Annotated in this window: 180 protein-coding genes, 2 tRNA genes and 35 pseudogenes (2 of these 217 cut by a window edge); 91 read left to right on the top strand and 126 right to left on the bottom strand. The window is 67.9% G+C overall.

Annotation, left to right across the window (positions count from 1 at the left end; genetic code table 11):
* The 3 genes in view from ACHMW8_RS11015 to petA are tightly spaced (at most 5 nt apart) and all read right to left on the bottom strand, a layout consistent with a single transcriptional unit that may run on beyond the window.
* Positions 1–514: the 5' portion of a cytochrome c1 gene (locus ACHMW8_RS11015; protein ID WP_125156702.1), read on the bottom strand. It extends 341 nt beyond the left edge of the window; only the first 514 of its 855 coding nucleotides appear in the window; the start codon lies at positions 512–514; its stop codon lies beyond the left edge, outside the window.
* Between the two features lie 5 nt (positions 515–519).
* A complete protein-coding gene (locus tag ACHMW8_RS11010; RefSeq protein WP_125156703.1) occupies positions 520–1,806 on the bottom strand; it encodes a cytochrome b/b6 in 1,287 nt (428 codons plus the stop codon).
* A 5-nt stretch (positions 1,807–1,811) separates the two neighbouring features.
* A complete protein-coding gene (petA, locus tag ACHMW8_RS11005) occupies positions 1,812–2,363 on the bottom strand; it encodes a ubiquinol-cytochrome c reductase iron-sulfur subunit (protein ID WP_125156704.1) in 552 nt (183 codons plus the stop codon).
* Between the two features lie 205 nt (positions 2,364–2,568).
* On the opposite strand from petA, the pseudogene ACHMW8_RS11000 reads away from it, so the two are divergent.
* Positions 2,569–3,034 (top strand): annotated as a pseudogene (locus tag ACHMW8_RS11000) (tRNA (cytidine(34)-2'-O)-methyltransferase).
* On the opposite strand, the gene ACHMW8_RS10995 reads toward ACHMW8_RS11000, so the two are convergent.
* Positions 3,028–3,450, bottom strand: coding sequence for a hypothetical protein (locus ACHMW8_RS10995; protein ID WP_395445568.1), 423 nt, complete (start codon positions 3,448–3,450; stop codon positions 3,028–3,030). The pseudogene ACHMW8_RS11000 and the gene ACHMW8_RS10995 sit on opposite strands and share 7 nt — an antisense overlap.
* A 91-nt stretch (positions 3,451–3,541) precedes the next feature.
* Positions 3,542–4,267: a glycosyltransferase family 2 protein gene (locus ACHMW8_RS10990; protein ID WP_395445567.1), complete on the bottom strand. Its 726-nt coding sequence runs from the start codon at positions 4,265–4,267 to the stop codon at positions 3,542–3,544.
* 169 nt (positions 4,268–4,436) lie between these two features.
* Between ACHMW8_RS10990 and ACHMW8_RS10985 the strand changes: the two are divergent.
* From ACHMW8_RS10985 to ACHMW8_RS10970, 4 genes and pseudogenes are all read left to right on the top strand, one after another.
* A pseudogene (locus tag ACHMW8_RS10985) lies at positions 4,437–6,126 on the top strand (ArnT family glycosyltransferase).
* A complete protein-coding gene (locus ACHMW8_RS10980) occupies positions 6,123–7,022 on the top strand; it encodes a hydroxymethylglutaryl-CoA lyase (protein ID WP_125156708.1) in 900 nt (299 codons plus the stop codon). The pseudogene ACHMW8_RS10985 and the gene ACHMW8_RS10980 overlap by 4 nt, the downstream one beginning before the upstream one ends.
* Positions 7,019–7,384 carry a hypothetical protein gene (locus ACHMW8_RS10975; protein ID WP_395445566.1) on the top strand — a complete coding sequence of 122 codons (366 nt, stop codon included), beginning with the start codon at positions 7,019–7,021 and terminating at the stop codon, positions 7,382–7,384. The genes ACHMW8_RS10980 and ACHMW8_RS10975 overlap by 4 nt, the downstream gene beginning before the upstream one ends.
* A gap of 75 nt (positions 7,385–7,459) precedes the next feature.
* Entirely contained in the window at positions 7,460–8,017 is a 558-nt protein-coding gene (locus ACHMW8_RS10970; protein WP_395445565.1) for a hypothetical protein, read from the top strand.
* Positions 8,018–8,062: 45 nt separating this feature from the next.
* Here the strand turns inward: ACHMW8_RS10970 and ACHMW8_RS10965 are convergent, their stop codons facing one another.
* The 6 genes and pseudogenes from ACHMW8_RS10965 to cysS form a co-directional block, all read right to left on the bottom strand.
* A complete protein-coding gene (locus ACHMW8_RS10965) occupies positions 8,063–8,989 on the bottom strand; it encodes a glycosyltransferase family 2 protein (RefSeq protein WP_395445564.1) in 927 nt (308 codons plus the stop codon).
* A complete protein-coding gene (gene thrS / locus ACHMW8_RS10960; protein ID WP_125156712.1) occupies positions 8,989–10,983 on the bottom strand; it encodes a threonine--tRNA ligase in 1,995 nt (664 codons plus the stop codon). The genes ACHMW8_RS10965 and thrS overlap by 1 nt, the downstream gene beginning before the upstream one ends.
* A pseudogene (gene yidD / locus ACHMW8_RS10955) lies at positions 10,980–11,233 on the bottom strand (membrane protein insertion efficiency factor YidD). The gene thrS and the pseudogene yidD overlap by 4 nt, the downstream one beginning before the upstream one ends.
* Positions 11,234–11,285: 52 nt before the next feature.
* The gene (locus tag ACHMW8_RS10950) at positions 11,286–11,747 is read right to left on the bottom strand and encodes an iron-sulfur cluster assembly scaffold protein (RefSeq protein WP_125156714.1); all 462 of its coding nucleotides are present in this window, start codon (positions 11,745–11,747) and stop codon (positions 11,286–11,288) included.
* Positions 11,748–11,754: 7 nt separating this feature from the next.
* On the bottom strand, positions 11,755–12,216 hold the full coding sequence (locus ACHMW8_RS10945; protein ID WP_125156715.1) for an SRPBCC domain-containing protein: 462 nt from the start codon (positions 12,214–12,216) through the stop codon (positions 11,755–11,757).
* A gap of 14 nt (positions 12,217–12,230) precedes the next feature.
* Positions 12,231–13,622: a cysteine--tRNA ligase gene (cysS, locus tag ACHMW8_RS10940; RefSeq protein ID WP_395445563.1), complete on the bottom strand. Its 1,392-nt coding sequence runs from the start codon at positions 13,620–13,622 to the stop codon at positions 12,231–12,233.
* A 198-nt stretch (positions 13,623–13,820) separates the two neighbouring features.
* Between cysS and folE the strand changes: the two genes are divergently transcribed.
* Complete coding sequence (gene folE, locus ACHMW8_RS10935) at positions 13,821–14,456, top strand: GTP cyclohydrolase I FolE (protein WP_395445562.1); 636 nt, start codon at positions 13,821–13,823, stop codon at positions 14,454–14,456.
* 3 nt (positions 14,457–14,459) lie between these two features.
* Here the strand turns inward: folE and ACHMW8_RS10930 are convergent, their stop codons facing one another.
* A complete protein-coding gene (locus tag ACHMW8_RS10930; protein ID WP_125156718.1) occupies positions 14,460–15,344 on the bottom strand; it encodes a DUF817 domain-containing protein in 885 nt (294 codons plus the stop codon).
* A gap of 113 nt (positions 15,345–15,457) precedes the next feature.
* Between ACHMW8_RS10930 and hisI the strand changes: the two genes are divergently transcribed.
* Together hisI and ACHMW8_RS10920 are read left to right on the top strand one after the other, a co-directional pair.
* Entirely contained in the window at positions 15,458–15,877 is a 420-nt protein-coding gene (hisI, locus tag ACHMW8_RS10925) for a phosphoribosyl-AMP cyclohydrolase (RefSeq protein WP_395445561.1), read from the top strand.
* Entirely contained in the window at positions 15,864–16,490 is a 627-nt protein-coding gene (locus ACHMW8_RS10920) for a LysE family translocator (protein WP_125156720.1), read from the top strand. The genes hisI and ACHMW8_RS10920 overlap by 14 nt, the downstream gene beginning before the upstream one ends.
* A gap of 119 nt (positions 16,491–16,609) precedes the next feature.
* On the opposite strand, the gene ACHMW8_RS10915 is transcribed toward ACHMW8_RS10920, so the two are convergent.
* Together ACHMW8_RS10915 and ACHMW8_RS10910 are read right to left on the bottom strand one after the other, a co-directional pair.
* Positions 16,610–18,316: an alkaline phosphatase D family protein gene (locus ACHMW8_RS10915; protein ID WP_395445560.1), complete on the bottom strand. Its 1,707-nt coding sequence runs from the start codon at positions 18,314–18,316 to the stop codon at positions 16,610–16,612.
* Between the two features lie 111 nt (positions 18,317–18,427).
* A pseudogene (locus ACHMW8_RS10910) lies at positions 18,428–20,916 on the bottom strand (TonB-dependent receptor).
* 92 nt (positions 20,917–21,008) lie between these two features.
* On the opposite strand from ACHMW8_RS10910, the pseudogene ACHMW8_RS10905 reads away from it, so the two are divergent.
* The 7 genes and pseudogenes from ACHMW8_RS10905 (at position 21,009) to ACHMW8_RS10875 (ending at position 27,289) form a co-directional block, all read left to right on the top strand.
* Positions 21,009–22,032 (top strand): annotated as a pseudogene (locus tag ACHMW8_RS10905) (RluA family pseudouridine synthase).
* A 126-nt stretch (positions 22,033–22,158) separates the two neighbouring features.
* A complete protein-coding gene (locus ACHMW8_RS10900) occupies positions 22,159–22,824 on the top strand; it encodes a hypothetical protein (protein WP_395445559.1) in 666 nt (221 codons plus the stop codon).
* 142 nt (positions 22,825–22,966) lie between these two features.
* Positions 22,967–23,812, top strand: coding sequence for an MBL fold metallo-hydrolase (locus ACHMW8_RS10895; RefSeq protein WP_395445558.1), 846 nt, complete (start codon positions 22,967–22,969; stop codon positions 23,810–23,812).
* A 229-nt stretch (positions 23,813–24,041) separates the two neighbouring features.
* The gene (locus ACHMW8_RS10890; RefSeq protein WP_395445948.1) at positions 24,042–24,314 is read left to right on the top strand and encodes a PaaI family thioesterase; all 273 of its coding nucleotides are present in this window, start codon (positions 24,042–24,044) and stop codon (positions 24,312–24,314) included.
* Between the two features lie 103 nt (positions 24,315–24,417).
* Positions 24,418–24,507: transfer RNA gene (locus ACHMW8_RS10885), tRNA-Ser, on the top strand.
* 419 nt (positions 24,508–24,926) lie between these two features.
* Complete coding sequence (locus ACHMW8_RS10880) at positions 24,927–25,673, top strand: GntR family transcriptional regulator (RefSeq protein WP_395445557.1); 747 nt, start codon at positions 24,927–24,929, stop codon at positions 25,671–25,673.
* Between the two features lie 317 nt (positions 25,674–25,990).
* The gene (locus ACHMW8_RS10875; RefSeq protein ID WP_395445556.1) at positions 25,991–27,289 is read left to right on the top strand and encodes a glycoside hydrolase family 1 protein; all 1,299 of its coding nucleotides are present in this window, start codon (positions 25,991–25,993) and stop codon (positions 27,287–27,289) included.
* On the opposite strand, the gene ACHMW8_RS10870 is transcribed toward ACHMW8_RS10875, so the two are convergent.
* From ACHMW8_RS10870 to ACHMW8_RS10845, 6 genes are all read right to left on the bottom strand, one after another.
* Entirely contained in the window at positions 27,286–27,582 is a 297-nt protein-coding gene (locus ACHMW8_RS10870) for an acyl-CoA dehydrogenase C-terminal domain-containing protein (protein ID WP_395445947.1), read from the bottom strand. The two genes, ACHMW8_RS10875 and ACHMW8_RS10870, sit on opposite strands and share 4 nt — an antisense overlap.
* Positions 27,579–29,006 carry an acyl-CoA dehydrogenase family protein gene (locus ACHMW8_RS10865; RefSeq protein WP_395445555.1) on the bottom strand — a complete coding sequence of 476 codons (1,428 nt, stop codon included), beginning with the start codon at positions 29,004–29,006 and terminating at the stop codon, positions 27,579–27,581. The genes ACHMW8_RS10870 and ACHMW8_RS10865 overlap by 4 nt, the downstream gene beginning before the upstream one ends.
* Positions 29,006–29,794, bottom strand: a complete 789-nt coding sequence (locus tag ACHMW8_RS10860; protein ID WP_125156759.1) for an SDR family oxidoreductase — start codon at positions 29,792–29,794, stop codon at positions 29,006–29,008. The genes ACHMW8_RS10865 and ACHMW8_RS10860 overlap by 1 nt, the downstream gene beginning before the upstream one ends.
* Entirely contained in the window at positions 29,794–30,516 is a 723-nt protein-coding gene (locus ACHMW8_RS10855; RefSeq protein ID WP_395445554.1) for a TetR/AcrR family transcriptional regulator, read from the bottom strand. Before ACHMW8_RS10855 ends, ACHMW8_RS10860 begins: the two co-directional genes overlap by 1 nt.
* A 106-nt stretch (positions 30,517–30,622) precedes the next feature.
* Positions 30,623–32,893 (bottom strand): TonB-dependent receptor, encoded by a 2,271-nt coding sequence (locus ACHMW8_RS10850; protein WP_395445553.1) that lies wholly within the window; start codon positions 32,891–32,893, stop codon positions 30,623–30,625.
* A gap of 226 nt (positions 32,894–33,119) precedes the next feature.
* The gene (locus tag ACHMW8_RS10845; RefSeq protein ID WP_395445552.1) at positions 33,120–33,521 is read right to left on the bottom strand and encodes a BA14K family protein; all 402 of its coding nucleotides are present in this window, start codon (positions 33,519–33,521) and stop codon (positions 33,120–33,122) included.
* A gap of 65 nt (positions 33,522–33,586) precedes the next feature.
* Between ACHMW8_RS10845 and ACHMW8_RS10840 the strand changes: the two genes are divergently transcribed.
* From ACHMW8_RS10840 to ACHMW8_RS10815, 6 genes are all read left to right on the top strand, one after another.
* Positions 33,587–33,775 (top strand): hypothetical protein, encoded by a 189-nt coding sequence (locus ACHMW8_RS10840; protein ID WP_395445551.1) that lies wholly within the window; start codon positions 33,587–33,589, stop codon positions 33,773–33,775.
* A gap of 211 nt (positions 33,776–33,986) precedes the next feature.
* Positions 33,987–35,417: an efflux transporter outer membrane subunit gene (locus ACHMW8_RS10835; RefSeq protein ID WP_395445550.1), complete on the top strand. Its 1,431-nt coding sequence runs from the start codon at positions 33,987–33,989 to the stop codon at positions 35,415–35,417.
* Positions 35,418–35,426: 9 nt separating this feature from the next.
* Positions 35,427–36,740, top strand: a complete 1,314-nt coding sequence (locus tag ACHMW8_RS10830) for an efflux RND transporter periplasmic adaptor subunit (RefSeq protein WP_395445549.1) — start codon at positions 35,427–35,429, stop codon at positions 36,738–36,740.
* Entirely contained in the window at positions 36,737–37,453 is a 717-nt protein-coding gene (locus tag ACHMW8_RS10825) for an ABC transporter ATP-binding protein (RefSeq protein WP_395445548.1), read from the top strand. Before ACHMW8_RS10830 ends, ACHMW8_RS10825 begins: the two co-directional genes overlap by 4 nt.
* Positions 37,450–38,670, top strand: coding sequence for an ABC transporter permease (locus tag ACHMW8_RS10820; protein ID WP_395445547.1), 1,221 nt, complete (start codon positions 37,450–37,452; stop codon positions 38,668–38,670). Before ACHMW8_RS10825 ends, ACHMW8_RS10820 begins: the two co-directional genes overlap by 4 nt.
* Before the next feature lie 222 nt (positions 38,671–38,892).
* Positions 38,893–40,365, top strand: a complete 1,473-nt coding sequence (locus ACHMW8_RS10815; RefSeq protein ID WP_395445546.1) for a hypothetical protein — start codon at positions 38,893–38,895, stop codon at positions 40,363–40,365.
* 14 nt (positions 40,366–40,379) lie between these two features.
* Here ACHMW8_RS10815 and ACHMW8_RS10810 read toward each other — a convergent pair whose 3' ends face one another.
* Positions 40,380–42,965, bottom strand: a complete 2,586-nt coding sequence (locus tag ACHMW8_RS10810) for a glycosyl hydrolase 115 family protein (protein ID WP_395445545.1) — start codon at positions 42,963–42,965, stop codon at positions 40,380–40,382.
* Positions 42,966–43,266: 301 nt separating this feature from the next.
* Between ACHMW8_RS10810 and ACHMW8_RS10805 the strand changes: the two are divergent.
* The 3 genes and pseudogenes from ACHMW8_RS10805 to ACHMW8_RS10795 form a co-directional block, all read left to right on the top strand.
* Positions 43,267–43,872: pseudogene (locus ACHMW8_RS10805) on the top strand (NAD(P)/FAD-dependent oxidoreductase); the annotation flags it as partial.
* Positions 43,769–44,725: an NAD(P)/FAD-dependent oxidoreductase gene (locus tag ACHMW8_RS10800; protein ID WP_395445544.1), complete on the top strand. Its 957-nt coding sequence runs from the start codon at positions 43,769–43,771 to the stop codon at positions 44,723–44,725. The pseudogene ACHMW8_RS10805 and the gene ACHMW8_RS10800, both read left to right, overlap by 104 nt.
* A gap of 19 nt (positions 44,726–44,744) precedes the next feature.
* Positions 44,745–45,353, top strand: a complete 609-nt coding sequence (locus tag ACHMW8_RS10795; protein WP_125156770.1) for a hemerythrin domain-containing protein — start codon at positions 44,745–44,747, stop codon at positions 45,351–45,353.
* A gap of 95 nt (positions 45,354–45,448) precedes the next feature.
* Here ACHMW8_RS10795 and ACHMW8_RS10790 read toward each other — a convergent pair whose 3' ends face one another.
* From ACHMW8_RS10790 to ACHMW8_RS10740, 11 genes and pseudogenes are all read right to left on the bottom strand, one after another.
* Positions 45,449–46,363 (bottom strand): amidohydrolase family protein, encoded by a 915-nt coding sequence (locus ACHMW8_RS10790; RefSeq protein WP_395445543.1) that lies wholly within the window; start codon positions 46,361–46,363, stop codon positions 45,449–45,451.
* On the bottom strand, positions 46,363–48,090 hold the full coding sequence (locus ACHMW8_RS10785) for an HpcH/HpaI aldolase/citrate lyase family protein (RefSeq protein ID WP_395445542.1): 1,728 nt from the start codon (positions 48,088–48,090) through the stop codon (positions 46,363–46,365). The genes ACHMW8_RS10790 and ACHMW8_RS10785 overlap by 1 nt, the downstream gene beginning before the upstream one ends.
* A 26-nt stretch (positions 48,091–48,116) precedes the next feature.
* Complete coding sequence (locus ACHMW8_RS10780) at positions 48,117–48,563, bottom strand: nuclear transport factor 2 family protein (RefSeq protein WP_125156774.1); 447 nt, start codon at positions 48,561–48,563, stop codon at positions 48,117–48,119.
* A gap of 23 nt (positions 48,564–48,586) precedes the next feature.
* Positions 48,587–49,915: an MFS transporter gene (locus tag ACHMW8_RS10775; protein WP_395445541.1), complete on the bottom strand. Its 1,329-nt coding sequence runs from the start codon at positions 49,913–49,915 to the stop codon at positions 48,587–48,589.
* 124 nt (positions 49,916–50,039) lie between these two features.
* Positions 50,040–50,888, bottom strand: coding sequence for an amidohydrolase family protein (locus ACHMW8_RS10770; protein WP_395445540.1), 849 nt, complete (start codon positions 50,886–50,888; stop codon positions 50,040–50,042).
* A gap of 2 nt (positions 50,889–50,890) precedes the next feature.
* Positions 50,891–51,628, bottom strand: a complete 738-nt coding sequence (locus ACHMW8_RS10765; protein ID WP_395445539.1) for an SDR family oxidoreductase — start codon at positions 51,626–51,628, stop codon at positions 50,891–50,893.
* 21 nt (positions 51,629–51,649) lie between these two features.
* Positions 51,650–52,585, bottom strand: a complete 936-nt coding sequence (locus ACHMW8_RS10760) for a 3-keto-5-aminohexanoate cleavage protein (RefSeq protein ID WP_395445538.1) — start codon at positions 52,583–52,585, stop codon at positions 51,650–51,652.
* Positions 52,586–52,603: 18 nt separating this feature from the next.
* Positions 52,604–53,056 (bottom strand): aldehyde dehydrogenase family protein, encoded by a 453-nt coding sequence (locus ACHMW8_RS10755; RefSeq protein WP_395445946.1) that lies wholly within the window; start codon positions 53,054–53,056, stop codon positions 52,604–52,606.
* Positions 53,057–53,147: 91 nt separating this feature from the next.
* Positions 53,148–54,065 (bottom strand): annotated as a pseudogene (locus tag ACHMW8_RS10750) (aldehyde dehydrogenase family protein); the annotation flags it as partial.
* A gap of 35 nt (positions 54,066–54,100) precedes the next feature.
* Positions 54,101–55,093: a helix-turn-helix domain-containing protein gene (locus tag ACHMW8_RS10745; protein ID WP_125156779.1), complete on the bottom strand. Its 993-nt coding sequence runs from the start codon at positions 55,091–55,093 to the stop codon at positions 54,101–54,103.
* Between the two features lie 197 nt (positions 55,094–55,290).
* Entirely contained in the window at positions 55,291–55,779 is a 489-nt protein-coding gene (locus tag ACHMW8_RS10740) for a GntR family transcriptional regulator (protein ID WP_395445537.1), read from the bottom strand.
* A gap of 525 nt (positions 55,780–56,304) precedes the next feature.
* Here ACHMW8_RS10740 and ACHMW8_RS10735 point away from each other — a divergent pair.
* Positions 56,305–57,435 carry an iron-containing alcohol dehydrogenase gene (locus tag ACHMW8_RS10735; RefSeq protein ID WP_395445945.1) on the top strand — a complete coding sequence of 377 codons (1,131 nt, stop codon included), beginning with the start codon at positions 56,305–56,307 and terminating at the stop codon, positions 57,433–57,435.
* Positions 57,436–57,609: 174 nt separating this feature from the next.
* Here ACHMW8_RS10735 and ACHMW8_RS10730 read toward each other — a convergent pair whose 3' ends face one another.
* The 3 genes and pseudogenes from ACHMW8_RS10730 to ACHMW8_RS10720 form a co-directional block, all read right to left on the bottom strand.
* Positions 57,610–58,287 (bottom strand): hypothetical protein, encoded by a 678-nt coding sequence (locus ACHMW8_RS10730; RefSeq protein WP_395445536.1) that lies wholly within the window; start codon positions 58,285–58,287, stop codon positions 57,610–57,612.
* A 29-nt stretch (positions 58,288–58,316) separates the two neighbouring features.
* Positions 58,317–59,207: a TonB-dependent receptor domain-containing protein gene (locus tag ACHMW8_RS10725; RefSeq protein WP_395445535.1), complete on the bottom strand. Its 891-nt coding sequence runs from the start codon at positions 59,205–59,207 to the stop codon at positions 58,317–58,319.
* 871 nt (positions 59,208–60,078) lie between these two features.
* Positions 60,079–60,525: pseudogene (locus ACHMW8_RS10720) on the bottom strand (TonB-dependent receptor plug domain-containing protein); the annotation flags it as partial.
* A 410-nt stretch (positions 60,526–60,935) separates the two neighbouring features.
* Between ACHMW8_RS10720 and ACHMW8_RS10715 the strand changes: the two are divergent.
* The 5 genes and pseudogenes from ACHMW8_RS10715 to ACHMW8_RS10695 all read left to right on the top strand — a co-directional run bounded on the left by ACHMW8_RS10715 (position 60,936) and on the right by ACHMW8_RS10695 (position 65,329).
* Positions 60,936–61,418 carry a TonB-dependent receptor plug domain-containing protein gene (locus ACHMW8_RS10715; RefSeq protein ID WP_395445534.1) on the top strand — a complete coding sequence of 161 codons (483 nt, stop codon included), beginning with the start codon at positions 60,936–60,938 and terminating at the stop codon, positions 61,416–61,418.
* Positions 61,419–61,604: 186 nt separating this feature from the next.
* Positions 61,605–63,266: a TonB-dependent receptor gene (locus ACHMW8_RS10710; protein ID WP_395445533.1), complete on the top strand. Its 1,662-nt coding sequence runs from the start codon at positions 61,605–61,607 to the stop codon at positions 63,264–63,266.
* Complete coding sequence (locus ACHMW8_RS10705; RefSeq protein WP_395445532.1) at positions 63,263–63,826, top strand: hypothetical protein; 564 nt, start codon at positions 63,263–63,265, stop codon at positions 63,824–63,826. Before ACHMW8_RS10710 ends, ACHMW8_RS10705 begins: the two co-directional genes overlap by 4 nt.
* Positions 63,826–64,587 (top strand): annotated as a pseudogene (locus ACHMW8_RS10700) (PepSY-associated TM helix domain-containing protein); the annotation flags it as partial. The gene ACHMW8_RS10705 and the pseudogene ACHMW8_RS10700, both read left to right, overlap by 1 nt.
* A gap of 262 nt (positions 64,588–64,849) precedes the next feature.
* Positions 64,850–65,329, top strand: a complete 480-nt coding sequence (locus ACHMW8_RS10695; protein ID WP_395445944.1) for a PepSY domain-containing protein — start codon at positions 64,850–64,852, stop codon at positions 65,327–65,329.
* A 91-nt stretch (positions 65,330–65,420) separates the two neighbouring features.
* On the opposite strand, the gene ACHMW8_RS10690 is transcribed toward ACHMW8_RS10695, so the two are convergent.
* Together ACHMW8_RS10690 and poxB are read right to left on the bottom strand one after the other, a co-directional pair.
* Entirely contained in the window at positions 65,421–65,567 is a 147-nt protein-coding gene (locus tag ACHMW8_RS10690; RefSeq protein WP_395445531.1) for a hypothetical protein, read from the bottom strand.
* Positions 65,568–65,601: 34 nt separating this feature from the next.
* Positions 65,602–67,143, bottom strand: a complete 1,542-nt coding sequence (poxB, locus tag ACHMW8_RS10685; protein ID WP_395445530.1) for a ubiquinone-dependent pyruvate dehydrogenase — start codon at positions 67,141–67,143, stop codon at positions 65,602–65,604.
* 393 nt (positions 67,144–67,536) lie between these two features.
* On the opposite strand from poxB, the gene ACHMW8_RS10680 reads away from it, so the two are divergent.
* The gene (locus tag ACHMW8_RS10680; RefSeq protein ID WP_395445529.1) at positions 67,537–68,322 is read left to right on the top strand and encodes an alpha/beta fold hydrolase; all 786 of its coding nucleotides are present in this window, start codon (positions 67,537–67,539) and stop codon (positions 68,320–68,322) included.
* Between the two features lie 247 nt (positions 68,323–68,569).
* Complete coding sequence (locus tag ACHMW8_RS10675) at positions 68,570–69,313, top strand: helix-turn-helix domain-containing protein (protein WP_395445528.1); 744 nt, start codon at positions 68,570–68,572, stop codon at positions 69,311–69,313.
* Between the two features lie 185 nt (positions 69,314–69,498).
* Here the strand turns inward: ACHMW8_RS10675 and ACHMW8_RS10670 are convergent, their stop codons facing one another.
* From ACHMW8_RS10670 to ACHMW8_RS10630, 9 genes are all read right to left on the bottom strand, one after another.
* Complete coding sequence (locus ACHMW8_RS10670; protein WP_395445527.1) at positions 69,499–70,290, bottom strand: glutathione S-transferase family protein; 792 nt, start codon at positions 70,288–70,290, stop codon at positions 69,499–69,501.
* A 120-nt stretch (positions 70,291–70,410) separates the two neighbouring features.
* Positions 70,411–72,792: a TonB-dependent receptor gene (locus ACHMW8_RS10665; protein ID WP_395445526.1), complete on the bottom strand. Its 2,382-nt coding sequence runs from the start codon at positions 72,790–72,792 to the stop codon at positions 70,411–70,413.
* A gap of 202 nt (positions 72,793–72,994) precedes the next feature.
* Positions 72,995–73,606: a glutathione S-transferase family protein gene (locus ACHMW8_RS10660; protein ID WP_125156790.1), complete on the bottom strand. Its 612-nt coding sequence runs from the start codon at positions 73,604–73,606 to the stop codon at positions 72,995–72,997.
* 110 nt (positions 73,607–73,716) lie between these two features.
* Entirely contained in the window at positions 73,717–74,313 is a 597-nt protein-coding gene (locus ACHMW8_RS10655) for a TetR/AcrR family transcriptional regulator (protein WP_125156791.1), read from the bottom strand.
* Positions 74,314–74,521: 208 nt separating this feature from the next.
* Positions 74,522–76,096 (bottom strand): carboxylesterase/lipase family protein, encoded by a 1,575-nt coding sequence (locus tag ACHMW8_RS10650; RefSeq protein WP_395445525.1) that lies wholly within the window; start codon positions 76,094–76,096, stop codon positions 74,522–74,524.
* A gap of 14 nt (positions 76,097–76,110) precedes the next feature.
* Positions 76,111–78,309, bottom strand: coding sequence for a beta-glucosidase (locus ACHMW8_RS10645; RefSeq protein WP_395445524.1), 2,199 nt, complete (start codon positions 78,307–78,309; stop codon positions 76,111–76,113).
* 10 nt (positions 78,310–78,319) lie between these two features.
* Entirely contained in the window at positions 78,320–80,290 is a 1,971-nt protein-coding gene (locus tag ACHMW8_RS10640; protein WP_395445523.1) for a glycoside hydrolase family 3 protein, read from the bottom strand.
* Positions 80,266–82,548, bottom strand: coding sequence for a TonB-dependent receptor (locus tag ACHMW8_RS10635; protein ID WP_395445522.1), 2,283 nt, complete (start codon positions 82,546–82,548; stop codon positions 80,266–80,268). Before ACHMW8_RS10635 ends, ACHMW8_RS10640 begins: the two co-directional genes overlap by 25 nt.
* 350 nt (positions 82,549–82,898) lie before the next feature.
* A complete protein-coding gene (locus ACHMW8_RS10630) occupies positions 82,899–83,945 on the bottom strand; it encodes a LacI family DNA-binding transcriptional regulator (protein WP_395445521.1) in 1,047 nt (348 codons plus the stop codon).
* 357 nt (positions 83,946–84,302) lie between these two features.
* Between ACHMW8_RS10630 and ACHMW8_RS10625 the strand changes: the two are divergent.
* The 10 genes and pseudogenes from ACHMW8_RS10625 to ACHMW8_RS10580 form a co-directional block, all read left to right on the top strand.
* Positions 84,303–85,895, top strand: a pseudogene (locus ACHMW8_RS10625) (TonB-dependent siderophore receptor); the annotation flags it as partial.
* Positions 85,783–86,448, top strand: a complete 666-nt coding sequence (locus ACHMW8_RS10620) for a TonB-dependent receptor domain-containing protein (RefSeq protein WP_395445943.1) — start codon at positions 85,783–85,785, stop codon at positions 86,446–86,448. The pseudogene ACHMW8_RS10625 and the gene ACHMW8_RS10620, both read left to right, overlap by 113 nt.
* On the top strand, positions 86,442–87,683 hold the full coding sequence (locus ACHMW8_RS10615) for a PepSY-associated TM helix domain-containing protein (RefSeq protein ID WP_395445942.1): 1,242 nt from the start codon (positions 86,442–86,444) through the stop codon (positions 87,681–87,683). Before ACHMW8_RS10620 ends, ACHMW8_RS10615 begins: the two co-directional genes overlap by 7 nt.
* A 167-nt stretch (positions 87,684–87,850) precedes the next feature.
* Positions 87,851–90,688 carry a TonB-dependent receptor gene (locus ACHMW8_RS10610; RefSeq protein WP_395445520.1) on the top strand — a complete coding sequence of 946 codons (2,838 nt, stop codon included), beginning with the start codon at positions 87,851–87,853 and terminating at the stop codon, positions 90,686–90,688.
* Positions 90,676–91,266: an RNA polymerase sigma factor gene (locus tag ACHMW8_RS10605; RefSeq protein WP_395445519.1), complete on the top strand. Its 591-nt coding sequence runs from the start codon at positions 90,676–90,678 to the stop codon at positions 91,264–91,266. The genes ACHMW8_RS10610 and ACHMW8_RS10605 overlap by 13 nt, the downstream gene beginning before the upstream one ends.
* Positions 91,256–92,227: a FecR family protein gene (locus tag ACHMW8_RS10600; RefSeq protein ID WP_395445518.1), complete on the top strand. Its 972-nt coding sequence runs from the start codon at positions 91,256–91,258 to the stop codon at positions 92,225–92,227. The genes ACHMW8_RS10605 and ACHMW8_RS10600 overlap by 11 nt, the downstream gene beginning before the upstream one ends.
* A 129-nt stretch (positions 92,228–92,356) precedes the next feature.
* Positions 92,357–92,821: pseudogene (locus ACHMW8_RS10595) on the top strand (TonB-dependent receptor plug domain-containing protein); the annotation flags it as partial.
* Between the two features lie 290 nt (positions 92,822–93,111).
* Positions 93,112–95,001 (top strand): TonB-dependent receptor, encoded by a 1,890-nt coding sequence (locus ACHMW8_RS10590; RefSeq protein WP_395445941.1) that lies wholly within the window; start codon positions 93,112–93,114, stop codon positions 94,999–95,001.
* Between the two features lie 97 nt (positions 95,002–95,098).
* Positions 95,099–95,728 (top strand): annotated as a pseudogene (locus ACHMW8_RS10585) (phosphatidylinositol-specific phospholipase C domain-containing protein); the annotation flags it as partial.
* A complete protein-coding gene (locus tag ACHMW8_RS10580) occupies positions 95,613–96,146 on the top strand; it encodes a Ca2+-dependent phosphoinositide-specific phospholipase C (RefSeq protein WP_395445940.1) in 534 nt (177 codons plus the stop codon). The pseudogene ACHMW8_RS10585 and the gene ACHMW8_RS10580, both read left to right, overlap by 116 nt.
* 32 nt (positions 96,147–96,178) lie before the next feature.
* Here ACHMW8_RS10580 and ACHMW8_RS10575 read toward each other — a convergent pair whose 3' ends face one another.
* The 6 genes from ACHMW8_RS10575 to ACHMW8_RS10550 form a co-directional block, all read right to left on the bottom strand.
* A complete protein-coding gene (locus ACHMW8_RS10575; protein ID WP_395445517.1) occupies positions 96,179–97,762 on the bottom strand; it encodes an alkaline phosphatase D family protein in 1,584 nt (527 codons plus the stop codon).
* Between the two features lie 64 nt (positions 97,763–97,826).
* Positions 97,827–99,461, bottom strand: a complete 1,635-nt coding sequence (locus ACHMW8_RS10570; protein ID WP_395445939.1) for a TonB-dependent receptor — start codon at positions 99,459–99,461, stop codon at positions 97,827–97,829.
* The gene (locus tag ACHMW8_RS10565) at positions 99,343–100,326 is read right to left on the bottom strand and encodes a TonB-dependent receptor plug domain-containing protein (RefSeq protein ID WP_395445516.1); all 984 of its coding nucleotides are present in this window, start codon (positions 100,324–100,326) and stop codon (positions 99,343–99,345) included. The genes ACHMW8_RS10570 and ACHMW8_RS10565 overlap by 119 nt, the downstream gene beginning before the upstream one ends.
* Positions 100,327–100,442: 116 nt before the next feature.
* Complete coding sequence (locus ACHMW8_RS10560) at positions 100,443–100,982, bottom strand: FecR family protein (protein WP_395445515.1); 540 nt, start codon at positions 100,980–100,982, stop codon at positions 100,443–100,445.
* Positions 100,873–101,391 (bottom strand): FecR domain-containing protein, encoded by a 519-nt coding sequence (locus ACHMW8_RS10555; RefSeq protein WP_395445514.1) that lies wholly within the window; start codon positions 101,389–101,391, stop codon positions 100,873–100,875. Before ACHMW8_RS10555 ends, ACHMW8_RS10560 begins: the two co-directional genes overlap by 110 nt.
* Complete coding sequence (locus ACHMW8_RS10550) at positions 101,391–101,945, bottom strand: RNA polymerase sigma factor (protein WP_395445513.1); 555 nt, start codon at positions 101,943–101,945, stop codon at positions 101,391–101,393. Before ACHMW8_RS10550 ends, ACHMW8_RS10555 begins: the two co-directional genes overlap by 1 nt.
* A 246-nt stretch (positions 101,946–102,191) precedes the next feature.
* Here ACHMW8_RS10550 and ACHMW8_RS10545 point away from each other — a divergent pair.
* The 3 genes and pseudogenes from ACHMW8_RS10545 to ACHMW8_RS10535 all read left to right on the top strand — a co-directional run.
* A pseudogene (locus ACHMW8_RS10545) lies at positions 102,192–102,305 on the top strand (TetR/AcrR family transcriptional regulator); the annotation flags it as partial.
* A 218-nt stretch (positions 102,306–102,523) separates the two neighbouring features.
* The gene (locus ACHMW8_RS10540; protein ID WP_395445512.1) at positions 102,524–102,766 is read left to right on the top strand and encodes a hypothetical protein; all 243 of its coding nucleotides are present in this window, start codon (positions 102,524–102,526) and stop codon (positions 102,764–102,766) included.
* Positions 102,767–102,792: 26 nt separating this feature from the next.
* A complete protein-coding gene (locus ACHMW8_RS10535) occupies positions 102,793–103,827 on the top strand; it encodes an NAD-dependent epimerase/dehydratase family protein (protein ID WP_395445511.1) in 1,035 nt (344 codons plus the stop codon).
* A gap of 300 nt (positions 103,828–104,127) precedes the next feature.
* Here the strand turns inward: ACHMW8_RS10535 and ACHMW8_RS10530 are convergent, their stop codons facing one another.
* From ACHMW8_RS10530 to ACHMW8_RS10520, 3 genes are all read right to left on the bottom strand, one after another.
* Positions 104,128–104,493: a PRC-barrel domain-containing protein gene (locus ACHMW8_RS10530; protein ID WP_199743435.1), complete on the bottom strand. Its 366-nt coding sequence runs from the start codon at positions 104,491–104,493 to the stop codon at positions 104,128–104,130.
* Between the two features lie 182 nt (positions 104,494–104,675).
* Entirely contained in the window at positions 104,676–105,287 is a 612-nt protein-coding gene (locus ACHMW8_RS10525; protein WP_395445510.1) for a TetR/AcrR family transcriptional regulator, read from the bottom strand.
* 104 nt (positions 105,288–105,391) lie between these two features.
* Complete coding sequence (locus ACHMW8_RS10520; RefSeq protein WP_395445509.1) at positions 105,392–105,544, bottom strand: hypothetical protein; 153 nt, start codon at positions 105,542–105,544, stop codon at positions 105,392–105,394.
* Here ACHMW8_RS10520 and ACHMW8_RS10515 point away from each other — a divergent pair.
* Positions 105,543–106,439, top strand: a complete 897-nt coding sequence (locus tag ACHMW8_RS10515) for an MBL fold metallo-hydrolase (protein ID WP_395445508.1) — start codon at positions 105,543–105,545, stop codon at positions 106,437–106,439. The genes ACHMW8_RS10520 and ACHMW8_RS10515 overlap by 2 nt on opposite strands.
* A 52-nt stretch (positions 106,440–106,491) precedes the next feature.
* Here the strand turns inward: ACHMW8_RS10515 and ACHMW8_RS10510 are convergent, their stop codons facing one another.
* Both ACHMW8_RS10510 and ACHMW8_RS10505 read right to left on the bottom strand, forming a co-directional pair.
* Positions 106,492–106,794: a putative quinol monooxygenase gene (locus ACHMW8_RS10510; RefSeq protein WP_395445507.1), complete on the bottom strand. Its 303-nt coding sequence runs from the start codon at positions 106,792–106,794 to the stop codon at positions 106,492–106,494.
* Between the two features lie 65 nt (positions 106,795–106,859).
* On the bottom strand, positions 106,860–107,768 hold the full coding sequence (locus tag ACHMW8_RS10505) for an NADP-dependent oxidoreductase (protein ID WP_395445506.1): 909 nt from the start codon (positions 107,766–107,768) through the stop codon (positions 106,860–106,862).
* Positions 107,769–107,875: 107 nt separating this feature from the next.
* Here ACHMW8_RS10505 and ACHMW8_RS10500 point away from each other — a divergent pair, with 107 nt between their 5' ends.
* Positions 107,876–108,904 (top strand): LysR substrate-binding domain-containing protein, encoded by a 1,029-nt coding sequence (locus ACHMW8_RS10500; RefSeq protein WP_395445505.1) that lies wholly within the window; start codon positions 107,876–107,878, stop codon positions 108,902–108,904.
* Between the two features lie 50 nt (positions 108,905–108,954).
* Here ACHMW8_RS10500 and ACHMW8_RS10495 read toward each other — a convergent pair whose 3' ends face one another.
* Positions 108,955–109,335, bottom strand: coding sequence for a helix-turn-helix domain-containing protein (locus tag ACHMW8_RS10495; protein WP_199743437.1), 381 nt, complete (start codon positions 109,333–109,335; stop codon positions 108,955–108,957).
* Positions 109,336–109,387: 52 nt separating this feature from the next.
* On the opposite strand from ACHMW8_RS10495, the pseudogene ACHMW8_RS10490 reads away from it, so the two are divergent.
* Together ACHMW8_RS10490 and ACHMW8_RS10485 are read left to right on the top strand one after the other, a co-directional pair.
* A pseudogene (locus tag ACHMW8_RS10490) lies at positions 109,388–109,753 on the top strand (SDR family NAD(P)-dependent oxidoreductase); the annotation flags it as partial.
* A 79-nt stretch (positions 109,754–109,832) separates the two neighbouring features.
* Positions 109,833–110,135: an SDR family oxidoreductase gene (locus ACHMW8_RS10485; protein ID WP_395445504.1), complete on the top strand. Its 303-nt coding sequence runs from the start codon at positions 109,833–109,835 to the stop codon at positions 110,133–110,135.
* Positions 110,136–110,534: 399 nt separating this feature from the next.
* Here the strand turns inward: ACHMW8_RS10485 and ACHMW8_RS10480 are convergent, their stop codons facing one another.
* Complete coding sequence (locus tag ACHMW8_RS10480) at positions 110,535–112,271, bottom strand: amidohydrolase (protein ID WP_395445503.1); 1,737 nt, start codon at positions 112,269–112,271, stop codon at positions 110,535–110,537.
* Positions 112,272–112,393: 122 nt separating this feature from the next.
* A complete protein-coding gene (locus ACHMW8_RS10475; protein WP_395445502.1) occupies positions 112,394–113,893 on the bottom strand; it encodes a CoA-acylating methylmalonate-semialdehyde dehydrogenase in 1,500 nt (499 codons plus the stop codon).
* Between the two features lie 84 nt (positions 113,894–113,977).
* Between ACHMW8_RS10475 and ACHMW8_RS10470 the strand changes: the two genes are divergently transcribed.
* The 6 genes and pseudogenes from ACHMW8_RS10470 (at position 113,978) to ACHMW8_RS10445 (ending at position 120,159) form a co-directional block, all read left to right on the top strand.
* A complete protein-coding gene (locus tag ACHMW8_RS10470; protein ID WP_395445501.1) occupies positions 113,978–114,868 on the top strand; it encodes a LysR family transcriptional regulator in 891 nt (296 codons plus the stop codon).
* A gap of 209 nt (positions 114,869–115,077) precedes the next feature.
* Positions 115,078–117,201, top strand: a complete 2,124-nt coding sequence (locus ACHMW8_RS10465) for a TonB-dependent receptor (RefSeq protein WP_395445500.1) — start codon at positions 115,078–115,080, stop codon at positions 117,199–117,201.
* Positions 117,202–117,540: 339 nt separating this feature from the next.
* The gene (locus ACHMW8_RS10460) at positions 117,541–118,308 is read left to right on the top strand and encodes a substrate-binding periplasmic protein (protein ID WP_395445499.1); all 768 of its coding nucleotides are present in this window, start codon (positions 117,541–117,543) and stop codon (positions 118,306–118,308) included.
* Positions 118,308–118,739: pseudogene (locus tag ACHMW8_RS10455) on the top strand (ABC transporter permease subunit); the annotation flags it as partial. The gene ACHMW8_RS10460 and the pseudogene ACHMW8_RS10455, both read left to right, overlap by 1 nt.
* A 219-nt stretch (positions 118,740–118,958) precedes the next feature.
* Positions 118,959–119,683, top strand: a pseudogene (locus tag ACHMW8_RS10450) (amino acid ABC transporter ATP-binding protein).
* A 17-nt stretch (positions 119,684–119,700) separates the two neighbouring features.
* The gene (locus ACHMW8_RS10445; protein ID WP_395445498.1) at positions 119,701–120,159 is read left to right on the top strand and encodes a DUF3299 domain-containing protein; all 459 of its coding nucleotides are present in this window, start codon (positions 119,701–119,703) and stop codon (positions 120,157–120,159) included.
* On the opposite strand, the gene ACHMW8_RS10440 is transcribed toward ACHMW8_RS10445, so the two are convergent.
* The 7 genes and pseudogenes from ACHMW8_RS10440 to ACHMW8_RS10410 form a co-directional block, all read right to left on the bottom strand.
* Positions 120,156–121,091, bottom strand: a complete 936-nt coding sequence (locus ACHMW8_RS10440) for a 2-hydroxyacid dehydrogenase (protein ID WP_395445497.1) — start codon at positions 121,089–121,091, stop codon at positions 120,156–120,158. The genes ACHMW8_RS10445 and ACHMW8_RS10440 overlap by 4 nt on opposite strands.
* Before the next feature lie 31 nt (positions 121,092–121,122).
* Positions 121,123–122,535, bottom strand: a complete 1,413-nt coding sequence (locus tag ACHMW8_RS10435) for an NAD(P)/FAD-dependent oxidoreductase (protein WP_395445496.1) — start codon at positions 122,533–122,535, stop codon at positions 121,123–121,125.
* A gap of 2 nt (positions 122,536–122,537) precedes the next feature.
* On the bottom strand, positions 122,538–122,894 hold the full coding sequence (locus ACHMW8_RS10430) for a cupin domain-containing protein (RefSeq protein WP_395445495.1): 357 nt from the start codon (positions 122,892–122,894) through the stop codon (positions 122,538–122,540).
* 3 nt (positions 122,895–122,897) lie between these two features.
* Positions 122,898–124,268, bottom strand: a pseudogene (locus ACHMW8_RS10425) (NAD-dependent succinate-semialdehyde dehydrogenase); the annotation flags it as partial.
* Between the two features lie 107 nt (positions 124,269–124,375).
* A complete protein-coding gene (locus ACHMW8_RS10420; protein ID WP_395445938.1) occupies positions 124,376–124,591 on the bottom strand; it encodes a hypothetical protein in 216 nt (71 codons plus the stop codon).
* A 100-nt stretch (positions 124,592–124,691) separates the two neighbouring features.
* Positions 124,692–125,603: pseudogene (locus tag ACHMW8_RS10415) on the bottom strand (aminotransferase class III-fold pyridoxal phosphate-dependent enzyme); the annotation flags it as partial.
* Between the two features lie 184 nt (positions 125,604–125,787).
* On the bottom strand, positions 125,788–126,726 hold the full coding sequence (locus ACHMW8_RS10410; RefSeq protein WP_158624659.1) for a LysR substrate-binding domain-containing protein: 939 nt from the start codon (positions 126,724–126,726) through the stop codon (positions 125,788–125,790).
* A 436-nt stretch (positions 126,727–127,162) separates the two neighbouring features.
* On the opposite strand from ACHMW8_RS10410, the pseudogene ACHMW8_RS10405 reads away from it, so the two are divergent.
* Both ACHMW8_RS10405 and ACHMW8_RS10400 read left to right on the top strand, forming a co-directional pair.
* Positions 127,163–127,783, top strand: a pseudogene (locus ACHMW8_RS10405) (hypothetical protein); the annotation flags it as partial.
* Between the two features lie 70 nt (positions 127,784–127,853).
* Positions 127,854–128,549: pseudogene (locus ACHMW8_RS10400) on the top strand (S41 family peptidase).
* Positions 128,550–128,707: 158 nt separating this feature from the next.
* On the opposite strand, the gene ACHMW8_RS10395 reads toward ACHMW8_RS10400, so the two are convergent.
* Positions 128,708–129,415: a M13-type metalloendopeptidase gene (locus tag ACHMW8_RS10395; RefSeq protein ID WP_395445494.1), complete on the bottom strand. Its 708-nt coding sequence runs from the start codon at positions 129,413–129,415 to the stop codon at positions 128,708–128,710.
* A 70-nt stretch (positions 129,416–129,485) separates the two neighbouring features.
* Positions 129,486–130,550, bottom strand: a complete 1,065-nt coding sequence (locus tag ACHMW8_RS10390) for a hypothetical protein (protein WP_395445493.1) — start codon at positions 130,548–130,550, stop codon at positions 129,486–129,488.
* A 310-nt stretch (positions 130,551–130,860) separates the two neighbouring features.
* Here ACHMW8_RS10390 and ACHMW8_RS10385 point away from each other — a divergent pair, with 310 nt between their 5' ends.
* The 5 genes and pseudogenes from ACHMW8_RS10385 to ACHMW8_RS10365 all read left to right on the top strand — a co-directional run bounded on the left by ACHMW8_RS10385 (position 130,861) and on the right by ACHMW8_RS10365 (position 134,787).
* On the top strand, positions 130,861–131,247 hold the full coding sequence (locus tag ACHMW8_RS10385) for a hypothetical protein (protein WP_125156845.1): 387 nt from the start codon (positions 130,861–130,863) through the stop codon (positions 131,245–131,247).
* A 6-nt stretch (positions 131,248–131,253) separates the two neighbouring features.
* Positions 131,254–131,769 carry an RNA polymerase sigma factor gene (locus ACHMW8_RS10380; protein WP_158624665.1) on the top strand — a complete coding sequence of 172 codons (516 nt, stop codon included), beginning with the start codon at positions 131,254–131,256 and terminating at the stop codon, positions 131,767–131,769.
* A 5-nt stretch (positions 131,770–131,774) separates the two neighbouring features.
* Positions 131,775–132,104, top strand: a complete 330-nt coding sequence (locus ACHMW8_RS10375; protein WP_395445492.1) for a hypothetical protein — start codon at positions 131,775–131,777, stop codon at positions 132,102–132,104.
* A gap of 201 nt (positions 132,105–132,305) precedes the next feature.
* A pseudogene (locus tag ACHMW8_RS10370) lies at positions 132,306–133,332 on the top strand (IS110 family transposase).
* A 283-nt stretch (positions 133,333–133,615) separates the two neighbouring features.
* Positions 133,616–134,787 (top strand): IS3 family transposase gene (locus ACHMW8_RS10365; protein ID WP_395443854.1). Its coding sequence is split into 2 segments (ribosomal slippage): positions 133,616–133,889 and positions 133,889–134,787, totalling 1,173 coding nucleotides; the frame shifts between segments, so codons are not numbered across the junction.
* Positions 134,788–134,905: 118 nt separating this feature from the next.
* Here ACHMW8_RS10365 and ACHMW8_RS10360 read toward each other — a convergent pair.
* Entirely contained in the window at positions 134,906–135,481 is a 576-nt protein-coding gene (locus tag ACHMW8_RS10360; RefSeq protein ID WP_395445491.1) for a hypothetical protein, read from the bottom strand.
* A gap of 98 nt (positions 135,482–135,579) precedes the next feature.
* Here ACHMW8_RS10360 and ACHMW8_RS10355 point away from each other — a divergent pair, with 98 nt between their 5' ends.
* Positions 135,580–136,332, top strand: coding sequence for a hypothetical protein (locus ACHMW8_RS10355; protein ID WP_395445490.1), 753 nt, complete (start codon positions 135,580–135,582; stop codon positions 136,330–136,332).
* Here ACHMW8_RS10355 and ACHMW8_RS10350 read toward each other — a convergent pair.
* Together ACHMW8_RS10350 and ACHMW8_RS10345 are read right to left on the bottom strand one after the other, a co-directional pair.
* The gene (locus ACHMW8_RS10350) at positions 136,329–138,974 is read right to left on the bottom strand and encodes an Eco57I restriction-modification methylase domain-containing protein (RefSeq protein ID WP_395445489.1); all 2,646 of its coding nucleotides are present in this window, start codon (positions 138,972–138,974) and stop codon (positions 136,329–136,331) included. The two genes, ACHMW8_RS10355 and ACHMW8_RS10350, sit on opposite strands and share 4 nt — an antisense overlap.
* A 113-nt stretch (positions 138,975–139,087) precedes the next feature.
* Positions 139,088–139,164: transfer RNA gene (locus tag ACHMW8_RS10345), tRNA-Arg, on the bottom strand.
* A gap of 102 nt (positions 139,165–139,266) precedes the next feature.
* Here ACHMW8_RS10345 and ACHMW8_RS10340 point away from each other — a divergent pair.
* The 4 genes from ACHMW8_RS10340 (at position 139,267) to ACHMW8_RS10325 (ending at position 142,337) form a co-directional block, all read left to right on the top strand.
* The gene (locus ACHMW8_RS10340; protein WP_395445937.1) at positions 139,267–140,538 is read left to right on the top strand and encodes a dicarboxylate/amino acid:cation symporter; all 1,272 of its coding nucleotides are present in this window, start codon (positions 139,267–139,269) and stop codon (positions 140,536–140,538) included.
* 115 nt (positions 140,539–140,653) lie between these two features.
* Entirely contained in the window at positions 140,654–141,187 is a 534-nt protein-coding gene (locus tag ACHMW8_RS10335; RefSeq protein ID WP_125156858.1) for a phage tail protein, read from the top strand.
* Between the two features lie 24 nt (positions 141,188–141,211).
* Positions 141,212–141,763 carry a phage tail protein gene (locus ACHMW8_RS10330; protein ID WP_395445488.1) on the top strand — a complete coding sequence of 184 codons (552 nt, stop codon included), beginning with the start codon at positions 141,212–141,214 and terminating at the stop codon, positions 141,761–141,763.
* A gap of 28 nt (positions 141,764–141,791) precedes the next feature.
* Entirely contained in the window at positions 141,792–142,337 is a 546-nt protein-coding gene (locus tag ACHMW8_RS10325) for a phage tail protein (RefSeq protein ID WP_125156860.1), read from the top strand.
* Positions 142,338–142,403: 66 nt separating this feature from the next.
* On the opposite strand, the gene ACHMW8_RS10320 is transcribed toward ACHMW8_RS10325, so the two are convergent.
* Complete coding sequence (locus ACHMW8_RS10320; RefSeq protein ID WP_125156861.1) at positions 142,404–142,697, bottom strand: DUF6916 family protein; 294 nt, start codon at positions 142,695–142,697, stop codon at positions 142,404–142,406.
* A 44-nt stretch (positions 142,698–142,741) separates the two neighbouring features.
* On the opposite strand from ACHMW8_RS10320, the gene ACHMW8_RS10315 reads away from it, so the two are divergent.
* From ACHMW8_RS10315 to ACHMW8_RS10305, 3 genes are all read left to right on the top strand, one after another.
* On the top strand, positions 142,742–143,245 hold the full coding sequence (locus ACHMW8_RS10315) for a GNAT family N-acetyltransferase (RefSeq protein WP_395445487.1): 504 nt from the start codon (positions 142,742–142,744) through the stop codon (positions 143,243–143,245).
* A 401-nt stretch (positions 143,246–143,646) separates the two neighbouring features.
* Entirely contained in the window at positions 143,647–144,741 is a 1,095-nt protein-coding gene (locus ACHMW8_RS10310) for a sensor histidine kinase (protein ID WP_233586542.1), read from the top strand.
* Positions 144,738–145,097 carry a response regulator gene (locus ACHMW8_RS10305; RefSeq protein ID WP_395445486.1) on the top strand — a complete coding sequence of 120 codons (360 nt, stop codon included), beginning with the start codon at positions 144,738–144,740 and terminating at the stop codon, positions 145,095–145,097. The genes ACHMW8_RS10310 and ACHMW8_RS10305 overlap by 4 nt, the downstream gene beginning before the upstream one ends.
* On the opposite strand, the gene ACHMW8_RS10300 is transcribed toward ACHMW8_RS10305, so the two are convergent.
* The gene (locus tag ACHMW8_RS10300; RefSeq protein ID WP_125156865.1) at positions 145,094–145,987 is read right to left on the bottom strand and encodes a LysR family transcriptional regulator; all 894 of its coding nucleotides are present in this window, start codon (positions 145,985–145,987) and stop codon (positions 145,094–145,096) included. The genes ACHMW8_RS10305 and ACHMW8_RS10300 overlap by 4 nt on opposite strands.
* A 119-nt stretch (positions 145,988–146,106) precedes the next feature.
* Between ACHMW8_RS10300 and ACHMW8_RS10295 the strand changes: the two genes are divergently transcribed.
* Together ACHMW8_RS10295 and ACHMW8_RS10290 are read left to right on the top strand one after the other, a co-directional pair.
* Positions 146,107–146,442, top strand: a complete 336-nt coding sequence (locus ACHMW8_RS10295) for an SDR family NAD(P)-dependent oxidoreductase (RefSeq protein WP_395445485.1) — start codon at positions 146,107–146,109, stop codon at positions 146,440–146,442.
* Positions 146,439–146,951, top strand: a complete 513-nt coding sequence (locus ACHMW8_RS10290; RefSeq protein ID WP_395445484.1) for an SDR family NAD(P)-dependent oxidoreductase — start codon at positions 146,439–146,441, stop codon at positions 146,949–146,951. The genes ACHMW8_RS10295 and ACHMW8_RS10290 overlap by 4 nt, the downstream gene beginning before the upstream one ends.
* A 30-nt stretch (positions 146,952–146,981) precedes the next feature.
* On the opposite strand, the gene ACHMW8_RS10285 is transcribed toward ACHMW8_RS10290, so the two are convergent.
* The 7 genes and pseudogenes from ACHMW8_RS10285 to ACHMW8_RS10255 all read right to left on the bottom strand — a co-directional run bounded on the left by ACHMW8_RS10285 (position 146,982) and on the right by ACHMW8_RS10255 (position 156,259).
* Positions 146,982–148,064: an esterase-like activity of phytase family protein gene (locus ACHMW8_RS10285; RefSeq protein ID WP_395445483.1), complete on the bottom strand. Its 1,083-nt coding sequence runs from the start codon at positions 148,062–148,064 to the stop codon at positions 146,982–146,984.
* Positions 148,061–149,243 (bottom strand): annotated as a pseudogene (locus ACHMW8_RS10280) (glycosyltransferase family 61 protein). The gene ACHMW8_RS10285 and the pseudogene ACHMW8_RS10280 overlap by 4 nt, the downstream one beginning before the upstream one ends.
* 1,107 nt (positions 149,244–150,350) lie before the next feature.
* Positions 150,351–152,805: pseudogene (locus ACHMW8_RS10275) on the bottom strand (glycoside hydrolase family 99-like domain-containing protein).
* On the bottom strand, positions 152,802–153,719 hold the full coding sequence (locus tag ACHMW8_RS10270; RefSeq protein ID WP_395445482.1) for a class I SAM-dependent methyltransferase: 918 nt from the start codon (positions 153,717–153,719) through the stop codon (positions 152,802–152,804). The pseudogene ACHMW8_RS10275 and the gene ACHMW8_RS10270 overlap by 4 nt, the downstream one beginning before the upstream one ends.
* A complete protein-coding gene (locus tag ACHMW8_RS10265) occupies positions 153,716–154,468 on the bottom strand; it encodes an ABC transporter ATP-binding protein (protein ID WP_125156871.1) in 753 nt (250 codons plus the stop codon). Before ACHMW8_RS10265 ends, ACHMW8_RS10270 begins: the two co-directional genes overlap by 4 nt.
* 9 nt (positions 154,469–154,477) lie before the next feature.
* On the bottom strand, positions 154,478–155,269 hold the full coding sequence (locus ACHMW8_RS10260) for an ABC transporter permease (protein WP_125156872.1): 792 nt from the start codon (positions 155,267–155,269) through the stop codon (positions 154,478–154,480).
* Between the two features lie 195 nt (positions 155,270–155,464).
* Positions 155,465–156,259, bottom strand: a complete 795-nt coding sequence (locus ACHMW8_RS10255; protein WP_395445481.1) for a LytTR family DNA-binding domain-containing protein — start codon at positions 156,257–156,259, stop codon at positions 155,465–155,467.
* An 85-nt stretch (positions 156,260–156,344) separates the two neighbouring features.
* Between ACHMW8_RS10255 and ACHMW8_RS10250 the strand changes: the two genes are divergently transcribed.
* The 6 genes from ACHMW8_RS10250 (at position 156,345) to ACHMW8_RS10225 (ending at position 161,453) form a co-directional block, all read left to right on the top strand.
* Positions 156,345–156,977, top strand: coding sequence for a DUF2306 domain-containing protein (locus ACHMW8_RS10250; protein WP_395445480.1), 633 nt, complete (start codon positions 156,345–156,347; stop codon positions 156,975–156,977).
* Positions 156,978–157,125: 148 nt separating this feature from the next.
* Positions 157,126–157,401, top strand: a complete 276-nt coding sequence (locus tag ACHMW8_RS10245) for a cytochrome c (RefSeq protein WP_125156874.1) — start codon at positions 157,126–157,128, stop codon at positions 157,399–157,401.
* 124 nt (positions 157,402–157,525) lie between these two features.
* Entirely contained in the window at positions 157,526–158,002 is a 477-nt protein-coding gene (msrB, locus tag ACHMW8_RS10240) for a peptide-methionine (R)-S-oxide reductase MsrB (protein ID WP_395445479.1), read from the top strand.
* 14 nt (positions 158,003–158,016) lie between these two features.
* Positions 158,017–159,855 (top strand): cytochrome c biogenesis protein DipZ, encoded by a 1,839-nt coding sequence (locus tag ACHMW8_RS10235; protein WP_395445478.1) that lies wholly within the window; start codon positions 158,017–158,019, stop codon positions 159,853–159,855.
* Positions 159,856–159,913: 58 nt separating this feature from the next.
* Positions 159,914–160,546 (top strand): 2-dehydro-3-deoxy-6-phosphogalactonate aldolase, encoded by a 633-nt coding sequence (locus ACHMW8_RS10230; protein WP_395445477.1) that lies wholly within the window; start codon positions 159,914–159,916, stop codon positions 160,544–160,546.
* Positions 160,539–161,453, top strand: a complete 915-nt coding sequence (locus tag ACHMW8_RS10225) for a 2-dehydro-3-deoxygalactonokinase (RefSeq protein WP_395445476.1) — start codon at positions 160,539–160,541, stop codon at positions 161,451–161,453. The genes ACHMW8_RS10230 and ACHMW8_RS10225 overlap by 8 nt, the downstream gene beginning before the upstream one ends.
* Here the strand turns inward: ACHMW8_RS10225 and ACHMW8_RS10220 are convergent.
* Positions 161,416–162,840: an amidase gene (locus tag ACHMW8_RS10220; RefSeq protein ID WP_395445475.1), complete on the bottom strand. Its 1,425-nt coding sequence runs from the start codon at positions 162,838–162,840 to the stop codon at positions 161,416–161,418. The genes ACHMW8_RS10225 and ACHMW8_RS10220 overlap by 38 nt on opposite strands.
* Positions 162,841–162,908: 68 nt before the next feature.
* Between ACHMW8_RS10220 and ACHMW8_RS10215 the strand changes: the two genes are divergently transcribed.
* On the top strand, positions 162,909–163,898 hold the full coding sequence (locus ACHMW8_RS10215) for a P1 family peptidase (RefSeq protein WP_395445474.1): 990 nt from the start codon (positions 162,909–162,911) through the stop codon (positions 163,896–163,898).
* On the opposite strand, the gene ACHMW8_RS10210 is transcribed toward ACHMW8_RS10215, so the two are convergent.
* From ACHMW8_RS10210 to ACHMW8_RS10160, 11 genes are all read right to left on the bottom strand, one after another.
* Positions 163,895–165,484 (bottom strand): dipeptide ABC transporter ATP-binding protein, encoded by a 1,590-nt coding sequence (locus tag ACHMW8_RS10210; RefSeq protein WP_395445473.1) that lies wholly within the window; start codon positions 165,482–165,484, stop codon positions 163,895–163,897. The two genes, ACHMW8_RS10215 and ACHMW8_RS10210, sit on opposite strands and share 4 nt — an antisense overlap.
* On the bottom strand, positions 165,485–166,309 hold the full coding sequence (locus tag ACHMW8_RS10205; protein ID WP_395445472.1) for an ABC transporter permease: 825 nt from the start codon (positions 166,307–166,309) through the stop codon (positions 165,485–165,487).
* On the bottom strand, positions 166,306–168,852 hold the full coding sequence (locus ACHMW8_RS10200; protein WP_395445471.1) for an ABC transporter substrate-binding protein: 2,547 nt from the start codon (positions 168,850–168,852) through the stop codon (positions 166,306–166,308). Before ACHMW8_RS10200 ends, ACHMW8_RS10205 begins: the two co-directional genes overlap by 4 nt.
* Positions 168,849–170,201, bottom strand: coding sequence for a tetratricopeptide repeat protein (locus ACHMW8_RS10195; protein ID WP_395445470.1), 1,353 nt, complete (start codon positions 170,199–170,201; stop codon positions 168,849–168,851). Before ACHMW8_RS10195 ends, ACHMW8_RS10200 begins: the two co-directional genes overlap by 4 nt.
* A 9-nt stretch (positions 170,202–170,210) precedes the next feature.
* Positions 170,211–171,176 carry an alpha/beta fold hydrolase gene (locus tag ACHMW8_RS10190; RefSeq protein WP_395445469.1) on the bottom strand — a complete coding sequence of 322 codons (966 nt, stop codon included), beginning with the start codon at positions 171,174–171,176 and terminating at the stop codon, positions 170,211–170,213.
* 32 nt (positions 171,177–171,208) lie between these two features.
* Positions 171,209–173,440 (bottom strand): TonB-dependent receptor, encoded by a 2,232-nt coding sequence (locus tag ACHMW8_RS10185; RefSeq protein WP_395445468.1) that lies wholly within the window; start codon positions 173,438–173,440, stop codon positions 171,209–171,211.
* A gap of 243 nt (positions 173,441–173,683) precedes the next feature.
* Complete coding sequence (locus ACHMW8_RS10180; protein WP_395445467.1) at positions 173,684–174,844, bottom strand: patatin-like phospholipase family protein; 1,161 nt, start codon at positions 174,842–174,844, stop codon at positions 173,684–173,686.
* Between the two features lie 119 nt (positions 174,845–174,963).
* Positions 174,964–175,932, bottom strand: coding sequence for an AraC family transcriptional regulator (locus tag ACHMW8_RS10175; RefSeq protein ID WP_125156888.1), 969 nt, complete (start codon positions 175,930–175,932; stop codon positions 174,964–174,966).
* A gap of 4 nt (positions 175,933–175,936) precedes the next feature.
* Positions 175,937–177,013, bottom strand: a complete 1,077-nt coding sequence (locus tag ACHMW8_RS10170) for an acetamidase/formamidase family protein (RefSeq protein ID WP_395445466.1) — start codon at positions 177,011–177,013, stop codon at positions 175,937–175,939.
* Positions 177,014–177,026: 13 nt separating this feature from the next.
* Positions 177,027–177,830: a 4,5-DOPA dioxygenase extradiol gene (gene ygiD / locus ACHMW8_RS10165; RefSeq protein WP_395445465.1), complete on the bottom strand. Its 804-nt coding sequence runs from the start codon at positions 177,828–177,830 to the stop codon at positions 177,027–177,029.
* On the bottom strand, positions 177,827–179,050 hold the full coding sequence (locus tag ACHMW8_RS10160) for an aromatic ring-hydroxylating dioxygenase subunit alpha (RefSeq protein ID WP_395445464.1): 1,224 nt from the start codon (positions 179,048–179,050) through the stop codon (positions 177,827–177,829). The genes ygiD and ACHMW8_RS10160 overlap by 4 nt, the downstream gene beginning before the upstream one ends.
* Positions 179,051–179,322: 272 nt before the next feature.
* Between ACHMW8_RS10160 and ACHMW8_RS10155 the strand changes: the two genes are divergently transcribed.
* Genes ACHMW8_RS10155 through ACHMW8_RS10145 form a run of 3 tightly spaced genes read left to right on the top strand, consistent with a single transcriptional unit; the run spans position 179,323 to position 181,544 of the window.
* Positions 179,323–180,180 carry a TauD/TfdA family dioxygenase gene (locus ACHMW8_RS10155; protein ID WP_125156891.1) on the top strand — a complete coding sequence of 286 codons (858 nt, stop codon included), beginning with the start codon at positions 179,323–179,325 and terminating at the stop codon, positions 180,178–180,180.
* Between the two features lie 22 nt (positions 180,181–180,202).
* On the top strand, positions 180,203–181,036 hold the full coding sequence (locus tag ACHMW8_RS10150) for an oxidoreductase (protein ID WP_395445463.1): 834 nt from the start codon (positions 180,203–180,205) through the stop codon (positions 181,034–181,036).
* A gap of 22 nt (positions 181,037–181,058) precedes the next feature.
* Positions 181,059–181,544, top strand: coding sequence for a VOC family protein (locus tag ACHMW8_RS10145; protein WP_125156893.1), 486 nt, complete (start codon positions 181,059–181,061; stop codon positions 181,542–181,544).
* Here the strand turns inward: ACHMW8_RS10145 and ACHMW8_RS10140 are convergent, their stop codons facing one another.
* The 17 genes and pseudogenes from ACHMW8_RS10140 to ACHMW8_RS10060 form a co-directional block, all read right to left on the bottom strand.
* The gene (locus ACHMW8_RS10140; RefSeq protein ID WP_395445462.1) at positions 181,545–182,354 is read right to left on the bottom strand and encodes an NAD-dependent epimerase/dehydratase family protein; all 810 of its coding nucleotides are present in this window, start codon (positions 182,352–182,354) and stop codon (positions 181,545–181,547) included. It abuts the gene before it with no gap.
* Positions 182,351–183,163, bottom strand: coding sequence for a TauD/TfdA dioxygenase family protein (locus tag ACHMW8_RS10135; RefSeq protein ID WP_395445461.1), 813 nt, complete (start codon positions 183,161–183,163; stop codon positions 182,351–182,353). The genes ACHMW8_RS10140 and ACHMW8_RS10135 overlap by 4 nt, the downstream gene beginning before the upstream one ends.
* A 15-nt stretch (positions 183,164–183,178) precedes the next feature.
* The gene (locus tag ACHMW8_RS10130; protein ID WP_395445460.1) at positions 183,179–183,619 is read right to left on the bottom strand and encodes a flavin reductase family protein; all 441 of its coding nucleotides are present in this window, start codon (positions 183,617–183,619) and stop codon (positions 183,179–183,181) included.
* A gap of 54 nt (positions 183,620–183,673) precedes the next feature.
* Positions 183,674–185,059 carry a peptidase M20 gene (locus ACHMW8_RS10125; RefSeq protein ID WP_395445459.1) on the bottom strand — a complete coding sequence of 462 codons (1,386 nt, stop codon included), beginning with the start codon at positions 185,057–185,059 and terminating at the stop codon, positions 183,674–183,676.
* A gap of 3 nt (positions 185,060–185,062) precedes the next feature.
* Positions 185,063–185,707 carry a cysteine hydrolase gene (locus ACHMW8_RS10120; protein WP_395445458.1) on the bottom strand — a complete coding sequence of 215 codons (645 nt, stop codon included), beginning with the start codon at positions 185,705–185,707 and terminating at the stop codon, positions 185,063–185,065.
* A gap of 20 nt (positions 185,708–185,727) precedes the next feature.
* Positions 185,728–186,792, bottom strand: coding sequence for an LLM class flavin-dependent oxidoreductase (locus tag ACHMW8_RS10115; RefSeq protein ID WP_395445457.1), 1,065 nt, complete (start codon positions 186,790–186,792; stop codon positions 185,728–185,730).
* 24 nt (positions 186,793–186,816) lie between these two features.
* Complete coding sequence (locus tag ACHMW8_RS10110) at positions 186,817–188,121, bottom strand: CynX/NimT family MFS transporter (protein WP_125156900.1); 1,305 nt, start codon at positions 188,119–188,121, stop codon at positions 186,817–186,819.
* 61 nt (positions 188,122–188,182) lie between these two features.
* A complete protein-coding gene (locus tag ACHMW8_RS10105; RefSeq protein WP_395445456.1) occupies positions 188,183–190,597 on the bottom strand; it encodes a TonB-dependent siderophore receptor in 2,415 nt (804 codons plus the stop codon).
* A gap of 273 nt (positions 190,598–190,870) precedes the next feature.
* A complete protein-coding gene (locus tag ACHMW8_RS10100; RefSeq protein WP_395446088.1) occupies positions 190,871–191,335 on the bottom strand; it encodes a hypothetical protein in 465 nt (154 codons plus the stop codon).
* 22 nt (positions 191,336–191,357) lie between these two features.
* Positions 191,358–191,687, bottom strand: a pseudogene (locus ACHMW8_RS10095) (DUF4118 domain-containing protein); the annotation flags it as partial.
* A gap of 164 nt (positions 191,688–191,851) precedes the next feature.
* Positions 191,852–192,534: pseudogene (locus tag ACHMW8_RS10090) on the bottom strand (response regulator).
* 4 nt (positions 192,535–192,538) lie between these two features.
* Positions 192,539–195,242: pseudogene (locus ACHMW8_RS10085) on the bottom strand (DUF4118 domain-containing protein).
* On the bottom strand, positions 195,243–195,821 hold the full coding sequence (gene kdpC / locus ACHMW8_RS10080; protein WP_395445455.1) for a potassium-transporting ATPase subunit KdpC: 579 nt from the start codon (positions 195,819–195,821) through the stop codon (positions 195,243–195,245).
* Between the two features lie 12 nt (positions 195,822–195,833).
* Positions 195,834–196,538 carry a TorF family putative porin gene (locus ACHMW8_RS10075; RefSeq protein WP_395445454.1) on the bottom strand — a complete coding sequence of 235 codons (705 nt, stop codon included), beginning with the start codon at positions 196,536–196,538 and terminating at the stop codon, positions 195,834–195,836.
* A gap of 137 nt (positions 196,539–196,675) precedes the next feature.
* Positions 196,676–198,668: pseudogene (gene kdpB, locus ACHMW8_RS10070) on the bottom strand (potassium-transporting ATPase subunit KdpB).
* Between the two features lie 107 nt (positions 198,669–198,775).
* Positions 198,776–200,485, bottom strand: coding sequence for a potassium-transporting ATPase subunit KdpA (gene kdpA / locus ACHMW8_RS10065; protein WP_395445453.1), 1,710 nt, complete (start codon positions 200,483–200,485; stop codon positions 198,776–198,778).
* Between the two features lie 13 nt (positions 200,486–200,498).
* Positions 200,499–200,591: a potassium-transporting ATPase subunit F gene (locus ACHMW8_RS10060; RefSeq protein ID WP_125156908.1), complete on the bottom strand. Its 93-nt coding sequence runs from the start codon at positions 200,589–200,591 to the stop codon at positions 200,499–200,501.
* A 393-nt stretch (positions 200,592–200,984) separates the two neighbouring features.
* On the opposite strand from ACHMW8_RS10060, the pseudogene ACHMW8_RS10055 reads away from it, so the two are divergent.
* A pseudogene (locus ACHMW8_RS10055) lies at positions 200,985–201,809 on the top strand (LysR substrate-binding domain-containing protein); the annotation flags it as partial.
* 126 nt (positions 201,810–201,935) lie between these two features.
* Here the strand turns inward: ACHMW8_RS10055 and ACHMW8_RS10050 are convergent.
* On the bottom strand, positions 201,936–203,135 hold the full coding sequence (locus ACHMW8_RS10050) for an MFS transporter (RefSeq protein WP_199743442.1): 1,200 nt from the start codon (positions 203,133–203,135) through the stop codon (positions 201,936–201,938).
* Between ACHMW8_RS10050 and ACHMW8_RS10045 the strand changes: the two genes are divergently transcribed.
* Complete coding sequence (locus ACHMW8_RS10045) at positions 203,134–203,265, top strand: hypothetical protein (protein WP_395445452.1); 132 nt, start codon at positions 203,134–203,136, stop codon at positions 203,263–203,265. The two genes, ACHMW8_RS10050 and ACHMW8_RS10045, sit on opposite strands and share 2 nt — an antisense overlap.
* A 144-nt stretch (positions 203,266–203,409) precedes the next feature.
* On the opposite strand, the gene ACHMW8_RS10040 is transcribed toward ACHMW8_RS10045, so the two are convergent.
* The 6 genes and pseudogenes from ACHMW8_RS10040 to ACHMW8_RS10015 form a co-directional block, all read right to left on the bottom strand.
* On the bottom strand, positions 203,410–204,837 hold the full coding sequence (locus tag ACHMW8_RS10040) for an alpha/beta hydrolase (RefSeq protein WP_395445451.1): 1,428 nt from the start codon (positions 204,835–204,837) through the stop codon (positions 203,410–203,412).
* A 75-nt stretch (positions 204,838–204,912) separates the two neighbouring features.
* Positions 204,913–205,675, bottom strand: a pseudogene (locus ACHMW8_RS10035) (MipA/OmpV family protein).
* Positions 205,676–205,742: 67 nt separating this feature from the next.
* Positions 205,743–206,980 (bottom strand): annotated as a pseudogene (locus ACHMW8_RS10030) (pentapeptide repeat-containing protein).
* Between the two features lie 122 nt (positions 206,981–207,102).
* Positions 207,103–208,062 carry a magnesium transporter CorA family protein gene (locus ACHMW8_RS10025; RefSeq protein ID WP_395445450.1) on the bottom strand — a complete coding sequence of 320 codons (960 nt, stop codon included), beginning with the start codon at positions 208,060–208,062 and terminating at the stop codon, positions 207,103–207,105.
* 141 nt (positions 208,063–208,203) lie between these two features.
* Positions 208,204–208,905, bottom strand: coding sequence for a CHAP domain-containing protein (locus ACHMW8_RS10020; RefSeq protein WP_125156914.1), 702 nt, complete (start codon positions 208,903–208,905; stop codon positions 208,204–208,206).
* A 67-nt stretch (positions 208,906–208,972) separates the two neighbouring features.
* Entirely contained in the window at positions 208,973–210,070 is a 1,098-nt protein-coding gene (locus ACHMW8_RS10015) for an acyltransferase family protein (protein WP_395445449.1), read from the bottom strand.
* 130 nt (positions 210,071–210,200) lie between these two features.
* Between ACHMW8_RS10015 and ACHMW8_RS10010 the strand changes: the two genes are divergently transcribed.
* The gene (locus ACHMW8_RS10010; protein ID WP_395445448.1) at positions 210,201–210,989 is read left to right on the top strand and encodes a TerC family protein; all 789 of its coding nucleotides are present in this window, start codon (positions 210,201–210,203) and stop codon (positions 210,987–210,989) included.
* A 74-nt stretch (positions 210,990–211,063) separates the two neighbouring features.
* On the top strand, positions 211,064–212,644 hold the full coding sequence (locus ACHMW8_RS10005) for an MDR family MFS transporter (RefSeq protein WP_395445447.1): 1,581 nt from the start codon (positions 211,064–211,066) through the stop codon (positions 212,642–212,644).
* A gap of 32 nt (positions 212,645–212,676) precedes the next feature.
* Here the strand turns inward: ACHMW8_RS10005 and ACHMW8_RS10000 are convergent, their stop codons facing one another.
* Positions 212,677–214,836, bottom strand: coding sequence for a primosomal protein N' (locus ACHMW8_RS10000; protein ID WP_395445446.1), 2,160 nt, complete (start codon positions 214,834–214,836; stop codon positions 212,677–212,679).
* Between the two features lie 125 nt (positions 214,837–214,961).
* Between ACHMW8_RS10000 and ACHMW8_RS09995 the strand changes: the two genes are divergently transcribed.
* From ACHMW8_RS09995 to ACHMW8_RS09985, 3 genes and pseudogenes are all read left to right on the top strand, one after another.
* A complete protein-coding gene (locus tag ACHMW8_RS09995) occupies positions 214,962–215,639 on the top strand; it encodes a DUF484 family protein (RefSeq protein ID WP_125156919.1) in 678 nt (225 codons plus the stop codon).
* On the top strand, positions 215,636–216,580 hold the full coding sequence (locus tag ACHMW8_RS09990) for a tyrosine recombinase XerC (RefSeq protein WP_125156920.1): 945 nt from the start codon (positions 215,636–215,638) through the stop codon (positions 216,578–216,580). The genes ACHMW8_RS09995 and ACHMW8_RS09990 overlap by 4 nt, the downstream gene beginning before the upstream one ends.
* A gap of 145 nt (positions 216,581–216,725) precedes the next feature.
* A pseudogene (locus ACHMW8_RS09985) lies at positions 216,726–218,712 on the top strand (methyl-accepting chemotaxis protein).
* Positions 218,713–218,834: 122 nt separating this feature from the next.
* Here ACHMW8_RS09985 and ACHMW8_RS09980 read toward each other — a convergent pair.
* Both ACHMW8_RS09980 and lpdA read right to left on the bottom strand, forming a co-directional pair.
* Positions 218,835–219,212 (bottom strand): hypothetical protein, encoded by a 378-nt coding sequence (locus ACHMW8_RS09980; RefSeq protein ID WP_125156922.1) that lies wholly within the window; start codon positions 219,210–219,212, stop codon positions 218,835–218,837.
* 74 nt (positions 219,213–219,286) lie between these two features.
* Positions 219,287–220,687, bottom strand: coding sequence for a dihydrolipoyl dehydrogenase (lpdA, locus tag ACHMW8_RS09975; RefSeq protein ID WP_125156923.1), 1,401 nt, complete (start codon positions 220,685–220,687; stop codon positions 219,287–219,289).
* Between the two features lie 102 nt (positions 220,688–220,789).
* Between lpdA and ACHMW8_RS09970 the strand changes: the two are divergent.
* Positions 220,790–221,152, top strand: a pseudogene (locus ACHMW8_RS09970) (AcvB/VirJ family lysyl-phosphatidylglycerol hydrolase); the annotation flags it as partial.
* 34 nt (positions 221,153–221,186) lie between these two features.
* Positions 221,187–221,639: an AcvB/VirJ family lysyl-phosphatidylglycerol hydrolase gene (locus ACHMW8_RS09965; RefSeq protein ID WP_395445936.1), complete on the top strand. Its 453-nt coding sequence runs from the start codon at positions 221,187–221,189 to the stop codon at positions 221,637–221,639.
* Here the strand turns inward: ACHMW8_RS09965 and ACHMW8_RS09960 are convergent.
* The 6 genes and pseudogenes from ACHMW8_RS09960 to ACHMW8_RS09935 all read right to left on the bottom strand — a co-directional run.
* A complete protein-coding gene (locus ACHMW8_RS09960; protein WP_395445445.1) occupies positions 221,636–221,980 on the bottom strand; it encodes a DUF3088 family protein in 345 nt (114 codons plus the stop codon). The genes ACHMW8_RS09965 and ACHMW8_RS09960 overlap by 4 nt on opposite strands.
* 148 nt (positions 221,981–222,128) lie before the next feature.
* Positions 222,129–223,361, bottom strand: a complete 1,233-nt coding sequence (odhB, locus tag ACHMW8_RS09955) for a 2-oxoglutarate dehydrogenase complex dihydrolipoyllysine-residue succinyltransferase (RefSeq protein ID WP_395445444.1) — start codon at positions 223,359–223,361, stop codon at positions 222,129–222,131.
* 57 nt (positions 223,362–223,418) lie between these two features.
* Positions 223,419–226,384: pseudogene (locus tag ACHMW8_RS09950) on the bottom strand (2-oxoglutarate dehydrogenase E1 component).
* 172 nt (positions 226,385–226,556) lie between these two features.
* A pseudogene (sucD, locus tag ACHMW8_RS09945) lies at positions 226,557–227,442 on the bottom strand (succinate--CoA ligase subunit alpha).
* Positions 227,443–228,641 (bottom strand): annotated as a pseudogene (sucC, locus tag ACHMW8_RS09940) (ADP-forming succinate--CoA ligase subunit beta).
* A gap of 278 nt (positions 228,642–228,919) precedes the next feature.
* Positions 228,920–229,411: the 3' portion of a hypothetical protein gene (locus ACHMW8_RS09935; protein WP_395445443.1), read on the bottom strand. Its footprint extends 195 nt past the window's final position; the window shows 492 of its 687 coding nt (coding positions 196–687); its start codon lies beyond the right edge, outside the window; it ends in the stop codon at positions 228,920–228,922.

Below are 229,411 nucleotides of genomic sequence, written 5' to 3'. Positions count from 1 at the left end.
CCACGTAGCCCGTCACCACCGAGTAGATGTGGTTCGGACCTTCCTCGCGGGCCTTGGCCAGCAGCGACATGTCCGGCGGCAGGGCGCCGCCGTTCGAGGCGCGGGCCGCGGCTTCGTTGGCGAAGGGCGCGGGGAAGTGGTCGGCGCTGGTGGCCGGACGCTTGATGGCGTCGCCGGTCTCACCGTCGATGTCGGCGACCTCGTAGTCCTTGGCGATCGCCTTGACCCACGGGTTGTCGTTCGAGTTCGGATACTTCTCGCTGTAGAAGGGGCCGCCCTTGTCGCCGAGGTTGCGGAAGGCCACCAGCTTCATCGCGTGGCAGGCCGAGCAGACCTCGCGATAGACCTTGTAGCCGCGCTGCAGCTGGGCCTGATCGAACTTGCCGAACGGGCCTTCGAAGGACCAGTGGACTTCCTTGGCCTTCAGCGCGCCGCCGCTGGCGAGCGCCGGACCAGCGGCGCCGACGACCAGGAGACCCGCCGCCGCCGCGATAGCCGAGAGTTTGCGGAGCATCGGGATCAACCCTTATGAGCGTCGGCCGAGAGGGCCGGCGAAGCGATCGAGTCCGGAACCGGCAGGGTCTTTTCGACCAGACCCAGGACCGGGAGCACGACCAGGAAGAAAGCGAAGTAGTAGAGCGAGGCGACGCGGCTGAGCCACACGAAGCTGTTCAGATCCGAACCGCCCAGTTGGAACGTGGTCAGGTGCGGGATCACCGGATCGTCCGGAAGCTTGGCGCCGCAGAAGCCCAGGACGATGCAGGCCACCAGGAAGAACAGGAAGTAGATCTTCGCGGTCGGACGGTAGCGCATCGAGCGCACCTTCGACGTGTCGAGCCAGGGCAGGGCGAACATGCAGGCGATGGCGCCGAACATGGCCAGCACGCCCATCAGCTTGTCCGGAACGGCGCGCAGGATCGCGTAGAACGGCAGGAAGTACCATTCCGGAACGATGTGCGACGGCGTCACCAGCGGGTTGGCCTCGATGTAGTTGTCGGCATGGCCCAGGGCGTTGGGCATGTAGAAGACGAAGAAGGCGAAGAGGATCAGGAAGACGCTCATCGCGAAGCCGTCCTTCACCGTGGCGTACGGCGTGAAGGCGACGGTGTCGGCCTTCGACTTCGGATCGACGCCGGTCGGGTTGTTCTGGCCGACCACGTGCAGGGCCCAGATGTGCAGGATCACGACGCCCGCGATCATGAAGGGCAGCAGGTAGTGCAGCGAGAAGAAGCGGTTCAGGGTGGGGTTGTCGACCGCGAAGCCGCCCCACAGCCAGGTGGTGATGCTCTCGCCGACCAGCGGCAGGGCGCCGAACAGGTTGGTGATGACGACGGCGCCGTGGAACGACATCTGGCCCCAGGGCAGGACGTAGCCCATGAAGGCGGTGGCCATCATCAGCAGATAGATCACGCAGCCCAGCAGCCACAGCACTTCACGCGGCGCCTTGTAGGAGCCGTAGTAGAGGCCGCGCAGCATGTGGATATAGACGGCGATGAAGAACATCGACGCGCCGTTGGCGTGCATGTAGCGGATCAGCCAGCCGTAGTTCACGTCGCGCATGATGTGCTCGACGGAAGCAAAGGCGCCTTGAGCGCTCGGATTGTAGTGCATCACCAGGATGATGCCGGTGATCAGCTGGGAGGCCAGGCACAGCGACAGGATGCCGCCGAAGGTCCACCAGTAGTTCAGGTTCCGCGGCGTGGGATAGTCGACGAACGAGTCATAGCCCAGGCGGATGATCGGCAGACGGGCGTCAAGCCAGCGCTCGATGCCGGTCTTCGGTTGATAGGTCGAATGTCCGCTCATCTCGCTTAACCGATCTTGACCTTGGTGTCGGTGAGGAAGGCGTATTCCGGAACCACCAGGTTCAGGGGCGCGGGGCCCTTACGGATACGACCCGAGGTGTCATAGACCGAGCCGTGGCACGGGCAGAACCAGCCGCCGTATTCGCCACCGCCGAAGGTCGGCACGCAGCCCAGGTGGGTGCAGTTGCCGCCAACGATCAGCCAATTGGCCTTGCCCGGCTTGACGCGCGAGGCGTCCGTGGCCGGGTCCTTCATCGCCGCGTGGTCGTCAGCGACGGCCTTGGCGATCTCGGCCTTGGTGCGATTGCGCACGAAGAGCGGCTTGCCGCGCCACTTGATCGTGACCTGCTGGCCCTCGGCGACCTTGGTCAGGTCGAACTCGGTCGAGGCCAGGGCCCGCGTGTCGGCGGACGGGTTCATCTGGTCGATGAACGGCCACACCAGGGTCGCGGCGCCGCCGGCGGCGGCCGCGATCGCGGCGATGTGAATGAAGTCGCGCCGGGAGGGATCGCTCCCGTGTTCCGGCTCGGTCGTTGCGCCCACGGCGGTGTCGGCCACCTACGTCACCCTCTAGTTCCGCCGGTCCGCGAAAAGCGGTCCGACTTGGAGAAGCGCCTTTCAGCGCCATATCTTGCTCGACCCGCAAGCGGATCTCCGCCACAAGGCAGCGGTCGGATCGTCGTATCGGACGCGCGGACCGAGTCCGCAAGCCCTTTCGATTCCCGGCAAAGCCCCTGCTGCCCTTGTGGTTGGTTCGCTTATTATGCGTATCGCACTTTTTCAACCAGGCATTCCCCAAAACGTCGGCGCGGCCATCCGGCTGTCGGCCTGCTTCGGGGTCGGGCTCGACGTCATCGAGCCCTGTAGTTTTCCCTTGGATGACAAGAGCTTGAAGCGCGCGGCCCTGGATTATGGGCCCCTGACGCACCTCACGCGCCACGACAGCTGGGAGGCTTTCCTTAAGGCGCCGGAGCGCGTTGACGGGCGCCTGCTGCTGTTCACGACCAAAGGCGCCACGCCCTTCCACAGGTTTTCGTTCGAACCCGGAGACACGCTGCTGTTCGGCAATGAGAGTTCGCGGCGCGCCGGAGGAAGTCCACGCGGCGACGCAAGGCCGCATCGTCATTCCGATCCGCGCCGAGACGCGCTCGATGAACCTGGCGACGACGGCGGCGATGGCCCTGGGCGAGGCCCTAAGGCAGACGGGCGGATTTCCGGGCGATCAGTGATCGCCGAAATCGACGTCCCGCCGCGCGGCGACGATCGTCACGATGAACCCCGCCAGCACGTCCAGCAGCACCATCAGGGTGATCAGGAAGAAGGTCGAGGTCGCGAAGGCCGGGGCGAGCAGGAACTCGACCAGACAGGCGATGAACAGCACCATCGACAGCGAGTGGTTGATGATCGCGATCTTGCGGCTGGTGGTCGATTTCAGCAGCTCGACGAACAGCACCACCAGCGAGGCGGCCAGCAGCAGGTCGCCCAGACTGACGCCCCACTCGGCGCGCGAGGTCATGTGAATGGTGAACAGCCGGTCGGTCATGCGGACACTGGCGTCCATGGCCTTGAAGCCGCCCGCCAGGGTCAGGGCGATCAGATTGTAGATGATGACCGGCAAGGCCAGCAGCGGAACCGCAGCGAACATCGAACTTCCCCCTACGGCGGATGCAAGCCGCCGTCTTGGTTAAGGCGTAGCCGGATTTTCGCCGGGGGTGAAGCGGCCTCGCCCGTGACGCTTAAGCTTCTTCCACGCCTTGGGGATCGCGAGCGCGCGACTGCAGCCACATCACGCCCAGCAGGTCGGAGATCGAGGCCTTGAGGCGGCCGAAATTGGTGTATTTCGACACCCCGCTCTCGCGGTGACGATGGTTCACCGGCTGGAAGCTCACCTCGTAGCCCTCGCGCAGCATCAGGGCCGGGATGTAGCGGTGGATGTGATCGAAGTACGGCAGACGCAGGAACGCCTCGCGGCGGAAGGCCTTCAGCCCGCAGCCGGTGTCGTTGGCGGTGTCCTTCAGGAGACGCTTGCGCACGCCGTTGCCGAACTTGGAGGCGAAGCGCTTGGCGCTCGAGTCCTGGCGCTTGACCCGCTCGCCGCCGACAAGGGCCAGGGTCCTGGGGCCGACCAGCAGAGCCTTGGCCAGGCGCGGGGCGTCGGCGGGATCGTTCTGGCCGTCGCCGTCCAGGGTGACGATGATCGGAGCGCGCGCGGCCAGGACGCCCGTGCGCACGGCGCGGCTCTGGCCGGAATTCTTCTGGTGGCTCAGCACGCGCAGCCGCGGAATCTCGGCCTTCAGGGCGATCAGGCGGGCCTTGGTGTCGTCGCGGCTGGCGTCGTCGACGAAGATCATCTCGTAGTTGTCGCCGGCGAAAGCGGTCGCGATTTCACGCGCCAGCTTCGGAGCGGCCTCGCCCTCGTCGAAGACGGGCACGACGATGGAAAAATCGGGGGTGGCGGTCATGGGCTTCTAATAGCCGAAAAATTCGTCGAGGCCTGTCCTTTTCAAAAACCTGCTTTTGAAAAGGACAAACAGGCGTTTATTCAAAAGGTTAGATCGCGATTGACGCCGAAGCCGGCCTCCACTTTCGGCTATCGCGCTCTTGCGGAAGGATCGTGCTAAAGCTGCGGCCATGACGCTTGAATCTCGCTTGGATGTCTGGAGCCGCGGGTGGCGAGGCCCCGTCTTCGCCGCGCTCGTCGCCCTGATCGCCGGCCTGCCCGGCCTGTTCGCCATGCCGCCGCTGGACCGCGACGAAATCCCGCTTCGCCCAGGCAACGTCCCAGATGCTGGAGACGGGCGACTATGTGGTCATCAAGTTCCAGGACCAGCCGCGCTTCAAGAAGCCGGTCGGCATCCACTGGCTGCAAGCGATCAGCGTCAAGGCGTTCTCCGACGCGGAAGATCGGCGCATCTGGGCCTATCGCATCCCGTCCTTGCTGGGCGCGATGCTGGCGGCGGCGGCCTGCGCCTGGGGCGCGGCGGCGCTGTTCGACCCGCGCACCGGTCTGCTGGCCGGCGCGATCCTGGGGGCGACCTTCCTGCTGTCGACCGAGGCCTTCATCGCCAAGACCGACGCGGCCCTGTGCGGAACCACCACCCTGGCCATGGCCGCCCTGGCCCGCGTCTACGCCGCCCAGCTGAGGGGCGAGAAGGCCGGAAAATGGACCAAGCTGGCCTTCTGGCTGGGGCTGTCGATCGCGGCGCTGATCAAGGGCCCGGTCGGCCTGCTGGTGGCGATCCTGGCCCTGGTCGGCCTGGCCCTCTGGGACCGCAAGGCGGCCTGGATGAAGGACCTGGGCTGGACCTGGGGGCTGATCCTGTTCGCGGCCATCTGCCTGCCCTGGGCGATGATGATCACGGTGGCGACCGACGGCGCCTTCTGGGGCGCGGCCGTGGGCGGCGACCTCGCGCCCAAGCTGGCCGGCGGCCAGGAAGGTCACGCCGGGCCCTTCGGCTACCACGCCCTCCTGGCCCCGCTATTGTCTTTCCCGGCCACCCTGCTGTTGCCCGCCGGCCTCGTCGTCGGCTGGAAAAAGCGGAGCGAGCCTGGCGTGCGCTTCGCCGTCTGCTGGCTGGTCCCGACCTGGCTGATGTTCGAAATCCTGCCGACCAAGCTGGTCCACTACGAGCTGCCGGCCTACGGCGCCCTGGCCATGTTGATGGCCGCGGCCGTGCGCGAGCCGCTGGGCAGGCTCGCCCGCTTCATCGGCGGCGGGCTGTCGGTGCTGATGGGCGCGCTGCTGGCCGCCGTGGCCGTCTATGGACAGGTCCAGTTCGGAACCGGCGGAGACATCGCCTGGACCGTCCTGGCCGCCCTGCTGGCCCTGGCCGCCGGGATCGTCGGAGCGGTGCTGCTGCTGCGCCGCCACTCGGCCCGCGCCCTGGTCACCGCCGGAGTGCTGGGCGTCGGCGCCCACATCGCCCTGACCGCCGGCCTGATCCCCCGCCTGGAGCCCCTGTTCCTGTCCAAGGATGTCGCCGACGCCCTGGATCGCACCCGGCTCTCGCCCCGCTCCGGCGCGGCCGGCCCGGTGGCCCTGACCGGCTATTCCGAGCCCAGCCTGATCTTCCAGTTGGGGACCGCCACCGAACTGACCGACGGCGAGGGCGCGGCCCAGGCGGTCGTCGAAGGCCGCCCCGCCGTGGTCGAGGGGCGCGAGGAAAAGACCTTCCGCGACGCCCTGGCCGGCCTTGGCCTGACTCCCCATCCCGTCGCGACGGTCGAGGGGCTGAACTACTCCGACGGCGACCAGGAACGCCTGACCATCTACCGCGGCGAGCCACGGGCCGCCGCTCCCGAAGACGAGGTCCAGCCGTGAGCCGCTTCATCCAGATCGTCGAGGTCGGGCCGCGCGACGGCCTGCAGAACGAAAAGCTGTCCCTGTCGGTCGACGAGAAGCTCGACCTCATCCGCAAACTGGAGGCCGCCGGCGCCAGGCGCACCGAGGTCGTGTCGTTCGTGAACCCCAACCGCGTGCCGCAGATGGCGGGCGCGGAAGAGATCATGACCGCCCTGTCCGCGGACCTGGAGCACGCGCGGATCGGCCTCGTCCTGAACATGCGCGGCTGGGAGCGCTGCGTCGCGGCCCAGTGCGACGAGGCCAATGTCGTGGTCTGCGCCTCCGACGGCTTCGGCCTGGCCAACCAGGGCGCGACCGTCCGCCAGCAGATCGATGCGCTGGCCGCCATCGCCGAGCGCCAGGCGGTCGAGGGCGGCCCGCCGATCACCGCGACCATCTCGGTCGCCTTCGGCTGTCCATTCGACGGCGAGGTCTCCGAGGATCAGGTGGTGGCCATCGTCCGCGAGGCCGCCGCCCTGGGCGTGGCCGAGATCGCCATCGCCGACACCATAGGCGTCGCCGATCCCTGGACGGTCCGCAAGCGCATCGAGGCGGCGCGGGCCGCCGCGCCGGACACGCGCCTGCGGATGCACTTCCACGACACCCGCAACACGGGCCTGGCCAACGCCTACGCCAGCGTCGAGGCCGGCGTCGACGTGCTGGACGCCTCGGTCGGCGGCCTGGGCGGCTGCCCGTTCGCGCCGAACGCCACCGGCAATATCGGCACCGAGGATCTGGTCTACATGCTGGAACGGGCAGGCTTCGAGACGGGTTACGATCTGGCGGCCCTGATCGAGATCGGCCGCGAGATCAGCGCCAAGCTGGGCAAGGCCCCCGCCTCGTCCCTGGCCCGCGCCGGAGGTTTCCCCGCATGATCCGCCTCGCCGCCCTGCTGACCCTGGGCCTGGCCGCCTGCGCCGCCGCCCCCGTCGACGGGGGCTCGGTCGCCCGCTGCGACGTGACGATCAAGTTCGGCAGCTACGGCATGGGGATCGACCAGCCGCTGGCCGCGACGGTGGCGGACATGGTCAAGGCCGACCCCGACATCGCCCGCTCGGAACGCAAGCCCTGGGGCCGCGAGGGCGAGTTCGACCAGTGCCTGACGGTGAAGACGGGCCGCGACGCGACGGCGTTGTATCAGCGCTACAGAGCGCTTCTGCCGGCGAAGAGCGTGAAGGCTCCGACCTCGATCGAAGGACCGGGCGGGCTGCGGTTCGAGACGATCGGACCGATGTAGGCGGCCATCACCATTGGTGGAGCGCCAGCGCTCGTGCAATCTGGCGCGATGCTCCTTCGATCGTCCCTCGCCGCCATGATCCTCGCCCTTCTATGCGCGGCTCCGGCTTGCGCTCAGGAGGCCGACCTCGTCCATTCCGACAGGCCGCTGTGGTCACCGGGAACCGACGCCGTCTGGCCCCAGCATTTCACCGACGGCGACACGTTCGGCTGCGCGCATCGTTTGCGTCTCGGCGACTGGCTCTACAAGCCGACCGAGGGGGACGACCAATGGTACCGCTTCGGGAACTATGGTGTCTTCCACTGCTGGATGACCATCTCCCACGGCGACGCGCCCCGGGCTTTCGGGGACAGCCGCCCAGCATTCCTGATTTCATTGGGACGCGAACACGACAAGGAACTCTGGGTCCTGCAATTGGGCGCACGGCCAGGCAGCGACTACATTCTGCTGGCGGGCGCGCCAGGCAAGGGCTCGATAACGCGTTTCGAGGTCCTGCAAAGGCTCTGTCCGAAGGCGTCGGTGAGGGGCGGGCCGCCGCTGGACATTCTTCAGACCCGCTATTGCAGCGTAAACACCAAAAGCGAGATGCTGGCGCTGGCCCGGCGGATGGCGAAATTGCCTGCCTTGGTGTGATGGCGTTCGAAGGTGAACCGCCAGGCGACCCCTGAGCCCCCGCCCCTAGATCGGCCGTCCGGTCAGCTTCCACAGCAGCGGCCGGCACACGCTCATCAGCATGATGGCCGGGGCCAGCAGCACCGCCGCCGCGAACAGCTGCAGGCTGTCGGCGCGCTTGATGAAGTAGCGGGTCAGGCCGACGCCCTTATGGAACTCGACCTTCAGCGGGTGTTCCTGGCTGGTGTGACCCAGGTGGATGACCTGAGCGTCGGGCTGGAACAGCACCTGGCCGCCCGAGCGGCGCGCGCGCCAGCACAGGTCGATGTCCTCGACATGCAGGAAATAGCCCTCGTCGAAACCGCCCAGCGCCTCGAAGTCGCCACGGCGCATGGCGAAGCAGGCGCCCGAAATGGTCGGCATCGGTACGGGCGCGCACGGCAGCGGCTCGTTCTCGCGGTGGATCTCGAAGCTGGCCAGCTGGGGGTGACGGCGCGTGAACTGGCCGAAGCTGAGCACGGTGGTCATCGGCGTCACCTCGCCGCGACGGCCGCCGCGCTGCTCGGAGCCATCGACGTTCAGCACTCGCGCGCCGACCACGGTCGGGGTCGGCTGGCCCTTGAAGGCGGTCACGAGGGCGGCCACGCAGCCCGGCTGCAGATTGGCGTCGGGATTGAGGAAGACGATGTACTCGCCGCCCGCCGTCGAGGCGCCCATGTTGGCGCCGCGGGCGAAACCGATATTGCCGTGGCCCTGCTTGAGCACGACGCGCGGCTCGGTCAGGGCCAGCGAGCGCAGCATGTCCTCGTCGCGCCCGTCGGACCCGTTGTCGACGATGACGAACTCATCGACCAGCGGCTCGGCCAGGACATGCCTGATGCTCTGGGTCAGCGCCTCTCCCGTCCGATAGACGACCATGACGACGGATACGTTCGGACGGGCCGGACGCGCACCAACGGCAAGGGTCGAGACGGACGGGAGGATGCTGTTCATCAGGCGGTCGCGGCCTCCGGAGCCGGTTTGGCGAGCCCCAATCTGGCGGCTTCCTGGGCGCGGGCGATGTCGGGCGGGGTGGCGTCGGCCTTCAGGACGCGAAGGGCTTCCTCGAGCGAAAGGATATTCTGCCCCTCGCCGCCGAGGCGACGCAAAGCCAGCTGACCCGTTTCGGCTTCCTTGCGACCCACCACCGCGATCACGGGCACCTTGGCGAGGCTATGCTCGCGAATCTTGTAATTGATCTTCTCATTACGCAGATCCACTTCCGCGCGCATCCCCAAGCTGGTCAATTTCTCGACGACCGCGCGGGCGTAGTCATCAGCGTCGGACGTGATCGTGGCCACGACAACCTGCGTCGGCGCCAGCCAAACAGGCAGGGCGCCCGCGAAGTTTTCCAACAAGATGCCGATGAAACGCTCGAAGGACCCCAAGATAGCCCGGTGAAGCATCACCGGACGCTTCTTCGAACCATCCTCCGAAACGTACTCGGCGTCCAATCGTTCCGGCAAAACGAAATCAAGTTGCAGCGTGCCGCACTGCCAGACACGGCCAATGGCGTCCTTCAGCGAGAACTCCAGTTTCGGGCCGTAGAACGCGCCTTCACCTGGCTGCAGCACCAAGGTCTCGCCCGCTGCTTGCGCCGCAGCGGACAGGGCGGCTTCAGCCTTGTCCCAGACTTCGTCCGAGCCGGCGCGCAGTTCCGGACGCGTCGAGAACTTGGTGTCGGCCAGCGTCATGCCGAGGTCGTTATAGACCGAGCGCAACAGTTCGATGAACCGGGCGCTTTCCTCCGTGACCTGCTCTTCGCGGCAGAAGATGTGGGCGTCATCCTGCGTGAAGGCGCGCACCCGCATGATGCCGTGCATCGCGCCCGACGGCTCGTAGCGGTGGCAAGCGCCGAACTCGGCCATGCGCAGCGGCAGTTCGCGATAGCTCTTCTGGCCGACGTTGAAGATCTGGATGTGGCCAGGGCAGTTCATCGGCTTGACCGCCAGGATCTCGCCCTCGGCGCTCTCGCACATGAACATGGCGTGGCCGAACTTCTCGGCGTGGCCCGACTTTTCCCACAGGCTCTTGTCGAGGATCTGCGGCGTCTTCACTTCCTTGTAGCCGGCCGCGTCGAGGCGACGGCGCATGTAGTCCTCGAGCACGCGGTACAGGGCCCAGCCCTTGGCGTGCCAGAACACCATGCCCTTGCCCTCTTCCTGGATATGGAAGAGGTCCATCGTCTTGCCCAGCTTGCGGTGATCGCGACGCTCGGCTTCCTCGATGCGCTTCAGATAGGCTTCCAGGTCGGCTTCCGAGGCCCAGCTCGTGCCGTAGATGCGCTGCAGCTGCGCGTTGTTCTGATCGCCGCGCCAGTAGGCGCCGGCCAGCTTCGTCAGCTTGAAAGCCTTGCCGACATGCTTCGTCGACGGCAGGTGAGGACCACGGCACAGGTCTTTCCAGTTGCCCTGGCGATAGACCGTGATCGTGTCCGTGCCCGGCAGATCGCGGATGATCTGTGCCTTGTACTGCTCGCCGATCTCGTCGAAGTGCCGAATGGCCTCCTCGCGGTCCCAGACCTCGCGCGTGATCTTCTCGTCGCGGTCGACGATCTCCTTCATGCGCTTTTCGATCTTCTCCAGATCGTCCAGGCTGAAGGGCTCGTCGCGCGCGAAGTCGTAATAGAAGCCGTCCTCGACGTTCGGGCCGATCGTCACCTGGGTGCCGGGGAACAGCTCCTGGACGGCCTCGGCCAACACGTGGGCCGTGTCGTGGCGGATCGTCTCGAGCGCCTCGGGCGCTTCGCGCGTCAGGATCTCGAACTTGCGCTCGCCCGTCAGCAGGTCGGGCGTCAGGGCGCGGTCGAGGTCGAGAACCTGGCCGTCCAGCTTGATCAGCAGGGCCTTCTTCTCGAGGGATTTGGAGATGGCGGCGGCGACGTCGCGCCCCGTCGAGCCGTCAGGATACTGACGGGCCGAGCCGTCGGGGAAAACCAGATCGATCATTCTTCACATATCCACTTGCGTGGCTGGCGCCCGGCGGCGGGGGGTCGTACCCCGAGCCACCTAACGGATTGCAGCGGCAAATCCGTCGCAACGCCAACCAGGAACCCTTGAGCGGGCCATGATCCTTGAGGGCGGCCGCCGCGTATTCCGAACAGCTCGGCGCGAATCGGCACTGCCGCCCGATGAGGGGCGAAAGCGTCAACTTGTAGGCGCGAAGGCCAAGGTCGACGGTGCGGTCGTAGAAGGTCATGCCGGCGCGCGACTTTGTTGCAGTGCGGTTACACACTCCCCGGAGAGAGGGATCAAGCCGCGCCGGCGGTGCTAGTTCGCGTTTCGGAGACAGCTGTGGCCTTCCGGACAGCCTCGACCGTCGCTTCGAACGCCAGCAGCGTCGAGGCGTGACGGGCGGGATAGTCCTTGACCGGCTCCAGCACGGCGAGCTCCGCAAACCGGCCCGCGGGAGGCGAACCGTTCGTCTTCAGCATAGCGGCAAGAGAGTCGCGCGCCAACTCGATGTCGGAAAGTTCCGCGCCGATGACATTCGCGCCCAGGATCGCGGCGGCCGCCTGGCCCAGGGCGCAGGCCGAAACGTCCTGGGCGTAGTCGATGACCTTGCCGTCCTCGACGACCACGTCGACGACAATCCGGCTGCCGCACAGCTTGGCGTGTTTCTCGGCGCTGGCGTCGGGCGCGGGCAGGCGTCCGGCCCGCGGCATGTTGGCCACGAGCGTCAGGATCCGGGCGCTGTAGAGGTCGTCGATCATGGGAAGCTTAAGATGGGGTCTTCTGGCGCTCGGACCAGATGGCCTCGGCGCGGTCGCGGACGGCTTCGCCCATCTCCGTGAAGGCGGCCCGCAGCTTGCGGCGCTCGTCGCGGCCGACGAACCGCAGCAGCGGCCCCATGAACAACTCGCCGTTCGAGAAGGTCGAGTTGCTCGGACCCATGCTCTCGATCTCGAGATAGCGGATCGCCGTCACGAACCCGCCGATCCGGCTGGAGCGCCAGTGCAACTGCTCGTACGGCACCCAGTCGTGGACCACCGGCGTGATCACCGCGGCCGGCTGACCCGGCAGGTGCTGCTCCAGCGTGAGGTTGGCCCCGATCTTCAGCTGCCCCTCGGCCTTGCGATAGAGCGGGTTCCATGTCTCCCAGGACTCGAATTCCGAGACGATCTCCCAGACGATCTCGGCGGGGGCCTGGACCCCGATACGGTGCTCAACGGCGCGTTTCATCGGCTCGCTAACCCTTAGTCCTTCATTCGCCAGGTGGCGCCGGAAGGGCCGTCCATGACCACCACGCCCAGGGCGTCGATCTCGGCGCGGATGGCGTCGGCGGCGGTCCAGTCCTTGGCGGCGCGGGCCGCGAGGCGCTTGGCCAGCAGATCCTCGACCTGGGCCTTCAGTTCGTCCGACGCGTCGCCCTCGAACCAGCTGTCCGGGTCCGCCTGCAGGAAGCCCAGCAGGGCGCCGGCCTCGATCAGGCGGGCCTTGTTGGCGGCGATGGCGACGGTGTCGCCGGCCGTCACCGCCTTCTCGATCAGGCTGGAGACCTCAAAGAAGGCGGACGTGGCCAGCGGCGTGTTGAGATCGTCCATCAGGGCGGCGACCACCTCTTCCGGGGCCTCCATGGCCTGATCCAGCGGCACGTCCTTGGCGCGGCGCAGGGCGCCGTACAGTCGGTCCAGCGACTTCTTGGACTGCTCCAGCAGCTCCGGCGTCCAGTCCAGCGGCTGGCGATAGTGGGCCGACAGCAGCGCCCAGCGGATCACCTCGCCCGGAACGTTCTTCAGAAGCTCGTGCGGGATGACGACATTGCCCAGGCTCTTGGACATCTTCTCGCCGGCCATGTCGAGGAAGCCGTTGTGCATCCAGTAGTTGGCCAGCACCGGCGTCTTGTGGGCGCAACGGCTCTGGGCGACCTCGTTCTCGTGGTGCGGGAAGGCCAGGTCGATGCCGCCGGCGTGGATGTCGATGGTGTCGCCGAGCGTCTTCTCGATCATCGCCGAGCACTCGATGTGCCAGCCGGGACGGCCTGCGCCCCAGGGGCTCTGCCACTCGGGCTCGTTCTCCTTGGACGGCTTCCACAGCACAAAGTCGGCCGGGTGGCGCTTGTACGGCGCGACCTCGACGCGGGCGCCGGCGATCATCTCGTCCAGCGGCCGGCCGGAAAGCTGGCCGTAGTCGGGAAAGCTCTGGGTGTCGAACAGCACATGCCCCTCGGCGGCATAAGCCGAGCCGTTGTCGACCAGCTTGCCGATCATCTCGACGATCGCGCCGATATGGTCGGTGGCGCGGGGCTCCAGGTTCGGCCGCAGCGCGCCCAGGGCGTCGGCGTCGGCGTGATAGGCGGCCAGGTAGCGCTCGGTGATCACCGAGATGTCGACGCCTTCCTCGGCGGCCTTCTTGTTGATCTTGTCGTCCACGTCCGTGACGTTGCGGGCATAGACCACCGCGTCCTCGCCATAGAGGCTGCGCAGCACGCGATAGAGCACGTCGAACACGACCACGGGGCGGAAATTGCCGATGTGAGCGTGGTTCCAGACCGTCGGACCGCACACGTACATCGTCACCCGCTTGGGATCGGCGGGAACGAAGTCGCGCTTCTCGCGCGCCAGGGTGTCGTGGATCTTCAGGGTCATTGGGTCGCGGCAACCTAACGTAACGGAGGTGTTGCCCCCGAAAGGGGCCGGCCCCATATATCTTCCAGATACGGCGAGGGCCATGTCGCGATGCGTCTAAATCGCTCCTCGCGCCGTATATGAAACGGGTGGCACGCGTAATTCCGGAGCGACAGGCGCTTCGGCGCAACTCAGCCCGTGGAAAGACCTCTGAAAAACATGGACGCCTTGTCCCGCGAGCGAACCCTGATCGGCTCTGACACCGGTCTTGATCTTGAACCCGCCGAGCGCCCCACCCGAGACGAGGCCATGGCCGCCGTCCGGACCCTGCTGGCCTGGGCCGGCGACAACCCCAACCGTGAAGGCCTGCTCGACACGCCCCAGCGCGTGGTCGACGCCTATGGCGAGTGGTTCGCCGGCTATCACGGCGATCCGGCCAAGGAACTTTCGCGCACCTTCGAGGACGTGCAGGGCTATGACGACATGGTGATGCTGCGCGGCATCGACGTGCAGAGCCACTGCGAACACCACATGGCGCCGTTCCTGGGCAAGGCCTGGGTGGCCTACATGCCGACCGGCAAGGTCGTGGGCCTGTCCAAGCTGGCTCGCCTGGTCGAGATTTTCGCCAAGCGTCTCCAGACTCAGGAGACCATGACGATGCAGGTCGCCGACGCGATCGAGGATCACCTTAGCGCCGCCGGCGTGGCCGTGCTGATCGACGCCGAGCACCAGTGCATGAGCACCCGCGGCGTTCACCACCACGACGTCTCGACCATCACCACCCAGTTCCGCGGCGTGTTCAAGACCGACAAGGTCCTGCAGCAGCGGTTCATGGATCTGGTGACGCGGAAGTAGGGCCTACGCCGCCGCGCGGATCCCTTCGCGGATCCGCGCGACGCAGGCGTCCACCGGGCGGTGGACCAGCGTCACCAGGACGAAGCTGATCAGCATCAAGAGATACCAGGCGCCCATCTTCTCGATCGGCACCAGATGCCAGCCCTTGGCCTGGCTGGGATAGATCCACGCCCCGGCGAAGGTGCCGAGGTTCTCGGCGAACCAGATGAACAGCGAGACCAGCACCGCGCCCATCAGCATCGGCATGCGGCGAGCGGTCTGATCCGGCGTGAACACGAACCAGGTCCGGCCGAACAGCAGCGCCGACAGGGCGAACAGCCCCATCCGGAAGTCGACGATGTAGTGGTGGCTGAAGAAGTTGGCGTAGATCAGCACCGCCAGGATGTGGGTGCTCCAGAACGGCGGATAACGCACGAAGGTGATGTCGAAGAGCCGCCAGATCCGCGCGATGTAGCTGCCGACGCAGGCGTACATGAAGCCGGTGAACAGCGGCACGCCGCCGATCCGCAAGAGGCTGGGCTCGGGATAGATCCACGAGCCATGAGCGGTCTTGAACAGCTCCATGATCGTGCCGACGACGTGGAACATGAAGATGACCAGCGCCTCGTCCCAGCGCTCCAGCTTCAGGGCCAGCAGCAGGACTTGAATGGCGACGGCGGCGATGACCAGGAAATCGTAGCGCGCCAGCGGCGCGCCGGCCGGCCAGAACAGGTGCGTGCCGACCAGCAGGGCCAGCATCAGGCCGCCGAACAGACAGGCCCAGGCCTGCTTCAGGCCGAACAGCAGGAATTCGTAGGCATAGCCGTTCCAGCGCGACCGTCGCGCCCAAGGCCTCGCCCTCTCGTCCAGCGCCGCCACGCCGGCCTTGATGCGGTCTTTCAGGTTCATCGCGTCCCCGGAGCGCAACGCCGCGCTCCAGCCTTCCAAACAAAGCGTGTTCAGGCAGGCTTTGCGGGGCGGGAAACTAGCGCACGGCCTCGCCCTGCGCCATATGTGGCGCCATGAGCACCGACCTGTTCCCCCAAGCCCACAGCAAGCACGATCTGGAGCGCGGAACCGCTCTGGCGCCGCGCTTCAACGCCGACGGCCTGGTCGTGGCGGTGGCCCAGCACGCCGACAGCGGCGAGATCCTGATGCTGGCCTGGATGAACGCCGAGGCGCTGAAGCTGACGGTCGAGACCCGCATCGCCCACTATTTCAGCCGCTCGCGGGGCGAGCTCTGGAAGAAGGGCGAAACCAGCGGCCAGTTGCAGGACGTCGTCGAGCTGCGGGTCGACTGCGACCAGGACGCGGTGCTGCTGAAGGTGCGTCCGCGTGGCGACGGCGGCGCCTGCCACGTCGGCTTCCGCTCGTGCTTCTACCGCGTGCTGGACGACGGGAAGCTGGTTGAGCGGGAAACACCGATCCATGACCACCCCTGAGGCCCTGATCGCCTTCACCCTGGCCGCCGGGCTGCTGACGCTGACGCCGGGCCTCGACACCGCGCTGGTGATCCGCACCGCCGCCGCCGAGGGGCCGCGCCGCGCGACCGGAGCGGCGATCGGGATCGGCCTGGGCTGTTTCATCTGGGGCGCGGCGGCGGCCTTCGGGGTGGGGGCGCTGCTGACCGCCTCGGAAATGGCCTATGCGGTCCTCAAGTGGGTCGGCGCCGCCTATCTGGCCTGGACCGGGATCCGCATGATCCTCAAGCCTCGCGACCAGTTCGAGCCCGGCGAGATGAAGGCCATCGACGCCGGCCCGATCGCGGCCCTGCGGCGCGGCCTCCTGACCAACCTGCTCAACCCCAAGGTCGGCATCTTCTACGTGTCGTTCCTGCCGCAGTTCATTCCGGCCGGCGTCGCGCCGGCCCGGTTCGGGCTGCTGCTGGCCGGCATCCACGTGGTCCTGGGACTGCTATGGTTCGCCGCCCTGATCGCCGCCACGGTGCCGATCGCGGGGCTGCTGCGCGAAGCCGTGGTGGTCCGGTGGCTGGACCGGGTGACGGGCTGCGTGTTCGTGGCGTTCGGCCTGCGGCTGGCGCTGGAACGGCGCTGACTCGCCCCCCTCCGGGCCTTCGGCCCTCCTCCCCCGGAGGGGGAAGAAGGTCTGCGGTTCCCCTTCCGCCCCCTCCGGGGGCGGACGACCGCGAAGCGGTCAGGTAGGGGCCAGTAAGCCTACCCCTCCTTCAGCGCCTCGACGCCGCCGCCGGCGGCGGGCGTCACGACGAAGCGCTTGAGCACGCTGGTCTCGTATTTCGGCTCCAGGATGGTCGAGACCGCCACCAGGTCGCCCGTCGCCTTGCCGTGCTCCAGGGTCAGCAGCACGAAGCCCTTGGCGCTGGGGTGGCTGTAGCGGACTTCCTTGTTGCGCTGGACAAAGGCCTCGCCGATCGGCGCGCCGGGCATCAGGTCGCCATAGCCGGGCGAGGTGATCGAGGTCGCGCCGAACTCGACGGCCACGCGTTTGTCGCCGCCGTCGTTCCACAGCTCGTTGGCCCAGAACATGTGGCTGTCGCCGGCCAGAACGATCGGCCGGGCCTGGGCGGCGGTGAAGATGTCGTAGACCCGCTGGCGATCGGCCGGATAGCCGTCCCAGGCGTCCAGGTTCGACGGAATCTCATAGGCCGACATCGCCACCGACTGGGCGACGCGCTTCCTGGCGTAGTCGGGCAGCTTGGCGACCAGAGCGCCGAACTTCTCCTCGCCCATCGTCTTCTGCAGGTTGGGCGTGGCGACGCGGGCCATGACCACCTGGTTGCCCAGCACCTGCCAGGCCGTGCCGGCCTTGACCGAGGCGCCGACCTGACCGGCCAGCCACCGCTCCTGATCCTGGCCCATCATCCGGCGCGAGGGATCCTTCCACTTGGCGACGAAGGCGGCGACATCGGGTTTGCCGTCAACGATCGGCAGGTCGGTCTCGTAGTCGAGCTGCTGGCTGCGCGCGGTCAGACGCGTCTCGGTCATCAGCAGGGTGACGACGTCGCCGAACTGGAAACCGCGCCAGGCCGCTTCGGGCAAGGCGCCCGCCGACGGCTCGCGGATCGGCATCCACTCGTAATAGGCCTTGAGGGCCGCGGCCTTGCGGGTCGCCCAGTCCCCCTCGGTCTTGGGCGTGTGGTTCTCGGCCCCGCCGATCCAGCTGTCGTTGGCGGTCTCGTGGTCGTCCCAGACGACGATCCACGGCGCGCGAGCGTGGGCCGCCTGCAGCATGGGGTCGGTCTTGTAGATGCGGTGACGGCGCCGATAGTCGTCCAGGGTGACGATCTCGTGCGGCGGGTCGGGCATGCGCGTCTTGGCGGTAGGCGAGTTCATGCCGTAGTCGCCGGGCGCGGCGCCGTACTCGTAGATGTAGTCGCCCAGGTGCAGCACCGCATCGACGCGCGGCAGCTTGGCGATCGCGTCATAGGCGTTGAAATAGCCGTTCGGATAGAGGCTGCACGAGGCCACCGCCAGGACCACGTCCTTGGTCGCGCCGGTCGGCAGCGTGCGGGTGCGGCCGACCACCGCCTCGCCGACCGGCTGGCCCGCGCGGCTGGCGCGGAAGCGGTAGTGATACTCGGTCCCCGGCTTCAGCCCCGTCACGTCGACCTTGACCGTATGGTCGCGTCCGGCGTCGGTGGTGGCGTGACCCTGACGGACGATGGTCTTGAAGTCCGGATCGTTGGCCACGTCCCAACGCACGCCCACGGGCAGCTTGGCGCCCGGCGCGGTCACCCGCGTCCACAGGATCACGCGGTCCTGCAGCGGATCGCCCGAGGCCACGCCGTGGTCGAAGCTGACCGGGCCATCGTGCAGGCCCTTGACGGTGGCGGCCGCGGCCTCGCCGGCGGCGGCGCCCGACAGGCCCAGCAGGCCCAGAACCTTGCGGCGGTCGATGGTCATGATGTGCTCTCCCCAGACACGGCGGCACGAGACAACGAAAGGAGGAGGCTGTCGAGCAACCTCAAATCCGACCTCCCCGGCATTCGCCCGGGGAAGGTCGGACGGCGGCGTTTAGTGGCGGAACGTGACGCCCACGCCCATGAAGCGCGGCTTGCCGGCGATGAAGGTCGGGATGCCGAAGCTGTCGCCCGTGTTGCCCGCGTCCTTCAGGTACTTCTGGTCGGTGAGGTTCTCGACGAAGGCCTCGACCTTCCAGCGGTCATCCGCGGCGCCGAAGCCGACGCGCACGTTCAGCAGGCCGTAGGCGTTCTGATACTCGTCGACCTGGGTGTCGGGGAACAGGCCCCCCGACTGCAGGTCCGAACGGTCGTTGTCGTCATCGAAGAACATCTTCGAGCGCCAGGTGTAGGTCGGGTGAAGGTCAGCTTGCCGCCCAACGCCTCGTGGCTGAAGGCCGCGCCCACCGAGAAGGTGCTGTCCGGCGACAGGCGGAAATGGTTGCCCTCGCGCAGACCGGTCTTCAGGCGGGCGTGGTTGTAGCCGTAGGTCGCGAACAGGGTCCAGTAGTCGTCGGCCTGGACGCGGGCCTCGCCCTCGAAGCCGTAGGCCTTGGCCTTGCCGGCGTTCAGGGTCACGACCTGCGCGCCCTGGCGGAAGCTGGTGGCGAAGTTGTCGTAGTCGTAGTGGAACACCGCGCCCGACAGGAACACGCGACCACCGGCCAGCTTGGCCTTGGCGCCGCCCTCGAACGCTGTTGACCTCTTCGGCGGCGACCACGTTGAAGCGCGCCGAACCCAGAGGCGTGGCCGGAGCGCTGGTCGAGATCACATCCGGGCGACGGCCGCGGGCGTAGGAGGCGTAGAAGCTCAGGTCTTCCGAAGCGGCGTAACGACCGACCAGGCGCCAGGTCAGGCCGCTGTCGTCGATCTTCTTGCTGAAGCGGTCGCCGTTGTTCGCCGTCGGCTGGGTGATCAGGCCGACCATCGGCAGGGCCGGATTGTTCACCGCGTTCGGTTGGGCGGCCAGGAACAGGTTGGTCGGGGTCGGGGCGGCCAGCAGGATGCCCAGGATCGAACGGCCGTTGTCGACGCTCGAGGCGTAGGCGGCCTCGCGGTCTTCGCTGGTGTAGCGGATGCCGGCCGTGATCTCGAACTTGTCGGTCAGCTTGAACGTGCCGTCGGCATAGACGTCGTAGGCGGTGTTCTCGCTGTAGTTGGCGAAGGTCTCGCGGTGGATCGGCTTCAGGTTCGAGACGATCCCCGGCGCGATGGCGCTCGGAATGCCGAAGCCCAGTTGCAGCACCTGCGCCAGGTAGGCCGGGTTGGTCAGCACGGCCAGAGGCTGCGGGTTCGGACGGCTGATGCCCAGGGGCGTGTTCCCGGCCAGCAGCGCGAGCACCAGGCGCTCGTCATACTGTCCCGGAATCCGCCACGAACCGGTCTCGTGGAAGTAGTTGCCGCCGACGAAGCCCGAGAAACGGCCGCCGTCGTCATAGCGCAGGCGCAGTTCCTGGCTCTGCTGACGGCCCTTGGCGTCCTCGGCGAAGGTCAGGATCGGCAGGCTCGTACCGTCCGGATCGAACACTTCTTTCGAGTGGAAGGCGCGCGTGGCGGTGATCGACGACAGGGTCAGGCTGTCGCTGAGCTTGTACTCGGCCAGAGCGGTCAGGCCGTAGACCTTGCGGTCCAGGCCCAGCGGCTTGCCGCCTTCGAAGCCCGCGCCCGGCGACAGGGTGGCGGCGGAGGCCACGCCGGTGTCGCCCAGCACCGCGCCGGTGACCGGGTTGGTCGGATTGAAGGTGTGGCTCTTGAACGAGGTGCCGCTGGTGTCGTCGACCTGGTAGTTGCCGATCAGGTCCAGCTTCAGGTTACCCGGCTCCAGGTGGTAGGCGACGCGCACGGCCTGGCTGTCGGTCGAGTTGTAGGGGTCGCCGCCAGCCGCGTCGTCGACATAGCCGTCGACCTGGCGGGTGCGGGCGGCGATGCGCAGCGCGCTGCCGTCGCCGAACGCGAAATTGACCATGGCGTCGCCGGTGAAATAGCCCCCGGTGCCGCCCTCGGCCTTCAGCGCCCAGTCGGTCTTGGCCGGGTTGGCCTTGTTCTGCACCAGGTTCACCGCCCCGATCAGGGCGCCGCGCCGAACAGGGTCGATTGCGGGCCCTTGGCCACCTCGACCCGCTCCATGTCGAACAGCTCGACATACGAGCCGCGCGAGCGCGAGATCGACACGCCGTCCTGGTAGATCGACACCCGCGCCTCGTCGGCGGACGAGCCGGAGTCCGAGGTAATGCCGCGCATCACGAAGCCGGAGTTGTTGTTCGACTGGTTTTGCACCAGGAAGCCCGGAGTGAAGGCCGACAGCTCCTCGAACGACTTGACGCCGATGGCCTCCAGGAACTTGCCCGAATAGGCGGTGACGGCGATCGGGACCTCCACCGGGTCCTGGGCCCGCTTCTGGGCGGTGATGACCAGTTCGCCCAGCTGGGTGGCCTGCTCGTCGCTGGCCGGCGCCGGCGTCTCATCGGCGGCCATGGCCGGAGCGGCGATGGCCAGGGCCAGGATGCTGGCGGTCAACAGCGTGGTGGTGCGGAAAGCGTGCATCGAATATCCCCTCGGCGCCATACTAGACCTGGGCCGTAGGCATGGGCCGTGTCGGCGACGCGACGAGCGTGTGACGGAGTGATGAAACCCCAGTGGATACAGTCGAAGATCAGCTGGATGACGACGCGCTAGACGGCGATGCGCCCGAAGTCGGCGCCGGCGAGGCGCTGACCGCCGAGTTGCCCGACAGCCTGGCCGGCCAGCGGCTGGACAAGGTGCTGGCCCCGCTGTTCCCCGACCTGTCGCGCGCCCGTCTGCAGGCCCTGATCGGCGAGGGCCGTCTCTCCCTGGACGGCCAGCCGATCACCGACGCCGCGCGCAAGGCCAGGGCCGGGACCTACGTGCTGTCGGTGCCGCCCCCATCCCCGGCCGAGCCGGAGCCCGAGGCCATCCCGCTATCGATCCTCTATGAGGACGAGCACCTGATCGTGGTCGACAAGGCCGCCGGCATGGCCGTGCATCCGGCGCCCGGCACGCCGAACGGCACGCTGGTCAACGCCCTGCTGCACCACTGCGGCGCCAGCCTGTCGGGCATCGGCGGCGTGGCGCGGCCCGGCATCGTCCACCGCCTGGACAAGGACACGTCCGGCGTCATGGTCGCGGCCAAGAGCGACGTGGCGCATCAGGGCCTGTCGAAGCTGTTCGCCACCCACGACATCGACCAACTCTATGTCGCCCTGACGCGCGGCGCCCATCGCCCGCGTCGGGCACGATCGACACCCAGCTTGGCCGCTCCCCCAGCGACCGCAAGAAGATGGCCGTGCTGAAGTCCGGCGGCCGCCGGGCCATCACCCACTACCGGGTCGAGGCCGCGTTCGGGCCACAGGACAAACCGCTCGCCGCCCGGGTGGCGTGCCGCCTGGAAACCGGCCGCACCCACCAGATCCGCGTCCATATGGCCAGCAAGGGCTCGCCCTGCCTGGGCGATCCCATCTACGGCGCCAGCCAGGCGGCGGGACCGGTCCGCGAGCAGGTCGCGGCGGCGGGCCTGAAGCGCCAGGCGCTGCACGCGGCGCTGCTGGGTTTCGTCCATCCGGTGACCGGCCAGGCCCTGCGCTTCGAGACCCCCCTGCCCCGGACATGGCGGCGCTGGAGGCGGGACTGGAAACGCTCTGAACCCTGCCCATATTCACAAGGCGGGTTAAACTTGCGCCCCGGCAACAAAAGCGCCCTAATTGCGCTGGCTTACCGGTCTAGTTCTTGGGCGGTCCAGTTTATCGGCCGGGTCATGTTGGAGCGTCCATGCGGCATCATCTCGCGACTATCGCCCTGACCGCCGCGAGCATGAGCGCCGCCGTTCTCGCTGGCCCCGCTTTCGCGAGCGAGGACGACGAGGTCATCGCCACCGCCCAGGCCAAGCCCTCGGCCCAGGCTCTGACCGCCACGGCGCCGGCCGCTCCGGCGGCGCCGGCGCCGGTCAGGCAGCTGACCACCCAGGAACAGATCGCCGCCTTCATCGCCGCCAATCCCGGCCCCGAGGTCGACGACGGCCCGCGCGGCCTGCTGCCCGCTGATCGTGACGCGGACGGCAAACGCAAGGTCCACGGCTCGATGGGCGTGTCGGTCGGCACCGGCGGCTATCGCAGCGTCTACGCCACGGGCCTGTTCCCGGTCGGCGAGAACACCACGGTCGGGGTCGCCGTCTCCAAGACCGACTTCGGCAAGCACGGCGGCGGCTGGTATGATCCCTATTATGGCGGCGGCTATGGCCCCGGGTACGGGTACGGCGGCGGCTATGGCTACGGCCCGGGCTATGGCCGCGCGCGCGGGCGGCGAGAGCCAGTCGGTCGCCCTGTCGATCGTCACCGGCAACCGGCGCGGCGGTTCCGACACGCCCGATGGCTGCGCGCCCGGCTTCCGCGACGGCGGTCGCTATGTCGAGCCGATGTGGGTCGCGGGCATGCGTGACGGGAGCCACCCCTGCGCCGCGGCCGACGGACGTTAGGCGAGCCCGCGCCAGACACCTCGAAATCGCCAAAAGTCGTATCGCCGTTCGCGGATGTTTAACGGCTTGGCCGCCATGGTGCCGGCCTCGGGCGTCTGAGGCAGATTGATGCAGCCGGAAATCATCGCATACCACCATCCCGCGACGGGGACGGTGACCTATCTGATCGTCGATCCCGCCACCTATCTCTGCGCCATTGTCGATCCGGTCCTGGACTTCGATCCCGTCACCGAGGCGGTGGACGCCAGCTTCATCAACCGGATCATCGCCGAAATCCGCGCCCGCGACCTGGGCCCGACCTGGATCCTGGAGACCGGCCTTCACGCCGGTCACGTGTCGGCCGCCGGTCATCTGAAATACGAGACCGGCGCGTCGATCTGCATCGGCGCCAAGGTGGTCGACAGCCTCAAGCGCCTGGCTCCCAAGTTCGGCGAGACCATGGTCGACCTCGACGGCTGGGACTTCGACAAGCTGGCCCAGGACGGCGACAGCTTTCCGATGGGCGGCGTGGAGTTCACGCCGATCGCCCTGACCGGCCGTCTGCCCGGCGCGGTCGCCTATCTGATGGGCGACGTGCTGTTCACCGGCGACCTGATGCTGGCCCCCGCCGAGGGCGCCGGCCGCTGCGACATTCCTGGCGCCGACGCCGGCAGGACCTGGGACGACGCCCGCAAGTTCCTCAAGCTGCCGCCGCAAACCCGCATCCTGCCGGGCGTCTGCGCCTCGGCGGTCTGCGAATCGACCGTGGCCGAGGAGAAGGCCGACAACATCCAGCTGAACGACAAGATCGACCGGCTGGACTTCATCGCCCTGCGCACCGCCGCCGACGCCATCCTGCCCGACCCGGTGCTGGCCTCGGCCGCCCTGCGCGTGGCCATTCGCTCCGGCAAGCTGCCGCCGCAGCCCGAGAGCGGCCCGCGCTTCCCGCCGGTCGACATCACCAAGCTCTAGGGTTTCTTTTCCGAACGGACTTGCGCCAGGATCGCGCGCCGCGCATATGGTTCGCACGCGAAGCATATGGAGCAAGCCGCCATGGCCGAGGATTTCAGCGCCGCCCTGACCGCCGGCCAGGCCGGCTTCCTCCCCGACCTCCTGGGCCTGGAGTGGCGGGTGGCCGTGCCGGGCCACGTCGAGGGCCGCTTCGACGTCGACAAGCGCCACATGGCCCCCCAACGGCTTCCTGCACGCGGCCAGCGTCATCGCCCTGGCCGACTCGGCGTCGGGCTACGGCTGCATGATCTCCCTGCCCGAGGGCGGAACCAGCTTCACCACGATCGAACTGAAGTCGAACTTCCTGGGCACCGCCCGCGAAGGCGGCGTGGCGGTGGAGGCCAAGCTGGTCCACGGCGGCAAGACCACCCAGGTCTGGGACGCCGTGGTGACCGCCGAGGCCACCGGAAAAACCATCGCTCTTTTCCGCTGCACCCAGATGATTCTGCGACCAAAAGGCTGACCGCGAAAAACCTGGGAAGAAGGGCTTGCGTCCCGGCGGCGACGCCGCTAGGTATCGCGCCCTCGACCTCGGGCGGTTCCAAAACCGCTCGGAACGGCGGCCTGGAGAGGTGGCAGAGTGGTCGAATGTACCGCACTCGAAATGCGGCGTGCCTGGAAGGGCACCGTGGGTTCGAATCCCACCCTCTCCGCCAGCCACCTTTGAAGAAAAAGAAATCTTTCCAACACCTTCGGGCATGGCTGACGAACAGTCGGCGCGGGTTCGGCGCCGGCATGTTCTGAAGCTGGATCTTCGTTTGCTTCGGCCGCGCGATGGCCTCGGGCGCGCGACTGGTCTGCGCGTCGGGGCGTCTCGCATCCTCATGGCGCGCGCCCGGCCAAGCCGGGGCTCGGGCGATAGATGACCCCGGCGGTCCAGGTGTCAAAGTTCTCCGGCTTCAGGTCCGGACACAGCCAAAAGCACGGGCACGTCAACTATATTGTTCGACAATTTAACCCATAATGAACAACACTTTACCGTAGCGCGGGCGGAACAATCTCTTTTCACTCATCGATTCCGATCCCACAGTCGCGTGGGGATTTCCCGTGAACCGCCGAAAGCCGATTGTCCTCCATGCCAGCCAAGACACCCCCGAGCAGGTCCGCCACCGCACCTTCGCCGACGGCGGAAGACGTGGCGGATGCTCTCAGGCGCCGGATTCAGGACGGCCTTCTGCCTCCGGGTGAATGGCTGCGAGAGGTCCGGATCTGCACCGAGTTCGGCGTGGGACGCTCGATCGCGCGAACGGCGCTGCGCGAACTGGGCGACGACGGTCTGGTGAACCTCGAGGAAAATCGCGGCGCCTATGTCGCCGCGACCACGGTCCAGGAGGTCTTCGACCTCTACGAGGTCCGGGCCGCGCTCTACGGATTGGCGGCCCGGTTCGCTTGCATCCGCGCGACGCCGCAGCACCTGGCCGAGACCTTGAAACTGGTGGACGCCCTGTTCGAGGCGACCGAGCGCGGCGCGCCGGCCGACGAATTGATCCACCGCAGCGAGGTCATTTTTGACCAGTTGGCAAGCGTCTCCAGCGCCGACGCGCAGAAGATGATCGCGTCGATCCGCCGAAAGACCCGCTGGCACTATTCCTATGCGAGCCTGGCGCTTAGCGACGACGGCGGTCCTTTCGAACATTGGCGTGTGGTCCGGGAGGGTCTGGCCGAACGGGACGGGGCCAAGGCCGCCGAAGGCGCCCGCAACATCCTCTACTACATGCAGAACGAGGTGATGCGGCTGATGATTTCCCGCGGCTTCGGCCTCCAGGCCGTAGGGACTCAAGGCGCGCCGCGCCAAGCGCGCAAACGCCGCGCATCCGAGTGAGGCGCGTCTAGCCTAGGCCTGTCCGGCGCTGGCTTTGGAGAGCCCATTGGGCGGGCGTGATCTTGGGCGTCGGTTCAGGATCGGGCGCTTTGCGTCCACTTGGATCGCCCTCGTAGAACAACGATCGTTGACGCCGTCACAGCGATAGGACAAAATTCACTGCCGAGAGAGTTAGTTATTTAGCGGCAAATACGATTTGGCGAGCGGCAGGTCGGACGTTCGAAATCGACGGCGGGACAGTCTTCTGGATCTCACCTCGCGCCTGGCGGGCGGCCTCGCGTCGCCCGCCATTCTTTTCCGGAGAGACGAGAATGACGATGGATCGACGCGATCTGCTGCTTGGCGCCGGCGCCGCCCTGACGCCTCTGATCGCCGCCGCCGAGATCAACCCCAAGCGGCCGGCTCCCGCGGGGTTCCTGTGGGGCACGGCGATCTCGGCCTATCAGAGCGAGGGCGGCAACACCAACAGCGACGCCTGGCTCATGGAGAACATCCGGCCCAGCATGTTCAAGGAACGCTCGGGCGACGCCTGCGACAGCTACCACCGCTATGCCGAGGATTTCGCGATCGCCGGCGGCCTGGGCCTCAACTGCTACCGGATGGGCGTGGAGTGGGCCCGGATCGAACCCAGCGAGGGCGAGTTCTCCGAGGCCGAACTCGACCACTACGCCCGTATGCTCGAGGCCTGCCGCGCGCGGGGCCTCAAGCCCATGGTGACCCTGAACCACTTCACCACGCCGCTATGGTTCGCCATGCGCGGGGGCTTCGAGGTCGCCGACGCCCCGGCCCTCTTCGCCCGATACTGCCGCAAGGTCGCCGAGCGCCTGGGCGGGCTGATGCACATGACCACGACCTTCAACGAGGCCAATATCCGCCTGCTGGTCGACCTCATGCCCGGGATCCAGAACGCCATTCCCGCCGTGAAGGCCGCCATCGCCGCGGCGGCCAGGGCCACGGACTCCCCGCGCTTCTCGCGTCTGGCCTATGCCGACCCGCAAGTCGTCTCGCCGATCATGCAGGAGGCCCACCGCCGCGCCTACGACGCCATCAAGGCCGTCCGGCCGAACCTACCGGTCGGCGTCACCATGACCACCCAGGACATCCAGTCGGCCGGCGATCCCAGCCTGGTCGCGATCTATCAGCGCAAGCTCTACGGCGATTGGGTCGAAGTCGCCCGCAGCCACGCCGATTTCTTCGGGGTTCAGACCTACACCCGGTTCGTCGTCGACGAACAGGGAGTGCGCCCGCCGCCCAAGGGCGCCGAGCTGACCCTGGCCGGCTACGAGTTCTACCCTCAGGCGCTCGCCAACACGATCCGCTGGGCGCACAAGGCCATCGGCAAGCCGATCTACGTCACCGAAAGCGGGGTCGCCACCAACGACGACGCGCGCCGCATCGCCTTCATCGACCAGGCTCTGGACGGCGTCCGCCAGTGCCTGGCCGAGGGCATACCCGTCCACAGCTACCTCTACTGGTCGCTGCTGGACAATTTCGAGTGGACGTCCGGCTACGGCGTGCCGTTCGGCCTGGTGGCCGTCGATCGCAAGACCTTCAAGCGCACGCCGCGCCACAGCGCCGCGCACCTGGGCGCCATCGCCCGCGCCAACCTGATCTAGAAGATCGAGACCGGCGCGTCCGAGGCCACGTCGCTGCCCGAGGCGACGAACGCCAGCAGGGCGTCGACCTTGGGCAGTTCGCACTCGAAGAAATAGCGACAGGCCCGGCGCTTGCCTTCGGCGAAGTCGTCCGGGCCCGGCGGGACGGCCGTGGCCTGGTCCAGCCAGAGCCAGGCGACCACAACGTGACCGAAGGCCCAAAGGAACGGCGTGGCGTTGGCCAGCGCGGCCTGCCCTCCACGACCTCGCAGCCCTTCGATCGTGTCGACCACCGCGCTCCAGGCGTGCGTCAGGGCGCCGGCGTGGTCCTGCAGCCCCGCGACCGCCAGGGCCGCCCGCGCGGTCCGCTCGATCGATCGTTCCAGGACCGCCAGACCCGATCCATCCTGCAGGATTTACGGCCCAGCAGGTCCAGGCCCTGGATGCCGGTCGTGCCTTCGTGGATGGGGTTCAGGCGGTTGTCGCGCCACAGCTGCTCGACATCGAAGTCGCGCGTGTAGCCATAGCCGCCGTGGATCTGGATCGCGATGTCGTTGGCCAGCAAGCCGTGCTCCGATGGCCAGGTCTTGGCGATCGGCGTCAGCAGGCCCAGCAGCGCCGCGTCGTCGGCATTGTCGGGCGCCGTGTCGACAAGCCTCGCGCAGTAGAGGCACAGCGCCAGCGCGCCTTCGACATAGGCCTTCTGCTGCCACAACATCCGCCGCACGTCGGGGTGCTCGATGATCGGCGTCGGCGCGCCGGATCGCCGCCCATGGGGGCGTCCCTGCAACCGCTCGCGGGCGTAGGCGACGGCGAGACGATAGCCGCGATAGCCCAGCGCCGCGGCGCCCAGGCCAACGCCGATCCGGGCCTCGTTCATCATCAGGAACATCTGCTTCAGGCCCTGGCCGGGTTCGCCGACGATCCATCCGACCGCCCCGCCCCGCTCGCCGAAGTTCAGCAGGCAGTTGGCCGTGCCGCGGTAGCCCATCTTGTGGTTCAAGCCCGCCACGGCGACGTCGTTTCGCGAGCCGTCCGGCAGGATCTTGGGCACGATGAACAGCGAGATGCCCGCCGTCCCCTCGGGCAGCGCGCCGGACGCGTCCGGGACCTTGGCCAGCACCAGGTGGACGATGTTCTCGCTGACGTCCTGGTCGCCGCCCGAGATCCACATCTTGTTGCCGGCGAGGCGATAGCGCGCGCCCAGCTCGTCGTCGCCATCAGGCGTCGCCCGGGTGCTGATATCGGCCAGGCTGGACCCGGCCTGGGGCTCGGACAGACACATCGTGCCGAACCAGCGCCCCTCGATCTCGGGTCGTGCGAAGGCCTCGAACTGGGCCTCCGACCCGAACGTGGCGATCAGGCGCGCATTGGCCACCGTCAGCATCGGATAGGCGGCCGTCGCGACATTGGCGGCGGCGAAGAAGGCGAACGAGGCCGAGCACAGCAGATAAGGCAAGCCCAGCCCGCCCTGCTCCTCGGGAAAGCCGGCCGAGAACAGGCCCAGGTCCGCGTATTGAGCCAGCGCCTCGCCGATCGCGCCGCAGACGCGAACCTGGCCGTCGTCGAGCCACGGCTCCTCGACGTCGTTGCGCTTGAAGTGCGTCAGGAACCGCTCGGCCGCCAGCTTCTCGGAAAGATCCAGGATCGCATCGGCCGTCTCGCGATCGATCAGATCGCCGGCCTTCAGCCAGGTGTGCAGCAGGAAGTCGACATCGCGACGATCAAGAACGCTCATCAGATGACCGTCATGCCACCGTCGACGACCAGGATCTGGCCGGTGATGTGGCCGCCCGCGTCCGAGGCCAGAAGCAGGGCCGGCCCCATCAGGTCGGTGTCGCCGCCCAGCTTGCCCAGCGGCGTCCGGCGCAGCATGTCCTCGCCGTGCTCGCCCAGCGTCGCTTCCGTCATCTTTGAGGGGAAATAGCCGGGCGCCAGGGCGTTGACCCGGATGTTCTTCGGACCCCATTCGGCGGCAAGAGCCCGGGTCAGATTGACCACCGCGCCCTTGGCGGTGTTGTAGGCGATCGTGCCCAGCTGGTCGGGATGGTGACCCTGCAGGCCCTCGATCGAGGCGACATTCACCACCGAGCCCTTGCCCTGCTTGAGGAACGCCGCGCGCGCCACCGCCTGGGTCAGCAAGAACAGGCCCGTGACGTTCAGGTCGATGACCTTGTTCCAGCCCTCCAGCGGATAGTCTTCGGCCGGCGCGCCCCAGGCGGCGCCGGCATTGTTGACCAGCACGTCGATGCGCCCGAACCGCTCGAGCACCCGTTCGGTCAGCGCCGAGGCCGTCTGCGGCGAGCCCAGGTCCGCCGCGAAGCCGACGGCCGTGATCCCCTTCGCCGAAAGCTGCTCGACCGCCGCGTCCAGTTCGGCCTGCTTACGCGCCACCAGCGCTAGCGAAGCGCCGTATTCGCCCAGCGCGCTGGCGATCTGCAAACCCAGGCCCCGCGACCCGCCCGTCACCAGCGCCACCTTGCCGGAGAGGTCGAAGAGCCCCGCCAGCGTTCCATCCTTGCTCATCACTTGTCCTTAGATGCCATGACGTCCTGGCGTATCGCCTCGAAGCCCGCGGCCATGAACCGCGCCATGTGCCGCCGGATCGACACGAAATCGTCGGAAGAGCACAACCCGTGTGACAGCTCGTCAAGACGGCCGGTGCGGGCCATGTTGTGGGTCATGGCGCCCGACACGAAGTGGTACCCCCAGAAGATCGTCGCCTCGTCGCAATCGGGCATCGCCTTCTTGAGCAGGTCGATCAGGGCCAGGACCACCGGGTTGAAGTACTTGCTCATCTTCTCGGCGCCCCAGCCGGCGGCGCTGTTGGCCTGGGCGCTGATCTTGCCGAAGGCCAGCCACTGCTCGGTGTCGTCGATCTGGACGTTCAGGTCGGTGTCGATCCAGGCGTGCAGCGCCCCTTCGACCGTGACCTTGTCGCCCACCGCCTCGGCGTAGCGGCGCATGGCCTCGAGACGGTTGCGGGCCGAGATCGGGGCCCGCCGCGCCCACACCGCCTCGTACAGGCTCTCCTTGCCGTTGAAGTGGTAGTGGATGAGCGTCGAACTCACGCCGATCCGCGCCGCCACGTCCTTGAGGGTGACGCCATGATAGCCGAACTCGGCGAACAGCTGCTCGGCGGCGTCTAGGATGCGCTCGATCGAGGCCTCGCGGACGCGAGCCTTGTGGTTGGGCGCGCGAGGGCGCGCGGGCGGCTGTCCTGGCGTGGCTTGGTCGGTGCTGCTCATTTCGACTCGGGTAGCGGTTTCGCCTCCACCCCGTCAACGCGGGGCCGCGGAAAGGTCGAGAGGGTGAAGGCGCCCATGAGGATCGCCTTCACCCCCACGGCCACGCTCAGAAGTCGTAGCCGACGCGAACGCCGAACGTCCGAGGCCGCAGGATCGCGTAGCGGCTGTAGACGAAGGCCTCGGGGTGGATGTAGGTCGTCGCCCGGCTGTTGCCGAGGTTCTCGCCGTAGAGCATCACGTTGATGTTGTCCTTGCGGATCCCGGTCTGCAGGTTGACGTAGGTGTAGGCGTCGGTGCTGTCGTACAGCGGGCTCTTCACGCCCGCCTTGCCCGGCGTGTTCGGAAACCCGTTCGGGAACGAGCCCACGTGCTGGACCTGGACGCTCGTGAAGCCCCGCGCCCCATTCTTGAGCGTATAGGCGTATGTGCCAAACAGCGTCCCCTGAACGTGGGGCGAGGCCAGGCGCGCGCCGTCCACGGCGCCGGAGATCACCGCCTCCTGCGCCGTCAGCTCGGTCACCTTGGCGTTGTTCAGGGCGCCGTTGACGCCGATCGTCCAGCCGGGAGCCGGAACGAAGCTGACCTCGGCCTCGAAGCCCTTGCTGATCGCTCGGCCGACATTGGTCGCGAACTGCACCGAGTCCGACTGGCGGTTGGCCTGGACCTGGATGTTCTTCCAGTCGATCAGGTAGGCGGCCATGTTCGCCGTCAGGCGGCCGTCCAGCCACCGGCCCTTCGCGCCGACCTCGTAGTTGACGAGGTTGTCAGACCCCGCGCCCGCCGGGATGACGAGATCCGTGGGGGTGACGGTGCTGACGCTTCCGGCCCGGCTGTTGTAGACGGGCGTCCGATAGCCGGTGGAGATCGTGGCGTAGGTCGTCAGCGCACGCGAGGGCTTGTAGCTCAGGCTGGCCTTCCACGACGCCTTCGACGCCGACGGGTATTTGGTGTGCGCCGCCGCGCTCGGCGTCAGGGCCAGCGGCCCCGAAATCCCGACCAGGGCGTAGGTGAAGTAGGCGGTGTTGAAGCCCGGCTTGGTGTCGACCGCGCCGCCGTACTTGCCGTAGCGGACGCCCCCGGTGGCCGACAGCTTGTCGGTCAGGTGGTAGGTCAGCTCGCCAAAGCCGGCCAGTTCATAGGTCTTGGTGTCGCTGCCGAACGCGGCGAAGGTCGTACCTGGCAGTCCGGTGATCTTGCGCGCGCTCAGATACGCGGCGCTGGAGCGGTCCTCGCCGTTCAGGTCGGTGTCGCGATGCAGGTAGAAGCCGCCCGCCACCCAATCGACCTTGCCGCTGGTGGTCGAGGCCAGGCGTGTTTCCTGGACGAAGGTCTTCGAGGTGAAGCTGTCGAACAGATAGAACGGCACCGCCAGGTTGAAGGTGCCGGCCAGGTCGACGTTGAACAGGCTGTCGGCGACCGAGTAGGTCGATGAACTGGTCAGGCGCGCGCCGTCGAATTGGTACTCCAGCGTGCCGTTGTAGATCTGGGTCTTCGACGTGTACTGATCATTGATGGTGCTGTAGCGCTTGCGGTCGCCCAGCGACGGCGTGGTCAGCGAGGCGTCATTGGGGTCGCTGTCCTCGTAGGAGGCCAGCAGCCGCACGCTCAGCCGGTCATTGGGCTTGTAGAGCAGGATCGCCCGACCGCCCCAGTCCTTCAGGGAATTCGAGTTCTTCTCGCCCGTGCCGGTGTTGTCGACGAAGCCATCCTCGTCCCGGTAGAAGCCGACGACGCGCAGACCCAGCTTGTCCTTGACCAGGGGGACATTGACCATGGCGTTGTAGCGTTGGCGCCAGCTTTTGGCGTCCCCGGTATAGCCGATGTCGGCCTGGACCGTAGCGTCATAGCCCGTCGTATCGGGGCTCTTGGTCAGGACGCGCAGCGCGCCCGACAGCGAGCCCGAGCCGAACAGCGTGCCTTGCGGGCCGCGCAGGAACTCGACGCGCTCCACGTCGTACAGGCTGGGATCGAGCGTGACGGTGTTGCCGATCGTGCTGAGCGGCAGCTCGTCCAGATATATGGTGGTGGTGGTCTGCAGGCCCGCGCCCCAACCGTTCGTCGAGATCCCGCGGACGGTGAAGCGGGCGTTGTTGTCGCTGGCCCGGTTCAACACCACGCCCGGCGTCTCCCGCGCGACGCCTTCGAAACTGACGACGCCCTTTTGCGTCAGCTCGCTCTGGGAAAAGGCGGTGATGCTGAGCGGCACGTCCTGGAGACGTTCGCTGCGGCGGGTCGCGGTGACGACGACCTCCTCCACGCTGCTTACCGTGTTGCTGACGGCTTTGGCGTCGGTGGACGCGGCGCTGGTTTGCGCGACGGCGGACGTCGCCGCGGCCATGAGCGCGAGCAGCGACGCCGAATAGACTAGACGGCTCATTCTTCCCTCCCTGTCGCCGCCGCGCCTTGATGACGCCGTTCGACGAACGCCGCGACCATCGCATCGGCGTGCTTGGAGAGTCAATATTGACTGACACGTTAGTCAGTATTTGAGCGACGTCGCATGCCACGCCCCCGAAAGCTGGACCGGTTTGAGCGGAAATCTCCGCGTTGCGAGGCCTGGGCCGCGGCGCGAGGAATGGATCGCTTCGAGGGGCGCGGATCCGTTACTCGCAGTAGCGACGCAGACCATCATACCCCAGGTAGGTGCCGCTGCGTGGGTCGAAGGATCTGTATTTGCGAGCGCAGTAGGCGATCCAGTCCGGGTCGCTCAGGCGCGGCTTGACCCGCTCCTTTTCCTGTTGGGAGCCGGCGATCGCCGCGCCGAGGGCGAAGCCCAGCAGGCCGGCGATGATGGCTTCGTCATGATCATCACGACGATCGCCATGGCGACGCAGGTAGTCTTGGCGGTAGTCCCACTGGCGTTGGCTCCAGCCGGAAGGAGGCGGACGCCGCTCGAAGCGATGCGGATCATGCGAGGGGCGATGGGGCGCCTGCGCGAGCGCGGCGACCGGACCTTGCATCGCAAGAGCGAGGGCCAAGGCGCCCGTGAGAAGAACTTTCCGCATTTCGAGTCTCCCATAGGTCGAACAGAATTGGCGACGGGTTCGACGGCCATGGGCGCCCGCCAAGGGTGATCGCCCGTGACGGCCGGCTACAAATCTCGGAACTGGAGCACGACCCGAAGCTGTCCCCTCGGCGGCGCGGCGAGCGGCTGCGCGCTGGCGAGAGCGGCTGCGACCAGAACGCGTATCAGCATGAAGACGACCTTTCGAGCCAGACGCCGCTGAAACCTGTCATGGACGCGGCGCCAGCGAATTGACGCGCCTCAACATGCCGATCGAGCCGAACCCTCGTGGCCTTGGCGGGATCGTCATGGGGTCTGTCCGGGAGGCGAGGGCCACGGACCAAGACGGGCCGCCGAAAAGTCAATGCGATACTGACCGATTTACGCTTGAGCTGCGTCAAGGTGAGGGGCGCGAAAACCGCCCCGATAAGGCTCCCTTGCGGTCGCACGAGGCTAGGAAGACCGATTGACCCGCTTGCTGTCCATGCGGTTGGCGATCATCGGCGCCGCCGCCGCCTTGTTGGCCGGCTGCGCCACGGGCCCCGACTACCACGCGCCGACGCTTGCCGCGCTGAAGGTGCCCGAGCAATTCACGACCGGGACGCGAGAGACCTCCGCCGACGCCGACCTGGCCCGCTGGTGGCGGGCCTTCGACGACTCGATCCTGACGACCCTGGTTGAGCGGGGGCTGGCCACCAACCTCGATATCGACGAGGCGGGGTCGCGGGTTCGGGCGGCGCGCGCCGATCTTCGCGCGGCGCGGGGCGCTCTGCTGCCCAGCCTGGACGCCTTCGGCTCGGGAACCCGCCAAGTCGGCGAACGCACATCGGGTCAGACCTCCGGCCGCGCCAGCTACCAGATCGGCTTCGACGCCGCCTACGAGACCGACATCTTCGGCGGCGGACGCCGTTCGGTCGAGGCCGCCCGCGCCACGGCCGAGGGGACGCGCGCCAACCTGCGGGCGGTCCAGCTCACCGTCGCCGCCGAGATCGCGCTGAACTATCTCGACGCCCGCGAGGCCCAAGCCCGGCTGCGCATCGCCCGCGATACGCTTTCCAGCCTGGACGAGACCGTGGAAATCACCGGCTGGCGGCTGAAGGCGGGCCTGGTGGGGTCGCTCGACCTGGAGCAGGCGCGCCAGCTCCGCGCCCAGACCGCGGCGAGCGTCCCGGCGATCGAGACGACCTACGCCGGCGCGGCCAACCGGCTAGCGGTGCTGCTGGGCGAAGCGCCAGGCGCGGTGAACGGCTTGCTCGAACCTGCCGCCGAGCCGCCGACCGCGCCCGTCGTCCAACCCGCCGCGATTCCCGCCGACGTGGTCCGGCGGCGTCCGGACGTGGCGCTGGCCGAACGCACCCTGGCGGCGGAGACCGCCCGCATCGGCGTCCAGACGGCCCAGCTCTATCCGGCGCTTGTACTGAGCGGGACCTTCTCCGGCTCGGGCGGTTCGCTGTCGACCGCCGCCGGCGACATGGCCGGCAGCTTGGTCGGCGGGATCACCGCCCCGATCTTCCACGGCGGCCAGATCCGCGCCGCCGTGGAGGCTCAGCGGGCCAGTGCGGCCAGCGCTTTGGCCGCCTATCGCGCCAGCGTCCTCACCGCGCTGGAGGAGGCCGAGAACGCCCTCGTCTCGGTGTCCTCCGCGGATCGTCGTGAACAGGCCTTGGTCGCCGCCGAGGCGGCCGCCCGCAACGCCGTCGACATCGCCCGCGTCCAGTATCGTTCGGGCCGGACCGACTTTCAGGCGCTGCTGGAATCCGAGCGCACCCTGCTGTCCAGCCAGGACAGCCTGGCCTCGGCGCGCGTCGCCCGGGCCGCCGCGGCGGTGCAGCTCTACAAGGCCCTGGGCGGCGGCTGGCAGGCCGCGCCCGCCCCCTCCAGCGTCGCCGCTCCCTAGAGAATCCAGATGGACCAGACATCAGCCTCCACGTCCGACACCCGCGCCAAGATCGACGCGTTTCTGGGCGTGAAACCTGGCGCGCATCGACGTTGGCCGCTGGTGATCGCCGTCCTGGTCGTCGGCGTGGCGCTGGCGCTGCTGATCTGGTTCCTGCTGCGCGGCGCGGGCGACGAGCCCCGCTACGCCACCTCTCCGGTCGAGCGCGGCGATCTTCGGGTGACCGTCTCGGCCACCGGCAACCTCGCGCCCACCAACAAGGTGGAGGTCGGCTCCGAGCTCTCCGGCATCGTCAGCGCGGTCTATGTCGACAACAACGACCGCGTAACCAAGGGCCAGATCCTGGCCCGACTGGACACTTCGCGCCTGGAGGACACGGTCCGCGAAAGCGAAGCCGCCCTGGCTTCGGCGGAGGCCAGCGTCGCCCAGGCCCAGGCCACCCTGACCGAGGCGCGGGCAAGTCTGACCCGCATGGAAGAGGTCTATCGTCTATCCAGCGGCAAGGCGCCCTCCGCCACCGAACTGGACGTCGCGCGCGCCGAGCAGGCCCGAGCCGCGGCCAACCTTCGCGCCGCCCAGGCCGCGGTGGGCCAGGCTCGGGCGAACCTGTCGTCAAACCGCACCCAGCTTTCCAAGGCCACGATCCGCTCGCCGGTGAACGGCGTGGTGCTGTCACGAGACGTGGAGCCGGGTTCGACCGTAGCCGCGACGCTGAACGCGCCCGTGCTGTTCACCCTGGCCGAGGATCTTTCGAAGATGCAGCTGGAGGTGAAGGTTGACGAGGCCGACGTGGGTCAGGTGAAGGACGGCCAGAAGGCCACCTTCCAGGTCGACGCCTATCCCGGCCGGACGTTCAACGCCGTGGTCAAGCGCCTGGACCTCGGCTCCACGACAACCACGAGCTCCAGCGGTTCAGGTCAGGTGGTCGCCTATACGGCGGTGTTGACGGCCGACAATCCCGATCTTGCGCTCCGTCCCGGCATGACCGGCACAGCCGCCATCGTGGCGACGGAGAAGTCCAATGTGCTGCTGGTCCCGAACGCGGCGCTCAGGTTCGCGCCCGACGCGGCCGCCGCCCGGAGTACGAGCGGGGCGACCGGCATGCTGATCCAGAGGATGCCGCGCTCGCAGGGACAGACCGCCGACGTCGCGATCGGGCGGGGCAGCCGCCAGACCGTCTATGTCTTGCGGGACGACGGCGAACTACGACCGATTCCGGTCCAGGCCGGCGACAGCAACGGTAGCCAGACCGAGGTCGCCGGCGACGCGCTGAAGGTCGGGATGAAGGTCGTCACCGGCCAGCTCGCCGGGGCGGCGCGATGACCGCCGAGCCGCTGATCTCGCTGCGCGGGATCACCAAGACCTTCGGCGACGGCGCGGCGGCGTTCCAGGCGCTGAAGGGCATCGATCTCGACGTCCAGGTCGGCGACTTCGTGGCGGTGATGGGACCGTCGGGCTCCGGGAAGTCCACGATGATGAACATCCTGGGCTGCCTCGATACGCCCACCGGCGGCGAATACGTCTTCAAGGGCGTCCATGTGGAACAGCTCGATCGGGACGAGCGGGCCCTGCTGCGGCGGCGCTATCTGGGCTTCATCTTCCAGGGCTACAACCTGCTCGCGCGAACCAGCGCGCTGGAGAATGTCGAGTTGCCGCTGCTTTATCGCGGCGAACCGAAACGGACCCGGCGGGAGATCGCCATGGAGGCCCTTCGGAAGGTCGGGCTGGCGGATTGGTCGCACCACATGCCCGCCGAACTCTCCGGCGGCCAGCAGCAGCGCGTCGCCATCGCCAGGGCCATCGTCACCCAGCCCGAAGTGCTGCTCGCCGACGAGCCCACCGGAAACCTCGACACCGAGCGCTCGCTCGAGATCATGCGGCTGCTCGAACAGTTCAACGATGAGGCCGGGATCACCATCCTGATGGTGACGCACGAACCGGACATGGCGACCTTCGCCCGCACCACCGTGAAGTTCCGCGACGGTCTGGTCGAGGCTATCGAGGTCGGCCAACGCCAGGACGGAGCCGCGCCATGAACGCCGTCCTGATCACCACCTTCGCCCTGGCGCTCCGGGAGATCCGCCGGCACCTGATGCGGTCGTTTCTCACCGTGCTCGGCATCGTCATTGGCGTGGGCTCCGTGGTCACGATGGTGACGCTCGGCAACGGCACCACCGCCGCCGTCCAGCAGCAGATCTCAAGCCTGGGCGCCAACATCCTGCAGATCCGGCCCGGCCAGGGGTTTGGGCGCGGCGGCGGCGGCGGTTCGCAGCCGCAGCCCTTCGAGGCCGACGATATCGAGGCGCTCAGGCAACAGGTGGCCGGCCTGGCGTCGGTCGCTCCCCTGGTCCAGTCGTCGGGCCTGGCGGTCCGCAACGCCGCCAACTGGTCGACCACCATCTATGGCACCAGCAACGACTACCTGAAGGCGCAGTCCTGGAGCGTGGACGCGGGGCGAACCTTCACTGCGGCCGAGGAACAGGCGGGCAAGACGGTGTGCCTGATCGGCTCCACGGTCCGGCGCAACCTGTTCCGCGACGAGAACCCGGTCGGCGCCTCCATCCGCATCCGCGACCTTTCGTGCCAGGTGGTTGGCGCGCTGGCGGCGCGCGGCTCCAGCATGGGCCCCATGGACCAGGACGACGTGGTGATCATGCCGGTGAAGGCCGCGCAACGCCGGATCACGGGCAACCAGCACGTCAGCATGATCATGGTCTCGGTGGACCCGGCCTACGACTCCAAGACCGTTCAGGCCTCGATCAAGTCGCTGCTGCGCGAGCGCCGCCACCTGCAGCCGGCCGACGCCGATGACTTCAACATCTTCGACACCCAGCAGATCTCGGAGACCCTGCGGAGCACGACCCAGATGCTGACCGGCCTTTTGGGCGCCGTTGCCGCGGTCAGCCTGCTGGTGGGCGGGATCGGGATCATGAACATCATGCTGGTGTCGGTGACCGAGCGCACGCGCGAGATCGGCGTCCGGCTGGCCATCGGCGCGCTCGGGCGCGAGGTGCTTCTGCAGTTCCTGGTGGAGGCCGTGGTGCTGTCCAGCCTGGGCGGCCTGCTGGGCCTGACGCTGGCCCTATGCGCCAGCCTGATCCTCGCGCCCGTGTTGAATGTGCCGTACATCTTCGACCCGACCATCAACACGGTGGCCTTCGTCTTCTCGGCCCTGATCGGCGTGCTGTTCGGCTACTTCCCCGCCCGCCGGGCCGCGCGGCTCAATCCAATGGACGCGCTTCGTCACGAATAGCCGGACGGATGGACCGGACTGAAACTGGACCGCCCCCGGGTTTGCCGCAGGCCTGGTGTCGAAGGTCTAAGATGGATGGCTCGCCAAGCTTGAAAGAAGACGCCCTTCGCGAGTTGGCGGCGAGCGGGAACCGCGCGGGTCCTGCTGGTCCAAGCCGCCGAGGACCCCATCGCGCCCTCCGACAACGCCGCCAAGCTGCGTCAGGACATCGGCCAGCGCCTGATGCTGGTGAACCTCCGCCACGCAAGCCATGCCATCCTGCCCGGACAGCCCAGGGCGGCGCCCGTCCCATTGGCCTTGTCTCGCCACATTGTCGTCGCTTCGAGCTTTACCATGGCTCCCGCCGCGCATCTTCGGAGGAGCGCTGAAAAGGGGGAGACCATGGCGTCGCGTTTCATCGGCGGATATGCCGGCTTGTTGGCGGCGTCCTTGTTGCTGCTGTCGGCCAACGGCGCGGCGGCGCGGTCGCGGTTGGACACCGGGCTGGCCATGGCGGCCTTCGAGCATGCCCAGTCCCTCTGCGAGGCTGATCAAGGGCGGGCGTGGGGCGTCAGCCTCTGCGGTCCGATCATCATCGCCGATCCCGCGACGCGAGAGTTTATCGCCAACATGGATGGCGCGGATGCGCCGCTCGAGCGGGATGGCGAGGTCTTCAAGGGCCGTCTTCCCGACACCGTGCCGATCGCCAATACCGCGGCGCGCTGGAACGGCCGCGTCTGGACCATGCTTATCGCGCCCGTGCCGAAGGATGAGCCCGCGCTTTCCATCCTGCTGATGCATGAGGCCTGGCATCGCATCCAGGACCAGATCGGGTTGGCCGCGGTCAACGCCGACCAGCCCCAACTGGCGACCGAGGCGGGGAGGCTATCGCTGCGCCTAGAACTCCGCGCCCTGTCGGCGGCGCTCGCCGCGACCGATCCGACCGAGCGGCGCGTGGCCATCGGGGACGCTCTGACCTTCCGCGCCTGGCGGAACGCCCGGTTCCCAGAGTCGGCGACGGCCGAAGACGCCATGGAGCGGCACGAGGGCCTCGCCGAATACTCCGGACGCATTCTGTCGCGCGACGATGCGATGATCCGACATCTGACGGACCACCTGGGCCGCGGCGACAGGGTTCGCGAATACGCGCGATCCTTCGCCTACTACACCGGACCAGCCTACGGTGTTTTGCTGGACGCGGCGTCGCCGGACTGGAAGGCGACATGGGACCGGCGTGAGGGCTTGTCCCAAATGCTATCCAAGACCCTGGGCCTGACGGTCACATCCGACGACGAGGCGTTCGCGGCGAGCGGTCGGCGCTACGGGGCGGCGACGGTCCGGGCCGAGGAAGCCGCCAGGGCGCTTGAACAGTCGGCCCGCATCGCTGCCCTGAGGGCCGGTCTGGTGGAAGGTTCCGTGCTGGTCGCGCCTGTTTCCGGCGCGAATTTCAGCTTCGATCCCAACACGGTGACGCCCTTGCCGCCGGAGGGAGCCGTTTATGGCGTCATTCGCGCCGCGGCGGACTGGGGTGTGCTCGACGTCGAGAAGGCAGCTCTTCTTTCGCGCGATTGGTCGCGTCTGTCGGTGGCGCACAACGGCGCCGTTCCCACGAAAGACGGTCTTAAAGGCGACGGCTGGACGCTGACGCTCAAACCAGACTGGGCTCTGACGCCAGGACCGCGCGATGGCGACTGGACGATCCGGCGGCGGCCCTGAGGCCGATTTCCCGATCAGTTCATATCGACGACAACCTCCTCCAGCACCGCGTTGTCGTCCAGGCGCCAGACCTTCACCACGTGCGCGCCCGCAGCGACGTCCGGGAACGACGCCTCGACCGTGTGGACGTGGTCCTTGACCGCTGCCACCCAGGCGACCTGCTGGGGCGTCGCGGCCGCGCCGGGGGTCGGGACCAGATCGGACGTCACCACCTGCACGGGGCCATCGTCGAGCGAGACGCCGATGCGGATCCCCTTGCCGCCCGTCGCGTCCAAGGTCGGGGCCAAGCGCAGCCGGACCTTGGCCGGACCCGCGCGCGGAACGGTCACCGCGTAGTCCAGGCGAACCCTGTCGCGGATCTCCGTCGCGGGCCGGCCTTGCGGCAGGGCGAGCACGGCGTCGCCATGGCCAAGGTTCGACAGCACCGTCCAGGTCAGGCCTTGGCCCCCCACGGCGCGGTCGAACTTGGCGGCCTCGATCGTGACGCGGTTCGGATCGCTGGCGGCCGAGCGTGCGAAGACGACCTTGGCCGCCAGCTTTTCCGGCGGGGTGTCCGCCGACACGCGGGCGACGCTGGGCATGGTCTGCTGGGTCGGATCGTTCCAGATCACATAGCTCATGTGGACCTGGTTCATCATGCCGTCCCACTTGCCTCCATTCAGCGCGTGGTACTGGGCGGTCAGGTCGGCGTCGCGCTTGAAGGCGGCCTCGACCTTGTCGGCGAAGACGTTGGCGCGGGCGTCGTTGCGCGCCGACAGCCGCCGGTTCCAGGCCGTGGCGTAGTACATCTCGTAGAGGTTGGCGAAGGCCGTCACCGGATATTCGACCAGTTGGAAATAGGCGTCCTGCTGGTCGGGCCGCAGCCGCGCCTTGATGGCCGCCACCTTGGCCGACAGCGCCCGCCAGCGGTCGACGATGTCGCCGAATTCCCCACCGTCCAGCGGCCCCGCGCCATTGTCCGGTCCCAGCGGGAACGTGTCCTGGTCGATCAGCTCGGGCTTCCTGCGCGCGGCGAGGGTCGAATAGGTCTCCAGAACCTCGCCGATCTCGCCGCCGAGCGCCGGACCAAAGGCCTCGCCGGCCCACTCACGCGGGAAGGCCGCCAGGGCCTTGGGCGTCATCGCCTCGGGATTCCAGGCCATGCGCAGGAAGAAGCTGAGCGGATACTCCATGGGCTTGATGTCGCCGACATTGACGATCCAAAGGTTCCGCGCCTGGCGCTTGTAGGCCAGATCCATCTGCTGCCAGACCTTGGCGACCTGGTTGGTGTTGATCCACTTGTAGTTCCGCGGCCCGCCGACGTAGTCGAAGTGGTAGTAGACGCCGTAGCCGCCGGCGCGCGGCAGCTTGTCCTTGCCGGCCACCGGCAGGCGCCGGATCTGGCCCCAGTTGTCGTCGGAAAACAGCAGGGTCACGTCGTCGGGGACGCGCATGCCGTGGTCGTAATAGTCCTGGACCTCCTTGTAGAGCGCCCAGACCTGCGGCGTCTGGTCGGCCGGCTTGCCGGTCACGTCGGCGATGATCTGGCGCTGGTCGGCGACGACCTTCTCCAGGAGCTGGGTCGCCGCGCCCTCGGCCATCGGCTCGTCGCCGTCGCCGCGCATGCCCACCGTCACCAGGCTCTCATAAGGCTTGCCGTCGCCCTTCGACATCATCCGCTCGATGCCGCCGCGCCAGAAGGTCCGCAGGTTGTCGCCGTTGGTCGCGTAGTCCCATCGGCCGCCGGTCACGCCCTTGTCGGTGTTGCGATGCCATTCGCTCTGGGCCCGGGTCATCGGCTCGTGGTGCGAGCTGCCCATGACCACGCCCATCTCGTCCGCCAGCGCCTTGTTGCGCGGATCGTCGTCATTGAACGCCTTGGGCGCCCACATGGCCGGCCACAGGTAGTTGCCCTTCAGGCGCAGGGTCAGCTCGAAGACGTGAGCATAGAGATCGGCGTTGATCCCGCCGAACGTCTTCTTGGCCCAGCCGCTGAAGGCCGGGTCCTCGTCGTTGATGAAGAAGCCGCGATACCGGACGCGCGGATGGTCGGCCCGCGCGCCGGCGGTCAGGAAGAGGTCGGTCTTGCGCGCGACCGGCACGTCGGCCCACCAGGCCCAGGGCGACACGCCGATGCGATCGGACAGGTCATAGGTCCCGAACACCGCTCCACGCCGGTCGGCCCCGATGATGACCAGAGCGCGCGGCACGTTGGCGACGGGCCGCTCGACCACCACCTGCCGAAAGCCTTCCCACTGGCCGGCCAGGTCCTCGACCTTCAGCTTGCCGCTCTTGACCAAGCCGTCGATGACGGGACTGGCGCCCAGCACGCCGATGATCACGATCGGGCCGCGCGCCTGGGAGAGGTCCGATACCTTGGCCGCCTCGCCGCCGCTGACGCGCGCCAGGTCGCCGCGCAGACCCTCGGCGGCGTGGCGCACCGCCGGATCGGCCGCCGCGTCGACATAGACCGCCGCCGGCGCGCCCCTGCGGATCAAAGCCAGGCTGGACAACTTGCCCGTGGCGCAGACACTGACAGGCGTGTCGCACGCGAACGCGGCCGGAGCCGACAGAAGAACGAGCGCGCACGCCACCGGCGTCAGAAACTTGTCGTGGGTCACGCTTCCTCCAGGCTCGGCGCTTGGATTGGCCGATCATCTGACCAATTGGCCACAAGGTCAGACCATAGCCAAGCCATCGCCGCGCACAAGGGCTTGGCCGCGGCCGCGCTCGGGCGCACGGCTCCCCTTAGCGGGGGCTAACCTTCGACATGAGCGGCCGCCAGCGTCGCCTCGAACTCCCGGACGCGCGCACCCATCGCTAACAGTGTTGGTGTCGAGGCGATGCTAGAGCGGATTGACCTCCCCCTTGGGAACCGCAATCGGCCTCAAGAGCTAAGCCTCCGCTCCAAGAGAGGCCCTGATGACCGGAACCACGATCAAACGCGACCTCCGGACCGGCCGATCGCTTTGGGCGGACAGTCCTGGGTTGGGTGTGCCAGTGCGTCCGCTGACCGCCGCGATCAGCGTCGACGTCGCCATCGTCGGGGCCGGCGTCAGCGGGGCCTTCATGGCCCATGAACTGTCGAAGGATCATGCGGTCGCGGTGCTCGACCGTCGGCCGCCGCTGATGGGTTCCACCTTGGCGTCGACGGCGTTGCTGCAATGGGAGATCGATCTTCCGCTGACGGCGCTCGCCAAGAAGATTGGCGCGGCGAACGCCAGGCGAGCCTATCTCAGGTCGCGCCAGGCCGTGGACGCCCTGAAGCGCATCGTGGCCGAGGAACGGATCGTCTGTGGACTGAAGGACAAGACGTCGCTCTATCTGGCGGGCGACGAATACGGCCATCGCGCGCTTGAAGCCGAGGCCGAGGCCCGCGCCGAGATCGGGCTGGATAGTCGGTACTTGGACGCCGCGGCGTTGCGTGAGCGGTTCGGCGTGGAGCGGACTGGCGCCATCCTCTCCAGCGGTTCGGCCAGCGGCGATCCGGCTCGGCTGGCGGCGGCGCTGCTACGACGCGCCCAGGCGCGCGGCGCGCGGGGTCTGGTCGCCCGTCGAGGTGCTGAAGGCCGTCAGCGATCCGGATGGAGTGACCCTGCTGACCGACACCGATCATGTGGTCCGGGCCAGATCGCTGGTGTTCTGCTGCGGATACGAGTTTCCAAAGGGCGTCCCGACGCCGGGGGCGGAGATCATCTCGACCTGGGCGATGGCGTCCAAGCCGCGCCAGCGCTGTCCCGCCTGGCTGAGGAGCACGCTGGTCTGGGAGGCGTCCGATCCGTACCTCTATCTGCGCATGGGCGGCGACGGTCGCCTGATCGTCGGCGGCGAGGACGAGGCGTCGGCGGTCGCGCACGAGGATAAGGCCAAGCTGAAGCGCAAGCGCGAGGTCATCACCGCCAAGCTGCGGCGGCTGTTGCCCGATGTCGCGTTCGAGACCGACTACGGTTGGGCCGGGGCCTTTGGCGAGAGCGCCACCGGCCTTCCCAACATCGGGCCCGTCATGGGCATGGATCACACCTGGGCCGTCATGGGGTTCGGCGGCAACGGCATCACCTATTCGGTCATCGCTTCGCAGATCGTCGCGGCGGAGGTGCGAGGCAAAACCGACCCCGGACGCCGATCTCTACAGACCGGCCAAAAGCGACGCTGGCGCCGCATGACCCCGCGAGCGGCTGGGCCGACCCAGCGCTTGATCTCCCGCCTGAGCACACGGTCCGCGTCAGATCCCGATGCCGGGCCGTGGTGCGTAGCGAGTCACTCAGGAGGGATCGCCGCGACTGAATTCCGAAGTCAGCCGCAGCGCAGCTTTCGCGGAAGTCATGCGTTTCCTGGGGCGAGCCCGTTGAGCCGCCGCGCCTGCGGCATGCCCCGTTCATAGCGCGACTTCAGGAGCATCCATGACCAGACCCGCGAGCCAAGCAAAGCAGACAGCGGCAAAGGCCGCGGCGGTCGCGCAGGCGCGCTCTGTCGCTCCGAAGGTGCCGGTTCGGATTGGCTCGACGCCGGCCACGAAGTTTCGCGGTAATCCCGCGATTTTCGGCCGACTTGTCGAGGACCACGATAAGCATCGCGCTCTGTTGGCGATGATCGACGCCACCAGCCCGAACGATCCCGCGCGAAAGACCCTGTTTGAAGAATTTGTTCGAGACGTTCACGGCCACGCCGCGGCCGAGGAGCAAGCGCTGTGGTCCACCGTCATGCGCAACCCCGAGACGACCGAGTTCGCGCGGCACGCGGTGGGCGACCATCACAAGTTGGACAAGCTGATGGCGGACGCCGCTGCCCGAGACATCTCGTCGCCCGGCTGGCTCACCCATTTCGCGGCTCTCAAGGAAGAATATCTCGAACACATCCTCGAAGAAGAGACCGAGCAGTTCGTTGAAGCCGAGAAGACGCTATCCGAGCAGGATCAGCGCTACATGCAGAAGGTGTTCAACCGCAGGAAGAAAGCCGAAAAGGCGGCTGCCGTGATCGAGAAGAAAATCGCGCTAAAGCCTATCGCTTAACGTCGTCGCGGCGTCAGAAGGCGCCGTTGCTTCTCTTCCGGCAGCCACACATCCGCGTCCGCTAGCCGCCAGTCCAGTTTCGGAGCGTCGACGGTCTAAAGGCTGTAAAGACGGGCCGCGTTGTCGTGCAGGACGTTGCGACGCTCGTCCGGGCTCAGAAAATCGGCCGCCTCCCGGGCCATCCGCGTCTTCTCGGCATAGGTCCAGCGCATGCTCTGGCCGATATCCGAGCCCCATACCAGGCGGTCGGGGCCGAAGCTGTCGACCATGCGCCGCACGATCCGGGCGGCGCGCACGTCCGCGGCGACGCAGCGCTCGAAATTGATCTCGGTGATCTTGAAGTGGACGTTCGGCACGTCCTCGAAGATCTTGATCGTACGATCGATGCCGAAGTCCGGCGCTGGCGGCATGACCACCGTCTCGCCCGCCTCCTCCGCCAGCTTGACCTCGTACTGGGTCATGCCGAACGGCATGGCGCCGTGGTCGAGCAGGATCGGCAGATCCGGAAACTGCCTGGCGATGATCCTCACCAGCGGCAGCAGATAGGGCAGCTGGTTCATGAACATGATCATGGTCATCGGCGTGCCGAGATCGGCGCAGGTCTTCCAGACCTCCATGGCCGCCGGCGAGCTCATCCAGGCGGTGTCCAGCAGCCAGGGCCGCGCGTTGGCCATCCGGAAGCCTCGGCAGTGATGGTCGCGGACCATCTCGCGATACAGCGCCGGGGTCTGAGGGTCCTGGGTGTCCAGGATGACGACGGGATGTAGCCGCCCGGGATGCTCGTGCGCGGCGTCCAGGATGTAGCTGTTGTCGTAGCCGTAGACGTGGCCACGCTGGACCAGACAAGCGCGTTCCACGTGGTGCGCGTCCATCATGCCGATCAGGGCGTCGACCGTGACGCTGTAGTTCGGACGGTCTGGGACCGGCAGGTCAGGCGTGAACGGCCGGGCCTGGTAGCGGGTCCAGTCGTCGGCGATCAGATGGGCGTGGGTGTCGAAAAGCTTGTCCATCAGGCCTGACCGTCGAAAGCCTTGCGGGCGGCCAAGGCGCCCTGCCGCAACAGGCCCTGGTCCGAGGACACCAGGAAGCCGGTCACGCCCGCTTCGCCCAGGCGCGCGATGTCGGGATCGGCGCCCGAGCCGACATGGGCGATCAGCGGGATGTTGTGGAGCCGCGCCGCCTCGGTGATCCGCGCCACCGCGGCGGCGATCGTAGGGTCGCTGACGTTCGGCGCGCCCAGTCGGGCCGACAGGTCGCCGCGTCCGATGAAAGCCGCCGTCAGTCCCTCGACCGTGAAGATCTCGTCCAGCTGATCGATGGCCTCTGGATCCTCGATCATGGCGATGATCGACGTCGAGGCGTCGGCATTGGCCATGTGGTCGGCGAAGCCTCGCGCCCCATATTTCCCCGCACGCGGCGAGTTGGAAAAGCCTCGCGCGCCGCCATGATAGCGGCAGGCCGAGATGATCTCGCGAAGCTTGGCGGCGCTGGTCACGTGTGGCGTCAGCACGCCGGCCGCGCCGCAGTCCAGGGCTTGCAGCAGGTGATGCTCGTCGCTGGACGCGACGCGGACCACGCTGGGGATCCCGGCCGCGCGGGCGGCCAGCATCATCAGGTCGATGTCGCCGGCGGAGAATGGCGCGTGCTCGGCGTCCACCACCACGAAGTCGAAGCCGGCCCCGCCGAGGATCTCGGTCGCATGGCCGGTGGCGGTCTTCAGGAACGTGCCCAGCAGCCGCTCACGCCCCTCCAGCCGCCGGCGGAAACGTCGCTGGATTTCACTGTGCGGATGCATCAGGCCTCCGCCCCAGAAGCAGAAGCGGCCGGCGCGGGATAGTCGTCGGCGTTCAGCACCCACCCGGCCATGTCCGAGAAGTCCTTGCGCGGCGGGCTGAAGATGTCGACCAGCAGGTTGCCCATGCCCGGCGCGACCGAGGCGGAGGTGTGGATCGCCCGGGCCGGGATCACCGCGATCGACGGCGCCGGACAGGTCACGTGCTCGTCGTCGCGCCAGTCCGACAGCTTCGCGGTCCAGGGCCAGCGGAGGTGGTGGACGAAGCTGCCGCCCATTGCCAGCGACCCTTGCTCGAAGTCGTCGTGGAAGTGCGGCGACAGCTTGTTGGGATCGCGCGGCGCGGCCGGCTCGAACACGTTGATCATGAAGGTCGTGCAGCGCCAGATCCGACCGAAACGCCCCCTCCTGGGCGGGCACGTTCAGCGAATACTTGCGAACCTTGAAGCCGCCCGGCGGGTCGGGCCAGCGAACCAGCGGCGGGATGTGCGGCGCGCCCGCGGCGTAGGTTTCCGCGTTCGAGCAGAGGGCCGCCAGGTCCTCGGAAGCCGTGGTGAACAGCCGCACGATTTCGCCGCCCTCGGGCAGTTCAATGCGGCTGTCGCCCGGCGGGATGAAGGCGATGTGTTCACCCGTCACCTCGACCGTCTCACCGCCGGCCTTGATCAGCGCCCAGGGCTCCGGCGACTCGATCAGCAGGACGTACTCGTCGGCCTGGCCCCTACGCTCCAGCATCGCGCCCGGCTTGGCCAGGGTGTAGGCGACGATGAAGTTGGCCCCGCGCGTCAGCCAGGTGCGGCCGGTCTCGTCGTCGATCTGCGGCGGGCTCTCGCCGAACAGGGCGTAGGACGAGGCGCCGAAGCCGTCGGTGGTGGTCGGGGTGGCGGCGGCCGTCGCGGTCGCCAGCTTCGAGCGGGGGTCCGCGTCGGCGTACATGGTTGACATCTGTCGGCCTCTCTTCTGGACGCTAATCAGAGCTTCGGGTTGGTGATGGGCGTGTCGCCCTCGAACCAGTGCTCGAACCGGCGGTAGGTGCAGAGCCAGCGGTCGCCGACGCGCTGGTATTTGTCGGTGGCCATCGAGATCGAGATCGGCGGCGCGCTGGGCAGGATCTTCTCGCCGTTGGCGGCGTACAGGAAGAGATAGCAGCTGCTCTCGGCCGTATCCTCGCCGGTGAACCAGGCGCGAAAATTGGTGAAGCTGTGCACGGCCAGACGCGGCCCCTGGGCGATGCGCCAGTCGTAAAAGGCCTGGATCTTCTCCTTGCCCTCGTAGGAGGCCTTCTGGCCGTGGAAGACGGCGTCGTCGGTGTAGTAGCTGTGGGCCTCGCGGCCGCCGTTGGTGTCGATTTCGTGCCAGTAGTCGGCCAGTTGTTGCTGCAGCTCGAAGGTCAGTTCGGCAAGCTTGGGATCGTACATCTATCGGGTCCTTAAGAAAGGTCTCAGCCGACCGTATTGGTCGCGCCGGCGGCGTCTTGCTCGACAGGGCTCTGTTGCTTGCCCGCCGCCTCGGCGGCGGGGTCGTCGCCCAGGCTGTGCAGTTCGCGGCCGACCGTCTCGGGCAGCAGCAGGGTGGTCAGGAACGAGCCGGTCATGGCCAGGATCGCCAGCGCCGCCATGGCCACGCTCAGCGGCAGGGTCTTGGCCAGAAGCGCCACGCCGGTGATCAGCAGCGCGCTGCCGCCGCGGCCCAGGTTGTAGGCGAAGGCCTGGCCGGTCGCGCGCACCTCGGTCGGGAAAAGTTCGGTGAAGTACGGCCCGAACGAAGCGTAGATGCCGAACTGGAAGAAGCCGTAGACGAAGCCGGCCGGGATCAGGAACGCGGCGGAGTCGCCGACCGGGGCGAACAGATAGATCGCCGCCGACAGGATGAAGCCGGCGCCGAACAGGCGGAAGGCGCCGCGACGTCCGATCCTGTCGGAGATGTAGGCGTTGACCAGGAAGCCGAAGAAACCTCCGGCGCTGTTGATCATCACGCAGGTCCCGGCCAGGGAGACGCTCATGTGGCGCTCCAGAGTGAGGAAGCTGGTCAGGTAGGCGCTGATGGCGAAGGCCGCGCCCTGCGTGCCCAGCGACAGCAGCGAGGCCAGGAAGGTGGTGCGCAGGACGCGCTTGCCGAAGATGTCGGCGATCATCGGCCTGCGGCCGGTTTCGGCGGCGCGCTGCTGGGCGGCGCGGTAGATCTCGGGATCGTCGGAGCCCCGACGGACGAAGAACACCAGCAGCGCCGGCAGCAGGCCGATCCAGAACACCGCCCGCCAGCCGATGTCGGCCGGGAACATCGCCGCGAACGGGCCAGCCAGCAGGGCTGCGATCCCCGAGCCGATCGCCGCGCCGCTGTGCACGACGCCCAGCGCCTTGCCCCGGTGCTTGGCGGAGATCATCTCGCCCAGCAGCACGGCCCCGACCGCCCACTCGGCCCCGAAGCCGATCCCCTGCAGGATCCGCGCGGCGAACAGCTGCTCGTAGTTCTGCGCGAAGCCCGAGACGAACGAGAAGAACGAGAACCACAGGATGGTCAGCTGCAGGATGCGGGCCCGGCCGAACCGGTCGCTGAGCCAGCCGCCCAGCCAGCCGCCGATGGCGGCGGCGACATAGTTGGCGCTGGCGATGTAGCTGGCTTCGGTCAGGGTCATCCCGAAGGCGACCACCAGGACCGGGATCATGTACTGGAAGACCAGACCGTCGGCGCTGTCCATCGCCCAGCCGGCGCCGCACGTCCAGAAGACGCGCCGGGTCTTGCGGTCCGCCTCGCGGTACCAGGCCATCATGGGCGTTCCATCCTATGCTCCGCGCGGGAGGTCCCGCGTCTCTTGTTGGTCCGGACCGTATCCGATCCAGGGTATCGTGCGAGCGCCCGGGGACTTGTCCCGGCGGGCGCCGAAATTTGCCGTCTCAGGCGAAGTAGAAGCGCAGCGCCGCATCCGACAGCGCGCGCCGCGTGGCCGGGTCCGGCGCCCAGGCCCGAAGCTGCGCCAGGGCGCGGTCGTAGGTCATGCAGCCCTCGTAGCCGACGAACGGCGCGTCGCTGCCCCAGAGCAGGCGCTCGGGCCCGACCCGGGTCATCAGCTCGGCGGCGGCGGCCTGAGCGATGGCTTCGGCGCGCGGCAGGTCGGGGTCGCGCCAGGCGTCGGGTCCGCCAAGCCGAAAGCCGGCGGCCAGCTTGATCCAGACCTTGCCGCGCTGCACGGCGTCGATGGCCGACTGGAAGCCCGGACAGGCAATGCCCTTTTCGGGCTCGGGATGGGCGAAGTGGTCCAGCACCAGCTTCACGCCCGAGGCCTCCAGCGCCGCCAGGGTCGGCTGCATCCGCTCGCCCTCGATGGCCACGTGGACGTGCCAGTCGAGATCGCGCACGCGGCGCAGCAGCAGGCGGTGAGCCTCGTCGGCGAAGTCCGGCAGCACGGCCTTGCGGACCAGCTGGAAGCGGATCCCGACCACGCCATCGTCGCGCATCCGGCGCAGCACATGGGGGTCGGTGTCCGGCGCGACGATCGCGGTCGCGCGAAGCCGCGGGCTCAGCTTGGCGGCCGCGATTGTGTACTCGTTGTAGGTCCCGGAGATGCTCAGGCCCGACAAGACGCCGAAATGGACGCCCTGACGGTCCAGCTCGGCCAGATAGTCCTGAGGCGTGTAGTCGTAGGTCGGAGCGTTCCAGGCGTCCGCGATCAGCGGCAGATCCCGCGTGAAGACGTGCGCGTGGCAGTCGACGATGGGCGCGCCAAGGTCAGAGGGGACCACCACGGTCAGCGCGCGCCCGCGACTTCGATAGTGGCGGCGGCCACGTACGACGCCGCGTCCGACACCAGGAACATCACGGCGGCGGCCACTTCCTCGGGCGTGCCCTCGCGCTTCATCGGCAGGGAGTCGCGGATCGCCTCCAGGCGGCCGGGCGCGTGGATCTCGGTGGCGATCGGGCCCGGCGAGACGCAGTTGACGCGGATTCCCTCGCCCGCCACCTCGCGAGCCAGGCCGAGATTGAGGCTGTCGACCCCGCCCTTCGAGGCGGCGTACCAAAGGTGCTGGTTCGGCGAGCCCAGCGTCGCGGCGCGCGAGGACAGAAGGACGATCGAGCCGCCCTGCCCGCCCAGTCGCGTCGACATCCGCTTGACCGCCTCCCGGCAGCTGATCAGCGCGCCGGTCAGGTTGACGGCGATGACCTGGGCCAGGGTGTCGTCGGTCTGATCGGCCAGCAGGCCGACGCCGCCGGTGATGCCGCCGTTGTAGACCAGGGCCGAGAGCCGGCCATGTTGATCCGCCGCCTCGAACATCCGCGCCACATCGGCCGGGACACCCGTGTCGGCCTGCACGGCCGCGGCCCGGCCGCCCGCCGCCTGGATCGCCTCGACCACGCCCCGCGCCCTATCGGCCTGGCCGACATAGGTCAGCAGCACGAAATAGCCTTCCGCCGCCGCCGAACGGGCGATCGCCTCGCCGATCCCGCGGCTGCCGCCCGTCACCAGAAAGACGCCCTTGTCCGTCATGATCTCGTTCCTTCCGGTGTTCTAGAAGCCGACCGCGTCGCCGCCCTTGAGGTCCAGCATCTGGCGGGCCTCGTCGGGCTTGGCGACATCCAGGCCCAAGGCCTCGATGATGGTGCGGATCTTGGTGACCTGCTCGGCGTTGGATTTGGCCAGCTCGCCGCGGCCGATATAGAGGCTGTCCTCCAGCCCGACCCGAACGTTGCCGCCCAGGAGCGCGCTCTGGGTGCAGAACGGCATCTGGTGACGGCCGGCGGCGAAGGCGGAGAACACGTAGTCGTCGCCGAACAGGCTGTCGGCCACCGTGACCATGTGGCCCAGGTTGCGCACGTCCGGCCCGATGCCGCCCAGGATGCCGAACACGCCCTGGATCAGGAACGGCGGCTTGATCAGCCCGCGCTCGGCGAAATGCGCGAGCGTGTAGAGATGGCCGATGTCGTAGCACTCGAACTCGAACCGCGTGCCGAGACCCTGGCCGATCTCGCGCATGATGCGCTCGATATAGACATTGTCGTTGTACATGATCCGGCCGCGCGAGGTTTCGACGTACTCGCGCTCCCAAGGATGCCGCCAGGTCTCGACGCGCGCGCCGGCGCCGCTGAAGTCGAAGATCAGCGGGCCCATGTTCAGCGAGCAGACCTCGGGCTTGAAGGCGAAGGCCGCCTCCAGCCGCGCGTCCAGGGTCATGGTCGAGCTGCCGCCGGTCGAGATGTTGATCACCGCGTCGGTGGCCTGCTTGATCCGCGGCAGGAAGGCGCCGAAGTGCTCCGCCGACGGGCTGGGACGGCCGTCGATCGGATCCCGCGCGTGCAGGTGCAGGATCGAGGCGCCGGCCGCCGCGGCCTCGATGGCCGCGTCGGCGATCTGAGTCGGCGTGATCGGTAGGTGCGGCGACATCGACGGCGTGTGAATCGAGCCGGTCGGCGCGCAGGTGATGATGATCTTCTTGTTCTGACGCATCGTCGACGCTCCCCCGACCTACAGGCCAGCCTGGCACAGATACTTGTAGTTCAGATACTCGCTGAGGCCGTGGTGCGAGCCCTCGCGGCCGATCCCGGACGACTTGACGCCGCCGAACGGCGCGGCGGCCGTCGAGATCAGGCCGGTGTTGATCCCGACCATGCCGGTCTCCAGGTCGCGCCCGGCGCGGGCGATGGTCTCCGGCCGGGTCGAGCAGACATAGGCCGCCAGACCGAAGGGCGTGTCGTTGGCCCGGGCGATCGCCTGGTCGTAGGTCCGGAACGGGATCACCCCCGCCAGCGGACCGAAGGTCTCTTCACGGGTCAGCAGGGCGTCGCTGGCGACGTCGGCCACCAGGGTCGGAGGCGAGAGCAAGCCGCCGTCGGCCTTGCCGCCCGTGACCAGGCGCGCGCCGCCGGCCATCGCCTCGTCGAGGTGGCGTTCGACCTTCTCGACCGCCCGGGCGCTGATCAGCGGCCCGATATCGGTGGCCGGGTTCGAGGCCGTCGCCGACCTTCATCGCCTCGATCCGGGCCTGGAAGGCCGCCAGGAAGGCGTCGTAGATCCCGCGCTGGACGTAGATCCTGTTGGCCGCGATGCAGCTCTGGCCGCCGTTGCGGAACTTGGCGACCATGGCCGTCTCGACGGCCGCGTCGAGGTCGGCGTCGTCGAAGACCAGCAGCGGCGCGTTGCCGCCCAGCTCCAGCGACAGGCGCTTGATAGTCGGGGCCGAGGCCGCCATCAGCTTGGCCCCCACGGGCGTGGAGCCGGTGAAAGTGATCTTCCGCACCACGCTCGAGGCGGTGACGATGTCGCCGAACAGGGCCGGGGCGCTGACCAGCACGCTGAGCACGCCCGGCGGAATCCCCGCTTCCTCGGCCAGGGCGGCCAGGGCCAGAGCCGTCAGCGGCGTCTCGCTGGCCGGCTTGCAGACCATCGTGCAGCCCGCCGCGAGGGCCGGCGCGATCTTGCGCGTCAGCATGGCCATCGGGAAGTTCCACGGCGTGATCGCCGCGCACACCCCGACCGGCTCGCGCTCGGCCATCAGCCGACGGCCTGGGGCGTTGGGCGGGAGGATCTCGCCGAGGATGCCGGCGGCCATGTCGGCATAGACCTCGATGAAGCTGGAGCCATAGGCGACCTCGGCCCGAGCCTCCTTCAGGGGCTTGCCGTTCTCCAGGGTGATCAGGCGGGCCAGGTCCTCCTTGTCGCGCTCGATCAGCTCCAGCCAGCGGCGCAGCAGCAGGCCGCGGTCGCGGTTCAGGGTCCGCGACCAGGTCGCGAACGCCGTCTGCGCCGCCGCGATGGCGGTCCGGATCTCTGGCTCGCCCACCGAGGTCACCTCGGCCAGGGTCTCGCCGGAGAATGGATCGGTCACCGCGACCGTCTCGCCGCCCTCCCCGCTCCGCCATGCGCCCGCGTAATAGGCTTGCGAGCGGAGCAGCTCCGGTCGCGCAAGAGACGCCCGGCGGGCTTCCATCGTGGTCAAGCTCAACCCCATGTCTGTACGTTGCATCAGGCGGCGCGACGCGTCCGCGCGCCGAAGGCCCCGCCTTCTTCCTCCAGCTTCAGCCGCCGGTATTCGCGCGGCGGCAGGCCGAAGCGATCCCGGAAGGTGCGGGTGAAGTGCGGGGCGCTGTTGAAGCCCCAGCCGAAGGCGATCTCGGTCATCGAATGGCCGCGCCAGGCCGGATCGGCGATCTGACGGGCGCATTGCTCCAGCCGCCGGCGCAGGATGTAGGCCGACACCGTCTCGTTCTCGCTGGCGAAGATCATCCGCAGGTAACGCGTCGAGAGCTTTGTGCCGGCCGCCACGGCGCAGGGCGTCAGCTCGGGATCGCGCAGGTGGTGCTCGATATAGAGCTTCACCGCGGCGCAACGGCCGCTAACCACCGACGAGCGGGCGTTGGAGGTGTCGAAAGCCAGGGCGTAGGCCGTGGCGACGATGTCGAGCAACTGGCGCGCGACGCGGTCCTGGTAGTGCAGCGACAGGCCCGCCTCCAGGCGGCCGAACAGGTTCAGCGCCATGGCGGCGGCCGCAGCGGTCAGCCCCTCGTCGGCGCGCAGGGCGCGTCCGCAGAACCCTTCGGGCGACGGCAGATGCTCCTTGAGGGTCGAGGCCGCGACCTTGAGGATCAAGGTCTCGACATCGCCGGAAAAGCGGATCTTCAGCGGCGCGGCGCTGTCGCAGAGGACAAAGTCCCCCTCGCCCAGGGTCGCGGTGTTGCCGTAGTGGCTGACCTCGGCCTCGCCGCGCACCTGCAGCATCAGCAGATAGGTCGAGGCGGTCTTGTGGGCGATCTGGGCGGCGCCGCGCTCGATTGTGGTGCGGCCGCAGGTCAGCCGCGCGATGTGCAACGGTCCCAGGTCGCTGCCGGCCAGCTCGGCCATGAAGGCGTCGGGCTTGGCCGGCTTGAAATCCATGGCCTCGATCTGGCTGGCGAACAGGCCCGTCCAGCCGCCAGGCGCGGCGCGCCCCGTCAGATCATTGGTGTTGAAGACGTTCATTCGGCGCCTCCCCTAGCCGGGAGCGTGCCCTCCCTCACCTCTTTCCTATATCATATAGGAAATATGAGAAGCGCTATTTCGCTGTTGTCGCCTTCACGCGTTTTTTGTGCCGCTACAGGCATGTGCGACGGCGCCGGACACCTTCTCGGCCGCCGGTCAACGCGCTGATCTATCGGGATTTTAGATGTGTTCGGGCGCTACTCGTCCGCGAACGGCACCACGCGGGCATACGAGCGCTGGATGTGTTCGCGCATCGCCTTCTCGGCCGCGTCGGCATCGCGAGCCGTCAGGGCCGCGATCAGATCCGCGTGCTCGTTCACCGCCTCGGTCGTCACCTCGCTGTGGAAGCGCAGACGGAAGATGTGCAGGTGCGAGTGCAGCCGCGACAGGGTCTCGCGGATGATCGGATTGCCGCTGCCGGTCGCTATCAGGTCGTGCAGCTCCGAATCCTGGTCGGCGAACTTGTCATAGGACTGGCGCGACTCGCCCGGTGTCATGGCGTCGGCCAGGGCGACCAGTTCGGCCATCGCCTGGTCGTCCATCTGCTCGGCGGCGCGACGGGCGGCGAAGGGCTCGATCAGCAGGCGCGCCTCGTAGAGCTGGTCCAGCTGACGGCGGTTCAGCTGAGGCGCGCTGCAGTAGCCGACGAAGTGGCGCTTGGTGACCAGGCCGATGGCTTCCAGCATGCTGAGCGCCTCGCGGATCGGCGTCTGGGAGACGCCCAGGCGCCGGCGCCAGGCTGTCGATCGAGATCCGCGTGTCCGGCGGGATGGCCAGCGACATGATGTCGGCGCGGATGACCTCGAAGACCTCCTCGACATAGCCCGGGGCGCGCTTGATGCGGCCCCGCCCCGCCTCGGTCCGGTCCAGCACGTCGCCTTCGGGCGCCCCCGCGTCACCTTGCCGGACAGAAGATCGGCGAGCCACTCGGGCCTCCTCAAGAGATCGCGCAACGCTGCGTATCATGCCTAGGACGTCCTCGCGAGAGAACAGCCGCTCCTCTTAGACCGCCCCGCGCGTTCGACCTTGCCCTCAACGGCGCCAATCTTTTCGTGCGCCGACACCGTCGGTCTTTCAAGGCGTTGGCCCGACCCGGTGCAAGTCGGGCTGCCTCTACGAGCAAGTCCCCGCCTCTGGCCGGCCCTACTCCTTTCAAAACGGACAACTGGAAAGCGTGTGTGATGGGGTCGGGGGAACAGAGGCTCGTGAGCATGGTCAATGTGGGCGCGCTCACATTCGGCCCCGGAGCCTTGGCGAAATGCGCGGCCGACCTGGTGGGCCGCGGCGCGCGATCGGTGTTCATCGTCACCACCGAGCCCACCCTGTTCCTGTGCCGGCCGCTGGTCGAGGCTCTGGGCGCGGAGGGCGTGTCCGCCACGCTCTGGCATGACCTGGTCGGCGAACCGACCCTGAAGGAGTTCGACGCGGCCCTGGCCTGCGCCCGCGCCTGCGCGGCCGACGCGGTCGTCGGCCTGGGCGGCGGCAGCGCCATGGACGTGGCCAAGCTGGTCGCGGCCCTGTTCGATGGCCGCCAGGGCGTCATGGACGTGCTCGGGACCGACCTGGTCGCCGGCCGCTCGCTGTGGCTGGCCTGCGTGCCGACCACCGCCGGGACCGGAAGCGAGGTCACGCCAATCGCCATCCTCGGCGACGAGGACGAGGACCTGAAGAAGGGCGTCGTCAGCCCCTACCTGGTGCCCGACGCGGCCTATCTGGATCCGGCCCTGACCGTGACCATGCCGCCCTCGGTGACCGCGGCCACGGGCCTGGACGCCCTGACCCACTGCATCGAGGCCTACGCCAACCGCTTCGCGCACCCGATGATCGACGTCTACGCCCTGGGCGGCATCCGGCTGATCGCCGCGAACCTGGAGCGCGCCTGCGCGCACGGCGAGGATCTCGCCGCCCGTTCGGCGATGATGATCGCCAGCTATTACGGCGGTCTTTGCCTGGGCCCGGTGAATACGGCGGCGGTGCACGCCCTGGCCTATCCGCTGGGCGGCGAATTCCACATCGCCCACGGCGTGGCCAACGCTCTCCTGCTGCCGCATGTTCTGCGCCTGAACATCGAGGCCTCGCCCGAGCGCTACGCCCGGATCGCCGAAGCTCTGGGCGCTGGGCCCTCCGGCGATCCGATGGCCGACGCCCTCGCCGGCGTCGAGCGGGTCATCGCCCTGGCCGACGCCTGTGGGATCAAGCGCCGGCTGTCGGACTTCGGGATCGCGCGCGACGCCATTCCGCGCATGGCCACGGCGGCCATGAAGGTCACCCGCCTGCTGGATCGCAACCCCCGGGTTCTCACCGAAGCGGACATCCGGACGATCTACGAAGCGGCCTGGTAGTCGCCCCGAACCATCTCCCCACCCCAGCGCCCGCCCTTCCGGCGGGCGTTTTCTTGTGCGCGCCCGCCACGGGACGAAAAAATCCCGACGCGGGAGGGCCCGCATCGGGATCTGAAGAGAAGAGCGGCGCCGACCGAGGAGGAAGGAAAGCGACGCCGTCTTCGCGCGGGGCGTCTACCAGACGGCCCGGACACCCACGCGGTAGGCGCGGCCCACCGTGTCGTACTGCAGCGGGTTGCCGAACAGGCGCAGCTCGGGCGGCTGGTCCTTGTCGAACACGTTGGTCAACCCGCCATAGAGTTCGGTCTTGGCGCTGCCGAACAGCGAAGGCAGCTGGGCCGAGGCCGAGAGGTCGAGATAGAACCGCGAGCTGACCCGGTTGGTTGAGATGCTGGTCGGCAGGTTGACGCTGTAGCCCTTGTCCTCCGGACCGATCTTGGTCGGGTCCAGGATGCTCTTGGGGATATAGCGCATGTGCGCGGCGACCATCCAACTGGGCCGCACGTACGAGACCAGTCCGTCGATCTTGTATTTCGGGACGCCCGCGATGCCGGCCAGGGAGCCCGCATTGCCCGTCACGCCGTTCATCCGGGTGACCAGGCCGGTGCCGCCGATCGACTTCAGATCCTTCACGTAGTTGGCGTTGACCTGGAAGGTGACGGCGCCGTCCCAGACGTCCGGGATCGTGTAGTCGGACTGGATCTCGTAGCCCTCGGCGTGCAGCTCGGCGACGTTCTGGAAGTTCGACAGCACGGTCACGACCGAACTGGCCTTGGCCGCCCCGCTGAAGGTGATCAGGTTGCACAGCAGGTTCTTGCTCGCGCAGGCCGCCAGGATGTTGGGGGCCGACACGGAGTTCGATCGCGTTGCGGACCGAGATGTCATACCAGTCCACCGAGGCGTGGAAGCCCGGGATGAAATCCGGCTTCAGCACGACGCCCGCCGTCGTGGTCTTGGCCCGCTCCAGTTCCAGGTTCGGGTTGCCGCCCGCCAGGGCGCCGACCAGGTGGTTGGTCCCCGTGAACGGATCGTTCAGCGGGATGAAGGTCTGGACCGTGTTGGGGTTCGAACTCCGCCGCCGTCGGCGCGCGGATGTCGGCCGAGCGGGTGACGCGAACCAGGATCTGGTCGCTGGGCTGATATTCCAGGCCCACCTTCCACGGCCGCGCGTTGCCAAAGCCGCTGTAGTGGGTCAGGCGGCCGGTCACATCGACCGACAGCGTCTTGACCAGCGGCAGGTCGGCCAGCAGCGGGATATTGGCTTCCGCATAACCTTCCGTGACCTTCTGGACGATCTGCGGCAGGGCCGTGACCTGGGGCGCGGCGAACTGCCCCGCCGCGGTCAGAGGATCGACGGCGCCCGAGACCTCGTCGCGACGGAACTCGCCGCCGACGGCGGCCTGGACCGGACCGGCGGGCAGGTTGAACAGCGTGCCGCGGACGTTGACCATCAGATCATGCTGCGTGACCTTGCGCGTCTGCCACTCGTCCTTGAAGTACTTGCTCAGCACCGCCGGCGTGATGTTGGCGCCCAGCAGGTCGACCGGCAGACAGCCGTCGTTCGGATTGGCCACCGACGAGGCGCAGATCACCGGCGCGCCCCACGGGGTCCGGTAGATCGTCCCCGAATAGCCGGCCGGCGGCGTGATCGCGTTGGTCGCCTGGGTGTCGAACGAGGCCAGGCGCGTGTTCTTGACCACGGTCCGGCTTTTGGTTCGGCCGAACTCGTACGAGGCGTCCCAGCGCCAGTCCTTGAACAGCTCGCCCTTCACGCCAGTGACGAAGCGATAGATGTCGTTGGTGCTGGAGGCGACCACGGTGTCGCCGCCCTGCGCCACCGCGACGTTGACGTTGATCGCGGTGACGTTGGGGTTGGCCGCCAGGATCTGGGCGCGGACCGCGGGGCTGATGAACGGGTTGTTGATGTCCAGGCCGGCCGAGCCGCCGGCGGGCGCCTGCCAGCAGCACCGAGGTGCGAACCGGACCGCCCTTGACCTGGCTGTAGATGAACTCGCCGAAGGCCTGGGTCTTGGGCGTCAGGTCATAGTCGACATGCACCATGCCCGAACCGTGCGAGGTCGGCGTGACCAGCGGCGGGTTGCCCCACCCCCAGTTGGGCGCGGCGGCCTGATCGCCGCCCTGCATGAACAGGCCGCTGAGATTGGTTCCGAACTGGAAGGGGACCAGGGCGTCGCCCGCGGCGTTGAACTGCAGGCCGCGCAGACCGGCCGGGAGCGCTGTGGCGCCGGTGTTGTTGATCTGCTGGCCAAGCGTCGTCTTCACGCCGTTGACCGTCTGGACGGCGCTGGCCAGCACGCCAGTCGGCGCATAGACGAAGCGGACGTCGTCCAGCACCAGGGTGGCCGGCAGGCCGTTGGTGCTGGCTCCGTTGATATAGCCGGGATTGGGCACGAAATTGGTGAGCTTGGCGCACCAGTCGCGACGGAAGCAATTGCCGACGCCCTGGTCGTCCCGGTATTCGATACCGGCGATCACATGGCCGCGGCCGCTGGCGAAGCCGCGCCCGCCGGCCGCCGATACGAAGTAGTTCTGGCCATCGCCATGATCGCTGGCGCCGACACTGGCGTCCATCTTGAAGCCGTTGAACTTGGTGTCGAGGATCAGGTTGACCACGCCGGCCACGGCGTCCGCGCCATAGGCGGCCGAGGCCCCGCCGGTGACGATCTCGGTGCGCTTGACCAGGGCGTTGGGCACGCCGTTCAGATCGACGGCTCCGGAATCGGTGCTCGGCACGAACCGACGGCCGTCGACAAGCACCAGCGTGCGGCTGGGTCCGAGGCCCCGCAGGTCGGGGGTGTTGCCGCCGATGGCCCCCGAGACCCGAAACAGGATCGTCGATGACGAGACGGTGGCGCGGAACGACGGGATCTGGTTCAGCGCCGTGGCCACGTCGGGGATGGCCAGCTGCTGCATGCGCTCGGCGCCGACCACGTTGACGGGAGTCGGCGAGTTATAGGTCGTGCGAACCCGCGACCCGGTGACGACCACCTCTTCGACCGAGACGAACTCCGGGGTCTTGGCCGCGTCATTGGACGCCGTGGTCTGGGCCGAGACGGCCCCGGCCGCCATCAAGGCGAACAGAGATGTGGAAACGAGAACTCGTAATCCTAGGCAACTTCCCCTCCCTTTTTATGTGTAGCGGTAGGGTTACGCGGGGATGCTCGCCAGCACTTGCTCGCAGCGGCACGACCTTTTCCGCCGTGCGGCCTCTGCAAAGCCGCTCAAGCCGTGTGGTTTCCGCGTGTCGGGACGCAAGCCACGATCAGGATCACCGTCCCGTCGATGAAGCCCCCGGCGAGACCAGCAAGAGGGGCAAATCCTTGATCGCGTCGATGTCGGCGCACTGTCGCAGCGCAGCAGGGCGAGCTTGCTAGGGGGCGTTGGCCGCCGGGCTAACAGCGCGTCGCCCGTTGATAATGAGATTGACTCGCATTTTTAACTGAAGTAGCGCGTCCCCGTTGTTGTCTTGGGGGATTTTGATGCGCCGTTCGCTGCTGACCGCTTGCTCGCTTGCGATTCTAGCCTTGGCCCAGGCCGCTTCGGCCGAGGAGACGCCGCCTGGGGTCGTGTCCGCCGCCGACCAGGCGACCGCCGTCGAAGCCATCGTGGTGACCGGCGAGAAGACCTCCCGCTCGATCCAGGACACCGTCAGCAGCGTCGCCGTGGCGACCGCCGCCCGCATCGAACGCGAGAACCTGCGAACCTTCTACGACGTGGTCGCCCGCACGGCGAACATGAGCGAGACCTATGGCAAGACCGGCTTCACCATCCGCGGCGTCAGCAACATGAACGTCTCGGGCGGCGGCACGGGCGGTCTCGCCACCGTCTATGTCGACGGCGCGGCCCTGCCGCTGGAGGCCACGTTCGGCGGCCCGCTGGAGCTGTGGGACATCGGCCAGGTCGAGGTGCTGCGCGGGCCGCAGTCGACCCTGCAGGGCGCAACTCCCTGGCCGGCGCGGTGATCATCACCTCGGCCAACCCGACCTATACGCCCAGCTTCCGCGCCAGCGTCGGCCTGGCCAGCGGCGACGAGCGCACGGCGGGCGTCGCCGCCGGCGGCCCGATCATCGCCGACCAACTGGCCTTCCGCGTCGCCGTGCAGCAGAAGGAGACAGACGGCTTCGTCTACAATCCGACGCTGAAGCAGGATGTTCGAGGCGGTCGACAATCTCTATGTCCGCGGCAAGCTGCTCTTCACCCCGACCGCCCTGCCCGACTTGAAGGTGCTGGCCACCTACGCCCACAACAAGCGCGAGTCCGGCTACCAGTTCACCTATTCGCGCACCGACCGTCCCGACTACTACGATCACCGCGTCGACCTGTCGGACACCCCCTCGCGCACCAACTCCAAGGTCGACATCTTCACGGTGGACGGCAGCTACAAGCTGTCCGACGCCCTGACGCTGAACGCCATCGTCTCGTGGAACAAGGTCAAGACCGACGCCACGATCGATTTCGACTTCACCCCGGTCGCCAGCTCGTACGGCACGCGCGACCAGACCACCGAGACCACCTCGGGCGAGCTGCGCCTGAACTACGAGGGCGAGCGGCTGAAGGGCCTGATCGGCCTCTACCACGCCCAGCGCGACGCCAAGGACCTGTCGATCAGCCGCACCAACGTGCCGTTCCCGCGCGCCACCCTGGTCAACGTCCTGACCTCCACCCTGCTGGCCGGCGTCCCCTCGCCCACGCCCGCCCAGCAGGCGGCCGCCGCGGCCCAAGCCAACGGCTTCGCCAATCTCTACATCGCCGCCCTGCCGGTGATCCCTGTCGACTATTCCGGCGACCAGCCCTCGACCATCGAGACCAGCGCCGTCTTCGCCGACGCCAGCTACGCCCTAACCGACAGGCTCTCGCTGTTGGGCGGCTTCCGATACGACCACGAGGAGAACACCTCGAGCACCAGGCAGAGCGCGGTGTTCGCCGGAACCTATCCAACGCCGGCGTCCTTCGGCGCCTACGCGCCGTATGTGACCCAGGTGAACGCCTTCGTCGCCGGCATGATCGCCCAGGCGAACGCGTCGGCGCCGGAAAACACCCGCAAGTTCAACGCCTTCCTGCCGAAAATCGGCGCGAAGTACGAATGGACGCCGGACATCAACACCAGCCTGACGGTCCAACGCGGCTACCGCTCGGGTGGCTCGACGGTGAACCAGGCGCGATCCAGCGTCGCGGCCTATGATCCGGAATACACCTGGAACTACGAAGCCTCGCTGCGCACGGCCTGGCTGGATGGAACCCTGACGGTCAACGCCAACGCCTTCTACACCGACTGGAAGGACCAGCAGGTCATCGTCAATCTGGGCCTCAACGCCTACGACTACGAGGTCAGGAACGCCGGCAAGTCGCACTTCTACGGCTTCGAGCTGGAGGTCGCCCAACAGCTGACCAGCCAGCTGTCGTGGTACGCCTCGCTGGGCCACACCAAGACCAAGTTCGACGACTTCACGATCACGGCGGGCGAAGACAACCGCAACCTGTCGGGCTCGGAATTCCCCTACGCCCCGCAATGGACCGTGGCGCTGGGCGGCGACTATCGCTGGGACAACGGCTGGATCGTTCACCTGGACGGCAGCTACAAGTCCAAGTCCTTCTCGTCCGCCGGCATCGACCAGGCCCAGGATTCGGTGGTCAAGAGCCGCCTGCTGTTCAACGGCCGCTTCGGCTTCGAGCGTGAGCACTGGGGCGCGTACGTCTACGGCAAGAACCTGCTGAACGCGACCTACAGCCAGTACACCCGCACCGACATTCCGATCGCCATGCTGGGCGAGCCGCGCGTGGTCGGCCTGACGCTGGAGACCCGCTGGTGAGCCCGCTCTGGAGCCTGGCCCTGGCCCCGCTGCCCCTGGCGGGAACCGTGCTGTTGAAGCGGGCCTGGGACGAGCCGCGCCCCGAGCGCCCGTGGCTAATCCTGGGCGGCTGGGGCCTGCTGGTCGTCGCTATCGCCGCCTCGGTCCCGTTGCTGGGTCCTGTGCGAGGTCCCTCGGCCATGCTGGCCGTCGCCTCCGTGGTCGCCCTGGCCTTCGTGGGGGCCGGCGTCGAGCGGCGCAACGCCAAGAAGAGGGCCGCGCGCGAGCTGGCGCCCGAACCCTCCGACCGACGCCGCGTCGTCTGGCGGGGCTGGCTGCGGGGCTTTCTGGCCGGTCCGCTGGCCGGGATCGCGGCGCTGGGCTGCGGCCTGGCCGTCGCCATCTGCGCGCCAGGCCAGGTTCAGAGCCGCATGGTCATTGGCGGCCTGATCGTGCCGTTCCTGTGGGCTGGCGGCATGGCCTGGACTCTGTCCGACGACAAGATCCTCCGCGCCTTCGCCGTCCTGGCCGGCGTCTCGATCGCGACCCTGGGCGCGGCCTTTCTGAAGGGGGCGCTGTGATGGACGGCTCGACCGCCCCCGGCAAGCTGGCCCGCAAGGCCGGCAAGCCGATCTGGCCGAAGATCCCCGCCGAGTTTGTCCGCGCCATGCTGGCCGGCCACTCGGCCCTGGGCCTGGCCTTCGCGGCCCTGATCTACCTGGTCTGCTTCTCGGGCTCGATCGCCGTCTTCACCTACGAGTTCAACCGTTGGGAACAGCCGGCCGGCCCGGTGCTGCATGACGCCACGCCCCGGGCCGTCGACGCGGCCTTCCGCGCGGCCCTGGCCAAGAACCCCAAGGCCCACGACCTCTTCATCCGCCTGCCCGAACCGGCGTCGCCGCGCCTGTCGGCGCACGGCGACGACGCCCAGGGCGGCGAGCACACCTGGATCGCCGACGCCACGGGCAAGCTGGTCGCCGAGCAGAAGTTACCCTGGAGCGAGTTCCAGGCCGAGCTGCACACCGTCCTGCACCTGCCCCGCGCCTGGGGCGGGTTCGTGGTCGGCCTGACGGGCGTGGCGCTGCTCTCCTCGCTGGTTTCGGGCGTGCTCTCGCACCCGCGCGTGTTCAAGGACGCCTTCGCCTTCCGCTGGGGCGGCTCCAAACGCCTGCAGGAGGCCGATCTGCACAACCGCATCTCGGTCTGGGGCCTGCCATTCCACCTGGTGGTCTCGCTGACCGGCGCCTTCCTGGGCCTGACCGTGATCATCGTCGGCGTCCTGGCCGTGGCCACCTTCAAGGGCGACACCAGCAAGGCCTACGCCCTGTTCCGGGGCCCCGCCGTGGCCGACGATCCACGGCCGGCCGCCAAGCTGATCGACATCGCCGGCGCGCTGGAGACTCTGAAGGCCCATTATCCGAACGCCCGCGCCAGCTACATCTATGTCGAGCACCCCGGCGAGACCGGCCAGCACGCCGGCGTCAACCTGGTCACCGAAGGACGCCTGTCGCGTGGCGAGACGGTGATCGTCGACGGCGCAGGCAAGCGCCTCGGCGAAGTCGGCTACGAGAGCGGCTCGGTCGGCATCCGCGTGCTGGGGGGCGATGACTCCGCTGCACTTCGGCTGGTTCGGCGGCTGGCCCGTCAAGGTCGCATACTTCCTGCTGGGCCTGGGCCTGACCGCCGTCACCTCCAGCGGTGTCGCCATCTGGCTGGCCCGCCGGCGCGACAAGGGCCGTCCGGCTCCGCGCCGGGAGCGGGTGTGGATCGCCTTCGTCTGGAGCCAGCCCGTGGCCTACGCCGCCTCGGCCCTGCTCGCCTTGCTCGCGCCCATGCCGCCCGTCGCCGTGTGGGGCCTGGCCACGCTCGCCAGCATGGGCGCGGCCATCGCCTGGACGCCACCGGTCATTTCGGCGCGGCTGCGGCTGCTGTCGGCGGCGCTGCTTGCGGGGGTGTCGCTGGCGCACATCGGCCTGCACGCCGGACGGTTCGCCGATCCGGTCGCCTGGGCCGTGAACCTGGGCTTCCTGGCCGCCGCCGTTCTGCTGGCGCTGAGCGTGCGATTGTCGCGTACTGCGGACTAGGCGGACCGGGCAGCGCCAGGAGCAGCCGTTAGCTTGCGTCCATAGACGCGAAGACAGCTCGCGGCCCCAGGTCTTATCGCAGCGCCATGGTTCAGCGCTTGAGATTGACCTTGGCCAGGTCGATCAACTCGGCGGCGCGGCCGTCCAGAACAGCCTTCAGGGCGAAGACGCCGAACTTGTGGGCCTCGTCCAGCGTGATCTTCGGCGGCATGACCAGTTCCTGGCGGGCGGTGACCACGTCGACCAGGGCCGGCCCGTCATGGGCGAAGGCCTCAGCGATCCCCGCCTGGAGATCTTGCGCGCGCGTCTATCCGTACGCCCTTGACGCCCATGGCTTGCGCCATGGCCGCGAAGTTGGGGTTTTGCAGATCGACGGCGGTGTCTAGGAAGCCGCCGGCCTTCATCTCCATCTCGACGAAGCCGAGCGTGCCATTGTTGAGCACGACGACCTTCACCGGCAAGCCGAGCTGCGAGAGGCTTATGAAGTCGCCCATCATCATCGAGAACCCGCCGTCGCCCGACAGCGACACGACCTGGCGTCCCGGGAAAGCCGACTGCGCGCCGATCGCCTGCAGCAAGGCGTTGGCCATTGAACCGTGGTTGAATGAGCCCAGGAGCCGGCGCTGACCGTCCAGCCGCAGATAGCGCGCCGCCCAGACCGTAGGCGTGCCGACATCACAGGTGAAGACCGCGTCCTTGGCCGCCAGTTCGCTGACGATGCGAGTCACCTGCTGTGGGTGAACCTGGCTGGGCTTGTGCGGAATCTGCGCTAGGGCGTCCAGGCCCTCTCGGGCCTTGGCGTAGTGCGCCAGAGCCGCGTCGAGGAAGCTTCGGTCAGCCTTCGGCTCCAGGCGCGGCAGCAGCGCGCGCAGGGTCTCACCCACGTCGCCCAGCAGGCCCAGGTCGAGGCGGCTGCGATTGCCCAGGGCCTCGGGGCTGATGTCGATTTGCACGACCTTCGCCTTGTTTGGATAGAACTGGCGATAAGGAAAGCCCGACCCCAAGATCACCAGGGTGTCGCAGTCCTTCATCGCGGCGTAGCCGGACGAGAAGCCGATGAAGCCGGTCATACCGACGTCGAAGGGATTGTCGTGTTCGATCGACTCCTTGCCCCGCATGGCGTGGACAATCGGCGCCTTCAGCGCGTCGGCCAGGGCCAGCACCTCGGGCCGCGCGCCGGCGCAGCCGATACCGCACAGCAGGGTCACGCGCTGGGCGCCGTTCAGCAGGTCGGCGAAGGCTTCGACCTGGTCCGCCGGCGGGATCACGCGAGGCGGGGCCGGGGCGATCCAGGTCGGCGGCTTGGCGTCCAGCTTCTCCAGGGCCACGTCGCCGGAGATCACCACGACCGCCACGCCGCGCCGGGCGATGGCCACGCGCATGGCCCGCTCTAGCACTTGGGGCAGCATGCTCGGATGCGAGACCAGCTCCACATAGTGGCTGCAGTCCTTGAACAGGCTTTCGGGGTGCGTAGCCTGGAAGTAGTCGATGCCGATCTCGCTGCTGGGGATGTGGGCGGCGATCGCCAGCACCGGCGCGCCGCTGCGCTGGGCGTCGAACAGGCCATTGATCAGGTGCAGGTTCCCCGGCCCGCAACTGCCGGCGCACACCGCCAGATCGCCAGTCAGCTGAGCCTCGGCCCCAGCGGCGAACGCAGCGGCCTCCTCGTGGCGCATGTGGACCCATTGGATCTTGTCCCGCGCCCGCAGGGCCTCGGTGAAGCCGTTGAGCGAGTCGCCCGCAACCCCATAGACGCGATCGACGCCGGCGGCTTCCAGGGTTTCAGCGATGAAGTGGGCGGCGGTCGAGGTCATCGAATAAGCGCTCCTTTTGCGACGTCGCCCGCGGCCTCGTCGCTGTGAACCGCCACATTATTTGCACAGAAGGTGTCTTCGTCTTGTTCGCTGTTGTCGTGGCAAGTCCGAAGATCTGTGTCACCGGCCGGGCCGCGCCAAGTGTGGACGTCGGCAACCTTCCAGAAACGCGACGTTCAATGGAGGCGCCTCGTGCTCGGACCGCGCTAAGGCCGGTGAGCCGTTGCCCCATGTCGATTTGCTGGGACACCCCAGCGCGTCGTCGACCTAGACCCCAAAGCAGACCCGCCTTCGGCAATGGGGCGGTGCAAGATCGTTCAATAGCTTGGTTCCGCGGCCTCCTACCCGTCACACCACGTCGCATCCGCGACTTGAATGAACGGGAGAATGTCTATGGTTGGGGCACTCAGGACGGTTGTTGGTGTCGCCGCGCTCGCGCTTGCATCCGCCGCCGGAGCCGCGCCGAAGGCGCCGCATATCGATAAGACCGTGGTGCTTGTTCACGGCGGCTTCGTTGATGGTTCGGGATGGGAGGGCGTTCACCGCATTCTTGTGCAGGACGGCTACAATGTCGTGGTCGTTCAAAACCCGACGACGTCACTGGCTGACGACGTCGCCGTCACCACGCGAGCGATCGCCTCGGCGTCGGGCGACGTTGTGCTGGTTGGGCACTCCTACGGCGGTGTCGTCATTTCAGAAGCCGGCCTAGATCCCAAGGTCAAGGCGCTCGTCTACATCGCCGCCTTCGCGCCCGATAAAGGGGAGTCTGTGTCGTCGCTGATCGCCAATCCGCCGCCGGGCGCCGCTGTTCCGCCGATCCTCCCTCCGGTGGACGGCTACCTGTTCCTGGACAAAGCGAAGTTCGCCAACGCGTTCGCCGCGGACGTCGCGCCGCAAACAGCGCGCTTCATGGCGGATTCACAGGTCCCCTGGGGCGTCGCCGCGCTTGAAGGCGCGGTTACCGCTCCGGCCTGGCGCCAGAAGCCAAGCTGGTACCTGGTGGCCACGGACGACCGTATGATCCCGCCCGCCGCGCAGCGAGCCATGGCCGAACGCGCGGGGGCGACCAAGGAGGAGATCCCAGGCAGCCACGCCGTCTATGTGGCCAACCCCAGCTCTGTCGCCGCTCTGATCGAGAAGGCCGCCCAGAGCGCGCCAGCCTCGACGCCAGCGCGATAACGCTTGGCGGCATCCGCTTGCAGGACGCAGCGCTAGCAAGCGGATATCCTCTCGTCGAGAGGACCATGCCTGCCACCCTTGCCCGCTCCGCGCCCGGCACTGTGCCGATCGACTTCGCCGGCGGCGGAGCGCTGACTATGCGCACCCGGTCCCTGCGTAGATCAAAGCTGCAGGTCATCGAGGTTGACTATGCCGACCACGGCGGGGCGCCAACGCCACCTTTCCGCGGCTCGACGACACCTATCTCGTGGGCGTGCGCTATCGCGCCGAAGAAAGCCGGACGTCGGTGCGCGAGGAGATGTTCGACTATGGATCGCCAGCGGGGCACACCCACTTTCTCTATGTTTCTGGTGTCGACTACGTCGAACTCAATACCCCCAGCCACACCCTGGAACTGATACTCCCCCGCGCCTTCATGCAGGAGGTCGCCGAGGATCTCGAGGTCTGCGGGCGGATCGAGCTTGGTAATGCAGCCTGCTTTATCCGCCCTGATCCCGTGGTCCCCAGAATGGCGAATCTTGTCCGACCCTACCTCGACGATCCGGCCGCTCTAGATCCCCTCTCCGCGGACAGCTTCATGTGGTCGCTCGGAGTCTATGTCCTGCGTCGGTATGGCGACTTACGAGATCGGCGTACGGTTACAGGCGGCCTGACGACATCGCAGGAACGCTTGGCCAAGGAGTGGATCGAAGCGACCCTACCTGTGGGAACGACCTTGGCTGAACTGGCAGAGGCCTGCGGGCTTGGCGTCAGCCGCTTCGCGCGCGCCTTTCGTGCGTCTACGGGCGTGACGCCGTACGCTTGGGTCATTGCGAGACGGGTCGCCCGCGCACAGCAATTGCTCGAAGCTTCACTTCCCTTGGCGCACGTTGCTCTGGCGTGCGGCTTTGCAGACCAGAGTCACATGACCAGACTCTTCAAACGCTCCACGGGAATGGCGCCGCGGACTTGGCAGTTGGCCAACCAGGTCCGGGTTTCCGATCTTGGGTGAGTGCGGTCGTGCGCCATTTTCTGACATCGACATCCCTCCGAGAACACGACGCTCGCCAATCCTGCGCGTCATGCGAGGAGGCCGCCAACAAGGCCAGAGTAAAGCCCGACTGGCCCTCTGAAAGCGGACGCTCGGCAGGCTTCATTTCCAAAGCCCGCATGCGGCGAGACGCGCAGCAGCGTGCGCTATCCCGGCGCCTTCGGCGTCTCCCGCGGGCCGGCGGGCGCGTGCTGGGGCAAGCGCGGCAGGCCCCCGATCATGCCGTCCGGACGCGCCTTGGCCAGCATGCGCTGATAGGCGGGACGCGCCTCGATCCTGGCCTTCCAGGCCGCCACGTTCGAAAACTGCGACTCCTCGACCAGGTTCAAGCCGGTCGCGGCGTTGAGCGGGAACATCATCATGATGTCGGCGCTGGAGAAGGCCGCGCCGCCGAACCAGGGATGCTGCCCCAGAAAGTTCTCGGCGAACTGCACCACGGCCTCGGAGTCAACCAGGCGCGAGCGCTGCTTGGGCGGTTGGGCGGTCCAGGCGCGATAGTCGGAGAACAGGCGCGCGGCCAGGCTCCCCTCGGCATAGTGCATCCACATCAGGTGGTCGGGATAGTCGCGGCTGTCCAGCGCCGGTTGCAGGCGCCCCGGAGCGTGTCGGTTGAGGATCAGCTCGATGATCGCGCCGGACTCGACCAGGACCTGGTCGCCGTACTTCACCGTCGGCGCCATTGGCACGACCGGGCTGAATTCGCGGATCAGGGCCATGGAGCCCGCCAGGTCGCCGCGCTTGAACTTGAGCTCATAGGGAAAGCCCAGCTCTTCCATCAGCCAGACAATCCGCTCGGAACGGCGCCCCTCCAGATGGTAGATCGTAATCGGCGGCAGAGGCTTGGCGGGCTTGGCTTTGGCCTTCGAGGCGGTCAGCGGCGCGGCGGCGAGGCCGGCCAGAGCGCCCAGCCAGGCGCGGCGTCCCATGGACTGTTTCATAGGGCTCTCCCAGAGAGATAACGTGATTGAGGAAGGCGGGGCGAGACGTCTGCAGCCGCGGCGTCCGCGCCGGTCGTCTCGCCCCCTCGCGGCGCCGGCAAGAGCGCCGCGAAAAGGGTCCTAGAAGGCCACGTCCAGGCTGATCCCGGCCCGGCGCACGGAGTCCGGGCTGAAATACTGGACATAGCCGCCAGGGTTCAGGGCGGTCACCGGCGACGGGGTGATCTGGGCGGCGTAGCGCTTGTCCAGCAGGTTGCTCGCGTACAGCGCCACGCTCCAGGCCTTGTCCGGCGCCGAGACGCCGATGCGGCCGCCGAGCAGGCCATAGGCCTTCTGGATCGTCCCCGGGTCGCCGCTGATCGAGTAGTTGATGTCGCTCTGCCAGTTCCAGTTGGCCTGGAAGAAGCCGCGCAGGCCCGGGCTCAAGGACCGCTCATAGACCGCGCTGACGCCGTAGACCCAGTCGGGCACGCCCGCCAAGCTCAGACCCTTGGCGTTGAAGAAGCCATCCAGCGAGGCAGGGGTGGCTGGCGGCGCGCTGCACGGCCCGCCCTGGGCGATCTTGGGCTGGCCGAAATAGCACTGCACGCCGTTGAAGTCGGCATAGCGGGCGTGGGTGTAGGCCAGACCGGCCGTGAGGCTGAGGCCGTTGGCCGGCCGAGCCATCAGGTTGGCCTCGAAGCCCCGCGTCTTGATCTCGCCGGCATTGGTGATCCGCGAGGAATAGGTGGCGCTGGTCAGGTCGGAGACCTGGGCCTGGAAGTTCTTGACCGTGGTGCTGTAGACGTTGGCGTTGACGATCAGGCGGCGGTCGAGGAACGCGGCCTTCATGCCCACCTCGTAGCTGGTGGGAATCTCCGGCTGCACGCGCTGGTCGGCCAGGCTGTTGGCCGCGCTCAGGCCGCTGAAGCCAGGTCCCTTGTAGCCGCGCGACACCGTCGCATAGGCCATGATGTCATCGCTGAAATTATAGCGCGGCCCGATCCGCCACGAGATGTTGGTGTTTTCCACCTCCTGGTGCAGGTCGAGCGTGACCGAGCCTGGGATGTAGACCGCGCCGGGCGTCGGGGCGCGGTGATAGTCCAGGGTGATCTCGTCGCGCGTGATCCGAGCCCCTGCGATCAGATCGAGCTTGGGCGTGATGTGCAGGCCGACCTGGCCAAAGCCTGCGAAGCTGGTCGAGTTGATGTCGTTGACCGTCGAGGTCTCGAAGATCGTGCCCAGCGGCGCGCCGGGGATGATCGGCACGACAACGCCATTGGTCGCGGGCGTGATCCAGCTGAGCTGGCCCCGCTGGCGGATCAGCGACGAGGCCTTGGAGTGGTAGAGATAGAGGCCGGCGACATAGTCGAACCGCTCGCCGATCGGCGAGGTCAGGCGCAGTTCCTGGCTGAGCCAGTCGGTCTTCCCTGCCCCGCCATTGGTGTCGACATAGCTGACCGGCGTCAGGTCGCCGTCATAGAACGCCTCGCGCTTGACCGAGCGGTAGGCGCTGATCGAGGTGAGGGTCAGGTCGCCCAGCCCGTAGTCGATCTGCAGCGTGCCGCCCTGGGCGGTTGACTTGCCTTGCGATGGGCCATTGGCGGCGACCTGCAGATTCTTCGGCCCCGCGACGATGCCGTAGCGGGCGTTCGTCACCGCCGGCGCGTAGCCCGGCGTGACCTTGCGCCAGGTCGATGAGCAACAGAAGGCGTCGTTGTCGGTGCGGTCGGCCGAGAAATAGACGGTCAGGTCGTCGCTGGGACGCCACAGAGCCTTCAGGGTCAGGGTGCTGACGTCCTGGGGATCGGTGAAGACATTGTCCTTGGCGACATTGCGGATCAGGCCGTCACGCTGATTGTGCGTGGCCACCAGGCGCAGGGCCAGGGTGTCGCTGACCGCCAGATTGCCGATCGCCTGCAGGACCTGTTCGCCGCGCTCGCCATATTGCAGGTGCAGCTGGCCGCTGTTTTCGTTCAGCTTGGGCCGATTGGTGATGAAGTGGACCAGGCCCGCCGAGGCGTTTTTGCCGAACAGCATGCCCTGAGGCCCACGCAGGATCTCGACCCGCTCGACATCGGCCAGGGTGGCCAGGCTGGCGGGATCGGCCAGCACCACGCCGTCGACGACCGTGGAGATGCTCTGCTCGATCCCCGCCGAGAAGCTGCTGGTGCCGACCCCTCGAATCGTCAGGCCCGAGGCGCTGCTGCTGAGGCTCTGCTTGAAGCGGACGCTGGGATCGATCAGCGACAGCTGCTGGGGCTGGGTGATGTTCATCGAGGCCAGCGTCTCACCGCGCACGGCGGTGATGGCCAGCGGCACGTCCTGGACGTTTTCGGCCCGCTTCTGGGCGGTGACCATGATCTCGTCGACGACGACGGGACCGGCGGTGCGCGAGGCGTCGTCCTCGGCCAGGGCGCCGCCGGCGGCGAGCATCATGGCGACGCCGACCGACGCCCCCGTCAGCAGATCCGTCCTCAGACCTCGCGCCTGGACTCGCGATCGGCGGGTTTGGAAGGGCATGGCGCATTCCTCCTTGAGCCGCTGCGCGGCTTCTTTTGTGATCTGTCGGGCGCACGCCCTCGCCGCCCGCCAAGACGCGGTCGTGAAGGGCGGGGCGAGCCGTGCGGTTCGCCGGGATGTGGATCAGCGTCCGGGCCCGAAACGCTTAAGTAACGCTATCGTCACTTAATAGGACTGGCAACTGCTTTCGAACGATTGTTCGTCAGGCCGTGGCGCTGGGCCGTTGGGCGACGCGTTCGAGCCAGGCGCGGACGTGGCCGCAGTCCTCGGGGATGGCGACGCCGATCATCCGCCCGAAGTCCACCGTGGTCAGGGCGACGATGTCGGCCATGCTGTAGGCGGGACCGGCGATGAAGGCCTTGTCGGCCAGCTCGCCATCCAGCCAGCGGTAGATCCGGTCGGCGTGGGCGCGATTGGACTCGCCGAAATCCTTGTACTGGGTCAGCAGGCCGGCGGTCAGCGGATGGGTGTGCCGCCAGATGTGGGCGATGGGCGCCATCAGCTGGAACTCGATGCGCCGAATCCACATGTCGATGGTCGCCTGCTCCAGGGCGGTTTCGCCGAACAGCGGCGGCCGCGGATGCAGACCCTCCAGGTAGCGGCAGATGCTGACGCTCTCGCTCAGGAACGCGCCGTCGTCGAGCTCCAGAACAGGCACTTGGCCCAGCGGGTTCTTCTCCAGGAAGGCGGCGGCCTTGTGAGCGCGCTCGGCCAGCGGCACGCGTTCCTCCTCCAGGGTCAGGCCCTTCTCGGCCAGGAAGATGCGGACCCGGCGCGGATTGGGCGCGGGATTGTCTTCGCCATAGAGCTTCATGTGGTCGCCTCCCCTACGGCTTTGCGCCGTGCGCGGGGTCTCAACGCCCGCCACTAAGTAACGGTATCGTCACTTAATGGCGGAGGCAACCGTCGTCTGCGCGGAAAGGATCAGGCGGTCTTGGCGGGGCGAGGCTCGCCGTACTTCTTGGCCAGGGCCTTGGCGCCGGCGACGACCGCCAGGGTGATCGCGTCGATCATGGCTTCGTCGTCGCCATCGCGGGCGTCCAGCGCGCCCGCGGTGCCGGCGACCATGAACCAGGCGTATTGCTTGGCCTGACGCGCGGGCAAGCCGAAGGCCTTCTGCAGACCCAGCGCCCAAGCGTCGGCGTCGGCCTTGCGGTTGGCGCGCGCCCGCTCCGCCAGGGGGCCGCAGTCCCTGACCAGACGCAGGAACAGCTCGCCGCGCTCGTCGGCGCGCCGGCACCAGTATTTCAGGGCGCCGCGGACCCACTCCTCGAAGGTGGAGGCCGGGCCGACCTCACTTGCCAGACGCTCGACATAGATCTTGGTTTCGCGGTCGAACAGCGCAGTCAGCAGGTCGTCGCGATCGCTGAAATAGCGGTAGCCTAGGGCTTTGGTGACACCCGTGAGCGCTGCGACGCCATCCATGGTGACGGCCGCGACCCCGTGTTCGATGACGATCTGCGCCGCCGCATCCAAGAAGCGTTCGCGTCGTTCCGCCCCCTTCAAACGTGTCTGGGTCATGCCCGCATCGAAACTCCGACCATCCCCCTTTTTGACGTGAGCGGGCGCGAAGTAGCAAGGGCGGGTCTCGACCCGAGATCACCGTCTCGCTGTCGCTACGTTTCGTAGGGCGCGGTTCGACGATCTTCCGGGCGTCCGATGGGCTCGCGCCAGGAGCCGACGTCGGATCGGGTCCAGGAACACTGGTGAGCGTCGACAACGACTATCATCACTGCGTGGTCGCCTCCACCAGATCGAGGCGCGCCCGGAGCGGATCGGCTTCCGCCTTCGGCCCTTGCGCGGCGAAGTCCAGGATCTGGTCGGTGGCGGCCTCGTAGCGCGGCCAGGCTGGCTGCCCCGCGGCGCTGGGGACGCCGCTCTTGGCGAACCCGATCCAGTAGGCGTGGGCCGCTTTGGCCGCGGCCGCGTCGGCCTGGGTCAGCGCCCCGCCATAGCGGGCGTCGACCGTGTCGAACACAAAGGGGATCTCGGTGGCGTGCGGCGCGCCCCACCACTGGCTCCTCATGCTCTCGGCCACGTATGAGAAGCGGAACTGATAGACGGGCGCGCCCTGCTCCGCCATCACGCGCGACACCGCGCGAGCGGGCTCGATGAACATGCGGTCGCCGGCGGCGGCCCAGCCATAGACCTTGATATCGCCGTCACCCTTGGGGTCGTAGAGCGCCTCGGCCTCGGCGCGGCGGGCGCCGAACGGTGCGAAGACCTGGTCGCGGCTTCCGCCGAAGAAGAAGCCGTCGGCGCTGGTCGCCCCAACCATCACCGGCATCTTCGTCCAGGCGCCGGCCTTGTAGGCCTGCAATGGCTCCCGGGTCATGATCTTGCCGTCCAGCATCGGCCCGCCGCCCCACGTCGGGGTGTTGGACGTCGCCATGTTCAGGCCGTCGACCACGGTCTCGGCCGGCAAGGCGCGCAGGGCCTCCAGCGCCGCAACGTCGGTCCCGGAGACCCCCGCCTTGGCCGCGAAGGCCAGGCCTGCGGCCTCGGCCGAGCGCTGTCCGGCCGGGGCGGTCAGCGGCAGGGTCGGCAGCAGGCGCGGGCGTCCGCCGCCAGACTGGATAATGGCCTTGTGGAACAGGCCCTTGGCCTGGGGCGCGGTCAGCAGGGCGTGGACCGACATGCCGCCGGCCGACTCGCCGAAGACCGTGACGTTGTCGGGATCGCCCCCGAAGGCGGCGATGTTGTCGCGCACCCATTTCAGCGCCGCGATCTGGTCCATCAGCCCGTAGTTGCCCAGCATCCCGCCATCGGCGCCGACCGCCGTCAGAGCCGGATGGGCGAAGAAGCCGAACCGGCCGACGCGATAGTTGAAGCTGACCAGCACCACGCCGTCGCGAGCGAACCGGTCCCCGGCGTACACCGCCGGCGAGCTCCCGCCGTTGACGAAGCCGCCGCCGTATATCCAAACCATGACGGGCCGCTGGGTCTTGCTCTTCAGCGCCGCCTCCGGCGCCCAGACGTTCATGTACAGACAGTCCTCCGCCGGCTGGACGCCCAGGGGGGCGGCGTCGCCGGGGAACGGGTTCTGCATGCAGTCGGGACCGTAGGCCTTGGTGTCCCGCGGCGCGCTCCAGGCAGCCGGCGGCTGCGGCGCGCGCCAGCGCAGGGCGCCCAGCGGCGGGGCGGCGAACGGCACGCCCTTGAAGGCGGCGACGCCATGGGCGCTTTCGCCCACGACCGGGCCCGAGGTGGTGGCCACGGTCGGGTCGGCGGCCAGGGCCTGGCTCGCGCCCAGACCGGCGCCAAAAACCAAGATGGCCGCCAGACTGGCGATACGGATGTTCATGGCTTTCCTCCCGCTCACGGCTTCAGCGTCCGCGCCTTGACCTTGGCCGCGCCCTTCAGGGTCAGGTCGGCCGAGGAGGCGCCTACGGCGACCTGATAGTCGCCGCCGGTCAAGGCCCAGCGATTGGCCTTGGCGTCGAAGCTGGCCAGTACGCGCGGGTCGGCGGTCAGCGTGACGCGGCGTGTCTCGCCAGCCTTGAGGTCGATCTTGTCGAAGCCGATCAGCCGCTGGGTCGCCTTGCCCGCCGCCCCCGTCAAATAGACCTGCGGCGCGTCCTTGCCTGGACGCTGGCCGGTGTTGGTGACGTCGAAGCTGACGCTCAGGGTCTCGCCGCCCGTGACCTTCAGATTGGCGTAGGCGAAGGTCGTGTAGGACAGGCCGTAGCCGAACGGGAACAGCGGCTTGGCGCCGGTCTTGGCGAAGCGGCGGTAGCCGACGTCCGCGCCCTCGGAATAGACGACGTCGAACCGGGTCTTCTCCGGAACGGTCAGGCCCGGCAGTTGCGCGCGCGGATACTGGTCGATCGCGGCGGGGAAGGTCATCGGCAGGCGGCCCGACGGATTGACCGCCCCCAGCAGCACGTTGGCGATCGCCTCGCCGCCCTTCGCGCCCGAGTACCAGGCCTCGACCACCGCGCCGGCCTGGTCCAGCCACGGCATCGACACCGGACCGCCGGTCTGCAGCACCACGATCGCGTTCGGATTGGCGGCGGTGACAGCGGCGATCAGGGCGTCCTGGCCGTCCGGCAGCGACAGGTCCGGCGCGTCCTCGCCCTCGCCCATCCACTGGTTGCCGAACACCACGACCACGTCGGCGGCCTTGGCGGCGGCCACGGCGGAAGCGACATAGCGGCCGTCGTCGAAGGTCACCTTGGCCTCGGGCAGCGCCTTGCGCAGCGCCGCCAACGGCGAGGAGCCATTGAAGTACTGGCTGCGGAACGGGCCCATCATGCCCTCCCCGCCCAGCGGCACGACGCGCTGGGCGCCGCCGGGCGGCACGACCTGGGAGGAACCGCCGCCCGACAACACGCCGGCGTCGGCGTGTCCGCCGATCACGGCGATCGTCTTGACGGTCTTGGCCAACGGCAACAGACCGTCGCGGTTCTTGAGCAAGACGATCCCTTCGGCGGCGGCGGCCTGAGCGACGGCGGCGCCGGCGTCGTAGTCGATCGCGCCGCCCGGCTCGACCGGCTTGTCAAACAGTCCTGCGGCGAACATCGAGCGCAGGATGCGGCGCGCGGCGTCGGAGATACGAGCGGCGGGGACCTCGCCCTTCTGGACGGCCGCCTTCAGCGGTTCGCCAAACCAGGTGGTTCCGTCCAGTTGCTCGCCGGACTGCTGGTCCAGGCCCTTGAGAATGTAGTCGGTGGCGTGGACCGCGCCCCAGTCGGACATCACCCAGCCCTTGTAGCCCCAGTCGCGCTTGAGCACGTCGTTCAGCAGGTGCGGGTTACCGCAGCTGTAGTCGCCGTTGACCAGGTTGTAGGCGCACATCACCGACCCGGGCTGGCCCTTCTCGATGGCGATCTGGAAGGCCAGAAGATCGCTTTCGCGATGGGCGGCCTCGTCGATCACCGAATTGGCGAAGTGGCGCTTGGTCTCCTGGCCGTTCAGCGAGAAGTGCTTGACCGTGGAGACGACCCCCTGGTCCTCGATGCCCTTGATCGCCGCGCCGGCCAGGTTGCCGGCCAGCCAGGGATCCTCGCCGAGGTACTCGAAGTTCCGGCCGTTTCGCGGGTCGCGGGCCAGGTTGACGCCGCCGGCCAGCTGGACGTTGAAGCCCTTGGCCCGCGCCTCGCGGCCAACCACAGCCCCGCCGTCATAGGCCAGCTTGGTGCTGAAGGTCGCCGCCAGCGACAGCCCTGACGGCAGCGCCGTGGCCCCGTCGCCCGGGCGCACGTTCAGAGGATTGGTCACGCCCAGGCTGGCGTCGCTCTCGTTGACGGCCGGCACGCCCAGGCGCGGAACGCCGGGAATGTAGCCGGCCGAGCCGATCGCGCCCTCGGGCTTCTTGATGCCGAAGATCGGCATCGACATCGGGCCGTGAAGCAGACCGATGCGCTCGTCGAGCGTCATCTCCTTTTCCAGCAGCGCCGCGCGTTCGTCCGGAGAGAGCTTGCCGTTCATCCAAGGCCGCGAGGGGGCCTGCGCTTCGGCGGCGGAGGCCACGGCGAGCACCGCAAGGCTGGCGGCGGCGATCAGGGGGCGGTTCATGCGGTCGTCCTCAGTAGGTCAGGCCGAAATGGATCGGGTACAGCGGAGCCCTGGAGTCGTGGGGCGCGTCCTCGGCCTGAGCCTCGACGGCCGCCATCGACGAGGGCAGCTCGAATGGCAGCCGGCCGCGCGGCGCGGCCTTGCCCGTCAGGGCGTCCAGGAAGGCTTCGTCGCTGGACCCGAAGTCGCCGATCAGGGCGGCCGCCTTGTCGCGCAGGTTGGTCAGGATCGCCGGCCGATCGAGGTTGACGGCGACGATGGTCGGGACCTTGGCCGAGGCCGTCTTGATGGCCTCGTAGTCGGCCGCTCCATCCTTGAACGACAAGTCGCCCTCGTGCTGCATGGCGCCAAACACGAAATTTGGATGCAGGGTCTCGAAGGGGGCCGCCGTCCGGATGATCGCCAATTCGGCCTGGGCCAGATCCTCGACCGGGACCAGGCCATGGGCGCGGGCGACCTCGGCCGAGACGCCCCTCAGCCAGACCTTCTTGCCGCTGGCCTTCAGCGGCAACAGGCCGTTCTTGTTCTCCAGCAGCGTCAGCGCCGCGCTCTGCGCGGCCAGCCCCTCGGCGACGAAAGCCTTTGAGCCGACCACCGTGGCGGCGGACTTGGGATCGACATAGGGGTTCTCGAACAGTCCCTGCTCGAACTTGATCGCCAGGATGCGGCGCGCCGCGTCATCAATGCGGCCCTGCGGAATCTTGCCGGCCTTGACCGCCGCGACCAGCTCGGCCGTGTCCTCGACGCCGCCGAACTGGTCGAGCCCCGCGTTCACGCCCTTGGCGTAACGGTCGACCTTGCTCAGGCCCTCGACGCCCCAGGCGGTGGAGAGGCCCGCGAAACTGGGCTTCACTCCGGCCGGGAAGCCGTTCAGGCAGGTCTCGCCGCAGTCGTTGGTGATCGCCCAATCCGAGACGACGATGCCCTTGAAACCGTGCTTGGTCCGCAGTTGGTCGGTCAGCAGTTGCCTGGAGAAGCCGGACCCGACCTGCTCGGCCGGCTGGCCGTCCAGCGCCAGGTCCTTGAGGATCGCATAGGTGGGCATCACGCCGACCACGCCGGCCGCGAAGGCCTCGTCGAACGGCTTGACGTGCAGGTCGAACTGACCGGCCGGGAAGACGGCGTAGCGGCCGTAGCTGTTGTGGCCGTCGAAACCCTTGGCCGAGGCGCCGTAGCCGACCCAGTGCTTGACCACCGCCGAGACGCCGTTCGGCGCCAGGTTGGTATCGCCGCCCTGGAAGCCTTGGACATAGGCCTTGACCATGCGGCCGACGAGGTCGGCGTCCTCGCCGAACGTGCCGTTGATCCGCGACCAGCGCGGCTCGGTGGCGAGGTCGGCCATCGGCGACAGGGCCTGATGAATGCCGACAGCGCGATATTCCTGGCGAGCGATGTCGCCGAAGCGGCGCACGAGCTTGTCGTCGCCGATCGCTGCGAGGCCGGTGGCTTCGGGCCATTGCGAGAAGCCGCCGGCGGCGACGCTGGCGCCCGCCACGAACTGGAAGTGGTGGCGCGGATCGGTGCTGATCGTGACGGGCACGCCTAGACGACCCTGCTCGGCGATCGCCTGGACGGCGTTGTTCTGTTCGGCCAGCCAGGCCGGGTCGCCGGAAAGGCGGGTGATGAAGGTGGTGACGTAACGGTCCAGGATCAGGGGTTTCAGCTTGGCGAGGTCATAACCCTGCCCTCGCCCCGGAACCATGCCGCCCAAGGCAGGCAAGGTGCCGTGCATCATCTCGCCAGCCTTTTCCTCCAGCGTCATCCGGGCGACGAGGTCAGCCGCGCGCTGGGCGCTCGACAGTCGCCAATCCTCGAACGGCGAAAGCTTGCCGTCACGATCGAGGTCCCGAAAGCGCAAGCCCTCGACACTGATGATCTTGCCGTCGCGAACGCCGAGGTCAGGCTGGGTTGCGGCGGCGGCCGCCGAGCTGAAGGCGGCCAGGACGGCGGTCGAGATCAGGAGACTTCGAAGGGCGAGCACGTTGAACTCCATACAAAGAAGGCCCCCCGGCGCGCAGGATACGCCGGGGGCGCAAGGTCATGGGAAGCTAGAAAACTGACTCCTAGACGCAGGCCGTAGGTCCGCGGCGGCGCGTAGAACTCGCCATTGCCGTTGGTCGCCAGGCCGGTGGTCGAGTTCGGCGACGAGGCGGTGCGCACGTCGTCATTCTCGAGGTTGCGGACATAGCCCTGCAGGGTCCAGCGATCGTCGGCGCTGGTGTAGGTCAGGCTGACGTCGGTCTTGGTGAAGCTGTCCTGCCGGTTCTGGGCGAAGCCATGGTATTCGAGGTTCTTGCCGCTCTCGTAGTGGCTCTGGACCCGTCCAACGACCTTGGCGCCCGAGGCGATCTCCCAGGTGTGCTGGTAGCCGACGTTGACACTCCAGGTCGGGGTGCGGGCCATGCGGCAACCGGAGAAGTCGGTCGACCGAGGCGCGGCGGCCGCGAAGTTGGTCTTGAAGCAACCCGTGCCGCCGGCGTTGGCGTTGTTGTTAGCGAAGGCGTCGCCCAGCGGCAGTACGAAGTCGGTGTAGCGGGCATGCAGCCAGCCCAGGGTGGCGTCGATGCGATCGTGCTCGGTGACGACGAGATTGCTCTCGAACTCAAAGCCGTACACCCGGGCCTTGTCGGCGTTTAGCGTGACCGACGCGTTCTGCCCGGCGATGGTCCCGACCGCCGTGACCTGGAAGTCGCGATAGTCGTAGAGGAAGCCGGTGGCGTTCAACTGCAGGCGGTTGTCGAAGAAGCGGTTCTTCACGCCGGCTTCGTACGAGGTGATTTTCTCGGGCTCGTAGACGTTGTTCTCGACCCCGTCGTAGTAGCCGCCGGCCTTATAGCCCGTGGCCACGTTGGCGTAGAGCATCGAGCTGCTGGTGAGGTCGAAGTCGGCGCCGAGCTTCCAGTTGGTGGCGTCCCACTTGGCGTCGGCCAGGTTCTTGATAACGGTCGAGGTGATCGCCCCGGCCGAATTGGTCAGGAAGGTCCCGCCGTCACGCGCCTTGCGGTCCTCGGTGTAGCGCAGGCCGCCGGTGATCCGGAACCGGTCCGTCACCTCGTAGGTGCCCTGGCCGAACGCGGCTATCGACTTGGCTGTGACTTCCGGCTGGATGAACGACAGGTACGAGTTGGTCGCCAGGAAGACGCGGAAATCGACATTGTTGTCTTCCGTGAAGCGGTACAGCCCCACGACCCACTTGAGCTTGCCGGTGTCGCCGCCCAGGCGCAGCTCATGCGACCAGGTGGTGTCCTTGCCCTTGAAGTAGTTGGGCGCGCCGGTGCTGGCGTTCTCGCCGCTGCGGTCCAGGCGCGAGAAGTTGTAGCCGGTCAGGTAGGTCAGCGTGGCGAAACCCAGGTCCAGGTCGGCCTGGCTGTGGGCGCCGAAGAACTTGTTGTTGCGATAGAGGTTGGTGGCGCAGTTGCAGGTCCACGGATCGCTGTTGGACAGGGCCGCGCCGTAGCTCTTGTCGCCGCCGCCCGCGCCGCCCTGGTGCAGGTAGTCGGCCCCAACCCGCAGCGAGAACGTGTCGCTGGGCTTCCACAGCAATTGGACGCGGGCCGATTTGTCGTCCTGGTCGTAGCGATCGTTGCCGCCAGTGCCAGGGCCCTTGTTCAGCGCTTTCACATAGCCGTCGTGGCGCGCGGTCTGGAACGCTGCGCGCACGGCGAGGGTGTCGCTGACGGGCAGGTTGACCATGCCCGAGGTGGTGATGGCGCCGTAGTTGCCAATATCGACCGAGCCATTGCCCTCGTAGTCGAACTTGGGCTGCTTGGTGATCACGTTGATCGCGCCGGCCGTGGCGTTACGGCCATATAGCGTGCCCTGAGGACCACGCAGAACCTCGACGCGATCGACGTCGTAGAACAGCGCGCCCACCGATGTGGAGCGGGCGATGTAGATGCCGTCCATGTGATAGGCGACCGCCGGATCGCCGACCTCGGTGACATTGGTGCTGCCGATGCCGCGCAGGAAGACCACGGCCGCGCCCGAGCCACTGGAGCTGATCTGCAGCGCCGGCACCTGCGCCGACAGGTCGACCACCGTCTTGATGCCTTGCGACTCCAGCTTGTCACCCGTCACCGCCGACACGGTGAGCGGGGTCTTCTGGAGGTTTTCACTGCGGCGTTGAGCGGTCACGACCACTTCGTCGAGCTTCACGGCGCCGGCTTCCTGAGCCGCCGCGCCAGGCGCGTGAAAGCTCACGGCCGCCATGGCGGCCGATGCGAACAGGAGACTACGCATCTCTTTCCCTTTGTCCTGCCTGGACTCGGAGCGCGCCGACGCGAACGCCGGACGCCACCAACCCAGCGGCGCCATCGGCGCCTGTTTGCGTTTCCTTGGGCCCCTTGTTCCGAGGCCTTTTTCCCGACGCGGTCGTCGTCGCCAAGACAGCTACGACAACGTTGTCTTAATCTAGACAGCATGATTACGACAACGTTGTCTATGGGTGTCGTTGTTGACACCGCTGTCGGGAATTTCAGCCAGCGGACGGAATTCGCCTCCGACAAAGCCCCATGGCGCAGCTTTGTTCGCCGGCCTGACGCCAACGCCGAAAATCGATCGCGTCGGGCGCGCTTCTGGGCCGATCCGGCCTAGGCCAGAGGCGGGGCGGCCGAGTCCCTCTGGACGAGGCTATAGTCCAATTGACGCGCCGCGACTCGGGCGCGAAACCGCTCGTCCCCGAATCCGTCGATCAGCATCTCGACGGCGGCCTCGGCCATTTCGGCGGTCGGCTGATGGACCGTGGTCAGGCGCGGCCAAGCCGCTTCGGCCGTCGGCGTGTCGTCGAAACCGACCACGGAGAGATCGCGCGGCACCGACAGTCCGTGCTTGGCGGCGGCGGCCAACGCGCCCACCGCCATCTCGTCATTGGCCGCGAAGATCGCCGTCGGGCGCTCGGGCAAGGCTAGCAGGCGCTCCGTCGCGTCGAAGCCGGACAGGCTGAGAAACTCGCCCTTGGCGATCCACTCAGGCCGTGGCTCGACGCCTCGGTCCCGCAGAGCCTCGATATAGCCTTGCCGGCGACGCGTCGCCGAGCCGTGATCGGCGGGACCATCGATAAAAGCGATCCGTCGATGGCCCATGTTCCATAACCGCAGGGTCTGCTCCCGCGCCGCCTTGCGATCGTCCATGAAGACGTACGGCGAGCGCTCGAACTCGCGGTGCGGCGCGATGCGCACGTAGGGCAGACCCGCTGTCTCGACCGCCGCCAGAACCTCGGGATCATCGCAGGTCGGCGGGGTCAGCACCACGCCGTCGAACCGGGCGTCGCGCAAACCTTCGGCGAACCCCTGGACGCCACCTACAGCCTCGGGCGGCAGCACCTGCTCGACCACCAGATGGTAGCCCGCCCGCCGACAGGCGCGCATGGCGCCCACCTGCACCTCGCCCACATAGTGATAGGCTCCGACGCGCATGAAGATCACGCCGATGAGATAGCTGCGGCGGCTGGACAGCGAGCGGGCCGAGACGTTCGGGCGATAGCCCATCGTCGCGACGATTTCCAGGACCCGCGCCCGGGTCTCGTCCCCCACGCCCTCTTCCTGGTTGATCACCCGCGAGACCGTCTTGATGGACACGCCAGCGGCTCGGGCGATATCGATGATCGTGATTTTCCCGGTTGGCGGATCGCGCTGCATACGGACACCTATCGAAATCGATAACGCGAAGCGAGGATTTCAAGCGCAAGATTGTCGCGACTTGTTGATCCACGACGGAGTGCCGCCAAGTCCACGACACCAGGCTATAAGTCTGAGGAGATTGGGCCATTCGCCCAAAGCGCCCCCGCGGCCCAGACAGTCTGCATCAGATTGCTCGAAAGCCGGCCCGCCAGCGCTAAGGTTTGGGCGGGCGCGGCCGGGCCCCCAGAGCGACCTCATGTTCGAGGAACGGTCATCGCCATCAACCCGAGAATCATTCTCAATTAAATTGATATTGGTTCTCATTCTCTGTAGAGCGGCCGCCCAGATGGATCGCTACGGAGTTGGGTTGTGGGTATGGGTAGGGCGCCAGCGGTTTGCATGGCTACGCTGATCAGCATCGCGGGCCTCGGCGGCTCTGGTCTTGCCTGGGCGGACGAGGCGCCGACGGCGTCAGCCGAAGACGAGCCCGACCTGACGATCATCATCACCGCCCGCGCCCGTCAGCTCTATCGCACCCAGGAGACCACCAGCGGCAAGCTTGAGACCCCGCCGCTGGAGTCCAGCCTCAACATCCAGGTCCTGAACGAGGAGCTCATCCGCGACCAGGGCGCCCGCGACGCACAGGACCTCTATCGCAACATCGCCGGCGTCAGCCTGTTCTCCTACGCCGGAGTCACCGCTCGGGGCTTCCGTCAGGAGGAGATCTTCTTCGACGGCCTGCGCGGCGACCCCTATGTCGCCTTTTCGGTGCCGCAGCTGTTCAATGTCCAGCGACTGGAGTTCCTGAAGGGGCCGGCCGGCATGCTTTATGGCCCCGGCGCGCCGGGCGGACTGTTCAACTACATCACCAAGACGCCCAAGGACGAGTTCTCGGCGCGGGCCACGGCGGTGGTCGGCGCGGAGGCGCGCAGGGGTGGTTCGGTCGAGGTCGAAGGCTTCCTGCCAGGCGACAAGGCGCCGGCCACGCGCGTCGGCGTGTTCTACGAGGACCGCAACACCCCGCGCCGCAACTCCGGCAGCGAGGTGCTGATCCTGGACGGCGGGATCAAGACCGATCTCGGCCCGGCGGCCCTGACGCTACAGGCCACCCGCTACCAGCAGAACCTGCAGGGCAACCGCCTGCGCGGCGTGCCGACCGACAATCTGGGCCATTTTCTCGCCGACCGGCGCTGGAACCACAACGAGAAGAGCGACTTCCTCGACCTGACAGCCGATGTGCTGCAGGCGCGCGTGGCATGGCCGGTCAGTGAAAACCTGACCGTCGATGCGGGCCTGCGCTACTCGAAAAGCGTGGAGCGCCAGCAATATCACGAGCCGCGCGGCCTGACCGACAGCGACCGAGACGGCGTGCCGGACCTGTCACGCCGCGAGTTCCGCGATCAGGAGCGCGATCTGGAGCAAGTGAGCTTCGGGGCCAACGCCGTCTGGTCGCGCGACTTCGGCGCGGTGCGCAATCGCGTGCTGGTCGGCGTCGACGCCTATCGCAGCGAACTGATCAACAACAACCGGCCTTCTCTGCTGGGCGGCTTCACCGCGGTGGCGGGACTGCCCGCGCCGCTGAGCCTGACCAATCCGGTCTACGGCGTCACGGACCCCAAGACCTATAACCTCAAACCCCGTGTCCGCACCTCGGCCATTCAAGAGCGGTCCGGCGCGTACCTGCTGGAAGAAGCCACGATCGGTCAATTCATCGCCACCGCCGGCGTGCGGTTCGACCGCTATGAGGACCAGTCCGACGCCAGCACCTTCGAGGATGAGAAGGCGACCTGGCGCGCGGGTCTGGTCTGGCGCGCGCGTCCCGACGTTTCGGTCTACGGCCAATGGGCCCAGAGCTATGAGCCGCAGAGCGTGTCTAGTCAGGACCCGCGGGCGGGCGGGCCCTTCGCCCCGACCGACGGCGAGATCCTGGAAGGCGGCGTCAAGACCGAGTTGCTGGGCGGGCGCCTGCAGTCCACCATGGCCATCTACAGGATTGTCCGCGGCAACATGCCTGCAGAGCGATCCGCGCGGCGACGTCGACGGGGACGGCATCGACGATCTGGTCGCGTTCGGCGAGGTGACCAGCAAGGGCGTCGAGTTCGATCTGGCCGCCGACCTGACCAACAACTGGGTGCTGACCGGCTCCTACGCCTACAACGACACCCGCATCACCAAGACCAACGGCGCGACGGTGATCACCAACAGCGTCGGCGACCGCTTCGCCAATGCGCCCAAGCACAAGGCCGGCTTCTGGACCCGCTACCAGTTCCCCAAGCTTGGCCTGGCCCTGGCCTTGGGCGGCGACTATGTCGACGTCCGCACCTCGATCAGCGGTCAGAAAGTTCGTCCCTATACGGTGTTCGACGCCTCGGTGATCTACAAGATCGGGCCCTGGTCGACGCTCCTGCGGGTCGACAACCTGTTCGACGAAACCTACGCCGCCTCCGGCTTCATCGACCGCACCGGCCACTTCCCCGGCGAGCCGCGGTCGGTGTTCCTGGAAGTGTCGCGGGAATGGTGAGCGTCGAACGCGCCCAGACGGCGGCGGCGCCTCGGCGCGCGGCCAAGCCCAAGGCCTCGCGCCTGTGGTGGAGCGTCCACCAGTGGGTGGGGCTGAAGCTGTCGATCCTGCTGGCCTTCGTCTTTTTGACGGGGACGATCGCGGTGTTCAGTCACGAGATCGACTGGGCGCTGCGGCCCGCCCTGCGCGTCGATCCGGCGACGGTTCACGGTCCCCTCGCCTGGTCGGCGGCGGCTCGCAATGTCGCAGCCCTGCGCCCCAAGGCCAGGATTCTGTTGCTGGACGCGCCCATTGACCGGGGCTTCGCCCTGACCGCGACGATTCAGAATCCGGACGGCGTCCGCGCCTTCGTCTATCTGCACCCCTCGACGGGGGCGGTGCAGGGCGAGGGGTCGTGGGTCGGCGCTCAGCGCATCCTGCGCAACATGCACCGCCACCTGAACCTGCCCACCCCGATCGGCGTACCGATCGTCTCGGCCTTGTCGATCCTGCTGCTGATCAGTGTCGGCACGTCCTTCGTGGTCTACAAGAAGTGGTGGCGGGGCTTCTTCAAGCCGGTCCGCTGGCGCGACGCCCGCACGGCCATGGGCGATCTGCACCGCTTGGTGGGATTATGGAGCCTGTGGTTCGTGGCTCTGATCGGCGCGACGGGCCTTTGGTACCTGGCCGAGAGCACCGTGGCCAAGGCCCCGCCCTCGCCGCGCGCCAAGGTCGCCGCCGTCAAGCTGGACACCCGGAAGCTGGCCGACCGGCTGGAGACCAATCTCAGTGCGGCTCAGGCCGCCTATCCCGGCCTGCGCATCCAGCGCATCGCCTTTCCGGCCGGCAAGGTGGGCGCCTTCCAATTCGCGGGCCAGTACAAGGCCGTTTTGGTGCGTGAGCGGGCCAATGTGGCCTGGACCAACCCGGCCACCGGCGCCGTCGTGCTGCTGACCGATGGGCGCGATCTGAACGCCCATCAGCGCATTTCGGAAATGGCCGACCCGCTGCATTTCGGCACGTTCGGCGGGGTGTGGACCAAGTTGATCTGGTTCGCCTTCGGCCTGGCTCTCACCGCGCTGGCGGTGTCGGGTGTGGCGATCTACGCCTTGCGGCTGTCGCGCGAACAGCGGGCGTCGGCCGTTTGGGCGTCGGCATGGCGCGGCATGGGCGCCTGGCGCTGGCCCGCCCTGGCCGGGATCGGCGTCGCTCTGGCCCTGCTGCCGGCGTTGTTCCTCGCCGCGGGTGGCGACTGACCTGCTCCCGAAAAACTGGACCGGTTTGCGCTAGAATTTTCTCGTTTTGAGGCCCGTGCGTTCGCGCAATGCGTAGTCTAGCCTGGTCAACCGATTGAAGTTGTCGTCCAACTGTCATGGGTGGTCGATAAGCAGGCCCGAGCTTTCCTTGGGCCATCACGCCGGGCATGTCCGCCTGTTTCCGCATCTGTGCGATCGGGGTCGCCGTGCTCCTGCCGGCCCATGCGGCGATCGCCGGCGCGCCCATCAGCCTCGGCGACAACCTCGTGAAACTGGCGGCGGAACGAGACATCGTGATCCTCTACGCGCCGGAACTGGTTGCGGGCCGGAGCGGCCGGGTCTTGCCGCCAGGCCTGTCAGCGCGGGCGGCGATCGAGGCGCTGCTGATCGAGACAGGCGCCAGCGTTCGCGAGGTGCGACGGGGCGTCTTCGTGCTCGAGAAACGCGGCGACGCCGCGTCTCCGCGACCGATGGCGGCGCGCGAAGATGCGCGGCCCAGCGAGGTCGAGGCGGTGACCGTCACGGCCGCCTACGCCGCCAGCCTCGGCCGGTCCCTGGCCCTCAAGCGCAGCTCGGCCTATGCGCTGGACGCCGTCAGCGCCGAGGACATCGCCCGCCTGCCAGCCGCCAACGCCGCCGAGGCGCTGCAATTGACGCCAGGCGTCAGCCTGGAGCGACACCGGGGCGTAGGCCTCTATGTCAGCGTCCGAGGCCTGGGCCCACAGTTCCAGAATGTCCTGCTGAACGGCCGCCCGCTGGCCATGAATGATCTCGTCGAGAACGGCGGCTTCCGGGGGCGGCAGTTCCGCTTCGAGGTCTTGCCCGCCGACGTCATCGACCAGATCGAGGTCGCCAAGTCGACCACCGCCGACATGGACGAGGGCGCGTTGGGCGGCAATATCAACGTGCGGACGTTCAAGCCGCTGGATCGCGGGCGAAGCTCCGTCGTCTCGGTGCGCATGTCAGAGGGCCGGGTAGACCGGCCCGATCCGTCCGTGTCCGGCGTGTGGAGCTGGGTCGATGACAGCGGGCGCTTCGGCCTGCTGGCGGGCGGTGTGATCGAGCGACGGCGGATCCGCAACGACCGCCTCTACCAGACCGGCTGGAATTTGAACCGCTTCGCGGCCGTGCTCGGTCCCGGCCTCTACACCCCGACCCGCACGCGGCCGACGATCGAGCTCGAGGACCGCCGCATGGCGTCTGGCGACTTCACCCTGCAGTGGCGGCCGTCGCCGAACTGGCGGCTGGACATCGATCTCCTGGCGACGCGACTGGACGCCCATTACGACGAGTACGGCCTGGACATTTATCCCGATGACGCCTCGATCTCGAACCCGCGTTTTGTGCCGGGCAGTCAGGTCGTCATGGGCGATACGGCGCAGGCCGGGATCATCGAGGACGCTCGCTGGATGGCCTCGCGGGAGACCAGCCTGAACCGTCACGACCTGTTCGCCCTTGGCGTCCACGAGCAGTGGAAGAGCGACGCCTGGACGGTCGACGCCGACTACGCCTTTTCCCGCGCCCGCAGCTACCACCCGGACGGCCGGGGCACGGTCCGCGCCCGCGTCGCCTTCTACGCGCCCCTGGAATACAATTTCGGACACGGGCTGGCTGGCGGCCCCACCCTGCGCACGACACGCGACTATGCCGATCCCGCCAGTTTCGCCGGCCAGACCTTCGATTACACCTGGAAGGACTCGCGCGACACCGACCAGCTCTACCGGTTGGACGCGCGCCGCGACCTCGGGGACAACAAGTTGTCGTTCGGCTGGGAATCGCACATCCGCAAGCGCGACTACCGGCGACGCGACTGGAACCTGGACACCCTGGTCGGCGCGCCGCTGACCAGCCTGGGACCCCAGTACTACGGCCGGACGCCGTTCGACGATTTCCTGTCCGGGTCGCCGGCCGACCTGCCGCGCCGCTGGGTCGCGCCGAACGCCCACGCCTTCTACGACCTGCTCTACACGCCCGCGATCGCCGCCCAGCCGCCGTCCCTGACGGACCTGCGCAACTCGTTCGTGGTGCGCGAGGCGATCACCTCCGCCTATGCCCGCTACGATTTCGCCGCCGTGCTGGGCCGGCCGGTCAGCGGCGATGTCGGCCTGCGCTACGCCCGCACCCGCCAGACCTCGGTCGGGGTGGTCTCCAGCGGCGACGACCCGCTGCCCGTCCAATGGCGCAAGGACTATGGCGACTGGCTTCCCAGCGCCAACCTGCGGGTCGACTTGACATCGAACCTCTTGCTGCGCTTGGCCGCCTCGCGGGTGGTCAACCGGCCCAACGTCATCGACAGCGCCCCGCGCATCACGCTGGCGCGCGACACCCCGACCGCCAATGGCGGCAATCCCGAGCTGGCCCCGTTCCTGGCCACCCAGGCGGACGTCTCGCTGGAGTGGTACTTCCCCGGCGGCGGAGCAGTCAGCCTGGCGGCGTTCGACCGGCGGCTGGACAACTACATCACCGCCCAGAACACCTTCATCGACGTGCCAGGGCGCGGTCAGATCCTGCTGTCGACCAACGTCAACGGCGGCGACGCGCGGCTGCAGGGTCTGGAGGCCACCTTCAGTCGGGTGTTCCGCGAACTGCCGGCGCCGTTCGACGGGCTGGGCGTGCAGGGCGCGGCGACCCTGGTGCGCAGCCAGGCCAACTATTTCGCCGGCGACCGGGTGATCCGTAACGCACTGCTGGGTCTGTCGCGCTCAACCTGGAGCGCCGTCGTCTTCTATGAAAAGGGCCGCGGCTCGTTGCGCCTCGGCTACAACTGGCGCGGAGCGTACCTGACCTCGATCGGCAGCTCGGTCACCGCGCCGGCGACCACGGCGGCGTTCGGCTCGCTAGACGGCGCGGCTTCGTGGCGGCTAAGCCGCCACGCCACCCTTTCCCTGGAGGGCGTCAACCTGGCCGACGCCCGCCGCTACGTCTATGGCCAGACCCGCGACCAGCCGATGGAGATCCATCACTGGGGCCGGTACCTGTCCGCGAGGATGAGATGGGCGTTCTGACCTTCCGTGGCGCGGGCGCGCGCGCCGATCCGCCCGATGGGCCCAGCGAGTCCGCGCCAGCCAGCCCGCCGCTGGCGGCGCCGCGCTTCGAGGCTCTGGTGTCGCGCTATCGTCGTCCGCTGCTGCGCTTCTTCCAGCGCCGGTCGGTCGGGGTCGAAGACGCCGAGGACCTGACGCAAGAGGTCTTCATGCGGCTATCGCAGCGGTTCTCGCGCCTGCACTGGGGCAATCCGGACGGGCTGGTGTTCACGGTCGCCGCCAACGCCCTGGTCGACCACGAGCGGCATCAGCGCTCGCGCCAGCGGGGACGCCACGTCGAGGTCGACCCCACCCTCCCCGCCGACGAGCCCACGGCCGAGGCGACCCTGGCCGGACGCGAGCGGCTGGCCAAGCTGGTGGCGGCCCTGGACGACCTGCACCCGAACGCGCGCGCGGTCTTCGTGCTGTGTCGCTTCGAAAACCTGACCCAAGCCGAGGCGGCGGCGCGGCTGAACCTGTCGCTGAGCGCCGTCGAGAAGCACATGATGAACGCCCTGGCGCACCTGCGCGAAGCCATAGAGACCGCGCATGACGCCTGACGACGACATGGATCCCCGCCGCCTGATGGCGGCCAGCCTGACCCGCCCGCTGAGCGCCGCCGAACAGGCCGCGCTGGACGCCTGGTCGGCCTCGTCCGCCGAGGCGCGCGAAGAGATCGCCCGCACGCGCGAGGTGTGGCTGGCCATGGGCTTGGCCGCCGACGATCCGACCGTCCGCGCCCTGCGCCGAGACGTCCGCCGTGAGGCGCGCCTGGATCGCCCGGCCGCGCCGGACCGTCGCCCGCTGATCGCGGGCCTCACCCTGCTCGCCGCCGCCCTGGTCGTGGGCGTGGTCGTGAAGACCCAGCCGCAGGTCGACACCTATGCCGCGCCCGCGCACGCCCCGGCCCGATTGACACTGGCCGATGGCAGTCATGTCGTGCTCAGCCCCGGCGGCCGCCTGACAACCCGCTTCAAGGCCCGCGCCCGCGATGTCTCGCTGGACGCCGGCGACGCCTTCTTCGAGGTCGCGCACGACAAGACCCGACCGTTCGAGGTGGCGACCTCGGGCCGGACGCTGACCGTGCTGGGCACCCGCTTCAACGTGGCCGGCGGCGGTCGGCTGACCGTGTCGCTGGTCGAGGGCTCGCTACGCGTCAGCCAGCCGGGCGCGGTCAGCGTGCTGCTGCGTCCCGGCCAGCGCTATGTCGGGACATCCGGGGTCGGCGGCGAGGCTCAGACCGGCGACGTGAAGGGCGACGCGGCGTGGACCGACGGCCGCGTCGTGCTGGCCGATGTAAGCCTGTCCGAAGCGGCCGAACGGCTGTCGCGCGCCTCGGGCCGTCACGTCGCGCTGACGGATCCCGCGCTGGCCCGCCTGCGCCTCTCGGGCTCGCTGAACATCGGCCGGATGGACGACGTCGGCGCGGCCCTGGAGGCCCTGCTTCCGGTGCGCGCGCACCTCACACCCGAGGGAGACTTGAAACTGTCTCCGGTCGCCGGTTCGTCTCGGCACGGATAAAATCTAGACTTTTCAACAGGATCGTCGCAAATATTTCACCGACGCCAGACTGAGGTTCGGCGTCGCCCCCTCCGTTCTTCTGCCCTGACCCGCGCCTCCCCGCGGGCCCAGCAAAGACCGGGGGATACCATGTCCAGCTCGAAGTTCCTGTCCGCGCCGTGCGCGGGCGCCGTCGCCGTCCTCGCCTTCGCCGCCCTCGGCGCGGGCCAGGCCCAGGCCGCCGACACCGCCGCGACCGCGCCAGCCGCCGAACCGGCCGACGCCGTCGACGCCGTCGTCATCACCTCGTACGGCAAGAGCCTGCAGGCCGCCGCCGCCCTGAAGCGCTCGGCCGCGTACGGCCTGGACGCCGTCAACGCCGAGGACATCGGCAAATTCCCCACCCGCAACGCCGCCGATGCGCTGCAACTGGTCACCGGCGTCACCATCGACCGCCAGCGCGGCTCGGGCCTCTATGTCAGCGTCCGGGGCCTGGGTCCTCAGTTCCAGTATACCGAGCTGAACGGCCGCTCGATCGCCGTCAACGACCTGATCGAGAACGGCGGCGCCAAGGGCCGTCAGTTTCGCTTCGAGGTGTTGCCCACCGAGCTGATCTCGCAGATCGAGGTGGTGAAAACGCCGACGGCCGACATGGACGAAGGCGCCCTGGGCGGCAATATCAACATCAAGACCTTCAAGCCGTTCGATCTAGGCAAGAAGGCCGCCTTCTCGGTGCGCGAAACCTACAACGACGTGCGCAAGAAGGCCGACCCTTCGGTCTCGGGCCTGGGCAGCTGGACCAACGCCGATAAGACCATCGGCGTGCTGGCCTCGGGCCTCTATGACGAGCGCCATGTGCGCAACGACCGCCTGTACATGGTCGGCTGGAACCTCGATAAGTTCAAATCGGTGCTGGGCTCGGGCCTCTATACGCCCACCCGCACGCGCCCGACCGTCGAGACAGAGCACCGCAAGCTCTATCGGGCGCCCTCTCGGGTCAGTGGAAGCCCAACAGCGACTTCCAGACGGACGTCGACCTGCTGGTGACCCGGCTGGACGTCGACTACGACGAGTTCGGCCTCGACATCTATCCGGACGACGCCACCTTCGCGACGCCGCAGTTCGTGGCGGGCAGCCAGAAGGTCGTCGGCGACACCGTCGTGGCCGGCACGATCAACAACGTGCGCTGGATGGCCTCGCGCGAGACCAGCCTGAACCGCCACGACCTGACGATCTTCGGGATCAAGCAGGCCTGGACGCCGGGCGCCTGGGCGTTTAACGCCGAGTACGGCTATTCGCGCGCCCGCAGCTACCATCCGGACGGCAAGGCCACGACCCGCGATCGCATCGCGTTCTTCGCGCCGCTGAGCTTCGACTTCTCGCGCGGCTCGACGTCGATCCCGCAGCTGACCACCACCGTCGACTACACCAACCCGGCCAACTTCGTTGGCCAGGCGTTCGACTACACCTGGAAGGACTCGCGCGACAGCGACGAGACGTTCCGCCTGGACGGCTCGCGCGTCTTCTCGGGCTGGTTCACCAAGATCGCGTTCGGCGCCGAACAGCACAACATGAACCGCACCTATCTGCGTCGCGACTGGGTGTTGAACGACATCCTGAACACGCCGCTGACGACCCTGGGCGCCAGCTTCTACGAGACCATGCCCTATACGGGCTTCCTCAAGGACTTCGCCGGCAACACGCCACGCACCTGGGTCACCCCGACCAGCGACGCCTACTACAACAAGATGTTCACCTCGGCCGTGGCGGCTCAGCCGTGGTCGGCGGCCGACCTGCGCAACTCGTTCATCGTCGACCAGAAGATCCACAGCGCCTACGTGCGCGGCGACTTCAAGTTCGACCTGGGCGGCGTGCCGGTCAGCGGCAATCTGGGCGTCCGCTACGCCGAGACCAAGCAACTGGCCAGCGGCACGCTGACCAGCGGCTCGACGCCGGTGCCGGTCGGCTATCTGAAGGAATACAAGAACTGGCTGCCCAGCCTGAACGTCAAGCTCGACCTGCGTGACGACCTGGTCGGCCGCCTGTCGGCCTCGCGCGTCGTCAACCGTCCCAACGTCACCGACAGCGCCCCGCGCATCAGCGTCAGCCGCGACTCGCCGACGGCCTCGGGCGGCAATCCGGACCTGGATCCGTTCCTGGCCGACCAGTACGACGCCTCGCTGGAGTGGTATCCGGCCCCGACCACGGCCGTGACCGCCGCGGTGTTCATCAAGACGATGGACAACTACATCACCGCCCAGAACACCACGATCCAGGTGCCCGGCCGCGGCGACGTGCTGCTGTCGGCCAGCGTCAACGGCGGCGACGCCGAGGTGCGCGGCTTCGAAGCCGCCTACAACCAGTCGCTGTCGTTCCTGCCCGGCCCCTTCGATGGCCTCGGCGTGCAGGCCTCGGTGACCCTGGTGGACAGCAAGGCGAACTATTTCGCCGGCAACCGCCAGATCAAGGACGACCTCGTGGGCCTGTCCAAGCAGAGCTACAACCTGGTCGGCTACTATGAGAAGGGCCCCGTCAGCGCCCGCCTCGGCTGGTTCTGGCGCTCGCGGTATCTGCAGTCGATCGGCAGCACCACCACCGCCCAGTCCTATATCGCCCCCTACGGCTCGCTGGACGGCTCGCTCTCCTACCAGATCACCCCGCAATACGCGGTGACCCTGGAAGGTTCGAACCTGACCGACGAGGTCCGCTTCACCTACGGCAAGACCAAGGACCAGCCGATGGAGATCTATCACTGGGGCCGCACGGTCTCGCTGACGCTCCGCGGCAAGTTCTGATCCCTCCCCTGAACGCCCTCTCTTTTAGAGGTCGTCACCTCGCGCGGACCGGTCATACGCCGGCCGGTTCGCGCCTTTTCCTTCCCATGAGGTCGCCATGCGCCCGCTGTTTCTCGCCGCCGCCCTGTCGGTCTTCGCCTTCGCAACCCAGGCGGCCGAAGCGCCGAAGATCAACAGCCTGCATTGGCTGGGTTCGCACAACAGCTACCGTCCCGAGCTCGATCCCGCCGCCCTCGCGCACCAGCGCCAGGTGATGGGCGAGCGCTCGCGCGGCGTCGAATACGGCCATCCGCCGATCAGCGCCCAATTGGACCTGGGCGTCCGGCAGCTGGAATTCGATCCCTACGCCGACACGGCCGGAGGCCTCTACGCCGGCCCCTACGCCAAGGACCCGGCCAAGCTCGCGATCATGAAGACGCCCGGCGCCAAGGTGCTGCACGCCCCGGTCGTCGACGCCCGCACCCTGTGCCTGCGTCTGTCCGACTGCTTCGTCGAGGTCGCGACCTGGTCCGAGGCCCATCCCGATCACCAGCCGATCGTGATCTTCGTCAACACCAAGGAAGAGCCGTTCAACAACCCGGCCATTCCGAACCCGCCGCTGTGGACCGAGGCTGATTTCGCCAGACTGGACGCCGACGCGATCAAGGCGTTCGGCCGGGATCGCATCATCACGCCCGACGACGTTCGCGGGACGCGCGCCACACTGCGCGAAGGCGTCACCGGCGGCGGTTGGCCGACGGCCGCCAGCGCGCGCGGCAAGGTGCTGCTGGTGCTGGACGCCAATCGCCGCGTTCGAGGAGGCCTACCGCGTCGGTCACCCGTCGCTGAAGGGCCGTGTCCTATTCGGCCTCTATGCCGAGGACCAGGCCGAAGCGGCGGTGTTCAACATCCAGGATCCGCGTCCGGAAGAAGCCCGTATCAAGGCCCTGGTCGCCCAAGGCTTCCTGGTCCGCACGCGCAGCGACGCCGACACCAGCGAGGCCCGCAACCACGACCTTGGCCGCCTGAAGTCGGCCGAGCAATCGGGCGCACAGATCATCAGCACCGACTACTATCCAGGCGCGCCCGATCCGCTGGACCTGAAGTTCGTGGCGCGCCCGTCGTGGTTCGCGCCAGGAGAGGGTCTTACCCCGTCCGTGCGATGACGATGATCCGTTGTCCGTCCGTACTCCAGACTTCAACCGCCTTGTCGATGGCGCAGCCGTCTCGGCGCGGGGCCTCCGCCACCTGAGTTCCGCGCCTCACCGCTTGGGTTATGAAATTGCGCGCCCGGGCGTTGATCTTCGATCACGCACCGCGCCAGGCTTTGGGCGACACCTTTGGGGTCGGCCTGATCCGAGACGGCCCTCAGATCAATGTCCAGTTTCCGGGACGTCGCCTCGATCAAGGTGTAGCCCGAGCGTTCGATGTCGGCGAAGCGGACGTGGTCATTGCGGGCTCGGACATCGCCATAACGCGCCGGCGGCGCGTGGCTGGCGGCCAGACATGTCGTCACAAGCTCAGTGGCCACGGGCGGCCCGTCGCCGATCCGCAGGTCGTTGACCATGTAGGCATGGATGTCGCCGCTTAGGACCACGGCGTTGCGCACCGATGGACGGGTCATGCCGCGCATAAGGCGGTCGCGCGCGGCGGCGTACCCGTCCCACTGATCCGACATCACGCCGTCCGGCGTTTCGATCGGCGCGACCACCGTCTGCTGAGCCAGCAGGGTCCAGCGCCCGCGCTCGGCCTTCAGCGTCCGGTCCAGCCAAGCCTCTTGGGCCGCGCCCAGCATGGTGCGGTCTGGCGCGCTCAGCCCGGGACAGTCGCGTCGCGCTCGGTTCCCGCTCTGACCTGGAGGATTGCAGGCCTGGGGCGAGCGATACTGCCGCCCATCCAATACCGGCAGGCTCAACAGATCCCCCCACGCGAGGCGCCGATAGAGTCGCGGCTCGCCTGGACGAGCCCACAGACTGGGGCGCACCGGCAGGTGCTCGAAGTAGGCCTGGTAGGCGGCCGCCCGCCGACGGGCGAAGACCTGAGGATCCAGCCCCTTCAGGTTGGCCAGATCGGCGTAGTCGTTCTCGACCTCATGATCGTCCCAGGTCACGATCCAGGGCGCCAGCCGATGGGCCTCGCGAAGGTCGTGATCGGACTTGTAGGTCGCGTGCCGCCGACGATAGCCGTCCAGGTCCGTGGGTTCGGGCGCGTCGAAGCGACGGACCTTTGGAAACTGGGCGTAGCTGTTCTCGTAGATGTAGTCGCCCAACTGCACGATCAGGTCGGGTTGAGCGGCGACCATGTCGCGATAGGCGCTGAACCAGCCCAGTTCAAAATGCTGGCACGAGCTGACGGCGATCCGCGCGCGTTCGGCGTGCTCCGGCGCGGTGGCGGTGCGGCCGACCGGACTGACCGCGCCCAAGGCGTGAAACCGGTACCAGTAGGGTCGGCCGGGGCGCAAACCCGAGAGCTCGACGTGAACCGAATGGCCCAAGGTCGGCGTCGCCGCGCGGCGGCCATGCCGCACGATACGGCGGAAGGCCTCGTCCTCGGCGACCTCATAGGCGACGGGAACGGCCGGTGCGTCGAGCGACGCGCCGCCGGCGCTGAGGCGGGTCCACAGTACGAAGCCGTCAGTCGACGGATCACCGCTGGCCACGCCCATCGCAAAGGGCTCGGCGGGCGCGGCCCGGCGGATCTCCAGTCCCTGCGTCGCCGTCGCGCGGGCCAGGAAAAGGCCGGTCGAGGCCGCCATCACCGCGCGGCGGGTCAGCAGGGACATAGCTGGGATCCCATCAGGAGAACGAAGTGAGGCGATCCGGCCCAAGGACCGGATCGCCCCGCGATCAGAAGTCGAACCGCGCGCCGATCCCGTAGGTGGCGGGCGCCCCAACCAGTCGAGCCGCGCCGTTCAGCTCGGGGAAATAGACCTCGTCGGTGATGTTGCGACCATAGGCATAGAGCGTCCAGTTCGACGGGGTGGCCAAGTCCACGCGGGCGTTGACCAGGGTGTAGGCCTTGGCCGTGTTGCCCGGCGTGGCGTTCAGGCGGTTGGATTCCTCGCCATGGTGGGTGACGCCCACGCGGCTGCGCAGCGACCAGCCTTCCTTGAGGGTGATGCTGTGGTTCAGGCTGGCGGTGGCCGACACGTCCGGCGCGCCCGGCAGCGGATCCCCGACCGTCTGCAGCACCTCGGCCACCCGGTTGGACGAGAATGACAGGACCTCGGTGTCCAGCCAGGCGGCGTTGACGTCGAAGCTCAGGCTCTGGCGCTCGGTGCGCAGCAACTGAGCGCTGAGCGCCACCTCGATACCCTTGCTGCTGGCCTTGCCGACATTGGCCCGACCGTTGGTGTCGTTGGCCAGCCGCGTCGTGGCCTGCAGTTCGCTGAAGCGATAGTCGAACGCGTCCAGCGACAGACGCAGGCGCGGCGTGGTCCAGCGCAGGCCCGCCTCGTAGGCGCGCACGGTCTCCGAGGCGAAGGGCTTGGTCTCGGCCACCGTGAAGATCGAGGTGCCGTCGAAGCCGCCGCCGCGATAGCCCGTGCCGGCCGACACGAAGACGTTCAGACTGGGCGTGACGTCGTACTTCACGGTCAGGCGGCCCGAGACGTTGTCGTCGTCGAACTTCTCGTCCCATGCGAACGGGTTTGTGGTGGCGAAGGTCGTCGTGAAGGTGCTGATGCCCCACGGATTGTGGTCGACGTTGCGGCCGACATAGTGGGCGTTGTCGCGCGTGTAGCGCAGACCCGCCGACACCTGCAGGCGCTCGAGCGGGTGGTAGTCGGCTTGGCCGAACAGGGCGAAGCTGTTGCGTTCCTGGCGGTGCAGGTTGTCGTAGTTGGTCAGCGCCGAGTAGCTGATCCAGTTGGTGTTGAACTTGACGTCGTCGGTCACGTAGAAGGCGCCGGCGATCCAGTCCAGCTTGCCGCCCGTGTCGTCGGCCAGGCGCAGTTCCAGAGACGACTGGCTGAGCTTCTCGTTGGCGTCGAAATACGAAGCTGGATAGGGCGAACCATCGCCGTTGCCCTGCACCGAACGCTTGCTGCCCTGCCAGCCGCCGATGGCGGTGAAGTTCAGGTTCTCGCGAACCTTGTGGCTGAAGCTCGCCGAGCCGCCGTAGATGTCGATCCTCTGGGTCGGATAACCCGTCGAATAGAACTCGTAAGGATCATTGTTCTCGCCGGCGTTGGCGATCGTGGCGTCCTGGGCCCGCGAAATCCGATCGTACTGACGGGTGTCGCCCCGGTCGCGGCTGCCGAACAGCTTCACGACCAAATCGCTCTCCGGGGCCATCTTGAACTCAAACGTCGCGCGGCCGGCGACCAGGTCCTTGTCGCCGAAGCCCTTTCGTCGGCCCGGATCAACCAGCGCCGGCACCTGGGTCTGGACCACGCCGCGCACCGACGGACGGAAGCCGGCCAGAAGGCCCGCACCGGCGCCATCCATGAAGCCGCCGCCATTCTGAGCCAGGACGGCCAGACGCACGCCGAGGGTCTCGCTGACGGGCCCGCCGACCGAAGCTTCCATCTCCGTGTAGTCGTAGCTGCCGTACTCGACGCGGCCCGAGCCTTCGAGAGCCTGACCAGGACCCCGGGTGATCGCGTTGATGACGCCGGCCGTGGTGTTGCGGCCATAAAGCGTGCCTTGCGGGCCCTTCGAGTACCTCGATGCGATCGAGGTCGAACAACGGCATGCCCAGATAGGCGTTCGAGGTCTGGTAGACGCCGTCGACGTGCAGGGCGACCGAGGGGTTGCCGTTGGGCTTGTAGTCGTCGGCGCCGCCGATGCCGCGGATGCTGATCAGACCGTAGTTGGTGCCGCCGAAGGCATAGTTCACCGACACGCCGGCGACCTGATCGACCAGATCGACGACATTGGTGATCCCGCGCCGTTGGGCGTCACCGCCCTCGACGACGGTCACGGCGATCGGGACGTTCTCGATCCGCGCCGAGCGCTTCTGGGCCGTGACGATCACTTCTTCCAGCTCGGCGACGACCGGATTTTCCTGCACCGAGATCAGGAAGGTCCTTGGTCCGGTGGCCGTCGCCTTCAGGCCCGAACCCGCCAGGAGGTCGCGCAGCGCCTCGGCGGGCGGGCGCGTGCCGATCACGGCGTTGGCCCGCTTGCCCTTCACGAGGTTCGACGCATAGAGCACCTGCACGTCGGCCTGCTTGGCGAAGGCCGGCAGGGCCAGGTCCAGGGGTTGGGTGGGCAGGGTGAAGGCCACCGGCGGCGCGGCGAGCTCCTGGGCCAGGGCCGGCGCGGCCGCGCCCAGGACCAGCAGGGCGCAGCAGGCCATCAGGCCGCGCCGAAGACCAGCGGCGTGGGAAACTCGGTTCGTCATCGTGCTTTCCTAGGCAATCCGGCCCCCGTCGACCGATCATCCCCAGGAACTGCGGCCCCGCTGAAAGCCTCACCTTGTCGTGAAAATTTCATCGAATGCCGGAACGCCAGCCGCCGTCATTCGGCGATCTCCCAGGTCGTCCGGTCGACCTGCTGGACGCGCACGCCAAAGCCCGCCCGCAGGGCGTTGGCGAACTCGCGCGCGCCGTCGTAGCGGAACGATCCGGAGATCCGGATGTCGTTCAGCCGCGCGCCCGGAACCAGGGACAACTGGTCGCTGGAGTAGCGATTGAACGCCGCGACGACTTGCGGCAACGGCGTGTCGTTGAACACCAGCCGACCATCGCGCCAAGCCGTCAGCGCGTCGAGATCCGCCGCCGCCAAGGACTTTGGCCCGGCCTGACCCGACAGCATATGGCCGGTCGTCAGCCTTCGCGCCGCGGCCTGTCCAGCCGCGACGACGTCGAGCGCTCCGTCCTCGATAAGAATCTGCGCCGTATCGCCCTGCCTGGTCACCTGGAAGCGCCCGCCGCTGCCTTGGGCGCGCTCATCGCCGACAACGACCTGGAACGGCCGGTCGGGGGCCGAGCGCATGTCGAAGTAGGCCTGTCCCTCGAACGAGCCGCACACGACGACGCTGAGCGTCGTACTGCACACGCACCCTCGACAGCGGAGCCAGGGTTACGCTCGATCCGTCCGGCAACGGGGCGGTAAGACGCTCACCCGCACCGGTGCGGATCGTCGCGCCGGCCGTGCTGGCCATCATCACCGCGACGCCGCCCCCGCCGGCCGCCGTCGCGGCGCCGACGAGGCCCAAGATCATGCGCCGACGGCCGATCCCGGACGCGTCGCGCAAAGCAGCCGCGCGCATCGCTATCAGGCCATCGGCCCCCTTGGCCGCCGCCAGGGACGACCAGGCGTCGGCGGTTTCCTGGTAGGCCTCGGCGTTGCCGGGCGCTTCGAGCCATTCAAGGAAAGCCCTGCGGTCGTCCGCCGCCAGCGGCCCACGATCGGCCTTGGCGAACCATTGGGCGGCCTGATCTTCGTGAACGATGCGACGCCCCATCAGCCCTGCTCCTGCAAGGCGTTGCGCAGAACAGCCATCGACCGCACGAGATGCTTCTCAACGGCGCTGACCGAGATGTTCAGTCTGGCGGCGATCTGGGCGTGGCTCATGTCCTCGAAGCGACGAAGAATGACGATCGTGCGCGCCCGAGGCGACAGCGACTTGAGGGCGACCTGGATGCGTTCCAGGTTCTGTCGCCCGCCGATGACGTCCTCCGCGTCCGGGAGGTCGTCAGCCAGGTCGATACGATCCAAGTCGACCGCGCTCAGCAGCGGCCGCGCCCGTTCCCGCTTTACCTTGTCGCGAAGGAGGTTCGCCGCAGCCTCGAATACATAACCGTCGATGCTTTCCAGGGCCATCAGGCCAGGGCGGCGCAGCAGTCGCAGGAACAGGTCCTGCACCAATTCCTCGCTGTCAGGCCGCGAGCCGGTGCGGCGGGTGAAGTAACGAAGCAGCGGGATGCGAAGGCGTCGGGTCAGGGCCTCAAAGCGCTCGGCGCCTGGCGGGCCGCCCGACTCGCGCGTCAGGCCCTGATCGGAGGCTGGGATGGACATGAGCCGGCCATGCCAGCGCCTGACGACAATCGTGTGAAACTTCCGTTGGAGACCCCGGCGACTACAACGCGGCGCTAGCGGAACTTCCCCCGCCTCCAGACAGTCGAAATTGAGGAGCTGCCGCTGAACCAAGCCCCCATCAGCGCGCCTAGATCGTGACGAGGCGGTTCCCGCTCTGGTCCACAGGCTTTACGCGAGGCCTCGCATTATTCATAACCGTCCGGTCGGTTATGGATCGGAGCGGCCATGGGACGTCGACGCGTCTTTGACCAGCAAGCTATCCTCGACGCCGCCGAACGCGTCGTCGCGCGCGATGGCGCCACGAACCTCACGCTGGACGCGGTGGCTAAGGAGGCCGGGGTCGGCAAGGCCACGGTGATCTACGACTTCAAGAGCAAGCAGGCCCTGATCGAGGCCGTGGTGGATCGCGCGTTCCAGGCCGACGCCGCCCGCCACGCGGCGCTGGAAGCAGAATTGGAAGGCCAGGACAGCCGCGCCATCCGCGGCCGCATCCGGGCGCGCCCCACGCCCCGCCCGAGGACTTCCGAGCCGTCGCGCTCAACCTCAGCGCCGCCCTGGTGTTGGACGCTGACCTGCGGCGTAAGATGCAGGCCAGCCAGGCCAGCGTCGTCGCCCGGGTGCTTGCGACCTCGGCCTCGCCGCGCGGCGCGCAGCTGGCCTATCTGGCCCTCGAGGGCCTGAAGTTCCTCGAGCATCTGGATTTCCACCACTTCCCGCCGGCCGAGCGCGACAGGATCGTTCGAGAGATCGAATGGCTGTCGCAGGCCCACCCGCAAGACGGCGCGCCCGCCGGCGGCTGATCCCTCCCCCCAACCGGATTTTCAAGATGACAAACACCCCCTCCGCCGCCCCCGGCGCGGCGACGATCTCGCACGCCTGCCCGCGCCGCCTCTTCCTGACCGGCGCCGCCGGCTATGTGGGACGCAACCTGGCCCGCCGCTTCCTGCGCGACGACGTCCAGGTGGTGGCCCTGTCGCGCAATCCGCAGGACGCCGAGCGCCTGCGGGCCATGGGCGCCGTAGCGGTCGTCGGCGACATCCTGGACCCGGCGATCGGCGAGGCCATGGCCGGCTGCGACGCCCTGATCCACGCGGCGGCCGACACCGATCACGGCCATGGCGGCCCCGCGCAGATGCGGACGAACGCCGAGGGGACGCGGAACGTCCTTTGCGCCGCGCGGGCGGCGGGCGTCCGCCGCGTCGTGCACCTGAGCACGGAATCGGTGCTGGGCGACGGCCGTCCGCTGAGGAACGTCGACGAGACCCGGCCCTATCCGGCGCGCCCGGCGGGCTCCTATTCGCGCAGCAAGATCGCCGCCGAGACGATCGCCCTGTCCATGAACGACGTGGGGTTCGACGTCCTGGTGGTGCGCCCGCGCTTCGTCTGGGGGCGCGACGACACCACGGCCCTGCCGGCCTTGGTGGAGGCCGCGCGGTCGGGACAGCTGGCCTGGATCGACGGCGGCGGCTATCTGACGTCGACAACCCACATCGACAACCTCTGCCACGGCGTCGACTTGGCGCTGCGGGCCGGACGCGGCGGCGAAATCTACTTCCTGTCCGACGGTGAGCCGGTGACTTTCCGTGCGTTCGTGTCGGCGCTGCTGGAGACCCAGGGCCAGGCCCCGCCGGACAAGACCGCGCCCCGCACGGTGGTGCGGGTGGTCGCGGCCTTGGGCGACCTGATCGGCGCGGCCACGCGCGGCGCCAAGCCCGTTCCCCTCACCCTGCAGGGCTTCTCCGCCTCAGCCGTCGAGGTGACGCTCGACATCGGCAAGGCTCGCCGCGAACTGGGCTATGCGCCCGTCGTCTCCCTCGCCGAGGGCCTCGCCGAACTGGCCGCCTCGGCCCCGCTGAGATAGTCCTCCAAGTGTGGGACGTCCCCGCGGCGTCCAGCCGCCAGCCGGTTGTCGGTGCAGGCTAGAAGTGTCCCGGAAACAGGTTAGGGCCGTCAAAAATGCGACGCAGTCGCCAAGGGGTGATTGGCGTATGATGGAGGCAAGCAAGCGCCATGGACTGACTTTGGCGCATCTCCGGAAACCAGACACTCAGCGCGCGCAAACGGCGCCCAAGCCCCTTCCAACTCGGCTGGCGCGCAAATGAAAAGCCCCACCCGATAAGGTGGGGCCGGTTCATGGGACGCGCCCTAAAGGTCGCCCGTCCTAACCCTTCCAGTCAGGCAGCGCAGCCAGCTGAGCCTTCGTCAGCTTGGCGCGAACGATGTGGTCGTCCGGATCGCCCGGCTCGGGCGCCACGGTTACATCGGCCAGGGCCACGACAACCTTCTTATCCGGGCCCATGCGGTCGATCTCGATCACGATGGCTGTGGGTTTGCCGGCCGCATCGAGAAGCACGTGCTCGACCTCGCCGGCTTTGCGGTTAGCGGCGTCGATGACATCGGCGTCTTCGATCTGGCCAACCGTGAAGGCGCCCTTGGCCGGCTGGCTTTCAAGCTGGGCGATGGTGGTTTGAGCGAGCGCACCAGTGGCGACAGCGGCGAGGGAAAAACCCAAGATAGCGAATTTCATGATCGGCTCCTTCTCACAAGGCGACAGACAGGACCCGCCGTGACGGCAAGGTCCTGTCGGATGTCGTCAATTAACGCCGTGCGCGGAGCATTGATCCGGCGTGCGTGGTAAGCGACCGCAGCGCCGGCGCCTACCCACGACGCCCATTCTGGAGGCTGCGAGCGGTCAGGGATCTGGCTGGATTAGTGCTTGCCGCCCGTCGGGGCGGGCAATGCGGAGATCAATTCGGCGGAGGCTGACATGGCGCGGTCCAGGCGTTCAGCGTCCGTTGCGCCCTCGAGCCCCAGAAGCACGCGGAAGCTATCGAGTCCCACGAGGCGATCGAGGAAGGCCGCGCTGAGCTTCCGGCGCTGTCCCGCGTCGAGAGAGACGGTTTCATCTCTCTCGCCGAGAAAGGCGTCGAGAGCGTCTTGGTGCGCTCCGATCAGGCCGCGATAGGCGATCTCCGCCAGGTGTGGAAAGCGGAGGGTCTCAACCATCACCGTTCGGAACAAGGCTATTGTCGCCGGGCTGGCGATCCGCTCCTGAAACATCACGCCGATGAAGACCAAGACGTCCTGCAGCGATTTTTGAAGGGACTCGTGGATGCGCGCCTGCTCGGCTTGATCGGCTGGATGACAGGCCTGCGCAATGACAGCCGAGAACAAATCATCCTTCCCCTCGGCGTGCCGGTAGAGGGTCATGATCGAGACGCCGGCGTCCTTGGCGATCCGCTCCATGCTCGCCCCGCCATAGCCGTCACGAAGGAAGGCTTCGCGAGCCGCGTCCACGATCGCGGCGCGTTTGCGCGCCATCAGCTTCGCCTTGGGGTGACCCTCCGCCCAATCCTTCACCGCTCGTTGACTCCAAACGATAATGACGATTATCGTATCTTCTGATGATACGATAACATCCACTATCACTGCATGGGCAGCGCGGCGACATCCAATGCGCCGAACGGAAAGGTGAAGCGAGTGATGGTCAGAATCTCAGACAGGCTGGGAGGCGTCGCCAAGACGAGGGTCGCCAGGATCGTCCTGTGGGCCTTCGCTGTCCTGGCGACGGTGATCATGGTCGCGATCGCCGTCCTAGCCCTGACGTTCAGGCCCGCGAGGCTTGAGCTTCCGGCGGTGAATATAGGCGACCTGCCGCCCGCATCGCCTCCAGCCAGCATGTCGATCAGCGCGCTGCCAACCGGGACTTACGACAGTCCGGCCGCCCTGACCTATCGCGGCGGCGCGTGGTCCGAGACCCGTCACCTGGCGGCGACGGCCATCCTTGTCCGGCATCCGAAGGGAAACCTGCTGATCGACACGGGTTTCGGCCGGCACATCGACGAACACATCAAGCTGATCCCGCCGATGCAGCGGACGCCACAGACCAAGGGCGTTCCGGCCGTGGATCGGTTGGCGGCCGGCGGCGTCCATCCTGGCGACATCGCCGCGATCATACCCACCCATGGTCATTGGGATCACGTCAGCGGCGTCGATGATTTCCGCGGCGTTCCGGTCATGGAAACCGCAGTAGGAAAACGCTGGATCACGTCCAAGGCGGAAGGCACGGAGGTGATCAACAGCCTTAGGGGCATCAACTATAGACTGTATGATTTCGACGGCGGGCCCTATCTTGGCTTTCCACGAAGCCACGATGTCTTCGGAGATGGCTCGGTGGTCATTGTCCCGGCTCCCGGTCATACGCCGGACTCCGTCGTCGTTTTCGTGAGCCTGCCGTCAGGCGCTCGATACGCCCTGATCGGGGACCTCGTGTTCCAAATGGAAGGCGTCGATATCCCTGCGGAGAAGCCCTGGATGCTTCGCTGGCTGATCGGCGAAAACAACATCGTGGTGCGCAAGGATATCGCTCTCGTCAGAGCCATCCGCGAGAAGTTCCCTCAAATCCATCCGCTCCCGGCGCATGACTCGCGGAGCTTTGGCGCCATTCCGGTCTTCCCCGCATCGGCTCGATAGAGGAGCGTCGCGTTCTCCCGAATACAAACGCGGTGCGGGTCGCCTGGAAGGTTCAGGCGTCCGCCAAGGCCCGCTCGCGCGTCGCATCGTACCTTCTGACGTCCGCCGAGAGCCGCGGCCCCCATCGCGCCAGAAAGGCGACGGTGTCGGCGGCCGCCAGGTGGGCGCTTAGGGCCTGCTGGTCTCGCCAGCGCTCCATCACGAGCAGCCGCCCGCGAGACGCGTCGACCACGGCGGCGTCATAGGACAGGACGCCGTCGCGCTGGCGGGTGGCTTCGGCGAGATCGGCGAGATGGCGGGCGAAGGCCTCAAGGTCCGAGGGCGGGACCTGCACGTAGCCCGTGACGATGATCATGGCGAGCGACTCCGGAAGCTCGAACAAGGAAACGGATCCCGCCGCGACGAGCAGGCGCGTCGGCGTCAGGCGACGGTCAGGACGATCTTGCCCTGGATGCCGCCCTCGGCGACGCGCTGGTGCGCGCGCGAGGCTTCCGACAACGGAAAGACGCTGTCGATCACCACGTGGACGGTCCCCTGGTCGAGCAATGTGGCGGCCTGCGCCAGCTGCGCGCCATTCGAGCGGACCTGGGTCGACGAGACCTTGATCCCGCGCCGCGCGGCGGCGTCGTGGCCCTTGAAGCCCAGCGGGTTGACCAGGAACAGGGCGCCGCCAGGCCTGATCACGTCCAGAAGCCGTTCCATCCGGGCACCGCCCACCGCATCGAGCACCAGGTCGACATCGCGGACGACCGTTTCGACCGCGGTTTTCCCGTAATCGATGAACGGGTCGACCCCGAACGCGCCGAGCATCGCCGCGTTCTTGGCCGAGGCCACGGCGATCACCCGCGCGCCCCGCGCCTTGGCCAGTTGCGTCGCCAGATGGCCGACGCCCCCGCCGGCGCCGTTGATCAGCACCGTCCGGCCTTCAAGCTCGACCGGCGCATGCGGGAAGGTCTGGAAGGGATTGGGCGCGTCGTGGCCAAGCTCGATCAGGAACTGCCACGCCGTCAGCAGGGACATCGGCGCGCCGGCGGCTTGGATGTGATCCAGCTTGGCCGGCTTGCGCGCCAGATGCGAGGCCGGCGCGCTGACATATTGGGCGTAGGCGCCGCCGCCGGTCATGACGCCGTCCGGGAAGCGCACCATGCCGAAGACCTCGTCCCCGGCCTGGAAGTCGGTGACGTCAGCAGCCGTCGCCTCGACAACGCCGGAGACGTCGGTTCCCAGGATGAGCGGGAAGTCCCCGTCCGGTCGCCACTCGGGCGGCAGGGCGCGATAGCCGTCGCGCAGATACCAGTCCGGCGGATTGAGGCCGACGGCCCGGGACACGGACCAAGACCTCGCCCGGCCTAATGTCAGGCTTGGGGCCGTCTTCGTAGGTCAGCACTTCGGGTCCGCCAAAGGCGTGCAGTCGGACCGCCTTCATCGTCTCGCCCATGATCAATCTCCTCGCACGGCGCTTGACGGCTGATTTAGCGGGCGGCGATAAGGTTGATAATCATGCCAAAAATCACTTCAATAGTGCCGCCATGGAACAAATTAGCCTCGATCGCCTCACGGGATTGATCGCCTTCGCGCGGGTCGGCGCGATGGGCAGCTACACGGCGGCCGCGCGGTCGCTGTCGATCTCCCCCTCGGCCGTGAGCAAAAGCATCCAGCGGCTCGAGCAGCGGCTGGGCGTCTCCTTGTTCACCCGCACCACGCGTTCACTGGCGTTCACGCCAGAGGGTCGCGACCTGCACGAGCGCGCCTTGAACCTGATCCGCCAGGCCGAGGAGATCGAGCAGGTAGCGCTGACGGCGCGGTCGGAGCCGCGTGGCACGCTTCGGGTGGCCGCGTCCCTTCCGATCGGCCTGCATGTGATCGCGCCTGCGTTGCCCGCGTTCCGGCGGCGCTTTCCTGATCTCGCGATCGATCTTCGTCTCGAGGACAGGACGACGGACCTGATCGACGACGGGATCGATGTCGCCATCCGCATCGGTGAAGTTCCGGACAGCCGCCTTTTGTCGCGCAAGCTCGCGCCCTATCGGCTTTGCTGCTTCGCCGCTCCGGACTATCTGGCCGTGCGCGGAACGCCGTTGCATCCCAACGACCTCGAAGCCCATGATACGGTCAATCTACGCTATCAGAGCAGCGGTCAGATGTTTCGCTGGCCGTTCAAGATCGCCGATCGTGAAATCGAGATCCTACCCAGATCCGACATCGTGATCGACGCCAGCGAGGCCTTGATGGCGACGCTGGTGGCGGGCGGCGGGATCGGCGTCGGCGCCTCCTTCGTGGCCGCGCCGTATGTGGATCGTGGACAGCTGACGCCGGTCCTTTCAGCTTTCGCGGTGGAACGCCACAACGTCACAGCCCTTTGGCCGGAAAGCCGGCGCAGCAACCCGGCCGTCCGGGCCTTCATTTCCATGTTGAGCGCCACCTTCGACGACCGGATGGCGGCGGCGACTTCCAGCTTGCCATGACGCCTTCTCCAAGTTCCTCCGTCGCAGCGCGATTATTGGTGGCTAGGCGATCAACGCTCGGTGCGGCGCATCTCGTCGGCATGGGCCAAGGCCCAGGCGCACAGGGCCTCGAAAGGCTCTCGAAGCGAATGGCCCAAGGGTGTGATCGCGTACTCCACCCCAATCGGAGCGGTCGGCAGCACCGTACGGGTCACCAGGCCATGGCGCTCGAGCCGCTTGAGCGCGTCGGCCAGCGCCTTATGGGTGATGCCGTCCAGCCGTCGCTTGATCTCGTTGAAGCGTGACGGCCGAGGGCAGAGGACGGTCAGGATCATGATCGTCCACTTGTCGGCGATCTTCTCCAGGACCGGCCGCACCTGCGCCATGTCCTGGCGTGCGCGCTCGGACAGTTGGTCCAGATCGGTATCGTCGGGGATATCTAGGCTACTCATGGTGCGTTCTTGATAGCAGATATATTCCGTATATCTAAACCGCCGTCATTGCATGAGGAGCAACATGATGGCTCGACTGGATAACGATATCGCCCTGGTTGTCGGCGGCGCCAAGGGCATCGGCCTGGCGGTCGCCGAGCGGCTGGCCGCCGATGGCGCGCGGGTTTACCTCACCGGCCGAAACGCGGCAGAGGTCGAGAAGGCGGCCGAGCAGGTGGGACACAATGCTGTCGGCTTGGTCGCGGACGCCAGCGAGGCTGGCGACCTCGCCAAGGTGGTAGAGACCGTGAGGGCTCAGGACGGCCGCATCGACGCCCTTGTGCTCAATGCCGGCTTGGCCGAACCAGCCTCGCTGGCCGACGCGAGCGTCGAGCATTTCGATCGTCATTTCACCGTGAATGTCCGGGGCGCGATGCTGGCGCTGCAAGCCAGCCTGGCGACCATGCCGGACGGCGCGGCCGTAGTGCTGGTCGGGGTCGATCGCCGACGCGATCGGGGTGCCCAACTACGGCGTCTACGCGGCCACCAAGGCGGCGATCCGCTCTTTCGCCCGCACCTGGGCGGCGGAGCTCGGGCCGCGCCGCATCCGGGTGAACGTGGTGAGCCCCGGCCCCACCGACACGGCGATGATGGCGGCGACGAGCGAGGAGATGCGTGCGGCGCTCGTCGGCCAGATCCCGCTGGGTCGCATGGCGCGTCCGGACGAGGTCGCCTCGGCGACCGCCTTCTTGCTCAGCGGCGACGCCAGCTTCATCAACGGCGCCGAACTCTGTGTCGATGGCGGCATGACCCAGGTCTAGGCCGGGAACGTCGCCGGGTCGATTTCGACGCCGGAGCCTGCGCTGCGCTGCGCGGTCGTGAGCTCAGTGGCCTCTTGGGGTCCAGATCTCCAGACTGGAGTTCGTTACTTCTCGCCCGCCATCCGAGTGGGCGAGAAGTCCCTTCCCTGGTCAGTCAACGCGTCCGAGCCAGCGGCTGGACCGCGCCATGAGCAGAAGTCGGACCTAGTCCAGGAACCCGACGTTCGCAGCTACGCCAAGACGACCCTCATCCTGGCGCCCTGAGACTAGGCGACATGTACGCGCCAAATACCTGGCGTTCGCTTCCCTCAAAGAACCGGACGCCCAGATCGTAAGTCGTGGAAACACGCCCTTGCGCCCTTCGTCCGTCATCGCTGCCGCGTCTCCGATGGACCGAACCTAGCGTTGATAGGCCACCTTGCCGTCCAGGACCGTCATGTCGACAGGGATGTCGGCCAGCTTGGCCTTTGGCGCGGTCAGCGGATCCTGGGCCAGGACCACGAAATCGGCCAGCTTGCCAACCTCGATGCTGCCCTGGGTCTTTTCCATGAAGTTGGCGTAGGCGGCCCAGGCGGTGAACATGCGGATGCCATCCATCACCGAGATCGCCTCTTCGGGTTGGGTGACCGTGCCGTACTTGGTGTCGCGGTTGACCGCGCGGGCGATCGAGAACATCGGATAGGTCGCGAAGTTCTGCGTCCCCACGGTGTCGACGCCGCCCGCCGGGTGGAAGCCGCGATCGATCAAGGTCTTCATCGGGAAGAACTTCACGTCCGGCTCCTTGACGTTGACGTCCGTCAGCCGCCACAGAAACGCCGGCTGCGGCGAGGGAATGACGTGGTCGTCCTTCATCCGCTTCAGCCGCGCCTCGGTCCGTTCCGGGTCCTGGACCAGGAAATGGCCGAAATGTTCGATGCGATAGCGCGGGTCGGGACGCGGGTAGGCCTTCTGCGCGGCCTCGTAGGCCGTCAGAACCATGTCCTGGGCCCTGTCGCCGTTGGCGTGGATCTGCACCTGCCAGCCATCCTTGGCCGCCTCGATCACCGCCGCGGTCATCTCCTCCTGGGTCATGCCAGTGCCGCCGTAGTTGTTCGGCGTCCAGGTGGTGCCCGCCCCGTTCCAGACCGGCTTGTAGACCGCCGCCGTCGTGCCCCAGACACCGTCGGCGATGTACTTGATGGCGCCCGCGCGCAACCAGTCATCGCCTTTGCCGGGCGTAATTCCAGCGGCCCGTAGCGACGCCAGAGGCGAGACGGACGGATCCGTCGCGGTATTGACGCCGGGAACACTTTTGAGACCGCGCAGCATGTAGTTCATGCGCACCCGAGTCGGCAGGCGGCCCTCGGCCTCAAGTTCGGCATAGGCCCTGTAAGAGTCCATGTCCGACATGTCCGACACCGTCGTCACGCCGCGCTTGAGGTAGAAGTCGCCGAGGATGTAACGCAACGCCTCCTTCAGCTCAGCGGGGTTGAAGGCCGGCGATTTGTTCTTGGGCCAGGGCGCGGGCGCGTCGCGAATGATCGCCACCTCGCCCTCGGCGGTGCGCTCGTAGCGCCCCGTCGCGCCAGCTGCCGGATCGGGGAAGGCCTTGCCCATGCCCATCACCGTCGCGGCCTTGTGGTTGATCAGGTGGTCGTGGACACTCCACTGCAGGTCGACGGGGTTGTCTGGGAAGGCCGCATCGAGCTCCGCGCGGGTCGGCATCACCTGGTTGTAGGTGCCCTGCCCGGTCAGCCAGGCGCCGGGCGGCAGCTTGGCGGCGACCTCCTTGAGGCGCGCGATGACCGCGGCTCCATCCTTCAGCGGTGGGACCTGGATGTTGATGTAGTGCGCCTCGACATTGGCCATGCCGGCCACATGAGAGTGGGAGTCGATGAAACCCGGCAGCAGCGCCCGGCCCTTCAGGTCGATGACCTTGGTCTGGGGACCGCGCCAGGCCTTCACGTCGCCAACCGCGGCGATCTTGTTGCCGACCACCGCGACTCCCGTGGCCACCGTGTCCTTGTCGTCGACCGTGATGACCTTGCCGTTGATGAACATCAGGTCGGCCTTCGGGGCGGCGAACGCTGGCGTGCAAAGAACGGAGGTCGCCAGCAGGGCGAGGCCCGCGAGAACGGATTGGGCTGGACGGCGCACGCGAAGCTCCCCTGATCTTTTCAAATCTATGACGCCGATCATGTCCCGCGCCACCGCCAAGGCGGAGTTGCCATTCCGGCCATGGACGGTGTCTTCCTGACACCACCCATGGCCGGAAATCATCACCGCATAGTCGGGATGACGAAGCTCTGGTCCAGCACCGCCCCGCCCTTGGGCCAGCGCTGGGTGACGGTCTTGGTCCGCGTATAAAAACGCACGCCGTCCATGCCGTACTGGTTCAGATCGCCGAAGCCCGAACGCTTCCAGCCGCCGAAGCTGTGATAGGCGACCGGCACCGGTATCGGGACATTGATCCCGACCATGCCCACCTCGACCTGGTCGGCGAACTCGCGGGCGGCGTCGCCGTTGCGGGTGAAGATCGCCACGCCGTTGCCGTACTGGTGGCGGGAGGCCAGACCGACGCCTTCGGCCAGGCTCTCGGCGCGAACCATCTGCAGCACCGGACCGAAGATCTCGTCGTGATACGAAAGGCTGGTCGGCTTGACGTGGTCGAACAGGGTCGGCCCCACGAAGAAGCCGTCCTCGTGTCCTTGCAGGCTAAAGCCGCGGCCGTCGACGACCAGCTCCGCGCCCTCGTCGACGCCCATCTGGATGTAGCGCTCGATCCGCGCCTTGTGGGCGGCGCTGACGACGGGGCCGTAGTGGGCGTCCTTGTCGGTGCTGACGCCGACGCGGAGGCCGCTGATCGCGGCGACCAGCTTCTCGCGCAGGGCGACGGCGGTCTTCTCGCCGACCGGGACCACGACTGGCAGGGCCATGCAGCGCTCGCCCGCCGAACCGTAGGCCGCGCCGATAATGTCGGCGGTCGCCTGGTCGAGGTCGGCGTCGGGCAGGACGAGCCCGTGGTTCTTGGCGCCGCCCATGGCCTGAACGCGCTTGCCGGCCGCGCCGGCGCGCTGGAACACCGACTGGGCGATGTCAGAGCTCCCCACGAAGCTGACGGCCTTGATGTCCGGATGGTCGAGAATGCCTTCCACGCAGTCCTTGTCGCCGTGGACGACGTTCAGGATCCCCGGCGGCAGGCCGGCCTCCATCATCAGTTCGGCCAAGCGAACCGGCACGGACGGGTCCCGCTCGGAGGGCTTGAGTATGAACGCGTTGCCGCAGGCGATGGCGGGGCCCATCATCCACATCGGGATCATGGCCGGAAAGTTGAACGGGGTGATCCCCGCCACCACGCCGAGGGCTTGGCGCATCGAATAGACATCGATGCCGGGGCCGGCGCCTTGGGTGTATTCGCCCTTCAACAGGTGTGGGATCCCGCAGGCGAACTCGATCACCTCCAGGCCGCGCTGGATGTCGCCCTTGCTGTCGGCGATGACCTTGCCGTGTTCGGACGACAGGAGCTCGGCCAGTTCGTCCATGCGGGCGTTGAGCAGCCGCGCGAAGTCGAACATCACCCGGGCGCGGCGTTGCGGATTGGTCGCCGCCCAGGCCGGCTGCGCGGCCTTGGCGTTGGCGATGGCCGCATCCAGCTCGGAGGCCGTGGCCAGAGCGACCCGCGCCTGGACCTTGCCGGTGTTGGGATCGAAGACCTCGCCAAAATGGCCGGACGTGCCCTCTACGGCGCGACCGCCGACGAAGTGGGGAATGGTGCGCATGGCGGCTCCTGAAGTTACCCCTCTCGACTAACCGCGCGCATCCATGCAGCAATAGTGCCTCAATTCGCGGCCTGACCTGCAAAAATGCAAACACTAAACTGGAACGATCTTCGCTTCTTTCTGGCGGCGGCGCGGGGCGGGGGATTGCTAGCGGCGGCTCGACGCCTCGGCGTGGACCAGACGACCGTCGCCCGACGCTTGTCGGCCTTGGAGGCGGCGGTCGGCGCGCGGCTGGTCGACCGCTCGCCCCGCGGCGTGACCCTGACCGGCCAGGGACAGGCCCTAGTGGAGTACGCCGAGCGCATTGAGGCCGAAACCATCGCGGCGGCCGAGCGACTGGGGGTCGAGGGGCAGCCTCTGTCGGGCACGGTGCGCCTGGCTACGCCCGAGGCTTTCGGCGCCTGGCTAGTCGCGCCCGCCGCCAAGGCGTTTCATGACCAGTATCCCGGCTTGCAGCTGGAACTGGTTCCGGAATCGCGTTCGGTGAACCTATCCCGGCGCGAGGCCGACATCGCCATCATGCTGAGCCGGCCGACCCAGGGCCGCCTGGTCGCCCGACGGCTGGCGGACTACACTCTGGGTCTCTATGCCTCGCGCAGCTATCTTGAGGCGCACGGCGCGCTCGAAAGCCTCGCCGACCTGCCCGGCCGACCGCTCGTCTGGTATATCGACGAGCTGATCGACGTGCCCGAGCTTCGCTATCTGGACCAGGTCGCCGACGGCGCGCCGACCATGTTCCGGTCCAACTCGATCACCGCCCAGCAGGCGGCGATCGCCTCGGGGCTCGGCTTCGGCGTCCTGCACAAATTTGCGGCATCGCAAGATCCTCGGCTGGTCAGGGTGCTACCAGAGGCCCTCGACCTGAAGCGCAGCTACTGGCTCTGCGCCCACGCCGACCAGGCTAGGATTCCCCGCGTCCGAGCCGTGATGGACTTTCTGGCCGCCCAGACAGCCGCGCGCCACAAGGACCTCTGACGAAGACGCCCCCTACGCCGCACGAGCCTCATCGAACAGTGGTGTCGGTTTGACACCACTGCAGTCCTGTTTCTCACCTTACGCAAAGCGATCTTGCTGGAACTCTCATGGGGACTGAGAGGCGAGCCTTTGCGGGCTTTCCGATGAAGGACCGAACCCTTCAGGCGCCGGCTCAGCGTTCGGAACTGGCGCATCACAAGGGGATAGCGATGCTTCGCGACAGAATTTCAAAGCAGGTGCTGCTGTGCGGCGCGGCCGCGGCCATCATCGGCGGCGGACAGGCCATGGCGCAGACGGCTTCGGGAGCCGACAGCATCGAGGAAATCATCGTCACCGCCACCAAGCAAAGCACGGTTCTGTCCAAAACCCCGATCTCGATCGCCGCCTATTCGCAGGAGGCCTTGGACAAGCGCGGCGTTCGCGACATCCGCGACGTGATCAACCAGACCCCGGGCGTCGACATCACCCGCAGCGGCGCGACCCGCGTGACCATTCGCGGCATCGACTCTACGGCCGGCGCGGCGACCTCGGCGATCTATATCGACGACACGCCGGTCCAGGCCCGCAACGCCTCGCTGAACTACAACGGCAGCACCCTGCCCTACATCTTCGACCTCGAGCGCGTGGAAGTGCTGCGGGGTCCCCAGGGCACGTTGTTCGGCGCCAGCTCGCAGGGCGGCGCCATCCGCTTCATCACGCCCACGCCCAGCCTGAACAGCTACAGCGGCTATGGCCGCGCCGCCGTCAGCAAGACCAAGAACGGCGGCGAGGGTTATGAACTGGGCGTGGCCGTCGGCGGCCCGATCGTTCAGGACAAGGTCGGGGCGCGGATCAGCTTCTACCATCGCGAGGACGCCGGCTGGATCGACCGTCAGAGCTGGCAGAACGCCGCCAGCCGCGACGAGGATGTTAACAGCAGCGCCGCGACCGTCTTCCGGGCCGTTGTGACCATCCAGCCTACCGACTGGCTGACGATCACGCCCAGCGTCTACCACCAGAACAGCAAGTTCGACGACCGCACGGCGCTGACCACGCGGTGCCCAGCAACGACCGGTTCGGTGATCAACCCGACCCTGAACCCCTGCCCGCTCGGCGTCTCTGACCCCGACAACGGCAAGTTCCTCAGCTACGCCTCGATCCCACAGCCCAGCAGCGACCACTTCACGGTGCCGGCGCTGAAGATGGTGGCCGCGACCGACGACCTGAACTTCACCAGCGTCAGCTCGTTCTTCAAGCGCCACGTGAAGGAGACGAACGACGCCACCCACGGCAACGACCGCACCTCGTTCGGCAACGCCTATCTCTATCCTGTCACGCCGGGCTTCCCCCAGTCGATCACCTGGCAGAACCCCAACATTTATCAGAACCTGTTCACCCAAGAGTTTCGGGTCAACAACACCAATCCCGACGCGCGCCTGAAATGGAGCGTAGGCGCCTACTTCTCGCGAAGCTCGCTGCGCTCGGACCTGCCGATCAACGAGCCGCATTACAACGCGCTCTACCTGGTCCGCTATGGGCGCACGCCGCAGGCCGCGGGCGTCTCGCCCCTGGTCAATGGCGTCGCCCGCTACTACGGCAACGAATGGACGGTCGAGAAGACCACCGCCATCTTCGCCAACCTCGACTACAAGATCCTCGACAACCTGACCCTGACCCTGGGGGGCCGGTATTCCAAGGACATCCTCGACTTCGATGTGTTGGAACGCGGCGTTTCCTATGCCGGCGGCGTGTCGCGCGCGTCGGGCTCGATGACCACCAAGCCGTTCACGCCCAAGGTCGCCCTGTCGTGGCAAGCCACGCCGGCGGCGCTCTACTATGCCTCCTATGCTCGCGGTTATCGGACGGGCGGCGTCAACAAGGCGCTGCCGGACGTCTGCGCGGCGGAATCTTCGGCTCTGGGCCTGGGCAAGGCCGCCACCTATCAACCGGACACCACCGACAGCTACGAGATCGGCTCTAAGAACCGGCTCTTCGGCGGCAAGGTGCAGTTCGAGGCCAGCGCCTATTATATCGAATGGAAGAACATCCAGCAGCAACTGCGCCTGACCTGCGCCTTCAGCCTGGTGGCCAACACCGCCAGCGCCACCAGCAAGGGCGTCGACGTCAATCTCAACGTCCGGCCGGTCGAGAATTCTGCTGCTCGGCCTGGGCCTGGGCTACAACGACGCCACTTACGACAAGACCATCCAGATCGGCACGGCCCCCGTGGTCATCGCCGGCCAGACGCTGGGACAGACGCCGTGGACGGTCAATCTCAGCGCCGAATATCGCTTCACGGTCGCGGGCCGGGAGAGCTTCGTACGCGCCCAGTACAACTATCGCAGCGTCAATGACGGGCCGTTCCTCTACCAGGTCCCGACCGCGACGACCTACGATCCGCGCCGGCCGCTGCCGTCCGAGCCCACGACCCTGGACCTGCGCGCCGGCGTTGACTTGGGCCGGGTCAATCTCTCCATTTACGGGGAGAACATTCTGAACAATGTCGACTACATCGCCGAGTCGTCGACCTATGTGAACGGTCCGCTCTGGACCGGCGCCACGCTTCGCCCCCGGACGATCGGCCTTCAGGCCATCGCCCGCTACTAGGCAGACGCAGGGGCGCTGGACCGGAGACTCCTCCCCGGCCCGGTCCAGCGCCCCCGGCCCAAATGCGCCGACACCAAGAGGCCCGAGTGAATACCCAAACCCATCCTACCCGCCGGACCCTGATGGCGATGAGCGGCGCCGCCTTGGCGCTCGGGGCCTGCGGCCGAAAATCCGGCGCGCCCGGCGCGCTGGTCGTCGGCTCGACCGCGACCGGCGCTCCGTTCAGCTTCCTGGACCTCAAGACCAACCAGTTGACCGGGGCGATGATCGACATCGCCCACGCGGTCGCGGCCAAGGCCGGGCTCGCCATCCGCATCCAGACCACCACCTTCGCGGCGCTGGTGCCGTCGCTGACCGCCCGCAAGATCGACATGATCGCGGCCGGCATCCTGCGCACGCCCGAACGGGAAAAGGTCGTGGCCTTCACCGATCCCGTCTATGCCTATGGCGGCGGCGTGGTCACGGCCCCGGGCCAGACCCGTCCGATCCGCGCGCTGGCGGACCTCAAGGGCCTCTCCGTCGGCGCTCAGGTTGGCACCCGCTTCGTCGACCAACTGGCCCAGGCCGGCGTCACCGACGTCAAGACCTACGACAATCTGGGCGATATCCTGCAGGACCTGGGCAACGGCCGCATCGCGGCCGGTTACGGCGATGCGCCGATCCTGGCGCATCGGCTGCGCACGACGCCCAACGCCACGCTGCGCCTGGCCCCGGACTTCACGCCCCCTTCGCGCGAGGACGTCTGCCTGCTGGTGCGCCGCGATGATCCGGCCCTGCTGGCCAAGCTGAACGCCGCCATCGGCCAGATCAAGGCGACGGAAATCGCCGCGATCCTGACCAAGTGGTCCCTCTGATGGACCAGTTCCTCACCGACGCGGTGAAGTTCCTGCCCATCCTGATGTCGGGGCTTGGGGTCACGATCGCCGTCACCCTGGCCGCGCTCGTGATCAGCGTGATCCTGGGCCTGGTCTGGGCCCTGATGGGCATTTCCAGGAATCGCATGCTGCGCGCGATCAGCCGGGTGGTGATCAACACCGTCCGCGGCGTCCCCATCATCGTCCAGCTGTTCTATGTCTACTTCGTGCTGCCCGAGCTGGGCGTCCAGCTGGACGCCTTCGTGGCCGGCGCGATCGGCCTGGGCGTGGCCTACTCCGTCTATCAGGCCGAGAACTTCCGGGCCGGCTTCTCGTCGGTGGATCCGATGCTGATCGAGACCGCCCAGTCCCTGGGCATGAGCGAGCGCAAGATCATGCTGCGCGTGATCATGCCGCTGGCCATCCGCGTCACGCTTCCGCCGTTTGGCAACACGTCTGTAATGCTGCTCAAGGACTCCTCGATCGCCTCGAACGATCACCGTGGCCGAACTCACGCGCGCCGGTCAGCTCCTGGCCGTCAGCACTTTCCAGAACATGTCGGTCTACACCCTGATCGCCCTGCTCTATCTGGCCATGAGCCTGCCCTTGACCTATCTGGTCGGCCGCCTCGAACGCAGGTTCGCCCGCAAATGATCAGTCTCAAGAACGTCAGCAAGTCCTTCGGCGACACCCAGGTGCTCAAGGACATCAGCTTCGAGGTTCAGCGCGGCGAGGTGGTCTGCCTGATCGGGCCGTCCGGCTCGGGCAAGTCGACCATCCTGCGCTGCATCAACGGCCTGGAGCGGCACGACGGCGGCGAGATCGTGGTCGACGGGTCCGTGCTCGGCGAAAAGTCCCTGCCGGCCATTCGCGCCAAGGTCGCCATGGTGTTCCAGAGGTTCAACCTCTTCCCCCACCGCACCGCCCTGGAAAACGTCGCCGAAGGCCCGATCCATGTCGCCGGGCGGCCGGTCGCCGAGGCCATGACCGAGGCGCGAACCCTGCTCGAGCGGGTCGGCCTGGGCGACAAGTGCGACGCCTACCCCGCCAAGCTCTCCGGCGGTCAGCAACAGCGGGTCGGCATCGCGCGCGCCCTGGCCATGAAGCCGCAAGCGATCCTGTTCGACGAACCGACCTCGGCGCTGGACCCGAACGGGTCGGCGAGGTGCTGAAGGTGATGCGGACCCTGGCCGACGAGGGCATGACCATGGTCATCGTCACGCACGAGATCGGCTTTGCTCGCGAAGTCGCCGACCGTGTTCTGTTCATGGACGGCGGCCGCATCGTCGAGAGTGGTCCGGCGCGGGAAGTCCTGACCGCGCCGAAGGTCGAGCGCACCCGCGTGTTCCTCGACCGGGTGCTCAATCCCCTCTAGCGCCAGGAGGCCTCGGCATGATCGATCGACGCAAGCTGCTCGCCGGCCTCACGACCACGGCGGCCTTGGCGCCATTGTCGCAAGCCGTCGCTCATCCCGGCGGCGACGAGCGGGATATCTCGCGCGACCCGCTCTGGGCCGTACTGGGCGCCACCACGCTCAGCCAGTCGCCGCCGGACTACGCCTATAGGGCCCAGTACCCGGCGGCCGTTCAGACGATGAGCGGCCGCGAGATCGAGATCTCCGGTTTCATCACGCCGCTGACCATGGAGCGCCAGGCGCAGCGGTTCATCGTCTCACGCTACTCGATCGAGTGCTGCCCCGAGGGCCAGCCCAACGAGATCATCGAGGTCTTCGCCGATGAGCCGGTCCTGCAGCAGAAGAGCCAGGAGATCCGCCTGCGCGGGCGGTTCGATGTGCAGGATAACGGCCAGATCGGGCTGCTCTTCCGTCTCAGCGGCGCGCGCCTGGTTTAGTAGCCCGCGTCCCGGTCCACGAGGTCGAGCAGCGCCTCGCCAGCAAGATGCCGGCGAATATTGGCCACGATCGTCGGTCCGGCCGTCCCTGGCGGCGTCAGGGCCGAGGCGTGCGGCGTCACGGTGATGCGCGGGTCCGACCAGAACGGATGACCGGCCGGCAAGGGCTCGGTCGCGAAGACGTCCAGGGTGGCGTTGGACAGATGGCCGGCGTCGAGCGCGGGGATGAGGTCGGCCTCGACCAGATGCGCGCCCCGGCCGACATTGATCAGGCTGGCGCCCGACAGATGCGACAGCGTCCGGGCGTTCAGCACGCCACGGGTCGCCGGCGTCAGGGGCAGCAGACAGACCACCACCTCACAGGGCTCGAGAAAGACCTCGATGGGTCCGTCGAACGCGGCGACGCCGGGCAGATCCTTTGGTGTCCGGCTCCAGCCGCGCACGGAAAAGCCGTTGGCGGCAAGACGGGTTGCGCAGGCTCCGCCCAACTGGCCCAACCCCAGGATCCCGACCGTTCGCTCCCCCGCCAGCGGCGCGGCCAGCTGGCGCCAGACACCCTCGCGCTGCTGGGCTTCATAGGCCGGCATCAGGCGGTGATAGTGCAACACCCGGGCGAGCACGAACTCGACCATGCCCTGGGTGAGGCCCGCATCGCGCATGCGTGCGATCGGCACGTCCGGCAGGTCGCTGTCCTGCAGGATCCGATCCACCCCCGCGCCGATGCACAACACCGCGCGCAGATTGGGAAACTGCCGCAGGAAGCCGTCAGGCTGGGCCCAGACGACGACGTAATCGACCTCTTCCTTCGCGCCACTGTCGGGCCAGACACGCCAGTCGAAGTCCGGCGCGGTCTGATCGAAAGCCGCCAGCCATGGCTCGGGCCGGACGCCGAAGCAGGCGAACAGCACAACCGTCTTGCCCTGAGCGTCCATGGAATCCCCGCCGCCGCGTCTCGGGCCTGCCCTACTGCTTGCTGAGCCGGCGCACCAGGGGGGCGTCCAGCGGCGCGGGCCGCTTGGCCTTCATCGCCGCGTCCATGCGGGCGAAGCCGTCCTGGACGTAGCGCACGCCCAGCCAGCGCGCCGGCTCGGGCTCCCAGTCGGGCGAGCGGTTGCCGACGCTGGGCAGGAACTCCAGGCCCGTCGGCTTGCCGGTGATCATCCCGGCCAGGATGCGCGCGGAGATGTTCGTCGTCGACACGCCCCGGCCAGTGTAGCCGAACAGCTGGCCGATCTTGGTGCGCGGATCGAAGCTGATCGTGGGCGTCCAGTCGCGCGACACCCCCAGATAACCCGCCCAACTGTGGGAGAAGGCGACGCCATCAAGGGCGGGAAACCACTCGACCAGGGTCTCGCGCATGGTCTTGGCCGTGGCCGCGTCCCAGGGCTGATCCATGTTGGAGTTCAAGTGGTAGGGCGCGCCGCGGCTGCCATAGAGAATGCGGCCGTCGGTGGTCTTGGTGAAGTAGTCGACCATATTGACCTGCGAGCCCAGGCCCTCGCCGTCCGCCCAGCCGATGCTGGCCCACTGCGCGGCGCTCAAGGGCTCGGTGAGGACGATCAGCGACGACATCGGCAGAAGCTTGCGGCGGAAGCGCGGTTGCTGGGTCAGATAGGCTTCGCCCGCCGCGACGATCGCCTTGCGAGCCACCAGCACGCCGCTGTCGGTGTGCAGGCGGGGCGTCTCGCCCGGCTCGAAGCGGGTCACCGGCGACTGCTCGTAGATCACCCCGCCCAGGCGCTCGACGGCTTGGGCGAGACCGCGCACCAGCTTGGCCGGATGGACAGTGGCGCTCTTGGGCGAGAACAGCGCGCCCTCGATCTCGGTGGCCCGCACCTTCTCGCGGGCGGCTTCGGCGCCGAGCAGCAGGTTCTGATCCGCCAGGCCCAGGCGTTCGTAGGCGCGATGGGAGGCTTGGACCGCCGGAAGTTGAGCCTTGCCGCGCGCCAGGCTGAGAATGCCGGTCTGGCGGTACTCCGCGTCGATACCTTCGCGCGCGCAGACGCGCCCGACCTCCTCGACGGCGTCATACATCGCCAGAAGGGTCTTGCGGCCGATCTCGACGCCGTAGCGCCTGGCCAGGGTGCTTGCATCCAGCGGATAGCGTGACGAGCACCAGCCGCCGTTGCGCCCCGAGGCGCCGTAGCCGCAGATGTCCTTCTCGAGGATCGCGACCTGCAAACCGGGATTGTCGCGCATCAGATAATAGGCGGTCCACAAGCCGGAGAAGCCGCCGCCCAGGATCGCGACATCGACGCTCACCTGCCCCTTGAGCGGGGCGCGAGGCCTCAGATCATCGTTGCAGGTCTCCAGCCAGAAGCTGGTGTCGCGATAGGCCTGCGTTTCCGCGACGGCCGTGAGAGGCTGTGGCCGCATGTTCATCGCGCTTCATCGAAAATGACATAGGCCTTGCGGGCCTTGGTCTCGATCGTCCAGACGCCGCCGGTGTCGGCCGGAAAATAGACCGCCTCGCCAGCCACGATGCGGATTGGCTCCCCCTCGTCTGGCTCGAACACGCACTCGCCTTCCAGGAAGACGCAGAACTCGGCGGCCAGCACCTGCCGGCGCCAGCGGCCTGGGCTGCACTCCCAAACGCCCGTCCGGGTGGAGGCGGCGGCCTGCGAGGCGAAGCCGCGCACGGCGATCTGAGAAACGGGATCGCCGATCGGGACCGGCGCGGGATTGGCGGGCGGCATGGCGGCGAAGAGCTCGGCCGGCGCGAATTTGATGATCATGGCCTAGTCCTCCGCGATATCGCTGCACAGAAGTTTGAGTTCGACGAACTCGTCGACGCCGTGGCGAGATCCTTCGCGGCCCAGGCCCGACTCCTTGACCCCGCCAAAGGGCGCGACCTCGGTGGAGATCAGGCCCGTGTTCAGCCCGACCATGCCGTATTCCAGCGCCTCGCCGACCCTCCACGAGCGGTCCAGGTCACGCGTGAAGAGGTACGCCGCGAGGCCGGCGCTGGTGTCGTTGGCGATCGCGATGGCCTCGGCTTCGGTTTCGAACCGGATCAGGCCGGCGACGGGACCGAAGGTCTCTTCCCGGGCCATGGCCATGTCTCCAGTGACGCCCGTCAGCACGGTTGGCGCGTAGAAGTAGCCCGCCCCCGCGAGCGCTTGGCCGCCGGTGCGCACGACCGCGCCGCCCGCGACGGCGTTCTCGACATGACGGGCCACCTTGGCGGCGGCGGCGGCGTTGATCAGCGGCCCCTGGTCGGTGGGACCGGACAGGCCATCGCCTACCACCAGCTTTTCAACGCGCGCCGTCAGCTTCCGCGCGAAGGCCTCGTAGACGCCGGCCTGCACCAGCAGGCGGTTTGCGCAGACGCAGGTCTGGCCGGTGTTTCGGAACTTCGAGGCCATCGCGCCCTCGACAGCCTTGTCCAGGTCGGCGTCGTCGAAGACGATGAACGGCGCGTTGCCGCCCAGTTCCAGCGATACGCGCTTGACCGTGGCCATGCAGCGGGCGGCCAGCATCTTCCCGACCGGCGTCGATCCCGTGAAGGTGAACTTGCGCACCCGCGGATCGCCGGTCAGCACCTCGCCGATCGGGGCGGCCTGCCCCGTCACGACGTTGAACACGCCCGGCGGCACGCCCGCCTCCTCGCCCAGCGCGGCCAGGGCCAGGGCGGAGAAGGGGGTCAGCTCGGACGGCTTGAGCACCACCGTGCAGCCCACCGCCAGGGCGGGGCCGACCTTGCGGGTGATCATCGCCGCCGGAAAGTTCCACGGCGTCACCGCCGCCACCACGCCGATCGGCTGCTTCAGCGCCAACAGGCGCTTGCTGGCGTCGTGCCCCGGAATGACGTCGCCGTAGACGCGCTTGGCCTCCTCGGAAAACCACTCAAGGAAGCTGGCCGCATAGGCCACCTCCCCGCGCGCCTCGGCCAGGGGCTTGCCCTGTTCGGCGGTCATCAACCGGGCCAGATCCTCGACGTTCTCCAGGATCAGGTCGCGCCAGCGCCGCAGGATCGCGCCCCGCGCCTTTGCGCTCAGCTTGCGCCACGGCTCGAAGGCGGCATGAGCCGCGGCGACGGCTTGGGTCGCGACATCCGCGCCAAGATCCGGAACGGCGCCAAGGCGCTGGCCGGTGGCGGGGGAGGTCACGGCGATCTCCTCGGGACCGCCGATCCATTGGCCATCGACATAGGCGACCTGGCGCAGAAGGTCGGGCCGTCTCAGCGCCAGGGCCGGAAGGTGGTTCGCGCCGTCCATCAGGCGATATCCAGGCGCAGGCTGTCCTCGAGGATGTCGAGGCCCTCGTCCAGCTGCTCGAGGGGGATGGTCAAAGGCGCCAGCACCCGGATCGTCTCGCCGCCGACGCCGCAGGTCAGCAGGATCAGGCCGCGCTCCAGGGCCCGCCCCGCCACGGCCTTGGCGCCAGCGCCGTCGGGCTGTCCATCGGCGGTCACGACATCGAAGCCGATCATCGCCCCCCGGGCCACGCAGGCCGCGGGTCGGGATCAGGTCGTCGCGCCCGGCGAAGCCCGCGATGCGCTCACGCAGCCGCGCGCCTATGAGGTCGGCGCGCGCGCACAGGGCCTCGTCCGCCATGACGTCGAGCACCGCCAGGGCCGCGGCGCAGGCGACCGGTGAGCCGCCGTAGGTCCCGCCCAGGCCGCCGGGCTCGACGGCGTCCAAAAGCGACGCGCGTCCAATGACGCCGGACAGGGGAAAGCCCCCGGCCAGCGACTTGGCCACGGTGATCAGGTCGGGCCGCACGCTCCAATGCTCGGCGCCGAACATCTTGCCCGTGCGGCCAAAGCCGGTCTGGACCTCGTCGGCGATCAGCAGGATGCCATGCGTGTCGCAAATGGCCCGCAGCGCGGTCATCAGGGCGTCGGGCGCGGGATGGAAGCCGCCCTCGCCCTGCACGGGCTCGATGATGATCGCCGCCACGGAACTGGGATGCAGGTCGGCGGCGAACAGGAAGTCGAGGGCCTTGAGGCTGTCCTCGACGCTGACGCCCTGCGCCGCGATCGGAAACGGCGCATGGAAGATATTGGCCGGCGCGCCGCCGAACATGCGCTTGTAGGGCGCGACCTTTCCGGTAAGCGCCGAGGACAGGGTCGTACGGCCGTGGAAAGCGCCGGTGAACGCGATCACGCCAGGCCGGCCCGTGGCCGCCCGCGCGATCTTCACCGCGTTCTCGACGGCCTCGGCGCCGCTGGTGAACAAGATCGTCTTGGCCGGTCCGTCGATCGGGGCCAGGGCGTTGAGGCGCTCGGCCAACGCCACATAGGGCTCGTAGGCCAGCACCTGGAAGGCGGTGTGGGTAAAGCGCTCCAACTGGTCCTGAACCGCCGCCATCACCCGAGGATGACGATGGCCGACGTTGAGGACGGCGATGCCGCCGGCAAAATCGATGTAGCGGCGTCCCTCTACGTCCCAGATCTCGGCGTTGAACGCTCTGTCCGCATAGACCGTCGTGGAGCTGGCCACGCCCGAGGACACCGCCGCGCGGCGCCGCTCCAGGAGGGAAGCGTTGGAAACAGGAGCGGTCGCGAAGGCGGACAAGGCAGCTCTCTCAGGAAACAAAACACCTGAGAGGATGCTCGATCACAACCGCCGCGATGCGGAGATGACAACTCCGCTGCGAGTGGTGACAAAACGTCACCGATACGCGTCACCAGCGCGCCGCTTCTCCTTCGGCCTCTCGCACCAACCATCGCCGGAAGGCCAGCAGCGCCGGTGTGCGCCAGCGGTCGCGTCGGGCCGAAAACACATAGCGGCCCATGACGATCGGCTGTGCGCCGACCAACGCGCCGACATCCACCAGCCGGCCCGCCTTGAAATCGTCGCCGACCAGGAAGGCGTTGGCCAGGGCCAGGCCCTCCCCGCGCCGGGCGGCGTCGACGGCCAGGTGGGCATGCCAGAGCCGGTGGCCGGGCAGATCCGGCTCCGAGGTGACGCCATTGGCCTCGAACCAGGCGGTCCACTGTCGGGCGTTCTCCTCGTGCAGCAGAGGCCCCTGCAAGAGATCCGCCGCGGTCGAGGGTCGGCCCAAGGTGTCAAGGCGCGCTGGACTGGCGACAGCCAGAACCGGCGGGCGAGCCAGTTGCACCGTTTCGATCTCTCCGGCGGGCGGCTTGTCCGGCGCGGCGTCGATCACATAGCGGATGTCGCCGTCCATATCGCGCCGCGTGAAGTCCGGCGCGGTGTCCGAGGGACGCAGCACCAGTTGGATCTCGGGATGGGACTGGCGAAAGTCGGCCAGGCGCGCCAGGAGCCAGTTGGAGGCCAGACCGGGGATGCAGGAAATCTGCAGCGTGCGCTCGTCCGAGCCATGCAGGAGATCGGCGGAAGCAACAGCGATTTCGTTGAGGGCGGAGGTTATGCGAGCGTGAAACTTCGCGCCCTCTGGCGTCAGCTTGCCGCCATTGGCGCCGCGCTCGACCAGCGGGACGCCGGCCCAGACCTCCAGACTGCGAAGATGCCGGCTGACTGCGGCGTGGTCCAGCTCCAGCACCGCGGCGGCCTTGCGGATGCCGCCAAATTCGCCGACGGCCGCGAACGCGCGCAGGGCCGTGAAAGGCGGCGTCGCGCGACGGTTCCAAAAGACCATGCGGGGATCTTCGGGGGACGTTGCACGCGGCGACATTCAAAACTCCAATACCGCCCTCAGGCTATTGCAAGCGTTGCGTCATGTCATCTTGAGCGTCCGCGCCGAACTTACGCTCCGGCAGGTGCGCGGGCATGTCAAAAGCCAGGCCGGGCTTCTGTTGCGTCTCTCTAAACTGTTTTCATGGGCGTCGCGCGCCGAACACGCCGACGCGCTTTTGGACCTAGGCTGCGCTAGTCGTCGATCACTTCGCACGGCAGGGGGAAATCGCGCATCACCGCGATGGCGATGACCTAGTCTTCTCCGAGTCCAGCGCCTTTGCTACGGCGATGTCATTGTCATCAAGGACTACTATCTCGGCGCAAGGATCGAGACCTTCTACTACGCCGATCACAGTCAATTCTTCATCTAGGCGAGGGATGGCGCAATACTCGCACGGGTGGAATGGCCCGCCCATGCACGCAAGGAGGACTTGGATGGTATCGCCTGTCGGCGTCGGCCCCGGCCCACAGCCATATCAGCCGCTCACCGCGCCGGCCCAGGCTGGCGCGGACGTGGAGACGGGCGCGCCCTCGACGGAAACGCTTGCCGATCGCCTGAAGCTCGCGGACGAGCTGTCGGCGCAGGCGGCCGAGCAGGCCAAGCCGCAGGAAGTCGGCCAATTGACGGCCCGCGAGGCGAAGGCTCGCCACGATCAGTTGTCGCTGATGCAGCGTGCGGGCGTGTTCCAATATATGGGCATGAACGCTGTCCTGAAGGGCGAGAAAACCAACTCGCTCGACACCTACATGGGGCCGCCGCAACGATTGGTGCGACGCCCTGTGGCGCGGCCGATCAAACCCCCGCCACGACGACGGCGGTCGTGCGCCGCCTCGCCGAGGCCCTGGAGCAACGCTTTGTCTTTCCTGAGAGAGGAGAGGCCTATGCGGCCATGCTGCGCCGCAAGCTCGACGCGGGCGGCTACGCCGACATATCCGACGCTGAAACCCTGGCGAGAACCGTAACGGCGGACCTACAGGCGGTGGCGCCGGACGGACATCTTCACCTTAGCGCCCCCGCGAGCGGACAAGCCGGAGACCACGGCGACAACCGCCGCCACGCCACCGCCGCGACGGCCCCGCCCCGACCCGATGGAACAGGCTGGCTGGATCGCGCCCAACATCGCCTATGTCCGTTTCAATGCCTTCGCGGGCGGCGACGAGGCCCGTCATGTGGCGCGGTTCCTCGACGCCCACCAGGAGGCCAAGGCCTTGATCATCGATGGCCGCACTCACCATGGCGGCGGGCTCGAGGAGATGAACGCGATTTTCTCCCGGATCTTTTCAAAGCCCGGAACCCTCATGGTGATGGAGACCCGCGCGGGCGTAGGACGACGGTGAAGACGCCCCTCTGCGGCTTTTGTGCGCGTCGAGGCTCCAAAGGCGGTTCGACGTTTCGAGCAGCGCGCCGTGCCTGGCGCTGATACGCCATGGCGCTCCGCAAGGATCTACTATCTGATCTCCGGCCGGACGGTGTCCGCTGGCGAGCATCTCGCGGCCGTGCTCAAGGGAACAGGCCGGGGCCTTCTCATCGGCGAGAAGACCGCTGGAGCGGGAAGCTACGGTGGAACCGTGGAGCTGCCGGGCGGTTATTCTGCCTTCATTCCGGTTGGCCGTAGCTACTTTCCAGGATCATCCGGATGGGACGGGACGGGGGTTGCTCCCGACGTTACCGCGCCTCGGGAACGCGCTCTCACGGAGGCGCTGATCCGTGAGGGGGTCGCGCCCGCCGAAGCTGAGCGCCTTTCATCCACTCACATGCCGTCCGGCCCGATGACGAAACGATAGCGGCCCCGCCGTAGCCATCGACCTCCGCGCTAATGCCTCTTATGTCGAAGCCGAAAACTTGACCGCAGCCCAGCTTGGCTGATTTCCACACTGGAGTGGCCAATGAGCGCCCCAGCCCTCATCGTCAAAGCGGGGCGCCGCCGCGCCTTGGCTGGCGACTACCAGAAGCGCACCCGTTCGTGCTCTGGCAAGAAGAGCCGGCCCTCAGCCGCCGAGCCGAACGCCGCATACCAGGCATCCATGTTCCTGACCGTCAGCGCCCGTTCGCGCCCTGGCGCATGTGCGTCGGATTGGAGCAGGGTCCTTAGGAAGGGTTCGCGATAGGCGGAGCGCCAAGCCTGCGCCCACGCAATGAAGAAGCGTTGATCGGCGGTCATGCCGTCGAGCATTGGCCGGGCGCTTGCGGGAAGATTACGAAACGCTGCGTAGGCGACCTCAAGCCCTGCTAGATCGGCGATGTTCTCGCCGATCGTCAGTGCGCCGTTCACCGGAACATCCTTGAGCGGTTCGTAGCTGGAAGCCTGGGCGATCAGCGCTCGTTCGCGCTGCTGGAAGGCTTCGACGTCGGCCTGCGTCCACCAGTCGCGAAGGGCGCCATGCTCGTCGTATTTGCGCCCCTGGTCATCGAACAGGTGACACAGTTCGTGGGCCACCGTTGCGCCTATCCGCGCGTAGTTGACGGCCGCGTCGGCCTTCGGATCGAACAGCGGGGGCTGAAGAATGGCCGCGGGGAGGATGATCTCGTTGGCGCCGGCGCTGGCGAAGGCGTTGGGGACGGTGACCGGGGCCACCCAGGCGTCGCGATCGATCGGCCGGTCGAGCCTGGCGACCAGATCGGCGAACCGCGCGGCGTTGAGACGGGCCACATTGCCAATCAAGTCATCGCGCGCGATCGGAACCTGCGCGCCGGCTGGCCAACGATCCGGATAGCCGATCTTAAGGCGGGTCCGGGCTAGCTTCGTCCCGCGCCCGTATCCGCGTTGTCGGCGTCATCCACGCAGCCGCGGCCAGTTTAGCGTCCAACGCGGCCACGATGTTCTTGACCAGACGAGCGGCCTGCCCTCGCGCCTCAGGAGTCAGGTGGGCCGCGACATAGGCCCGCCCGACGTCGTCGCCCAAGAGGTTGGTCACGAGCGACACACCTTGGCGCCAACGGGGGGGCTGCTCGGCGGTCCCAGCCAGCGCCGTCCCGAACAAGGCAAAGCGCGCGTCGGCGAAGGCGGGCGGCAGATAGCGGGCGTAGGTCGTCAGCACCCTGACGCGCAGATAATCCTGAAGGACACGAATTGGCGTTCTTGCCCATACCGCTGCTTCGCCCGCTAGGGCGTCGGGCTGGGCGACGATATAGCGTGGGCGGCCGTCCAGCTTCATCGCGCCCAGCCATGACCTCCAGTCGAAGCCCCGAGCCTCCCGCTCAAGATCGGTGACGGTGTAGGCGTTGTAGGACGCGTCGGCGTTGCGGGCGTCGCTGGGCGCCCGATGAACCTGGGCCAGCGCCGTCTCGAACGCTATGATCGCGTCCGCGCGGTCGAGGGCGGTATCGACGCCGCTCAGGGTAAGGATGCGCTCCAGATACGACCGATAGGCCGTCAGGCGCACGCTGGCTCCGCCGCCGGCGAGATAGAGGTCGCGGCCAGGCAGGACCAGCCCGCCCTGTTTGAGTGTCACCACCATGGCGCCAGGCGCTTTGTCGTCTTCGCCAATGCCGATGGCGAAAAGTCCGCCGACGTCATAGGGCGCGAGCCGCCCCATCACCGCGGCCAGCCGAGAATGATCGGCGGCGGCGGCAACCTGATTCAGCCAGGGCCGAAGCTTTGCAAGGCCATGCGCCGTGATCGTCGTCTGATCGATGTAGCTCGCATAGAGATCGCCCATCCGCGATCCAGGCCGACTGGCGGCATTTTGGATGATGCTGCGGATGTCGGCGGCCGTCCGGTCCTGCATCGTGATCGGCGCCCCGTCCAGGCTCGATCCGGTGGGATCGTCGCTGCGCGCTGCCATGTCCCGTTTGCAAAGGCGTAGAAGTCGTCGCCTGGGCGCACCGACCGATCCATCCCCTCCATGTCCAGGCCGACCGGCGTCGACGCGATGGCGCGCCTTCCGGCGGTCAAGGCAATGGCTACGGTTGCGACAAGCAGAAGGCGACGGTTTGGCATGATGCTAGTCCTGCAAAGAGCCAACAGCTCTCGGTCAGGGCATGACGGCGACGCTGGCCTCTCGAGATGCGGCGAAGCCGAAAATTTCTTTCCCCAACGTTGCATCCGCCAGCGGCCCGAGGTTCGTCTGAAGACAGGCTCAATGAGGAAGCGCCATGCTGGACGCCCATTTCGCGGGAGCGACGATTGTCAGCGTCGCGATCGCCATCATCGCGCTGACGGGCCTTATCCAGGCGCTGCGGCTGGTGCGCTTGGCGATGCTTCATAAGACGCTCCGCCGCATTATCGACGCGGGCTTGCCGATCGACATCGACCTCCTCGACCGCGCACTGGGCGACCGTCCCCGCGTCGAGCGCGGGCTGTCGGACCTTCGCAACGGATCATTGCTTCTCGCCCTGGCCCTGGCCTGCGCCTTCTTCGCGCTAATCCAGACTGACAGCGCAATCCGCCGAATGGCCTTCGGCGTCGGCGCCTTTCCCTTACTCGTCGGTTCGCTGATGACGGTCTGGGGGGGCATAACGCTCCGCCGCCAACGCGATTGACCGGTGGTGGACGACGCCCTCTTGAACGCGCGCGCCGCCAACGGAGACCGGAAAGCGTTCGCGTTGCTCGTCGCGCGCCACGAAGCGCGGTTGCGTGGGTTCTTACGCCGGATCGCCAGCCCCTCCGACGCCGACGATCTGGCGCAGGACACCTTCGTGCGCGCCTGGGAGCGCGCTGCGCAGTTTCAGGCGGGCGGGAGCTATGCTGCGTGGCTGACGCAGATCGGGTGGCGACTGTTTCTCGATGAGCGCCGGCGCGTCACATCGCGCGCCAAGCGCGACGTGACCGCGACCGAGCAATTGGCGAACACCCAAGCCCACGGAGGCGATCTGGGTCTCGATCTGGCGGCCGCGCTCGAGCGCCTGGACCCGCAGGCCCGCGCCGCTATCGCGCTTTGCGACGGCCAGGGATGGACCCACGAGGAAGCCGCCGCGATGCTCGATCTGCCGCTAGGCACGCTCAAGAGCCTGATCTCGCGCGGCAAGGCCAAGCTGCGCGCGTTCCTGACGACTGGAGGCTAAGTCGAATGACCAACGAGGAATTGGACGCGCTGCTTGCGTCGTCGCTGCCCGAGCCGCCGCGCGAGCCGGACCCGGACTTCGTCGATCACAGCGCCAAGAGAATCGCAGTACGCGCGCTGCTCGAACGAGAGGAGAAGGCGGCGATCCAGAAAGGCGCCTGGGACCTGGCCGTCGCAGTTGCCCTGATTGGAACGCTGCTCGTTTGGAGTGGCCCTTATGGCGACGGCCTGGCAGATATTGGTGTGACCATGCTGGTTGTCGGCTTCTGGGCATTCAGCCATCAATGGGTTTTCCCGGACTTCTCCTTCGGTCGCGACCGCACCCGAGATAGATAAGCTTCGAACGTCGACGCGGAATTGCGCCCCCAATGCGCGCCAGAGCCTCGACGCGAAGTCCACGCTGCGCAGAAGCAGAACTTGGCGCCGCGGCCGAATGCGGGCGTGCCGCAAAGCGCCATTTGCGATGGGGTGGACGCCCCCTGACGGCATCGAAGTGCCAGAGTGGAGGTGTTGAAGCACCACTTGAAGGAGGCGTCCGTGGGCGAGGTTACGACGATTGGGCTGGATCTGGCGAAGAGCGTTTTTCAGGCGCATGGCGCCGACGCGGCTGGTGGGGTCGTGTTCCGCAAGAAGCTGAGGCGCGATCAGGTGCTGCGCTTCTTCGCCAGCCAGCCGAGGTGCTTGGTGGCGATGGAGGCGTGCTCAGGTGCGCACCATTGGGCGCGGGAGTTTATGGCGCTCGGCCATGAGGTCCGGCTCATTCAGCCGCGATACGTCAAGCCGTTCGTGAAGCGGCAGAAGAACGACGTGGCTGATGCCGAGGCCATCGTCGAAGCGGCCCAGCGGCCGACGATGCGGTTCGTCGCGCCGAAGACGGCGCAAGCGCAGGGCGCGGCCATCATCTTCCGCACCCGGGACCTGCTGGTGCGCCAGCGCACGCAGCTCAGCAACGCCTTGCGCGGTCACTTGGCCGAGTTCGGCTTCGTCGTGCCCCAGGGCGTTGGCCAGGTCGGGCGGCTCATCGCGCTGGCCGTCGATCCAGAGACCGACCTGCCGGCCGAGGCCCGACCGATCCTTGCGATCATCGCCGAGGGCATCCAGGCGCTGCAGGCGAAGATCACGATGCTCGATCGGGATATTAAAGCCCGGGCGAAGGCCGATCCGGTCGCCAGGCGGTTGATGACCGTCCCGGGCGTGGGGCCGATCGTCGCCACAGCGCTCGTGGCGCTTGCGCCACCAGCCAGCAGCTTCCGGCGTGGTCGAGACTTCGCCGCCTGGGGTCGGCCTCACACCCCGGCAGAACTCGAGCGGCGGCAAAGAGCGGCTCGGCCGGATCTCGAAGATGGGCGACCGCAACTTGCGGCGGCTTCTGATCCTGGGAGCCAGCTCAGCAGCAAAGGTCGCGGCGAAGGACCCGTCTCAGGCCAGCCCATGGCTGGCTGGCATGCTGTCGCGAAAGCCACGCATGCTGGTCACCGTCGCTCTAGCCAACAAGATCACGAGGATCGTCTGGGCGCTGATGGCGCACGGCGGGTCCTACAGAGCTCCGGCCGTGGCAGCCTAATCGCTGCGAGGGTCTGAAGCGTCAGAGGAGGCAGGAAGGTCAGACGAGACGTATGGCGCAACGGTCCACGAGACGGGGCCCGGAAAACCAGAAACGGCAGCTGCGCCTCGAGCGCGCAATTGCGGGATGGACCGGGTCCGCGAACTCCATACAGGCCAGCGGCCGGGACGAAGGCTGCATCAACAGGCCGGACACACGGAAGCACCTGAACCTGCGCGCCCTGATCCTCCCTCGCTTGAGTGGACACCCATGCTAGCTTTTCGGAGCTGGAGAGGAGTGTCTGATGAGCGTGAAGCGTCGGGTCTTTCCGGAGACCTTCAAACGAGAAGCGGTTGACCGTGTCGCCAGCAGCGGCCTGTCGGCCGGCATGGTGGCCCGGGAGTTGGGCCTGCACGAGACGGTCCTGCGACGATGGATGATGCAGTACGGGACGCAGGTGATGGGGCCGGCGCGGCGCGCCCACACGCAAGCGCCGGCCCCGTCGCCGTCTGATCTGGCCGCCGAGAACGCCCGCCTGCGTCGCGAGAACGACCATCTGCGGATGGAGCGCGACATCCTAAAAAAAGCCGCGCTCATCTTCGGAGCGGCCTCCCGATGAAGTTCGGGTTCGTCGATGAGCACCGCGGCGCCTGGCCGGTTCGGGTGATGTGTCGGGTCCTGGGTCTGTCGGCCAGCGGCTACTATGCCTGGCGCGTCAGGCCCGAGAGCCGGCGGGCGGCGGCCAATCGCGCGCTGACCGAGGACATCCGCCTGATCCATGCCGAGAGCTGTGGGACCTATGGTTCGCCGCGCGTCCACGCCGTCCTGCGCGGTCATGGGCGCCGCGTTGGGCGCTCGCGGGTCGAGCGGTTGATGCGCCGGGCGGGCTTGCGCGGCCTGGCCGCGTTGCCTCGCCGTACCCGCACCACCGACAGCCGCCATGGCTATCCGATCGCGCCCAACAGGCTCGCCCGCAACTTCCAGGCGGCGGCTCCAGGCCAGGTCTGGCTGGCCGATCTCACCTACATCCCGACTGGCGAAGGCTGGCTCTACCTGGCCGGCGTCCTCGACATGCACACCCGCAAACTCGTCGGCTGGTCGATGCGCGACACCCTGCACACCCAGATCGCCCTGGAAGCCCTGACCATGGCCATCGCACGCCAAAAGCCCGCGCCCGGCCTCATCCATCATTCGGATCGCGGCATTCAATATGCCGCCGAGGCCTATCGCTCGGCCCTGGCCCAAGCCGGCATCACCCCCTCCATGAGCCGCAAGGGCGACTGCTGGGATAACGCCCCGATGGAGAGCTTCTTCCACACCCTCAAGACCGAGCGCGTCCATCATCGGATCTACGCCACCCGCGCCGAGGCCCGGCGCGATCTGTTCGGCTATATCGAGGGCTTCTACAATTCCCGTCGCCTGCACTCGGCTCTAGGCTATATCAGCCCCGCCGAGGCCGAACGTAGAGCGGCTTAACCCCGTCCACTCTCTCGGGGGAAGATCAAGGCGCGCGCCCGCCCAACCAAACCTTCGCGCCGGAAGAGCCCGTGCACTAACATTCAAACCGGATCACCCAATGGGGGCAGGCCACAACCTAACGTCGGACGACGAAGTCCTGCCCCCACACGAGACCGGCAAGCTCCACGGCCTGGCGCAGGACGCCGCGGGCTTCGGCGGCCTTATTGTTTGTTCCGACGTACCAGCCGCACTTCAACTGAGTCGAATGCGAGTCCGGGTGTTCCACGTCGTAGAGCGCCGCGCGGGTCTTCGCGACGGGGCGCTTGCTTTGTTTCTTGCGGGCGGAGAGCTTCTCCATAGTTCCCGGCCGCGCGGCCTCGATCAAGTCCAGACCGTAGACGAGCATCTGAGTCGCCGAGCCGAGGCGATAGATCGCATTGGATGTTTCGATCTCACATATTTGTCCGACGCGCTTAGCCTCATGGAGGAGCGAAACAATTCGCTTCAGCCCGGCCGACCCGGCGACGCTTTCACCCGGCTCGCCGGATAGCGTGACAGCCTTCTCCGATGCAAAGTCGAATCTCGCCGTTGGCGACGGGAAGACGCCGGCGACTAGGCCATGTTTTGGGTCGAGCCACACCTGAGGCCCAAAATTTATCGGCCCCGCTTCGAAGATCGAAGCCAAAGCTTCAGCACGCGCGATGACCGCCACAGTGAATCTCCTAAAAGCTCTTATACGCCCTTATAAGTAACTGCGCGCGAGGATCAAGCCCATCTTGTCGCCGGACGGCGGCATGATAATGACCCGGCATGGCGACCCCGACACAACTCCCGGACGGCTTAGATGCATTGCGCGCGGAGATGGAGCTCCGCGAAATCATGAGGCTCATTGAGAGGACAGCACGATGGGTCGATCCAGCCACGTTCCGGTTGCTTCCGATGTGGTACCCGGAGCATGCCCGCCGCACCTATTTCTACAAGAACAACTGGAGCGAGCCGCAGCTCAACAAGAACCGTCAGACCGGCCATACCGAACATAAGCGAGAGGGCAATGTCCACGCCAACAAGTCTCTCACCTATGCCCTGGGACTGCGATCAGACGACCGGCCCAATTGGTCCTGCTGCCATATTTGGGGCGTCGACGATCCTTCCTATCAAGAGGCGAATGCCGTGGTCCAAGACCGCCGCTTCTTCTCATGCGTCGCGAACATGGTCCTGCTTCCGACCCCGCTGAAAGCGTTCACCGACACCATGCCGGAGGTGAAGGCTATGCTTCGGATCTGCGCGCGGAACCTCTACGACTGGCATTGCGATCACGAAAGCCTGGCTGAGACGATCGCCGCCATCGAGACGTGGGGCGATTGGGATGCTTATCCCAAGAGTTGGCCGCGAGTTCAGGTGCCCGCCACGCCGCTAGGCATCGTGCCATTGAACGATGGAATTCGGAAATGCGCCAAACGAAGACTGGTCCAGATCCGACGGGACCTCGCTGACCCTGGACCGCACTACCCAATTGAGGAGGTGAAGGCGGCGCTGGCCTATTGGGGAATACCGCTCGACTAAGGCGTCGGAAACTCAGCTCGCAGTCCCGCATGCAGAGCCTCCACGGCGTCGATAGCCGCCACAATTTCAGCGCGAGCAAGCGTAACCGGTGTGGAATGTGAGAAGGCGTTGAGGACCACGCGCCGCACTGTTTCGATGTCCGTGATGCGAGGCTGCAGGTTCGCAAACTCGGTCGCCCGCGCGGGAGCCTGAAGCCAAGCCTTCAGACCGTTGAGCAGGGTTTCGGTCGTGAGCTCACGTGGTTCGGCGCGGAAGGCGACCGGTTCGATCAGCGCCTTCACGTCGTCGCGGGCGTTTGGGATCGGAAACTGTCCGACGTACATCGGCTTGAATTCGTAGAAGCCGCCCTGACGTCCCGCATAGGTCGTCTGGGCCACCCACCATGAAACCGGCGAATTGAGGCAGGCAGTCAGATAGCGCCAATCATCGGACACCACGATGCTGGTTTTGTCGTTGCTGAAGAAGCCGGTCGTATCAGGCGCGTAGGCGACGGTCTTCTCGATGGCCGGGATGACCACCTTTGGCTGAAGAAATTCCTCCCAATAGGCGACGTTATCCTGGATCTCGAACCACTCATATGAACCGGCCTTCCGGCCGGGCCAGTCCGCTCCGGTCCAGTCGCGCGGCTTAGGCTCGAGCGCTGAACGATATCCTTCCAGGTGCTGTTTGATGGCCGGATACCGATCGATGTCGGTGCCTCGCCGGGTAAAGATCAGCCACAGATCCTGCGGCTGCACGCGCCAGCGCTTCACATCGCGGCCGCGCAGGAAGGGTTTGATGATCTCATCGCTCTTGGGATCGGCCGTGATCAGCGCGGCCCGGATCGCGCCATCGATGACGAAGGCATCATTGAAGCCAGTCTTGATGCCATAGTAGAAGCGCCCCTCGACATAGTCACTCAGCGGCACGCCCGCCGCGCGGATGCGGGCCAGGAGTTCGCGCTTGAGGGTCGGCTCGATCTGCCAGCCGTCCTTCTCCAACGCCGTCTGAGGCATGTCGAAGCCGGCGCTTTTGAGCAGCTCCGGGAAGGCCTCGATCTCAGCCTTTTCGCCCAGGTTCTGCCAGTTAAGGGCGCGGAACCGTTCCGACGAGGTCGGACCGCGCCGCGCCGGCTCGCGCCGCTCGGCGATGAGAATAGTGGGGTAGGCGATGGCGTCGAACACGTCGGCGTCGCCGAAGTCGATCAGGGTCTCGATCCTGGCGTTGACGTTGAACCAGTGACGCAGGTTCTCGCCGTATTTGGCGCGGTACCATTTGTTTGAGGTGATGTAAGCGAACGCCCCGCCGGGGCGCAGCAGCTTCACGCCACGCTCAATGAAATAGACGAATAGGTCTGCTGTTCCGGCGTAGCTGCCAAGCGGCAGGCCGTTCTTGTCCTTGCCGCCATAGTGCGCCTGAAGGGCGGGCTTTTGGTCGGTGATCTTTTCCTGCCGGACGTAGGGCGGATTGCCGATGACGATGTCGAAGCCGCCGTGGAGCTGGAACATCCACAGGGGGTCGAAGAACGGCGCGCTGGCCTGCTGATCGAATGGGTTCCAGCACGCGGCCATCCGCGCATCCGCGTGCGGCAGCGAATGCTCCGACTCTAGTATGTCGGCCAGTTCATCTCGGTGTTGCTGGATCAACTCGCGGTACTTGCGCTTGGTGCGCATGGTTCGCGCGGCGAAGTGCCGTTGGGTAGCATCCTCGATCAGGCGCTCCAGCTCACCAATCCGCGGATTGGCGAAGAGATCGACCTGCGCCGGCCGTTGAAGAGGGATCAGGCTGTTGGCCGCGACCAGCTTCGTTTCCAGGTTCGGCAACGGCTTGATGCCGAGATTGTCGTCGAGCTTTTCCGGATCGGGCGTCTGCTCGACCGCCAGGCTGATGAAGAACCGAAGCTTGGCGATGAGGATGGCGATCGCCTGAATGTCCGAGCCGTACAGGCAGCGCTCGATCAGGTGCAGCTTGCGAACATAGTCGGCCAGGTCGTTGTCGGCGAACTCTTCATCGAAAGCCTTGAGGGCGGCCTCCGCCTCCTCGATCTCCGCTTCCCGCCGCGTGATGTCGTATTGCGGCGCACGGGCAACCCGGTCCGCCAGCGGCGCGCGCAGGGCGGCCTTCCACTTATCATTGTTGGGATCGAGACGCTTCAGCGCGTCCATCAATGCCTGCAACATCCCCATGGGGAATGCGCCAGAGCCGCAGGCCGGGTCGAGCACCTTCAGATCCTCGATCGCCTTGATCAGCGCATCCCGCTCCGCCTCAGAGAATTCAGGGGCAGGCGCAGTCGGGTCCAGCAGGTCCTGGACGCGCGCGTCGACGCCATTGTTCGACGCGGGTCTGGATGTCGCTGCCGGTCGCTCCATGGCCAGCTCGCCGGGCGCGGGGCCGAAGTCCAATTGCTCAGCGCGGGGGCGAAGCCCCTGGTCGCCTGAAGGTTTGAGGCCCTTCAACGCGGCGTTGAACTGGTGCGCGAGCGTTTCCCGCACCATGAAATCGACGACGTAGCGCGGGGTGTAGAAAGATCCCGACAACTTGCGAGCCGACGAGCTGGTCTCCGGGTTGTACGAGGCCAGCAGATTCTCGAAGACTTTGCCGAGCAGCTCGGGATCGAGAGCGACCTCTTCCTCGACCGAAGTGTTCTCCTCCACCGTGAACACGTAGTTCTCGAACAGGGTGAAGAGCCCGGATGGGCTTCACATGCGACTGCGTCGCGCTTTTGCCGGCCTTAAGTTGCCGTTGGGCCAGCGTTAAGTTGCAACGACAAAGCCACTGGCGGCCCAGGAGGGACTCGAACCCCCGACCTTCGCTTTAGGAAAGCGCTGCTCTATCCTGCTGAGCTACTGGGCCTCCGCGTGCGAGGCGCAGGGTCAATAGCGCAAGATGGCGGGCGTGCGAACCCCGGCAAATGGCTTGAGCGAAGCTCTCCGGGGGACGAACGCGTTGCGGCATCTGAAATCGATCTATGTCCAGGTCCTGATCGCCATCGCCCTGGGCATATTGGTCGGCGCGCTGTGGCCGAAGATCGGCGTGGCGGTCAAGCCTCTGGGCGACGGCTTCATCAAGCTGATCAAGCTGGTCATCGCGCCGGTGATCTTCTGCACCGTGGCGGGCGGCATCGCCCGGATGGGGGACATCAAGGCGTTCGGCCGGGTGGGCCTCAAAGCCCTGCTCTATTTCGAGGTCGTCTCGACCCTGGCCCTGGTGCTGGGTCTGCTGGTCGGGCGCACCCTGAAGCCGGGCGCCGGCTTCAACATCGATCCCAAGACGCTCGATCCGTCGATCGCCGCCGGCTACCTGGAAAAGGCCAAGCATGGCGAGGGTCTGGTCGCCTACCTGCTGCACCTGATTCCCGACACCTTCTTCGGGGCTTTCTCCGAGGGCAATCTGCTGCAGGTGCTGCTGATCGCCATCCTGACGGGTTTCGCCTGCACGCGGCTGGGCGACTTCGGCGACAAGGTGGCCAACGTGCTGGAGGACGCCGCCAAGCTATTCTTCGGCGTCATCCAGGTGGTGGTGCGCCTGGCGCCGCTGGGCGCGTTCGGGGCCATGGGCTTCACGATCGGCAAGTACGGTATCGGCGCCCTGGTCCAGCTGGGGGCGCTGGTGGCGACCTTCTACATCACCTCGCTGCTGTTCGTGCTGGTGGTGCTGGGCCTGATCGCCTGGGCGTGCGGCTTCTCCATCCTGCGGTTCCTGGCCTATATCCGGGAGGAGCTGCTGATCGTGCTGGGCACCAGTTCGTCGGAGTCGGTGCTGCCGCAGATGATGATGAAGCTGGAGAACGCCGGCGCCCGCCGCTCGGTGGTCGGCCTGGTGATCCCGACGGGCTACAGCTTCAATCTGGACGGCACCAACATCTACATGACCCTGGCCACCCTGTTCCTGGCCCAGGCGACCAACACCCCCATCAGTCTGGGGCAGGAGCTGGCCCTGCTGGGCGTGGCCATGCTCACCTCGAAAGGCGCCAGCGGCGTCACGGGCGCGGGCTTCATCACCCTGGCCGCGACCCTGGCGGTCGTGCCCGACATCCCGATCGCGGCCCTGGCCGTGCTGGTGGGCGTCGACCGCTTCATGAGCGAGTGCCGGGCCCTGACCAACCTTGTCGGCAACGGCGTGGCGACCCTGGTCGTCGCGCGATGGGAAGGCGCTCTGGATCGAGACCGCCTCAAGCGGGCCCTGCATGGCGAACTCGCCGCTCCGGAAGTCGCCGCCCCCGCATAGCCGCCGCGGCAAGCGAAAATGCGTCCATAGGGCGATCTCTTTTCCCTGTACTATCTGCGCGCAACCCCTATTCTGGCGAAAAATCAGCGTTCGCTGGAATTTGGGGAGGCCCGTCTTGAGTCAGCCTTATATTGGCGAAATCCGCATGTTCGGGGGCAACTTTCCTCCGGTCGGCTGGGCGTTCTGCGATGGGCAGCTGATGTCGATCGCCGAGAACGACACGCTCTACAACCTGATCGGCACGACGTACGGCGGCGACGGCCAGAACACCTTCGGCATTCCCGACCTGCGCGGACGGGTCGTGACCCACTGGGGCGCGTCGCAAGGCGAAACCTACGTCATCGGCCAGCAGGGCGGCGTGGAAACCGTCACCCTGACGACCAGCCAGATCCCGCAGCACACGCACCCGGTCGCGGCCACCACGGCCACGGGCGATACGGGGGCGCCCACGGCCAGCACGATGCTCGCGACGGGCGGCCCCGGCGGGAGCACCCTCTATCCCTATGGGACCTACGGCGGAAACCAGGTGGTCACCTCGGGCGCCAGCACGCTTTCCAGCGGCGGCTCTCAACCGCACGAGAACATGCAGCCGTACCTGGCGGTGAACTTCATCATCTCGCTGTACGGCATCTATCCGTCGCAGAACTGACCGCGCCAGCTCGAGGAAATCTTCATGTCCGATCAGTTCGTCGCGGAAATCCGCATCTTCGCCTTCAATTTCGCGCCGGCAAACTGGGCGCTCTGCAACGGTCAGCTCTTGCCGATCCAGCAGAACACCGCGCTCTTCTCGTTGCTAGGCACGACCTATGGCGGCAACGGCACCAGCAACTTCGCGCTGCCGAACCTGATGGGCTTGGCGGCGCTCCATACCGGCCGCAACCAGCCGGGCCCGGGGCTCAGCGTCTATGACCTTGGCCAGACCGGCGGGTCGGAAAGCGTGACCCTGTTGCAGAGTGAGATGCCACTGCACACGCACGGCCTGTCGGTCTCCAGCGCCAACGGCACGACGCTGACGCCGACCAACAACCAGCTGGCGCGCGCCTTTTCAGGCAACTTCCAGTCTAACAGCCAGGGCCTGATCTACAGCACCGGCGCGCCCAATGTGCAGATGCCGCCGCAATCGATCGGCGTCGCCGGCGGAAGCCAGCCCCACAACAACATGATGCCTTCGCTGGTGCTGAACTACTGCATCGCGCTGCGTGGCGTCTTCCCGGCGCGCAACTAGCCGCCTTCAAACTTCGGAGCGTATCGCCATGAGCGATTACTACATGGGCGAAATTCGCATCATGAGTTTCAACTTCGCACCCAAGAACTGGGCGCTGTGCAACGGTCAGCTGCTGTCCATCCAGCAGAACCAGGCGCTATTTTCGCTTCTGGGCACGACGTACGGGGGCAACGGCGTCAACAACTTCGCCCTTCCCGACCTGCGCGCCCGCACCCCCCTCCATACGAGCGATAGCCTGCCTTTAGGCGCGGTGCTCGGCGAGTTCACGCACACGCTGATCAGCACCGAGATGCCGCAGCATTTCCACGTCCTGAACGCCAACACCAGCGTCGCCGGGACGAGCAACGTCTCTCTGCCGACGAACAATACGATCCTCGGCAACGCCGCGGGCAAGGCCAGCTCCGGCTCGACCCCGCCCTTCCTGCCCTACAGCGCCAACACCGCGAGCCTGACGCCCATGGACCCCCGCTCGCTGGGCTCCCAAGGCGGCTCGCAACCGCATGAGAACCGCCAGCCCTTCCTGGCGCTGACCGTCTGTATCGCGCTCAACGGCATCTTCCCGTCACGCAACTGATCTCGACAGCGATGGTATCCGCGCTCCTCCCAGGCCGGCGCGCGGACGATCTGGTCTGAAGACGGCTCAGTTGAACACGGCCTGATAGTCCTGGCAGCTGGGGTCCGGAGTGTGGATTGGCGCGATATAGAGTTCGTGCGTCGTCCCGTCCGGCCCCTTCAGCATCCACATGTTTTCCGGCGCCCAGGGTGACTTGGGACCTCGGAAGACCAGAGTGAAGGGCGCGCGCTCGCCGGCCGGCGCGTCCTGGACATCAACCTCGACCAGAGTCAGCGACAGCTCGGTGTCGCCCAACTGGAAAAGCGCGCCGACGTGCGGTGAGAAGGAGTCGGCGGTGAGAGCGACGAAGGCGTCTGACATCGAATGGGCGCTCGCTACAGGTTCTACGTCTTTGAGACTCAACTATGACGTCTGAAAACCTCGAAGGTAAAGCGGCGCCGCCCGTCCGTCGCGCTGAAGCAGCGTCCGATCAGGCGCTGCTGCTGAACCTCTTCATCGCCGCCCGCGCCCAGCACTTTGCGCCGCTCAACCTGCCCGCTCCGGTGCTGGACATGCTGATGCGCCAGCAGTTCCTGGCTCAGAGCGCCAGCTACGCCGCCCAGTATCCCGGGGCGCGCCGCGAGATCATCGAGGTGGACGGCGCGCCCATAGGGCGCATGATCAGCAATCGGACGAATGGCGAAATGCGTCTCGTTGATATCGCTCTGGCGCCGGCGTGGCGAAGCAAGGGCCTGGGCTCGATCTTGATCACCGCGCTGATGGACGAGGCGCGCGCGACCGGAGCGGCGCTCGCGCTGCAGGTGGCGTGCGACAACGCGCGGGCCGCGGCGCTCTATGATCGCCTGGGCTTCGAGACGATCGCGGACGACGGCGTCTATCGCGAGATGCGCTGGACAGCCGCATCCTGACAGAGATCGACGCCCGTCGCGGCGACACGTCTCGGGCGCGCGACGTTGAGCGTCGCCTCCACGGGCCGGTCGCGGTTCGCCGCGACCGTTTGACGCGCGACACGTGGAATGAAACCGATCGCCCCGGGCCCTCTTCTCCGCGCCGAGAAAGCGCCAATCCCCGCTGACGCCTTGCCCCACCGCCTTTCTCCAAAGGCCTCGCTGCGTTCGCCCTCGGCCCCAAGGCCGTCGAATGAGAGCGCGTCCCGTCCACGGGTGCGATCGCGCGCATCGCGGACTAGCGGCTCAGCTTGTCCGGCGCCGTCTGCGTGTTAGGGTTTCAACCATAATCAACGTGCAACGCTCGAGACATGCTGGATTTAGCGCTCCGAGACGAGGTTGCGGCGCCCGATACGGGCCTGATGACGCTCATCGAAACCATCGAAGCGCTGTCGGCGACGCGCACGCTCGCCGAGGTGGCGGACGTCGTTCGCAAGGCGGCCCGACGCATCTCTGGGGCGGACGGCGTGGCCTTCGTCCTGCGTGACAACGAACAGTGCTGGTATTTCGACGAGGACGCGATCGGCCCGCTGTGGAAGGGCAAGCGCTTTCCCCTGACCGCGTGCATCTCCGGCTGGGCGATGCTGAACCGCCAGACGGTGGTGATCTCCGACATCTATCTGGACGATCGCATCCCCCACGACGCCTACCGCCCGACCTTCGTCAAAAGCCTGGTGATGACGCCGGTGCGCATGGAAGACCCCGTGGCCGCGATCGGCGCCTACTGGGCTGAATCGCATACGCCTTCACCAGAGACCGTGCAGAAGCTGCAGGTCATCGCCCGCGCCACCGCCTCGGCCCTGGAAAGCGGCCGGCTGCATGACAGCCTGGTCGACGCCCGTCACCATGGCACGTTCCTGCTGCAGGAACTGGATCACCGGGTGAAGAACACCCTGGCCATCGTTCAGTCGATCTCCCGTCAGACCCTCCGCGCCACCCCCTCGCCCGAAGCCTTCGCCGAGGTGTTCGAGGACCGCCTCCTGGCGCTGTCCCAGGCCCACGAGCTGCTGACCCGCCGCGCCTGGGGCCGCGCCGGAATGCATGAGATCCTGGACAAGGCCCTGGCCCCGTTCACGGTCGACCGGGCCGAGCGCTTCGACATCGTCGGCCCGGCCATCACGTTCAGCGCCGAGACCTCGGTCTCGGTCCATATGACCCTGCACGAGCTGGCCGTGAACGCGGCAAAGTATGGCGCTCTTTCGACGTCCGCGGGTCGGGTGGTGATCCGGTGGTCGGTCGACGAGGCCGCCGCGCCGCCGATGCTCACCCTGACCTGGCGCGAGGTCGACGGTCCGCCCGTAGCCGCCCTACCCGAACGCCGCGGCTTCGGCTCGCAGATGATCCAACGCGGCCTGGCCCGCGATCTGGGCGGCGCGGCCACCATGGACTTCGCTCCGTCAGGCTTCGTCTACACGCTTCGCGCCCCGTTGTCGGAACGGCTGAGCCTGGCCGCATGAAATCCTCCAGGGTGATGATCGTTCAGGACGAGGCCCTGGTGGCCATGATGGTCGAGGACATGCTCGGCGACATGGGCTACGAAATCGCCGGCTCGTTCGGCGCGGTGCACGACGCCCTGGCCTTTCTGGGCAGCGACCAGCCGCGACCCGACGGCGCGGTGCTGGACGTCAATATCGGCGGCGAGATGGTCTTTCCCGTCGCCGAGGCGCTGCGCGAGCAGGGCGTGCCCTTCGTGTTCGCGACCGGCTATGGCGACCTGCCCCGCAAGGGCTTCGAGAGCGTCGAGGTGCTGGCCAAGCCGATCAATATCGGCGCCTTGCGCCAGGCCGTCGGCAAGTTCCACTCCGAAAACTAGGCCCCCTCCTCCTTCAGGAAGTCGATGAAGGCCCGCAACGGCGCGGGCGCCCGGCGTCGGCTCGGATAGTAGAGATAGAAGCCGCTGTAATAGGGGCACCAGTCCTCCAGCACGCGCACCAGACGTCCCTGGGCGATCAGGTCGGCGACCTGGTCCTCGAAGGCGAAGGTCACGCCCAGTCCGTCGAGGGCGGCCTGAATGCTCAGCTCCTGATCGTTGAGGGTCAGGGGACCATCGACCTCGATGTTCAGCTCGACACCGTCCCGTTCGAACTCCCACGCGTAGAGTCGCCCGCTGGCGAACCGGAAGCGGATGCAGGGCAGCGCCTTCAGCTGTTCGGGCGCCGTCGGCTTGGGATGAACTTCGAAGAAGGCCGGCGTGGCGACGATGGCGGTGCGCTGGCGGCCGCCGATCGGCACGGCGACCATGTCCTGAGCTATGGTCTCGCCGAAGCGCACGCCGGCGTCGCAGCCTTCCGCCACCATGTCGACCAGCGCCCCGTCGGCGACGATCTCGACCTTCACCCCTGGATGCAGGGCCATGAAACGGGCCACGGCCGGCAACAGCACCAGCTGGGCCGCGCCGCGCGAGGCGTTGAAGCGCAGCGCGCCCATCGGCCGTCCCCGAAAGTTGTTGAGGTCGTCCAGGGCGTCGTCGATGTCGCGGAAGGCCGGCGACACCCGGGCGAACAGCCGCTCCCCGGCTTCGGTCAGGGCGACGCTGCGCGTGGTGCGATTGACCAGGCGCAGGTCCAGTCGCTCCTCGACGCCGCGCAAGGCGTGGCTCAGGGCGGACGGCGTGCAACCCAGCTCGTCGGCCGCGCGGCGAAAACTCTTGTGGCGGGCGATGGCCAGAAAGCTGACCAGATCGGCGGGAACGACGGGTCGCATTGATGATTACAACTCACTATGTCGACGACAACTGCGATGATTATCTCATCGAAGGCCGAGGTCTAGACAGTCCTCCGTCGCCGCGGCTCCACCGCCCCGGCCTAACGAAGGAAACGAACATGCGTACCTGGTTCATCACCGGCGCTTCGCGCGGCTTCGGCGCCCTGATCGCGGAAAAGGCCCTGGCCGCCGGCGACGCCGTCGTCGCCACCGCGCGTAACCCCAAGACCGTCACCGACCGCCTCGGCGAGCACCCCAATCTGCTGGCCGTCCCCCTCGACGTCACCGACGAGACCCAAGGACACGCCGCCGCGAAGGCCGCGGTCCAGCGGTTCGGCCGCATCGACGTGCTGGTCAACAACGCCGGCTACGGCCTGCTGGGCGCGGTGGAGGAGGCCACTGGCGCCAGATCGAAGCCCTGTACCGCACGAACGTCTTCGGCCTGCTGGCCGTGACCCGCGCCGTCTTGCCGCACATGCGCCGTCAACGTTCGGGTCGGATCCTGAACCTGTCGTCGGTGGGCGGCCTACGCTCGGCGGCCGGTTTTGGCGTCTACTGCTCGACCAAGTTCGCCGTCGAGGGCCTGACCGAGGCGCTGGCCGCCGAACTGGCGCCGCTGGGAATCTTCGCCACGGCCGTCGAGCCGGGCTATTTCCGCACCGATTTCCTGGACGCGACCTCGCTGAGCGTCAGCCCGGCCGCCATCGCCGACTATCAGGCGACGGCCGGCGCTGTGCGGACCCACGCGGCCCAGATCAGCCACAATCAGCCCGGCGATCCTCAACGCTTGGCCAAGGTGCTGATCGACTTCGTCGACGTCCCGAACCCGCCGGTTCGCCTGCCGCTGGGCAGCGACACGGCGGCGGCGACCGAGGCCGTGGCGGCCGCGCATCTGGCCGTGCTGAAGGACTGGCGCGCGGTGGCGGTGTCGACCGACTTCCCGAAGGAGGACGCGGCGGCGTAAGTGATCGGGGCGGTCGACAGGCCGCCCCGCCTACGGCGTGAACCGCAGCACCAGGATCTGGTTGATCTGCCTGGCGTCGTAGTTGTCGTCCGAGGCCAGGACGAGGGTCCGAGCCCCGTCCGCCTGGCGCGGCCCCCAAGCCATGGCCTCCAGATTGTCGATCCGGATCCCAAGGGTGTCGAAGTTCAGCAACAGCCGCTTCTCCACCGGCCGGACCGACGTCTCCAGCAGGCTATCGACCCTGGAAACGTCCAGCGCCTTGCTCACATCGGCGAGGTATAGGCGGACATGGTAGCTGTAGCGGCCGTCGGCATGCTTGATCCCCGAGCGCTCCAGCACCAGCAGGCGATGATCGTCCAGGGTCAGGATTTCGCTGACCCCGTTGTCGCCGACACCGACCGGCGAGGCGACCTGCACCGGGTCGATGCGATAAGCGTACTGGGCGACGAGCCTGCCGGACCGGTCCAAACGGCTCAGCCGCGTCAGCCCTCCCTCGGCGACAGACGGGATCGGGCCATCCTGGACCAGAGGCCCCTCCATCGACACCCACAACGACCGTCCGCCCACGGACCAGCTGATTCCCTCTGTCGTGGCGTTCTTGCGCGCGCCGGTCTCGCCGCCGTCGTGGAAGGTCAGGGCGTCGGGGACGACGTGGCGCGCGACCGGGGTCCCATCGGCCTTCATGCGACGGATGGCCGGCGGATAGCCGTGGTCGAAGTCGCCTTCGGTCGACCAGACGAGCTCCGCGTTAAGCGGGTCGAAGCGGATCGCCTCGCCGTCCGCCGTCTCCGTCCCGACCTTGCGGTCGGGGAAGGTCTCGCCGTCCTCGCGGCGCAACGGAACCATCGCCGTCAGCTCCGGGCCACAGGCCTTGCCCGGCCGCACATCCAGCTTGCCGAGGAAAAAGTGCGACGGCCCGTGCTCGGACTTGTCGTCGCTGATGAAGGCCCAGAGCCTGGCGCGCGGGTCGTAGTCGACGCCCGAGATGCCGCCGTAGCCGCCGCCTTGGAATTCGATCCCCTTCGGCGTCTCGCAGGCCTTGAGCAACGACACGCGCTCGGCCGCCATGGCGGGCGCGGCGGCCAGCAAGGCGGCGAGGATCAGCGCCTTCACAGCAGGAACTCCGGCTCGCCGGGCGGCGGGCCGTCGTCCCAGCCAGCCATGGCCTTGCGGGTCTCGGCCCGCTCGACCGCGGTGCTCAACTTGCGGCGGAACTCGTCGGGGTCGATTGTGAACGGCTGGTTCTCCTGCGGCGCGATCGTATAGAGGCGCGCCTCGCCATCGGCGGGCAGGATGTAGCCCACATCGTGGCGGCGGAAGTTGGCGATCCGCGACTGCACCTCGACCAGCCAGTTCATCGACACCACCTGGCAGCCTTCGGGCGACAGGAGCGCATTATGCAGGCCCGAGCCGAACTCCCCCGCCACCAGCCGCGCCCGTGAGAAGATCCGCGCCTGCTCGGCCCAACTCTTGGTCTCGGGGCGAAGCAGGATAAGGCCGAGATCCTGGGCGATGCCCTCGATCTCGTCCTCGTTGGCCAACTCGCGGAACGAACTCGCCGGTGCGTACCCCGCCCCGGCTGACGAAGATCATGTCGTCGCCGGTCCCGCGCGGCCAGGCCAGCGCCTCGCGCTCCAGGCTCCAGCGCAGGAAGTCGTGGAAGCTGTAGTTGTGATGCAGCATGTGCGGCAGAAGGACGGCGCCGATCTCGACCGCCTCGTCGCGGTGATCGTAGGTGACGATCTCCTGCGCCGGCAGCATCATCCGTATGATCTTGAAGACATAGCCCGGCGCGGTGCGTGGCAACACCAACGGCGCGGTGATCCCGGCGGCGTTCAGGGCCCGGATCACGAACAGCTTCGGATACATCTCGGTCAGCCAGTGACCCCAGACGAAGTTGAAGTGGGTGATCACGAAGGCCCGATCCAGGCTGATCCGCGCCGGCGCGTCGAAATCCCAGGCCGGCCGCGTGATGTCGTGATCGTACCAGTGCTTGATGTAGTAGGGGTACGCGCCCTCCGCGTAGATCAGCTGGCCGTCCAGCTTCAGGTGGGCGCCGGTGCCGCCGGCCACGACACGCTTGGCGACCAGCAGGTCGACGTCGGGCGAGACGAGATCGCCCAGCGCGTGCAGGCCATTCAGCATGTCGCCGGCGCAGGGCCAAAGCATTGGACGCGGCGGGATCGGCGCGCCGCCCCGCATCAGCAGCGTGCGCGCCACCCGGTCGGGCCCGTGCAGGGCCTGGGCCAGAGGAACCTGCTCGCCGCCGGAAAGATCGATCGAAGAGACCACGCTGGAGTCCTAGATCAGCCCGTTCGAGGAAGGCCAGGAAGGCGGTCACGTCCAGCCGCCAGCCATAGGCCGAGGCCGGGCGCAGGCGTGGCTCCAGCGGGATTTCCGGCGGGATGATCCCCATCCCGGACACGAACCCATGCCACGCGGCGCCGACCTGAACGGCCAGGTCGCGAGCCCAGGGCTCGGCCGGCGGGGTGGGCTGGATCTCGATGATCTTGGCGCCGGGCGCGCAGAATAGGACATTGGCCAGAATCGTGCCCGAGGCCGCGACAACGACCTCCGCGCCCCGGAACAGGGCGACCAGCTCCCGCACCGAAGACGTCCGGGCCTGACGATCGTGAAGCCCCGCGCGGCCAGGCCCTCTTCCAGCCAGGCCTCGGTCTCCTGCGGCGCCTTCAGGGAACCCTGACGGCTGACATAGATGCGGCGCGCGTCGGCGGCCGGCGCAACCTGGGCCAGAATCCGGGGCGCGAATGGCGTCCAGACCAGGGCGTTGCGCGGTCGGTGTCAGGAACACGGCCTCGCTCAGCTTGACCAGTGGCGCGTCGACCTCGGTCGGCGAAGGAGCGCCGGCCAGGGCCAGGAGGTCGGTGTGCCACGGCGATAGCGGCGGGGCGATGGCCGGGAAGCGCGCCAAGGCGCCCGCGCGCTCGGCCGCCAGCAGGGTCGGCAGCGCGCTCAGCAGGAACTGGGCGTAGTTGTGGGCGGCGCCCCACCCCATGAAGACCGTAGCGGCGGACACACTCTGGGCGTCGTCCGGCGGGACGAGCCGCGTCTCGCCCTCTTCGCGCCGGGCGGTTGGAAGGCGGTCCAAAGTCGGGGTCAGTCGACGCGCCTCGCGGGCCGTTCCGGCGAAAACGCGTCCGGTCTCGTCGAGCACCACGCCAAAGGCCGGCGCGCACCAGACGGTCTCGACCCGCGCCAGGTCGAAGCCATCGCCCGCCGCACCGATCGTCCCGGGTCGTCCGTTGAGAGGATCGGCGACACGCGACAGGGCCTCGCCCTCCTCGACCGTGGTCAGCAGCAGGCCTGGCGGCGGCGGCGGTTCGGGAACCAGGGCCTTCAGCTTGCGGCCGACCCGGCGGACCAGACGCTTGATCGGGCTCACAGTTCGAAGCTCGCCCGATAGCCGGCGCGGGCGACGATGGCGGCGGTCAGCCGCTCGATCGCGTGGGCCGTGGTGCCGTCCACGCGCCCCAGCTCCGGCTCGAAGCCGATCTCGGCGTCGGTCAGGTCGGACAGCGGCGCGAAGGCTTCTGTCCGCCCCCAGAACATCGAGCCCGCCGCGAATGGGGTCTCTGGTCTGGGCTTGAGGTCCATGCGCGCCGCAAGGCGTTCAACCGCCGCGCGATTGTTGTCCATCACGTCCGGATCGCCGATCCGCATCCGCGCTTCCGACGAGGCCAGCAGGCCCAGCTTTGGGTCCTGGGCGAAGGCGCGCAGGGCCAAGGTCGCCGCCTCGCCGCCCAGCAGGCCATCGACCAGTTCCGCGCGCCACTGGTCGCCCTTGGCCCGATGCGGCGAGCGCTTGGAGTGCAGCTTGCAGAACACCGAATAGCCCAGGGCCCGCGCCCGGCGCAGGGTCTCGACGAACGGACGGATGTCGCGCCCCCGGTTCTCGGCGATGGCCAGATGCGCGGCCGGGAAGGCGTCCCTGACGCGGGCGAGATCCGCCTCGCCCCAGGTCTCCGGCACGGTGATCATCAAGTCCAGCACGTCGGCGCTCGCGGCCAGGCGCTCGGCGAACCAGTCGATCAGTTCCGGATAGAATAGGTGCAGCAGCGTCACCGCCTCGGCGCGCTTGACGAACCCGGCCTGCGCCTCCGCCACCCGCGGATGGGCGTCGGTCAGGCGCGGCGCATAGGCGGCCAGCGCGGTGCGGGTGGCGTGCAGATAGCCGTGGCCAAACCAGCGGTCGGGCTCGAGATAGGCGCCCTCGCCCCACTCGTTCCAGGCGTTGACGAAGACCATGGCCTGGCCACGCGGATGCCTGGCCTCCGCGTGCTTCAGCGCGCCCGACAGCCAGGTCAGGTAGCTTTCCGGGTCGGCGTTATGGAAGGCGTGGCCGGCCCAGGGCTTGCGCGCCTGGTTGTCCCAGCCCGGCATGACGCCCGGCACGAAGGCGTCCGGGACGGCGGTCAGTTCGTCCAGCTTGGACTGCACCACCACCGGATAGTCATAGACCTTGCCGGTGAAGTTCGCGTGCAAGGGCGTCACCTGCCGGGTGATCTCGCCCTCGACGATGGCGTGCGGCGGGAAGTCGATGATCCCGTCGAAGCCGTGCGAGGCATGGTCCTGGAAGCCGAACGCCGTCGTGCAAAGCAGGTGCAGCTCGCCCAGTCCCATGGCCCGCGCCTGGTCGCGCCAGCGGTCGGTGGTGGCCTTGCTGTCGGGCAGGATTTCCGGGCGATACAGCACCAGCACCGGCTTGCCGCCGACCTTCAGGTAGCGCGGGTCGCGGATATAGCGGGCCATGTCCTCGAACACGGCGCGGTCGTCGTCGGGCGAATGCTCCTGGCCCATCAGGACGTCGCTCTCGTCGCCGTCCCAGCGCCGCGTCCAGTTCTCGTTGGCCCAGCAGAGGGCGAACGGCAGGTCCAGGGTCGGATCGGCCAGATAGAGCTCGATCGGCCGCTCCAGCAGGCGTTTGCCGGCGAACCAGTAGTAGTGGAAGCAGAAGGCCGAGACGCCCGCGCCCTTGGCGAGCTCGATCTGCTGGGCTAACACCTCGCGCTGGCGCAGGTCGTAGAAGCCGAGATCGGCCGGCAGGCGCGGCTGGTAGTGGCCCAGGAACTGCGGCTGGGCCTTGGAGACGTTGGTCCACTCGGTGAAGCCCTTGCCCCACCAGAGGTCATTCTCCGGGAACGGATGAAACTGCGGCAAGTAGAAGGCGATGACCTTCGGCGCGTCGGCCGGCAGGGTGATCGGCGCGGCGATCGGCGCGGCGAAGTGCGGGCTGCGCAGGTTCCTGGCGACCGCGATCGCATGGAGGTAGGTCGCCTGCGCCGGTCCGGCGTCGCCGCCGCCACGCGGCGCGCGCGGAACCTTGCAACAGCGCCCAGCCGCGCCGCCAGAGCGCGCCCGCCGGGCCGCGCAAGGGACCCAGCAGCGGCTTAACCGCCTGGATCGCCGCCCCGCGCAGGCCGCGCGGATCCTGGCCCAGGTCGCCGATGCGCGTGACCTTGAAGTCGGACACGGTGAACCGGCATTCGCCCTCGGACGGGTCGAGGCGCACGCCGATCAGTTGGAAGCTGCGCGCCGGCAGCGAGGCGAACCAGCCGTCCGGACCCGCCTTCAGCCGCGTGTAGGAGTCCTCGGAAAAGCCGTCGCCCCAGTCGGCATAGAGAGCCGGACCCACCAACTGGCCTTCGGTGGCCTCCAGCTTCAGGTCGATCCGGACGGCCTTGGCGGCGCGCAGGCCCGCGCGCTGTTCTCGAGTCGGAGTTCAGACCATCTGCGGATCGCCGCCGGCCGCCGCCAGGATCGTACGCCCCTGGGCGTCCAGACCCTGGACCGTGACGTCGCGGCCGGGCTTGAGACCTGCCGGCAGGGCGCTCATGCCTTGCCCATGAGTCGCGCGAAGAAGCCCCGCCGCGCGTTCGGGTTACGCTTGCGGATCACAACCGCGGCCTGCCAGAACTGGGCCGGGTCGTCGATGTAGCGCACCACCTCGCCGCCGTGCGGGGCGGCTTCCTTGGCCACGAACTTGGTCGTCACCACCGCTTCGCCATAGACGTCCGGCCCGCGGTAGTCGCCGCCGCCCGACGCCAGATAGGCGATGCCCTCGTTGGCCAGATCGGCGCGCAGCTTGGGCAGTTGGTCCTTGTAGACGGACAGAGCCGCCATCCAGGCGTTTTCGGCGTCGGGTTCGATCGCCTCGACCATGTCCAGGAAACGCGGCGGCTCGACCGTGAACACCAGCTGCCCCCCGGGAGCCAGCACGCGCAGCAACTCGCCCAGCCAGGCGCGGAACAGGTGCGGCGGCAGGTGGGTGAACACCGAATAGGCCGTGACCAGCCGGAACTGGCCGTCGGCGAACGGCAGCGGCTCGCCGTTGGCGATGGTCTCGAAGCGGCCCGGCAGGTCGGCCCCGGCGCAGAAGGCCACCATGTCCGGATCAATATCGACCCCGACCATGTCCTTGGCGTCGAAGTCGCGCAGGAAGAACCGGCCGATCCGGCCCCAGCCGCAGCCGAAGTCCAGATAGCCCTGTCCGGCCGAGGTCTTGTAAGCGCGGTCGGCCATGGCCTCCTGGGCGAAGGCGTAGAACTTGCCGGCCTCGTCGAGGGCGTCCTCATAGGCCGAACCGACGAACTGACGCTGAATCTCCGCCGACGGAAAGTCGGGATAGGTCAGCCCGCCTTGGACCCGCTCGACGACCGAGCGCTTCAGGCGCGCCAGCCAGACTTCGGGGGCGAGGCCGCTGAGATCCTCGTGGGCCAAAAGACGGGGGGCGAGGAGACGAGCGGTCATGCGGCGTTGGCCTCGCGGTGGACAAGCCAGTCCTCGGTCGAGCCGAGGAAGACGATCTTGCCGGCCTGCAGCTCGCACACGCGGTTGCAGACCCGACGAACCAGGTCGTCGTCGTGCGTGGCCAGCACCACGATCTTGGCGTCCTCGACCATGCGCTGCATGCGGTCGGCGGCCTTCTGCACGAAGGCGGCGTCGCCCGCGCTGAGCCACTCGTCCAGCACCAGGATGTCGGCCTCGAACTCGGTCGCCACCGTGAACATCAGACGCGCCAGCATGCCGGCCGAATAGGTCCGGACCGGCAGATGGAGAAAATCGCCCAGCCCCGAGAACTCGGCGATGGCGTCGACGCGGCTGTCGATCACCTTGCGCGGCAGCCGGCGCATGAGGCCAAGCTTGTGAATGTTGCGAAGGCCGGTGGCCTCCATGTCTATGCCGGCGTTGATGGCGATCATCGAGGTGATGTCGCCATCGATCGACAGCTCGCCGCGCGTCGGATGATAGATGCCGGCGATGACCTTCAGCAGGGTGGTCTTGCCCGAGCCGTTATGGCCCACCAGGGCGATGCGGTCGCCCTCGTTGATCTCGAGATTGATGTCGTGCAGCGCCTTGACCGCGGCGACGTCGCCGGCGGCCTTGTACATCTTGCCGCCGACCGCGAGGTTGAACACGGCGCTGCGCAGCGACTGCGAGCGCAGGCTGTAGACGAAATAGTCGAGGTCGACGTTCGTCAGCTTGATCTGGTGCGTCATCGCCGTCTCCTACAGCCAGAAGACCACGCGCTTGCGGAACAAGGCCAGCAGCGCGAAGGCGATCACGAACAGAACGCCGGTGGTTCCCAGCGTCCAATACCAGTCGATGGCGGCGGGGGCATGACCGGTCAGCGGCGCGCGAAGCAGCTCGACCTGATGGGCCAGCGGGTTCAGCTCCACCACCCAACGGTGCTTGGCGCTGACATTGGCGGTCATCCAGAACACCGGCGTCACGTAGAACAGCAGTTGGACGACGTAGCTCATCATGTAGGCCACGTCGCGGAAGCGAGTCGACGGCACGGCGATGATGAAGCCCTGCAGGCAGACGATGACCAGCATCAGGGCGACGGCCGGGATCAGCGTCCAGTGCGGCACGGCGAACCGGCCGATGATCAGCATAACCGCCCAGAACGCGATCGCCTGGAACAGGAAGTTCGTCGCCGCCTTCTGGGCGTGCAGGAAGACGTAGAAGGTCAGTGGCAGGCGTTGGCTCTGCATCAGGCCAGCGTTGTAGAGGAAGATCGCCTGGGCCTCGGCGATGGTCGTCCCGACCAGCGACCAGGCCAGCAGACCGGCCACCACCTGCGGATAGCTCTTCGACATGTCCACGCCCATCAGGGCGCTGACCAGGAAGGCTAGGGCGAAGGCGACGACCAGCAGGTTGCAGGCCATCCAGAACGGCCCCAGGATCGACCGCTGGAAGCGCGAGGCCGTCTGGTCCAGGCCGAGCCGCCACCACAGGGGCGCGAGACGGACGCCGTCTCCCACATCCTTTAGCGCCGCCATCAAGGGACTCGGCATTCGCGACCTTCCAAAACGCCTCACGGCGACCAGCAAGGGGCTTGCTTACAGAGCGCGGGGCCGGCCGACAATTGCTTTGGAAGCTTGACAGACCCGCTGTTGCGTAAAAACTTTAGTTCGATGACTTGAGCTGGACGACGCTGCATTCCCCGACGGTCCGCGTCCGATGGCCGATCACGCCGCCGTCCGCCGGGGTTAGAACCAGCCAGCGCCCTTCAGAACCGGCGCATAGGTCCGGCTGACCGGCGCCTCCAGGCCGCCCGCCAGGCGAACCACGCCTGCGCCGCGCCGCCAGCGAACCGCCTCGACCGCCTCGGCCGCCACCCACCAGGAGCGGTGGACGCGCCAGCCGTGCGCACGTTCCAGTTCGCTCAAGGCGTCGGCGAAACGCAGGGTGATCAGGTCCTCGCCGGCGTCGGTGTGAACCTTCAGATAGTGGTCGTGGGCCTCGACGGCGATCAGCCGCGCGCCGCGCCGTTTGGCCGACAGCCGGCGGCGGAAGGCCGCCTCGGCCTCGGGCAGCGGCGGGGCGACGACGGTGCGCGTCTCGACCCGAGCCGGCAGGCGGCGCCAGACCAGGGCCCGCACGACCATCACCGCCAGCGAGATCGGCCACACCTGCCAGAGCAGCCGTCCATAGCCCGCCCAGCCGAACGGACCGCCCATGACCAGGTGCTCGGTCGCCAGCACATGCAACGACACCAGCGGCGTCATCAACACCGAGACCACCGCCACGCGTCGCCACGTTTCAGGCACGCGACGGTCCAGCCTCTCGTCCAGCACGACGCCGATCAACCCGCCGCCGACCATGCAGATCAGCCAATAGACATAGCGTCCCACGATCGGCGCGCGTTCGGACGCGAACGGGCCGAGGAAGCCCATCAGCAGGCCGATCACGGCCATTGTCGCGACATCGACCGCCCACCGCCGCGCGGCGGCACCGCCCACCGGAATCGTCGCCTCCTCGTTCATGCCGTCCCATTCGCGCAAGCCTGGCGCCGTTCGCGAAACAAGGCCTAGCGAGACGTCGCTTGGGCCGCAACGAGGTTCGGCGACCACCGCCGAAGGACCGACCGTGAACACCACGACCCTGACCAAGACACCCCGCTGGCCCGCCCGCGCCCTGTGGGGCCTGGGCGCTCTCCTGAGCCTGGGCATTGTCGCCTATGCCGCGCGCTACCTGCTGCATCCCCCCACGACGATAAAGGAAGCCCTGGGCAATGCACTGGGCCTGCCATGGCTGGTCGTGCATGTCGCCGGCGCGGTCATCGCCCTGTTGCTAGGCTCGCTGCAGTTCCTGCCCGGACTTCGCAAAAGCGGCGCTCATCGGTGGATCGGCCGGGTCTATGTGCTGGGCTGCCTTGTCGGCGGCGTAGCGGGCCTGATCCTGGCGCCAGGATCCTTCGCCGGCCCGATCGCCACCGCCGGTTTCGGCGGCCTGGCCGTGATCTGGATCGCCGTGAACCTGCTGGGCTGGCGCGCCGCGCTGGACAGGCGCTTTGTCGACCACCGCCGCTGGATGATCCGCTCCTGGGCCCTGACGCTCGCGGCCGTCACCCTGCGGCTCTACCTGCCAACGGTTCAGATTCTCGACCTGCCCTTCCTGCCCTGGTATCGTGCGATATCCTTCCTGTGCTGGGTTCCCAACCTGCTGATCGCCGAATGGTGGCTGCGGAGCGACGCGCGGCGCATATCGGGTCACCCTTGAATCGCCGTGGATCTGGGCCACGATTTGCCTATTGTGGCCTGACCAATCTGGAGGGAGGCGCGGGTCGGACCTGACGCCCGCCCCGCGCAGGCCGACACTGGAGGGCCCCTCAGGGAACATGCTCGGAAAGCCTCTGAAAGACGCGCTCATGATCGGGGTCGCCCTCGCGTGTGGGCTGACCACCGCCGGCGCCTCGGCGCCCGCCGACGCCCCGGTCAACCTGCCCCCCGATCCCGGCAAGGCCGTCGTCACCAAGACCTGCCAGTCATGCCACGACCTGGATATGGTCACCGAAGCGCGCCACACCGCCCCGGAATGGACCAGCGTCATCCAGCGGATGCGCGCGAACGGCGCCGAGCTGAGCGACGACGAGGCCAAGCAGGCCCAGGCCTATCTGGTCAAGGTCTATGGAAAGTCGGGCTGATCGACCGCGTTCCGCTCCGTCCTGCGCCTCGCTGAAACCAGGCCCGGCGAAATCAGCGAGCGGCGCGTAACCTTTCGGCTCGCCGCGACGTATCTGATCGCGGGCGGCGAAACGGAGATTTGCGATGACGACGCGACGAAACCTTCTGGCCGCGGGCGGCCTCTCGGCCTTTGGAGCGGCCCTGGGCCTGGCCGGCTTCGGCGCGCGGGCCGAGACGTTCGAGGTCACCCGCAGCGACGCCGAATGGAAGCGCATGCTGCCGCCGGACGCCTACGAGGTGCTGCGCCACGCCCGCACGGAGCGCGCCGGGACCAGCCCGCTCGACAAGAACTACAGGAAGGGCACGTACAGCTGCCGCGGCTGCGACCTGCCGCTGTTCTCGTCGACCACCAAGTTCGACAGCGGCACAGGCTGGCCCAGCTTCTGGCAGCCCCTGCCCAACGCCACGGCCAAGAGCGCGGGCGGCAGCATCATGTGGGGCACGGAAGTTCACTGCCGGCGCTGCGGCGGCCACCTGGGCCATGTGTTCAATGACGGCCCCAAGCCCACCGGCCTGCGCTACTGCATGAACGGCGTCGCCCTGACCTTCCGCGCCGCCTAGAGGTCCGCGTTCCCATGATCCTGTTCCTGCTGGCCTATCTGGGCGGCGTGCTGACCATCGTCAGCCCGTGCATCCTGCCGATCCTGCCGTTCGTGTTCGCGCGGGCCGACAAGCCCTTCGTCCGTAGCGGCCTGCCGATGCTGGCCGGCATGGCCGTGACCTTCGCCCTCATCGCCACCCTGGCGGCGGTGGGCGGCGGCTGGGCGGTGCGCGTCAATCAGTACGGCCGCTGGGCGGCCCTGGCCCTGATGGCCTTCTTCGGCCTCACCCTGCTGATCCCGAGCCTGGCCGACCGCCTGACCCGGCCGCTGGTCGCCCTGGGCGGACGGCTGTCCCAGCGCGCCGACGCGCAAGAGGCCGCCGGCGGCTCGACCGTCCTGGCCTCGGCCCTGCTCGGCGTCGCCACCGGCCTGCTGTGGGCGCCGTGCGCGGGTCCCGTGCTGGGCCTGATCCTGACCGGCGCGGCCCTGCAGGGCGCCAACGCCCAGACGACCCTGCTGCTGGTCGCCTTCGCGGCCGGTGCGGCGACTTCGCTGGGCCTGGCCCTGCTGGTCGGCGGCAAGGTCTATGCGGTGATGAAGCGCTCGCTGGGCGCCAGCGAATGGATCCGGCGCGGCGCCGGGGCGGTGATCCTGGTCGCCGTGGCGGCCATCGCGCTGGGTGTCGACACCGGCTTCCTGACCCGCGTCTCGCAGACCAGCACAGCCGCGCTGGAGCAGGGCCTGGTCAACAGGCTGCACCCTCAGCGGGAGTCGGTCCTGCTGCCCGCCAGCGGTGACGCGATGAGCGGCAGTCCCGCCATGATGGCCGCCAATCCCGCCATGATGTCCGGCGCGCCCGGCGGCGCGATGATGATGCGCGCCAAGCCCGGCCAGGGCGAGGCCCTGCCGGTCGAAGGCGCAGCCCCGCCGCTGGACGGCGCGGTGACCTGGCTGAACTCACCGCCCCTGACCAAAGCCCAGCTGAAGGGCAAGGTCGTGATCGTCGACTTCTGGACCTACTCCTGCATCAACTGCCTGCGCTCGATCCCTTATGTCCGGGCCTGGGCCGAGAAGTACAAGGACCAGGGCCTGGTGGTGATCGGCGTCCACGCGCCGGAGTTCGCCTTCGAGAAGGACGTCAAGAACGTCCGCAAGGCCGTCGCCGACCTGAAGATCGGCTACCCCGTGGCGGTCGACAACAACTACGCGATCTGGCGCGCGTTCGGAAACCAGTACTGGCCGGCCCACTACTTCATCGACGCCCAGGGCCGGGTGCGCCACCACCACTTCGGCGAAGGCGACTACGACCAGTCCGAGCGGGTGATCCAGCAGCTGCTGGCCGAGGCCGGCCGCGCCGGGGTCGAAGGCGGCCTGGTGGCGGTCAAGGCCACCGGCGCCCAGGCGCCCTCGAATGGCAAAGACGTCGGCTCGCCGGAGACCTATGTCGGCTATGGCCGCGCAGAAAACTTCGCCTCGGCCGGCGGGGCGATGCATGATGCGCGCCACGTCTACGCCCTGGCCGAGCCGTTGAAGCTCAACGCCTGGGGTCTGGCCGGCGACTGGACGATCGGCGCCGAGCAGGCGGGCCTGAACGTGGCCGGCGGCAAGATCGCCTATCGCTTCCACGCCCGCGACCTGCACCTGGTGCTAGGTCCGGCGGCGAACGGCGCCAGGGTCCGCTTCCAGGTGACCCTCGACGGCAAGCCGCCGGGCGCCGACCACGGCATGGACACCGACGCGGCCGGCAACGGCGTGATTACCGGCCAGCGACTCTATCAATTGGTCCGGCAGAAGGGCGCGATCGACGACCGAACCTTCGAGATAAGGTTCCTGGACGCCGGCGCCCAGGCCTATGCTCTCACGTTCGGCTGAACCGCCGCATGCCGGGGCGCGCGGCCTGACGCCCCGGCCAGTTTTGGAGGCAGAGCGCATGACCGCGTGGACCAAAGTCCTGACGACCCTTCCCCTGGTGGCGATCCTGCGCGGCCTGGCGCCCGACGAGTCGGTCGAGGTCGGTGAGGCCCTGGTCGCCGCCGGCTTTCTCTGCCTGGAAGTGCCGCTGAACTCGCCCTCGCCACTGGACAGCATCCGTCGCCTGCGTGGGGCGCTCGGCGACCGCGCCATTGTCGGCGCCGGCACCGTGCTGACCGCCCAGGCCGTGCGCGATGTCGCGGGGGCCGGCGGCCAGATCATCATCTCGCCGAACACAGACGTCGCCGTGATTGGCGAGGCCAAGGCCGCCGGCCTGATCTCGTTCCCGGCCTTCTACACGCCCAGCGAGGCCTTCACGGCCATCGCCGCCGGGGCCGACGCCCTGAAGCTGTTCCCGGCCGAGGCCGCGGGTCCGGCCATGCTGAAGGCGATGAAGGCGGTGCTGCCGAAGACGACTCCGGTCTTTCCGGTCGGCGGAGTCGAGCCCGGTAATGTCGCGACCTGGCGCGCGGCCGGCGCCAACGGCTTCGGCCTGGGCTCGGCGCTCTACAAGCCCGGGAAGACGGCGGCCGAGGTCCGCATCGCCGCGGACGCCTTCGTCGCCGCCTGGAAGGCCAGCGCTGATGGCTGACCTCATCGCCTTCGGTGACTGGGGCACCAGCCGTCTCCGCCTGGGCCTGTACGACGGCGACACCCAGCTCGAGTCCGTGGAGGGCCCGGGCATCGGCGGGCTCAGCGCCTCTCCCGCCGAGACCCTGCTGGGCGCGGTCGCCAGTTGGCGCGCGCGGCGCGGCCTGTCGCGCGTCGTGCTGGCCGGCATGGCCGGCTCGCGCACCGGCGTGGTCGAGGCTCCCTATGTCGAATGTCCCGCCGGCGTCGAGGACTGGGCCCGCCAGACCGCCACCGTGACGCTGGACGGCCTGTTGGTCGAGGTCGCGCCGGGAGTGGCCGGGATCGCCCCCAGCGGCGCGCCGGACGTGATGCGCGGCGAGGAGACCCAGGTGTTCGGGGCCATGGCTCTGTATCCCGAGCTCGCCGAGGGCGAGCAGGTGTTCGTGCTGCCTGGAACCCACGGCAAGTGGTGCCAGGCGCGGGACGGCCGCATCGTGCGCTTCCAGACCTTCCTGACGGGCGAGCTTTTCGCCCTGCTCTCGACCCGCTCCAGCCTGTTGCTGGGCGCGGACGCCGTCGAGAACGCCGAGCACGAGGCGACCGGCTTCGCCCATGGCCTGGAGCGCGCCCGCGCGGGCCACCTGCTGAGCGCCCTGTTCGAAGCCCGAAGCGCCCAGCTGCGCGAGGGCCGCACCGGCGCCTGGGCGCGGGGCTTCCTGTCGGGCCTGACGATCGGAACCGAGGTCACCGAAGGCGCCGCGGCCTTCGAGGCAAAGCGCGTGATCCTGATCGGGGCCCGCGCCCTCAGCGACCGATACGCCACCGCCCTGGGCGCGCGACAGGTGCGGAACACAGCCCTCGGCGGCGAGGTCTGCGTGCTGGCGGGGCTCAGGCGCTTGGCGTCGACCCAGGCCGGCTGTCATTGAACGGCCTAGTCGGCCAGGGGCTCGGCGCCGGCCGCAGTCGCTCATAGGCGCGCGACAGGCGCAGGACCCCCAGGTCGTCGAAGCGCCGCCCCACGATCTGCAGCCCGATCGGCAGGCCCTGGGCGGTGTAGCCGCAGTTGATCGAGGCCGCGGGCTGCTCGGTCATGTTGAAGGCGACGGTGAAGCCGATGTGCTCGAACGGCTGGGCCGGGTCATTGGTCGGCGACGGCAGATGCGCGTCGAAGGCCGGCATGGGCGCGGTGGGCGAGAGCAGGAAGTCGAACGGCTGGAAGGCCTTGGCGCCCGCCTCGCGCATGCGCTGGATCTGGTTGAAGCCGCGATAGACCGACAGCCCGTCGGCCCCGCGCGCCGCCCGGGCCCAGTCCAGGATGTAGGGCAGGCAGCGCTCGGCCCGCTCCGGCGGCAGGGCGTCCAGGTCGCTCAGCGACCGCGTGCGCCAGAAGAGGTCCAGGCCGTCCAGCATTTCGCGGGTCAGGTACGGCGCGAACGGCTCGACGATCGCGCCGGCGGCTTCGAAGGTCCGGGCGGCGGCGGTCACCGCCTCGGCGACTTCCGGCTCGACCGGCAGGCCGACGCCGGCGTCCAGCATCAGGCCGATCCGTAGGCCCTTCAGGTCGATGTCGAGATCGGTCCAGGCGATGTCCGCCGGCGGCAGGCTCATGTGATCGCGCCAGTCTGGTGCGCTGAGCACGCACATGGCCAGGGCCGCGTCCTCGACCGTGCGGGTCATCGGGCCGGCGCAACGGCCGATATAGGGCGGGTCGATCGGGATCCGACCGTTGCTGGGCTTGAAGCCGAAGATTCCGCACCAGCCGGCGGGCAGGCGAATGGAGCCGCCGATGTCGGTGCCGAGGTGCAACGGCCCGTAGCCCGCCGCCGCCGCCGCTCCAGCGCCCGCGCTGGACCCGCCGGGGGTCTTGGCCAGGTCCCAGGGATTGCGCGACAGGGCGTGGAAGCTCGACAGGCCCGACGACAGCATGCCGAAGTCGGGATTGGTGGTCTTGGCCACGATCACGGCGCCGGCTTCGCGCAGGCGGGCGGCGGGCGGGGCGTCGACAGGCTCTGGAACCAGGTCGGACGCGGCCGAGCCAATCGGCTTGGGTACGCCCTGGGTGGCGATCAGCTCCTTGATCGTGACGGGTGCGCCGTCCAGCGGCCCCAGCGCCTCTCCACGCCGCCAGCGGGCCTCGGATGCGCGCGCCGCCGCCAGCGCGCCCTTCGCGTCCAGAGCCCAGGTGGCCGCCAGGTCCGGCTCCCAGGCCTCGATCCGCGCCAGCACCGCCGTCGTCACCTCGACCGGTGAGAGGCTCCCGTCACCATAGAGCCGGGAGAGTTCGACGGCGGTCAGATCAGGAAGCTCGCTCATGCGGGAAGACTAGGCCCGGCGGGGGCGGCTTCGCTAGAGTGCCGGCGAATCCTTGGAAGGACATCGCCTTGCTTAGACCCGGTCCGCGCAATCTGCTCACCGATGTGCCCGGCCTGACAGTCGGCAACGCCACGGACGAGGCGGCGCGTAGCGGCGTGACCGTCGTGCGCTTCCCGGGGGGCTGGATAGCCGGCGTCGACGTGCGCGGCGGCGGGCCGGGCGTGCGTGAGACCGCGGCCCTGTCGCCCGAGAACGGTTACTCCAGGCTGCACGCCCTGACCTTCAGCGGCGGATCGGTCTTCGGCCTGGCCGCCGCCGACGCCGTGACCGCCGCCCTGTCGCAAGCGGGCGAGGGGTTCCTGGTGCGACCGGACACGCCCCGGACCCCGATCGTGGCCGGCGCGGTGCTCTATGACCTGGCCAATGGCGGCGACAAGGTCTGGGCGCTGGATCCGCCCTATCGGCGTCTGGGCCAGGCGGCCTTTGAAGCGGCCGGCGAAGCCTTCGTATTGGGCGCGGTCGGGGCTGGACGCGGCGCCCGGGCCGGACTGGTCCAAGGCGGCCTGGGCTCGGCCTCGCTGGACCTGGGCGACGGCCTGACGGTCGGGGCGCTGGTCGCCGTGAACCCTGTGGGCTCGGTGTTCATGCCCGACGGCGAAACCTTCTGGGCCTGGCCGTTCGAGATCGACGGCGAGTTCGGCGGCCGTGTTCCCACGGGACCGGCCGGGGCGGTCGAGCCCATGCCGGACGAGTCGCGACTGGCGGGCCAGGGCCGCCTGACGTCAGGCGCGAACACCACCCTGGCCGTCGTGGCGGTGAACGCCGACCTGACCGCCGGCGAGTGCAAGCGCCTGGCGATGATGGCCCAGGACGGCCTGTCGCGCGCCGTGCGCCCTGCCCACACGCCGTTCGACGGCGACGTGGTGTTCGCGGCCGCCTCGGGAGCGGTGGCGCTCGGAACGGAGGCGCGCGCGCATCGCCTGGCGCGACTAGGCTCGGCGGCCGGGGATTGCGTCGCCCGCGCCATCGCCCGAGGGGTCCACGCCGCGCGCGGCTAGCGGCGGGCGGCCAGCGCTCGGGCCAGATTCGGCGTCGCGGCGATCAATTGCGCCGTATACGGATGTTTAGGCGCCGCGAACACCTCGGCGGTCGGTCCGGTCTCGACGATCTGACCCTCGCGCATGACCAGCACCCGGTCGGTCAGGCCGCGCGCCACGCCCATGTCGTGGGTCACGAACAGATAGGCCACGCCCAGGTCGTCTGAGAGCCGGGCCAGCAGGTCCAGCACCTCTGCGCGGACGGTGACGTCGAGGGCCGACACCGCCTCGTCCAGGGCGATGACCTCGGGCTCGACGATCAGAGCGCGGGCGATGGCGATGCGCTGGCGCTGTCCGCCGCTGAACTGGTGCGGATAGCGGTCGGCGGCCTGCGCCGGCAGACCCACCTTGGCCAGCACGGCCTCGACCTTGGCGCGGCGCTGCATGGGCGAGAGCTTCGCTTCCAGCAGGTGCAGAGGCTCGGCCACCAGCCGCTCGACCGTCCAGCGCGGATCGAGACTGCCACTGGGATCCTGGAAGACCAGCTGGATGGCGCGTCGCCGGCGGCGCGGCGAGGCCGGCGTGAACGGCGCGCCAGCCAGAAGCACCTCGCCGCCCTGGATCGAGTCCAGGGCCAGCAGAGCGCGCAGCAGGGTCGACTTGCCGCTGCCGGACTCACCGACCAGGCCGACGATCTCGCCCGGACGGATCTCCAGGGAAACGCCCTGCAGCGCACGCACGGGCCGGCCGGCGCGGAGGAAGCCGCGCCGGCCAGGATAGTCGCGGACCACGCCGCGCGCCTCCAGGATCGGCGCGGCCTGGATGTCCGGCGCCCGGGTCCTGATCGGCATCCGCTCGGCGTCGGCGGCCAGGGCGCGGGTATACGGGTGCGCCAAGGCCTTGAAGACGGCGCCGGTGTCGCCCTGCTCGACGATCTGGCCATCCTTCATCACCGCGACATGGTCGGCGGCCTCGGCCACCAGGGCCAGATCGTGGCTGATCAGGATCAGGGCCGCGCCATCCTCGCGCACCAGATGGCGCAGCAGCTCGAGAATCTCGGCCTGGGTGGTGACGTCCAGCGCCGTGGTCGGCTCGTCAGCGATCAGCAGGCGGGGCGAGAGCGCGACGGCGATGGCGATCGCGACCCGCTGACGCTGGCCGCCCGACAGCTCGTGCGGATAGCGGGTCAGGGGGATGTCGGCCAGGCCCACGCGATCCAGCGTCCGGCGCGCCGCCGCCCTGGCCTCGGCGCGGGAGGCCCCGCGATGCAGGCGCGCGACCTCGGCGACCTGAGCGCCGATCGTCATCACCGGATTCAGGGCCGTCATCGGTTCCTGGAACACCATGCCGATACGGTCGCCGCGCAGGCGTGACAGTTCGCCGTCGGGCAGACCGACAAGGTCACGGCCCTCGAACCGGACCGCGCCCTCCATCGCCGCGCCGCGCGGCGGCAGGCCCAGGATCGAGAGGGCGGTCATGGACTTGCCCGAGCCGGACTCGCCGACAACGCCCAGCACCTGGCCGGCCTCCAGGTTCAGCGACAGGCCGCGCAGGATCGGCGCGTCGCCGATCGTCAGCTTCAGGTCCTGGATCTCGAGCAGGGCCATCTAGCGGTCCTCGTCCAAGCGCGGATCGAGACGGTCACGCAGGCCGTCACCCAGCAGGTTCAGGCCCAACACGGTGATGACGATGGCCAGGCCGGGGAAGATCGCCTGCAGCGGCGCGACCGCGACCAGGGTCTGGGCGTCGGCCAGCATCTTGCCCCAGCTGGCAGCCGGCGGCTGGGCGCCGAGACCGACATACGAAAGCCCCGCCTCGGCGATGACGCCCAGCGAGAACTGCAGGGTCGCCTGAACGATCAGCACACTGAGCAACCCGGGAACGATGTGCTCCAGCGAGATCCGCGTCGCGCCCTTGCCGGCCGCGCGGGCGGCCAGGACGTAGTCGCGGGTCCACAGACTCAGCGCCGAACCTCGGGTCAGCCGGGCGAACACGGGCACGTTGAAGACGCCGATGGCGATCACGGCGTTGATCGCGCCGGGCCCCAGGACGGCGGTGATCAGGATCGCCAGGATCAGGGCGGGGAAGGCGAAGACCACGTCCGAGGCGCGCATGACCAGCTCGTCGACCCAGCCCCGACGGGCGGCGGCCAGCAGGCCCAGCGGCGCGCCGACGCCCGCCCCCAGCAATACCGCCACCAGCGAGACGGACAGCGCGTTGCGCGCGCCCAGCAGGATCATCGAGGCCACGTCGCGGCCAAAGTGATCCAGGCCAAGCCAATGGACGGCGGAGGGGCCTTGCAGCCGGTGACCGATGTCGAAGGCCGTCACGTCGTAGGGCGTCCAGACCAGCGAGAGCAGCGCGGCGACGACGAACAGAACGCTGATCACGCCGCCGACGATGAGCGTGGCGGAAAGGCGAGAACGGCTCATGATCCGCGCCTCCGCAGGCGCGGATCGACCAGCACATAGGCCACGTCGACCAGGAAGTTGGTCGTCACCACGGCGAAGACCAGCAGCATGACCACGCCCTGAACCACGATCAGGTCGCGCTGGGTGATGGCCTGCAGGACCAGACGCCCCAGACCCGGCAGGAAGAACACGTTCTCGATGATCACCCCGCCGGCCAGCAGGAACGGGAACTGTAGGCCCAGGATGGTCAGGACGGGGACGAGGGCGTTGGGCAGGCCGTGCCGCCACAGGGCTTGGCTGGCCGTCAGCCCCTTGGCGCGGGCGGTGCGCATATAGTCCTCGGCCAGGGTGTCGATCAGGGCCGAGCGGGTGACGCGGGCGATGATCGCGGCTTGCGGCGCGGCCAGGGCGATGGCCGGCAGGGCCAGGGCTTTCAGCGCCGGGACCAGGCCCGCGTCCCAGCCGGGAAAGCCGCCAGCCGACACCCAGCGCAGACCGATTGAGAACACCATGACCAGCAGCACGGCGAACCAGAAGTTGGGGATGGCGACGCCCACCTGGGTCAGGCCCATGACCAGGGCGTCGGCGGCCTTGCCCCGCCGGGCGGCGGCCAGGGCTCCGATCGGCGCGCCGACCACAACCGACAGGATCAGGGCCAGCATGGCCAGGGGCAGCGAGACGCCGATCCGCTCGGCGACCAGGGCGGCGACCGGGGTCTGGTATGTATAGCTGACGCCCAGATCGCCACGCAGCATGCCCAGCAGCCAGTCGAAGTAGCGCTGCGCGGCCGGACCTTCCAGCCCCATCTGCTGGCGCAGGTTGGCCACCGCCTCGGGGCTGGCGTTGAGGCCCAGCATGTACGCGGCCGGATCTCCCGGCGCGACCTGGATGATGGCGAAGACCACGATGCTGGCGGCCAGCAGGGTCAGGACCATCACCACCGCCCGACCGCCCAGATAGGCCGCGCCGAAACGGACAGCGAGCAGGATCAGGCCCCCGACCAAGGCGAACGCCAGCACGGCGCCGACGATCGCCCCAGCCGGACCGGCCTTGCCGCTGGCGATGGCTTCCGCCCCGCCGGCGCCGTCGAACGACGCCGCGCGCAGGTCGATGGTCTGGGTCGGCGAATTGACCCAGAAGTCCTTCAGTCGCGCGTCGAACACGCCCAGACGCGGGAACTGGAACAGGAAGCCATTGACCGCGTCCTCGGCGATCCGGCGCTGGATCTGGCCCAGGATCGCCGCCCGCTGGCCCTCGTCCGTCGCGCCCTTCAGGGCCTCCATCAGGCCGTGGAAGGCTTCGCTATGATAGCCGAAATAGTAGTCGGCCTTGTCATAGATGGCGTAGTCCATCGGCTCGGCATGGCTGACGATGGTCAGGTCGAAGGCGTGGCGGCCATAGACCTGGTCCAGCCACTGGGCCCACTCGATGTTCTCGATCTTCACGCGGACACCGGCCTGGGCCAGCTGGGCGGCGACGATTTCGCCGCTACGGCGGGCGTAGTTGGGCGGCGGCAGCTTCAGGGTCAGGTCGAGGCCGTTGGGATAGCCTGCTTCGGCGAGCAGCACCTTGGCCTTGGCGACGTCGTGCGGGTAGAGGCCCGTGAGGTCCACGTAAGCGGCGTTCTGCGGCGGGAAGTGGCTGCCGATCGGCGTGCCGTAGCCGTACATCGCCCCGTCGATGATCGCCCGACGGTCCAGGGCGTATTGCAGGGCGCGGCGCACCCGCAGGTCGGCCAGCGGGCCGGCGCGGTTGTTGATCGCCAGGATCACCTCGCCCTCGCTGGAGGCGGTGACCACCTTCAGGGCCGGATCGGCGCGCAGCTGGGCGAGGTTTTCCGGGGCCGGATAGTCGGGGAAGGCGTCGACCTCGTGGGTCTTGATCGCCGCATAGGCCGCCGCCGGATCGGCGATGAACTTGAACTTCACCTGGCGCAGCTTGGCGGGCTGGCCCCAGTAGTCCTCGTCGCGGACCAGGGTCACCGTGTCGCCGCGTCGCCAGCTGGCGAACCTGAACGGGCCGGTGCCCAGCGGGGCGGTGGCGAGACTCCCTGCCGACTTGGGCGAGACCATCACGCTGTCGCCCCAGGCCAGGGTGTAGAGCAGGTTGCTGTCGGGGCTTGAGAGACGCAGGCGCACCGTGCGCGGGTCGACGACCTCGACCTGACGGATCACGCTCAGCGCCTGTTTCTGGACATTGGTCGAAGCCGGGCCGAGCGCGCGCTCCAGGCTGAACTTGACGATGGTTGCGTCGAAGGGTGTCCCGTCCTGGAACCGCACGCCCTCTCGAAGGCGGAAGGTGTAGCTCAGGCCGTCGGGCGTGACTTCCCACCAAGTCGCCAGCAACGGCTTGACCGTCCCTTGGGCGTCCAGGCGGACCAGACCCTCGAACACCGTGCCGTAGACGACCTCGTCGGTCGCCACCGCCGCGCCGGATGTGGGGTCGAGGTTGGGCGGCTCCAGCTGCAGCGCGACCGTCAGGGTGTCCTTGGGCGTGGCCTGCGCCACCGGCGCGAGGGCCAGCAGGCAGGCCGCCGCCAGACCGAGAACGGCGCGGAACTTCACGCGATGCGCGCCCGGGCCTTGGCGGCCTCGGCGGGCAGGCCCAGGCGGTCATAGACCTGGGCCAGGGCGCGGTTCAGCGGGACGCCGTCGGGATCGAAGCCGCGCCGCAGCTCCAGCGCCTGCTGAGCTTCCGACAGGCGGTCGGCCCGGATCAGGGCGTCGAGGATCAATTGTTCGAAGAGATCGCGCTGGGCGTGGCTGCCGCCGATCTCGGCCATGCGCGGCAGGGCGGCGCGCAGGCCACGCAGGGCGCTCGGATAGTCGCCCCGCGTATGGGCGACCAGCCCCTCGGCGACGGGCAAGGCCACCTCACGCCAAGTCTCGCGGACATGGTCGGGGGCGTCCAGCGCCGCGCGGCGCACGGCGGCCAGCAGGGCATCGGCCTGCGGCCGACCGGCGCGGGCCAGGCCGTAGAGGTACTGCAAGGTCAGGAACGGCTGGACCACATCGTCGGCGCGCGCGGCCAGGCGATCGGCCACGTCGTCCCAGCGGTCGCCGACGTCGACGCCAGCCAGCTCCAGCCGGGCCAGCAGCGACACCGCCCCGACCTGGTCCTGGGAATAGTCCTTCTCCTGCCCCCAGACGTGGTCGTCATAAGCGGCCAGCGCCGCGTCGAATCGGCCCTGGCTGAGATAGAACAAGGCCAGGTGCCACCACAGGTGGGTGTCCATGAACGAGTTGAGGCCGGTCCAGGTGTCGCGAACGCCTTCCAGGAACGCGACGCCCTCGGCGACGCGGCCTTGGGTCAGCATCACGTGGGCCAGGGCGTGCTGTGCCCAGGGCTCCTTACGCTGGAGGCCCAGCGCGCGCCGCGCGGCGGCTTCGGCCTCGTCCAGCAGGTGGCATTGCTCATAGGCGAAGGCCATCATGCCATGCAGCTGCGCCACGTCCCCGGCGGCGGGCAGGACGGCGCTGGCCGCCCGCAGCATGGCCGGGAAGTCACCCCGATTGAACGCGTGATACTGCGAGAGCTTCAGCGCCAGCAGGTCGCGCGGCCAAGCCGCCAGGATCGTGTCGGCGATGGCCAGGGCGGCGGGGATATCGTCGGCCGACCACGCCGTGACGAACGCGACGAAGGCCTGTTCGCGCGGATGGGCCTCATCCACCGCCGCCCGGGCGCGGGCCAGGTAGGGCGCGGCGCGCTCGGCCGCCTCGGGCGCTTCGAGCAGCAGCCACAGCGTCGCGGCATAGGCGTTCAGCAGCACGCTCTCCGGATGCGCCTCGGCCGCGCCGATAACCTCGGCCGCCCGGGTCTCGTAGCTGAGGAAGCCGTCGACGAAGGTGTCGATCGCCGCCAGGGCGGTGTCGGACGTCGGGCTCACCGGATTGCCGAGATAGTCGCTATGCATAAGGGTACTCTAGCGGACGCCAGCCTCGGCGAGGAAGGCGGCCGTATCGTCGGCCGAGCGCTGCGGGATCTCGACCTGCGGCAGATGGCCGACCTTCGGATAGACGATCAGCTTCGCTCCAGGGATGGCCTCCGCGAACCTGTGGGCGCCGGCGACCTCGATCAGCGGATCGACCTCGCCCCACAGGACAAGGGTCGGAGCCTTGATGGTCGAGAGCACCTCCTTGGTCGCCTGGCTGTGCTTGCCGGGCTGGATCGACATCAGGATGGCGCGGTGACCCGGGGCGCGCTGCAGCTCGGCCCAGCGATCGATGAAGGCGTCGGTGATCACGGCCGGATCGCCGACCTCACCGCGCAGACCCGTGCGGATCAGCGGTTTGTTGTCGATCGAGCGCAGGAAGGCGCGGCCCCAGGAATACTTCAGCAACTTGAAGGCCAGCGGCGGCTTCTTCAGCGTCGTGGCCGGCCAGCCGGCGGCGTCGACCAGGATCAGGCCGTTGACGCGGTCCGGATGGCGCGCGGCCACCTGCCAGGCCACGCCGCCGCCCATCGAATTACCGGCGATGGCGAACTTGGGAAGGTTCTCCTTGGCCGCCAGGGCGTCGACCAGATCGGCGAAGCCATCGGCCGAGGCGACATAGCCGTCCGGCGCGCGGGTCAGGCCGTGACCCGGCAAGTCCACAGTGATGATCCGGTAGCGATCGCCGAGCCGGGCGACCCAGCCCTCCCACGAGAAATGCGAGTCGCCGAAGCCGTGAACCAAAACGAGCAGCGGCCCGTCGGCCTTGCCTTCGTCCTTGTAGTGCAGGCGCACGCCGCCGGGCAGGTCGGCGTAGCGCGAGGCCTTGGTCGCGTATCTGGCCTCGAGCGTCTCGTAGGGGATGTCGGGGCCGCGCAGCAGCAGCCAGCCGACGAGGGCCACGAGGACGACCAGGCCAACGAGGCCGCCCAGGATCAGCAACAGGGTCTTCAACATCGTTCGAGGCTCCTGGGCGGGCGGGTGCTGAACTAGAAGCGATACTGGGCGCGGAGGCCATAGGTCGCCGGCCGACCCGGCGCGGCGATGTCGATCAGCGGCAGGAAGAAGTTCCGCGTCAGGTCGTACCTGGTGTTGAAGATGTTGCGCGCGAAGGCGGTCAACGCCCACGGTCCCCTGGCCGGCGACAGGGTCACGCTGGCGTTGGCCAGCCAGTAGGAGTCGACATCGTAGCGCGACCCCAGCAGCAGCGGCTTGGTCTTGTCGTGGAAGGCGTAGTTGCCCTGCGCCTCGACCTCGTAGTCGCCGACGGCCCAGGTATAGGACACGTCGCCGCCGTAGCTGAGCGGTGGGAAGCCGACCTTGGCCCCGGTGCGCGAGATATAAACGGCGTGGCCTGCCGCGACGCTGGCCGGGATATCCAGATCGTTCGTGTATTTGTCGAACTTGCCGGTCTTGTAGCCCAGCGACTGGCCGATCCGGAGATCCGGGACCGGGCGCCAGGTCAGCTCCAGCTCACCGCCGTAGATGTGCGACTTCTGAGCGTTGACGATGGCCCCGATCGGGCCGTTGTTGATGTCGTAGATCGCCGACTGAACCTGCTGGTCCTTGTAGTCGTAATAGAACACCGAGCCGTTCAGCTGGACGGTGTTGGCCGCGAAGCTGGACTTGAACCCGGTCTCGTAGGCCCACAGGGTCTCGGGCTTGAAGCCGTCGACGGCCGCGGCGTCGCCACGGTTGTAAGAGGTGAAGCCGCCCGACTTCGTGCCCTTGCTGACGCTGGCATAGAGCAACACGCCGTCGACCGGCTTGTACTCCAGGGCCAACTTGCCGGTCACCGACTTGTTCTTCAGCGACTTGTCGTCGGTCGGGCTGAAATTGGTCGGGGGCGCGCCGGGAGCGAAGACGCCGGCGGTGACGAAGTCGAACTGCTGGCGCTTTTCATCCTCGCCGCGCAGGCCGGCCACCAGTTTCAACCTGTCGCTGAGCGCGTATTCCAGCTGGCCGAACAGCGAGGCCGATCGGACCTTCTGGCTGTAGGTCGTGCGCGTGTCGAACAGCAGCGACTGGTAGAAGTCCGAATAGAAGGCCTCATCGATGGTCTCGCGCGAATAGTAGCCGCCGACCAGCCATTGCAGCGGGCCTTCGGTCTTCGACGAGGCCCGCAGCTCCTGTGAGAACACCTTGGCGTCGGTGTCGAAATAGGTCCCGGCATAGGCGTAGGGCGAGGCGTCCCAGTCGTTATATTCCTTGCGGTGCAGCTTTTCGTAAGCGGTGATCGACACTAGGTCGACACCCCCGGTCTCGCCGTGGGCGCGCAGGGAGACGCCGCTGCTCTTGGTGTCATGGAATGGCTTGGCGTTCGCCGCGATGCCAGTCAGTGTCGCGAAGGCCGCCGAGCCGCCCCAGCCGGTGTTCTTGCGGCTGGCGTCGGCAGGGATGGTCGGCAGGGTGGCGTTGTAGCCCAGCGGATTGAACAGATAGAGTCCGGTCGGCTCGGACTTGTCATAACCGGCATGGACGCTGAGCAGGACGTCAGCCTTGTCGTTCGGCGTCCAGGCCAGTTGGCCGCGCACCGAACCGGTGTCCCTGTCGCCCAGCTTCTGGCCGGTGGCGCGGTTCTTCTGCCAGGCGCCGCCCTGGTCGGTGACGAAGGCCAGGCGACCGCTGAGCGTGTCGCCGAGCGGTCCGGACACGTAACCCTCGGCCTTGAACGCGTCGTTGTTGTCGTATTCGGCGGTCACCCCGGCGGTCAGGCTGTTGGTCGGCCGGTTGGTGATGAAGTTGATCGCGCCGCCGGTCGTGTTGCGGCCGTACAGAGTGCCCTGCGGCCCGCGCAGCACTTCCACGCGGGCGATGTCGAACAGCAGGCCCTGGGTCTGGGCCTGGATCGGATAGGCCACCTCGTCGACGCTGACGCCGACGGTCGAGGAGTTGTTCGAGGCGTAGTCGTCGAAGCCGACGCCGCGCAGGCGGAAGCTGGGCTGGCCGCTACCGAACTGGGGCGTGATCTCCAGGCTCGGCGTGGCGTACTGCAACTGGTTCACCGTGGCCACGCCGCGCGCAACCATCTGCTCGCCGGAGATCACGGACAGGGCCACGCCCACGTCCTGGGCCGATTGCTCGCGGCGCTGCGCGGTGACGATCACCTGCTCCACGGCGGCGTCGCCGGATGCCTGAACGCCGGCCTGGGCCCAGGCGGAGCCCGTGAAAGCCGCGCCTAGGGCGCCAGCGGCGGTTCCGATAAGAAGACGCTTGATCACTGGTCTATCCCCATTGTCGACGCCGGGAGAACGCGCCGCATTTGCGGGATTAGAATTCCTATCGAAATGATGGGAATTGAAATGGAGATTTCCTGCCCAGAGGCCAAGCTTCTCTAATCGCTGTTCAACCGGCTTGAAAACCCTACCGGAGGCGAACCTCGGCGGAAAGCGGCGGAGCTACGGCCCGCGGGGCGAGGCCGGCCCTCCTCATCGCTGGCGCGCGCTTCGCCGAGCGCGGAAGCGTCACAGCGCGTTGAGGAACTCTTCCCATGGCTCCAGACGCACCGCGGGGTTTTTCCAGAAGTCCGCCTTCGCGGCGGCCGCTCGGCCGGCCTCGAAGGAGGCTTTCATGGCTTCGGTGTCGAAGTCGAGCATGGAGCCGTTGGCGGTCGCGGCAGGGCGGGCGGGGATCGAGGCGACGCTCAAGGGGATGTTGTTGCCTATGCAGAACGTGGTCGCGACATTCAGCGCCTGGCGGTAGGAGACCCGCAGCATCGTGTCGAAGCTGCGGATCAGGACGCCCGGCAGACTCGGTGATGTCGTGCGCGGCGACGGATCGATCACCGTGTTGATGAGGACGTGGACGCGACCGCGCCGCAGTCGCCGGCCGACCCGCAGCCAGTGCAGCAGGGCCTCGGGCAGGATGAACAGCGGCGTGGTGACGCCGCCGTCGACATGCAGTTCGTCGAAGGACTGGCCGTCCGCTTCGCAGCGGATCAGCCGCGGCGGAAACAGGCCCGGCAGGCTGGCCGAGGCGGCGAGAACCAGCCGGAACATCTCCACGGCGGAGGATCCGCCCCGGCGCGCGATCTCGCCCATGTCCCAGATGGACGGACGCTGGCTGTCGAGATCGGTGGTGGCGATCAGCAGGCGGCGGTCGCGGCCATGTTCCGCGGCGACGGCGTCGACCAGAGCCTCGTCGATGAACGGAGCGATCAAACCATCAAGGCTCTCGGCGCTCAGCAGCCCACCCTGGAGCACGCCCGCGAGCGCCGTCCACCGGAACTGTTCGGCCGCCCGCCCTCCGGTATAGGCCTCCTTAAGCCGCTCGTCCCACGCGGGGCCCAGAAAGGCGAACGGCGCGATCAGGGCGCCCGTGCTCACCCCGGTGACGATGTCGAACCGGGGACGGCATCCGGCCTGGCCAAGACCCACCAAGGCGCCGGCGCCATAGGCTCCGCCCGCCGCGCCGCCCGAGATCGCCAGAACGTTGAATTCGTCGCCGCCCAGCCGAGGCTGGGGAAGCGCCAGGCGGTCGGCGGCGGCCCGGAGCGAGACTTCCGCTTCCTCGAAACTCAGTCGCGCGCCCGCGAAGCCGCTGGGTTGGGCCGCCGGCGATGGCGGCGCGGGCAGGCGGCGAGACCAGAGTTCGTCAAGCGCCCAATCAAACTTGTGATCCGACACCGCGGCCTCGCCCTGAGCGTCCAAGAGCGAAGCTCGATCGCCCGGGAATGATGAAACCCAACCTTATGCGCGCATCCCTTGATCAAGGTCAAAGCGGGAGCACTTTGGCGGCGGCGACCTCAGTTCAAGGCCTCGGCGTCGGCATGACCGCGGCCCTGCCTGAACTCGCGAGGCGACAGGCCGTACTGCTCGCGAAAGGCCCGGCTGAAGTGGGCCGAGCCGTTGAAGCCCCAGCGGAAGCAGATCTCCGAGATCGACAGCCGGGCGTGCTGTGGGCTGGCGAGATCGATCCGGCACCGCTCCAGCCGGCGCGAGCGCAGATAGTGGCTGAAGGTCTCGTTGGCCGAGGCGAACAGCTTTTGCACGTAGCGTGGCGAGACCCCCTCCTCGTCCGCGACGCGCCGCAGCGACAGCTCGGCGTCGGGCAACAGGGTCTCGATGGTCTGGCAAAGTCGCTGCAGGTGCGCGGTCGGGGTCGTCGTCTCATAGGCGTCGGAGACCGCCGCCCCCTGCTCAAGCAGGCATTGCGCGAGAAACTCCGTAAAGGCCAGGTCCACCGGCCGCAGTTGGTCGACGGAAAGGTTCTCCAGTTCCTCGGCGGTCGCGCGCAGCAGGCTCGAGAGGATACGCGGCACGCCCTTGGATCCGTCCAGCCAGCCGACCCGCAAGTTGAAGGGCCGGATCAGCCGATGGTCCAGCGCCACGCGTGGCGCGCGCACGAACAGGAGCCGCGAGCGGGTGTCGAGCCGCAAGGCCGCCGCCTGTCCCGTCGGGCCGAAGGCGATGTCGCCCGCCCCGACGCTGACCGCCAGCTCGTCGGTGACCAGCGTGGCTTCGCCATGCAGCAGGACCGCCAGCCAGATCGCCGCCGGCTGCGCCGTGAGGCGGCCGGCGATCGTCTGGGCGCCGGCCTCGACCAGAGCGAATTCGATCCCCAGCGGCGAGGTCAGGCAGACGACCGACGCCGCCGCAGGCTCGTTGTCCGACAGTCCCTCGATCGGCAGGCCCAGGCGGCTCATCGCCTCGCGCCAGGCCTCCGCGCGCTCGGCGCGGGGATGGCTTTCGGTGCTGAACGACCAGGCCTTCATGGGTCTATGCCTTGAGCTTTGGAAAGATGTCGCGCGGGATCCTGACGTGACAGCCTTGGGTGCCGTCGACCACCTGGGTGACCCCGAAGTCGGCCGCCACGCTCATCAGCGAATAGGCGTCGTTCTTGGACAGGCCGACCTGGTCGCTGAGCAGGCTCAGCATCTTGGTCGAGGCGTCGCGCATGGCCAGGTTCAGGTCTTCGTTGAAGCCGTGGACGATCCACCACTTGGGGGTCTCCAGCAGCGGACCGGGCGTCTGGATGTCCTTGCGCAGCACGATCTGCATCAGGACGTTCAGCGAGCTCTCGATGGCCGTGCCGGACAGCTCGCCGTCGCCCTGGCTGACATGCGGGTCGCCGATCGAGAACAGCCCGCCATCGACCTGCACCGTGTAGTACATCGTGGCCCCCGCCCCGATGCGCCAGTTGTCGATGTTGCCGCCGTGCTCGCCGGGCGGGATGGTGCTGACGCGACCGTCGACGGCCGGCGCCACGCCCGCGGTGCCCAGGTGCGGCCGGGCCGGAATCCGGATCCCCTTCAGGGCCGGCTGGCGGTCGCACTCGGGACAATGGGTGATCGTGCCCGGGATCAGGTACTTGCCCTCGAAGTCGTAGGCGTAGAGGGCGCTGGCGGTGTTGGTGTTCGGATCCAGCTCGTAGATCGTCACCCGCTCCTTCTCGCCGAACTCCTTGTAGAGATAGCCCCAGTTGGCCGCGAGGTTGGAGCCGTAGTTGTTGCGCGGAACCATGCGCAGGTAGCGCACCTCCAGCACGTCCCCAGGCTTGGCGCCTTCGACATGGATGGGCCCCGTCATGATGTGGACGCCCGGGTTGCGGTCTTCCTCGGGGATCTCCTTGAAGATCCGGGTGACGCCTTCGTCCATCATCAACTCAGGCGCGTCGCCGGCGTGGTGGGTGATGGCCTCGGCCTGAACGAGGTCGCCGCTCTTGATCCGCAGCGACGGCGGGGTCGAAGGATCGAAATAGCCCCAATGCACCGTTTGAGGCGTCGCCTTCAGGGTGTGCAGGGCGCCGGGAACGACGTCGGGACGGGTCTGGCCGGGTTCACAGATGAAGGGCATCGGGTCTCGGTCCTCAGGCGCTGGCCAAATGGGGGGTGGAGAGCGTGACCGAGGTCATGCTCAGCGAGCCGTGCTCGATATGGTCGGGAGCGAAGGTCGGGACGTCGCCGGGCAGGCGCGCGCCCAGCACGTAGAGCAGCGGCCAGTAGTGGTCGGGCGTCGGCACGGAGCGCTTGGCGTCCTGGCCCTGGCTCTCGAAGTCGACGGCGCGCTGCGGGGCATCCTCGACGATGGCGGTCTTGATGTAGTCATTGAACCGCTGCGACCAGTCGTAGGGCGCGCAGTTCCGGTCGCCCCAATCCATGGCCGGCAGGTTGTGGACGATGTTGCCGGTGCCGACGATCAGCACGCCCTCGTCGCGCAGGGGCGCCAGGCGCTGGCCGATCTCGTAATGCCAGGCGGGCGGTTTGCTCGCGTCCATGCTGAGCTGCACCACCGGCACGTCGGCGTCCGGGAACGCCTTGCCCAACACCGACCAGGTTCCATGGTCCAGGCCCCAGGCCTGCTCGTCCATCGCCACCGGCGTCGGGCTGAGGATTTCTCGCACCCGCGCGGCCAGCTCGGGCGAACCGGGCGCCGGATATTGCTGGTCGAACAGCGCCTTGGGAAAGGACGCCCCGAAGTCGTGGATGGTGCGCGGCCTAGTCATGGCCGTCACCGCGACCCCGCGCGTCAGCCAGTGCGCCGAGACGCAGAGGATCGCCTTGGGCTTGCCGACCGCGTCCCCCATGGCCTTCCAGGCCCGCGTGGTGTCGTTGGTCTCCAGCGCGATCATCGGGCTGCCGTGACCGAAGAAGATGACGGGCAGACGGCTCACGCGGCGGCCTCCGTATTGGCCGGGGCAGGCGCGTCGCCGGCTTTCAGGGCGGCCCAGGCCTTCTGGTAGCGCGGCGTGAGCCAGCGGTTGAACTGCACCTGCGCGCCCTCCTGCCACGAGTAGCGGCCGCGGATGGCGAAGCGCGAGCGCAGGCCCTGCTGGACCAGCTCGTCGACATGCATGTCCTGGGCGATGATCTTGCCGGCCGAGGTCATGATCATCTCGAGGCGCTCCTCGAAGCCGGGGCTCTCCGTGGCGCCGGGGGCCACGAGGATTCCCGTGTCCTGCTCCATGGTCTCGGGACCGGTCGGGCGCAGGATCAGATAGATGACCATGTCGCTGGTCATCACCAGCGACAGCGTCGGCGGGATGTTGGCGAAGGTGGCGCGGTTGCGATCCTCGTCCGTCAGGTTCGGGAACACCGGCAACACCGCCTTCTGCGTCGGATTGAAGCTGGCGTCGGCGTGCAGGGTGCCGTTGTAGCGCAGGAAGCCGGCGTCGCCCTCGCCCGCCTCGGGGAAGCTGCACAGCTCGCTCGGGATGAAGTCGTGCAGCGGGCCCCGGTGCAGCTTGCTGGCGTGGTAGCCGTCGTTGTTGTTCTCGAACATGACCTTCCAGTTCCAGGCGAACTGGCCGGTCATCGGCGGGGAGAGGCCATCGGCGTTCGAAAGGTCGTAGTTGGCCACCGCCGCCTCGACGGCCGTCAGGCGCGGCGCCAGCGGCGCGGCCTCGGCGTCGAAGTTGATGAAGATGAAGCCCAGCCACACCTCGACCTTGAAGGTCGGAAGCTTGACGGTTTTCTTGTCGAAGTCGCAGGTCCGCTCCATGGCCGGGGCGTTCACCAGGTCGCCGTTCAGCGAATAGACCCAGTGGTGATAGGGGCAGACGAAGCCGCGCGTATTGCCCCGGCCCTCGGCCACCAGCATGGCGCGGTGCTGGCACACAGCCGACATCGCCTTGATCTGGTTGTCGCGGTTGCGCGTGACGATGATCGGCTCGCCGATGATCCGCGTCGTGAAGAAGTCGCCGGGCTCCTTGACCCAGTCGACGCGGCCCACGCACAGCCATTCGTGATTGAACAGCGCCTCCTTCTCGAACTCATAGAAGTCGGCGTCGACATAGCAGGCGGGCGGCAGGGTCTCGGCGGTGTCGACGTTCCGCATCGAGCGGGAAAGACCCTCGAAGAAGACGTCGCTAAGAAGGGGCGGCCGCGGGCTCATTGTGAAGCGCTCTGCAAGGGCGGAAGTCGACCATCACGCTAGGACCGCACCGTGAGCCGGTCTTGCCTCAGCGCGCACGAAGAGTTGGTCAGCAACCGCCCTCCACGGCGCGACGCCGAGTTTGCGGGCGCTCGGCGCCCCGGCGACGCCTCCGGCGCCCAATCCGGGGTCACACCTGGCCCCGGCAAGAAAGCTGTCGTGCGCGTTGAGACAAGACCGCCACCCTCGCCGCGCCTAGGGTCATCTCGTGGACATCGCCCACGGAGGACGCCATGACGCCGACCGCAGACATCGCCATCAAGGACCTGAAGCCGGGCTTCGGGGCCGAGATCTCCGGCATCGATCTGGCCTCCGCCCCCGACGCGGCCCTCGACCAGGTCGTCGACACCTTCCACCGCCATGGCGCCATCGCCCTGCGCGACCAGAAGATGACGCCCGACGACCTGATGCGCTTCATCGGACGGTTCGGCGATCCGGAGGACCACACCCAGACCCGCTTCACCCTGCCGGGCTATCCGAAGATCTTCATCCTCAGCAACCGCCTGGTGGACGGCCAGCCGATCGGCGCCCACAACGACGGCGTGGGCTGGCACACCGACTACAGCTACAAGCCCGAGCCGGTCATGCTGACCATGCTCTACGCGGTGGAGGTGCCTGACGAAGGTTCCGACACCCTGCTGGCCGACGGTTGCGCGGCCTGGAACGCCCTGCCCGCCGACAAGCAGGCCATGCTGGAGGGCCTGCGGCTGCACCACAGCTACAAGCACTTCATGGCCACCCGCCAGTTCGGCCAGCAGCAGACCCTGTCGCCCGAACTGGAAGCGGCCAATCCCGACGTCGAGCACCCGCTGATCCGCACCCACCCCGCCGACGGCCGCAAGGCGCTGTGGCCCTCGACCGGCACGGTGACCGAGGTGATCGGCATGCCCGGCCCCGCGGGCCTGGCCCTGCTGGACGAGCTGGTCGAGTTCATGACCGAGGAGCGGTTCGTCTATCGCCACAAATGGCGGGTCGGCGACCTGCTGATGTGGGACAACCGCTGCACCCTGCACACCGGCACGCTGTACGACGACACCAAGTACATCCGGACCATGCACCGCCTTTGGGTGAAGGGCGACAAGCCTTACTGATCCCCCTTTCGGTGGAGTTGGCATGACCAAGACCTGGATGATCACCGGCGTTTCCGGCGGTCTGGGCCGAGAAATCGCCCGAGCCGCTCTGGAGCGGGGCGATATCGTCGTCGGCGCGATGCGCAGGCCCGAGGCCGTCGCCGCGTTCGAAGCCCTCGCGCCCGGCCGCGCCCATGGCGTCGTCATGGACGTCACCGACACGGCGGCCATAGCCGCCGCCGTCGCCAAGGCCGAGAGCGTGACCGGGACCCTCGACGTCCTGGTCAACAACGCCGGCTATGGCCTGGTCGGGGCGGTCGAAGAGGCGTCGCTGGACGAGGTTCGCGCCCAGTTCGAGGTCAATGTCTTCGGGCCTCTTGCGGTCCTGAAGGCCGTCCTGCCCGCCATGCGCGCGCGCCGCGCCGGCCGGATCATCAACATCACCTCGGTCTCGGGCCTGGCCGTCTGGGCGGGCACGGGCGTCTACTGCGCCAGCAAATGGGCGTTGGAAGGCCTGACCCAAACCCTGGCCCAGGAGGTCGCGGAGCTCGGAATCCGGGTCGTCAACGTCGCGCCCGGTGGCCTGCGCACGGACTTCGCCACGGGCTCCAAGGTCATCGTGGCCGACAAGCTCTCCGACTATGACGGCCTGGCCCGCGACGCCGAGCGGATCATGGCCGACCACGCCGGCCAGGAACCCGGCGACCCGGCCAAGGCGGCCCGGGCGATCCTGACGATCGCCGATGTCGAGGACCCGCCGATGCACCTGCTGCTGGGCGAGGACGCCCTGAAGTACGCCGGCTACGCCGCCCAGGGCCTGGCCGCCGATATCGAGGCCTGGAAGACCCTGAGCCTCTCCACCAGCTTTGACGCCTGAAACCCGAACGCGAGCGCACGCCTTGACCAACACCCTGATCTTCGTCGACCTGGCCTCCGAAGACCCGTCCGAAGCCGGCGAGTTCTACGCCAAGGTGTTCGGCTGGCAGAACGACGCCCGCCCCGAGGGCGTCTATCACCGCATGGTGCCGGGCGGCTTCTTTAAGAAGCCCGACGGGACCGACAGCGAGATCGGCAACCTGCACCTGGGGATCTTCAAGGCCGCGAACGCCCGCCCCCATCCAGAGCCCGAAGGCGTCGAACCCCGCGCGCTGAGCACCGAAGGCCGCAAGCCACGCGTCTGGGTGCTGATCAGCGACGACGACAGCGCCGACCGCATCCTCGGGACCGCCGAGGACCTGGGCGCGACCGTGCTGTGGAAGAACCACTACTGGAAGGAGTTCAACGGCTACAACCACGCCTTCCGCGACCCCTGGGGCAACGAGATCGTGTTGTGGGGCAAGGCGGGTCCGGATCCGCAGGTGCCAGCGGATTTCACGCGGGAATAGTCAGTCGACGCGCCCGGAATCGCCGACGAAGTCCTTGGCGCAGTACCAGCCGCCCTGGAACGGGGCTGCGGCCGAGGCTTCGGGCGGGCTGGAGGCGATGACCGCCTCCGCCCAGTCCTCGGCGTTGTCGCGGGGTTCATAGCCCAGGAAGGCGACCGCCGAATTGTCCCAGAAGGTCCGCGTATTGGCCGACACGCCGTAGACGGTCGCGTAGCCGAAATCGGGCGCCTCGATCCCGCAACGGACCAGTTCGACCATGTCGCGCGGGCTGATCCACACGGCCAATTGGCGCGCGTCCGACGGCCGCTCGCGATAGGCGCCGATGCGCAGGGAGAGCACCTGCAGGCCGAACTTGTCGGCGTACATCCGGCCCATCGCCTCGCCGAACACCTTGCTGACGCCGTAGTAGCTGTCTGGGCGCGGGACCAGCGTTTCGGCGGTCGGCGTCTCGCGCCGATGGAAACCGGCCGCGTGATGCGACGAGGCGAACAGCACTCGCTTCACGCCCGCGATCCGTGCGGCCTCGAACAGGTTGTGGACGCCGACGATGTTGGCCGGCAGCACCCGCGCCCAGGCGTTGGTCTCGGGCTCGACGGGCACGCCGGCCATGTGGACGACGCAGTCTATCCCGGCCATGGCGGCGACCAGACCGTCGAGATCCAGCAGGTCGACCCGCACGATCTCCTCGCCCGGGCCCGCCACCGATAGCGGCGCGATGTCGGCCAGTCGCATCAGGCCGTAGCGGCCGGCCAGCCCCTCCCGGAGCGCCGAGCCGATACCGCCGGCCGCGCCCAGCAGAAGAACTCTCAAACCGGCTTATCGCCGGCGATCGTCACCCGATAGCCCGTGCGGGTGTCGGGGAAATAGTCCCAGATCGCCTGGTGCCAGGTGCAGCGGTTGTCCCAGAAGGCGACCGAGTTCGGCTTCCAGCGGAAGCGCACCTGAAAGTCCGGATTGCTGGCGTGCTGGTAGAGGAAGTTCAGGATCGCGTTGCTCTCGGCTTTGGACAGGCCGGCGATGTGGGTCGTGTAGGACGGATTGACGAACAGGCTCTTGCGGCCGCTGACCGGGTGGGTGCGCACGATCGGGTGGGTGGAGCAATTGTACTTGCGGTCGATGTCCGGAAAGATCGCCTTGTAGACGGGATTGGCGTCGTGCACCGCCGACAGGCCTTCCAGATAGGCCTTCATCCGGTCCGACAGGGTATCATAGGCCCAGTACATGCTGGCGAAGCAGGTGTCGCCGCCGTCGTCGGGCAGGACCTTCATGTAGAGGATGCTGCCCAGCGGCGGCTCGGGATCGCAGGTCAGGTCCGAGTGCCAGTTCTCGCCCGCCACGAACTTGGAATTGGCGTCGGCGTGGATGGCGACGATCTCGGGGTGGTCGGGCAGGCCCGGCACGCCCGAGTGGATGGCCAGGTTCCCGAACTTGCGGCCGAAGTCCTTGTGGGCGTCGTGCGACATCTCCTGGTCGCGGAAGAAGATCACCTGGTGCTGGGTCAGGGCCTGGTGGATCTCTTCGAACTGACGGTTCGAGAGCGGCTTGCCCAGGTCGACGCCGAAGATCTCCGCGCCGATCCGGCGGGTCATGGGCTTCACGTCGAGCACGTCGTAGGCCATGCGGCGCAACTCCAACTATGCGTTCAGAAAGCCGCCGCGCACGTAGACGAGCGGCGTCTTGGTTTCGTCGGTGATCACGCGCAGCACGCGTCCGACCAGGATCTCGTGATCGCCGCCGTCGTGGGCGTCGCGCAGTTCGCACTCGATGGCCGTCACGCAGCCGGCCAGCAGCGGCGCGCCGCACATCCCGGCCTCGACGGCCGTGAGGGCGAAGCGGTCGTCGGCCCCGCTCTTGGCGAAACGGTAGGCCAGGTCGCCCTGCTCCCGGGCCAGGATGTTGACACAGAAGGTCCCGGCCTGGCTCAGCGCCGCCAGGGTGCGGCTGTCGCGCTTGAGGCAGACCATGATCAGCGGCGGGTCCATCGACACCGAGCTGAAGGCGCTGACCGTCGTGCCGACTAGGCGGCCGTCATGGCAGGTGGTGACCACCGTCACGCCCGCCGCGAAACTGCCCATGGCCCTGCGGAAATCGGCCGGCTCCGGCGCGTGCTGTTCGAGGCGCGGCGCTCATCACGCGTCTCCGAACGGGTTGTCGGGATAGACCGCCGAGGCCGGTCGCCTGGCGGCCTCGTCGGGGCCCGCGCGCCCGCAGATCGCCAGGGCCGTCAGGGCGTAGATGAGAGCGCTGTCGACCAGGTCCTTCGGCGTCGGCCGCCAGCGGCGGAAGCCGGTGGTGATGGCCGGAATCCGCTGCATGTTGAAGACGTTGTGGTCGCGCCACATGCTGGAATAGACCGGATTGGCCAGGGCGACGGGATGGCCGAGGCCCAGCTGGGTGGCCACGTCGACGGCGCCGACCAGAGGGGCCACCTCGGCGGCGTCGGCCTCGAAGCCGTGGCGCACCACGACCGGCTCGATGTCGATGCGGCCGAGGCCCGCCTCGCGAACCATGGCCTCCAGCGCGTGCTGGACGTCGGCCACCCGCTGCTTGGGCGTCAGCCCCACCTCCAGATAGAGGTTCACCAGTTCGGTGCCCGCCCCGAAGGCATAGGGAATGCCGCCCCGGATCGAGGCGATCTGCGACTTGGGCTGGGCCACGCCGCCAGGGCTGTCGTAGCGGCTCTTCTTTTCGTATTCGCCGCTCCAGGCATGGATCGCCTCGGTCAGCTTGCCGATCTTGTAGATCGGGTTGGGGTGCTGGGCCGCCGTGGCCGGATGCTCCAGGAGCGGCGTGAAGACCCCCTCGCCCCAGACCTGGAACCGGAACACCGCATAGCCGCAGCCCACCCAGGTCAGGCCGAAGTCGCAGCCCTCGGCGGCGATGGCGTAGTCGGGCGCGACACCGCCGTGATGGAACAGGTAGTGGGCCCCGATGTCCTTGCCCATATAGGCCACGCCCCGGTGCTCCTCGATCGGCTCGGGGCCGATCTCGCCGGGGCAGGCGGTCAGGTACATCTTGCCGGCCAGCTCATAGCCGGCCTTCTTCAGCGCCTTGGCCGCGATCAGAAAGCAGCTCATCGGCCCGCGGTCGTTGGCGATCGGGTAGCCGTAGAGCTTGCCGTCCTCCAGCCAGCACTTCTCCCACTCGGGATTGGCCAGGGTGTCGGGGCTGTACTTGTAGGCGTTGAGGTCGGGGTTCCAGGTCGGCGCCTCGGTGTCGAGGTGGGCGGTGAAAAGCAGGTTCTTGCCGACACCCTTGCCGCCGTGCGTGCCGATGATGTTGGGTCGCTCAGGCGTCGCCCCGACCTTGCGCGGCGAGAAGCCCTCGCGCGCCATCCAGTCGTGGACGTAGTTGGCGACCTCCAGTTCCTTGCCGGACGGCGCGGGAATGTTGCCCAGGGTCAGGGCCAGCTCGACGATCTCGGCCTCGTCGATGGCGGCGGCGATCGCCGCGCGATCGACCTCGGTGACCTGGTAGGGGGCGCTGGCGCCCAGGCTCGGAAATCCATCGGCCATGGGTCAGACGCTCCAGGCGCGCGCGATCGCGTTCGTGTCGGTCAGGATCGCGCTGTTCAGTTCCATCACCTTCAGCGAGGCGGCGTGGATGTCGGCCTCGTAGGCGGCGCAGGCGTCGGCGGCGACGAAGACGTGATAGTCCAGGCTGAAGGCGTCGCGGACGGTGCTGTCGACGCAGCACTCGGTGGTCAGGCCCGCCACGACCAGGGTGTCGACGCCGAGCGCCTTCAGCCGCGCGTCGAGCTCGGCGCCGCCGAAGCCGCTGTAGCGCGTCTTCTTCACCACCGTCTCGCCCGGCAAGGGCTTGGGGCCGTAGAAGTCCGAGCCGACCTCGCCCTCGCGGCACAGGGCGCTCTCGTTGTCCGGATCGCCGCCGCGACGGCGCATGCGCTCCTTCCAGCTGGGCGAGTCCGTCTCCGGCGATGTGAAAAGGCCAACGAAGATGACCGGAACCCGCGCTTGCCGCGCCGCGTCGACCAGACGCTCGGCGGCGGCCACGGCGGGCTGGACCGCGGCCATGTCGACATACTGGCCCAGCGCGCCGTCGGGCGAGGCGAAGTCCACCTGGATGTCGATGACCAGCACCGCCGTACGCGACGGCGCGATCCAGGCGGCCAACCCCTCCCCGGCCGCAGCGACGGAGGTCACCTCTGGCGAACTCTGGGCATTCACGAGAACACCGCCCGCAGGCCTGGCAGGATCTCGGCGCCGAACATGGTCAGTCCCTCGACATAGTCGGGGAAGATCATCATCAGGCCGTCCAGCTCGCAGTAGCGCAGGAACTCCTCGATCTGGTCGCCGCAGGTCTTGGGCGAACCGACCACGGTGTGGGTCATGAACGCGCCCTGGGCCGCCGCCACGGTCGAGAGCTTCTCGGCCGGCACGCCCCAGCTTTCCAGCATGGCCAGGATGGCGCCCATGTCGGCGCCGCTCTTGTAGTATTCGACCTTGGCCTCGGCGTCCGCGTCGGTCTCGCCGTGGATCACCGTGCACATGGCGAAGGTCTTGATGGTCTTGCCCATGCCCTCGGCCGCCTTCTTGGCCCGCAGCGAGGCGTCACGGCGCTCGTCCGGCGTGCGACCGCCGATGAAGCAGATGTCGGCCTCGCGCACCGAGAACTGGAAGCCCCGATCGCTCATCCCCGCGCAGACGAGGTCCGGACGCGGCTTGGACAACGGCTTGGGCTTGGACTGGCAATCCTTCATCGTGAAGTACTTGCCCTGGAAGTCGACGCTGTCCTCCGACCACAGGCGCTTGACGATGGCGGTCCATTCCTCGGTCAGGGCGTAGCGGTCGTCGTGGGTCATGGAGTCGTCCCACGCCCCCATCTGATCGAACTCGCCCTTGTAGGCGCCGGCGACGATGTTGAGGCCCGCGCGGCCGCCGCTGATGTGGTCGAGGGTGGCGATCATCTTGGCCGCCACCGCCGGGTTCTGGAGCAGCGGATGGATGGTCGCCCAGATCTTCACGTTCTTGGTGGCCTCGGCGATGCCGGCCATCATGGTGACGGACTCCAGGGCCGTGCCCCAGTGGTCGGTCTCGCCGCCGAAGCCGCGGAACTTGCCCATCGACATGACGAAATCCATGCCGACCTCGTCGGCCTTCACGGCCGCCGCGCGGTTCTGCGCATAGAGGCCGTCGAGCGTCGGCGCGGTCTTGGAGATGATCCAGCCGCCGTTGGCGACGGGCAGGAAGACCCCGAAATCCTTGTGCTGGGAAGGACGGTGGAACATGACTTGTCTCCTGATCCCTAAACTCTAGGCGGCGTCGCGCAGCAGGACCGGCGCGGGGGCCGGAACCGGCGCGACCGTAGTCTCATCGACGGCCTTGCGCGGCGGACGCATGAACAGCGCGGCCACGAAGATCACGCCGATCACGGCGGCGAACACTTGGAAGGTCGGCGCGAAGCCGCCCAGTCGGTCTCGCATGAAGCCTCCGATAACGGGGCCAAGGGCCGACACCGCGCCGACCAGGCAGACCATCGAGAAGAGCTCCAGATTGTTCCTACGACCATAATAGTTCAGCAGAAGGATGCTGACGGCCAGCACGGTCATGCCGAAACCGACGCCGACGCCAAGGGCGAAGACCACCATCATCGGCCAAGTCGTGGCCCCGGCCAAGGCCAGCAGGCCGACGGCCATCATCCCCTGCGCGCCCGCCAGCAGCCAGCGCGGATCGACGCGATCTCCCAGCAGGCCGCCGCTCATGCGGGCGGCCACCTGCATCAGGGATTCCAGGCTCAGCGCCGCCACGGCGACGGTGGAGGCCACGCCGAGTTCGCCGAAGTGGCTGGGGGCCAGGCTGACGGCGGTGACCCCGCCCAGCAGGTGGGCGAAATAGGCCGCCAGGATCACGTAGAACTGCGGGGTGCGGATGGCTTCCTTCACCGTCCAGTCGACCGTGGTGCGATAAACGCGGGCGTTGGCGGGCTGGGCGGCGGCCTCCTCGGCCACGGCCTTGTCGGTCTCGACCGCCGCGCTCTCCAGCCAGGCCTTGCCGCCGACCAGGGCCGCGGCCAGGACTCCGACGACCGCCGAGGCGATGGCCTGCCAGGCCCAGTAAGGCCGCCAGGCGCCGCCGGCGATCTCCATGCCGGCCAGGGCCATCCAGGGTCCGACCACGCCCCCCAGCGAACCGATCGTGAAGTAGATCCCGAACGGCAGGGCGCGCTTCTTGAACAGCATCGACAGCAGGTGCGTGCCGGGAATCAGCGCCATCATCTGGTAGCCGACGCCCAGCAGCGCCGTACCGGTTAGATAAACCGGCAGGCCGTGGGCCATCGTCAGGCAGAGGAAGCCGGCGATCATCACGGCCGAGCCGGCGATGATCGTGGCCCGCACGCCGATCTTGCGGATCAGCAGGGCCGGCAGCCAGGACGAGCCGCCGCAGAAGGCGCCGAGCAAGGTGAAGCCCAGGAAGGCCGAGGCGAAGCTCCAGTGCTGCTCCTTGATCATGGCGGGCAACACCACGCCCAACGACGAGAACGTCGAGGCGGTGATCAGGAACAGCAGAAGGGAAAGAGCGCCCAGGAGGGTCCAGGAGCGCCATTGGATCGTCGACATCGCCATCGAGCCTCCGTGCAAGCTCGCGGCGCGTCCCTCGCGAGACGCGCCGCGCGGGGAACTAGAATTTCCGGGACAGGGTCACGCGCCACTCGCGGCCCTTGCTGGGCAGCGCGCCAAGGTTGGCGTAGCTGTCCGCGTCGGGCGTGAAGTAGAGCTTGTCGAACAGGTTATCGACATTGAGCGTGGCCGTGTACGGACCGTATTCGTAATAGACGCTGCCGCTGGCCAGCCAGTAGGCGGGATAGGTCACGGCGTTCTGGACGGTGCCCGCCGTCTTGGTCACGTGGGTGACGCCCAGCGTGCCGCCCACCTTGCCCCAGTCGTGGTCGTCGCTGGTGTAGGCGCCATAGAGGCTGACCACCGACTTCGGGATCAGGGTGTAGTCATAGTCGCCCGAGCGGCCCGGCAGGCTGCTGAACGCCCAGACCACATAGGTGCCGCCATAGGCCTGGGCGCCCGGCACGCCGGCGGTGTAGGCCGGGATGTACTGGAACGAGTTGTCGGGCCCCTTCACGGTCGTGTGCTGGGTGTTGCCCGAGAAGGTGAAGCTGAAGTTCTCGCTGGCCAGCCAGCGCACTTCCAGCTCCACGCCCTTGGCGCGCGTGCCGGTCGGGGTGCCGGTGATGCCGGTCAGCTGGGTGCGGTTCTGGCGATACCCCGCCAGCGAGCCGACCAGCGTGCCCTTCAGCCACTGGAACTTGAAACCGGCTTCAGCCAGGTCGCTGTTGGACAGCCAGGCGTCGCTGGGATCGGCCACCAGGCCCGGCGCGATATCGCCCGCCTGGCTCATCTCCAGGGCCGAGGCCTTGGCGTAGGTGATATAAGGCATGACGCCGCCCGGAGCCTTGTAGGTCGCGCTGGCGCTGTAGGTGAACTTGCCCTTGCTAGCCTTCTGCTGGCCGGCGATCTGGTAGCTGAGATAGCCCGTGTCGTTCGACTTGACGTCGTAGTCGTCGTAACGGCCGCCCAGCATCAGGTTCAGCTTCTCGCCGACCATGATGTCGGTCATCGCGAAGACGCCCGCCTGCTGCCACTCGCTCTTGTTGTCGTTCTCCCAAAGCAGGCCCTGCACCCCGGCGCCGGTCTCGGTCGAGAACGGGCTGTCGATGATGTCGGTGGGCGTCGCGCCGAAGCTGATGTCGCGACGGTCGAGAGCGATCAGGCCGCTGTTGTAACTCTCCCGGCGGCGGCCCTCGAAGCTGCGATAGGAGGCGCCGACGAACGACTTGGAGGTGATGATCCCGGTATCGTAGGCGAAGTTGTAGGTCGCGCGCGCTTCCCACACCTTGCTGTCGAACCAGGCCGGATAGCCGTAGCTGACGAAGCGCTTGTTCTCCTGGTCGTCGTAGAACAGCTGCAGCTTCAGAGCGCTGTCCGGCGTCAGCTCCTTGGCCAGGTCGAAGTAGAAGGTGTTGGTGTTGGTCTTCGAAAAGTCCGCCCCGCTGATATAGACCGTGCGCGGATCCAGCTTGGTCGTGCCGACGCCGGTGTCCAGGGTGTGCAGATCGTTGGTCGACGGGAAGCCGTAATAGGCCAGGTACGTGGCGCTGGAGTACGGGTAGAATCCGATCTCGTTGGGCGTCAGACGGCCGTTGCCATCCGTGTCCTTCAGCGTCGTGTCGCGGCCGGTGATGTAGGTCTGGTTGTCGATCAGGTTCTGGGTCAGGCGGTTCCAGCCGGGCGTCTGAACGTCGCCGTCGGAGTGGTAGAGCATGCCGCCAAAGGCCGTCGTCCAGCCGTTGCCCAGGTCGAAGTCGGCCGAGACCTCGCCGGTCTGCCGGCGCGGATAGATCCCCTTGTAATAGCTGTGGGAGTCCTCGACCTCGCCATAGAAGTAGATTCCGCCGGTGACCGCGCCGAAATTGGCCGGCAGGCCCAGCTGGGCGGTCGCGTTCTTCTTGTTGTACGAGCCATAGGTCAGGGTGACCTCGCCGGTCGGCTCGGTCAGATAGCCGCCCTCGTTGCGGCCCGACTTCGGAATGAAGTTGAGCATCCCGCCCACCTTGCCCGAGCCGTAGATCGGCGTCGGCGGGCCGCGCACGATCTGGATCTGGTCGGCCGCGCCGATCGGGGTCGAGTAGGTCCCGCGGTTCTCGATGCGCTTGAAGCCGCGGAAATAGTTCTCGGCCAGGGTGCCGCGAATGTTCAGCGCGCCAGGCACGCCGTAGAAGCTGGCCGTGTAGGTGCCGGGCGAGACGGCGGTCAGGCCGTCGATCGTCTCGATGCCATAGCGCTGCAGCGTCACGTCGCTGACGAAGCTGGCCGAGCGTGGCGTTTCCAGCAGCGGCTTGTCGATGCCGAAGACGGTGTTGTTGGGCTGCTTCTCGAGCAACCCGGCCTTGTCACGCGCCTTGACGATCACCTCGTCGACGGTGTCGGACGGCGTGGTGGTTTCGTCAGCGAAAGCAGCCTGCGTCTGCGCCAGCAGGACTAGGGCGGAACAACCCGCCATCAGTAGCCGATAGGTCGACATGCGGTCCTCATTCGAGGCCGTCGCGCCCACCGCCTGCGGCGGTTATCCCCAGGTCGACGCCTCGGAACGATCATCCGCCGGTCCTGGCCGTCATCGAGGTCTGGCGCGTGACATTTCACTGAAAATGTCGCGCTCGCATGGATGTTGAGCCATCCGCGCGCTTAAAGACCGCTCGCTGACCGGGAAACTTGCTTGAAGGCGAACCACACGGGCCCTAAAGCGTCCACCCGTTGATGTGTCCAGCCGCCGCGGCGCGCCAGCTCCGCCCTTCGGCTAAGCCTTGGATTGGACCACGCCCGCCAGCAAATAGACGCCGACCAGTTCGACGTAGCGCTCGGCCTCCGCGCGCGCCTGTTCGCGGGGGCGGTCTTCGACGCCCAGCACCGCGGCCGGCCCTCCCGACGTCTGGACGGGCCAGAAGTCGAACCGCGCCGCGTCGAACGGGAAGGACTGCGCGCGGGTCGGCAGACCATTTTGCAGAGCCCAGCGCGCCGCCTCCTCATCGGCCTTGGAGAGCTTGGCCGCGTCCGTGCTGGCCCGGGCGCCGAGATCGCCGTCGCGCGCGATTGCGACGATCGCCGGCGCCTCGAAAATGCGGCTCAGGGTTTCGGCGGCCGCGACCGTGATCGCCGAGCGGGGCGCGCCCTCCACCACCTTGTGCGCCAGGCTCCTCAACGCCTCTGCGCGGCGCGCCTCGCGTTCGGCGTCGAGTTCCGCGACGGCGCGAGCGCGCGGCAAGGCCGCTGGTCAAGACGGCGACGAGACCCAGAAGGGCTATCGCCCAGAGATCCGTCGGCGAGGCGACCGCCAAGGAATAGCGCGGAGTGACGAAGAACAGGTCGAACGCCGCGACCGAGGCGATGACCGAGAGCAATGCCGCGCCCAGATCATAGGCGATCGCGATCACCAGCACGGGAATGACGAAGACCAGCGCCAGGTTCGGCGCGGCGATGATGTGTTCGGCGAGGAAGGCGAAGATCGAAGCCAGCCCCACGGCGAGCAGCGCCACGACATAGCCCAGGAGCGAGCCTGGGCGGGCGGCGAGCGCCGGCGCTGACGGCGATGGGGACAGCGGCGTTTGAAGATCCATCGACTTGCTGAGCATCGGAGGCGTCCTGAAGGCCAACAAAACAAGAGCCTACGGCCGTTGCGCATAAAGGATCGATATGGATTTCGGCCCCCCCTCGCGCCAATGCAGCCCTTATGTCGGCCGGGCCTGCTCGCGGGGTCCCCGGCGGCGGGCCCGCCGGTCGGTCACGGGCTGTAGAAGCGGTAGCCCACGCCCGCTTCGGTCAAGATCAGCTTGGGATGGGCCGGGTCCGTTTCGAGCTTCTGACGCAGCTGGCCGATAAACACCGCAGATATTGCGTGTCGTGCACATGCGCGGGTCCCCAGACCGAGACCAGCAGCTCCTTGTGGGTCAGCACCTTGCCGTGGCCCTGGGCCAGCCTCGACAGCAGGTCGTATTCGCGCGGCGACACCTTGACGATCTCGCCATCCCGCCTGACAAGCCGGCGCTCCAGGTCGATCTCGACCCCGCCCGCCCGGATCACAGTCTCACCGCCGGGGAAACGCTGGCGTTGGCGCAGCGCCACGCGCAGGCGCGCCAGCAGCTCGCCCACGCCGAAGGGCTTTTCCACATAGTCATTGGCGCCGCGGTCGAGCGAGTCGATCTTCTCGATCTCGCGGTCGCGGGCCGAGAGGATGATGATGGGTCCGTCGTAGAACGCTCTCGCCTGTTCCAGGACCGCCTTGCCGTCCATGTCAGGCAGGCCAAGATCGAGCACGACCGCGTCCGGCGACCAGACCGCGATCCCCTTCAGGCCCGAGGCGCCGTCGTCGGCGCGAAGAGGATCGTAGCCGGCGGCGGTCAGCGCCGGCGCCAGGAAGCGATGGATTTGCGGCTCGTCGTCGACGATCAGAATACGCGGACGCATGGTCTCACAGCAGATTGTGATGGGTAGGCATGGCCTTGGGCAGGCTGATCAGCATCCGTGTGCCCTTCCCGTCGTGAATGGGACTGGCGGCGGCGATGCGGCCGCCCATCGCGTCGATGAACCCCTTGGCGATGGAGAGCCCCAGGCCCACCCCCTGGGTGCGATCGGTGGGTTCTTCCAGGCGCTGAAACTTGTCGAAGACGCGTTCGAGCTCGGCCGGCGGGATGCCCCTGCCCTCGTCCTCGATGCTGATCACGACATTGCCCCGGTCCTCGTAGGCGGCCATCTCGATCGCAGCCCCTGGCGGGCTGTAGGCGATGGCGTTCTCGAGGATATTGACCACCACCTGCTCGAGCAGGCTGGCGTCGGCCTGGACAAGCGTTAGGTCGGTCGGAAAGTCCCGGGTCAAGGCGCGACCGCCAAGACGTCGCGAGACCCGTTCGGCGGCGGCCGCCAGGACGTCGCGCACGTCGATCCAGTCGGTCCGCAGGCGCAGGGCGCCGCCCTCGAGCCGCGTCATGTCGAGAAGGTTGCCGACATAACGATTGAGACGTTCGGCCTCCTCGCCGATGCTGACCAGGAGGTCGTCGCGCGTATCGGAATCCATCGCCTTGCCGTAGCTCAGCAGGGTCGAGGACGCGCCCAGCACGGTCGAGAGTGGGGTGCGAAGATCGTGGCTTATCGAGCTGAGCAAGGCCGAGCGGAAACGATCGGCGCGCCGAAGGCTTTCTGTCTCGACGGCCTCGGCGGCGAGCTCGGCGCGCTCCAAGGCGGTGGCGCCCTGGTCGAGGAGGCCCAGGACCAGACGCTCCTCGTCGGATCCCGAAGCCATCGCCCCCGCCTCAACACCGGCGACACCGATCCGGCCGCGCGCGCCCTGCATGGGCCAGAAGGTCCAGGCCGTGTGCGGCAAGGTGCTGGTGCCGGCGCCGGCGGCCTCGCCCTTCTCCCACGCCCAACGCGCCGCAGCCATGGGCGCGGCCTGCAGCGGCTCGAGGCTCGGCGCCCCGGCGGCGGGTTCCAGTTCGCCGTCGCGCGACAGCAGGACGATGGCGCGCGCGCCGGCGGCGGCGGCGACCTGTTCGGCGAGCGCGCGCGCCACGGGCTCCCGCGCGGAAGCGCCCGACAGGGTGCGGGCGGCGGCTAGGAGGGTGGAGACGGCGGCGGCGCGGCGTTGCGAGCCTCGCGCCTGATCCCGCACCCGCCCCGCCAAGCCGCCGGTCGCCAAGGCCACGGCCCAGAACACGAAGAGCGTCAGGAAATCCGTCGGCGCCCCGATCTGGAAGCTGTAGCGCGGCGCGAGGAAGAAATAGTTGTAGACGAGGAACGCCACCGTCGCCGCCGCCAGGGCTGGCCTCAGGCCATGCAGCACGCCCGCCGCCAGGACGGCGGCCAGGAAGATCATCCCCAGGTCCACGCGGTCGAAAGCCGTGTCCAATCCCCAGGCCGCGAGCGTGGCGATGGCCACAAAACCCGCGCCGGTCAGATAGGCCTTCCAGTTGTCCCAGGCGAAAGGCTCCCTCTTGACCGCAGGGACATCCGTCGTATCGCGGACGGCCTCGGTGACGACGTGGATCGCCGCGCCCCTGGCCTCGCGCAGCAGGGCGGCGGCGAGGGAGCGCCCCAGTCGTTCGCGCCAGTTGCGCTCTACGGTCTTGCCGATGACGATCTGGGTGACGTTGTTGCGCCGCGCGTAGGCCATGACCGTGGCGACGATGTCATGGCCGTTCAACGCCACCGTGAGCCCGCCAAGCTGCTCGGCGAGCTTGAGCGCCTCGCGCAGGCGCGCGCTCCAGCGCGCCGGCGGCGGGGCGCGGTCGGTGCGCTCGACGTGGGCCACGGTCCACGGCGCGTCCATCATCATGTCGGAGAGCCGGCGGCCGGCCCGCACGAGCGTGTTGGACATCGGGTCGCCGCTGACCAGCACCAGAAATCCGCTCGCCCGCCGCCCAGGGCCCCTCGAACGCCCTTCTCGCGCATGGCGGCGACCAGTTGGTCGTCGACGGTCTGGGCCGCGCGCCGCAGGGCCAGTTCGCGCAGGGCGGTGAGGTTCTCGACCTTGAAGAAGTTGTCGGCCGCCAGGCGCGCGGTCTCGGGCACATAGACCTTGCCCGCCGCCATCCGCTCGCGCAGTTCGTCGGGCGTGATGTCCACCAGTTCGATGTCGTCGGCCCGCGACAGGGCGCTGTCGGGCACCGTCTCGCGCTGCTGCACGCCGGTGATGCGCAGAACGACGTCGACCAGGCTCTCCAGGTGCTGGACGTTCAGGGTGGTCCAGACATCGATCCCCGCGGCCAGCAGTTCCTCGACGTCCTGCCAGCGCTTGGGGTGACGCGAGCCCGGCGCGTTGGAATGGGCGTACTCGTCGACCAGCAGCACCTTGGGCTTGCGAGCCAGGGCCGCGTCGATATCGAACTCCAGATAGGCGCGGCCGCGATGCTCGATCGGCTTGCGCGGCAGGACGTCCATGCCTCGCAACAGGCTCTCGGTTTCGCGTCGTCCGTGGGTCTCGACGACGCCGATCAGGACGTCGACGCCCTCGGCCTTGCGGCGGCGAGCCGCGCGCAGCATCTCGTAGGTCTTGCCCACGCCCGGGGCCATGCCCAGAAACACCTTGAGGCGCCCCGGCCCGCCTTGTTGGCGGCGGCCAGGAGCGCCTCGGGATCGGGACGCCCAGGTTCGGTGTGGGAGCGATCCTCGGTCGGCAACTAACCGTCCTTCGGGAAACGCGCGTCGAGCGCCCGGTTGACGGCCAGCACGTTCACCGCCGGCTGGCCGATAAAGCCCAGTAGCGGCGCTTTGGTGTGGGCGTCAATCACGGCCAGGACCTCGCCGACGGGCACGCCGCGGGCCTTGGCGACACGCGGAGCCTGGAACCGGGCGTTGGCCGGCGAGACGTCCGGATCCAGGCCCGAGCCCGAGGTGGTGACCGCGTCGGCCGGGATCGCCACGCCGGGGTTTTCGACCCGCAGCGCCGCGGCGTCGGTCTTCTCGCGCTCGATCAGCTTGTCGTTCAGCGGGCCCATGTTGGAGCCGCTGGACGCCGAGGCGTCATAGCCGTTGCCGGCCGCGGAGGGACGCGGGTGCAGATATTCGGGCTTGGCGAAACCCTGGGCGATCAGAGAGGAACCGATCACCGTCCCCTTGGCGTCCTTGACTAGGCTGCCGTTGGCCTGGGCCGGGAACGCCGCCTGGGCCACCCCGGTCACGGCCAGGGGGTAGGCCAGGCCCAGCAGTCCCATGAACAGGACGCTGGAGACGATGGCCGGACGAAGATGCGAGAGCATGATGGCGTCTCCTTAGAAGGCGGCCTTCAGCGAGATCACGGCGCGGCTGCCGTAGATCTTGCCGAAGCTGTGTTCGTCGGTGTCGTGGTAGCGCAGGTCGAGCGTCAGCGTGCTGTTCAGGGCGTAGGCCGCGCCGACGTTCCAGGTCGTGTAATCGCCCGAGCCCTTGTAGGTCTGGCGGCCAACGGCGGCCGAGACCGACAGCTTGTCGACCACCGGATAGCTGCCGTTGAGCTCGTAATAGACGGCCTCGTCGGCCGCGCCGAAGCTGTCGGGGCTGTAGAACACGGCCGCGCCCAGGGCGCCCTTGCCGGCCGGGATCGAGCCGGCGGCCTTGAACTCGACATTGCCGTAGTCGGCGCCCTTCGGCGCGCCGACATAACCGTAATAGATCACGCCGAAATCCAGCGAGGCCGCGCCCAGGGTCGGCTTGTAGCCGGCGTAGAGGTCGACCTCTGCATCGGTCTTGTCCCCGAAGTCGACGTTAGAAGCCCAGGTCCCGGCGTAGAACTTGCCGGCGGCCAGATCGACACCGCCGAACACCTGCGGATCTTCCTGGGTCTGCGAGACACCGCGGAACACGTAGTCCGAGGCGGCGCCGACATTGTAGCTGAGGGTGAAGGGCTTCTGAGCCGCGTCCTGGGCCGAGGCGCCTCCGGCCGAGAGGGCCAGGGCGCCGGTGGCGGCGATCAGGGCGGGGAAAGCAAACTTCGTCATGGCAGTCGTTCTTTCAGAACAGGATAGAGTGTGTTGAGGCTACGCGGAGGCGTAAGCCGCCAGGAAAACCAGCCCGATCGCCACGATCCCGAAGATCAGGTCCCTGACCATTGGATTTGGGACGATCGGGCCGCGCATCAGGCCCATCCCAGGGTCGAGACGATCAGGTCGATCAGCTTGATGCCGGCGAACGGGGCCACGAGGCCACCCAGGCCGTAGACCATCAGGTTGCGCGACAGGAGCTTGCCCGCGCCGATGGCGCGATACTTCACGCCCTTCAGGGCCAGGGGGGATCAGAGCGACGATCACCAGGGCGTTGAAGATCACCGCCGACAGGATCGCGCTCTGCGGGCTGTGCAGCTTCATCACGTTCAGGGCGCCGAGCGCCGGCAGCGAGACCACGAACATCGCCGGGATGATGGCGAAGTACTTGGCCACGTCGTTGGCGATGGAGAAGGTGGTCAGGGCGCCGCGGGTGATCAGCATCTGCTTGCCGACCTCGACGATCTCGATGACCTTGGTCGGGTCGCTGTCGAGATCGACCATGTTGCCGGCCTCGCGCGCGGCCTGGGCGCCGGTCTGCATGGCCACGCCGACGTCGGCCTGGGCCAGGGCGGGGGCGTCGTTGGCGCCGTCGCCGCACATGGCCACCAGGCGTCCCTTGCCCTGCTCTTCCCGGATCAGCCGCAGCTTGTCCTCCGGCGTGGCCTCGGCCAGGAAGTCGTCGACGCCGGCCTCGGAGGCGATGGCCGCCGCGGTGACCGGATTGTCGCCGGTGATCATCACGGTGCGCAGGCCCATGCGGCGCAGGTCGGCGAAGCGTTCCTTGACGTTCGGCTTGACCACGTCCTTCAGGTGGATGACCCCGACCAGGACGCCATTCTCGCTGACGGCCAGCGGCGTGCCGCCCGAGCGGGCGATGCGATCGACGGCGGCGGTGACCTCCGCCGGAACCATCTTCGGATCCAGCGCCAGGCTCCGATAGACCGCGTCGACCGCGCCCTTGCGCCAGGACATGCCATTGGCGTCCAGGCCCGACTGGCGGGTGGTGGCGCTGAAGGCGATCGACGTGGCGTTCTGCGGCGCCTCGATGACGATCCCCTGGTTGCGGCCCAGTTCGACGATCGAGCGGCCTTCCGGGGTTTCGTCGGCCAGCGAGGCGCTGATGGCGGCGCGCAGCGCTGCTTCCGGACGCACGCCGGGGGCGGCGATCACTTCGGTGGCCATGCGGTTGCCGAAGGTGATGGTGCCGGTCTTGTCCAGCAGCAGGGTGTCGACGTCGCCAGCGGCCTCCACGGCGCGGCCCGAGGTGGCTAGCACGTTGTGCTTCATCAGCCGGTCCATGCCGGCGATGCCGACGGCGGACAGCAGACCGCCGATCGTGGTCGGGATCAGCGTGATGAACAGCGCGCCCAGCACGATCGGGTCCAGATTGACGCCCGAGAACTTGCCCAGGCCCAGCAGGGTGACGACCGCGATCAGGAAGATCAGGGTCAGGCCCGCGAGCAGCACGGCCAGGGCGATCTCATTCGGCGTCTTGCGACGGTCCGCGCCCTCGACCATGGCGATCATGCGGTCCAGGAACGTCGAGCCCGGCTGGGCGGTGACACGGACCTTGATCCAGTCCGAGACCACCGTGGTGCCGCCGGTGACGGCCGAGCGATCGCCGCCGCTTTCGCGGATGACCGGCGCGCTCTCGCCGGTGATGGCGGCCTCGTTGACGCTGGCCATGCCTTCGACGATTTCGCCATCGGTCGGGACGACGTCGCCGGCCTCGATCAGGATCAGCGAACCGGGGACCAGCTTGTGGGCCGGGGTCGGGGTGACGGCGCCGGTGGCTTCGTCGGTGATCAGCTTGGCGTTGGTAGTGACCCGGGTGGCGCGCAGGCTGTCGGCCGCGGCCTTGCCCCGGCCCTCGGCGACGCTTTCGGCCAGGTTGGCGAATAGCACGGTGGCCCATAGCCAGCCGGCGATCTGAATGGCGAAGCCGGCGGATTGATGGCTGGCGACCGCCGCGACGGCAGAGACCGTCGACAGCAAAGCCACGATCCAGGTGGCGAAGATCACCGGATTGCCGGTCAACTTGCGCGGGTCCAGCTTGACGAAGGCGTCCTTGGCCGCCCGGGTCATGATGGCCGGAGAGAGCCCGCCCGCCAGGGCGCCGGCCTTGCGCCGGCCCTCCCGGCGCCGTTCCCCATGGGGATTCAATGGTGGTCATGATGTAATCGCCTTTGCGATTAGTGGCCGGCGGTCACGGCGAGCACTTGGAAGTGCTCGACGATCGGACCGAGGGCCAAAGCAGGGAAGAATTGCAGGCCGCCCAGGATCAGGATCACCCCGACCAGCAGGCCGACGAACAGGCCGCCGTGCGTCGGCAGGGTCCCGGCCGACGGCGCCAGCTTGGGCTTGGCGACCAGTGAGCCCGCCATGGCCAGGATGGCCACGATCGGCAGGAAGCGGCCCAGAGCCATGGCCACGCCGAGGGTGGCGTCCCACCAGGGCGCGTTGGCGGTCAGACCGGCGAAGGCCGAGCCGTTGTTGGCCGTGGCCGAGGTGTAGGCGTAGAGGATCTCCGACATTCCGTGGGGACCGCTGTGCATCAGGCCCTTCAGCGCCTCGGGCAGCACCGCGGCGATGGCCGAGAAGCCCAAGGTGGCGACCGGGATGGCCAGGACGGCCAGGATCGACAACTGCACTTCGCGGGCTTCGATCTTCTTGCCCAGGTACTCCGGCGTGCGACCGACCATCAGACCGGCGACGAAGACCGAAAGGATGGCCATGACCACCATGACCGCGATGCCCGAGCCGATGCCGCCCGGCAGGATCTCACCCAGGTGCATCAGGAACATCGCCATGCCGCCGCCCAGCGGCATCAGGCTGGAGTGCATGCCGTTGACCGAACCGTTCGAGGCGCCGGTCGTGGCGGCGGCCCAGGCGGCTGTGGCCGGCGCGCCAAAGCGCACTTCCTTGCCTTCCATGTTGACGGCGGTCTCCACGCCGGCGGCCTGTTGGGCCGGCGGGGTCATGGTCTCGGTGGCGTAGATCGTCGCCGCGCCGGCGAACAGCAGCACGGCGGCCGCCAGGACCAGGGCGCGGACGTCCTTCTTGGCCAGGACCGAGCGGCCGAAGGCGAAGAAGGCCGCCCAGCCCAGCACGTTGATGGAGATCGCCGTGATCAGGTTGGTCAGCGGCGTCGGGTTCTCGAACGGGTGCGCCGAATTGACGTTGAAGACGCCGCCGCCGTTGATGCCCAGCATCTTGATGGCTTCCTGCGACGCCACGGCGTAGAGCGAGATCTTCTGCTCGGCGCCTTCCATGGTGTGGGCGATCACGCCCGCCGACAGGGTCTGGGGCAGGCCCAGGGCGACCAGCAGCACGGCCACGACGAACGAGATCGGCAGCAGCACATAGAGCGTGGTGCGGACCAGGTCGGCCCAGAAATTGCCGACGCCCTCGCCGCGGTTGGCCGTGAAGGCGCGAGCAAGCGCGGCGGCCACGGTCGCGCCGGTGGCGGCGGAAACGAAGTTCTGGGTCGTCAGCACCAGCATCTGGCTGAGCGTCGACATGGTCGTCTCGCCCCCATAGCTCTGCCAGTTGGTGTTGGTGACGAAACTGATCGCCGTGTTGAACGACAGGTGCTCCGACAGACCCGGAAAGCCTTGCGGGTTCAGCGGCAGCACGCCCTGCAGGCGAAGCACCGCGTAGACGAAGAGAAAGCCGAAAAGGTTGAACGCCAGCAGCGCGCCGGCGTAGCTCCACCAGGTCTGGTTCTTCTTCGCGTCCACCCCGCACGCGGCATAGAAGAACCTCTCGACCGGCCGCATTACCGGGTCGAGCCAAGTGCGCTCGCCGTTCCAGACGCGAGACATATAGACGCCCAGCGGCCAGCCGATCGCGACCGCCAAGCCGAGCGTCAGGGCGATTTCCGCCCAACCTTGCCAATTCATGGGATGTGATCCGTCAGAACTTGTCCGGCCGCAGCATCGCCACGACCATGTAGACCGCGACGACGATCGCCCCGGCTCCCCAAAGCGCGCTCACCAGCATGGTCATAGGCGCCTCAACGCGGCGGCGAAGGCGGCGAAGGCCACGAACAGCCCCGTCCCCAGCGCCAGGAAGATAAGATCGGCCATGACAGCCTCCTGCTAAGTTGCGCGGAACAGACCATGGAGGCGCGTAAGGGCTCCATTCGGGAATCTGGAGCCGCGCATAAGCGCCGCATAAAGGCCGGGGACTTGCGCCGGCTCATGCCGATCCCGCCAAACCGTCTGACTTCGTATGGAGCGCTCACGGCCGTCGGCGGGATGCTGAAGGGGCCTGGAGCGCCAGGGGCCCTACCGACCGGAGGTCAGCGCCCTCTGGAAAGAAACCCGATCATTATGGACAAATTCGCGTGCGATCAGGCCAATATCGGAATCTTGCTTGCGACTGACGCAAAGGTGGGACATGGACAGGTTCGCGACCCTCAGCGCCTTCGTCACGGTCGTCGACCATGGCGGCTTCGCGCCAGCCGCCCGACGATTGGGCGTGGCGCCCTCCTCCCTGACACGGCAGGTCAACGCGCTCGAGAAGCACCTGGGGGCGTTGCTCCTCAATCGGTCGACCCGCAACGTCACCCTGACCGACGCCGGCGCCCTCTACCTCAACGAGGCCCGCAGAATCCTCGATGACCTCGACAACGCCGACCGCACGGTGAGCGAGCGCGGCGGGCCGCCGAGCGGGCTCCTGCGGCTGACAGCGCCCGTCGCGTTCGGGCGGCTCCACGTCGCCCCGATGTTGCCCGCCTTCCTGCGGCGGTATCCCGAGCTGCGCCTGGAAGTGATGGCCACCGACGCCATCAGCAATCTCGTCGAGGACCGTATCGACGTGGCCGTGCGGCTCGGCGCGATGAGCGCCTCCAGTCTGATCGCCCGCAAGCTCGCGCCGCATCGGCGGGCGGTCTGCGCCAGCCCCGCCTATCTCGCCGAGCATGACGCGCCGCGCACGCCATCCGACCTGATGAGTCACAGCTGCCTCGTCTACGAGTACTTCAACGGCGACAGCACCTGGACCCTGGCGCGGGGCGGCGAGCGCGAGAAGGTGACCGTCAAGGGTCCTCTGCGCTCCAGCGGATCGGAGGTCTTGCGGGAAGCCGCGCTCGGCGGCGTCGGCCTTGCCCTGCTGCCGACCTGGCTGATCGGCGGCGATATCGCCACGGGGGCTCTGGTTCCGATCCTCGACGACTGGACGGCCAGCCCGAGCGCCGAGGAAGGCGCGATCTGGGCCTGCTATCCGCCGAACCGTCGCGGCGTGAAGAAGGTCGCCTGCTTCCTGGACGCCCTGGCGCGCCACATTGGCGCGCCGGCCTATTGGGATCGGGACGCTCCGGCGCCGGGGCGCCGAAGACATCCCCTCTGGCTAGGCCTGCGTCGCGCGGGCGCGGCGGCTGAAATCAAGCGCCTGCAGGGCGGTGCTCAGGACGCCGAGGGCGCCCCCCAGCGCCGTCACGGCGGTCCATCCGCCCGCTTGCCAGGCCGCCGAGCCGGCCGCCGAGCCGAAGGCGCCGCCCAGGAACATCGAGCCCATCAGCACGGTGTTGAGACGCGCGCGCGCCTCGGGACGCAGGGCGAAGGCGATGTGCTGGTTGGAAACCAGGGCCGACTGCATGGCGAAGTCGAGCACGATCACGCCCACGACCAGTCCCGCCACCGAGGTCCAGACGCCAAACAGCGCCCAGGAGACCAGGATCAGGATCGAGGCGAGCATGACCACCGGCTTGGGGCCGCGCCGGTCGGCGAACCGGCCGGCAAGGGGGGCGGCGAAGATGCCCACCGCGCCGACGACGCCGAAGAGGCCGGCGACATCCGCGCCCAGACGGTAGGCGGGCGACTGCAGCCGGAAGGCCAGCACCGTCCAGAACACCGTGAAGGCCGCGAAGATCAGGGCCTGGGTGAAGGCGGCCAGGCGCAGGGCGGGAAACTCTTTCCAGAGGTCGCCGATCGAGGCCAGGAGCTTGCCATAGCCGAGCTTGGAGTCGGGCGCCACGCGCGGCAGCGTCATGAACATGACCGCTCCGGCGATCAGGGCCATCGGCGCGCCGAGCCAGAACATCTCGCGCCACCCAAAGCGCGTGGCCACGAAGCCGGCGAGCGTGCGGCTGAGCAGGATGCCGGTGAGGATGCCCGAGAGCACCGTTCCCACCGTCGCCCCGCGCTTTTCCGGCGAGGAAAGATGCGCGGCGAAGGGTACGATCTGCTGGGCGACCGTCGAGGCCAGGCCCACCGCCAGGGACGCCACCACGACCAGGGCCGCGCTGGGCGCGAGGGCCGCCAGCACCAGAGCCAGCGCCAGGACGACGAACTGGACGCCGATCTGCTTTCGGCGATCGATGATGTCGCCCAGCGGAACCAGCAGGAAGAGGCCGGCGGCGTAGCCCAGCTGGGTGGCGGTCGGGATCAGACCGGTCAAAGGGCCAGGGAGATCCTGTTCGATCAGCCCCAGCATGGGCTGGTTGTAGTAGATGTTGGCGACGGCGACGCCGGCGGCGGCGGACATCGCGAAGGTCATCGAGGATGACAGGCCTTTGCGGGCCGGTGCGTTGGGAGCGTCTGCGGACATGATCGCGTTCCTCGCGCCGGAAGCCGGCGCCTGGCGTCTAGGATTGAAGGGCGAGACGCGCGCCGCGGCGAGCGCCGTCTCCGGCAAGAAGCCTGCCGCACTATTTAGCGTCGAGCCGGAACGAAAATAATTGGACGAATTTGCCGCTCTGCTTTGCGTGCTACGCAAAAATCGATGCGGCCAGTCCTGCCCAGGCGCGACGCGGACATGGCGACCGCACCCCCGCCTTTGGCCGCGGTGGGATCGGCGCACATGCCACCAAGGGGCGGGAAATCTACCCCGTGTACGTGAACGCCATCGGCGTGTCGGCCGCCGGCAGGCAGCTCCGGTCGACCGGTTTGGTCGGATCTTGGAAGAACGACCGGATCATCTTGCGCGTACAGGGGCTAGCGCGGCTGACGCCGTGGGTGGCGTTGGTGACGATCACCACCTGCGAACCCTCGTAGCCCTTGGCGGCGGCCTTGGTCAGTTCGGGCGGGCAACCGGGATCGATCTCGGCGGCCAGGAACAGGGTCGGGATCGCGGTCTTGACCGGCTCCTGCTCGGCCTTGGAGATCGGGCCGACGTCGATCGCCTTGCAGACATCGTGGATGCGCTGCATTGGCGCCACCATCAGGCGGGCGATCGGATCGTTCTCCGTGCCCTTGGCGACGTCAGCCCGACTTTCGAATGGGATCTCTTCCTTGCACAGGTGGGTCATGAACTGGCCCTCGCTGTAGTAGTCGCGGCTCTCGACGAAGTCGGCGACCGGGGCGACGTCGCCCTGGATCACCTTCCACAGGTCGCGCGGCAGCACGCCGGCGGTGAAGTAGCTGGCGTCCATCAGCCAGCCGCCCAGGTCGTCGGCGGCGTAGGTCTTGCCGTTGATCGTCTGGGGGCCGGCCAGCCAGCGCTCGGCGACCACGGCCAGCTTGGCCTTCAGGTCGGGATAACGCTTGGCGCACTCGGCCACGACCGCGCACTTGGCCATGACGATGTCGATCGAGTTGGAGACCATGGCCGGCCCGCCGACGGTCCAGTCGGCCTCGGGCGGCCAGGGCGAATCCTGGACCACCGCGCGCACGCCCTGCGGCTGATGAGCCTGGATGGCGGCCTCGATGCGGGTGCCGTAGGAGCCGCCGAACAGGTCGATCTGCTTGAAGCCCAGCAGTTGGCGGAGGTCCTGGACGTCCTTAGCCACCTCGACGGCGTTGTAGCGCGCGATGTTCACGCCCTTGGCCTGGAAACCCTTCAGGCAGGCGACGACGGCTCGCGCGTCCTGATCGGTCGGCGGCCCGGCGTCGGTCAGGTGCGTTCCCGGGCAGTCGAGATTGGGGACGGACTGGCCGCCGCCGCGCTGGTCGATGAACACCCAGTCCTGGTCGAGCGCGACGAACTCGCGCGAGGCCTTGCTGGCCAGCAGGCGCGGCAGGCCCTTCAGGGCCGAACCGCCCGGGCCGCCGTGCAGATAGATCACCGGCGGCAGGCCGGCCTTGGGCTCGCTGGCGTGAACGATGGCGACCGCCACCTTGATGCGGCGGGTCCCGGGATCGCCGCGCGTCTCGTCGACGACCAGATTGCCACAGTCGACCTTCAGGCCGGTGGCCTTGTAGTCGCCGGCGCAGGCGGTCTTCTCGAACGTCGGCGCGGCCGCGTGAGCTGATCCGGTGATAGCCGCCAGGGCGAAGGCGCCAGCGGCGGCGATCCAGGACAAACGCGACATCGAAGACTCCCACGGCTTTCGTGCATCAACACCAAGGTTAATGCTCACCGCAAGGCTTCAACATGCGGCCGTCCGCTAGAACCGGTAGGCGGCCGACAGCACCGCCGAGGGCTGGATCGGGTCAAAGACGATCGGGCTCTCCCTGGCGTCGCCAGTCAGCTTGGTGACCGAGCCGGTCGCGCCCAGGCTGACCCGATCGGTCAGACGATAGCTGGCGGTCAGCGAAACTGAAACGTCCTTGATCCCGCCGCCGGGGCGATAGGCCGGGAGGCCCGAGGCCGCCGCCTGGCTGGCGCTGATCCCGAAATAGCTGCGGTTATAGGCGCCATCGGCCCAGGTGGTCGAAACGCTGGGGGATCAAGGTCAGGCGTCCGGACGGCCGCAGCGGCATGGCCAAGGTCGCGTCGACCAGGACGCCGTCGAGGTCGCCGGAGAGAACCTTGGTCGCGTCCAGACTGGCCATGACCCTGCCGGCCTTTACGTCGGCGGAGATCCGCGCCCCGGTGCCGCCCGACACCCGGCCGATGCCGGCCGGCGCGTCACGGCGGCGGTAGCCTGGCACGAAGGTCACACCGGCCCCGACATCCACAGTGTCGCCGTCGACCAGGTTGGCGCCGATCCCCCGGCGCGAACCGGCGAAGAACCGGCCATACTTCAGGTCAATCACCGGGAACGGCAGAACGCGGTAGTCCTTGGCGCCCTGGTAAGCTGGCGCGTAGATCACCGCCCCGCCGACGACGGTCCGGTCAGGCGCGCGATCCTGGGCGCTGGCCTTGGTGGCGAGGCTCACGGCGGTCAGCACGCAGAGCAGCGCGATTGGCGTCAGGACATGGATCATACTGCCTCCTATAGAATGCCGCGTCCGATCATCGACACAGATACGACCTCAACGCGAAGACAGATGCTTAGACGCCGCCGAAACCCGACGGCAGTTCGGCGCCGGTCAGGTCCGCGCCGTCAAGGCGGGCGCGGCTGAAGTCGGCCTCGATGAACCGGGCCCGAGGCGCGCTGACGCCCTTCAGATTGGCCCCTCGCAGCACGGCGCGGGTCAAATCGGTGCGGATGACCCGGTCCTCGGCGATCTTCAGCGGGCCGAGCTTGGCGCCAGTGAGATCTGCGCGGCTCAGCTGGGCGTCGACCAGACGCGCGCCGCGCAGATCGGCCCCGCGAAGCTTGGCGCCCCGCAGGTCCGCGCCGGCCAGGTTCGCGCCCTGCAGCTGGGCGCCGTCCAGGTCCATGCCGAAGAACACCGCCCGGGGCGCGAACAGGCCGGAAAGACGGCGATCCTTCAGGCGGCGCAAGGGGCGGAAGTCGACCTCGGCGGCCTTGGCCGCCTTGCCGTCGCGGCCGTCGGACTTGCAGAACAACTCGTGGCTCTCCAGCACCTCGTTGAGGGGCAGGTCGTCGACATAGATGATCGGCGGCGGGGCGCGCAGCACCTCGGTCATGTCGGCGTCGGTCAGGTCCGCGCCGCTGACGTCGACCCCCACCATGATGGCCCGACGCAGCGAGACCTTGGACATCTCGGCATTGTGCAGGTTGGCGCCCGACAGGTCCGCGCCGTCCATGACCGCGTTCGTCAGCTTGGCGCCCTCAGGGTGACGTTCGAGAGATCGGCGTCGGTGAAGTCGGCCTGCCGCGCGAAGGCGCCGGACATCTGCGCGCCGTTGAGGTTGGCGCCCTGCAGCATGGCGTAGTCCAGCTCGCCCGGCCGCTTGGAATGCTCCAGGATCCGCAGGCCCTTCTCGTCGTCCTGCACGGCGGTGACGCCCTCGCGCAGATCGCAGCCGGAGAGATTGGCCCCGCCGAGATTGGCCCCGCGCAGGCAGGCCCCGCGCATGTCGCAGCGGGAAAGATCCGCGTCCCGCAGATCGGAGTCGCGCAGGTCGGTCCCATACAGCGTGGCGCGGGTCAGCTTGGCCCGCCGCAGCGAGGCCCCGCCCAGCAGCGCCCCGGTCAGGTCGGCCTCCGAGAGATCGACCCCGTCCAGCTCGTAATTGTTCAGGTTGACGTACTGCAGCACCGCCCGGCGGCCCTTGGGCAGGCCTTTCATGTAGCGCGCATGAGCCTCCAGCACCTCGCGCACCACGGAGGCGTGCAGGTTGCGGATCAGGCTCGGGCGTGAAGACGCGGCGGCGGGCATGGGCGGTCGAAGAGCGCTCTCTGGCGGATACGCGGGGAACTGGGAACCGTCGCCCAACCTGCCAGATCAGCTTTAAGCCATCGTTTAGAGCGCGGTGAATTGTCGCGGGGGACGCGCGAAATCTACAGCCAGCCCTTGCGGCGGAACCACAGCAGCGGCGCGACGGCGGCCATGATCATCATGCCGATGGCCATCGGATAGCCTTCCAGCCAGTTCAGTTCGGGCATGTGGACGAAGTTCATGCCGTAGATCCCGGCCACCAGGGTCGGGGGCAGGAACATCACCGAGAACACTGAGAACACCTTGAAGATCGAGTTCTGCTCGATGTTGATCAGACCCAGGGCCGCGTCGAGCAGGAAGGTGATGTTGCTGGCTACGTAGCTGGAGTGGTCGGTGATCGACTGGACGTCGCGCTGCAGCGATTTGAGGTGATCGCGCAGTTCCTTGGAGCCTTCGAACTGGTCGGCCAGGGCCGCGAAGCTGAGCAGGCGGGCCAGGCTGACCAGGCTGTCGCGGGCCTTGGAATTGACGTTCTGGGCCCGGCCCAAACGGTTGAGGATGCTCTCGAACGCCGCGCCGCGCGGGCGGCTGAAGATGGCCCGCGATTGCACCTCGACCTCGGCGGCGGTGCGCTCGAGGATGTCGGCGGTGCGGTCGACGATGGCGTCCAGCAGGCCCAGGAACGTCTGCAGGCCATTGGGGCACAGGCTGGGCTGACGCTCGGCCTGGGCGGCGAACACCGAGAACGCCTTGGGCTCGACATAGCGAATGGTGATCAGGCGCGCGCCGGCCAGCACGAAGGTGACGGGGGCGGCGGTCGGCAGGTCGCCATCGGCGTTGATCAGGACGGTGGCGGTCATGAACGTGCCGCCATCCTCCTGGTAGAGGCGCGAGGAGGCCTCGATCTCGGCCATCTCCTCGCGGGTGGGCAACAGGAGGCCGATCGACTGCTCGACGGCGACTTCCTCGGCGCGGGTGGGGTCGACCAGTTCGATCCAGACGGCGTCGGACGGCACCCGCCAGTCGGGCGACAGACCGCCGGATTCGAAGCCCGGAGCGCCGTGACGGAGGATTCTAAGCATGGGCGCGTCCCCCAAGCCTGCCCATGGGCAGGCTTGCCCTATCAGACGCGCGTTTTAACGGCGAAAACCGAGTACGCCTTCGCCTAACGCGCTGCGGGCCGGGTGTGCCCCGGCCCGCGCTCTAGGTCAACGTGCTCACGATCAGCGGGGCGCGTTCTGCTTGTTGCTCGTGTCGCTCGACGAACCACCGCCGGCGGCGGCCTCGATCAGGGCGGCGATACGATCGGTCGAGTCCGCGGCCTGGCCGATGATGTCCAGCGGCGAAGAGCGAACCGAGTTGGCGACCTGGTTGGCGGCCTGCTTGGCGGCCGAGACCACCGCGTTCTGAGCCATGGCGATCTTGCTGGTGGCCATGGCGATCTTCGTCGCCTGGGCGTCCTGATAGATGAAGCCGTTGGTCGGATAGACGCTGGAGCCGAGGTCACGGATCGGGTCGTACCAGACCTTCACCTGGGTCCAGTCGCCATTGGGCGAGACGTCGACGACGGTGACGTCCTTTTCGATCTGGCCGCGATCGCCCTCGATGATCGACCAGTTGGCGTGGGTGACCTGGATGACCCGGTCGGTGAGCACCTGGCTGACGAAGGCCACGTGGCCGAGGTTCATGCGGGCGGTAGGCTTGAAGGAGAGAACCGATCCGATCTTCGGGACCGAGCCCGTGTCGTACTTGCCGGCGGCTTGCGACCACCACGTGCGGGCGTCGCCGAAAATCTGGATACCCGACATCAGACGGGCGAACGGCACGCATTGCCAATAACCGTCAGCATTGGCCGCTACCGGCGCAAAGCTGATCATGGCGGCAGCGAGCAGGGAACCCAGAAGGGCCCTGGTCCGTTTCGTCATGCTGTGGGTACTCCCCCGCGTCACTGGGCTAAGGGATAACCCTGCCAGAGACTGGTGAAAAGAGTGTTTATGCCGCGCCCGCGAGCGCCAAGCGGCGCTGTTTGCGACTCGCGGCCAGAGACTTCATCCACTCCCGACACGGGCTCTCTATGAAATGGTAGGAGATCGCCGACAGCGGGATCAGCGCGCCGACAATCAAGATCCAGACCAGGGGCGGCAGCTTGTCGCCACCGATATTGAACAGCTTGGTCGCTACATTGATCGCCAGGATTTTCCACGGGATGCAGATCATGTATGTCGAGTAGCTGATCTCGCCGAGATAGACGAAGACTGACTGTCCAGCAAACTCGAAACCACCCTTCGCGAGGGTCGCGAGCATGAAAATAAGCCCGCCCAGAAGCATGACGATCACCGGATCGGGTGCGGAAAACTGGATCGCCGCAAGCGCAGCCATGCCCGATAAAGCGGCGCCGTAGCCGCCGAGTCGGGTCGGGAATCGGTCCGAACGCCACAGGGCGTGCAGGGCGCAGCCGAAGGCGAAGCAGGGCACGATGCGCAGAGCGCCCCATTCGATGGTGGCGTCGGTCAGCGAAAAGCCGGCCAGGGCCTGGAAGGTCGGATAGAGCCCGGCGATCACCGCCAGGGCGCCCAGCACCGCGACCACGGGCCGCTCGCGCAGCTTCCACGCCGCGAAGGCGAAGGCCGGGAAGCTCAGATAGGTGAACCACTCGGCCGAGATCGACCACGAGGCGTGGTTCCAGCCGGCCACCGGCGCGAAGCCCCAGGCATGGACCAGCAGCAGGTTCGCCGGCAGTGATTTCCAGGACAGGATGTTTGGATCGACGTTCAGGCCCGCCATGGTCCCGGCGAACGCCATGGCCCCGACGCCGACCAGGGTGGCCAGGTGCAGCGGATAGACCCGCGCCAGCCGGTTCCACAGGAAGTCGCCATAGCGGAACCGCCCCTCGCCGAAACCGCGCAGATAGACGTGGCAGAGAATGAAGCCCGACAGGATGAAGAACGCCTCGACCCCCAGATAGCCCTTCTGGGCGATCGCGGGTGTGAAGGCGACGTCCAGCTTGGGCCAATAGTGGTACAGCACCACCCAGAAGGCGGCGAAGAACCGCAGCGCGGTCAGGGGCTTAATGTGGGCGGCGTCCTGCATCCACAGCGATCCTTAAGGGCCCATCCTTCCGCCCCCACGGTGGAAAGATCAGCGTTACCCGCCCATCTCGCTGTGTTACATGTATGCGTACGCGAAACGACGGCCTGGCCGATAACCTTAGAGAGGACCAATGAACGAACTCCTTAACCTGGTCGCCGACCCGGCCGCCTGGGCCGCTCTGGTGACCCTTGTGGTCATGGAAGTGGTTCTGGGGATCGACAACCTGGTCTTCATTTCGATCCTGTCAAACAAGCTGCCGCCCGAGCACCGCACGCGGGTGCGCCGCATCGGCATCTCGCTGGCGCTGATCATGCGCCTCGTCCTGCTGTCGACCATCGCCTTCATCGTCGGCCTGACCGCGCCGGTCTTCGACCTGGGGATCACTGGCCCCGTCGGCTCGCACGGCGAGCCCGGCTTCGAGACCGCCTTCTCGTGGCGCGACCTGATCCTGATCGCCGGCGGCGTCTTCCTGATCTGGAAGGCGACCAAGGAGATCCACCACAGCGTCGATCCGGACAAGAGCGACGATGTGCTGGAGAAGGACAAGGTCACCGTCGTGATCTCCAACGTCGGCGCGGCGATCTTCCAGATCATCCTGCTGGACCTGGTGTTCTCGATCGACTCGATCCTGACCGCCGTCGGCATGACCGATCACCTGCCGATCATGGTCACCGCCGTGATCATCGCCGTGGCCGCCATGCTGCTGGCCGCCGACCCGCTGGGCAACTTCATCAACAACAACCCGACCGTGGTCATGCTGGCCCTGGGCTTCCTGCTGATGATCGGCACCGTGCTGATCGCTGAAGGCTTCGGCGCCCACGTGCCGAAGGGCTACATCTATACCGCCATGGCCTTCTCGGCCGGGGTCGAGGGCCTGAACATGCTGGCCCGCAAGCGTGGGTCGAAGAAAGACCACTAGGTCCCCTCCCCCTACATCCGCGCCCTGGGGCGTGATAGGTCGGCCACCCGGCTTATCACGCTCCCAAGGCCCCGATGACCTCGCAGACCTTCACCCCCCAGGCTTTCTCCGGCGCCGAGCGCCGCCTGACCCTGGCGGCGCTGATGATCGTGTTCCTGCTGAGCGCGCTGGACCAGACCATCGTCTCCACGGCCATGCCGCGGATCATCTCCGAGCTGAACGGCCTCAATCTCTATTCGTGGGTGACGACGGCCTACCTGCTGACCTCGACGGTGATGGTGCCGATCTGGGGCAAGCTGGGCGACATCTTCGGCCGCAAGCCGGTGCTGATAACCGGCATCTCGATCTTCCTGGCCGGCTCGTGGCTGTCGGGCCTGGCGGGTGAGTTCGGGACCATCCTGGGCATGCCGGGCATGGTGCAGCTGATCGTGTTCCGCGCCCTGCAGGGCATTGGTGGCGGCGCGCTGTTCACCACCGCCTTCGCCATCATCGCCGACCTCTATCCGCCGCGCGAGCGGGGCAAGTTCGCGGGCGTCTTCGGCTCGGTGTTCGGCCTGGCCAGCGTGCTGGGGCCGATCATCGGCGGCTACTTCACCGACCATGGCACGGTGCAGGTCGGAACCCACACCGTCGCCGGCTGGCGCTGGGTGTTCTACGTCAACCTGCCGCTGAGCCTGCTCTCGCTGTTCATGGTCATCGTGAAGATGCCGCCGCTGGAGCATCGCCGGGCCGGCAAGATCGACTTCCTGGGCGCGGCCCTGCTGATCGCCGCCTTCGTGCCGCTGCTGCTGGCGCTCAGCCTGGGCGGCCACAACTTCGCCTGGCGCTCGCCCCAGAGCCTCTCCCTGTTCGCCCTGGCCGTCGTGTCGCTGGCCGCCTTCGTGGTGGCCGAGACCAAGGTCTCCAACCCGATCCTGCCGATGCACCTGTTCCAGAACAAGGTGTTCACCACGGCCAACCTGGCCGGTTTCCTGATCTCCATGGCGTTCATGGGCGTGGTGATGTTCCTGCCATTATTCCTGCAGCTGGGCCGGGGCGTGCCGGCCACGGTCAGCGGCATGACCATGCTGCCGCTGATGGCCGGCCTGATCATCGGCAGCACCGTCGCGGGCCAACTGGTCTCCAAGACCGGCCAGTACAAGCCCTACATGCTAGGCGGCGCGGTCATCCTTCTGGTCGCGGTGTTCCTGCTGCATGACCTGTCGAAGATCCACAGCCTGCCGCTGCTTTGCGGGCTGCTGGCCTTCGTCGGCCTGGGCCTGGGTCCCGGCCAGAGCCTGTTCAACATCGCCACCCAGAACGCCGTCGACCCGCGCGACATCGGCGTGGCCACCAGCTCCAACCAGTTCTTCAGGCAGATCGGCTCGACGGTCGGCGCGGCCCTGGCCGGGACCATGCTGACCGCGCGCCTGGCCAACCTGCCCGGCGGGGGCCTGGATCTGGGCAAGCTGGAAGGCATGGCGGTGAAGGCCGCCGCCAGCGGTCAGGCCGCCCACGCCGATCCAGTGCTGCAAGGCGCGCTGATCAACGCCGTCAGCGGGGTGATGGTCGCGGCCCTGTTCGTGATCCTGGCGGGTCTGGTGACGATCCTGTTCATCCCCGCCCTGCCCCCTGCGCTCGCACCAGCCGGCGTCTGGCGCGCCGACGCTGGATAAAGCCGAGCCGACGAACAGCTAGAGAAAGCCGCCTACAGGAACGAGTAGGGGTCGATATCAATCACCACGCGGACCGAATTCGGGACCTTCGCCCGCGCCCGCCAGGCGGCCATGAAGCCTTGCAGGTCGACATTGCGCTCGGCCCTGACCAGGAACCGCTTGCGGCGGCGGCCGCGCACCAAAGCCAACGGCGCGTCGGCGGGGCCGAACACCTCGACCCCCTCGGCGTTGGGGATCACCGCGGCCAGGGCGTCGACATAGGCGTCCAGGGCCGCGGCGTCGGGGCCCGAGGCGATCACCGCCGCGAGCCGTCCATAGGGCGGCAGGCCGGCGTCCTGGCGCATGGCCATCTCAGCCTCGACGAAGGCGTCGCGGTCCTGGGCCTTCAGGGCCTGCATCACCGCGTGCTCGGGCGAATAGGTCTGCAGCAGCGCCCGCCCCGGCTTCTCGTGACGCCCGGCCCGCCCCGCCGCCTGGGCCAGCAGCTGGAAGGTCCGCTCCCCGGCCCGCAGGTCGCCGCCCCGTAAGGAAAGGTCGGCGTCGACCACGCCCACCAGGGTCAGGTTCGGGAAGTTGTGGCCCTTGGCCGCCGCCTGGGTGGCGACGAGAATGTCGATCTCGCCCGCCGCCATGCTAGCCACCAGGGTCCTGGCGGCCTCGGCGTCCATCACGGTGTCGGACGAGAACACCGCGATCCGCGCGTCCGAGAAGATGTGCCGCGCCTCCTCCTCCACCCGCTCGACTCCGGGGCCAATCGACACGAGCGAGTCCTTGGCCCCGCAGTGCGGGCAGGCCTCGGGCTTCTTCATCGAAAAGCCCGTCAGGTGGCAGACCAGCCGGCCGGTGTAGCGGTGCTCGACCAGCCAGCTGTCGGTGTCGGGCGACTTCATCTTCTCGCCGCAGGCCTTGCACAGCACCAGCGGCGCATAGCCCCGCCGGTTCAGGAACAGCATGGCCTGTTCGCCGCGCTGCAGCGTCACGGCCATGGCCTTGATCAGCGGCGGCGACAGCCAGCGGCCGGGCTCCGGCGGCGTCTGGCGCATGTCGATCAGGTCGATGTCCGGCAGCTGCGCCGCCCCGTGGCGCGCCGACAGCCGCAGCCAGCGGTAACGGCCGGCCTGGGCGTTGAACAGGCTCTCCAGCGAGGGGGTCGCCGAGGCCAGCAGCACGGACGCACCCTCGATCTTGGCCCGCGCCACGGCCAGGTCGCGGGCGTGGTAGATGAAGCCCTCTTCCTGCTTGAACGAGCTGTCGTGCTCTTCGTCGACCACGATCAGGCGCAGCTTGCGGAAGGGCAGGAACAGGGCCGAGCGAGCCCCGACCACGATGCGGGCGTCGCCGCTGGCCACCGCCTCCCAGACCTGCCGGCGGCGCGGCGGCGAGACGCCGGAATGCCACTCGGCCGGCAGGGCGCCGAAGCGCTGCTCGAAGCGGGCGAGAACGGCCTGGGTCAGGGCGATCTCGGGCAGCAGCACCAGGATCTGGGCCTCAGGATCCTCCAGCGCGGCCGCGACCGCCTCCAGATAGACCTCGGTCTTGCCCGAGCCAGTGACCCCATCCAGAAGCGCCGCCTGGAAGCCGCCGGCGTCCAGCATCTCTTTCATGACCGCGACGCAGGCGGCCTGGCCGGGGTTCAGTTCGCGCGGCGGCAGGGAAAGGTCCGGCTGCGGCAAGCCACGCTCCGGCTCCACATAGTCGACCGCCAGCACGCCCTCGTCCACCAGCCCCTTGACCACGCCCGCCGAGACGCCGGCGGCCGAGGCCAGCGCCGCGCTCGACAGCTTCACGCCCTCGGCGGCGGCCAGCACCTTCAGGCGCGCGGGCGTCATGCGGGCGGGCTGGGTTCCGGTCACGACCAGCACCTTGTCGGGCTTGGGCGGCGGATGGCGCAGGCCGCGCAGGGCCATGGCCAGCGGCCAACCGGGCAGGTCCACCGAATAGCGCGCCGCCCAAGCAATAAAGGCCAGCACGCCCGGCGGCAGCGGAGGATCGTCGACCCGCCCCTGAATGGCCTTAAGCGGCCGATTGCCGCCCGTCCCGTCGCGCAGGGCGACGACCACGCCGCGAATCACGCGCGGCCCCAGGGGCACGGCCACATGGTCGCCAATGCTCAGATCGAGTCCGTCCGGCTCGGCGTAGTCGAAGGCCTCCGGCAACGGCATCGGCAGCAGAACGGAGGCGATACGGGACATGACGGCATGCTTTTGCCGCCAAACCGTCCCCAGGTCGAGAGCAGCCGACGAGGTCGTCATCAAGCGGACATTAACCGTCTTGCCCGCTTCATCTGGAGGGAGTGCTTTTTACCGTGGGGACGACGATGAGCGACGCGACGAACGCCAGCAGGAAACCGGTCGACGCCGAGAGCGTGCGCGACTTCCTGCGCGTCCAGCCGGAATTCCTGCGCCACGACGAAGACCTGCTGGGCGAGCTGGGCCTGCGGGTGGACGCGGCCAATGTCGTCGACTTCGGTCCGCGCGCCCTGGCCCGGGCCGCCGCCGCCCACAGGCGGGAGGCCAGCGTCCGCCAGGCGATCGAGGCAAACGCCCGCGCCAACTACTCGGCCCAGGCCCAGACCCACGCGGCGGTCATCGACCTGCTGGACGCCCGCAACCATTCCGATCTCGCCCGCCGCGTCGACGAGATGACCCAGCTGCGCTTCGGTCTGGCCGCCGGGACCATCGCCCTGGAAGGCCCGCACCGCGTGCCGGCCGGCTGGCATGTCCTGGCCGAGGGTCAGGTCGACATGATCCTGGGCGAGGCGCCGATCGCCCGCATGGGCTTCTTCGCTCCGGCCCTGCCGCTGTTCGGCGACAAGGCCGAGACCATCCGCAGCATGGCCCTGGTCCGCATGGCGATCTGGGAGCCGCGCCGCGAGGCCCTGGTGGCCTTCGGCTCGACCGACCCGGAAGGTTTCACCCCCGACATGGGCACGGAGCTGGTCAACTTCCTGGCCCGCGTGGTCGAGCGCACCGCCGAACGCTGGCCGGTGTTGTGACCTCGGGCGTCGGGAGCGCTCGCCAGGCCTACGCCGCCTGGCTGGACTACCTGACGCTGGAGCGCCGGGCCTCGCCGCGCACGGTGCGGGCCTATGGCGACAACGTCCTGGCCTATCTGAACTTCCTGGAACGCCATCGGGGCGAGGCGGTGAGCCTGTCGGCCATGGGCGAGATCTCGGCCGCCGACCTGCGCGGCTATCTCGCCTTCCGCCGCCAGGGACAGGGGGAATTGGGTGAAGACGCCCTGGCCCCCCGCTCGATCAGCCAGGCCCTGTCGTCGATCCGCGCCTTCCACCGCTATCTGGACCAGCGCCACGGCGTGGCCAACGCCGCCGTCGAGCTGGTGCGCGGCCCGCGCCTGAAGATCGGCCTGCCCCGGCCCGTCTCCGAGGACCAGGCCCGCGACCTGATCACGCAGGCCGCCGAAGACACCGAGCGCGAGCCCTGGGAGACCGCTCGCGACGAAGCGGTGCTGACCCTGCTGTGGGGCTGCGGCCTGCGGATCAGCGAGGCGCTCTCCCTCACTTTCGCCCAGGCCCCGCTAGGGCAGGCCATCCGCATCACCGGCAAGGGCGGCAAGACCCGCATCGTGCCGGTGCTGGACGCCGTCCGCGCCGCCGTCGACGTCTATCTGGACGAGCTGCCGTTCGTGCTGACCGCGGACGAGCCCCTTTTCCGGGCCAAGCGCGGCGGGCCTTTGTCGCCGCGCCACGTCCAGGCCCTTGTTCAGACCCTGCGCGGACGTCTCGGCCTCTCCGATAGAGTGACTCCGCACGCCTTCCGCCACGCCTTCGCCACCCATCTGCTGGGCGCGGGCGCTGACCTGCGGGCCATCCAGGATCTGCTGGGCCACGCCTCGCTATCGACGACGCAGCGCTACACCCAGGTCGACGCGGCTGGCCTGCTGGCCGCCTACGCGGCGGCCCATCCGAAGGCCTGAACCTCGCGCGCGACCGCTGCGGCGGAAAGTCGCGAAACTCGATTTAAGCTGGGCATTAACCCCGATTTTACGCGGGTACGGTCTTCTAGACGTGAAAACACGCGCTCCCCCCTGGGTGCAAGAAGCGCGCCGCCATGAGGCTCCGATGAAGTTCGATGATCTGAAGATCTCCACGAAGGTGGCCCTGCCCGCTGTCATCCTGACTCTGATCGCCGTGGTGATCGTCGGGCTCGGCGCTCTGCAGGCGCGCAAGGTCGAGGTCAACACCAAGATCCTGGTCGAACAGCGCGCGCCCGCCGAACTGAATATCGCCCGGTTCAGCCGCCGCGTCGCGACGATCGGCTACTCGGCCTACCGCACGATCGCCTATGATGGCGGCTCGACCGAGAGCAACACCGCCAGCGCGGATCTGGACAGGGCCTACAAGCAAGCCACCGAACTGCTGGCCGGCGTGAAGCAGGCCGAGCCCAGCGCGACCAAGACCGTTGACGGCTACAAGGCGCGCCTCGACAAAATCTACGCCAGCGCCCGCAGCGGCGCGGACCTCGGCCAGCAGGACATGGACGACGCGGCCAAGATGGTGATGGTCGAGATCGACCCCCCAGATCACCAAGCTGACCGCGGACGTCAACACCTACACCAACGCCCACACCGCCGAGACCAAGAAGATGGTCGAAAAGGCTTCCAAGGAAGCCGCCGCCGGCACCGTGTTCTCGATCCTGTTCGGCCTGATCGCGGCCGGCGCCGCCTTGGTGCTGGCCCTGTGGATCGGCGCCAAGAAGATCGCCGCCCCGCTGGCCGCCACAGCCAAGACCATGGAAGTCCTGGCCCAGGGCAGCGTCGACGTCGACGTCAAGGGCGCCGAGCGCAAGGACGAGGTCGGCGCCATGGCCCGCTCGGTCCAGGTGTTCAAGGACAACGCCCTGGCCCTGCGCACCGCAGAGGCCGCCCAACAGCGCGCCAACGCCGAGACGGAAGCCGAGCGTCGACGCAACCAGGAGATCGCCGAGGCCGCCGCCAAGGAGCAGGCCTTCGTCATGGAAGCCATCGCAACGGGTCTGAACCGCCTGTCGGACGGCGACCTGACCTACCGCGTCGACCAGGAGTTCCCCGAGGCCTACAAGCGCCTGCAGAACGACTTCAACGGCGCCATCGCGCAGCTGGAAGAGGCGATGGGCACCATCGTCCACGCCGCCAACAGCATCGGCGCGGGGTCGGACGAGATCGCCTCGGCCGCCGACGACCTGTCGCGCCGCAGCGAGCAGCAGGCCGCCAGCCTGGAGGAAACCGCCGCCGCCCTTGACGAGATCACCGCCACGGTGAAGCGTTCGTCGGCCGGCGCCCTGGAAGCCGCCAAGGTCGTGGGCTCGACCCGCACCGACGCCGAACGCTCCAGCGTCGTGGTCCGCAACGCCGTCGACGCCATGAACGAGATCGAAAAGTCGTCTCAGTCGATCAGCCAGATCATCGGCGTCATCGACGAGATCGCCTTCCAGACCAACCTCCTGGCCTTGAACGCCGGCGTCGAAGCCGCTCGCGCGGGCGAGGCCGGCCGCGGCTTCGCGGTCGTCGCTCAGGAAGTGCGGGCCCTGGCCCAGCGCTCGGCCGACGCGGCCAAGGAGATCAAGACCCTGATCTCGACCTCCAGCCAGCAGGTGAACCAAGGCGTGAGCATGGTCGGCCAGACCGGCGAAGCCCTGGAAGCCATCGTCGGCAAGGTCGGCGAGATCGACGCCCTGGTCGGCGAGATCGCGGCCTCGGGCCAGGAGCAGGCCACCGGCCTCAACCAGGTCAACGCCGCCGTCAACCAGATGGACCAAACCGTCCAGCAGAACGCCGCCATGGTCGAGCAATCGACCGCGGCCAGCCACTCGCTGAAGGGCGAGGCCGGCAACCTGATGCAGATGATCAGCCGCTTCCGCGTCGGCGGCGCGGCGACGCACGCCATCAAGAGCTCAACGCGCCCGACGCACCGCCCGGCCGCCCCCGCGCCCCGTCCCGCGGCTCCGGCCCCGAGCCGTGGTCCGGCCGTCGCCACAGCCACCAGCCGTCCGGGCGTCAACCCCGTCGCCGCCGCCCAGGCCAAGCTGGCCAAGGCCGTCGGCGCCAGCGACGACTGGGAAGAGTTCTGAGACCGGCCCAACGGCCAACAAGCTTAGTAAGCGTACCCGCCCGCTCCCCTCGCGGGCGTTCCTCCCCTCGAAAAGCGTACAGCCCCGCCGGTCCGCCGGCGGGGCTTTTTCATTCGGGGCGATCAGCGTCCGACGTTGAAGCGGACGGTCGAGGAGACGGGGCAGCCGTCCTCCGTGCGCAGTACGGTCAGCGTATGGTTGGCCATCGGCAAATCGCCCAATCGCGTGGCCTTCACCGCCTGCCGGCGGGCCAGCGCCTTGGGCGAAGCGAAGGCCTCGTCCGGCGCGCCCTGGGCGTTCTGAAGACCGTTGGCGCCGCAGTGGGCGATGCGATTTAGACGAGCCTTCCAGGCCTCGACTTGCCTATCGCTCAGCAAGGTCTCGGGCGGCGCATGGTGCGGCCGCGCCTTGATCGGCGGCTTGGCCAGCGGCGTGGCCGGAAACTCGGCGGACGGCATGGACTGCAAAGCAGCGGCGAGGGTCAACGCGGACAAAAGCATGGCGGGGCTCCCAAGGAACCCCGCCACTCTACGTCCGATTGATGAACGTGGGTATCAACTATCGTAAGGGCGCGTTACGCCTGCATCGTCCAGCCTTCGACGCCCATGGCCGCCTGGCGGATCGCCTCCGAGCGGGTCGGGTGCGGGTGGCAGGTGCGGGCGATGTCTTCCGAGGCGCCGCCGAACTCCATGGCCACGCAGACCTCGGCGATCATGTCGCCGACGTTCGGGCCGACGGCGTGGGCGCCCAGGATACGGTCGGTCTTGGCGTCCGCCAGGATCTTCACGAAGCCGTCGGTCTCGTGGTTGATCTTGGCGCGGCTGTTGGCCAGGAACGGGAACTTGCCGACCTTGTAGGCCACACCCGCGGCCTTCAGGTCCTCCTCGGTCTTGCCGACCGTGGCGACTTCGGGGCTGGTGTAGATGACGCCCGGGATGATGTCGTAGTTCACGTGGCCGGCCTTGCCCGCGATCAGCTCGATGCAGGCCACGCCCTCGTCCTCGGCCTTGTGGGCCAGCATCGGACCCGAGGTCACGTCGCCGACCACCCAGATCCCGCCGACGCCGGTCTTGAAGTGGTCGTTAGCGATCATGCCGCGCTTGTCCGGCGTGATGCCGACCGTCTCCAGGCCCAGGCCCTGGGTGAACGGACGGCGGCCGATGGCGACCAGCACATAGTCGGCCTCGATCGTCGCGGCCGCGCCGCCGGCGACCGGCTCATGGGTCAGCTTGACGCCCTTGGCCGAAGCCTCGGCGCCGGTCACCTTGGCGCCCAGCGAGAACTTGAAGCCCTGCTTGGTCAGGATCTTCTGGAAGGCGTTGGCGACCTCGGTGTCGGTGCCGGGCAGGATGCGGTCCAGATACTCGACGACGGTGACTTCCGCGCCCAGGCGCTTCCAAACCGAACCCAGCTCCAGGCCGATGACGCCGGCGCCGACGACGATCAGGCTCTTGGGCACTTCCGGCAGCGACAGGGCGCCGGTGGAGTCGACGATGCGCTTGTTGTCGATCGTCACGCCCGGCAGCGGCGTCGGCTCCGAGCCGGTGGCGATCACGATGTTCTTGGTCTCGAGCACGGTTTCCGAACCGTCCTCGGCCTTCACGACCACCTTGCCAACACCGTCGATGCGGCCCCAGCCCTTCACGTAGTCGACCTTGTTCTTCTTCATCAGGAACTCGACGCCCTTGGTCAGGGCTTCGACGCTCTCGGCCTTCTGGGCCATCATCTGCGGCAGGTTCAGCTTCGGCTTGACCTCGATGCCCAGCTTGGCGAACTCGGGACCGGTCGCCGCCGCGTACATCTCCGAGGCGTGCAGCAGGGCCTTGGACGGCATGCAGCCGACGTTCAGGCAGGTGCCGCCCAGCTTGCCGCGCGACTCGACGATCGCGGTTTTCAGGCCCAACTGACCCGCGCGGATCGCGGCGTTGTAGCCGCCGGGACCGCCACCGATGATGACGACGTCGTACTGAGCCATGGGTCTACCGCCTCAAGGACGCGCCGGAAGCGGCGCCGGACAAAATATAGGGCCTCGCCGGCCATATTGTCAGACCTCTGGAGGCGCGTGTTCCTTAGAGGCATGCGGCCCAAAACGGAACCCGCTTTCGACGCGCGCGGCCTTGAAAACCAAGGAGAATGGTCGGTTCGTCCAAACCCGCCGCGACACCCCGCCGCGGGGACCGCCACAAGCTTGACATCAGCTCGCCTGGAGAGCGCCACGGCTCGGTGGCGTCATACCAGCATGACCCTTCGCGCCCGCCTCATCGCCGCCCTCGCCACTGTCGCGCTCAGCGCCGCGGCGCCCCTCGCCGCCTCGGCGTCTGGCTTGGACCAGATCCCGGTCGCCAGCGGCAAGGCCGGCGACACGCTGGCGGTGTTCTATTCGGGCGACGGCGGCTGGGCGGCCCTGGATCAGGGCGTGACCCAATATCTGGCCGACAACGGCGTGCCGACGCTGGGCGTCAATTCGCTGAGCTATTTCACCACCAAGCGCTCGCCCGCCGGCGCCCGCCGCGGACCTGGCCCAGGCCCTGCGGTCGTACGAGCGCCTTTGGGGCCGCTCGAAGGTGACGTTGATCGGCTACTCGTTCGGGGCCGACGCCCTGCCGGCGATCATCCCGCAACTGCCCGCCGACGTCCGCGGCCAGATCGGCCGCCTGGTGCTGATCGGCGCAGGCCCCAACGGCGACCTGCAGTTCCATCCGACCAGCTGGCTCAACATCGCCACGCCGGACTCCTATCCCGTCCGCCCCGCCATCGCGGCGTTGAACGGCCTGAAAATCACGTGCGTCTACGGCGACCAGGAAAAGGCCGATATCTGCGCCAGCCTGCCCGACAGCGAGGTCGCCAAGGTCCGTCTGCCCGGCGACCACCACTTCAACCGCGACTACGCGGCCTTGGGCGCGGCGGTGCTGAAGGCCAGCCGCTAGAGCGGGGCCGGCAGGTCGTATTTCGCCGCCAGCCAGCGCGTGATCGGTCGCGCGTCGCTCAGGAACGACAGGCCGTTGGCCGACTGAATCTCGCCGTACGGGCCGGCGTCCGGCGCGGCGTCGCCGAGGATCAGGGTCGGGGCGTTCTGATGCGCTTCGCCCAGGCGCTCGACCAGGGCCGGACGCGGCCGGGCGTAGTCGACGCGAACGATGTCGAGGACGTCGCGCAGTCGCGGATAGGCGGCCAGGTAGCCTTCCATCATCGCGCAGTCGGGACAGAAGCGTTGCTGGCCCTCTTTGTCGAAGCCCATCGGCAGCAGGTACAAGGTGTCCTTGGCCATGGCGGCCTCCTGAAAAGCAAACGGCCCCGGCGCGGAACGCCAGGGCCTCTTTGAGCAGCGCGCACCGGGCGGCGAAACCGCACACACTTTCGCCTGGCGCGCTTGAAGCGAAGAAGCCCGCCGGTAAGGGCGGGCTTCTCAAAGTCTCTTAGAGGTCCAGCAGCAGGCGCTGCGGGTCTTCCAGGGCTTCCTTGACCTTGACCAGGAAGGTCACGGCGCCGGCGCCGTCGACGACCCGGTGGTCGTAGGACAGGGCCAGGTACATCATCGGACGGATCTCGATCTTGCCGTTGACGACCATGGCGCGTTCCTTGATCGCGTGCATGCCGAGGATGCCCGACTGCGGCGCGTTCAGGATCGGCGTCGACATCAGCGAGCCGTAGATGCCGCCGTTGGTGATCGTGAAGGTGCCGCCCTGCATGTCCTCGATGGACAGCTGGCCGTCGCGGGCCTTCTTGCCCAGGACGCCGATGGCCTTTTCGATCTCGGCCAGGTTCAGCGCGTCGGCGTCACGGACGACCGGAACCACCAGGCCCTTGTCGGTGCCGACGGCGACGCCGATGTCGTAGTGGTTCTTGTAGACGATGTCCGCGCCGTCGATCTCGGCGTTGACGTCCGGGATCGCCTTCAGCGCGGCCACCACGGCCTTGGTGAAGAAGGACATGAAGCCCAGCTTCACGCCGTGGCGCTTTTCGAAGATGTCCTTGTACTGGGCGCGCAGGGCCATCACCGCGCTCATGTCGACCTCGTTGAAGGTCGTCAGCATGGCGGCGGTGTTCTGGGCTTCCTTCAGGCGACGGGCGATCGTCTGACGCAGGCGCGTCATCTTCACGCGTTCCTCGCGCTCATGGATCGGACGCGGCGCGGCCGGAGCGGCGGCCGGGGCCGGAGCCGCGGCGCGGGCTTCCAGAGCGGCCAGGGCGTCGCCCTTGGTCACGCGACCGTCCTTGCCGGTGCCCGCGACCTTCGACAGGTCGAGGTTGTTCTCGGCGGCGACGCGGGCCGGCGCCGGGCTGAGCGGCGCGGCGGCCGGGGCTGCGGCGACGGGGGCCGGAGCAGCAGCGGCCGGAGCCGGGGTCGGCGCGGGCGCCGGAGCGGCGGCCTTCGGGGCGGGAGCAGCGGCGGCCGGAGCGGCCGCAGCAGTCGCGCCTTCGGTCACCACGCCCAGGACCGTGCCTGGAACGACCGTCGCGCCTTCTTCGGCGCCGATGGCCGAGAGCACGCCGTCGGCGGGCGAGGCCACTTCGAGGCTGACCTTGTCGGTCTCCAGCTCGACGAGGATCTCGTCTTTCTTCACGGCCTCCCCGGCCTTCTTGGTCCAGCGGGCGACCGTCGCTTCCGTGACGGATTCGCCGAGGGCGGGGGTCATGATGTCGGCCATGGGGCTTTCCAGGTCTCTCTTGTTTGGTCCGGCGAAATTAAAGACGAAGTCCGACGCTTAAGCGAAGGCCTCGTTGAGGAACGTCTCGAGTTCTTTCAGGTGGCGGCTCATCAGGCCCGCGGCGGTGGACGCCGAGGCCGGACGACCCACATAGCGGGCGCGCTTGGCCTTGATGTCCAGCTTGTCGAGCGTCAGCTCCAGCCACGGATCGACGAAGGTCCAGCCGCCCATGTTCTTCGGCTCTTCCTGGCACCAGACCAGGTCGGCGTTCTTGAACCGACCGAGCACGTTCATCAGCGACTTCATCGGCCACGGATAGAACTGCTCCAGACGCAGCAGATAGACGTCGTCGCGGCCCGTCTTGGCGCGATGGTCCACGAGGTCGAAATAGACCTTACCCGAGCAGAGGACGACGCGCTTGATCTGGTCGTCGCTCTTCAGCGTGATCCCGCCGACGTCGCAGCCGGCCTCGGCGCCGTCCACCATCACGCGGTGGAAGCCCGAACCCTCGGCGAAGTCGTCCAGGTTCGAGACGGCGCGTTTGTGGCGCAGCAGGCTCTTGGGGGCCATCACGATCAGCGGCTTGCGGAACTCGCGGTGCATCTGCCGGCGCAGGGCGTGGAAGTAGTTGGCCGGCGTGGTGCAGTTCAGCACCTGCATGTTGTCTTCCGCGCACGACTGCAGGAAGCGCTCCAGGCGAGCCGAGCTGTGCTCGGGGCCCTGGCCTTCGTAGCCGTGCGGCAGCAGCATGACGAGGCCGCTCATCCGCAGCCACTTGCGCTCGCCCGAGCTGATGAACTGGTCGATGACCACCTGGGCGCCGTTCACGAAGTCGCCGAACTGGCCTTCCCACAGGGTCAGGGTGTTCGGGTCGGCCAGCGAGAAGCCATATTCGAAGCCCAGCACCGCCTCTTCCGACAGGGCCGAGTCGATCACTTCATAGTGGGCCTGGCCGGCGCGGATGTTGTTCAGCGGCGTGTAGTGCTCTTCGGTCTTCTGGTCGATGACGTCGGAGTGGCGCTGGGTGAACGTGCCGCGCACCGAGTCCTGGCCCGACAGGCGGACCGGATAGCCCTCGTCGAGCAGGGTGGCGAAGGCCAGGTGCTCGGCGGTGCCCCAGTCGATGCCCTCGCCCTTTTCGATCGCCTCGCGGCGGTTGTCGATGGCGCGCTTGACGGTCTTGTGGGCGTCGATGCGGTCCGGGATCGTCGTGATCTGCCGGCCGATTTCCAGCAGGCGGGTCTTCGGGAAGGCCGTCTTGCCGCGGCGATCCTCGTCGCCCGGCAGGGTCAGGCCGGCCCACTTGCCGTCCAGCCAGTCGGCCTTGTTGGCCTTGTAGGTCTTGCCGGCGTCGAACTCGGCGTTCGAGGAACTTCTCGAAGTCGCTGACCCAGCCGTCCGACTCTTCCTGGCTGATCACGCCCTCGCCGATCAGGCGGTTGGCGTAGAGCTCACGCGTCGGCGGGTGGCCCTTGATCTTGGCGTACATGATCGGCGACGTCATGGTCGGATCGTCGCCTTCGTTGTGCCCGAAGCGACGGTAGCAGACCATGTCGATGACCACGTCCTTGCCGAACTTCTGGCGGTACTCGGTCGAGACCTTGGCGGCGAAGACGACGGCTTCCGGATCGTCGCCGTTCACGTGGAAGATCGGGGCCTCGACCATCAGCGCCATGTCGCTGGGATACGGCGAGCTGCGCGAGTAGCGCGGGCTGGTGGTGAAGCCGATCTGGTTGTTGACGATGAAGTGGATCGTGCCGCCCGTGCGGTAGCCCTTCAGGCCCGACAGGGTGAAGCACTCGGCCACCACGCCCTGGCCGGCGAAGGCGGCGTCGCCGTGCAGCAGCAGCGGCAGCACGTGGCCGCGGCCCGCGTCCGGGGTCTCGCGCAGCAGGAAGGCCTGCTTGGCGCGGGCTTTGCCGATCACGACCGGGTTGACGATTTCCAGGTGCGACGGGTTGGCCGTCAGCGACAGGTGGACCTTGTTGTCGTCGAACTCACGGTCCGACGAGGCGCCCATGTGATACTTCACGTCGCCCGAGCCCTCGACGTCCGAGGGCACCGACGAGCCGCCTTGGAACTCGTGGAAGATGACGTGGTAGGGCTTGCCCATCACGGCGGCCAGCACGTTCAGGCGACCGCGGTGCGGCATGCCCAGGACGATGTCCTTCACGCCCAGCGCGCCGCCGCGCTTGATGATCTGCTCCATGGCCGGGACCATGGCCTCGCCGCCGTCCAGGCCGAAGCGCTTGGTGCCGGGGAAGCGCTTGTGCAGGAACTTCTCGAAACCCTCGGCCTCGATCAGCTTCTTCAGGATGGCGACCTTGCCCTCCTTGGAGAAGGTGATTTCCTTGTCGCGGCCCTCGATCCGCTCCTGCAGCCAGGCCTTCTCGGCCGGGTCGGAGATGTGCATGTACTGCACGCCGACATTGCCGCAGTAGGTGCGACGCAGGATCGACAGGATCTCGCGGATCGTGGCGGTCTCCAGACCCAGCACGAAGTCGAGGAAGATCGGGCGGTCGTAGTCGGCCTCGGAGAAGCCGTAGGTGGCCGGGTCCAGCTCGCTGGCGTCCTTCGGCGGATCCAGGCCCAGCGGGTCGAGATTGGCGGCCAGGTGACCGCGCATCCGGTAGGCGCGGATCATCATGATGGCGCGCAGGCTGTCCAGCGTGGCGGCGCGGACGGCTTCGGCGGGACGAGCCGGGAGCCTTGCCCTCGATCGCCTTGGCGACCTTGGCTTCGACGGCGGGGGCGACGCTGGCCCACTGGCCGTCCAGGGCCGACAGCCAGTCCGGACGGACGGTCGCCACCTTCTTGGGCGTCCAGGCCGGGTCCTGCGCGGCGCGCTTAACCTGGTCGGCCTGCTCGGCGAGGCTGGCGAAGAAGGCGTTCCACGAGGGTTCGACCGATCCAGGGTTCTCCGCCCATTGGGCGTAGAGGTCTTCCACGAACGCCGCGTTGGCGCCGTAGAGGAAGCTGGTCTCGGTCAAGACCTGGTTGATGATGCCTGCGTCGTCCGCCATCGTTGTCGCCTTAGATCCGCTTGCTTACGGGAGCGCTATCGCAAGCCCGTAAATATAGTCTCTCAATCGCCCGGCGCCCGTCGAACGGCGGGGCCCAGGTGATTTTTTCGGATCGTCGACTGGCGGTCGCAAAAAACCTGGGCCCCGCGCGAGGCGGGGTTTCGGTGTCTAGTTAGCCCTTCAGGACTTCCAGCAGGGTCTCGCCCAGCTTGGCGGGCGACGGCGAGACACGGATGCCCGCCTCTTCCATCGCCGCGATCTTGTCCTCGGCGCCCGCCCTTGCCGCCCGAAACGATGGCGCCGGCGTGACCCATGTGACGGCCGGGAGGGGCCGTGCGACCGGCGATGAAGCCGACCATGGGCTTCTTGCGGCCGCGCTTGGCTTCGTCCTTCAGGAACTGCGCCGCTTCTTCTTCGGCCGCGCCGCCGATTTCACCGATCATGACGATCGACTTGGTGGCTTCGTCGGCCAGGAACAGTTCCAGCACGTCGATGAACTCGGTGCCCTTGACCGGGTCGCCGCCGATGCCGACGGCCGTGGTCTGGCCCAGGCCCGCATTGGTGGTCTGGAACACGGCTTCGTAGGTCAGGGTGCCCGAACGCGACACGACGCCGACCGAACCGGCCGAGAAGATCGAGCCCGGCATGATGCCGATCTTGCACTGGTTGGGCGTCAGGACGCCCGGGCAGTTCGGCCGATCAGGCGCGAACGCGAGCCTTGCAGCGCCTTCTTGACCTTGACCATGTCCAGCACCGGGATGCCTTCGGTGATGCAGATGATCAGCGGGATCTCGGCTTCGATGGCTTCCAGGATCGAGTCGGCCGCGAAGGGCGGCGGGACATAGATCACCGAGGCGTCGGCGCCGGGTGGCTTCCTTGGCTTCGCCGACCGTGTCGAACACCGGCAGGCCGATGTGGGTCTGGCCGCCCTTGCCGGGCGTGACGCCGCCGACCATCTTGGTGCCATAGGCGATGGCCTGTTCGGAGTGGAACGTGCCCTGGGCGCCGGTGATGCCCTGGCAGATGACCTTGGTTTCAGAACCGATGAGGATCGACATTTAGCGAGCACCCTTCACGGCCGCGACGATCTTTTCGGCGCCGTCAGACAGGTCGTTGGCGGCGATGACGTTCAGGCCGCTTTCCGAGATGATTTTCTTACCGAGTTCGACGTTGGTGCCTTCCAGGCGGACAACGAGCGGAACCTGCAGGCCGACTTCCTTCACGGCGGCGATGACGCCTTCCGCGATGATGTCGCAGCGCATGATGCCGCCGAAGATGTTGACCAGGATGCCCTTCACGGCCGGATCAGCGGTGATGATCTTGAAGGCCGCGGTGACCTTCTCCTTGCTGGCGCCGCCGCCGACATCCAGGAAGTTGGCCGGCTCGGCGCCGTACAGCTTGATGATGTCCATGGTGGCCATGGCCAGGCCCGCGCCGTTGACCATGCAGCCGATTTCGCCGTCCAGGGCGATATAGGCCAGGTCGTACTTCGAGGCTTCGATTTCCTTGGGGTCTTCTTCGCTCTCGTCGCGCAGCGCCTTGATGTCCGGGTGACGGAACAGGCTGTTGCCGTCGAACGACAGCTTGGCGTCCAGAACGCGCAGGTGATCATCCGCCGTCACGATCAGCGGGTTGATCTCCAGCATGGCCATGTCCTTGGCCATGAACGCCGTATAGAGCTGGGTCAGCAGCGCGGCGGCTTCCTCGGCCAGGCCGCCGGTCAGGCCCAGGGCCTTGGCCAGCGCGCGCTGGTGGGTCGGCCACACGCCCGTCGCCGGGTCGATGGTGAAGGTGTGGATCTTCTCGGGCGTCGAGTGAGCGACGTCCTCGATGTCCATGCCGCCTTCGGTCGAGGCGACGACCGAGACCTTGCTCGAGGCGCGGTCGACGAGAAGCGACAGGTAGAATTCCTTGGCGATCGCCGCGCCTTCTTCGATGTAGAGGCGGTTGACCTGCTTGCCCTTGGGGCCCGTCTGGTGGGTCACCAGCACGCGGCCGAGCATTTCCTCGGCGTTCGTGCGGACCTCTTCGACCGACTTGACGACGCGGACGCCGCCCTTGGCGTCGGGGCCCAGGCCCTCGAACTTGCCCTTGCCGCGGCCACCGGCGTGAATTTGGCTCTTCACGACGAAGACCGGCGTGCCGAGCTTTTCGGCGGCGGCGGCGGCTTCATCCGGGGTGAAGGCGGCGAAGCCGCGCGGCACGGGGCGCCGAACTCGGCGAGTACGGCTTTGGCTTGATGTTCGTGGATGTTCATGAGGGCCCGGTCTCGACGACGGCTTTCTGAAATGTGGCCGGGTTATAGGAGCGCTATTTCGCAGGCGCAACCGCGTGAGGGCGATAAGGTGAAGGCTTGCGTGCTTATCTTGTCCGACGAGACACCCGGACCGGGCATCTGCACGCTCAAGGCACGGGAAACCTTTGACCGCGCGCAACTGTTACCGGTCACAAATTCTCGCGCCTGACCAGCTGTCTACCGGTGTCAGAGATTGGCGATACCGTTGACGCCTCGATCATCGTCAGCTCAGCCCGAGATCAACGCTGGCGGCCGGGGTCCTTGAAGAAGATCAGGATGAGCGCCAGCACCGCGACCGCGTCACGATCCTTCGAGCCCTTGGGCGGCAGGTAGGCGGTCGGCTGCATGGCGGCCAGGTCCACCCCGCCGATGTCGACCCCGTCGCGGCTGAACACGTAGCCGATCGTCGCCCCGCCGCCGATCGGCAGGCCGCCGACCTGTTCCGTGCGCGCCCGGATGTTCAGGCCGCCGAAGCGCAGCTCGGCGGCGCGCTGGGGCTGCTGCAGGGTCTTCAGCAGGCCGCCGCCCTTGGCGCTGGCCAGGGCGAAGCTCGCGTCGGCCCCCGCGCCGGGGCCCGAGAGCGTGCAGAAGAACTGCAGCTTGTCGCGGTCGAAGGTGATCCAGCCCAGGCCCAGCCGGCTCTGGCCGCCGCCGCAGGCCACCTCGACCGGGCCCAGGCCCGGGCCGTTGACCGTCATCTCGACGCTGGCCTTGCCGCCCTCGAAGACGCC

Source organism: Caulobacter sp. UC70_42, from assembly GCF_044056025.1.
Lineage (GTDB): Bacteria > Pseudomonadota > Alphaproteobacteria > Caulobacterales > Caulobacteraceae > Caulobacter.
The sequence above is the reverse complement of the archived record's forward strand: the minus strand, read 5'-3'. Positions and strand labels throughout refer to the sequence as shown.

Excerpts from the sequence above, each read along its gene's own strand:
- ACHMW8_RS11010 (WP_125156703.1), bottom strand. The coding sequence starts at position 1,806 with ATGAGCGGACATTCGACCTATCAACCGAAGACCGGCATCGAGCGCTGG.
- ACHMW8_RS10995 (WP_395445568.1), bottom strand. The coding sequence starts at position 3,450 with ATGTTCGCTGCGGTTCCGCTGCTGGCCTTGCCGGTCATCATCTACAAT.
- ACHMW8_RS10990 (WP_395445567.1), bottom strand. The coding sequence starts at position 4,267 with ATGACCGCCACCCCCGATTTTTCCATCGTCGTGCCCGTCTTCGACGAG.
- ACHMW8_RS10975 (WP_395445566.1), top strand. The coding sequence starts at position 7,019 with ATGATCCGCCTCGCCGCCCTGCTGACCCTGGGCCTGGCCGCCTGCGCC.
- ACHMW8_RS10970 (WP_395445565.1), top strand. The coding sequence starts at position 7,460 with ATGATCCTCGCCCTTCTATGCGCGGCTCCGGCTTGCGCTCAGGAGGCC.
- ACHMW8_RS10965 (WP_395445564.1), bottom strand. The coding sequence starts at position 8,989 with ATGAACAGCATCCTCCCGTCCGTCTCGACCCTTGCCGTTGGTGCGCGT.
- thrS (WP_125156712.1), bottom strand. The coding sequence starts at position 10,983 with ATGATCGATCTGGTTTTCCCCGACGGCTCGGCCCGTCAGTATCCTGAC.
- ACHMW8_RS10950 (WP_125156714.1), bottom strand. The coding sequence starts at position 11,747 with ATGATCGACGACCTCTACAGCGCCCGGATCCTGACGCTCGTGGCCAAC.
- ACHMW8_RS10945 (WP_125156715.1), bottom strand. The coding sequence starts at position 12,216 with ATGAAACGCGCCGTTGAGCACCGTATCGGGGTCCAGGCCCCCGCCGAG.
- cysS (WP_395445563.1), bottom strand. The coding sequence starts at position 13,622 with ATGACCCTGAAGATCCACGACACCCTGGCGCGCGAGAAGCGCGACTTC.
- folE (WP_395445562.1), top strand. The coding sequence starts at position 13,821 with ATGGACGCCTTGTCCCGCGAGCGAACCCTGATCGGCTCTGACACCGGT.
- ACHMW8_RS10930 (WP_125156718.1), bottom strand. The coding sequence starts at position 15,344 with ATGAACCTGAAAGACCGCATCAAGGCCGGCGTGGCGGCGCTGGACGAG.
- hisI (WP_395445561.1), top strand. The coding sequence starts at position 15,458 with ATGAGCACCGACCTGTTCCCCCAAGCCCACAGCAAGCACGATCTGGAG.
- ACHMW8_RS10920 (WP_125156720.1), top strand. The coding sequence starts at position 15,864 with ATGACCACCCCTGAGGCCCTGATCGCCTTCACCCTGGCCGCCGGGCTG.
- ACHMW8_RS10915 (WP_395445560.1), bottom strand. The coding sequence starts at position 18,316 with ATGACCATCGACCGCCGCAAGGTTCTGGGCCTGCTGGGCCTGTCGGGC.
- ACHMW8_RS10900 (WP_395445559.1), top strand. The coding sequence starts at position 22,159 with ATGCGGCATCATCTCGCGACTATCGCCCTGACCGCCGCGAGCATGAGC.
- ACHMW8_RS10880 (WP_395445557.1), top strand. The coding sequence starts at position 24,927 with ATGCCAGCCAAGACACCCCCGAGCAGGTCCGCCACCGCACCTTCGCCG.
- ACHMW8_RS10875 (WP_395445556.1), top strand. The coding sequence starts at position 25,991 with ATGGATCGACGCGATCTGCTGCTTGGCGCCGGCGCCGCCCTGACGCCT.
- ACHMW8_RS10865 (WP_395445555.1), bottom strand. The coding sequence starts at position 29,006 with ATGAGCGTTCTTGATCGTCGCGATGTCGACTTCCTGCTGCACACCTGG.
- ACHMW8_RS10860 (WP_125156759.1), bottom strand. The coding sequence starts at position 29,794 with ATGAGCAAGGATGGAACGCTGGCGGGGCTCTTCGACCTCTCCGGCAAG.
- ACHMW8_RS10855 (WP_395445554.1), bottom strand. The coding sequence starts at position 30,516 with ATGAGCAGCACCGACCAAGCCACGCCAGGACAGCCGCCCGCGCGCCCT.
- ACHMW8_RS10850 (WP_395445553.1), bottom strand. The coding sequence starts at position 32,893 with ATGAGCCGTCTAGTCTATTCGGCGTCGCTGCTCGCGCTCATGGCCGCG.
- ACHMW8_RS10845 (WP_395445552.1), bottom strand. The coding sequence starts at position 33,521 with ATGCGGAAAGTTCTTCTCACGGGCGCCTTGGCCCTCGCTCTTGCGATG.
- ACHMW8_RS10830 (WP_395445549.1), top strand. The coding sequence starts at position 35,427 with ATGGACCAGACATCAGCCTCCACGTCCGACACCCGCGCCAAGATCGAC.
- ACHMW8_RS10825 (WP_395445548.1), top strand. The coding sequence starts at position 36,737 with ATGACCGCCGAGCCGCTGATCTCGCTGCGCGGGATCACCAAGACCTTC.
- ACHMW8_RS10820 (WP_395445547.1), top strand. The coding sequence starts at position 37,450 with ATGAACGCCGTCCTGATCACCACCTTCGCCCTGGCGCTCCGGGAGATC.
- ACHMW8_RS10815 (WP_395445546.1), top strand. The coding sequence starts at position 38,893 with ATGCTGGTGAACCTCCGCCACGCAAGCCATGCCATCCTGCCCGGACAG.
- ACHMW8_RS10795 (WP_125156770.1), top strand. The coding sequence starts at position 44,745 with ATGACCAGACCCGCGAGCCAAGCAAAGCAGACAGCGGCAAAGGCCGCG.
- ACHMW8_RS10790 (WP_395445543.1), bottom strand. The coding sequence starts at position 46,363 with ATGGACAAGCTTTTCGACACCCACGCCCATCTGATCGCCGACGACTGG.
- ACHMW8_RS10785 (WP_395445542.1), bottom strand. The coding sequence starts at position 48,090 with ATGTCAACCATGTACGCCGACGCGGACCCCCGCTCGAAGCTGGCGACC.
- ACHMW8_RS10780 (WP_125156774.1), bottom strand. The coding sequence starts at position 48,563 with ATGTACGATCCCAAGCTTGCCGAACTGACCTTCGAGCTGCAGCAACAA.
- ACHMW8_RS10775 (WP_395445541.1), bottom strand. The coding sequence starts at position 49,915 with ATGATGGCCTGGTACCGCGAGGCGGACCGCAAGACCCGGCGCGTCTTC.
- ACHMW8_RS10765 (WP_395445539.1), bottom strand. The coding sequence starts at position 51,628 with ATGACGGACAAGGGCGTCTTTCTGGTGACGGGCGGCAGCCGCGGGATC.
- ACHMW8_RS10760 (WP_395445538.1), bottom strand. The coding sequence starts at position 52,585 with ATGCGTCAGAACAAGAAGATCATCATCACCTGCGCGCCGACCGGCTCG.
- ACHMW8_RS10745 (WP_125156779.1), bottom strand. The coding sequence starts at position 55,093 with ATGAACGTCTTCAACACCAATGATCTGACGGGGCGCGCCGCGCCTGGC.
- ACHMW8_RS10740 (WP_395445537.1), bottom strand. The coding sequence starts at position 55,779 with ATGCTGGAAGCCATCGGCCTGGTCACCAAGCGCCACTTCGTCGGCTAC.
- ACHMW8_RS10735 (WP_395445945.1), top strand. The coding sequence starts at position 56,305 with ATGGTCAATGTGGGCGCGCTCACATTCGGCCCCGGAGCCTTGGCGAAA.
- ACHMW8_RS10715 (WP_395445534.1), top strand. The coding sequence starts at position 60,936 with ATGCGCCGTTCGCTGCTGACCGCTTGCTCGCTTGCGATTCTAGCCTTG.
- ACHMW8_RS10710 (WP_395445533.1), top strand. The coding sequence starts at position 61,605 with ATGTTCGAGGCGGTCGACAATCTCTATGTCCGCGGCAAGCTGCTCTTC.
- ACHMW8_RS10695 (WP_395445944.1), top strand. The coding sequence starts at position 64,850 with ATGACTCCGCTGCACTTCGGCTGGTTCGGCGGCTGGCCCGTCAAGGTC.
- poxB (WP_395445530.1), bottom strand. The coding sequence starts at position 67,143 with ATGACCTCGACCGCCGCCCACTTCATCGCTGAAACCCTGGAAGCCGCC.
- ACHMW8_RS10680 (WP_395445529.1), top strand. The coding sequence starts at position 67,537 with ATGGTTGGGGCACTCAGGACGGTTGTTGGTGTCGCCGCGCTCGCGCTT.
- ACHMW8_RS10670 (WP_395445527.1), bottom strand. The coding sequence starts at position 70,290 with ATGAAACAGTCCATGGGACGCCGCGCCTGGCTGGGCGCTCTGGCCGGC.
- ACHMW8_RS10665 (WP_395445526.1), bottom strand. The coding sequence starts at position 72,792 with ATGCCCTTCCAAACCCGCCGATCGCGAGTCCAGGCGCGAGGTCTGAGG.
- ACHMW8_RS10660 (WP_125156790.1), bottom strand. The coding sequence starts at position 73,606 with ATGAAGCTCTATGGCGAAGACAATCCCGCGCCCAATCCGCGCCGGGTC.
- ACHMW8_RS10655 (WP_125156791.1), bottom strand. The coding sequence starts at position 74,313 with ATGACCCAGACACGTTTGAAGGGGGCGGAACGACGCGAACGCTTCTTG.
- ACHMW8_RS10650 (WP_395445525.1), bottom strand. The coding sequence starts at position 76,096 with ATGAACATCCGTATCGCCAGTCTGGCGGCCATCTTGGTTTTTGGCGCC.
- ACHMW8_RS10645 (WP_395445524.1), bottom strand. The coding sequence starts at position 78,309 with ATGAACCGCCCCCTGATCGCCGCCGCCAGCCTTGCGGTGCTCGCCGTG.
- ACHMW8_RS10635 (WP_395445522.1), bottom strand. The coding sequence starts at position 82,548 with ATGCGTAGTCTCCTGTTCGCATCGGCCGCCATGGCGGCCGTGAGCTTT.
- ACHMW8_RS10630 (WP_395445521.1), bottom strand. The coding sequence starts at position 83,945 with ATGCAGCGCGATCCGCCAACCGGGAAAATCACGATCATCGATATCGCC.
- ACHMW8_RS10620 (WP_395445943.1), top strand. The coding sequence starts at position 85,783 with ATGAGCCGCAGAGCGTGTCTAGTCAGGACCCGCGGGCGGGCGGGCCCT.
- ACHMW8_RS10615 (WP_395445942.1), top strand. The coding sequence starts at position 86,442 with ATGGTGAGCGTCGAACGCGCCCAGACGGCGGCGGCGCCTCGGCGCGCG.
- ACHMW8_RS10610 (WP_395445520.1), top strand. The coding sequence starts at position 87,851 with ATGTCCGCCTGTTTCCGCATCTGTGCGATCGGGGTCGCCGTGCTCCTG.
- ACHMW8_RS10605 (WP_395445519.1), top strand. The coding sequence starts at position 90,676 with ATGGGCGTTCTGACCTTCCGTGGCGCGGGCGCGCGCGCCGATCCGCCC.
- ACHMW8_RS10600 (WP_395445518.1), top strand. The coding sequence starts at position 91,256 with ATGACGCCTGACGACGACATGGATCCCCGCCGCCTGATGGCGGCCAGC.
- ACHMW8_RS10575 (WP_395445517.1), bottom strand. The coding sequence starts at position 97,762 with ATGTCCCTGCTGACCCGCCGCGCGGTGATGGCGGCCTCGACCGGCCTT.
- ACHMW8_RS10565 (WP_395445516.1), bottom strand. The coding sequence starts at position 100,326 with ATGACGAACCGAGTTTCCCACGCCGCTGGTCTTCGGCGCGGCCTGATG.
- ACHMW8_RS10555 (WP_395445514.1), bottom strand. The coding sequence starts at position 101,391 with ATGGGGCGTCGCATCGTTCACGAAGATCAGGCCGCCCAATGGTTCGCC.
- ACHMW8_RS10550 (WP_395445513.1), bottom strand. The coding sequence starts at position 101,945 with ATGTCCATCCCAGCCTCCGATCAGGGCCTGACGCGCGAGTCGGGCGGC.
- ACHMW8_RS10535 (WP_395445511.1), top strand. The coding sequence starts at position 102,793 with ATGACAAACACCCCCTCCGCCGCCCCCGGCGCGGCGACGATCTCGCAC.
- ACHMW8_RS10530 (WP_199743435.1), bottom strand. The coding sequence starts at position 104,493 with ATGAAATTCGCTATCTTGGGTTTTTCCCTCGCCGCTGTCGCCACTGGT.
- ACHMW8_RS10525 (WP_395445510.1), bottom strand. The coding sequence starts at position 105,287 with ATGGCGCGCAAACGCGCCGCGATCGTGGACGCGGCTCGCGAAGCCTTC.
- ACHMW8_RS10515 (WP_395445508.1), top strand. The coding sequence starts at position 105,543 with ATGGTCGCGATCGCCGTCCTAGCCCTGACGTTCAGGCCCGCGAGGCTT.
- ACHMW8_RS10520 (WP_395445509.1), bottom strand. The coding sequence starts at position 105,544 with ATGATCACCGTCGCCAGGACAGCGAAGGCCCACAGGACGATCCTGGCG.
- ACHMW8_RS10510 (WP_395445507.1), bottom strand. The coding sequence starts at position 106,794 with ATGATCATCGTCACGGGCTACGTGCAGGTCCCGCCCTCGGACCTTGAG.
- ACHMW8_RS10500 (WP_395445505.1), top strand. The coding sequence starts at position 107,876 with ATGATCAATCTCCTCGCACGGCGCTTGACGGCTGATTTAGCGGGCGGC.
- ACHMW8_RS10495 (WP_199743437.1), bottom strand. The coding sequence starts at position 109,335 with ATGAGTAGCCTAGATATCCCCGACGATACCGATCTGGACCAACTGTCC.
- ACHMW8_RS10475 (WP_395445502.1), bottom strand. The coding sequence starts at position 113,893 with ATGCGCACCATTCCCCACTTCGTCGGCGGTCGCGCCGTAGAGGGCACG.
- ACHMW8_RS10470 (WP_395445501.1), top strand. The coding sequence starts at position 113,978 with ATGCAAACACTAAACTGGAACGATCTTCGCTTCTTTCTGGCGGCGGCG.
- ACHMW8_RS10465 (WP_395445500.1), top strand. The coding sequence starts at position 115,078 with ATGCTTCGCGACAGAATTTCAAAGCAGGTGCTGCTGTGCGGCGCGGCC.
- ACHMW8_RS10445 (WP_395445498.1), top strand. The coding sequence starts at position 119,701 with ATGATCGATCGACGCAAGCTGCTCGCCGGCCTCACGACCACGGCGGCC.
- ACHMW8_RS10440 (WP_395445497.1), bottom strand. The coding sequence starts at position 121,091 with ATGGACGCTCAGGGCAAGACGGTTGTGCTGTTCGCCTGCTTCGGCGTC.
- ACHMW8_RS10435 (WP_395445496.1), bottom strand. The coding sequence starts at position 122,535 with ATGCGGCCACAGCCTCTCACGGCCGTCGCGGAAACGCAGGCCTATCGC.
- ACHMW8_RS10430 (WP_395445495.1), bottom strand. The coding sequence starts at position 122,894 with ATGATCATCAAATTCGCGCCGGCCGAGCTCTTCGCCGCCATGCCGCCC.
- ACHMW8_RS10420 (WP_395445938.1), bottom strand. The coding sequence starts at position 124,591 with ATGATCGGCTTCGATGTCGTGACCGCCGATGGACAGCCCGACGGCGCT.
- ACHMW8_RS10410 (WP_158624659.1), bottom strand. The coding sequence starts at position 126,726 with ATGGTCTTTTGGAACCGTCGCGCGACGCCGCCTTTCACGGCCCTGCGC.
- ACHMW8_RS10390 (WP_395445493.1), bottom strand. The coding sequence starts at position 130,550 with ATGGCAGCGCGCAGCGACGATCCCACCGGATCGAGCCTGGACGGGGCG.
- ACHMW8_RS10385 (WP_125156845.1), top strand. The coding sequence starts at position 130,861 with ATGCTGGACGCCCATTTCGCGGGAGCGACGATTGTCAGCGTCGCGATC.
- ACHMW8_RS10375 (WP_395445492.1), top strand. The coding sequence starts at position 131,775 with ATGACCAACGAGGAATTGGACGCGCTGCTTGCGTCGTCGCTGCCCGAG.
- ACHMW8_RS10355 (WP_395445490.1), top strand. The coding sequence starts at position 135,580 with ATGGCGACCCCGACACAACTCCCGGACGGCTTAGATGCATTGCGCGCG.
- ACHMW8_RS10330 (WP_395445488.1), top strand. The coding sequence starts at position 141,212 with ATGTCCGATCAGTTCGTCGCGGAAATCCGCATCTTCGCCTTCAATTTC.
- ACHMW8_RS10325 (WP_125156860.1), top strand. The coding sequence starts at position 141,792 with ATGAGCGATTACTACATGGGCGAAATTCGCATCATGAGTTTCAACTTC.
- ACHMW8_RS10320 (WP_125156861.1), bottom strand. The coding sequence starts at position 142,697 with ATGTCAGACGCCTTCGTCGCTCTCACCGCCGACTCCTTCTCACCGCAC.
- ACHMW8_RS10315 (WP_395445487.1), top strand. The coding sequence starts at position 142,742 with ATGACGTCTGAAAACCTCGAAGGTAAAGCGGCGCCGCCCGTCCGTCGC.
- ACHMW8_RS10310 (WP_233586542.1), top strand. The coding sequence starts at position 143,647 with ATGACGCTCATCGAAACCATCGAAGCGCTGTCGGCGACGCGCACGCTC.
- ACHMW8_RS10305 (WP_395445486.1), top strand. The coding sequence starts at position 144,738 with ATGAAATCCTCCAGGGTGATGATCGTTCAGGACGAGGCCCTGGTGGCC.
- ACHMW8_RS10300 (WP_125156865.1), bottom strand. The coding sequence starts at position 145,987 with ATGCGACCCGTCGTTCCCGCCGATCTGGTCAGCTTTCTGGCCATCGCC.
- ACHMW8_RS10295 (WP_395445485.1), top strand. The coding sequence starts at position 146,107 with ATGCGTACCTGGTTCATCACCGGCGCTTCGCGCGGCTTCGGCGCCCTG.
- ACHMW8_RS10270 (WP_395445482.1), bottom strand. The coding sequence starts at position 153,719 with ATGACCGCTCGTCTCCTCGCCCCCCGTCTTTTGGCCCACGAGGATCTC.
- ACHMW8_RS10265 (WP_125156871.1), bottom strand. The coding sequence starts at position 154,468 with ATGACGCACCAGATCAAGCTGACGAACGTCGACCTCGACTATTTCGTC.
- ACHMW8_RS10260 (WP_125156872.1), bottom strand. The coding sequence starts at position 155,269 with ATGCCGAGTCCCTTGATGGCGGCGCTAAAGGATGTGGGAGACGGCGTC.
- ACHMW8_RS10245 (WP_125156874.1), top strand. The coding sequence starts at position 157,126 with ATGATCGGGGTCGCCCTCGCGTGTGGGCTGACCACCGCCGGCGCCTCG.
- msrB (WP_395445479.1), top strand. The coding sequence starts at position 157,526 with ATGACGACGCGACGAAACCTTCTGGCCGCGGGCGGCCTCTCGGCCTTT.
- ACHMW8_RS10235 (WP_395445478.1), top strand. The coding sequence starts at position 158,017 with ATGATCCTGTTCCTGCTGGCCTATCTGGGCGGCGTGCTGACCATCGTC.
- ACHMW8_RS10230 (WP_395445477.1), top strand. The coding sequence starts at position 159,914 with ATGACCGCGTGGACCAAAGTCCTGACGACCCTTCCCCTGGTGGCGATC.
- ACHMW8_RS10225 (WP_395445476.1), top strand. The coding sequence starts at position 160,539 with ATGGCTGACCTCATCGCCTTCGGTGACTGGGGCACCAGCCGTCTCCGC.
- ACHMW8_RS10220 (WP_395445475.1), bottom strand. The coding sequence starts at position 162,840 with ATGAGCGAGCTTCCTGATCTGACCGCCGTCGAACTCTCCCGGCTCTAT.
- ACHMW8_RS10210 (WP_395445473.1), bottom strand. The coding sequence starts at position 165,484 with ATGGCCCTGCTCGAGATCCAGGACCTGAAGCTGACGATCGGCGACGCG.
- ACHMW8_RS10205 (WP_395445472.1), bottom strand. The coding sequence starts at position 166,309 with ATGAGCCGTTCTCGCCTTTCCGCCACGCTCATCGTCGGCGGCGTGATC.
- ACHMW8_RS10195 (WP_395445470.1), bottom strand. The coding sequence starts at position 170,201 with ATGCATAGCGACTATCTCGGCAATCCGGTGAGCCCGACGTCCGACACC.
- ACHMW8_RS10190 (WP_395445469.1), bottom strand. The coding sequence starts at position 171,176 with ATGTTGAAGACCCTGTTGCTGATCCTGGGCGGCCTCGTTGGCCTGGTC.
- ACHMW8_RS10175 (WP_125156888.1), bottom strand. The coding sequence starts at position 175,932 with ATGAAGGCCTGGTCGTTCAGCACCGAAAGCCATCCCCGCGCCGAGCGC.
- ACHMW8_RS10170 (WP_395445466.1), bottom strand. The coding sequence starts at position 177,013 with ATGCCCTTCATCTGTGAACCCGGCCAGACCCGTCCCGACGTCGTTCCC.
- ACHMW8_RS10160 (WP_395445464.1), bottom strand. The coding sequence starts at position 179,050 with ATGAGCCCGCGGCCGCCCCTTCTTAGCGACGTCTTCTTCGAGGGTCTT.
- ACHMW8_RS10155 (WP_125156891.1), top strand. The coding sequence starts at position 179,323 with ATGACGCCGACCGCAGACATCGCCATCAAGGACCTGAAGCCGGGCTTC.
- ACHMW8_RS10150 (WP_395445463.1), top strand. The coding sequence starts at position 180,203 with ATGACCAAGACCTGGATGATCACCGGCGTTTCCGGCGGTCTGGGCCGA.
- ACHMW8_RS10135 (WP_395445461.1), bottom strand. The coding sequence starts at position 183,163 with ATGGCCTACGACGTGCTCGACGTGAAGCCCATGACCCGCCGGATCGGC.
- ACHMW8_RS10130 (WP_395445460.1), bottom strand. The coding sequence starts at position 183,619 with ATGGGCAGTTTCGCGGCGGGCGTGACGGTGGTCACCACCTGCCATGAC.
- ACHMW8_RS10125 (WP_395445459.1), bottom strand. The coding sequence starts at position 185,059 with ATGGCCGATGGATTTCCGAGCCTGGGCGCCAGCGCCCCCTACCAGGTC.
- ACHMW8_RS10115 (WP_395445457.1), bottom strand. The coding sequence starts at position 186,792 with ATGTTCCACCGTCCTTCCCAGCACAAGGATTTCGGGGTCTTCCTGCCC.
- ACHMW8_RS10110 (WP_125156900.1), bottom strand. The coding sequence starts at position 188,121 with ATGTCGACGATCCAATGGCGCTCCTGGACCCTCCTGGGCGCTCTTTCC.
- ACHMW8_RS10105 (WP_395445456.1), bottom strand. The coding sequence starts at position 190,597 with ATGTCGACCTATCGGCTACTGATGGCGGGTTGTTCCGCCCTAGTCCTG.
- kdpC (WP_395445455.1), bottom strand. The coding sequence starts at position 195,821 with ATGCTCTCGCATCTTCGTCCGGCCATCGTCTCCAGCGTCCTGTTCATG.
- ACHMW8_RS10075 (WP_395445454.1), bottom strand. The coding sequence starts at position 196,538 with ATGACGAAGTTTGCTTTCCCCGCCCTGATCGCCGCCACCGGCGCCCTG.
- kdpA (WP_395445453.1), bottom strand. The coding sequence starts at position 200,485 with ATGAATTGGCAAGGTTGGGCGGAAATCGCCCTGACGCTCGGCTTGGCG.
- ACHMW8_RS10060 (WP_125156908.1), bottom strand. The coding sequence starts at position 200,591 with ATGACCATGCTGGTGAGCGCGCTTTGGGGAGCCGGGGCGATCGTCGTC.
- ACHMW8_RS10045 (WP_395445452.1), top strand. The coding sequence starts at position 203,134 with ATGATCGCGTTCCTCGCGCCGGAAGCCGGCGCCTGGCGTCTAGGATTG.
- ACHMW8_RS10050 (WP_199743442.1), bottom strand. The coding sequence starts at position 203,135 with ATGTCCGCAGACGCTCCCAACGCACCGGCCCGCAAAGGCCTGTCATCC.
- ACHMW8_RS10040 (WP_395445451.1), bottom strand. The coding sequence starts at position 204,837 with ATGTCGCGTTTGTCCTGGATCGCCGCCGCTGGCGCCTTCGCCCTGGCG.
- ACHMW8_RS10025 (WP_395445450.1), bottom strand. The coding sequence starts at position 208,062 with ATGCTTAGAATCCTCCGTCACGGCGCTCCGGGCTTCGAATCCGGCGGT.
- ACHMW8_RS10020 (WP_125156914.1), bottom strand. The coding sequence starts at position 208,905 with ATGACGAAACGGACCAGGGCCCTTCTGGGTTCCCTGCTCGCTGCCGCC.
- ACHMW8_RS10015 (WP_395445449.1), bottom strand. The coding sequence starts at position 210,070 with ATGCAGGACGCCGCCCACATTAAGCCCCTGACCGCGCTGCGGTTCTTC.
- ACHMW8_RS10010 (WP_395445448.1), top strand. The coding sequence starts at position 210,201 with ATGAACGAACTCCTTAACCTGGTCGCCGACCCGGCCGCCTGGGCCGCT.
- ACHMW8_RS10005 (WP_395445447.1), top strand. The coding sequence starts at position 211,064 with ATGACCTCGCAGACCTTCACCCCCCAGGCTTTCTCCGGCGCCGAGCGC.
- ACHMW8_RS10000 (WP_395445446.1), bottom strand. The coding sequence starts at position 214,836 with ATGTCCCGTATCGCCTCCGTTCTGCTGCCGATGCCGTTGCCGGAGGCC.
- ACHMW8_RS09995 (WP_125156919.1), top strand. The coding sequence starts at position 214,962 with ATGAGCGACGCGACGAACGCCAGCAGGAAACCGGTCGACGCCGAGAGC.
- ACHMW8_RS09980 (WP_125156922.1), bottom strand. The coding sequence starts at position 219,212 with ATGCTTTTGTCCGCGTTGACCCTCGCCGCTGCTTTGCAGTCCATGCCG.
- lpdA (WP_125156923.1), bottom strand. The coding sequence starts at position 220,687 with ATGGCTCAGTACGACGTCGTCATCATCGGTGGCGGTCCCGGCGGCTAC.
- ACHMW8_RS09960 (WP_395445445.1), bottom strand. The coding sequence starts at position 221,980 with ATGGCCAAGGACACCTTGTACCTGCTGCCGATGGGCTTCGACAAAGAG.
- odhB (WP_395445444.1), bottom strand. The coding sequence starts at position 223,361 with ATGGCCGACATCATGACCCCCGCCCTCGGCGAATCCGTCACGGAAGCG.